Below are 229548 nucleotides of genomic sequence, written 5' to 3'. Positions count from 1 at the left end.
AGGCGTGAGCCAGGGGCCCTGTGCCACTGCGGGAAGGTGGAACGGTGGACGGTTCGGGCAGCTGCCTGCATCAAGCCGACTCCGCCGGGCTGGCGGCTGGTCCTACTCGGCGAGGGTCTGCCTTCTCGGCGGCGGCCTGTACCGCGGACAGCCCGCGCACCAGCGCGGCCCGGTCCAGGGGAGTCATCTTCTCCAGCAGCGCGCTCAGGATCTCCTCGCGTCGGGCACGTAGCCCTGCGAGGTAGTCCGCGCCCCGGCGGGAGATGCGCAGCTCCAGCTCGCGGCGGTCGGCGGGATTGTGGTCCCGGTCGATGAAGCCGGCCGCGCCCAGTCGGTCACACATGCGACTCACCGCTGACGGCGTGGTGTTCAGCTTCTCTGCCAGCGTCCGCAGATTGACCATGCACTCCTGCTCCAGTACGTAGAGCACTCGAACCTGGGTGAGGGACAGAGGCGCCGGCGAGGCGCTTTCTGCCTGCGACCACATCACCTCAAGGATCTCGATCGCTCCGCGGGCCGTACTGGCGGCATGCTCAGCGCTGCTGTGCCGCAAGGCCTCCTCAGGGCGCGGTGACATGGACGGAGCTCCCTTTCGTAATACGTTTCAAGACTAGGCGGTAACCGAACGATGGACAGATTCACCGCGGTCGAGCGCGCTCTGCGCTCCGCCACGCCGGATGCGCTTCCCGGCGTCCTCAACGAGGGGCTGGGCGCGTACTACGGGGCTGCGGATGTGACCCTGCTCATGGCTGATTACGCGACGACCATACTGCAACCGGTCGCTACGCTGCCGTACACGATGGAACCCCTCCGGGTGCACACCAGTGCTGCCGGGCGGGCATTCAACTGGCAACAGCCGCACACCGAGGACCTTCCCGAGGCCGACTCCGTCAAAGTGCACCTGCCTGTGAGTGTCCGCGGCGACCGCATCGGTGTCCTGTCCGTGACCTTGCCTGCAGAGCGGCTGGACGCCGACACCGAGCGGGAGCTCCTGGAGATCGGTGAGGTGCTGGGCCACGAGATCCTGGTGAGCGAGCGGGACACGGACCTCTACCTGCAGGCCCGTCGTGCCACCCGGCTGACGCTGGCTGCCGAGATGCAGTGGCAGCTGCTGCCGGGCCGCTCCTGCATGCGACCCGAGTACGAGATCGGCGCCCAGCTGGAGCCCGCCTACGCGATTTACGGCGACAACTTCGACTGGTCGACCTCCGCGGACCACCTCACCCTGAGCCTGTCCAACGGCATGGGCGAGGGGATCGAGGCAGCCCTGCTCACCAACCTCGCGGTCAACGCTCTGCGCAACGGCCGCCGGGCGGGGCTGTCCCTGACCGACCAGGCCTACCTCGCGGACCAGGCCATCTACGGCCAGTACCGAGGGCGCCAGCACCTGTCGGTCCTGCTGCTGCGCTTCGACCTGGCCACCGGCGCCACCGAGATCGTGGACGCAGGTTCCCCGAAGATGTGGCGGCTGCGGTCCGGCAAGGTCGAGCAGATCGAGCTGGACGCCCAATTGCCGCTCGGCATGTTCGAGGACACCCTCTACACCGCCCAGGAGTTCCGGACCGAGCCGGGTGACCGCCTCGTCTTTGTCAGCGACGGCGTCTACAACGTCGCCTCGCCGGTCGGCGAGCGCTACAGCGATCATGCGCTGGCCCGCGCCCTGACCAGCACACGCCTCCTGCCCGCGTCGCAGGTCCCCCGTGCCGTTCTGCACGAACTTGCCGGTCACCGCGGGGCCATCGAAGCCGACGACGACGCCATGGTCGTGTGTCTCGATTGGCACGGCAGACCGGACGACGCGCAGTAGCCGCAGCGGACCGCCGGGTCAGAGGCCTTCCGGTGTGTTGGAGCGGCCCGATATCGGAGCTTCCGTAACGGCGGAACGCTGCTCCCGGGCACCTGCTTCCGGGGTGGTGAGGTACTCGATGGTGCCGGTCAGTTCCAGGAGCCGCTCCAGGCACAGGGGCCGCTCCTGGATGTGCAGGCGCACGCCGGCAGCCCCTGTGCGGCGGCGGATCATCAGCAGAGCAGACAGCCCTGAGGAGTCGACCGCGGTCAGCCCCGCACACTGCAGGTGCACGTCCCGCAGGCCGCCGTAGTCGGACAGCACCGTCTCCACAGCCTCCAGCAGGAGGTCTGCCCAGTAGTGGTCGAGGTCACCGTGCAGTTCGAAACGCGCGGCACCCGGACCCTCCAGGTGTGTCAGACGCAGGGGCATGGGTGGGTGGAGGGTCATGAGGCGGTCCCCGGGGCGGTGAGAGGTGTACTGGTCAAGCGGGCGGCACCGGCTCGGAGCGTTTCGGCGGCGCGGGGAAAGTCCTTCAGCTCCTGGCCCAGGAGGTCCAGGGCGGGCAGCAGGGAGTGGGCGGGGACGCGGCGGGCGCCCAGGACGTCCGCGGTCCACAACAGGAAGCGGGAGAACAGCTCGGCGTCGTCGGTGTAGAGGGCGGTGGCGAGGAACTCCACGATGTGGGAGAGGTCTTCGGCCGTCCGCTCGCGCTGGCTCTCGGTGTAGCCGCGCATCGCCGGGTAGGCCTCTTCCAAGCCGACGAGCACCGTACGCACCAACGCAAGGCGGGTGCGCGCGACGAGGGTGTACTCCTGGTCGCTCAGGTGGGGAAGGTCGTCGATGGGCTGGTGGCCGGGCTGTGGGCGGGGCAGTGGGTGGCGGGCCAGGTCGTCGGCCGCGGTACGGGCATCAGGTGCCCAGGCGTCCGCACCCAGGAGGCGCGCGTACTGCCCGACTGGCCCGAAGGCGGCTCCGCCGACCATGACGGGGATGCCTGCGGCCTGGCAGGCGGTTATCGTCGCGTGCGCGGCGGGCAGCCGGGTGGGGATCGAACTGGACAGGGCCACTGCCTCCGGGCCGGTGCGGTGCAGGTGCGCAATCAGGTGGGGCGTGGGGACCTGGGCGCCGAGGTAGTCGACGTGCCAGCCGCGCAGCCGCAGCACCTCGGCCAACAGGCGGGCTGGCAGGGCGTGCCATTCACCGTCCACGCAAGCGACCGTGATCCGACCTCGGGCCGACGACGTACAGGCGCCGGCGTGGCGGGCCAGGGCGGCGACGGCCCGCTCGTTGATCGCGGTCGCGGCGTGCTCCTGCGCGACGGTGATCCGGTTGGCCGCCCACTCCTCACCCACCCGCCCCTGTACAGCGGCGATCACGTCGAGCAGGGCGCTCTCGGCTCCCATGCCGTTGTCCAGGGCACCAAGCACTATCGCCAGGGCGGACGGCTCATCGAGAGCGAGGACCGCATCCCACAGCTCGGTGACCAGCTGCTGCGGTGTGCACACGGTGACGGAGTTCATGCGGTGAATCTGCCCCGGGTACGGCCGTTCACGGCGCTGAGGTGGTTGGTTCGCGGGGCGGAGATCACAACAACGGCCATGTCGTCGTGCTTGCCGCTGCCCAGCCATTGGGAGGCGAGCATCTGGACCCGCTCCACCACTGCTTCGGCGGGCATGCCCGCGCACTCGGACAGAGCCAGTTTCAGGCGTTCCTCGCCGAACATGGCGTCGCCCAGGGGGCCGCCCCGGGCCTCGCTGATGCCGTCTGTGTACAGGAAGCAGGCATCGCCGGGCTCCAGGGTGACCTTCGCCGTCTGGGTGACCAGGTTCGGGAGAACGCCAACGAGGGTGCCGCGGGTGGAGACTTCCTCGACCCGGCCATCGGAACGCAGGATCAGCGGAGCGGGATGGCCGGCGCTGGTCAGTCGCAGCTGGACGGAACTGCCGGTCCGGGCCGCGGAGGCCAATACCATCGTGGCGAACCGGGCGTTCTCGATGTTCAGCAGTGAGGTGTTGAGCAGGCTCAGCATCCGCTGGTGGTCGCCCGCCATCGGCAGCAGGGCGTGCAGCGTGTTGCGGATCTTGCCCGTCATCACGGCGGCCTGCAGGCCCTTGCCGCACACATCGCCGAGGACCACGAGGGAGGCGTCACCTTCCACGGTTGCGGGGTGGACGTCGTAGAAGTCCCCGCCGACCCGCTCGTGATCCTTCGAGGGCCGGTAGCCGCCCGCGAAATCCACACCGGAGATCTGGTGCAGGGTGGGGGGCAGAAGCTCGCGCATCAGGATCTCGGTTATCGACGCCTGCTCGGCGTACAGACGAGCTGCCGACATCGCAGCGCCCGCGCGAGCCGCGAACAGCCGCGCGAACACCTCCTCACCCTCGGTGAATGCCGCATGGTCGCTACGGCGCAGCAGCACCAGTACACCGGCGGGCACACCATGGCCGGGCAACGGGGTGATGACGATCGAGCCGACCGTGCCGAAGCCTTCCGGAAGCAACCAGGCAGGTGCAGCCGCAGGATCGATCCACCGGGACGGAACCGGCGGGAACCCCTGGAGCGCCTCGCTCAGGCCGGGCACCAGGGACGGATCGGTCGCCAGCGACGTCCTAGCCGGCGTGCCGCCTCGCAGGCAGGAAACCACCGGCAGCATGCGACCGTGAGCCGGGGCGATCACCAGCGCCGCGTCCGCGAGGTGCTCAGCGGCCATCTGAGCCGTGACGTCCATGCACCGTTCCAGGTTCAGGGACGACAACAGCAGGTTGGAAGCCTGCGTCAGGAACGCGGTGCGCTCCTTCTCCACCTGCAGGGCCCTACGGGCCAGGCGGAGGTCGGTGTCGTCGACCAGCCACCACGCCACCGCCCCCTCTCCCTGCGCGATCGGGTGCGCCTCGAACGTGCGCTCCCCGACGGGCCCCTGGACTGTCTGCCCGGATTCCAGCCCCCGGGGCGATGACGTTGTCACGGCCTGGTGGGCCGAAGAGAGCCAGTCCGGCACGGCCTCAACCATCGAAACGCCGGGACGTGCCTGGGGGAAGACCAAGCCGGCCGTGTCGTTGAGCACCGTCACGACCGCCCGGTCGTCCGCGACCAGCACCGGGTAGGGGGCGCCGGGCCACGGAAACCTCATCGTGGACGCGGCAGGGACTGCGTCGGTGTCATTCACCACACATAGAAGGCCCGCTGTGCGGACCCCTCACCTCATCGTGTTGAAAACAGTTGCACTCAGGAAACTATCTTCCACCGTGCCTCCTGGAGGCAACCGGGGCCTCCCTGGGATGAGCGTTCGCCACCTGTCCTGCACCAGGCGCACACATCCACCACACAACCGACGCTTCAGGGTGACAGTGACCGGGGCGTGTTTCGGCGGGGATGGAGGCCGTTTTCCAAACTCCGGTGGTCGGCCGGGTCCTCGGGCTGCTCGGACGTGTTGCTGTTGGGCGGCTGGGCCGTTAGCAGGGGGAGAAGGAACACCGGGTCACCGGTTCGACGCTGTGTCGTGGTCGGCGTCCGTGGTGATAGTCGCGGGTTTTGTGGTGACGTTCGCCTGGGCCGACAGCACTGTGTTGGTGCCCGAATTCGGCGGGATGTTCACGCCTGTGTGCGTAGCGCTGCTCGGCACGGTCCTGGCCTGTCTGCCGTTCGTGGTCGCGGTGCAGTTGCCGCGGCGGCCGCGCAACACCCGGGCGGCCTGTTGGGCGGGGGCCTCGGTCGTTCTTGCACCCGCGTTCCTGATCGTGCTGGCCGCGGCGGGCACGGGCCCCTGGCTTGTCTCCTGCGCCGTCGTGATGATCGTCTCCTGCACGGCCACGCTCATAGCCGTCCGGAACGAGGAACAGCGTTCACCCGCCGCCGCCCGGGCTGCAGCCGCCGCAGCCGTGGTCGCTCTCGTGACGGCGGCCACTTCCTGTTCCGGACCGTACACGGACTATCCAGGAGTCTGGGCCAGCCCCCAGGGCTCCGCGTCCCTTTCCCTGACCGAGCCGCACGGGCTGGAACAGGGCGGGCGGTACACCCTGCGGATCGGAACCTGCACCGAGCGGGGCGAATGGGCTTTCGACCACCCACAGACCTCGGAGCCGGTCCCTATCTGGCTCAACCGCGAGGACACGGCCACGTGCCTTCCCGACGACTCGGCGATTCTTGCGTACATCGCCGGCGGAACCCGGGCGGCCCCGGTCATCCAACTCCCCGGGCTGCGCCTGACCAAGCAGTCGGGCGCTCAGAGCGTTCGTTCGGCGCCTGTCGCCCCAACCGACGGCTGGCACCCCTCCTCGGCCTCCATGCCACCGGCCACAGGTACGACCTTCGCGGGCCGCCTCGTGGATGCGACGTTCACCTTCTGACTACCCCGCCCGGCACCCAGGTCGACTCCCGGCCCTGTGCCCCGGTCCCGTCGCTGGCGACGCAGCACGAGCCACTATGCCCGGCACGGGGCGAACTCCGCATGGCATGCGCGACGGCGATGCGAGCCACGCTGCTGAGGCGATCGACGCCCTCGTCCATGGACGCGAGCCCAGGCTGCTCTGGTTCCCGCGTCATCCAGCGGTACGCACCGACGATGACTCGGCGCACCGCTTGGCCTGAAGCACAGATGTCGGCCGTCACCATGTCGTACGGGATCTGGTGCAAGTTGATGGCTTGGCTCAGTTCTGCCGGCCGGCCGGCCGAGCGTGTGTATCGCACGCCGGGTGGGTCTTGGGGGAGGATTCCCTTCGTGCCGTCCTTCGGGAGGGAGACCGCCAAGTAGATCCTGAATGGCTTTGCGGTAGCGGGCCCGTGGTGGTCGAACCTGATCCCCGGCCTCTCGTCGGGGTAGGTGTCGAAGGCCCGTGCCGCCGGTCCGGTGTAGGAACGACCTGCCCCGTCGGTGGATTGCCCGCAGTCCGGTCCGGGCCGTGTGACCCCGTCCAGGTCTGCGGAACCGTCCGCCCGGACCGTCAATCGGCCTTGCCAGACCCCCGCCACATCAGCGATCGCGAGAGGGTCCTCACCGTCCTCGCCCAGCTCCATCCGGAAAGCGGCCATCAATGCCAGGAACAGCGCTGTCACACCCATGACCCAGCAGAGGATCCGCCGCCAGCCGGTACGCACCAGGTGCTCCTTCTCGTAATCCGCTCAGGACGCGGCCGCCGGGGAGCTCCCGGCACCGCGCACGCCCGCGCCGCGCTGGATACTTGCCGCCGGAGAAGCACTCTCTGAGCCTGCACCTTCTGATGGCCGAGGACGAGCGGTCCTGACGTCGTCGGCCCGGCTGTGGGTGGGCCCCCTCCGCGACCGGGGCGCACGGACGGGAATAGGGAACCGTTCACGCATGGATGCGTGTCTCCGAGCACACAGCAAGACGTGTCCGGGCGGGGGCCCGGCTCGATCCTCAGGGGGGATCTTGACTTCATCGCACCGCGGACGATTACGAGCCCTGGCTGCCGGCGTACTCGCCTTGGCCGTCGGCGCCCTGGTCACCGCTCCGAGCAGCGCAGCCGAGCAGCACCGCATACCCGGCTCCGCCAGCGCACTGCCCGCGGCCGGCCCGGAACCGGAGTCGGCCTCCGGGCCCGCACCGCGCAGCGACCGCCAGTATCCGAGCGTCGTCCTGCCCGGCCGCACCACGGAGCCGGCGCGGCTGGCCGCCGCCAAGCCGCGGCACGACGTCGACGGCGACGGGCTCAGCGACATGATCGTGATGGAGTACGACCAGAGCACGGGCGTCTACCTGTCGTCGATCTCGGCCTGGAGCGACTACACGATCTACAAGACCGACCCCGAGGCCTCGTTCAAGGACCTGCTGCCGGTGGGCGATGTGGGCGGCACGGCCAAGCCCGAGCTGCTCACCCTCTCCTTCGACGGCGTCCTCACGCTCTACGAGGCCGGCCTGAAGTCCACTTCGGCGCCCCTGTGGTCCGGCGGCGGCTGGCAGAAGTACAACCGCCTCGTGGCCACTGGCGACATCACCGGAGACCACCACCCCGACCTGCTGGCCCGCGACCACGCTGGCGACCTGTGGCTCCACCCTGGCACCGGAGCGGTCAGCAAGCCCTTCAACTCGCGGGTCAAGGTCGGCTCCGGCTGGGGGATCTACGACCAGATCGTCGGCGCCAGCGACGTCGACGGCGACGGCCTCGGCGACGTCCTCACCCGCACGCTGACCGGCGAGCTGTGGTTCCACAAGGGAGCCGGCAGCGCCACCGCCCCGCTCAAGGTCCGCGTCAAGGTCGGCACCGGCTGGAACACGTACAACGTCATCAGCGGGCCGGACGACGTCGACGGCGACGGCCTGAGCGACCTGGTCGCGCGCAACCGTGACGGCTTGCAGTACTTCTACAAGTCGATCGGTGGAGGCAAGTTCGCCGCACCCACGTACTACGGCAGCGGGTGGGAACGCAACAAGTTCATGGTCGGCGCCGGCACCACGCAGCTCTACGGCAAGGCGCAGAACCTCATGACGCAGACCAACAACACCCTGGCCAAGTACTACGCCCTGGCCAACGGCGACTACCTGTCTCCGCCGACCAACGCCGGCACCGAGACGCCCGGGTCCCGCAACACGTACGCCACCGGGCTCAACAGCCACAACCACGCCAGCTACGTGCAGAACATCGGCAGCGACCTGTACATCCGCGGTCAGAAGGTCAGCACGACGTGGAACTACACGCTCATGGTCGGCCCCGGTGACCTCACCGGCGACGGCAAGGGCGACCTGCTCAGCCGCGACTCCGCCGGCGTTCTGTGGCTGCACCCCGGCGACGGGGCCTTGTACACCAAGCTCGGCACACGCATCAAGGTGAGCAGCGGCTGGAACGCATACAACGCGCTCGTCGGCGCCGGCGACTACTCCGGCGACGGGCGGCCCGACCTGCTCGCCCGGGACACCTCCGGCCGGCTGTTCCTCTACAAGGGCACGGGGACGTCCACCGCGCCGTTCGCCGCCCCGGAGCAGGTCGCCACCGGCTGGAACGTGTACGACATGCTGGTCGTGCCGGGTGACATCGACGGCGACAGCAAGGGCGACGTGCTCGCCCGCCTCCCGAACGGCGTCATGTACCTGTACACCTCAACGGGCAACGCCGGCACCGCGACCTTCGCCGCCCGCGTGAAGTTCGGCACCGGCTGGAACATCTACAAGAACATGATCTGAGTCCCGCGGCCGCTCGGCGGTCGGTCCGCGATGAGCGACGGCGCGGGCTCGTCAACCGGCACCAGCCGGCGGGCAAAACCCGCGTCCGTTGCGCTGCCGTGGCCCGCACGGGCCGGCATCGAGGCGCCCCCGACGGCCAGCGCCCCGAGGAGACGGAGCGGCGCCGAGAGCAGGACCTGCTCCGCGACGAGGACGTCTGAGCGCAAGCGGTACCCCACGCACGCAGAGCCCCGGCCGGGCCCGTAATCACCTGGTCGGGGCTCTGTCACGCCGTCGCCGCCGACCAGGCCCCGAGCGCGGAGGCCGCTGTCGACGGCACCGCTCAGGGTTGGGCCTTCAGCGGGCCCAGCTTGGGGATCAGTGTCTGGAGGAGCCGGGTCATCCGGGTGAAGGAGTTGTCGATCTCGGCCTCGGTCAGAAGCGCGCTGGGCTCGGCCTCGACCTGGCACTCGAGATTGCCGGCTCGGACTTTCAATCCGATGGTGGGACTGTCCGCGTTGCGGTACCGGAATGCCTGGCCCCCCGGGCCGGTGGCCGTCTCCCGGGCCTCGTAGAGGACCTTCATGTTGAGGTCGAACTCCTTGACGGCCGTGTCGGCGTCTCTCCCGGCGCTGCAGTGAAAGCTGACCTTCACCAGGTCCGTGCCACCGCGGGAGATCGACTGCTCGCACATGGAGCCGGAGACCCGCTCCGGTTCGAGGCCGGTGTTGTATCCGTCGCGTGCACCTTGGAGCTGGAACACATCCGAGAACTCCTTGAAGTCGAGTTGTTCGCAGATGTGGTTGGGCGGTGGGTAGTCGCCCGGCTTGACGGCCGTCACGGTGGCGTCGGGTGACGGGAGGCTCCCGTTCGGCATGGTCGATGAGTGGGGAGTTCCCGGAGGCTATCGCCAGCCCGATCAGCAGGCCGACGGCGACGAGCGAGGCCCCGATCAGTGCCCAGACCCTGCTACCGCTCGTACCTGACATGACGCCCCCTACCCTCCCAGACAAGCCGGGCCCGCAGACGATCCAGACGGGGTACAGCGACGTGGTGTCGGTGCGGCTGGTGATCCCGAGGCGGCGGGGCTCACCCCGGGCCGTCATGTGGCGCTGGCGGAAGTCGAGTTCTTCAGGAGGAACTGAGACTGCCCTCACGACCGGTCGAGTCTGCCCTCGGGTACCTGGCGTCCGCGGGGTCGCCCGGCGTATCCAGGACAAGGACGTACGCGAGACGTACGCAGGACACAGGCATCACGTACGGCTCCGGATCTCCGACGAAGGAAACGCCAGTGCAGAACCACGCGAAGGTCAGGTCGAACGCCACCGAGGACTCCCGGTCGACGGTCCGCAGGCCGGTCACCGCACCACCCGCACAGGCCTCCGGGCTCCTCGGGCTGCAGGCGACGGTGGGGAACGCGGTGGTCGTCCAGCGTCTGAAGCAGCAGCCGCACCGGCACGGGGCGGGGTGCGGCCACGAGGCGGAGGAAGCGCCGGTCCAGCGCTCGGCCGTCCACGACGTGGTGCGGGCCGGCGGCAGGCCGCTGGACGGCAGCACGCGTGCGGACATGGAGAGCCGGCTGGGCGCCGACTTCTCCGACGTCCGCATCCACGACGACAGCGCGGCGAAGGCGTCGGCGGCCGAGGTGGGCGCTCGGGCGTACACCAGTGGGAACCACGTGGTGATCGGGGAGGGCGGCGCCGACAAGCTCACGCTCGCCCACGAACTCACCCACGTGATCCAGCAGCGCCAGGGCCCCGTGGCGGGTACGGACAACGGAGCGGGCCTGCGGGTCTCCGACCCCTCCGACCGCTTCGAGCGGGAGGCGGAGAGCAACGCGCGCCGCGCCATGAGCGGGGCGGCGCCGAGGACCGAGCAGCACGCACAGGGGGCGGGCCGGGCCGACCAGGGGGCGGCCCAGGAGTCGGTCCAGCGCTGGGCGGCACAGGCCGGCCCGAACCAGCAGCACATGACGGTCTCAGCGAACGGCGTCTTCGCCGTCCCGAGCGGTGACGCCACGTCGATCTGGATCCGCGTCAGCGCGCCCGCGGGGTCCTACTCCCCGGCCCTGCGCCCGACGAGCACGGCGCAGCAGGCCCTCCTCGGGGGCACGGAGCTGTACCAGGAGCACGAGCTGGCGCGGAACATCCTGGACGACTGCCTCCACACGGCGGAGGAGATCATGCACAACGCCGTCGGAGAGCTGGCCGACGGCGCGAACAGCAACGTCCGTACGAGCGCCGGGCTCAAGGCCTTCGGCATGTCGGATGAGCAGAACCGCGACCGCGCAGGCGACTTCCAGGGGGCGACGGACCGCGACGCCAGCCCGGTGGTGGGACAGTCCTACCTGATGCTCGCCATGAACCCCGGGGAGCAGATCATGTCGCAGTACCACGCCGCAGCGGTGGTGGGCATGGACGGCCAGGACACGGTGACGATGGAGGCCTTCGCCGGAAGCGGCCAGACGTCCGCGAACCCGATGACGTACACGATCGGCACGGTGGCCTCCTTCCACGACTACTGGACGGGCGCGTACTACACCCCGAACTACCCGGGGGTCACCATGAAGACAGTGGTCCTCGTCAAGCGCGGTAAGGGCCGCCGGGTGACGGCGGGCTCAGAACAGCCGGCCAACCCGAACGTCGGCTAGTGCTGTGACCGGGAAGGTTGGCAGGGTTGGGTGGTCAGGCCGCGGTGGGTAGGGGTCTGGCGCCCCAGCGGAGGCCTCTTTCGCTGCGGATGCGGGCGCGTTCGCGTCGTTGGGCGGTGAGGACGTCGGGGTTTCGGGTGTTCTGGTTGCGCCAGCGGAGGTAGGCGTGCAGGGCCCGGGTCTGGACGGTGTGGTTGGTTCGAGTTGCCCAGGGTGAACTGCCGCAAGGGTCCGAAGTGGGCCTCGATGGGGTTGGCCCAGGAGGCGTGGGTCGGGGTGAACCACAGCTCGACCTTGTTCCGGGCTGCCCACCTGCGATTCTCCAGTTGAGGTGGGCGGAGGGGTTGTCGAGGATCACTGAGATGGGGGCGCCGTCCGGGCGGGCTGCCCGGATCGTTCTCAGGGCGGCCCAGGTGTGGTCGATGCCCTTGCGGCGCCGGTGCGGTCCGGCCGTTCGTTGATCGCGTACTCGATCCGGGCGAGCTTGGCGTCAAAGGCCGCCCCGGACCGGTTTTGCCATGCCTGCCTTCCCACACTGGTTGGAGAACCATCTCCAACCAGCACAACGAGCAACCCGGCGAACCTTCCCGGTCACAGCACTAGGGCCGCGGTTGTCCTAATTGGGCCCTAAGGTCGTCGCATCGCGAGGGGTCGCACGAGAGGACGAGGCCGATGAGGCACACTGCACCCGAGGGTTACACCAGCGTTGCACCGTGGGTGGTCACCGATGACACCGGTGCGCTGCTCGACTTCATCACCGCTGCGTTCGACGGTGAGGAACTCGCGCGGGTGCCGGTCGAGGACGGCAGCATCGGCCATGGTGAGATCCGTGTCGGCGACACGGTGGTGCTGGCCTTCGACCGACGGTCCGACTGGCCGGTGATGCCCTCGCTGCTGCGGGTCTACGTCCCGGACGCGGACGCCGCCATGGCCGCTGCTGTTGCACACGGGGCGCAGGTGGTCACGGAGGCCGCTGACAGTGCGTGGGGGGATCGCGGTGGCCGGGTGCGGGATCCGTTCGGCAACATCTGGTGGGTGGTGAGCCGGGTCGAGGAGGTCGCACCGGACCGGGCCTGGGAGCGGATGTCCGAGCCGAAGTACGCCGAGGCGATGCGCATGGCCCAGGAGACGCTGGACACCGCACTGAGCGGCCGTGGTTCAGGGAGGGCGAGCGCCCCCCGGCGCCCGACCCGCTGAGTCTTTCCGGGCTCGTGGTGCCGACAGCGAGCTGGACATGGCTGCGAGACGGCGAAGCTCCTGATGGTCGTGGTGCCGCTGCTCGCCCACTTGCTCGACGCGGACCCGCGTAGCCGCCCACCGATCTCGCTTCCAGGAGCTGTCCGGGGTGAACGCGATGGTCTGCCGGACGCGGAGTGGAAAGGGTTGTGGCCGTTGCTGCCGGTAGGCAACGGCCGGTGCGGGCGGTGGAGGGACGGCCGTCCGGTGATCGGCGCGATTGTTCACAGTCCGGACCGGGGTGAGCCGGCGTGACCTGCCAGGGGGCGGTCCGCGGGCCGGTGGTGAGTGCCGCCGGTCGGGCCGGCGAACGGTGCCTGGGACGGCTGCTGCAGCGGGTTCGGGCCGCCGCCGGCGAGGCCGGCGGTATCGACTCGGACGTCTCGTTGGAATCCGCCCACCGGCACGGGGGAGATGCCCGCATCGATCCGCCGCGCTGGTGTTCTGCGCGTGCCGAGGTCCTGCCGTCGTGATGGGGCTGGTCACGCAGTGGACCTTGCGGCCTGCCGGGCATGTGGTTCCGGCCGCAGTGGTATCGAGGCGCGGGCTCAGCGGCGCACGCGTGAGAGCTGGTCGTTCATTTCGCCCAGGAACCGGATGATCGTGTGCAGTTCGTCCGGGCTGAATTGTGCGCGCGCCGCGTCGGTGGACCGGGCCAGCGGCCGGAAGTACTCGCGTGCGGCCTCGCGGCCGGCCTGGGCGTAGTGGATGTGCACCACGCGCCGGTCGTCGGCAGCCCGGACCCTTCGGATGTGGCCGGCCTTCTCCAGCCGGTCCAGGCAGGCCGTCGTCGCACCCGAGGTGAGGTTCATGTGGGTGCTCAGCCGCCCGGGGGTCATGGGGCCGGCCTCCTGGTCGCGATCGGCGTCCAGTACGGCGATCAGGGCCTGCACGTCCGTCAGGTGCAGTCCCTGGGCGTGTGCGAACTCCTGGGCGATCCGATTGAACTCGGCGTTCATCGCACGCAGCAGTACGGCGAAGGACTGCAGCCCAATCGGGTCGTCGGACGGAAGTTCGGGGGGTGTGTCGGCGCTGCGCATCTCCTCAGCATAAGATCTCTCGATGGTTGAGATACTTTATCGTTGAGTGAATGGAAGGCATGTCCATGAGGAGTTCATCGCGGTGGTTCCGGTGGCTGGTCCCGGTGGTCCTACTGCTGTCCTGGCTGGGGGTCGGCGCCACCCTCGGCCCCTACGCCGGAAAGCTCGGCGAGGTCGCCACCAACGACCAAGCTGCCTTCCTGCCCCGGAGCGCGGAATCCACCAGAGTGCTGGAGGAACGCAAGGCCTTCGAACGATCCGAGTCGGTGCCCGCGATCATCGTCTGGCAGGCGCCCGACAGCGACAGCGTCACCGATGCCCAGCAGCAGGACGCCTCCCATGCCGTCGCCTCCCTGGCCGGGGAGGCCGGGGTGGCCGGACAACCGTCACCCGCCCTGCGCTCGAGCGACGGCCAGGCCCTGCAGGCGGTCGTGCCGCTCGCCCCGGACCTGGGCGACGAACTGCCCGCCGCCCTGGCCGAGGTACGCGCGGCAGCAGACTCCGTACCCGGCCTGAGCGCCCAGATCGCCGGACCGGCGGCCACGCAGGCCGACCTCGCGGGCGCCTTCTCCGGCATCGACGGCCTTCTGCTCGGCGTCGCGCTCGGGGCCGTGCTCCTGATCCTGCTGCTCGTCTACCGCAGCCTGCTGCTCCCACTCGTGATCATCATCAGCGCGGTGTTCGCCCTCGGCCTGGCCTGCGCCGTCGTCTACGCGCTGGCCGACCGCGGCCTCGTGCGGGTCGACGGCCAGGTACAGGGGATCCTGTCCATCCTGGTCATCGGCGCGGCGACCGACTACGCGCTGCTGCTGGCCGCACGGTTCCGGGAGGAACTCGCCGCGCGGGGCGACCGTACGGCCGCCGCGCTGGCCGCCGTACAGCGCTCGGCAGGCGCGATCACCGCCAGCGCCGCCACCGTGGCCCTGGGCCTGCTCGCCCTGCTGGCCAGCGACCTGACCAACAACCGGGCCCTGGGCCCGGTCGGTGCCATCGGCATCGTTTGCTCCGTCCTGGCCACCCTCACCTTCCTGCCTGCCGTCCTGGTCCTGCTCGGCCGGACCGCATTCTGGCCCGCCACGCCCAAGCCCGGCGACGCCACCGAGGAGGGACACAGGGTGTGGCACCGCATCGCGGCCGTCATCGACCGGTCGCCCCGCCGGGTCTGGGCATCGACGACCCTGATCATGCTCGTCCTGGCCGCGTTCTCCCCGGCCCTGTCCTCGGGCGGCGTCCCCCTGGACGAGATCTTCGTCAAGGACGCCCCCTCTGTCGCCGCACAGAAGGCGCTCAGCCGGCACTTCCCCGGCGGATCCGGCCAGCCGGCCGTGATCATCGCCGACGCAGCCGGCGCCGCCGACGTGCAGGCTCTCGCAAGCGCCACCGACGGTGTCGCGTCGGTGGCACCCGTGACGGTCTCCGGACGGCCCGGCGAAGGCGAACCCCTCACTGTCGACGGCCGCATCCGCATCGACGCCACCCTCGAGACGGCCGCCGACAGTGACACCGCCAAGCAGACCATCGCCGAACTGCGCACCCGCCTGCACGCCGTGCCGGAGGCGGACGCCATCGTCGGCGGCCACACAGCCCAGCAGTACGACACCGAACAGACCGCGGCCCGGGACCGCACCGTCATCGTCCCGGTCGTCCTCGGCATCATCCTGCTCATCCTCGTCCTGCTCCTGCGCTCCCTCCTGGTCCCGGTCCTGCTCGTCGCGACCGTCGCCCTGAACTTCCTGGCCACCTTGGGCGTATCCGCCCTCGTCTTCGAGCACATGCTCGGGTTCAGCGGCATGGACGCTTCCGTCCCGCTCTACGGCTTCGTCTTCCTCGTGGCGCTCGGTGTCGACTACAACATCTTCCTCATGTCCCGTGTCCGGGAGGAGTCCCTCGTCCACGGCGTACGCGAGGGCGTTCTGCGCGGCCTGACCACGACAGGCGGCGTCATCACCTCGGCCGGCGTGGTGCTCGCCGCGACCTTCGCCGCGCTCATGGTCATCCCGCTGGCGTTCCTCGTCCAGATCGCCTTCATCGTCGCCTTCGGCGTCCTCCTCGACACCCTCGTCGTGCGGTCCCTGCTGGTTCCGGCCCTCGTGATCGACATCGGCCCGCGCACCTGGTGGCCCGGCATCCTTGCCCGTGGATCACGCACCGCACCGGTCGGCGCACGGACAACTCACGACGCGAAGCCCGAGCCCCGCCCGAAAGCCCTCGACAGAAACGACTGAAAGCCGAACGGGCCCATCCACGATCCCGGGGCCGATGCCGCCCAGTGCGGCGCGGCGGACGACGCGCGCTTGGCCCCGGTGGGTGCGGGCGGGATCCCCCGGCTTCAGCGGCACTGGCGCCATCGGCCCCGCGGCCGCTGCGCCGGGCCCCGTACCAGGGGATCCCTGTCAGCGCCCGAAGTAGGGATCGCAGGCGACGCCGTCACCATCCCGGTCGAGGGCGTCACGGTACCCGTTGCCCCCTCTCTCGAGCGGTACAGCGCCGGCTGCGCCGGCTGGTGCTCGGGGGTGTTCACGACCGGTGCCTACCACGCCGCGCCCCCGGCCCGCCGCCCCGTGCGCGCCCCGTGAAGGGTCTGGCGGAGATTTGGGGAAACGATGGCGGCCCTCGCCAGGATGGACACGTCCGCATCACCCACTGATGTGAAGGAGATTCCCATGAAGAAGATCCAGGTCCGCAAGGCCGGTCCGGTCCGCCTGACCTCCTCGGCGTGCGACGTCTACACCAACCCCAGCTGATCCAGGATCAGTTGAGCCCCGGCACCTGATCGGCCGGGGCCCGGCGCCGTCGTGCCCCGGACCGCTCGAGGCGACGCGGGCCGTCCGCCGGCACGACGGCGCCTCCCGGGCGGCAGGCCCCGCCCGCAGCCGGTCCGGACCGCAAGCCGAGGGAGGCCCCATGCCGGAGCACGGCATCCGCAGCGAGGCAGACACACCCCTGCCGTTCCACCCGCTGGTCTTCCTGGAGGACGGCGAAGAGGTCACCATCGGGCGGCCCGACACGGACTCCTACGGGATCTTCCCGGTCGACGGCGCCCACCTCGTGCGCCGCCTCGAGGCCGGCGCCACCCCCCGCAGGCCGCCGACTGGTACGCCGCCGAGTACGGCGAACAGGTCGACGTCGACGACATCATCGGCGCCCTGCGCGAACTCGGCTTCGTCCGCGAGGAGGGCGAGGAGCCCGCGCAGACGGGCCCGGTGCGCTGGCAGCGGCTCGGCCGCGCCCTGTTCTCCCCGCCCGCCTGGATCTGCTACGGGCTGATCACCGCCTGGGCGCTCTGGCGCATGATCTGCTCCCCGGATCTCGTACCGACCGCGGAAGACATGCTGTTCAGCGAGTACTACGCCGTCATCAGCCTGGTCATGCTGGTCGCCGCAGTACCCCTGATCGCCATCCACGAGGCCTTCCACGCCCTGGCCGCCCGGCGTCTGGGCATCGGCTCCAAGACCAGGCTGTCGCACCGCTTCTACTTCCTCGTGGTCGAAACGGCCCTGGACGGGCTCGTCGCCGTGGAACGCCGCAAGCGCTACCTGCCGATCGTCGCCGGGATGGTCGTCGACGTCGTCCTCGTCTCCCTCCTCATCGCCGTCGCCGACGCCGCCCGCGGCCCCGGCGGTGCCGAAACGACCGCCAGCAGCGTCTGCCTCGCGGTGGCCTTCGCCGCCGTGCTGCGGGTGCTGTGGCAGTTCTTCCTCTACCTGCGCACCGACGTGTACGTGCTGATCACCACCATGCTCGGCTGCGTGGACCTGCACACCACGTCCGTACGCCGGCTGCGCAACCGCTTCCTGCGACTGCGCGGGCGCACCGAGGGGCTGGCGGACGAATCCCTGTGGCACCCCGTCGACCGCCGGGCCGCCCGCTGGTACTCCTGGCTGATCGTGGTCGGCTACACCTTCAGCCTCGGCACCTTCCTGCTGGCCCTCGCCCCCGTCTTCGTGGAGATGGTCTCCGGAGCCGTCAGCCGCTTCGGACGCGAGGGCTCCAGCTGGGTCGAGCTGCTGGACTCCTCGGCCTTCCTCATCATGGCCTTCTGGCAGACCGCCCTCACGATCTGGATCGCCGCCCGGGAGCGCCTGCGCGCCCGCACCTCCCGCACCCACCACGTCATCGGCTGACGAACGCCCCCGTCGGCTCGGCCCCCACCTCGACGAGCCACGCCCGCCCGGGCGCGTGCTCCGCATCGGTGGCCACCCGCTTCGCCAGGACTCCGGCCGCGATCCTCGACCGGTCCGCCTGCCACACCGCCTTCCGGGCGGCCGGCGCGCGTCGTTGCAGACCACCCGTGTGCAGCGCTTGGCTACCCCGCCGCGAAAGGACCGACCAAGGGCGACGGAGAGGCCGCTGATCAGGGTCGGCCTCCTTCCGGGCGATCGCCGCCCTCTGGCTGGAGCACACACCCTTCCTGCATCCCAGCGGTCGGGTCACGGTGCTGCTCGCTCCGGCAACAGCAACGTCCTTCGCCAGACCAGGACACGGAGAGAAGCACCCGGGGATCGGGGCGTGCAGCACGACTGCCACAGCTCGCCGCGCAGATCTTCCCTGAGCGGCCGACGGGCCCCGGGTGCGTCGACCCCGCGACCGCGGCGGATCGTCCGTACATCGCGTGGCTGTTCACCGAGCACGACGTGTCGCTCCCGCGCCCGTGGTCCGGCCGCGCTCTCCCAGATGGTCGCGATGGTCCAGGGAGGTCCTGCCGGAGCGGGAGGGGGGCTCCTGATCGGCTCGCGCCAGTGGCCGCTGCTCGCCGCACGCATGCAGCAGCTCGGCGAACAGGACGGCACCGACACTGTCGCCCAGCACCTGAACCGCCTCACCGGCGGAACCTCCTGGCAGGAAGCCACCGGCAGCGCCCGGTCGGCCGCCTCGCCGACGCCACCCTCACCTTCTTGAACACCCCGCCCGGCGCACCGGCCCCCTCCGGCCCCGGGTCTCTCCGGCCGCCGCCCGCAGCCCTGGAGTACTTCTACGAAGCAGCCGGAGCTTCCCCGCTGCGCCGCCTCGCCGACCTCGCGGGAGGCGTCCACCTGCTGCCGGTCAGCTCGGCCCTCCTGTTGCGGCTGGACGCGGCCTGCGAAACAGTCGATGACCTGGCGCGGGCAACCGAGGATGCCCTAACCGATCATGGTTGCGGGTCGAACGGTGTGCCGTCGGGTGATCTTCCGGCCGTACGCGCATGAAGGAAGAGGCCTTTCGGGGTGGCCCGGGATGCGAATCTGACCGAGCGATGCCGAAAAGGCCCTGTTGTCCTTGCGTCCGCCCGTGCCCACCGAGTTCCACTCGTCTGCTGTGTCGTGAGATAGCCTCGCGCGTGCGGGCAACGCGGCCGGGCCTGGCGGGGTACGGACCGAGACGGCATCGTCCAGTCCGGGGCCAGCGCCAGGTGCGGGCGACTGCGCCGAGAGGGACCGGGTATGGTCGCCGTCACGGCGCGATGCGGCTCGGAGGCGGGGCGGGGCGGGACGCGGCGACGGCGGGTAGGGCACCAGCGCGGCCGATGGGTCGTCTGCGCTGGTGACGGGGTTCCTGCCCTGGTAGAAAACGTGCTCTTAGGGCAGGCCCCGACAGGGATCAGCGCGGTCGCTTCCGCCGCGGTCTCGAGGGGCAGCGGGATCTCGCGGGTGCGGACCCGGTCGAGGAGCGTGAACCGCGAGCCGCTACCCCGCCTGCTTGACGCAGGTCCGGTCCCTTGCCGGTAGCTTGCCGGTGGCCAGATACCTGTTGACCTGGTCGTCCACGCACGCGTTGCCGTAGCGCCCGTAGAGGGCGTGCCGGTTGGCGCCCTCGAGGGTGACCAGCCTGGAGCTCGGCAGCTGCTTGCGCAGCTCGACGCTTCCCTTGTAGGTCGTACGCGGGTCACCGGTGGCGGCGACGATCAGTGCAGGGACATCGCGCCGCACCCGAGTAGGCTCTTCGCGCGGCGAGTCCCAGAAGGCGCACGGGTTGATGTTGTTGGTCAGAGCGCCGAACAGCGGGTGCGCGGTGCGGTTGCGCTCGATGTCCCGCCAGTAGAGCTCGGGATCGCGCTCGGCGGCCACGTCACCGCAGATGACGGCGGACTGCGCTCCGGTGGGCTCGCCCTCACCGCGCAGCACGTACCGGAGCTCCGGGACGAGCATCGGTGGCACCGTCGTCGGCCGGCCCTCCGCGGCGTTGGCAAGTACGGAAAGCAACTCGCCGAACGACGCCCGCGCCGGGGGGGTGTCGTCCGCGATGCCCGAGAAGAGGAGGAGCGGCACCTGGCTGTCGTCGATTTGGAAGGCATCGCCGCCGGCGCCGATGGTCAGCGGACCGCGCGCGGCCGCCGCGACGATGCGGTCGACCGCGGCGAGCACCTCGGCGCGGCTGCGGCCGAGGCCATAGGCGTCGTGGTGCTCCGCGGCCCAGGCGGCCCAGTCGGACAGCGCCTTCTCGTTCTCGCGCTCGGTGCCCTTCAGCAGCCGGGGGCGGTAGTCGCTCGGGTTGATCGCCCCGTCCAGCACCATCCGGTCGTGGCGGCCGGGGAACATCTGCGTGTAGACCGTGCCCAGATAGGTGCCGTACGAGTAGCCCAGGAAGGAGATCTTCCGCTCGCCGAGCGTGCCGCGGATGACGTCCATGTCGCGGGCAGTGTTGCGGGTGGTGATGTGTGGGAGCACCGCGGCGTCGGCGGCCCGGCACTTGTCGGCCAGGCTCTTCTGCAGGGCGACCTGGCGGTCGAAGCCCGCCCGGTCGATGCCGGCGGACAGCCAGGTCATGCCGACCGGCAAGCCGCAGTCCAGCGCGGTGCTGCGCCCGATGAAGCGCGGGTCGAAGCCGACGACGTCGTAGCGCGCGCCGACGTCCTTCATCGACGCACGGGCCTGCGGCGGGGATTGGAGCGCGGGACCACCCGGACCGCCGTTGTTGAGGAGGATCGTGCCGATGCGGTGGCGGGCGTCGGTGGCCTTGAGCCGGGAGACCGCCACGGTGAGCGTGCGCCCCCGGGGGTCGGCATAGTCCAGGGGCACGGTCACGTCCGCGCACTGCACGCCTGCCTGGTCCAGATCGCGGCCCGCGGTGTCGTCGGGGCCCTTGATGCAGCTGCCCCAGGCGAGGTGCTGGCGGTAGTAGCGGTCCAGTCCGGTCCCGCCCCTGTCCTGGGCGGGGACCTCGGCGGCCGTGGCCAGGACGGGGGAGGACATGAGGCAGGCGGCGAGCGTGAGACCTACGGCCAAGGCGCGGCGTGCGGCGGGGCTGACACTGGTCACGGGGTCTCCTTGAACGGTATCCGTTTCGTGCGATCGCATGACCCGAGGCTAGGAACCCACCCTGGTAGGGCACATCGCCCAAGGGCACGAGGACCCCGGTCCCGTCCACCCCCTGGTCCGGGACCTGCGTCCCGGTCCGGCCTCCTCCTCCGGGAGGAGATCGTGGGCGGGGCCGCGCTGAGGGCCGTACCGGCCACGCGCCTGCCGTAAGGGGAGATCACCGCGCCGGCACGCTGAACTGGTGGCCGTCGTCCGCGAGGAAGTCGCCACCCACAGCGGACCGCGCTGGCCCGCCGTGCCTACACCGTCCCGAGGCCGACGGTGGGTAACTACAGACCGCCCTGAGCAACATCGAACTACACAAAGCACCCTGACCGCTCTGCGCTCGGTGACGGGGGACACAGGGCGTCCCGCCGTCGGTCGGCATGCGTACGGCGGGGGACAAGGTTGAAGAATGGGAGCAAGAATGGACGACGGGCAAGACTTCCTTCAGGTTCAGCCATGATCGTGCTCTCGTCCGACAACGAGCTGGCGTAGCCTTCGACGGGCCATCCCTCGAGCTCACGAGCATCTGACATCTCTCCCCGCGTTTGTGGAACCACCGATTGACACCGGTGCGAAGTGGAGCACTACCGATCCGGCTCGTACGAACGGCCCCTCAAGAATCGGTGGACGACAAACCGCTCACATGGGGGGTTCCGGCTCTGATGGCACGAAGAGCCTCGAACATGGCTTATGGCGAACGAAGTTCAACGAACTGGCTGATTCGTCCGTAGCCGCTCAATCGGTGTACCCACCAGACTTCTCGGTGGCAGCCCGAGCCTCGACGGTGCAGGCCGCCACGGCAATCTCGCCTCAGTCGAAGGAGGGGTAATGAACCGTCGGACAAAGTTCACCCTGGCCGTAACGACCGGACTCGTCGGTGCAGCGCTTGCACTCGCGCCCGCGGCCCAGGCCGACGACGTCTCGATCAGCGGCTACGACAACTGCGCGTCCGGCTGGATCTGCTTCTACTCGGAGAGGGACGGGGGCGGACAGAAATGCCAGTGGTCCCAGAACTCCACCGACACCCGTTCCCAGTGTTCATGGATGCGAGCCGGCACGAACACCCGGTCCGTCTACAACCGAACCAATAGCAGGTTCCACTACTACCACAGCGTCAACTACACGAATCGGATCGGCAGCACCACCGCCGGCAACAGGGGAAATCTTGCGGGGACCTACACCATCGGCTCCCTCTGCGCCGGCTCCTGCCCGGGCTGACATCGACCTCCGTGCGTGCGCCGGGACGAGATCCCGACCGGCGCCGCGCTGATGACCGAGGTCGGGAAGTTCGGGACCCGGCGGCCGAGCCTGTACGAGCTGCGCCCCGGTGAACGGCGCCGCGGGCACTGGTCCGGCCACACACCCTGACCGGTCGGCGGGTGACACCCACGTCCTGTCGCCCGTTGATCGCACATGTCTGCACTGCCGTCACCTGAAGAGGTCGACGCCGCCCGCATGCCCAAAGGTGGATGGACGCGTGCCCCAGGTGTAGCGGACCAGCCGGCGCACAGCCTCGGGATCGGCCGCGCCCGGCTCCTCTGCCCCGAGGAGCGTGGCCAGGTGGCTGTCGAGGGCTTCCTCGTAGCAGGCGAAGGTGCGGTATCGGCTGCCGGGCGCGGCGAGGTACCGGCCGGCGGCGTGCAGGGCGAGGGGCAGACCGCCGAGCCGGACGGAGAGTCGTTAGGCTTCCTGTGCGGCCCCGGCCCCGGGGGCGGCGTCGACCGGTGACGGGCGCGGTGAGGCCGTGGCGGCGCTTCGCCGGCGTGGCCGCGTGTTCCACGGCGGCCGCGAGGGACCTGAGGTCGTTGCCGCCGAGCGGGCCGGTATCGCCCCAGCACTCCGCAAGAGAGGTCCGGGTCACGGCGTAGTGGCCCCATGTGCGCAGCAAGGCGCCGGACAGCAGAGCGGTCCGCACCGTGTCTAGCAAGCCGAGCAGCCCCGCCCGCAGCAGCTCCTCGCCCGTGCCGCCCACGAGTTCGGCGAGGGACACGGCTAGGAAGGGGCTGAGCAGCTGCTCGCGCCCCGTGGTCAGGAGGTGGTCCGCGTAGCGGTCAAGTCATCCCGCCGGGCGGCCTCCGGGGACGGTTAGGTGACGTCGACGACGACGTGCCCGTCCTCGCTGAGCCAGCGCCGGCGTGTGCGCAAGCGGTGGAGCTGGGTTGTGAGACCCGGAGCAGGGGTTCCAGGCGCAGCAGGGGGTTCTCCTGCCGATCAAGGACCTGGAGGCCCGGCTGACCGCCGACCTGCTCCAGCAGTACGGCGGGTACGCCGGCCGGGAGCAGACGCCGGCGGGAGTCCCCGTCGAGCCAGGCGCCGATGCCGGCTCCGCAAGGGGCGGCAGGCGTTTGAGGCGGCGGAGATCCTGGCCGCTCGACTGACACCGATGCACGACCTCGCCCCGGCCGCCCGGTGGGGGCGAGGTTCGGCCTCGGGATTCGTGGGTCACACGTTGAGGTGTCGCGTTTTCCAGCTCGAACGCCATTGACGCTTGAGGAACACCGTTATGCCGATGTCGAGTCCCACGGCGACGGCGGCCACCGCAGCCCCCTGGAGCGGGCGCCACGGTTACCAAGCCAGCGACCCCACCGCGCAGCGGCTGCTCGCCGCAGCACGGCCAGCACGCGGCACGTTAAGACATCGTTTCTTATGGCGCGTGCGTTCGTTGAACTGTGCATGACGGATTTGGTTGAGCGGCTGGTGCCGGACGAGTTGTGGCTGCTGTTCCGGCGGGTGGTACCGCCGACCGAGGTCATACGTCCGCAGGGTGGCGGCCGACGCCGGGCGGGTGACCGCGAAGCTCTGGCCGCGATCATCTTCGTGGCGACTTCGGGCTGCACCTGGCGGCAGCTTCCGCCGGTGTTCGGCCCGAGCTGGCAGACGGTCTACCGACGCTTCGCCCAGTGGAGCCGGGCCCGGGTCTGGGCCCGGCTCCACCGCGTCATCCTCGACGAACTCAGCGTCCGCGGGGAACTCGACTGGTCGCGCTGCGCGATCGACTCCGTCAGCATGCGGGCTGCAAAAGGGGGCCTCTGACAGGACCGGATCCGACTGACCGAGGCAAGTTGGGATCAAAGATCCATCTGCTCACCGACCGGAACGGACTGCCGATGTCGCATCGCCGGTAAAGGGATCGAGTCCTCACAGCGGCTCGGCCGCCACCGATGGGTTGTTGAGAGGACCGTGTCCTGGCTCGCCGGCTGCCGTCGGCTCCACCGCCGCTACGGGCGCAAGGCAGAACACTTGCTCGCCTTCGTAGGCATAGCCGCAGCCCTCATCTGTCACCGCAGACTCGTCCGTGTGGACGGGCAGGAACAGTCAGCGTGAGGCCCCGACACTGGCGACCCAGACACCGAACGGCATGATCTCCGGCTCGGTTCCGGTCTTCACCGAGACGCTCTGCACGTCGTCCAGATCCGACCAGGCGATGGAGCCTGGCTCGCTGTCGGCCAGAAAGCTCTCGACGACCGGACCGAGGTCGTCGGAGGCCACATAGGTACCGCTGAACGGCAACGCATCCGGGGCCACAGAACCGGTCGAGCACCGAAGCTGCCCGGCCTGTTCGTCGTGCCACACGTAGAACGTCGCAACGCCGGGAAAGCCCAGATCGCGAATGCGTTCCCGGATGGCAGCAGCAGTCTGCTCGAAGGCAGCCACCACCGCGGCGACGGACAGCGAACTCCTGTCCTCGTCCGCCGTACTCAGCGACCAGGTGTTGGTCTCCCACTCCACCCGCCGGTCAGTCGGCTCCAGGACCAGGGGCTCGGCCGCCACCTCAGCAATCCACGTCAACAGCACCACAGCAGTATCCTGCACAGCTCGGCCCGAGAACGACCAAAAGAAACGACGTCTAAAAACTCCTAACGCAAGGACCTGGACACCTCACGCCCTCTCGGCTCGCGGACCTGTCGCATAGGCCAACGGCGGCGCGATCGCCCGTACGTCTGCCTGCTCCGCCACCCACAGTCCGATGAACAGCGCGGCGGTCGCCTCCAGCAGCCCGGCGCGGTCCAGTCCGCCCCCGGCCACTGGCTCACAGCCCGTGTCGCGCACCAGCTTGCGTGTCAGTGCGAGTGCCGCCTCGTCGTCCCCGCAGATCGGAACGGTCAGGGGCTGGCCGTCGAAGACCGGCGGGTTCATCCGCCACACGTCCTCGTGGCAGAGGTTGAACGCCTTGACGACGTGCACGCCCGGTGCCGCCGCAGCCAGTCGGCGGGCCGCCGAGGGGCCGCCTTCCGTCAGCAGCCGGAAGCCGGGCCCGACAGGATTGGCGCAGTCGAGCAGGACCTTCCCCTTCAGCGCCGACTCATGCTCCCGAACGACGTCCGCTCCCGCGCCGTACGGCAGCGCGGCCAGCACCACCTCGCCGAAACTGACCGCCGCCTGCAGGCTCCCGTGCCCCGCAGCGCCCCCGATGCGCATCGCGAGCCGGTGGGCCTTCTGCTCGTCCCGGCCTCCGACGAACACCTCGTGCCCGGCCCGCACCCAGTGCGTGGCCAGTGCGTCCGCCATGTTCCCCGTTCCCAGCACACCGATCTTCATCGATACGCCCCTTTCCGTATCTGTTCCAACCGCTTTCGGGACGACGTTAGGAAACCTGTCAGGCACCATTTGGTACGTGACGACCGACGCCTTCCTCGCTGATTGCCGCGCCCGCCTCGCCTTCGACCTCCTCTCCAACACCTGGAACGCCGTGCTGATCTGGGTCCTGCGGGAGGGGCCCAAGCGCCCCGGCGAACTACGCGAGCTGATCGGCGGCATCAGTCCCAAGGTCCTGACCGAGACGTTGCGGCGGCTGGAGTTCAACGGGCTGGTGACACGGAACGCCTATGGCGAAATGCCACCTCGTGTCGAGTACGAACTCACTGCTGTGGGGAAGACGTTGCTCGGCCCCATCGACGCACTTGGCGCGTGGGCCTTCGAGCACGGCGATGAGGTCATGGCCGCCCGGGAACGAATGAGCGGGTGAGCTCCCAGCCCCTGACCTGCCTGCACGCGTTGACGTACTTTCATCGGAATGAATGCAAACGCCGCCAGCAGATCAGCGCGCACCCCAGAGTGAGGAACGCTTCTCGGATGTCGTCGCGGACCGTCCAGCGGATCCGCAGGCGGCGGAACGGGTGCAGGTGGGCGAACGCACGCTCGAAGAGCAAGCGTTGAGCGCCCTGCCCGACCCGTGCTCGGCCCCCGCCGATCTTCGTCACCCAGTGCGTCATGGTGTCGGTGCGCTGCTCGATGCGCTCCACGCCTTCCATGAAGTGGGGGAACGATTCGAACTGCGTTCACTGGTTGTAGGCGGTGCGTACGGGGACGTCGACCTCGACGGACTCTTCGACCTGTGACATCAGAGCGACCTTTCGCCTTCGCCGGCCGGCGGCGGGCCGGCCGCACGCGGGAAGCCATCCCTTGGACGCGCTCGTGCCCGCGCCCGGCCTCTTCATCACCCCCGAACAGGAGCACTCATCCCGAAGTCGGCGCGCGTACGGCGCCGTGGCACGCCGGGAGCCAAGCGAGTGGCGCGGTACAAGGCGCGGATACGTGTTGCAGCCGCGATCGCTCCGCGGGGGGTCTGCCCCGCAATCCCTGGAAGTGCCGGTGCGGCTGCGCCCGGCCCGCGTGCTGCTCGGGCTGGCGGCGTTCGTCAGGGTGCCGGGGGAGGGCTGCCGGGGCGCAGGTGCGGTTGCAGGGTCGAGCGGTCGGAGACCTCGATGACGACATGGTCGGCCCGGACGGTGATGTGGAAGCCGGTGAGCCCGTCGCCGTGGCGGATGGCGTTGGAGACGAGTTCGCTGATCACGGTCAGCACGTCGGCGACGAGGGCTTCAGGCGCGTGGTGTTCGGCGAGGACATGGCGGGCGGTCTCCCGGGCCTGCGCGCAGTGCATCGTGGTCGGGAGAGCCTGGCCTGCCTGCTCGTGGCCTCATGTCGAGCGCCTGCCCCAGGCGCCGCCAGAGATTCCGGCTGCCCGCCGGGACGGCTCTAGTGGGCACGGTCGGGGGTGGGGCGGATGTCGAACAAGTCCAGGGCGCCGGTCATCTCCATCATCCGGCGCAGCTGGCGGGGGAGCGGGCCGCGGAGGGTGAGGGGGCGGGTGTCGCGGAGGCGGATGAGGGCGTTGAGGAAGCTGGAGTCGGCGAACTCCACCTGCCGCACATCGACGACGAGGAGGCTGGCCGGCACCGGCTGGACCTCGCAGGCCCCGATCAGCAGTCCGGTGGTGTCGAGGTCGAATTCGCCGGAGCAGACGACCACGCCCACACCGTCGGCCTCGGCCGTGACTGTCACCTGGGCCGCCTTCACGCGTCCTCCCGGAGATACGAGCGGATGAGCACGCAGTGACGGTAGTGGATGTCTCTCGCGCCCGGTACTCGGCCCGAGGGAGCGGGTCAGGACTCGGGGCGGAGGGTGAACAGGCCTCGGGTGCCGGTGAGGTCCAACAGGTGCAGCGCCTGCTCGCACAGGCCGATCAGTTCCAGCGCACCGTCCGCGACGTTGACGCGGTGGCGCAGGGCGAGGAGGGCGTTGAGGCCGCTGGAGTCGATGAACGTGACGGTCGACAGATCCAGGACGAGGGTCTGGCCGGGCAGGTCGAGGGCGTCGGCGGCCGCGGTGAGGTGCGGCGCGGTGTCCATGTCGAGCTCACCGCTCACCGTCAGGATCGTCCGGTCGGGACTCACGGCGCTGCCAAGGTCAAGGGTGGGGTTCATACGGTGTCCGCCCCGTTTCGGGATCGGAGCCTCTTTACGGTCGGCTCCCCTGTTGTCGGGGCGGAGAAGGCCGTCAAGCGCGCGGCATACGGCGCCGCGCATAGCCGAGCGAGCCCACCCGCACCCTCCATCGACCACCCGTGGTGATCAGCCGGTGGCGCGAAGGTCTCTCACCAGACGAGGCTGGAAGTCCTTCGAGCGTGGCACGCACCCGTCCCAAAAGCCAGCGAAGCAGCCGGAAACGCCGCCTCTTATGCCCGTTGACCTGCGGCTCGGTGTTCCGTCACAGCCGTGCCCGTCGTTTCCGGTGTCACGGCTCGGGGACCGTCGACGCCGGCTTGTCGGCGCACCGGCGCGCGGACGGCGCTCAGGGCGTCGTCGGTGTCGGTGTGGACGGGCAGCGCGGGCTGGTTCGCTCGGATCAGGTACCGGACCGCTGCCGGTGGTGTGGCCACGGCCATGGGGAGGCCGGTTTTGGCCCGGTGCCGGTAGGTCCGCAGGATGACCGACACCACGGCCGCCGTGCCCGCCACCGGGCCGAGGGTGAACACGAGGCCGGCGGGCCGGTGCTCGCCGACCAGCTGGTCGACGGCCTGGGCCAGGGCGGCCCGCTGCTCGGTGCCGATCGGCTCGTTCAGGGTGATCAGGAGCAGGTTGTCCTCGGTCTGGAGGCGGCTGCACAGGCGCATGGTTCTCCGTGCTTCAGGGGAGTGGAAGCCGACGGGGGTCGCCCGGGGAACTGCGCGAGGGTGCGCGCGGTCACGGGTGCGTGGCGTCGAGAGGTCCGCCCTGGACAACGTCTGGCTCGGCGATTGACTACGCGTTGGGCCGCCGTCCTGAGGTCCGGTACCCGGGGGTGGCGGCCTGAGCGCCGGGGCCGGGGGCTGTGTCGCACACCCGCCTCCCCGGCCGGGGAGGCGGGTGTGCGGGTGCCCTACGGGTCCGGACGCCAGCCCGTCGTGCGGACGGACCTGCCCCATGACGCCAGGGGAAGGGACGCCATGGGGGCGGGGCCCGCACCGGAGGCTACGGGCGGGAGGCGTAGGCGGGCAGGGCGGCAGTCATAGGCACTGGTCGGAGACCTCGATGACGAGCTGGCCGGCCCGGCGGTGGATGTCAAAGCCGGTCACGCCGCCCGCGTGCCGGATCGCGTCGGCGACGAGTTCGCTCACGACCGTCAGCAGGTCCGTCACCACAGCCTCCGGTGCGCCGCAATCGGCCAGCACGCGCCGGGCGTGCTCTCGGGCCTGCTCGCAGCTCATTGTCGCCGCCGGGGTGTGCCCGCTGGTCCTGGAGGCCCCGGTGCGGCTGTGGCCGGCCCGCGTGCTGCTCGGGTTGGCGACGGTCGTCAGGCAGCCGGGGGAGGGCTGCCTTGGGCGGCGAGGTGGCGGTGATGGTTTTGCCGCCGCGGTGGAACGGATGAAGGTGCCGGGTGCGAGGGGTCGGCAGCACCGCTGTGTCGCTGCGCCACGACGGCATGAGGTCCGAGTCCTGGCTCCAGCTCGGCGACGCCGGCGATCGCAGCTGCGGCTGATGCCGATCCCGAATTTTCCTCAGAGCTACTCTTCGCCCCAGTTGGTTCACGGAGTGAACCAACTGGGGAACGTGGGGAGCGAGCGCGGGCGTGACGTGGTTGCTCTTCGGGTGTCAGAGCTGTGGGGGATGATCGGGCCATGCTGCAAGCGAGAGACGAGCACGGTCGTCAGGTGAGGAATCCGTGGCCCACGGCCTTGAGCCGGATGGTGGCGAACCTCGGGCGGGGCAACGCCTTCGTGATCGTCGAGCGAGTCGACGATGCGGCGGCCGGCGATTGGTATGTGCAGGTGTGGCTGAGGGATGACAACACTTATCAGCTGGAGTTCCGGGACGGGACGGCGGCAGAGCACTACCAGACCCGGACGGTCTCCCAGGAAAAAGTGATCGCCGCCCTGAACAGCTGGGCCAAGGGGCGCCCGGACTGGAAGGACGCCTTTATGTGGAACAACATCGGCGCCTGGTTCGCGAACGCCGACTGACCCTGCCGCCGCCTGAGGCCGACAAGGTCAGTGACGTACGGTCGCTCAGCCGCGACGCATGGGGATGACGTCGGGACTCGCTGCGGGGATGGTGGGCCGCGCGGCCTCGGGAGTGGCGAGAAGCGCCACGATGGTGACGGGTTTGTCGCAGTGCGGGCAGTTGCGGATAGCTGTAGGCGTCAGGGGTGTGGGTGCCGGTGACTGCCGCGTGACCACACCGGTTTCCGCTGCGTTGACGGCTTCATCGCGTTCACGGCGTCGTCGCCTGGCTGCTTCGGCTTTGCAGCGGGGGGTGCAGTAGGTGTGGCGGGTTGCCTGGGGGTTGACCTGAAACTGGGTCCAGCAGATGGGGCAGGCCCGGAGTTCAACCAGCACGTCCGGTCACCCCTTTGCGGAGGTTGTCGGAGTGGGACTGGTGCGAGCGGAGACGGTAGGACGGTCCGTCGATGCCGACGACGGCGGCTCGGTGAAGGAGCCGGTCTAGCATCGCCGCGGCGACAGTCGCGTCGCCGAAGGCGCCTGCCCAATCTGCAATACCGACATTGGTCGTGAGGATCGTGCTCGACTTCAGATACCTCTGGTTGATCACCTGGAAGAGGGCCGAAGCGCCGTCGCCCGGCAGCGGGAGATAGCCCAGTTCATCGATCACGAGCAGGCGGGGTCCGGCGAAGAACCGCATGATGCTCGACCAGCGGTCTTCGAGTGCGGCCTTGTGGCACTTGGCGGCGAGTTCGGCGGCGGTGGTGAAGTAGACGCGGTGGCCGGCATCGACCGCGGAGCGGGCGAGTACGACGGCCAGCATCGTTTTGCCGACGCCGGGCGGGCCGACCAGCAGGACGTTGGAGGCGTTGTCGAGGAACCTCAGGGTTGCCAGGTCGCGGATGAGTTTCTCGTCGACGCCGGGCTGGGCGGCGAAGTCGAAGTCGTTGAGGGTCCATGGCTCTGGCAGGCAGGCGAACCGCAGTCGGGAGGAGAGTTTGCGGGCCTCGGTCGCCTCGACTTCGATCTCGAGGAGTTTCTCCAGGGCGGTGGTGAGGGTCATCCGCTCGGCTCGGGCCTGGTCCAGGACGCGGGGAAGGGCTTCGGCGGCGTCGTTGAGTTTCAGATAGGAGAGGTGGCCTCGCAGCTGCTGGTAGCGGCGGGCCTCGCTCATCGGCATGGTGTCACTCACTCTCACGCTCCTGGTCTTCGTGGGTGGGGGCCTGCCGGAGCCGGTCGGCGACGGCGGCGTAGTGAGACAGGTCGATGACGACCCGGTTCGCGACGTCTGTTTCAGGTCGGCCGCGAAGCTTTTCGGCTTCCGCCTGGGCCGCAGCCGACGGGGGCCGGCGGACCTTGGTGCGGCAGGGAGCCTTGTCGGAGAACGAGGCGAGAACGGCTCGTTCGAGGGCAATGACGTGTCCGGCGTCCCGGATGGTCTGCCCGGCTCCGTCCGGTGCCCGGCGGTGGTGGGCGATGACCGCGCGGCCGGCGGTGACCACGTGCAGGTCGTCCTCGCCGAGGCGGATCCGGACCGTGACGTGGGCGCCGGTCAGCCCGGGCGGGACGGAGTAGTAGTTGCCGGCGAAGGAGACGAGTCCTTGCGGGCTGACGACGCGGGTCTGCTCCAGCTCGGCGGGGAATGGGCGGGTCGGCAGGTCCAGCAGCGGCTCGGCTTCGGCGAGCGCGGCGACCGTGGTCGAGGCTCCGTCGAGCTTGCGTTTGCGGCTGTCCATCTGGACGGCCAGCTTGTCCACGCCGTTCTGGCCTGCCTCGATGCTGATGCCGTCCGGGACGGTTCGCCACCAGCGTTGGGCCGCTGAGTGGTTGGCCTTCTCAACGACGCCCTTGCGGTTGCCCCGCCGGGGCGGGCAGATGTCGATGCCGGCTCCGTAGTACTTCGCGACGGCGGCGAACGCCGGAAGAATCCGTCCGGTCGGCGGGTGACAGACGGTGGCCATCCGGTCGAAGCGCCATCGCCGGGCCGTTCCGCCCAGGCGCCGCAGCACGGCATCGATGGACTGAACCAAGTGCGGGAAGGTCTCCGCCTCCGCGAGCACGGCCCGCCATCGTCCTGAGTGGGCCAGGGCGCCGACGAGGAGATGCGCGTTGGTGCCGACGCCCCACTCCGCGGGCGGATCCGGGAGCTCGACCCAGTCGAACTGGATCTCCTCGCCCGGAGGATGCGCGATGATCGCCACGTCGCGGCCGCTCGAAGCCCGGCATGGTTCGCAGTGGGGTCGCGCCTTGTATCGCCGCAGAGCCCGGGTGAAGGTTGAGTAGCCGCCCGAATAGCCGAGTTCCACCACTTCGTCGAAGAGCGTCGAGGCCCACAAATGGGGGTCATCGCTCAGCCGTTGCCAGCAGTACTCCAAGAAGGGCATGAACGCGTCCGGCGATTGACGTCGATAGCCGGAGACTCGCTCGCCGTTCAAGTAGGCGCGGATCGTCTTGCGGTCGTGCCCCAGGTGCCGGGCGATCGCCGAGATCGACCAGCCCTGGCGACGCAGTGCGTGAGCATCCACGTCTTCCTCCCAGGTGAGCATCCAGGGCCCTTCAAACAGGCCGAACTCCGTGCTCACGCAGGCTCTCCACGACACGCCGACACCAGTTCGACACGCCGACAAGGATCACGCAAAGGGTGGGGAGATCACTTGAGCAGGTTTGGCCACCTGAAGAGCGGCACCTGGGGAGATTCAACGAGCGCCATCACGCCTGAGCGCCGCATCGGCCGAATGCCGCCGCTCTGGGGTGCCGTACGCGGGTCCGGGGGAGGGCGCGCGGGCATGTGGCTCGTCTGCTGCGTCGTCGTAGGGCTCGCCTCCTGCGCGGCCACGCTCGCAGCTGTCCGGGCCGAAGGGCGGGGTTCGCCCCGCGCCGCCCAAGCAGCGGGGGCCGCGGCCCTCGTCGTTCTCCTGGCGGCAGCCGGCTCCGTCTCCGGACCGTACACGGACTATCCAGGAGTCTGGGCCGCCCCGCAGGGCGACGCGTCCCTTTCCCTGACCGAGCCGCAGGGGTCGGAACAGGGCGGGCAGTACACCCTGCGGATCGGAACCTGCACCGAGCAGGGCGGGTGGGCCTTCGACTACCCGCGGACCTCGGAGTCGGTCCTGATCTGGCTCAGCCGTGATGAAGCGACCGCATGCCTCCCCGGCGGCTCGTCGATTCTTGCGTACATCGCCGGCGGAACCCAGATGGCCCCGATCGTCCAACTCCCCGGGCTGCGCCTGATCAAGCAGTCGGGTGCCCAGAGGGCATGACGGCTCCTCCTGCACGGGCCGGTTTCCGGTCCGGGTCGGGTGGCCTGCGCCTGACGCTGGCCTGGCCCGCCGACCTGCGCGGCACTGCCGCCCCGGGGGCCGGCGGGCGGGGTGGCCCGCCACGGGATCGCGCACGCGGGTCCGGGTCGGGTGGCCTGCGCCTGTGCGCGGCACGACTGCGGCGGTGTGGTCCCGGTCTCCAGGTGCCCCGAGCACGGCGACGCGGTGAGGCCGGTGTTGGAGTGGCATCAGGGCGGTGGGATCCGCTGCGCCGACCTGTCCCGCGCACGTGGCCTCACGTTCGCGGGTCGGGCCGACTGACCGCCATGACCGGTGACGAGAAGGCCGACGGTCTGCGCGAGGGCATCGAGGACTACCTGGGCGAAGTCGACGCCGAGGACCTGGCCAGCGTCTCCATCTGGACAGTGGTCGTAGCCGGCCCGGCTCCCGCCTCGGATACCGTGTTCCTCTACGGGGTGCCATAACGGATGTGACGCCCCCCACCGGAGGTAGTCAGCGTATGAGTTCAAAGCGCAGCAAGAATCCAGCCCTGCCCGTACTTGACGACGCATTCCGACTCGAGTCGGTCAAGGACGCCGAAGAGTCCACCCGTGACTTGGCCGCACGGCTGGCCACCACCGAGCTGCGCCGCGTTTCCCACCCGGGCCGGATCACCTGGGAGCCCACCGATCAGGCCGAGCCCGTACGGGTCCCGCCGACTGTGGTCGACGGTGACGGGGACCTGTGGCTGCGGGACCGGGGCACTGGCACCTGGACCATGCCCGAGTTCAACCCGAAGGAGTTCCCGGCCCGCTGTGGCGAGGTATTGACGTGGAACCAGCTTGCCCGCGAGTTCGGCCCGCTGACCGCACTGGCCGACGACCGACGCATCGGCGGCGGCCGGCGCTGACCGCGCAGCCTTCTGGGATGACCGAGCCCCTGAAGCGCCCGTTACGGGTATCTGGGAGCTCCAGCTCACCGCCGAGCTCGACGATGGCGGCGAGCAAGGAGCGGTTCGACGCCGAGTTCGCCAAGGTGATCAAGGGCAGCGACATCGAGCCGAGCACCCCCCGGCAACGTTGCGCGACGGCCGCGAAGCGGCTGACCACGACCAGGCCCGCAAGCTCATCACCGCCCTGGTCGGCCACCCTTAGTCCTGACCCTCCGCCATCCGCGAAACCCTCCGAAAGCTAACCCGGAGACCCAGTCGGCCCGGCTGCGCCCCCGCCAGGGCCCCGGTCCAGCGAGGTCCAGATGAGGAACTTGGCGGCCGGGCAAGCCAGCGCGTCTGGGCAAGCCCGAGGAGACCCTGGGCAAGCCCGTCCGGGGGGGGGGGGCTTGCCCAGGGCCGCGACCCGGTCGGTTCAGCGTCGGTGGCGCCAGTGCTGGTGGACCCTGAGTACTTCGTAGCTCCATCCGGTGTGCGGACGGGTGGCGACCGGGTTCGTCCAGCCGAGCTGTTCGGCTACGGCCGGGAACTGGGGGTGTATCTGGCGGTCTCCGACCGTGACGAGCGCGGACAGGAGAGGCTCTCCCCTCCGACCGTCTTCGTCGACCAGCCACAGGAGCACGCACTGGTCGTCGGCGTGCAGGCGGGGCAGGCCCGGCAGGCGCTTGTGGATCCGGGGCCAGGTCGTAGTCCGTGGACGGGTCCCGCGCGAGTGTCACCGACAACACCACGCGGGGCTCTCACCTGGGGGCCGGGAGGTGTCTACGGACGTGCCGCGGCAACGTCGTCGGCCTCCCACAACGCCCGGGTCGGCCTCACCTCCGAGCTCCAGCGCCGCATTCGGCCTCGACGGCGGGTGCCGCCTTTGATGACCGTGCTCGGCCAGGCCGACGCGGGCGCCCGTTGCCCCGGTCGACGTCGGCGGCTTGGCGTTACTGGGCGAGGAGGGCGCTGACGGTCTTGCCGCCGGCCGCGCGGCGGGTGACCGCGGTGGCGCGGGCGAGGCGGTTGACCAGCGGCCAGCCGAATCCTCCGGTGCCGCCGTTCAGGTCGGGGGTGCGCATACGCGGGGCCCGCAGACTGCGGTCGTGGACGGTCACCTCGATGCTGTCCGGGTGCGCGGTCAGGTCCAGGGTGCAGGTGCCGCCTCCGTGGCGCAGGGCGTTGGTGACGAGCTCCGAGACGACCAGTACCACGGTGTTGGCCGCCTCGGTCGCGATCGGGTGTACGAGGCGGTCGAGGAAAGCCCGAGCGCTCTCGCGTGCGCCGGCGACGGATGTGGCTGAGCGGACGGTTGCGACGTTGACGCTCATCGTGTCCATCAGGTCACCCTGGTCTCTGGATCGTCAACGCCCGGTCCTGTCTGCCCGGCTTGTGCCTGTCCGGCGACCGGCTAACCCGGCAGCGACAGGGCCTGCGAGCCGCCGACATGCTCGGTACCACCCAGGGCTTCCTCCGTGCCCTCGGCGAACACCGCCTCATCACCCCGCTCCGCTCCGCCGGCGGACACCGCCGCTACTTCCGCTACCAGCTGCGCATCGCCGCCCGCGCCCGCGAGCTCGTCGACCAGGGCACCCCCATCGAGGCCGCCTGCCGCATCGTCATCCTCGAAGACCAGCTCGAAGACGCACAGCGCCTCAACGCCGAATACCGCCGCGCTGCCGAATCAGCGAATCCACCGGCCGCGGCTTGAGCGGGGGCCGCGCATGCCGGTCCTCGATGGCCCGCGCGCACCCTGTCACGGCATGACGCGTACTCGTTTCCAGTGGTGACAGCGTGTGAGGGCGTGTAGCGTCTGCGTCAGCTGTCGTGGTTCGGAAGTTCCCCTTTGCCCACGCCTCGGCGTGGGCGTTTTGCTGTTGTGAGCGTTCACGTTTTTCCCCATCTCGGGTGGTTTGAGCTTCATGTAATTCCTCATCCCGACTTCTCCTAATTGGCCATGGGTACGACGGAGTTCGGGATCGAGGGACCTGGTCATCGCGGAGGCGTGTGGGCGGCCCTGGGCCTGTGGTTCGGAAGGCCGATGGTCAGCCCGAATGGCAAGGAGAACGTTCGTCGTGGTCGACATCACCGAGATCTACGTCCACTGGTACGCGGGCCGCTCGAAGAGCGAGCTGGCCGCGTCGCTGGGGGTGGACCGCAAGACGATCAGGAAGTACCTGGAGCCGGCGGAGGCATCCGGGATCACGCCCGGCGGGCCGCCGATGCGGGAGGCCGACTGGGCCAAGCTGATCAAGAGCTGGTTCCCCGAACTCGGCGACCGGCGACTGCGGCAGATCACCTGGCCCGACATCGACCAGCACCGCGACTACATCAAGAACCTGCTGGGGACGGTGACGGTCTCCACGATCCACCAGCGCCTGCGGGACGAGCACAAGCTGGACGTGTCGATCTCCTCGTTCCGCCGCTGGGTGCATGCCACGCTGCCCGACGAGAGGACAAGGTCGCAGGTCACGGTCTTGCGCGATGACGTCGAGCCTGGCTCGGAGGCTCAGATCGACTACGGCCACCTCGGCCAGTGGACCAATCCGAAGACCGGCAAGCGGCACCGGATCTGGGCCTTCGTGATGGTGCTGCCGTGCTTGCGGCACATGTTCGTCCGCCCAGTCCTCTACCTGCACCAGCACGCCTGGACCGAAGCCCACGTCGCCGCCTTCCGCTACTTCGGGGGCGTCCCGCGCCGGCTGGTGCCGGACAACCTACGGACCGGGGTCGACAAGCCCGATCTCTACGACCCGAAGATCAACAAGGCGTATGCCGAGCTCGCCACCCACTACGGGGCACTGGTGGATCCGGCCCGTGCTGCCCGGCCCAAGGACAAGCCGCGGGTCGAGCGGCCGATGCCCTATATCCGGGACTCGTTCTGGCGCGGGCGGGAGTTCACCTCGATCGAGCACATGCAGGCCGAGGCTGTGACCTGGAGCCAGAAGGTGGCGGGCCGGCGGCAGTGCAGGCCACTGCAGGGAGCCGCCCCGATGGCGGTGTTCGAGGCCGTCGAAGCCGAGACCTTGCTGCCTCTGCCGCCCACTCCGTTCGTGCTGGCTCGCTGGTCAACGGCAGTGGTCGGGCCGGACATCCACGTCAAGGTCGGCCGCACTCTCTACTCGGTTCCCTGGAAGCTGATCGGCCGCCGGGTCGACGTCCGCTCGACCGCCACGATGGTGCAGGTCTTCCTCGACGGCGACCTGGTCAAGACCCACGTGGCACTTGAGCAGGGCAAACGCACCGACAGGACCGACTACCCGCCGGAGAAGATCGCCTTCCAGATGCGCACGCCGATCTGGTGCCGGACCCAGGCATCCGAGGTCGGTGACGCCTGCCGGACCGTCGTCGACCAGCTGCTGGAGGTCAACGCGCTCTACCGGCTCCGCGCCGCCCAGGGAATCCTCGGCCTGAAGAAGAAGTACGGCGACGCGAGGCTGGAGGCCGCCTGCGCGAGGGCCATCACGGTCGGAGATCCGTCCTACCGAACCATCAAGGGCATCCTGATCGCCGGCACTGAGACCGATCCGGAGCCCGAATCGAGTGGGGACGCGGGAGCCGCGGCCTTCCTCCACGGGCCCAAGCGGCTGTTCGCCTCCGTCGCCCCGGCCGAGACGGCGGATGAGCTCCACGACGACCAGGTCCACGGCGAAGCTGAGGGAAGCATCTGATGAGCGTGATGGATTCCGCCCTGCGTGAGTCGCTGAAGTCGCTGCGACTCTCAGGGATGCTGGAAACCCTCGATGCCCGCCTGGCCCAGGCCCACGGCGGCGAGCTCGGACACCTGGACTTCCTGCAGGTCCTCTGCCAGGACGAGATCACCCGCCGTGAGACCGTCGCCTTCCAACGACGCCTGGCACGGGCAAAGTTCGAGCAGCAGGTCACCCTGGAGGAGTTCGACTTCACCGCCTCCTCGAAGCTCCCGGCCGCCCAGATCCGCGACCTCGGAGCCCTGCGCTGGCTCCACTCCGGCGAGTCGGTCATCCTCTTCGGCCCGGTCGGGGTCGGAAAGACACACGTCGCCCAGGCCCTCGGTCACCTCGCGGTCCGCCAGGGCGCCCACGTCCGCTTCGCCAAGACCAGCCGGATCCTCGCGGACCTCGCCGGCGGCCACGCAGACCGCACCTGGGACAAGCGGATCCGTGAACTGGTACGGCCCGACGTGCTCATCCTCGACGACTTCGCCATGCGTCAGCTCGGAGCGTCCCAGGCCGATGACCTCTACGAACTTGTCAGCGAGCGGCAGGGCCGGTCCCTGATCATCACCAGCAACCGGGCACCCAGCGATTGGTATCCCCTCTTCCCTAACCCCGTCGTCGCCGAGTCGCTCCTGGACCGGCTGATCAACACCAGCCACCAGGTCATCATGAACGGCCCCAGCTACCGCCCGAACAAGCGGCCCAAGAACCCGACCGACAAGCCTGCCAAGCCCACGATCACCTAGGACCACGTCCCGGAGGGCCAGGCTGGTGAGGATGCCGGTCCGGGATGAGATCGTTTCCCGCATGGCTGAAACAGACGAAGCAGAAGCCGACGTTGAGCACGCCGTCATCGCTCACTATCAACTGGCCGATGACGGCCTCGGCGAGCCAAGCCAACGAGAGGTCGTCCGCCAGGCCCAGTCCCTCCTGACCGAGGCGATCGAGCAAGCCGACGTCGGCGAGTTCGACGGAAACGAGTACGGAGGAGGCGAGGTCGTCCTCTACGCCTACGGACCGGACGCCGACGCACTCTTCGCCGTCATGGCACCCATCCTGAACGACCTGCCGTTCCGCCCGGCACACGTCGTCTTGCGCTACGGCTCCGTCGATGACCCATCGGCTCCTGAGCATCGCGTCGACCTCTGACGAGACGAATCACGAGCCCCGGCCAGACGGGCGCCTGGGGAATTACGTGAACTTACCCCTGGGGAATTACGCGAACGTCCACAGCTGTGCTGTGCCGCAGGAACCAGGGCGATCACCTCCGCCTTCCGCACGTCGTGGGAGGCATCATCGGCTGGAAGGCATGAGACATGGCTACGGGAACTGTGAAGTGGTTCAACGCGGAGAAGGGCTTCGGCTTCATCGCCCAGGACGGCGGCGGCCCGGACGTCTTCGCCCACTACTCCGCGATCAACTCCTCGGGCTTCCGCGAGCTCCAGGAGGGCCAGGTCGTGACGTTCGACGTCACCCAGGGCCAGAAGGGCCCCCAGGCCGAGAACATCAACCCGGCCTGATCTTCAGCACCGTCCTGCGGACGGCGGGACGGTGGGACAGCGCACGGCGCATGCGGGCCGCCCCGTGCAGCCCGACCCGAACAGCGGGTCACCGGACGTGTCCGGCGACATCGACCGGATCTCAGGCGCACGCGGTCGGGGCCCCGCAGCTGCCGCGCGGCCCTGACCCGGCTCTGCTGCCGGACGGAGTTCGGCCCGACGATCGCGCCGGCCCCTCAGCGGGCTGCGGCTCCCTTGCGTGGTGGGGAGCCGCAGCCCGGCGAGCTGGGCTCAGCCGCGGTCGCGGCCGTAGTACTGGCCGAGCTGGTCACGGTAGGCGGCGTTACCGCGGTGCTTGTCCTTGTCGTACTCGGGGGAGTCCTTGATCTGGTCCTTGGTGAGGTTGACGTTGATCGTCTTCTCCTCGATGTCGACGCGGACGACGGTGCCAGCGGGGATGAGGACTTCCTTGCCGAAGATCCACGGGCCGGTGTCGACGACGATGTAGGAGGCGCCGACCTCGTCGGTGTCCTCGTCGACCTTGCCGATGCTCCCGTCGCTGGCTTCGACCTTGAAGCCGACCAGGCTGGTGCCGGGCGTGTAGTGCGACGCGGGGTTGTAGCTCCACATGTCGTCGGTCACAGGTGTTCTCCTTCTGGGCCAGAGTCCGTGATCGTGCGGAGGGTCAGGTGTGCAGGAGGCAGTTGCGGCCGTCGTGGCCGTCCGCCCCTTCTTCGTCGAGCCAGTGGCCGCCGTCGGCGAGGTAGCGGAACCCGTGCTGCTGGTCCACCGGGAAGGCGACCGTGACCGCGCGGCTTCCGTCCGGGCGCTCGATCATGGGATGGGCGCCGGGCCGCCAGTCGTTGAAGTCACCGACCACGCTGACCTCACCGGCCGGATGGCCGGCGGGCAACACGAACGTGATCTCGGTCCGCTTCTTGCTCCGAGTGCGCTCCAACATCGACGGTCAGCTCCTCACAGGCGGGGGAATGGCTTCGCCATCAATGCCCGCTGCGTCGGCCTGGGTAGCGGGTCGCTACGCCACCCGGTACAGCTGTCCCCCGCTCGGCCGCATAGGGCTGGCCGCCCCGGGCCGAGTACGCGGAGCGCGCTGAGCAGACCCGCGCCGAGCTCGCCTCCATGCTGGGCACCGTCCCGAGCGAGGAGGTCGAGGCCAAGGCCCGCGGCCTCCTGTTACGACTCGGCGCCCGCCAGACCGCATCGGCCGCGTAGTGAGGCCGATCGCAGGCGTCCTGGACCACACAACTGCCACCGCCCTCCACGATCCCAAGGACCCGTACGGCTGTGTACGCGAGTAGCAAGCAACGTCGTTTTGACGCGATACTGGGAGTCGTACGCTCGCGCGAATAGGCGGTGTTTACGAGAACGGGAGGCGGTCACCCGGGCTCTGCGGCCGTAGTCATCGCGTGAAGCAGCTCCGGTTCTCGGGCTGCAGCGGGGCGCACCGCCCGTTGGCGTGATGATCGGCTTCGTCACCTGATGGTCTGGTCCCCGTCAGGCACGTCCTCGACCGTGACACGGCCGCGGGGCAGCCCGAGTCCCCGCGACACCGCCTGGGCAATCCCGTTGAAGTCCGGGCCTTCCGAAATCGGCACCTGCTCCCCCTCGCCGTAGCTCTCCAGCGCTTTCACGAAGTAGCTCGGATGCCAGGCGCCGACGGCCCCCCTGACCTCGATCGCAGCCACAGGGCGCTCGCCGACGAGTTGCTTGAGCGCGCCCAGAATCTCATCGGATCGCAGTTCACCCGGTACCTGAAACAGGCTGGCGTGAGCACCGACGAGGCCGCCGCCCCTCAACCGCACAGTCACGGTGAGGCAGCTGGTGACGCTCGGATAGGTAATCACGCCCCCAGGTGCGACCTCTTTGACCTGCCCTTCCGTGACCGTCGCGCTGGCGGGTGCCGCCAGGCTGCTCACCACGCGCGGCCCTGCGTGGGTGGGCTCATACGGGGCCATACCGGCGGCCGCACTGGGTGAGGTGAGGGTCGCGGCGCCGACAAGGGCAACTGCGAGGGTCGCGATGACGCGCTTGGGTTCGATCACAACCTTCGCAACGATCACGAGGTGCGGCAGGTGCCCGGATCGCGGCCGACCGTCGCTCCACTTCGGCGTCGCGACAGCCCTGAGACAAACCGCAGGACGCGTCCGACCGCCATCAGTGACTCCCGAACCCCTCGACATTGATCATGGTGGCGGCACCCGAAGTCACTTCCGAAGTCGTCAAAGAACGACTCGCGTTCTCGTGTCTACAGCCACCCGTACAACGAGGCTGTCGCCGCGTTCTACGTCCAAGCCTCCGGCGGCCCGGGCACCCTCTACACGCCCGTGCTCACTGCGCCGGGTCCTTGTCGCTCTCGCTGCGGTTGGAGGCGGCGGAGACCGCGATGAGGGTGTCGGGGCTGTTCTGGTCGTTGGCGTATGCCTCGCGCCGGGTGGCGTCCCAGGCGTAGCCGCCGACTGGCGGGGAGCGTCATTCCAAGCACGCGATATTCGGAGGGCTTCGGCGTCAGCGAGCCGTAGGGTTGGCGCGCCAAGACAGCCTGGTAGCAATGGAGAAGCGTGCGGTCTGAGGAACATGTGGGGTGGGAGCGGGCCTTCCCGGTCCGGTATCTCCTGGTGCGGGACGACATCAGCGGTGAGGAGGAGGGCGTGCTGTGGGGGCGGTGCGCGGAGGTCGAAGGCCTGTTCATGGACGTGCCTCCGCTGCCGCGAGAGGTCCTGACGCTGCGCGGCTGCCCGCGCGAGAGCCTGCTGGTCCAGGCCGTGGCGGACAGCGCCGAACCGGTGCGGCTGCTGGGGGACGGAATGCTCTCGATCGAGCCTGTGGATCCCTCGAACGACGGGCCGGCCCGCTTCTGGGACCTGGAGGACACGACTGTCCTGGCCCGCTGGCCCACCCCGGGCGATCCCGGGCGCTGGGACATCGTCGTGGGCACCGGCGTCAGCGAGGACGACTACTGGGGCCGCAAGCGGCTGCCTTCGAGCCCGCGGTTCGACCTGTGGTTCCCCTCGATCCAGGGAGACAGCCCATCGGGCAGTTGCCGTTCCATCGACGGCCTGCTCACCCCGCGCCCGCAGCGACCCACCCAGCCCGTGCACCTGATCGGCTGCGAACCCGCCGCACCGCTTCTGACCCTGCTGAGTCGTCCCCTTCCACAGAAGGGCGACCCGATCACGCTCTGGCCCCTCGACCGCCACGGCCGAACGATCACCAGGTACCGCCTCGACCTGGACACCGTCGAGGCACGCCCATCCGTCCTCGGCGGAGCCCTGATCGACGTCACCATCACCGACCCCGGCGACGACCGCCCCACCCTGGCCGCCCGCCAAGTCTGGGAGATCTGGTCCGACGGCGTTCCGACCCTGCCCAACCAATGGGCACAGTTCGACGCCAAAGGCCAGTCCGAGTGGCTGGACCTCACCCGCGTCGGCCCGTACGGGCCGGAGGGCCTGTCCGACGGGACGTACCACCTGGACGGACAGCACGTCACCGACAGGACCAGCATGCTCCTGGCACTCGGCGAAGCCCTGCTCGGTCCCGGCGCCAACTACGGCAGATGTCTGGACTCGGTACAGGACTACCTGGGCGGCGGACTCTCCGTCGTCCCCCCGTTCACCCTCGTCTGGCACCACGCCGCCATCGCCCGCCACGCCCTCGCCGGACACGTCCTGCACCACCTCGGCGGCCGGTCCTACTTCGAGGAGACCGTGAACCTCCTGCGCGAGAAGGGCGTCACCGTCGTACTCCAGTGAGGGACGCGACGGACAATCCCGGACCCCTTCAAAACGGCTCCTGACCTGGAGAAGGAATGGCGTGGGGCAACGGCCAGGCCGTCAGGGCCCGGTCGTATCGTCTCGCGGTGCCTGGCTGGTGTTACGGGCTTCGAGGTAGGCGGTCCAGTCGGTGGCGGCTCGCTGTCGCCATTGGGCTGCGGTGACGGGGTGGAGGCCGAGCATCGGTCCGAGGACCGCTGGGGGGAGGTCCTGGGCGAGGGCGACCAGGGCGGTGGCGCGGGCCGGCCGGTTGGGGATGTGGTGGGTGGCCAGGCGGCGGCCTAGCACGGTGGCGAGAGGTGCTGTGCCCTTGCGGATCAGCCGTGGTCCTCCCATTGCGCCTGGCAGAATCGGGCCTCACTCACCGCGGTGTCCCCGGCCCTACTGGCCCGGACGTACATGTTGAGGCCGTCCACGCCGAGATCGCCGCCACAGCCGATCACCAGGCCCAGACCTCGTTCTTCGATGTGCTGGATCAGGGCTGTGTCAACGGCCGAGACCGTCATGCCGATCAGTCGGATGCCCGCGAACTCGACCTGAGGCCCAGTTCGTCCGTGAATGGTGACAGCGCCGAGGGTTGGGGGCCAGTTGTAGCCACTGGAGTAGTGAGCGGTCACGCCTACGCGGTCGAAGCGGTCCTCACCCGAGATCCACTGTCCCAGGCCTTCCCACGACGTTCCGAAGGGATAGCGGCCATGGCGGGTGGTCGGCTCCTCGCTCAGCGCAGCAGCCACCTCCTGCGGCTTCATACCGAACCTGAGCGGACCGACGCTCTCCAGTGGTGTCCAGTCCCAGTGCTGTTGCTCCTGCTGAGCTCTTACTGGCCATGCCCCAACGTTCGGAGGCTCGTCACGGACGTCGCGCCAACGGATGACCGGCTCGGACCCGAACGGGTTCTTCGCCAGCTCGGGACCAACCAGCAGCGCGTTGGTGATCATCGTGTCCAGGCGCTGTGTATACCCCTCGGGCGTCAGCCCCTGCTCCTGTGCGGCGCCCATGGAGACCCCCCATGCCTCGACTTCCGGATCACCGCTCCAGTTCACTCGCACGGAAGTCCCCTCCCGGAGTGCGAGGTCCTGAATGTCTGCGCGCACCTCGGACGGCGCCCGGGCAATGAGGTCGATGTCCCGCAGACGCACCAGCGGCCCATCCATCGCATCGATTGCTACGGCGACCAGGCCATTGTCCTCACCGTAGACCGCACTCACACCCCAGTCTGCGTAGTAGCCCCAGCCGATGCCGCTGCCCAACCCCTGTGAGACGTGGGCAACCGCTCCATCCAGGGCCGATGCCACCTCGTCTGGGTTCATCCCGAACCGCAGCGGCCCAACTTTCACCAGTGGCTCAAGCAGCCACTCCGCCCGCTCCCCGGGCTTCCTGTTCCACCAGTGCATGGCAACCCCCACGATCGCTCCGAATATCCCTGACACCACTCGCTAGGGATCTTGCGGATCAACCTAGACGTGACCTCCGACAACGCGGTGTCCAGGAACGTCCGTCGGCACAGCCGCTGAGCCGTGATCGGTTGGCGTCGAAAGCAACAGTTCGGCATAGGCGAGAGAATCGGAGGTCTCTAGCCACGAGCGACTGTTGCTGGGAATTCAGTGACCGTGGGTGGCTGTACGTTTACTGATTGATGATCGGTGAACTTGAGGTGGAAGCGGGGCCGTTGGCGCGGTGGCAGGTGCATTGGTGTGACCCGCGGCGGGAGGTGCCGTGGTACGCGGCCGATCCGGTGCTGGCGGGCTTGCCGACGCTGGCGGAGTGGGCGCACATGCACGGCACGCAGCCGGGACAGCCGGTTCTGCTGCGGTCCGATGGCTGGTCGGTGCCTGAGGTCAACGGGTTCTTCGCCTCGGCGCGGATGCGCAACGCGAGCGTGGGCACCCGGCGGAAGTACGCCTTCGCGATGGCTGTCTGGCTGGGGTTCCTCGATGCGACCAGCCGGGCCTGGCACGACGCCGATGAGGAGGACGTCGCAGGGTTCAAGTTCTGGCGGATGACCGACGAGGCCAACGTCCGGCGGGTGGCTGGTGGGACGGTGCTGGACGACCTGGTCGCGATCAGCGCGTTCTACCGCTGGGCCGGGTTCCGATTCGGAGTGAGCGATCCGGTGGCCCGGCGGCAGGTTCCCGGCCCTAACCCGGGCACGACCACGGAGTCGTTCGAGGCCGGGCCGCATCTCGTGCGTGGCAAGGACGTGAAGTGGCTGGACCCGGCCGGCTACGCCCGCTGGGTCGCCGTCGGGCTGCGCGGGCTGGACCTGAGCGGTCGGGAGGTCGACGGATGGCGCGGGCGCAACAGCCAGCGCGACTGCGCGTTCGTCGACGGGCTCTACGGCACAGGGCTGCGGCTGAGCGAGTGGGCCAGTGTCCTGCGCCTGGAGCTGCCCGCCGACGATGAGGCCCGCACCTACTACACCTGCCGACTGGCGGCGGCCTGCGCCAAGGGCGGACGCGGCCGCCGGTTCTGGAAGCCGCGCAGCGTGCTGACCGACGTACTGGCCTATGAGGAGGGCGAATGCGCCGCCGCGGTCCGCCGCGCCCAGCGTGCCGGCCGCTACGAGCGGCAGCCGCGGCTGCTGCTCGTCGAGCGCATGTCGCGGCACCGACGGCTGGAGATGCGCGACGCCAAAGGCAACCAGATGGTCGCATCCTTGGACTCGCTGGACCCCAGCGCCCGCAAGCGGCTGTTTCGCCGGACCGCCGCCGGACTGGAACCACTGGCGGTCTGGCTGAACGAGGACGGCCTGCCGCGCGAGGCACACGGCTGGCAGCACACCTTCGACACCGCCAACGAGCGGGTCGTCCGCGCCGGACTGACCTCGTTCGAGGCGAACGCGCACATGATGCGGCACTCTTTCGCGTTGCGCTGGTACTCGGTCGGCCGGCTGCTCTACGAGCGGCAGGTCGCGCACCTGAACGCCGAGGAGGTAAGCGACTTCCGCGCCCAGTTCGGCGACACCTGGTATCTGGTCAAGACGCTGCTGGGGCACGCCAACGTGACCACCACGATGGACATCTACCTGGAGCCCTTCCGTGACCTGGATGTCACGCTGCTGATCGAGCACGCCCACGGCGTGGCATTGTCGGCTCTGATGGCGTCGATGTTCGCGGCGCACCCGCAGGTCCTGTCTGATCCCCTCGCCGGAAAGCTGTCATGACCCGTGCTGCTGGGCGCCCGGCCGCGCTGCCGAAGCCCGGATACCAAGCGCCGCAACGGTTGTTCCTGGACGACGAGAAGTGCCTGGTCCGGTTTTTCCCGGAGCGCGGCGGCCCGGCGGTCGACTACGACTTCGCCGCCTTCCCGGTCGCCCGCGAGCTGGTGGTGTGGATGGCGACCGCGTTCGCAGGGTCGACCGCCCCGGCCGGGCGGCGCCGGACAACCTCTTCGGCCACGAGCGCCTTTGGGCTCCTACGCCGATTCGCCCAACACCTGGCCTCGCTGAACCGCCCGCCCGTCAGTCCGGCGCAGCTTCGAGCCGCGCACCTGGAGAGCTTCATGCTGGCCAGGCTCGGCACACCGAACCTGAACCGGGAGCTGCCGACGCTGCGCTTGGTGCTTCGGTTCGCACCCGACGGTGCCGGGCAGGACTTCCTGGCGCGGCTGGCCCGCAAGGGCCTGGAGCGCAATTCGACGCCCGCCGCCAGCTACACAACGGCTGAGTTCGACCGCATCACCACCGCCGCGCGCACCCAGCTTCGGCGGGCCGCCGACCGGATCCTCGCCGGGCGGGAACTGCTGGCCCGCTGGCGGGCCGGACGGATCGACCGCGAAGCCGAACCGCGCGCCTGGAAGCACGGCGAACTGCTGGACCACGTGGACCGGCAAGGCGACGTCCCGCGCAAGGACACCCGCTGGGGTCGGCAGCCCGACCACCGCATCTCGCCCGAGACCGTCGCCCGGCGCCACAGCCTGGACCCGGCCACCCTGAAGAAGCTGCTGGCCGGGGAGCTGGACACCGTACTGGGAGGCTGCACCGATCACCTGGCCAGCCCGCACAGCCCTGCGGGCGAGCCTTGCCGAGCCTCGTTCCTGCTCTGCCTGTCCTGCCCCTGCGCCCGCGCGACTCCGGCACACCTGCCGGTGCTCGTCGCAGTTCATTGCCCTGGCACGGCGCGACCATCGACTACGCCGAGGCCGGTCCGCTGGCCCGGCACCTGAGCACGGCCTGCTTCATCGTGATCAGCTACCTGTCGGGGATGAGGTCAGGCGAAGCACTCAGCGACCTCGACGACTGCCGCCCGAACTGCGTCAACATCGCGCGAACCGATCGCGACATCGAACAGGTCCACGCTCAGATCGCCCAGCTACGGCCGATCGTCGACGACCCGCTGGCTCCCGCCTTCCGACACACCCGCGAACAGCACGAGCTCGACCGCCTGGAGCGCATCATCACCGCCCACGCCAACACCGGAGAACCCCACGATGACTGACCGCAATGCCGAACGTGACGCCATCACCGCGGCGATCCAGCGGTTGCTCGACGGCCGCCCGACCCGGTCCACCGGGGCGCTCACCACGCTGCAACTCGCCGCCGAGGCCGGCGTCAAGCGCTGGGTCCTGACACACAAGCATGTTGACCTGAAAGAAGAATTCGCCCGCCGAAAGACCGAGTCGAACGGCATCCCGCCCGCCTTCCAGCACCTCCACGCACGCGCCGTCGACGCCGAAGCCACCGCCCAAGCATTGCGGGAGGACAACGACCAGCTCCGCGAGCACGTCGCCGTCTATGCCCAGGTCATCCACGAACTCCGCACAGAGCTAGACCGGCACACCGACAACACCACCCGCCGCAGCCCTGTCCGGAGCCTGCCCACCAGCACCACCTGACGCGCGCGACGAGCGGATGGAGCCAGCCCGCCAGCCGGACGGATGGACCTATGGGCGGCGGGCCAGCAGGTGGGCGTCGAGAAAGCCCCGTTCGGAGGCCGGGTCGTGGAGCAGCCGAGCGAAAGGAACGAGTCCGGCATCGGTGAGCAGTTTGGCGAGGTGGTCCGCTGGCCAGCTGTAGGCAGGTGCAACTTTGTGGTCGAACTTGACCGGCTCCGGTCCGTCGGTCCCGAAGAAGGAGACCAGGAGTACGCCACCTGGCGCCAGGACGCGGACCTGCTCGGCGAGCAGCTCGGGCAGTTCCTCTGGTGGGGTGTGGATCATTGAGTAGTGGGCCAGTACGCCGCCGAGCACACCGTCCTCGATCGGCAAGGACTCCATCCGCGCCTCCTGGAAGCGCAGCGCCGGATGGGCCCGCCGGGCGTGGTCGACCATGCCGTGGGAAAGGTCGAGTCCGAAGGCGTCGAGGCCCAGTTCGTGCAGCATGGCCGTCAGATGTCCGGGCCCGCACCCAACGTCCGCTGCCCGCAGGTTGCCGGTCGCGCGCACCAGTTCGGCGAAAGTGCCGATCATGGCCCGGGCGAACGGCTGCGTCTCCAGCCGGTCTGCGAACAGCGATGCGTACAGCTCAACGACTCCGTCGTAGGCCGCTCTGGTCTCGTCCTGATGATTCGCCACAGGGAGGACCCTATAGCCGGTCCAATAATCGGTCTTGTGGCAGGTTGAGGGGAGGTGACGGACACGGCGTGGGATCGGATAGAGCCCCTGCTGCCGCAGGCGGACGGACGTGGCCGTCCGTGGCGTGATCACCGACAGCAGGTGGTCAATGGTGTGTTGCGGCGGCTGCGGACCGGGGCTCCTTGGCGCGACCTGCCTCAGCGGTACGGGCCGTGGCAGACCGCACCATGATCGATTGCCGTCGGAAGCAACAGGTCGAAATGAGCGAGAGAAGCGGCGGACGCCACCAAGCGGCCGAAGCTGACCATCGAGTACCTGCCGCTGACCGCCCCCGGAGCCGCCGGTGAGGTCGTTGCCGTTCCGGGCGACACGGGCCTGGTTGCCACCTGGAACGCGCCCCTGACAGCGGCACCACCGGTGACCTCACCTACGTGGTGAAGGCCGAGAAGAGCGACGGAACGGTCGTCGGCAGCTGGGAGGGCCAGACGCCGCGCGCCGTCTTCGGCGGGCTCGACAACGCCACTTCCTACCGGGTCGCCGTCACGGTCAAGAACGCCGTGGGCAGCGGTCCCGTGTCCCGGTCCGCCCTGGCGCGCGGAGCCATGCTGGCCGGCGGAGCCGCGCGCTACAAGGACTACGTCCAGGCGTACCTGAACGCACGCAACAGGGTCGTCGTCGGTACGAGCCTCACCGCCGCCGACGCGGCCGCCGAGTCCCCGTACGGCGCCGTCTTCGGCGACCTTCTCGGCACGCAGGAGGACAGCCTCGTCGGGGCCCGTGAGGCCCTTGCCACCAGGAACCAGTCCTACGTCGGAGCCTCCTCGGCCCTGACGGAGACGGTGGCGGGTACCGATGGTGCGACCGGGCAGCCGGTGCTGCGCGCCACCGTCGCGGAGACGATGACGATCCGCATCGACGGCACCGACCAGGTGTCGGAGAACCAGAACGCGAAGCGGTTCCTGTTCTCGGTCTCCGGTGACACCGTCAAGCTCCTGAGCGAGTCCGACGACGGCCAGGCAGGGCAGACCCTGTCGGCCACGGCCGCCGCCGCCACCCAGGTGATGGCGACCCCGGCGGACGCCGTCGGTCCGCCGGCCGACGAGACCGGAGCGCTGGCGCTCGGCGCGGACGGATTTCCCTCCGGCGAGGCGCCCGCAGCAGGCGTCCGCACGGCCTCTTACGCCGCGTCGTACATCAACGGTCTGGGCACCGGAAGCTGGGCGTACAACAACACCGGCGTCAAGTGGGAGTACAAGTACGACTGCACGAACTTCGTCTCGAAGGCCCTCTACTACGGTGGAGGCATGAAAATGCGGTCGGGCTGGTACAAGCGCGACGACGTCTGGTTCAAGAACCCCTGGTGGAACAGCTGGCCGGTGAAGGCCAGCTACACGTGGTCCGGGGCCGAGAACCTTCGCCGCCACCTGGCCTGGCACCGGCCGGGCTCCTACATCAACAACGTCCACAACATCCGTAAGGGAGACATACTCTTCTTCCACTACCGGGGCGACAGCGTCTACGAGCACGCCGCCGTCGTCACCGCCAACTACGGGGGCCGCATCCACATGGCCCAACACGGCGGACCGGACCGCACGACATTGGACGACGCCATCGCCCGCAATAAGCGCACCAGCCAGCCGATCGCCACGATCGTCGCGATCCGCCCGACAGGCGCGCGATGAGGGCCGCTCCGGCCGTACGGGCTGTGCTGGTGGCCGTTCTGGCGGCGGGGGCGCTCAGCGCCTGCGCCGCCGATGAGGACGGGCTCCGGTACGCGACGGACTACTCCAACCACGAACCGCTGGGCGTGGTCGGGTATCCCACTTCCGACTCCCTCCGGATCACGCAGGAGCTGATCTGGCGGCTGGCGGACGGCCGGACCGGCGAACTGGAGTCGCTTGCGGCCGACACCGACTCCGACGGCGCGAAGAGCGAGGCCGGGAAGACCGCGCAGAACTGGATCCAGGCCTTCGGAAAGGGGGCCGGTGGCAAGGTGACCGCGGAGTTCTACGACGAGGGTTCCGTGCGGCAGTTCGTCGTCGTGTACTTCCACGACACCACGCAGGCCAAGGGTTTCTCGGTCCGCCTCACCGGCAGCACCGGCGAGGACGGCTGGCGCGTGGACATGCGTGAGCCCGACCCGAAGGAGGCCGCGTCGGCTCCCGACTGGGTGCCTTCCACCCCCGGGGGCCTCGGCTCGAAGACACCGCGTTGAGATAGCCGCACTTCTCCCGCGAGGGGCGTCGCCCCGTGGAACGATCCACGGGGCGACGCCCCTTCTTGCTGGAGAGAACAGGCTGGTCAGGGGGTGGGAGGCGATGGACATGAACCAGATGGCAGTTTGCTCACCTTTTGGTAACGCTTCATCAGATCCGGGTGCAGCATGGCCCGTTCTGCCCACTTTGGGATCTCCAGGCCCGGTTAAGTTCTGATCTGCACCGGCTATTTTCAGCCATGTGCCTCGTGGCTCTCTTTCTGGGGAAGCAGTGAATTTTCGTAGGAGACCGGTCGCCCGCTGGTGGGGTGGCCGGGCAGTGACGGGTGGCCCGGCGCGACTAGGTGCCACCGCCGCCGGAATGGCCCTGGTGGTGGCGGCCTCGACGCTCCAAGGCGCCGGGACCGCCTTCGCCGGTCCCCCGCAGGCCCCTCTGGGACAGCCCGGTACGGCCGCGGCAGCGTCAGCCGCGGATATACCCTCGGCCCGCGTGGCCGCACGTCTGTCGGGCCGACGGGTCGAAGCCTTGTCGGAGCGCTCGGAGACGTCGACGACGTGGGTCAACAAGGACGGCTCGCTCACCTCGGAGGTCGCGGCCGGCCCGATCCGGTTCAAGGACGCGGCGGGCCAGTGGCGCGATGTCGACGTCGACCTCACCACGGCACCCGACGGCTCCGTGACGTCGAAGGCGCACCCGCAGGGGCTGCGCCTCTCGGGCAAGAAGGGGACGAAGGCCCGGTCGCTCAGCGCCGCCCAGTCCGCCCCGGGCACCGACCTGGTGACGCTCGGGCAGGGCGACGAGGCGATCACCCTGCAGTGGCGTGGCGGACTGCCGGCCCCGGTGCTGGACGGCACCCGCGCCACCTACCCGGACGCGGTGCCCGGCGCCGACGTGGTCGTCGAGGCGACCCGCACCGGCTTCGAGCAGTTCGTCGAGGTCAAGGCGAAGCCGACGGCGGGCTTCTCCTACACGCTGCCGCTGAAGACCAAGGGCCTCAAGGCGGAGCAGCAGGCCGACGGCAGTGTGCTGTTCACCGACGAAAAGTCGCAGAAGACCGCGACAATGCCCGCCCCCCTCATGTGGGACTCGACCGTCGACGCGGCCTCGGGCGAGCACGTCCGACGTGCCAAGGTCGCCCTCAAGGTCGTCAAAACCAAGGACGGTGCCGATCTCGTCGTCACCCCCGACGCGGGGTTCCTCGCCGATCCGGCCACCAAGTACCCCGTGACGGTCGACCCGTCGACGTCCTCCCTGGGGAACCTCTTCGACACCTACGTCCAGCAGGGCGAGACCGTCGACTGGTCCAACGACACCGAGCTGGACCTCGGCAACCCGGGCACCAAGAACGCCGACGGCACCTTCCGTACGGCCCGTTCCTTCATCACCTGGAACACTGCACCGGTCGCGGACGCACTGATCTCCGACGCCAAGCTGTCGCTGTGGAACTTCCACTCCGGGAACACCGACTGCTCCGCCCAGCCCTGGGAGGTGTGGACTTCCAACGGGCCCACCACGGCCTCCCGCTGGACCAACCAGCCGGCCATGGTCACCAAGATGGCCACCTCCACCGAGACCAAGGGCAACCCGGGCTGTGCCTCCCAGCCCGACGGCTGGGTCACCGCGGACGTCAAGAACCTGGTCCAGCACTGGGCCAACAACAAGTGGACGTTCTCCAGCATGGGCCTGCGCGCCACGGACGAGAACAACACCAAGCAGTGGAAACGCGTCAACTCCGCCAACGCCTCCGCCAACGTCCCGAAGCTGACGGTCACCTACAACTACCGTCCGCGTACCGGCACCAACCAGGAGGCGGGACCGCCGTTCTTCTCCTACGGCGGCGCCTACACCGTCAACACAGTGACGCCGGTCCTGCGTGACACCTTCGTCGACGCCAACGGGGACAAGGTCAACGGCACCTTCCAGATCTTCGACGCGGCCACCGACACTCAGGTCGGCAACGTGATCGTCTCCCCGTTCGTCCCCTCCGGCCAGGTCGCCTCGGTGACCGTCCCGGCCGGTGTGCTGACCAACGGCAAGACGTACAAGTTCCGCACCTCCCCCTACGACGGCACCCACTACAACCTGGGCTGGTCGGCCTGGAAGACCTTCACGGTCGACACCACCGTCCCGCAGCCCCCGGCCCGCGTGGTCTCCACGGACTACCCGACGAGCGGCTGGGTCAAGGGAGCCGGACAGGCCGGCACCTTCACCGTCACACCGCCGTCAGGCTCCGACCACCAGTGGATGGAGTGGTCCCTGGACGGCGTGACGTGGACGAAGGCCGCGACCAACGGCGGCCCCGCCGACATAGCCCTCCCCGTCACCCCGCCCAACAACGGCACGCACGTCATCGAAGTGCGCTCCGTGGACAAGGCCGACAACAAGTCCCCTGCCGTCGAGTACACCTTCCACGCCGGTCCGGGCGGGTTCCTGCAGCCCGCGGACGACGAGAGCACCGCGCGCCGCATCACCCTCGCGGCCGAGGGCGATGCCGCCCGCTACGACAAGGTGTCCTTCTCCTGGCGCCGTTCCGAGGCCGATGCCTGGACGCAGATCCCCCTCGCCCACGTCACGTCGGGCGGAGCACCGCTGGCCGCATGGCCCGTGCCGCTGACCGGCGGCAAGAACGCCCCCCTCGTATGGGAGGCCACGAGCACGGTCGACCCCGACGGCAGCATCCAGATCAAGGCGGACTACACCGGTCCCGCCTCCGCATCCGGCAGCACCGCGCCCCTCTCCGTCATGGTCGACCGTGACGGCGAAGGAGCCGCAGCGACCCCCGTCGGCCCCGGTTCGCTGAACCTCCTCACCGGGGACCACCGCCTGTCCCAGACGGACACCGCCTACTTCGGCATCACCATCGGCCGCACCTCCTCCTCGCGCAACCCGCAGGCGGGCGGACAGGCCGGCCAGGCGCCCGTCTTCGGCAACGAGTGGATCTCCGGCATCCGGGCGGAGACGGCCGCCTCCGCGTTCAGCCACCTCCGGCGGATCTCGGACACCGCCGTCGCGGTGGTCGGCTCCGACGGCGGCGAAACGCACTTCACCGCCAACGCGGCACGCAACGGGTGGATTGCCCAGGCCGGTGCCCAGCAGCTCACCCTCCAGGGCTCGGTCACCACCGACTTCACGCTGTCGGAGCCCGACGGCACGATCACGAAGTTCACCAAGCCCACCCCCACTTCGCCGACCTGGCAGGTCTCCAGCACCCAGATCGAGGGCATCTCGGACTCGACCACCACGGTCGTCTCCGAGACGGTCACCGTTGGCGCGGACCAGCTCGCCCGGCCGGCGAAGGTCATCGCACCGACCTCGGCGATCACTGCGAGCACCTGCAACGCCACCCCCTCCACCAAGGGCTGCCGCGTCGTCGAGTTCGTCTACTCCACGAGCACCACGGCTACCACTCTCGTCCTCGGTGACTTCACCGGCCGGGTCAAGGAGCTCCGCCTCTGGTCGACCGTCCCGGGTGCGGCGAGCGCCACCGCCAAGACGGTCGCGACCTACCGGTACGACAACGGCGGCCGTCTGCGCCAGGAATGGAACCCCAGCCTGCCGGAGACTGCCAAGACGCAGTACGCGTACGACGCGGCCGGCCGCGTCACCTCGCTCACGCCGGGCTCCGACCTGCCCTGGACCCTCACCTACGGCAAGGCCGGAACGGGGAGCGCGGCCAGCGACGGCATGCTGCTCAAGGCGTCCCGCTCCGCTCTGAAGCAGGGCACCGCAGACGTGCAGGAGGGCACGGCGACCACCTCGGTCGTCTACGAGGTGCCCCTCACGGGCGGCTCCGCACCCCACAAGATGGGTGCGAACGACGTCAGGGCGTGGGGCCAGTCCGAGGGGCCGACCGACGCGACCGCGGTCTTCCAGGCCGACACCGTCCCGGCCTCACACGTGGGAACAGGTCTCGTTGCCGGCGACTACGGCCGCGCCACCGTCCACTACCTGGACGCATCGGCCCGCAAGGTGAACACCGCCCGGCCGGGCGGCCACATCGACTCCACCGAGTTCGACCGGTTCGGCAACACCGTGCGCGAGCTGTCCGCGGGCAACCGTGCCATCGCGCTCGGCATCGGATCCCAGACCGCCGCAGTCCAGGCCGACCTCGGCATCGGATCGCTGCCCACGGCGGAGCGGGCCGAACTGCTCTCCACCCGCACAGTCCGCAACAGCACCGGCACCCGTGAACTGGCCGGCTTCGGACCGCTGCACAGGGCAACCCTCGCGCACGACCTGAAGAGCGGCGCCACCACGCTGGTCGCGGCGGGCACCTCCGTCATCGCCCGCGCATGGACCGTGTCCGAATACGACGCGGGACGCCCCACCGACGGGTCTGCAGTAGTCTCGGACCGGATCACCCGACGCACGGTCGGCGCTCAGGTGCGCGAACACCCGTTGGTGCACGCCGACACGCGGGTCTCCCAGACCCTCTACGACTGGACCCGCGGCCTGGCCGTCCAGGAGATCCAGGACCCCTCCGGTCTCGCGATCACCACGACCACCGAATACGACGCACAGGGTCGGGTGACCAAGAAGGTCGCTCCCGGTGGCACCGGCAACGACGCGGCCACCACAGTGACCACCTACTGGTCCGCCACCGGTACCGGCACCTGCCAGGGCCGTCCCGAGTGGGCCGACCTGGTGTGCTCCACCGGCCCCGGCGGCGCCATCACCGGCGGCGGTTCCAACCCCACCGCTCGGACCACCCGTACGAGCGAGTACAACTGGTGGGGCAACACGGCCAAGATCACGGAAAGCGCGAACGGCGCCACGCGCACCATCACCACCGCGAACGACGCCGCCGGCCGGCCCACCACGGTGACGGTCACCGGCAACGGCGGTCAGGCGGTCCCCGAGGTGACCACCGAGTACGACGCCGTGTCCGGCCGTGCGACCAGGACCACGTCGCCCACCGGGGGCACCGTCACCAAGGCGTACGACAAGCTGGGCCGCCAGATCTCGTACACGGACGCCGACGGCGGCACCACGAGCGTCTCCTACGACGTCCTCGGCCGTCCCGTCCAGGTCACCGACAGCGTTCCCAGCACGCGGACCTTCACCTACGACCACGCCGCCGAGCCGCGTGGCCTGGCCACCAAGGTCGTCGACTCCGTGGCAGGCGCCTTCACGGCGACCTACACCCCCGACGGCAGCGTGGACAGTGAGACGCTGCCCGGCGGATACCGGGTGAAGACCGTGGAGGACCCCTCGGGCGGCCGCACACAGCGGACATACACCCGCGACAGCGACGGGGAGATCGTCTATTCGGACACCCTGACCAACACCGTGCACGGCCAGGCCGCCACCCGTTCCGGCTGGTCCGAGCAGGAGTACGGCTACGACGCGGTCGGCCGGCTCACCACCGTGGCGGACACCGCAGAGACCGTCTGCACCACCCGCTCGTACACCTTCGACTCGCGCAGCAACCGCACGGCGCTGGCCACGGCCTCCGCCCCGGCGGGCGCGGCCTGCCCGACCTCGAGCGGGACCGTGCAGAACCAGTCCTACGACACCGCGGACCGTCTCGTCTCCGGCGGCCGCACCTACGACGCCTTCGGCCGCGTCACCGCGCAGCCGGGCGGCACGGGCATCGAGTACTACGCCAACGACCTAGTCCACCGCGAGACCGTGCCCGGCAAGCGCCAGACCTGGCAGCTGGACGCCGCGCACCGCTTCAGGTCCTGGACGGTCGAGTCGGGAAGCGGGTCGACCTGGGTGCAGAACGCCGCCCGCGTCAACCACTACGCCAGCGACTCTGACAGCCCGAGCTGGATCCTTGAGGACACGGCCACCGGCCAAGTAACCCGGAACGTGGACTCGCTCGGCGGAGGCCTCTCGGCGACCACCGGCAAGACCGGTCAGGTCGTGCTGCAGCTGTCCTCGCTCCACGGGGACGTGGCGCTCCAGCTCCCGCTGGACGCCTCGGTCGCGCCCGGGGTCCTCGACACGGACGAGTACGGGCAGCGCCGGGCCGCGAGCCCGCCCGCCCGCTACGGCTGGGTGGGTACCGACCAGCGTTCGGCGGAGACGCAGTCCGGCCTGGTCCTGATGGGGGCGCGGCTCTATGATCCGGTCACCGGAAGGTTCACCTCGGTCGACCCGGTCGAAGGCGGCAACGCCAATGCCTACGACTACTGCTCCGGCGATCCGGTCGGCTGCAAGGACGTCAGTGGGAATTTCAGCATCAACGACATCGCGCACGAGGCGAAGACGTGTGCCCGGTACTGGTGGGCCTGCTGGGGTGTGGCGGACGTGAGCTGGTGGGCGTCCCAGACGGCCAAGCGCGCCTACAAGGACTCCAACAAGCAGAACGCCTACCGGCACTGCATCTGGCAGGCGATGCTCGTGTGGGACCTCGGCCACACGATCGCCAAGGCCTTCGGTGACGCCCACGAGGTCAAACACCGGTACACCAAGAACAAGAAGGACCGCGCCGACTCCATGGCGGACTACCACAACAACAGGGTGGGACGCAGCATCGGGTCGCAGATTACGGCGTGGACGCGCTGGGGTGCCCAGAATGCCGCCTGCAGCCGCTGCCAGCGGGCATGGAACACGGGGAGGATGGCCAACCGCGGCGACTACATGTGACCGACCGCGGGGCGCGGGGCGGTCGACGACCGCCCCGCGCCCCGCGCGCCCCCACCTCATCCCCACGGAGAAACGCATGCCGGTGAACCAGATGCCGCGCCCGTCCCGTCGACTGCCCGTCGGCTGGGCCATCACCCTTGCCTTCGATTCCCTGGCCACGATCCTGACGTCCCTCGTGCTGTGTGCCATAGGCCTGCTGTTGCCCGGCATCACTGAGGACTACGGCCCTGCCACCGAGCCCACCTCACCCATGGCGCTGGCCTTCTTCCTGGCTGCCCTCCTGCTGGTCTCGTCGCTGGCCGGGACGACTGTCCTCCTCTCACGGGTCAGGACCGAGCGCCCCCGCACCCTGGCCCTGTGGCTCTCGGCCGTCAGGCTCGCACTGCTGGCCTCGGTCGCCTTCTACGTCGTGTACCGCATCGCCACCGTCGAGGCCGCCTGACCCGACCCCGGTACTACAGCGCCGGTGCCAGGGTCGCGGGCGGTGCCGGTCCGCTCGTACGCGCGCACCGCAGAACCGCGACCGGTGCGGTGACCCGCAACGTCGTCTCTGCCGGTGGCCTGACCACGACGAGCAAGGCGGGGGATGTCGTCCAGGGCTCCGTCGCCGTCCAGCTCCCGCTGACCGCGGGCCAGCCGCCCGTGGAGCTGGACACCGACGAGTACGGCAAGCCCGCGGGGGGTAGGCCGCGGCCCGCTATGGCTGGCTCGGCGGCCATCAGCGCTCCGGCGAGACGCCCAGCGGTCTGACCCTAATGGGCGCGCCCGCCTCTACAACCCGTCCACCGGCCGCTTCCTCTCCTCGGACCTGGTCTACGGCGGCAGCGCCAACCCGTACGAGTAACGCGGGCCCGGTCAACCAGCGGGACCTGGACGGCCGGATGTCCACGTCCTGGCGCAAGAAGATCATCGAGGCCAACGCCTGCATGTCGCTCGGATGGCGCGGTTGCGCCCTCGCCTCGGCGATTTCGGGAATGCTGCTCGCGACCTTCCGGAGCGGCGCGAAGAACAACCCGATCCGGCACTTCATGTGGCAGGCGAGCCTGACCTTCGACTTTGGCGCACGAGCGGCCAAGAGGCTGGGAGACGCGCATGAATGGGGCCAGACCGGACGCGACACCCAGATCGACCAGCACAGCAACTCCCTCGCCCGCAGTTTTGCCGTGCGGAACTGGGGAGCCATGCTGAGCTGGCACACCTGGGGCGTGTTCTGGACGACCCTCTACTTCTTCGCACGCGTCTACTTCTACAACGGCGTGCTGTGGCGAAAATAGGAAGGGAACCCTTGATCACCACACTATCCCCGCGCCGCGGACCGTTCGTGGTCCTGGCCGTCATCGTCGGCTGCGTGACCGGACCTCGCTCTGCTGGCCGGGTCGGCGTATCTGCTCTTCTACGGGTCGGAGGGCTCGTGCCAGGAGAGCAAGGCGGTCGAGCGCATGGCCCGGGTCTCGGCCGCGGCGCCCGCCGTCCCAGCCGGCGCCACGCCCGTCACGGATCGAACCTACGTGGAGTGCATGGACGACAGCGGCGATCCCTGGGTGATGGCGAACAGCGCCTACACCCACGACATGGACGCCAAGTCGCTGGTCGCCCACTACTGGGACCCCGCGAGCAAGGAAGGATGGAAAGCGGTCGGCACCCGGGAGCAGGCCCCGGCCCGGTTCTGGAGCGGCTCCGGCATGTGCTTCCACAAGGAGGTGGACGGTGCCCCGGCGCTGCTCCGGGTGGGGTCCGACGGGCCGACGGAGTTCGCCGTGACCATGGAGTCCGCTCTGGACGGATCCACGATCACCTGCTGAACCGGTGACAGCGCACAGAGGCGCCCGGCGGGCCGGCGGGCCGGCGGCCCGCCGGGCGCCTCTCGTTCCGGCGGCGCGTCCGTCGGGAAGCCACGGGCGGGTCGTACCCCTGCACCCGGCCCACGTCCACGGTCTCACCCAGCTCCTGCGCCAGGCCGTCGGCACCATCGGGCCCGAAGCACGCCCGGCGGCGGCCGGTGCTTCCACTGCGACGGCACCGGACTTGCCCCGCCCGCTGTGGGAGCCGGCCGCCGGACAACCCTGAGTGCCGGGGCAAGCCACCCGCGAGAGGCGGCTTTGCCCAAGCCCTTGGTCCACGAGCTCTCCCGCCCCGAGCGTAGGACGTCGGCGTAGGCCCGGGCTCGCACGCCCGGCTCGCCGGGATCCCAGGGAGGCCAGGTACTACGCCGCTCTGGCGGCGTTTTCCCACGGCCGGGGAGCGGCAGTGCTCGCACAGCTCGAAGGCCTGATCGCGGAACTGGAACACCTGACCGGCGAGGACCGGCTGCTGCAGCTGCGGGCCCGGGTCATCCGCGCAGGGCTGCTGATCGACGAGGGACGGCCTGCCGAAGCCGAGGCAGAGGCCGTCCTGCGGGTACTGACGCGGACCATGTACGCGACCGATGTCTGGAGCTGGAACCGGACGCGCTGGTGCGCATGGGCCAGGCCCTGTGCGCGCTGGGCCGACATGACGAAGCGGAGACGATCGCCCGCGGACACCTGCCCCGGGCCGACGGGTACCTGCTGAACGATATGCATCAGCTGTTGCTTCACAGCCTGTCGGGCCAGGGGCGTCACGAGGAGGCCCTGGCCGAACCCCACCGCCACTCTCCCGAGCTGTACCCCGCCTACGCCGGCGCGCACGAGCTGGCAACTGCCGTGGCCCTGCACGGCCTGGGCCGCCACAAGGAGGCGGAGGAGGAGGCCCGGCGGGCGCTGACCGCCTGCGAACGCCATCTCCACCCCGACCACCCCCGGATGGGTGAGATACGGGCGCTGCTCGCGCTCATAGCCCCCGCCTGCCCCGATGGCGTTCTGCAGATCCTGACGCCCACCGGCCGGGGTGCCGCCCGCGGAGCCCCCCGGCGCGCCCACGGCACGGGTTTGGCCCTTCGACGTCGGTGCCGGTTCGGTGCCAGGGACCGGGCCGCAGCCTGTCGGACGCTTCGCGTGCGGTGCAGGCATGTGCGCTGAGGATGTTCACGCCCGAGGCGTTCAAGGCCGTGCGCGTGGCCGCGGCCACCCGCTGGACCAGTGCCGTCACCACGGAAAGGACCTCGGGCGGGGTCTCGAAGATGTCCGCGTAGTGGAGCGTCGGGACCACCAGGGTGTGGCCCGGCGCCAGCGGGTTCAGGGGAGTGAAGGCGCAGGCCACCGGACCACGAGCCACCCACCCCGTGATGCCTTCACGGATGAGCCCGCAGAAGGTGCAATCCATGGGACGGACCCTGCCAGACGCGGGATTGCACTCGCCGACCGGGCGCGGGGGCTGTTCGTGCTGCTCGGGGATATTCGGTTCTTCGGATTCGGGGTCTCGGCGACGATGGGGGATGGAGTCTCTTCCGGACGTCAGTGTCCTTCGTCTCGAGTTCGTTGTGCCGCGTCCTGATCGCATCATCAGTCAGTGGGGGGAGATGCGCCTGCTGATCGACGGGCGGGACGTGTTGGAGGAGCTGCACCCCGGAGGGGTGTCGAGCTGCTGGCGCGGGAGGTGGTTCGGCCCGGCCGAGGAGTGGCCGTTGGCCGCCTCCGACGAGCCGCGCAGGGTCGAGCTGACGAACAATGACTGCGTCACCGACTGCTGCGGGGGCACCTTCGTCACGATCCGGCGGCGGGCCGACCGGGTGGAGTGGACGGGCTGGGAGAACACGGAAGACGTCCGGCTCCCCGTTCCCGCCGATGTCCACTTCGACGCGGACGCGTACGACGCCGAACTGGCGCGGGCCGTGGCGGATCTCAGCTGGGAGGAGCCCGTGGACAGCGTCGCCCGGCTGATGACCCTGGAGCTCGCCGCGTCCGGCTGCTTCCAGCGCTGGGGGCGGGGCGTGAACACCGTCTATCCGCTGCGGAGCCAGGGGGCCGCACACATCGCGGTGCACTTCAGCCCTCTCGAGGCGCCGTTCGCGATCGGGAGCACCTTCGTCCACGAGGTTGCGGTGTCTCGCGACGTGTCCGCCGAGGAGCAGGTCCGGCGGTTCGTCGACATGGTCGCCACCCACGACCCCCGCAAGACGGCCAGGCCGCTGGGTTGAGTCTCCCGTGGGGGGAGACAGCAGGCTGGTGCCCATGGACAGCGCGACTCTGTATTCGATCGGGGAGTTGGCCCGGCGGACCGGTCTGACCGTGAAGACCGTCCGGTTCTACTCGGACAAGGGCATCGTCCCGCCCACGGAGCGGAGCCCGGCGGGATACCGGCTCTACGGGCCGGACGCGCTCGCCCGCCTCGACCTGGCCCGCACCCTGCGCGATCTCGGGATCGGCCTGGAGACCGTACGCAAGGTGCTCGACCGGGAAACGTCCATACCGGAGGTCGCGGCGGCGCACGCCGACGCCCTGGACGTACAGATCCGCCCCCTCCGCCTGCGCCGGGCCGTGCTCCGCGCGGTCGCCGGACGCGGCCCCACCCCCCTGGAGATGGACCTCATGCACCGACTCGCCACGCTCTCCCGCACCGAACAGCGGCGACTGATCAGTGACTTCATCGACGAGGTTTTCGAAGAGCCTCACACCCAGACCGAGTTCGCGGAGCTGATGCGCTCCGTCGTGCCCGAGCTCCCCGACGACCCCACGCCCGACCAGGTCGAGGCCTGGGTGGAACTCGCCGGGCTCTGCCAGGACGAGGACTTCCGGGCCGCGATCCGTCGCACCGCCGAGGAGCAGGCGGTGGAGCCCGACCGGCGGGACGTCGTCGCCGTGCAGGGCGTGCTCGACCGGGCGATGCGGGAGCGGATCGACGAGGCCGTGTCCGTCGGACTCCTGCCGGACTCGGCCGGGGGAGCATTGCTCGCCGGCTCACTCGGCAGCCTCTACGCCCACGCGTACGAGCGCGCCGACGAAGGCGAGGGAGGTCTGCGCCGTTGGCTCCTCGCCCGCCTGCGGACGACCGCCGATCCCCACGTCGAGCGGTACTGGCGGCTCCTGGGCGCGGTCAAGGGGTGGCCCGCGGCTCCGGCGCTCGCCCCCCGTGCACTCCTGGTTCACCACCGTCCTCGCCCCCGGCGGCGGCGACGGCCGCGACGATCGCGAAGGTGCAATGCGTGGTGATCTCTGGAATTGCCCTAGCTGGCGTCGCGATCTCGCTCACGCTCCAAGAGCAGCAGACAAAGGCCGCCAGAGATGAACGAGACAGGTCGACCCATAGGCAAATGATCTACCTGACTATGGGAGATCGCGCTCTGGCAGAATGCCTGGAACCCCCCAATGGTCCGATGCCCTTCGAGCGGTACCGGCAGATCATATTCGCCAATCTGATCATGGGTAGGTGGTACGCGGCATATCAACTGGGAGATGTGGACGACTCCACTCTCAGGTATACCCTGGAGCGGCATTTTCGCGGTGAGATTGGGAGACTGCATTGGGAATATGGCGGCCATGACTGGCTTCGCGGCGCCATAGGGGGGAATCAGCGAAGGGCTGCAGCGTTCGCTAAAATAGTTAAAGAGAGCTACAGAGCTGCCGTCAATGCCGGGCCTGCAATTCCAGCAGCTGACTACTTCATCAGCGGAGGAGCTGACTTGGACCCCCAAAATCCCTGACAGTCGGCAAAGAACGCAGTGGACAGGGCCCTTTGGGCGGTGGGTTCTTTTAACACGCCGACGGGAAGGGGGCAGCATGATGGTCAGGTGCGACCGTCACGACCACGACCACGACCACGGCGACGGGGCGGGAGCGGCAGCTGGCCGCGGCGGCGGGTGGGGCTCTGCGCGAGGTGGCCGCCCTCGCGGCCGCGGCGCGGCCGGACACACCAAGAAACAGAGTGCTACATGTCGCTTGGCGGCGGTTCGGGGATACAGGGCTCCTCAACGGCCACTGGCTGCGACGTTCCTGCGCCGCAGCCAGTGCCACCACCGGCTCTGTGGCCGTTGGGTGGACATGGCTAGCGCTGTCTCCAGCGCGTTGCGGGTGCTCAAGGTATGTGTGTGCTCGTCGCCCAGGATGCGGACGCGGTCATCGAGGGTTCGGCGCAGCAGGTCTATCGCCTCGGCTTGCTCACCTGCACGTGTCAAAGCGAGAGCGAGGTTGTGGCGACTGGCTAGGGTATCCGGGTGCTCGGGGCTCAGGATGCGTGTGCGGTCCTCCAGGGTGCTCCGGTGGATGCGCACTGCTTGTGCGTGCTCGCCCATTCCGTCCAGCGCGAGACCGAGGCTGTCCCGGCTGGCCAGCGTGTGCGGATGCTCGTCGCCCAGAATGCGGGCGTGGTCGTTGAGCGCCTGCCGCAGCAGCTGTATCGCTTCCGTCTGCTCATCCGCCCTGGTCAGGGCGCTAGCAAGGTTGTGGCGGCTGAGCAGGGTGAGGTGGTGCTCGGGGCCCAGGACACGGATGCGGTCCTCCAGGGTGCTCCGGTGGATGCGCACTGCTTGTGCGTGCTCGCCCATCCCGTCCAGCGCGAGACCGAGGCTGTCCCGGCTGGCCAGGGTATGCGGATGCTCGGGGCCCAGGACACGGGTACGGTCGTTGAGCGTCTGCCGCAGCAGACCCACCGCCTCGGCATGCTCACCCGTCCCGTCCAAAGCGCATGCGAGGTCATTGCGGCTGGTCGAGGTATCGGGGTGCTCGGGGCCCAGGATGCGGGCGCGGTCCTCCAGGGTCTGCCGGAGCAGACGTATCGCCTCGGCCGGCTCTCCCATTCCGAACAAGGCATTGCCCAGGTTGTTGCGGCTGGTCAAGGTATCGGGGTGCTCGGGGCCCAGCATGCGGGTCTCGACCTCGAGGACCCGTTCATGCAGCAGGCGCGCCGCACCGAAAGCGCCAGCCTTCTGCAGCACCTGCGCCAGGGTGTTGAGAGTGGTGCGGTGGTGCGTGGCGGTGCGCGGGTCCGCGTAGTCGAGCAGCAGCGGAACGTGGGGGGCGAGGAGCACGGCTGCAGGCCAACCGGCGCGCCCGCGCCGGTTGGCCTCGTGCACAGCCATGGTCAGCCGCTCGGCGAGAGCCCGGTGCCACACGGCGAGATCGGTGGTCTCGGCCGTGAGGGCGACAGCGTTGATCTCTCGGATCAGGGGATGCAACACCACCTGCGCCCCCTCGCTGCTGCCCGACGCCGGGCCGGTGCTGCCGGGAGAGTGGGGCAGGCCGAGGAGACCGTATCGGTGCAGGCCGGCGAACGCGGCCTCCAGGGCCGCCGCGGTGACGTCGTGTCCGGTGACGACGGATAGCAGGTCCGGGGTGATCAGGGATAGTGGGACGGGGGCTTGAGCCAGCAGGGCCAGCAGTCGCAACAAGGGGCGGGCCAAAGCGTTGCCCTCCCCGGCGAGCTGGTCCAAGGACACCTCCCAGGTGTGCCGCACCACGGCGCGGGCGACCTGCGGATTGGAGGCATTCGGGTGTGCCGCTCCCACCAAGAACCGCAGTTCCTGTTCCAGGGCCTGGCGGTAGGCGGCAAAGGTGCGGTAGCGGCTTGTGGGTCCGGCCAGATAGGTGCCGGCCGCGTGCAACGCCAGTGGCAGCCCGCCCAGTCGCGCCGCCAGCTCCCGGGCCTGCTCGGCGGTGCCGGCCACGGGAGCAGCGTCCAGCAGGACCTGCCCCGCAGGTCGCACCGGCAGCGGCTCCAGTGGCAGCAGCTGTGCGCACGGACCCCAGGTCTGCTCGCTGCCATCCCGGCTGGTCACCACCAGCAGGCCCCGGCCGTGAGGACGGATCCAGCCGCGATAGTCGGCCACCGGCTCCCCTGCCGGGCCGATCTCGTGCGGCTCGTCGGCGTTGTCCACAACCAGCAGCCACCGCCGCACCCGGCCCAACTGTCGCCAGACCACATCCGGCAGGCTCGCCTGCCCCGCTCGCGCGGCCTCCAGTTCTGCCTCTGGCAGGCCGCAGGCCAGCGCCGTCTCCACCATCTGCTGCGCCAGCCCGGCGCCGTCGCGCCAGCGCACCCAAAACACTCGCCAGCCCGCCGCCTCGGCCTGGGCGGCCAATTGCGCGGCCACCGTTGTCTTGCCCATCCCGCCGACCGCGCACAGCACCGCGAACCGGCCTCGTGGCCGCCGAAGCATGCCTGCCAACACGGCGAGTTCTTCCTCACGCCCCCGCACGCGCTGAACATGCGGGGGGCGTAGCGAAGCCTGCTGGCCGCGGACCAGTCGGCTCACCGGTGCCAGCCGCGCCGGGGGCCTTGGTGCGGCATCCAGATGCCGGCTCCACAGCAACAGCCCGATGCTGACCACCACCAGCACGGCGAACACGGGCCAGATCACCCACGCCTGCGCCGCCCAGCCAGGCACCGCGTCACTGGCGTAGTTGGTCACCGGCCCCAGCACAGCCGCCACCAATGCGGCCCCTCCCGTTACCACCGACCCGGCCCACGCACCCCGTCTACGCCCCACGGTCTGCCACCCCCGTCCACCGTCACCAGGATGTTCCCGCCTGGATCACGTCCGTGGAAGGGGGCGGGTAGTCACGACGCGGGCGGCGGTGTTGCTCCGGTTCAGCGGCCGGATGCCGAGCCTGCTGCTTGAACGCCGTCATCCGCTGCGTGGGGCGGCCCGGGCTACCAGGGCAGGCAGCAGGTTGAGCCGCTTGTCAGTCCCTCCCCAAGTACCAGTCGCTCCTCCCCAAGGTCTGCGAGAGGTCGGTCCAGCTCGACCGCGCAACGACCGTCCGGGCGGTGAAGAAGTGCCAGGCCGTCCTGATCGCCAAGGGCCTCAGGAACGTGCCCGTGATGTTCGCCTGGGACACTGACGGCAACCTCACGCTCGCCCTCCGGCTGGACACGACCGAAGGCACGGCCCGCAGCATGCCCGTCCCGGTGCCCATCACCCATGGCACGGGCCAAGGGCTGTGCGGGTTCCAGGGCTCTGCGCGTGATCGATGGCGTTGAAGTACCCGGAGGCACTGGAGGTGCAGCTCTTTTTGGGGTGTTCGAACGTGTGTGGGGTATCGGATGTACTGAGGCAGGTCACCAGCATGGCCTGGAAGTCCTGCGGTCCTGCTGGCCATCCGCGCCAGTCGAGCTGGATGCCGCCTGACGCGGTGCGTGGGATGGCCCGCTGCCGGAAGTAGAGGTTTCGCGCAGGCGCGGCGGAGCAGGGGGAGCGTGGCTGTGGGGAAACACGGCGGGCGGGAAGAGCTCGTCGTCATCCGAGCCCGGCAACTCTGAGACCCCAAACGCCGGCACGCGGGCGCTCCAGCACGCGACGGTGGATCTGAGCCGGATCCGTTCGGGGACATGGGCGCCGACGGTGTGGGCGGCCGCGTGGCAGGGGCATTCATGAGGCGGTCCCCGCACGGTTTGACTCCGATCGGTGTCGCTGTACGAGGAGAAGGACCGACACGTGTCGCAACCAGGAGCCGATCGGCGGCGCGGCTACCGACGGCCCTGCGCACTCCTGTCCGCCCCCGAAGGGCCCGGCTCTCAGTGTGCGTCAGGTGGCCGGGTCTCCTGGGCGTCGGCTGTGGCGGCGGTGCGGGTGCTGTCGAGGTCGAGGCCTGCTTGCTGGCACAGGGTCGCGAGATCGAAGTAGAGGGTCTCACCAGCCATCAGGCCGTCCCGGAACGGCACGACATTGGTGAATGGCACGGCGAAGGTGCCACCGCCGGGCCGCATGCCGAGCCACTGGCCGAGGCTGGTGCCGCGCAGGGTGCCCCACACGACGAGCACGTCGTCTCCGAAGGCGATCCCGGTGTCCTCGGGTGCGAGGTCGGGAAACGCGGTGAACAGGCTCTCGTACGCAACTCGGGTCCTGTCCTTTCCCTGACTGCGCATGCCGAGCGGCACGGTCTCCAGGAAGCAGTCCTCGGTGAAGGTCTCCAGCACACCGGGGATATCCCTGGCGGCCTCGGCGGTCCGGTGGGCGTTGAAGAGCCGCATCATCTCGTCACGGTCCAAAGCGAACTCCTGCGCAGGGGGAACAGCGGCGACGCTCACGCTACTCATTGGGGACGATGCTTCGGTTGGGCCACGCCCGGCCGGAGTGCGGGTGCGCGCTCGTTCCACTCGGACGTCGCCGAGAAGGTGAAGGGAGCCGGGCTGCACCCATGGGCAGAGGCGGCAGACAGCGGAGCGATGCAAGCCTGAGCGGCCCGGTCGTCGGCCAGGCCCCGGGCGGCGTTCTCCTGGATGTCGAGCGCGTCGAGCAGGGGCTGGAGGTTCACGCGCTCACCGTCTGCCGTTCGCGCCATGTGGGGGTGTTCTTGCCGGTAAGACGGCGGGCCATGACGTGGGTCATGGCCCAGTAGACCCGGGAGGCGGACGAGGCCGGGCGGTGTTCGTAGTCGCGGACCAGACGCCGGTGCAGTATCAGGATCCCGTAGGTCTGCTCGACCCTCCACCGCTTCGGCTGCGGCACGAACCCCTTCTCCTGCGGATTGCGTTGCACGGTCTCGACGTCGATGCCCAGGCCGGCTCCGTGCGCGGTGACCTGGTTCTTGAAGCCCTGGTCGACCAGGGCCTTGTTGACGCTTCCGCCGGTGTGCTCGGCGACCTGGTCCAGCAAAGTGACGCCCGCGGTGTTGTCGTGCGCGCTCGCGGCGAGAACGACCACCGCGATGACCAGGCCGAGCACGTCCACGGCCAGTCCGCGCTTGCGGCCCGGGACCCTCTTCGCCGGATCCCGGCCGGTCGTGGAGGCGGGGACCCCCGCGGCAGCGTGGATACTCTGGGTGTCCAGGACCACCAGGGTCGGGTCCTCTAAGCGACGGGCCTTCTCACGTACCTGGCAGCGCAGGAGCTCGTGGATGACCTGGTCCGTTCCGTCGTCCCGCCAGGCCGCAAAGTAGTAGTACGTCGCGCTCTTCGGCGGCAGGTCGTGCGGGAGGTAGGTCCACTGGCAGCCGGTCCGGCCCTGATAGAGGATCGCGTTCACGATCTCCCGCATCGCGTAGGCCCCTTGATGACCGCTGACCGAGCGGTGCCGGTCCTTCCACGCCGTGATCACCGGCTCGATCAGAGCCCATTGCGCCTGGGATAAGTCGCTGGGGTAGGACATGTGTTCACTCACATCATCACACCAGCAGGCGAGTGCCTGCGGATCGGCGGGTTCCACCCTGCACCCACACCATCAGGCGACGACAGAGTCGCCCAAAAGTCACGAACCGCCCGCTGAGCAGCTCTGGAGACAGTGTCCTACTCCGGTGCCCTGACCTGTCAGCCGGTGGTGAACTCCGCGCTACCCTTTCCGTACAGACGCGTCAGCCCTGTCGGGTTCCCATCGAATTCTCCAGTGAGGAGCTGCAGCAGGAATTCCGTCATGGTGCAGTCGTAGACCGTCCACTCGCCTCCGTGCGTATAGACAGCCACAGGCCAGGTGCCGGGTTCGTGGTTGCTCGTGATCCAGCCCAGTACGTCCGCTTCGGCTGTCTCCCCCCAGACCATGATGTCTGCCGGGCTATAGAGCTCGGCGTGCAGCGGCTCGTTCCACTCGTTGACCTCCGGCAGGTCGAGAACATCCGCCGGAAGCCTTGAGGTGTGACGGGAAGGAGCATGAGGATCCACGCTCGGAGCGAAGACGGCCAGCATTCCGTCGATTTCACCGCTGCCGTAGACGGACAGGAAGTTCCTGTAATCGGACGGGAATCGGGTGCCGTACGCCACCGCGATGTCGTCCCAGTCGATGAAGGTCCCCATACTCGACGGCTGCATGAGGTGTCGAAGTCGCTCAAGGGCGGTCATGGTTTCTCTCATCTTTCGTAGTCCAGCCATTCGTGGCCTCGCTTGGGAACCGGTTCTCCACCTTCGGCGACTCGTCCGAGGTCATGCCACTGGCGTGTCGAAGGCCCGTAGGTCTTGGGAACATCATCACACCAGCAGGCGAGCGCCTGCGGACCGGCGGGTTCCGCCGCGCACCCACACCATCAGGCGATGGCAGAGCCACTCAAAGACTCACGAACCGCCCTCTGAGAGGGCGGTTCGTGAGCTGATGTCCGTTGCCGGGTGAGGCTGGGAGGGGCTGCTGTGATGTCGACCGGTAGTTGGCCGTTCCGGTTCCGAGTCGGCCAGCGGGCGGACGCGTGACGGGGCGGGCGGAGACCTCTGGCAGCATGGGCTTGTGACTATTGCGAACGACTCGGACGACCCACTCCAGCTGCTGATGGGCTTGGAGGTCAGCGCCGTGTCTTTCGTGCGCGACTACGTCGAGCTGCACTTCGATGGACCGATTCTGCGGGCCTTGAGCGACCCTTCGGGGGTGTACGGGGGTCGCGAGTGGCACTTTCCCGCAACGGGGTCGCTCGAGTTCATGCGCTGCTACATCGGCAAGACCGTCGACGGCTATGAACTGGATCCAGATCGGATTCTCGCCCTGAACTTCGGAGAGCACCGCTTCGTCATCCCGCTGGACTCCGATTCAGGCGGTGGTCCCGAGGCGGCCCACATGGTCGGCGTCGACGAGAGCGGTCGGGCTTCTGTCCTCGGCGGGATGTGGATCTGGTAGCAAGGGCGGCGCCGATCCGGGGTGGCCGATCGGTCGTGGTCACAGCTGCCGGTCGTGGTGCCCGGACGCCTGCTGCTTCCGGGTGAAGCTGCCGGTATCGACCTCGGTAAGGATATCGAGCTTGACCAGACGTTTCAGCTTGGCACGGGTGCCCTCTATGTTCTTTGGCAGCAGTTCGTGGTCGAGGGCTTCGCAGACATCGCGGGTCCGGAGGGGGCTGGTGGCATCGTTGAAGGCAGCGAGGATGCGGGGGTAGTCCGGGTGCTCGGGCAGGTCCGGCGGGGTGGCCGGGAGCCGGTCGGCGAGGGCGGTGACGGTCTTCCGGGTAGTCGACAGGTGTTCGAGGCGGGTCTCGGCTTCCCGCAGTCTGCCGTGCAGCTCTTCGATCTGGGTGCGGAGGTCGTCGGCCAGGGCCCGGGCGGCGTCCTCTTGGAGGCCGAGCGCGTCCAAGAGGGGCTCGATGTTCACGCTGCCACCGCCTGCGCCTCGCGCCAGGTCGGGGTGTTCGCACCGGTAAGGCGGCGGGCCATGACCTGAGTTATGGCCCAGTAGACGCGGGAGGCGGACGAGGCCGGGTGGTGCTCGTAGTCGCGGACCAGGCGCCGGTGCAGTATCAGGATCCCGTAGGTCTGCTCGACCCTCCACCGCTTCGGCTGCGGGACGAAGCCGGTGTCCTGCGGGTTGCGTTCGACGATCTGCACGTCGACGCCGAGTGCGGTGCCGTGGTCGACCACTGCCTTCTTGAAACCCTGGTCGACCAGCGCCTTCTCGACGGTGCCGCCGGCGTTCTCGGCGACCTGGTCCAGCAGGGTGATGCCCGCAGCGTTGTCGTGCGCGCTCGCGGCCAGGACGGGTCGGGTCCTCTAATCGGCGGGCCCGCTCACGGACCTGGCAGCGTAGGAGTTCGTGGATGACCTGGTCGGTGCCGTCATCCCGCCAGGCGGCGAAGTAGTAATACGTCGCACTCTTCTGCGGCAGGTCGTGCGGCAGGTAGGCCCACTGGCAGCCGGTCCGGCCCTGGTACAGGATCGCGTTCACGATCTCCCTCATCGCGTAGGCGCCCTGGTGGCCGCTGACCGAGCGGTGCCGGTCCTTCCACGCGGTGATCACCGGCTCGATCAACGCCCACTGCTCGTCCGATAAGTCGCTGGGGTAGGGCTTACGTTCGCTCACATCATCACACCAGCAGACAGGTGGCTGGCGATCAAGAAGATCCTTTCCGGGGCGGTCAACATCGCGGTCGGCGTGGCCGAGCTGCGCAACCAGGGCTTCGGCAGTGGGCACGGACAGGCGAGCGCGCCCTCCGGCCTCGGCGCCCGTCATGCCCGCCTGACGGTCAACGCAGCCGTCACGTGGTGCGAACTGCTCCTCGACACCATGGCCGACCCGAGCGCGCCCTGGCGCACCAGTGGACCAGTGGCTGGTCCGGCTGTGCCGGGTACCCGAACCCCGGCCCCGTAAGCCAGGTGCAGACGGGTCCGGGCTGCGGCATCCGTCCGAACCTCCACGGCTCGGTTCCCGTCGTTCTACGGTGGCGGTAGCACCCCGCCGCAGGAGGAGCTGATGAGCGCCCAGCCCGACCACACCCCCGCCGCCCCGTACGCACCCGCGCCCGGGGCGCCGGCCGAACTCCTCGTCCAGCTCCGGGCCGACCGTCGCGCCGAGCGGTGGGTGCCGGCCTTCGAGCGCGAGTGGACGGCCGCGCTGGAGGAGTCGCGCCGGACGTTCTCCTTGAACACCCCGTACGAGGTCGTGCACGTCTGGCAGGCCCGACTCGTCTCCGCCCCGCGGTCGACGCGTTCACCGCTTCCGGCCATGACGAGAGCGGGTTTCGTGGACATGGCCGAGCTCCGCGGCCGGCGGCGCCGGTGAGCCTGCCACCGTACGCGGTCCGCCTCTCGACCTCGGCCGCGAAGGTCCTCGCCGAACTCCCCGAGCACGCCGAAGAGACGGTCTGGGACCTCCTCGACGCCGCCGCGGCCGACCCGTCGGGCTTCCGCCAGTGGGACCCCGACGACCCCGAAGGCGAAGACGTCCGGATCGCGTCCGCCGGCCGCCCGTCCGTCACCTACTTCGCCAACCGAGCGCTCCGGCACCTGTCCGTCCTGGACATCGTCTGGCTCGGCTAGTACCGCGTCAGGCAACGTTCGCCCCCTTGACGAGGGTGGACTGCTACCGCACGCAGGAGCCGTCCGGCGTCATGTCCGGGGAACCCATCCCGAAGGAGTACAGGAGGGTCAGCACACAGGCCGCCACGAACAGGGCCACCCATTTGACCTCGGGTTCGGTCTGATCCGGTAGCACCGCCACCAAGATGGTCTGGAAAAGCCCGAGCAGTAGGGTCATGCCGATCCAGGCGAACGGCATGATCATCACAAAACCCGTACGGGTCGGTGCGTCCATGCCGTGCGCACAGTCCGCCCACCTTTGCGATGCCAGTGCGGTTCCCAGCACAGTGCCCGCCACGGCGAGCAGCGGCCCCGTCACGAACCACCCCAAGCCGGGCTCCTTGCCCTCCCTCGATGCCGTCATTTGTGCCTGACCCCTCCCTTTCGATCTCACGTACCGGAGCACACACGCCCCCGAACCCCTGCCCGGTTCCCGCGCCGAGAGCGCCATCCCGCTGCCCTTGGCCGCATTTCAGGCCGCCTCGACGAACATGTCGAACTGCATCGCTGAGCACACCGGAGCTAGTGCCGCATCAGTCGCGGACCCGGTCCACGCTGGTGAACGTCACCTCAGCGATCTTCGCCACCGGCATCCCCTGCGCTGACAGCAGCACCATCTGGGCCCGCCGCCAAGTCACCACCGACCCGGTGCCCCTGCGGATGATCTGCAGTAACCGCCTGCCCTCGGCGTCGTCAATTTCCCGGACCTGCGCGCGTTCAGCCACATGATCATTCTGGGCGTCTGGCGCCGCCCGTCGTAGCAACCGGACGACATGTCAGGACGGGGCGAACGTTGCTTGATACGGCACTAGATGTATTGGCTCGCAGGGTTGTTTACGCGGCTGATGGGTGGCTTGCCGTCGAGTGCGGTGTGGCAGCGGTGGTGGTTGTAGGTGTGGAGGAAGTCTGCCAGGGCTGCTGTCCGCTCGTCGTTTGAGGTGTAGGGCTTCAGGTAGGCCCATTCGTCGAGGAGGGTGCGGTTGAAGCGTTCGACCTTGCCGTTGGTCTGGGGCCGGTAGGCGCGGGTGAGTTTGCCGGGCGCGCCGAGATCGGAGAGGGCGTTCTTCCAGGCTTTGGCCTTGCGGTAGGCCCAGGCGTTGTCGGTCAGCACGCGGTCGACCCGGTCGATGCCATGGCCGTGGAAGAAGGCGGCGGCCCGGCGGAGGAAGCCCGCGCAGGTGTCGGCCTTCTCGTCGGCGTGGATCTCGCTGTGGGCGAGCCTTGTGTAGTCGTCGACGGCGGAGTGGACGTAGTCGAAGCCGACACCGGTCTTCTTCTTCCGCCGGCCTCCTGGCCCAGGACCTTGTGGCCTCCGCCGTCGGGGATACGGCCGAGCTTCTTCACGTCGACGTGGACGAGTGCGCCGGGCTTCTCACGTTCGTAGCGGCGGATCACCTTGCCGGTGGTGAGACGGTGCAGGCCGTGGCGGGTCAGGATCCGGTGCACGGTCGAGGCCGGCAGTCCCAGCACGGGGCCGATCCGTGCCGGGCCGAGCTTTCGTGTCTGCCGCAGTTCACATACCCGCGCCTCAACGTGGGCGGGGGTGCGGTGCGGAGTCCTCCCCCGCCCAGACCGGGCAAGTGAGTCGCCCCTGCCGAAGCTGACGCTCCACCAGCAGCGCGTCCGAGTCGACAACCAGCACCGACACCTCCACCTGCCCTGCAACGATCAGCCGGAACCTCTCCAAACGGACCAGCGGTCATGCTCGACTTGCGCGATCACCTGTGCGCCCTGTTTGGCTTTGTGATCCCGCGGACGAGGTCGAGACCTCATCCGCTTCGTCTGGATGGTGCGAGCTCGGACAATGGGAGAGCTGGAAGTAGCGACTCTCCGAGATCGAAGCAGGTTGCTGAGCCAATGAATGAAACGCCGTCCACCACGCAGATGGTCACCTTTGCGGCCTGGCGGGACGATGCCCTTCGCTCGGGCCGCCCGGCTGATCGCCGCTACGTCACCCTGGCTGAGCTTGTGGTCCGACTATGGAGTTACGGACTCGGGCTGACGTGGAAGGCTCAGATGTTCGACGAGCAGCCACACCCGGCGTTCGCTCGGATGATGAAGGCTTCGGCAGGCACCGGAGTCCCCACCCTTGAATTGCTGGCCATGGACGCGCCCTATCTGCAGGCGGTCGATGGAGACTTCGAGGGCTATGCGGGCAACGAACTCGTAGTGACCTTGGGGAGTTCGACAGTTCCAGTTGGGATGTCCGCACAGCCGACGCATGGGTGCTGAGTGAGATCCAACGGTGTTACCCAGACACCAGGCCAATGACCTCAGACGAATGGGACTCCACGAACTGATCCTCTGAGGATGGAGCCACGTGGCCAGCGGCCCCGTTTGCCGGCTATGCGTGGGCTCTTCGTGCTCACGGTGTCGTCGTACACGAAGCAACCATCAGAACCCAGACACCGACACGGCCTGTGCACAACAAGAGTGTCGCAGTCACCCCGCTTCATCGCCACGCAGAGTGTCGTTTCACAACACCGTACGCATCTGGGCCACCGACACCGGCCCCACCACCGACGCCCTCCCCGCAACCGTCCTCACCGCCCCGAACCACCTCAGTCCCCACCTGGACAACTTCGACTGGAGCAGCCCCGAAGCCCACTGGGACGCGCATCCCCCCTCAGCTTGATCATCTTCACGGTCTTTCCGTGCTCGTAGCGTCCGGCCGGCCAGCGGTCGCCTCGACGCCCAGCCCCGAGCCGGCACACGGTGTTCTGCGAGCGCTGGGCCGACTCGGCTTCATCGACCACTCCACGGTGTTCGCCCCGTGATCATCCCCACCGCCAACGCGAGAGATGCGTGCCTTCGTGGGCCGCGGCGTCGAGGCGCGCAGACAGCTGGCGGCCGGCCCGTCCACCTGCCCGCGTAGACGGTCGGCCCGGGTCATGACGGCTCGACGTTGTCCCGCTCGGCAATGGCCCTGGTGAGATTGCCTCGGAGCATTTCGGTGAACGGGTGGTCCTCGCCCAGGATCCGCACGGTGTCGCTCAGGGTCTGCTCGTACAGGGGGATGGCCCGTTCCAGGTCTCGCGCCGATTCGTAGGTGTGGGCGAGGTTGTTGCGGCTGGTCAGGGTGTCGGGGTGGTCATCGCCCAGGACCCGGACCCGATAGCTGAGAGTCAGTCCGTGCAGGGAAGCGGCCCGTTCCAGGTCCCCCGCTATTTCGTAGGTGTAGGCGAGGTTGTTGCTGGTGGTCAGGGTGTCGGGGTGGTCCTCACCCATGACACGGAGCCGATCGACTAGGGTCTGCTCGTACAGGGCAATGGCCCGCTCCGGATCCCCTGCCGATTCGTAGGTGGAGGCGAGGTTGTGGCGGTAGGTCAGCGTGGAGGGGTGGTCCTCGCCCAGAAGCCGCTCGGTGTCGGTGAGTGACTGTTCGTACAGGGGGATGGCTCGCTCCAGGTCTCCGGCCGATTCGTACGCGCTGGCGAGGTTGTTGCGGGAGATCAGGGTGTCGGGGTGGTCCTCACCCATGACCCGCGCGGTGTCGGTGAGTGACTGTTCATACATGGGGATGGCCCGTCCCAGGTCCCCCGACCATTCGTATGCGCTGGCCAGGTTGTTGAGGTAGGTCAGGGTGTAGCGGTGGTCCTCGCCCAGGAGCCGCACGGTGTCGGTGAGGGCGCGTTGGAAGTAGGTGGTCGCAGGGCCGGACTGGCCTTGGTTGCCGAGGAAGAGTGCCGTCTCGTTGAGGATGCGGGCGGCATTGATGGTGCCTTCGGTGTTGATGGTGTGGGTGGCGAACGCGTCGATGTGCGGGAGCAGAGTGCGCCAGGTGTCCCAGGTGTCAGGGGTGTTCCAGGCCTCGGGGAGGTTGGTGTACAGGCCCTGGGTGGCTTGTTCGCGGGCTTGGTCGATGAGTTGCGGGGTGCGGTGGGGATCCTCGGGGTCGGGGGTGCGTGCGAGGGCCTGGACGAGCCGGTGGATGGCGAGGGTGTTGGCTGCGGGGTCAGGAGTGATCATGCTGTAGGCGGTCAGGAGGCCGAGGGCGGCGCTGTCTGCGGGCGGGTCGACCGTGCCGGCGTGGTGCAGGACGGCGGGGATGTGGTCAGGGGCGTACCACGCGAGGGTGCGCAGCAGGTCGGCGGCGTGGGGCTGAATGCGAGTGATGCAGTCGAGGGTGATGTTCCAGACGCGCGCAATGGTGGCCCCGGCGGCAGTGGTGGCCGCGCCGGCGCGGTACATCTGCGCGGGGTGCTGGGAGAGGAGGTGCAGGTAGGCGCGGGGGGTGGTGAGCGGGTTCTGCGCCAGGTAGGCGGCGACCTGTTCGATGGCCAGGGGGAGGTGGCCGAGGGTTTCGCACAGGTCGGCCGCGCCGTCCAGGTCCCGGGCGGGATGCGGGCCGGTGGTGATGCGGGTGAGCAGAGCCAGGGACTCGGCCGGTAGGAGGATGTCGAGGCGGACGAGGGTGGCGGCGTCGGTCCACGCGGTGGCGAGTCGACTGGTGATCAAAAACCTGCCGCCTGGGGCGCGGGCGATCAGGGGGGCGATATCGGCGGGATCGTTGACGTTGTCCAGGACGATCAGCCAGCCGGTGTGGCTGGCCAGCCACTGCAGGCCCCACTCGGCGAGTGCCTCGACCGGCAGGGCGCGCGCGAGTACGGGCTGCAGGGCTGTGGCGAGGTCCGCCAGGCCCTTCTGCACGGCGGCGGGACTGTCGGCGGTGATCCACCGGACGGGCGCGCGGCCGTGGAGGCGGGTGGCTGCCCAGTGCGCGGCCAGGGTGCTCTTTCCGATCCCGCCGAGCCCGGCAACCGCCTGGACCAAGGCCGTGCCGGGGGAGGCGAGCGCGGTGTCGAGGAGGTCGAGTTCGCGGTCGCGCCCGACGAACAGGCCCGGCTGGTAAGGCAGGTCGTTCAGGCCCGTCGGGGCATCCACCTCGGCGGGCGGCCGCAGCGCCTCGGGTGGCAGCTGTACGGTGGGTTTGTAGACGCCGGTGACGGCGATGGCGCCCGCCCCGATGGCCTGGGCGTTCCCCGTCCGGTAGGCCACGGCGTCGGCGTCCCCGACGTTGGCGAACGCGTTCTGCCAGGTGGTCGCCTGTGATGCTCGGTCAACGTCCGCGACATCAGCCGGCATCGTCGCGGCCGCGTCCTCGCCGGATCCCTTCTTGCGCCACCGCCAGCGGGCCACGCCATCCCCCTCGGTTCATTCTGCGAACGGCTGCGATGCAGGGTGGAGGGACTATCCGGTGACGATGCCGGTGACGGCGGTGGAGCCCGGGCCGGTGGCCTCCGCGTTCCCGGTGTGCGCGGCCCGGGCGGGACCACGGTGGCCGCCGCTGCTGTGCTTGACGCCCGTGACGGCGCTGCCCCCGTCACGGGCCACCGCCGTGCCCGTCGCGACGGCGGTGTCCCCCGCCGAGGCGGCCACGAACGCCAGCAGGTCCCGCAGCTGCCCGGCCACCTGTTCCCGCCCTGCGTCGTCCAGGCCCTCCAGCAGAGCCTCGAACCGCCCCGCCCACACGCCTTCCTCCCGGAGCCGCTGCGGGGCCGTGCCGTCCGTATCGCCCGGCGCCAGAACGCGTGCGGTGTGGTCCAGGCGCTCCAGCTCGGCGGGGATCCGCGCCGCATCACCGCGGCCGAAGATTTCCCCCACCCGCTGTCGCATCCCGTTCCACGCATCCGTCCCCGCGGCCTGCACCACAGCGCCACCACCCGCCGCTGCCAACGCCGCCAGCGCCTCCATCAACATGTCGTCTCCTTCGCATCCATGTCCGACTGTCGATCACTCTTCGCAACCAGGCGGCCACGCGTCCGTGACCCTTTCCCGTCAACACGGTTGAGAACCGCGGCAAGTTCCCGCTGAGCGGCCCTGGTTCGGCTGCTGGTACCGGCACCCGCCCGTACCCGAGTGATGGAAACCGCCGTCCCGGCCCCCTGAGCGGCTCTTCGACGAGGAGACGGCCCCCAGAGCCCGGTCGGGCAGGCGTGCGCGGCTTTCACCCCCCGGGTGAATGGGAGAGGGCAGTGGGGAAGCGGAGGGTGTGTCGTCTGCGGGCGAGGATGTAGATGTTGTTCACCCAGCCGATCCTGCCGTCGGGCAGCTCGACCAGCGCCCACCAGCGGCTGCGGTACCCGCTGTCGACAGCGGATCCGGATGAACTCGCAGTGCACGGTGGCGTCACCGGGGCGGTTGACCGGTGCGCCGGGGAACGAAGTGTTGTGCGAGCCACCGCCGACGTACACCGCGGAGATCCAGCCCAGCGTCCGGCTCGGAGTGATGATCTGCACCCAGCCCGTATGCGTCCACCGGCCGCCCTCATGCGCCCGGCCTCGCGTCCGTCCATCTCGACCGTGCCGAGGGTGGTGGCCACCGCCTCGAGCGGTACGTCGCGGGCGGTGACTTCGTACGCAGCGTCCTGGCCGGTCTGGGCGATGACGTACCGCGGCGTGGTCCGGACCCCGATGTCCGGGGGCCATTTACGCCTGTCTCCTCCCGTGGCCGAGGTCTTCTCGAACAATCAGCACCTCAAATCCGTCCGAGCCCTGTATCCGACCCAGGGACTCCAGGAGATCGGTGAGGGTCGCCTGCACGACCTCGGCCTCATCCCCCGCCTGCCGCTGCATGTCGGCGAGCGTGGCCCGGACACTGCGGGTCGTGCGGTGGTCCTCGCCCAGCACCCGCCCCAGGCACTCGTGGAGGTCGGTGAGGGCCTGCAGGGCCCCGGTCGCATCCCCCGCCCGCCACCGCATGGCGGCGAGATTGGTCCGTGCGGTGAGGGTTGTGCCGTGGTCCGGTTCCAGCACTCGCTCCAGGAGCTCCAGGAGGTCAGTGAGGGCCTGCGCGGCCCCGGCGGCATCACCCGCCTCCCCCCGCCTGGCCGCGAGGTGGGACCGGGTGTCGAGGGTGTCGGGGTGCCCCTCGCCCAGCACCCGGATCCGGTCGGCCAGGAGCTCGGTGAGGGCCTGTGCGGCTCCGGCCGCATCACCGGCCTCCCCCCGCCAGCCGGCGAGGTTGTTGCGCATCGTGAGGGTTGTGGGATGGTCCGGGCCCAGCACCCGCACCATGGACTCGACGACTTCGGTGAGGGCCTGCACAGCGCCGGCCTCATCGCCCGCCCGCCCCTGCCAGGAGGCGAGGTTGCCGCGGGCTGTGAGGGTCGTGTAGTGGTTCGGGCCCAGCACCCGCACCATCGACTCCAGGAGGTCGGTGAGGGCTTGAGCGGCTCCGGCCGCATCACCGGCCTCCCCTCGCATGGCTGCAAGGTTGTTCCGTGCGGTGAGGGTGTCGGGGTGGTCCGTACCCCGAACCCGCACCATGGATTCCACGAGGTCGGTGAGGGCTTGTACGGCATCGGCCGTGTCCCACGCATTTCCACGCATGGCTGCGAGGTTGTTCCGCGCGGTGAGCGTGTTGGGGTGGTCCTCGCCCAGGCTGCTGCCACACGTGGTGACAAGGCTCCTGAAGTGGTCGATGGCGGCGGTCACCTGTCCGGATTCGCCGAGGCTGATTCCGAGGCGGTACAGCACCGGGTGCGCGTCAGGCGAGTACAGGGCGTCTTCGGCGTGGCGGGTGAGGGCGTCGGCGTTGGTCCGGAACATCCGGGCAAGGTCGGTGTCGCGCTCGATCTTGGGCCAGGTGTCCATGAGGGCGTCGGCGGCGGTGCGTGCAGTGTGGTAATGCTGGTTGGGCGTGAGGGTGTCGCGGGTGGCGTGTTGGATGAGCTGGTGTACCCGGACGACCTGGTGGGGAGTGCCGGGTTGGTGGTCGATGAGGCTGAGCCGGTCCAGCGCGCGCAGAGCCCCCTGCGCCTCCTTGGGGCTGACCGGTGTCAACGGCCGCCACCGTCTGCCCGGCCACCACTTCGGCAGCCACGGGTGGGTGGGCCCCGCCGGGGTGCGGTGGGCGGCGAGGTGGGTGCGGGCCGACGGGCTGGAGACGATGACCTGGGGTATGCCGTTGGCGTCCAGAAGGGCGGCGAGGTGGAGCATGGGGCGGGCCAGGCCGACAGGGCGCAGGGTGTCGGCGCGGTCGATGGAGAGGGACCAGGCGGCGGCGAGGGCGGTTGCCTGCTCGTCGGGCAGGGATTCCGGGGTGAGGTCGGTGAGGGTGGTGGCCCGGTCGGCCAGCAGGTAACGGTAGACGGCCGCGCTCTCACCCGAGTCGACGATGTACGCGGCGGCCTGGGCCAGCGCCAGGGGAAGGTGTCCGAGGTCGTGGGCGAGGGCGGCGAGCTGGTCGGCGGGTTCGGTGCGCCCTTGGGAGTTCAGTGATGCGGTGAGGTAGGCGAGGGATTCGTCGGCGGTGAACAGACTGACGTCGATGCGGCGGCGGCCCTCACCGAAGAGAGCGGCGTCGCGGCGGCGGGTGGTGAGAAGGGTTCGGCCGTGCGGGCCGGCCGGTGGCCACAGGCTGTAGCAGCGGGCGGGATCATCCCGCCCGACGATGAGATCACCCGGGTCGGCCACATCGTCGAGGACGACCAGCCACCGGCACGGCCGCTGCCCCGGCTTGTGGGCCAGCCAGGCCAGGAACTGCTTCGCAGCCTGCTCGGGGTTGGCGGGGTCGGCCCGGCACAACTCGACGCCGGCCTGCGCGTACCCGCTCACCACCGCTGACTGTGTGCTTGCGGTGATCCAGACGAGGACGTCCAGGCTGCTGTCGTTCCAGGCGGTGCGGGCGTAGTCGGCGGCGAGCTGGGTCTTGCCGACTCCTCCCATCCCGGTCAGCACCTGGGAGAGTACGGCGGTGCCCCCGCCGTCCACCGCGTCCCGCAGCCGGTCCGCCTCGGCCCGCTGCTGAAACGAGCGTGCCGAGGACGGTACGACGCCGACCTGATGCGGCCAGGCCGCCGGATCCCGCGCCGAGCCCTTTCGCAGGGTCAGCTTCTCGACGTTCATCTGGTGGACGTAGCCGGTGTTGACGAGTGCACCGTCCGAGCCCGTGGCATTCCCGGTACCGGACAGATGCACCGAGCCGGGAGCACTGCCGCCTCTCGGCGCGGGCCCTTGGTAGCCGGTGGTCGCGGTGGCCGCGGACGTAGCCGCGGCGTTCCCGGTCTTGTTCGCCGAGACCCCTGCGCCGGTGGTCTTCGCGCGTTTCCGCCGGCCCTTGTTCTTCCTGCCCACGCGGTCTGTCTCCCCCTACCTGGCCGCTGTCAGGTGGTCAGCTGTAGTCGATGCCGGTGCTGGCGCTGCTGCCGGGACCGTCAGCCGTGGCGTCTCCGGTCTCCTCCGCCCTCGCCGAACCGCGGCCCCGGCCGCCGGTGCGCTTGACTCCGGTGAATGCCCTGCCACCGCCGGTGGCACGAGCGCGGCCGGTCCGGGTCGAGCTGTCGTCCGTGAGGTTCGCCGGGTGCTGGAGCAGAGCCCAGACCAGGGCGGCGATGCCGGCTGCGGCCTGAACCGTGGCCCCGGCCAACTGGCCCGTATTGGGACCGTCCAGAAGCCAGAACAGCGGCGTCGACAGGATGCCCACCGCCGCCAGTGCGACAATCGTGATCTTCCATCCCCGCGACACAGCAGTTCCCCTCGCCCTGGCCCAGTGACCACACCCCCGGCGGCCCGCTGCCTCGTAGTGTCCCGCGCAGCCCTCCATCCGCACCGGGAAACGCGGCAATTCGCCGTCCCACTAGCCCGCCCGCCCGCGGCCAGCCCAGGCAGCCCTGCTGACCGGTTCAGAGGAGATGGGTACCCGAAACGGCCCCGAGGCAGCGGTCACCAGGTGCGGCGTGCCGGCTTGAGCCGAGGCTTCGGGCATGGGCCCGGGTTCCCGATGATCTCAGTCGTTCGACGCGGGCGGAGAGGGGCAGCGGTGGATCGAAGGCGACACCGTGGTCGGTCAGCGACCGTGCCATCCGGTCGAAGTCGATCATCCCGTTGTCGATCCGAATTCCGGTACCGGGGTGATGTCCCGAGGGTCGGTCAGCAAGGGAAGAGGGGTGCCCCGCGACGCGACCGTCAGCGAGGCACTACCGTGCAGTGCTTCCAGCATCGTCATGGGGTTCGCAGTGACCCTCACCTTGTCGGACGCCCCCGACGAGGGCCCGAGCGCGTCGAAGTCGATCCGCAGGCTCGCGCCGGCCAGGTCTAGTTCCGGGATCTGTACGTACGACAGATCGGGGACCACGACGCTCGCCCGGGGCACGGATGCCCGCTCCATGTCGATCCGAACGCCCGGCCGCTCGTAGCGCAGTGCCTCGAGCCGGACTCCGGTCGCCGCAGCGACCCCGTCCTCGACGCGCAGACGTTCGGCGCTCAGCGTCCCGACGCTGATGTTGCCGGGGGTGGTGGGGGCTGGGGGTGGGGTGGGGGTGGGTTTCGGGGTGCGGCCTGGTGGTGGAGCGTTGAGGATGGGCCAGTACATCCCCCTCATGCCGCTAGTCAGGAGCTGCCCCGTGTTGGAGCGCACGTTGCGTAAGGATCGCACCGAGGTCACCTTTGTCCTGCCTGCGGACAGCCCGCCGGGGCCGGTGAGTGTGGTGGGGGATTTCAACGGCTGGCAGCCGGGGGTGCACACTCTGGAGCCGCGTATGGACGGCAAGCGGGCGGTCACTCTGACGCTGCCCAGTGAGCACACGCATTCGTTCCGTTATCTGGCGGCGGGTGACTACTGGTTCAATGATGAGAGTGCCGGTGACCGGGATGGTCCCAACAGTCGTCTGCACACCTGACCCCCGTCTCCGGCCGGCCGGCCCCGTCCTGCGCGCCCGTCGGCCGCCGGTGCCCCCCCGGGTGCGGGCCCCCGGCGGCTTGCCCCCGGTGCCTGCCGCCGGTGCCGGTCCCCGGTGTGCGGGCTCCTGGTGTGGGCCGCCGGTGCGGGCTCCCGGTGTGGGCCGCCTGGTGCGGGCCGCCGGTGTGGGCCGCCGGTGTGGGCTGCCTGGTGTGAGTTCCTGTGGTGTGGGCCCCGGTGTGACGTGGCCGGGGCCCGTGCGCGGGGGCGTGCGGGGTCCGGGGGAAAAACCGGCTGGTGAGGGCTCGGGGGCGGGGTGGGGGTGTGGTGTGGTCACAGGCCCAGGGCGATGGCGATGCGGGTCATCTCGGCGGTGCTGTTGACGTTCAGCTTGGCCCGGATGCGGCGCAGGTAGGCGTCGACGGTGTGCTTGGACAGTCCCATGTGGCGGGCTGTTTGGAGGTAGGTGCGTCCGGCGGCGATGTGCCGCAGTGCCTCCTGCTCGCGGGGGGCCAGTTCAGGCGCGGGGGCGGCGGTGGCTGCGGTGTGCGGCGTGGTGAGTGTGGGAGTCATCGGATTTCCTCCGCCGTATCGGCTCGGTCATCGCTGCTCGCGTCCTCGGAAGCAGTAGGAACATTCCGGCCGAATGTCCCTTTTGTTCTCTTGTTTAGAGCGTGGCCGTGGGACTTCATGAGGCTGTCCGGCGACTGTCACAGCCGTGTGACAGGCCCCCCGCCGCCCCCCTTCCCCCGCCGCCCCCCTTCCCCCGCCGCCCCCCTTCCCCCGCCGCCCCCCTTCCCGTGCCGGTCCCCTTCCCGTGCCGGTCCCCTTCCCGTGCCGGTCCCCTTCCCCCCCCCGCCACCCTCTTTTCCCATGCTGTCCCCTTGTCCCGCGGCGTCCGCGGCGCTTGCGGTGGTTGCGGTGTGGGTGGCCGGTCCAGGTCGTCGAGGATCCGTTGGAAGGGCTGGCGCAGAGCCGTGGCGACCGGCCCGGCATCGGGGTGTACGTGGGCGGGAACATTCCCGCGCCGCGGCCGCGGCGCAGCTGGGGCGGGGTGCGGGTCGCGGGCGGGGCGGGCGGGGCGGGCGGTCCTTTACGGCGCGCGTGGTGGCGGCGGCCGGTTGTGGCGGGTGCGGGCGGGTGGGGGTGGGGTCGGTGGTGAGGTTGCCGCGTGGTGCGAACGCGGCAACCTCCCGGGCCGGTGTTGCCGGTTGCGGGGTTGGCCTGTCCGGTGGTGCGACACTGCCCGTCAGGGCGTGCGCGGTGGCGGGGTGGGTGGTGGTGCGGGGGATTGGGCGCAGGGTGCGTTCGGTCGGGTGTGTGCGGTATCGGCGGGGGTGGTTTCGTTGTGGGCGCCTGTGTGGGCGGGGTGGTCCGTGGCGGGTGTCCGGGATGGCGGTGGTCGTGGCCGGTGCCTGCGGCAGCCGGGTGCGGCGGGTGCCCGGCCCGCCGCCGGGATGCGCTGCGGGTCGGGTGGTCGCAGTGGCGGCGTCGGCGTGGTCGTCACGGCCGCCGGGGCCGTGGTCTCCCGCGGCCGGTTTGCGGGGTAGGCGTCGGGTGGGGTGAGGGCCGGTGGCGGGACGCGGGCGCCTGGATGTTCAGCTGCCCGCCGGTCTTCAGGGCCGTTTCGGCCGGCGGGCGCGGCGCCGCCGGGTCGGGGGTCGGGGGTGTGGCGGGTTGAGGGTCCGTGGTGGTGGCTGGCCGTGCCCGCGAGGACTCCCAGGGGCTTGTTCCGGTGAGGTTCGTGCAGGTCAGCGGGTCTCCGCGGCGTCTCCAGCGGGTGGCGCGATCGCCGCGGAGGCCGGGGCTGGTCGGTGCCCGGTCGTGCAGCGGTCTGCCGGGCGGCCGGGTCCGTCTTGGCGATCCGTGCCGCGGCCGGCCTTTCCACGCGCAGTACCTTCCCGTGCCCGGGCTTTCGGGGTTCACGGGCCGGCGTGGTCTCTCATCCTGTGGCCCACACAGTCCGCCGCCCGCCCGGGACTCGCCGCCGCACGGAGTACTACCGCGGACGCGGCTGTGCGGCTGCGGCTGTGCAGGGTTCGTCCGTCCGGTCTTGTGCCCGGGTCCTGTCCGACGTTGCGGGGTTGCTGCTTCGCGTGTGTGCTGTACACGCCGGCCCGGTTTGACGCGAGCGGCCGGGGCGGGCCGGCCCGGAATCTGGCCGGTGTGCGGGGGCCCGTGGGGGCGGGTCCCTATGAGGGGCGGGGTTCCCATGGAGCCGAGGGCGGCATGTCACACCCGCGACCCGGCGACCTCGCGACCCGGCGACCCGGCGACTTCGCGCCCCCGCAACCGTGCGTGCCCGCGTGCTTGCGGCTGGGGTTCCGTGTCAGGAGCTGGGTGTGGGGGTGGGGCTGGGGGTGTCGTACACGAGCTTGTAGGTCACGTCCTTGGGGACGGGGGCCGGCGCGGTGTCGGTGTACAGGAGCCGGATCGTGGCGAACCGCTGGGTGCCGGGGCGGTCGGGCCAGGGCTGCGGGTCGCTGAGGGTCACGGTCACCGGGTAGGGGCGGAAGCGGCCTGCTGCGCAGTAGGGGCGGCAGTCGTTGACCATGTCGGTGCCGGTGGCTGTTGCGGTCTTGGGTCCCCAGGTGTTCCAGCGCAGGTCGACGAGCCGGTTGTTGCCGTCGCCGCAGGCCAGCAGGTACTCGTCGGGGCGTACCTGGCCCTTGGAGAAGCAGTCGACCACCACCGGGTCGGGTGCGGGCGCGGGTGCGGGGTGGGATGCGGAGGCCGGTACGGCGGCGGCCACGAGGGCTGCTGCGGCGCTCAGCAGGATCCCGGTCCGGGTCCGGGTCCGGGTCCGGGTGCGGGTGTGGGCCTGCGGTCCGCGGGGGTTGCGGCCGTCTCCTGAAGCGTCCACGAGACCTCCTCGCCCATCCGTCGCGCCCGGCGGCGCTGCGGCCATGCCCAGCTTCTCCGATTCGGGCGCACCCCGCACCCGCTGGCAGCGTCCCGCACCCCGCAGTCGTGCCTGACCTGCGAATATGCGACGCCTGCCGGCCCGGGCCGGCGGTTCGGGCCGCCGGTGTCCGGGCTGTTGCGGTGGTTGGGCTGCTCCGGTTCGGGTTGCCGGGTGTCGGGCTGCTCCGGTTCGGGTTGCCGGGTGTCGGGTTGCCGGGGGTGGGGTTGTTCGGGGTCAGGTGATGCCGATGGTGTAGGCGGCGTGGTAGCCGTTGCCGTCGGGGGTGAGGGCCAGGGTCATGGTTTCTCCTGCGGCCCGGTAGCGGCTGTCGCGCCGGTTGGGGTGTGCGGGTGCGGTGCGGCGGGCGTAGGGCTGGCGTGTGTAGACCTGGGTCAGGAGGTCCTCGGGGAAGAAGAACTGCGAGGTCGTCTCGGTGCGGGTGTCGGGGCGGACCTTGAAGTGGATGTGCGGGGCCAGTCCGGCGTACCAGCCGGGCACGATCGTGTGGAACACGCAGCGTCCGGTGCGGTCGGTGATCTGGGTGCCGCGCAGGAAGGTGTCCTTGCCGGTGGAGTAGTCGCCGTCGGCGTCGGCGTGCCACACCTCGACGCCGGCGGCCGCGAGCGGCCGGCAGCCGTCGGGGACCCGTACCACCGTCAGGTCCAGTCGCAGCGGTACCCCGCCGCGGCCCTGGGTGATGTCGGAGCGGACCAGGTCCAGATCCAGGTAGTACGGTCCCGCGCCCGCCCCGACGGCGAGGACGCAGGCCGGGGCCGCGGCCCTCGACGCTCCCGACGGGGTCGGTGAGGGGGGCCGGGGCGGGGAGGCGGACGGCACTCCCGCCGCACCCCGCGTCCCGGCCGGGGCGGCGCACGCCGCGCTCAGGACGGCGGCGGCCCCGGCCGAGCCGGCGGCCAGCAGCAGGGCACGACGGCTGGTCGGCGAGGAGACCGCACCGCCGCCGCCGGAGCGGGCCTCGGTGCCGCTGCCGCTGCCGCTGCCCGTGCTGGTGCTGGTGTCGTTGTTCTCGGCCATGCGAACCCCTCACACGCCCCGGATGCCGCCTGCGCGCGGGGCGGACGGCTGGACCCGCGCCCCACCGTGCCGGACGCCGCCCTCCCTGCCCGGCACCGACACACCCCCGTCCACCCACCGGCTCCCCACCCCACCCCGCCCCCTGCCCTTGTCATGCCGACCCGGAGGCGGGGCGGGGCGTCGCGGCCGGCCGGCCGGCCGGTTGGTTGAGGTGGTCGGCGAGGAGTTCGGCGAAGGCCTGCGGGGTCAGGACCGTGACGCCGAGTTCCGCCGCTTCGGCGGCCTTCGAGTTCGGTTTGGCGTTCGCCGCCGGTGTGCAGAGCGGTTGGCTGGTCTGGGAGTTGACGCTGCTTCCCGCCTTCCCGCCTTCCCGTCGGCGGGCCCGTTCGATCGGTGCGTTCGTCTGCGTACGCCCCGGTTCCTCCGGCGGGCCGTTCATCCTGCCGCTCACCACGAGCGTCCGGCCCGCCGACGGCCCCTCTCATCGACGCCGGCCGCCCGCTGCTGCGGCTCGCTCAGGTTCCCCCGGCCGTGGCCGGGGTGTCGATGACCGGGGCGGGCAGTGCGAGCCGCTCGGCGATGACCGGCGCCTTCTCCCCGCCGGTCCCCTCGACCTCGCGCATCGCTGCCGCGTCCGCCGCCCGCACCGCCGTCATCGTCCGCACATGCGCGGCGGTACGAGGGGACATGCTGCGCCAGGTCCCGAGCATGCCCGGCGCGCACAGCACCCGGCTGAGCGGCCGGGCCCCGGCTGCCGCGCCGAAGACGTTGTCGAGGCTGAGGCGGCGGCGGGTGGGTGCGGTGTCACCGGCCGGCGCGGCCCTGTTCGCGGCCTGTCCGGTGGGGGAGTCGGGGGCGGCCCGGCCGGGTGCTCCGCCTCCCGGGCCGGCGCCGAACGGCGCAGCAGGTCGTGGGAGGCGTCGTGGTCCGGCGGGCTGTTGCCGCCGCCGTAGTGCCCGCCGGAGGCGTGCGCTGCAGCCGCCCCGGGGCCGCGGGTGTACCCGGCACGGCCGGGCAAGGCTGGAGCGCGCCTTGTCGGCGTGCGGGACCGTCCTGGCGGCGAGGCCTCTCCCGGGGCACTGGCAACGCCCCGCCGGGCACGCCCGGCGGCCCCCTCCGGTGTCCGTGGACGAAAGCCGGAAGGGGCCGCCGGTGGGCCTCGCGGGTGCGGGTGTTACCTCGCGGGTGTTTACCAGGAGCGGTTGAACTTCACGTGGCCGCCGTTGCGCTCGTACCAGCCGACGAAGCCCCAGTTGATCCAGCCGCCGTCGCCCTGGTTGGTGAACTGCCCGGACTCGAACACCCACAGGCCGTAGTGGATGTTGCCCCACTGGACGTTGGCGTAGACGCGGGTGCCCTGGAACTGGTCGTTGTAGTTCTGGCTGAGGTTGAACAGCATGACGTTGTGCCGGCTGCCGGCGGCCTTGAACGCCTTGTCGATGGCTTCCTGCACGAAGGTGCCGCGGTCGTCGGTCTTGATGCCGCGCAGGGCGTCGGCGATGGCCTTGCCGCTGCCGAGCTGGTCCATGGAGACGTTGACGCTCACGCTCTTGTCGGCGGCGGCCGCGGCGTCGGGTTCGGACGCGGCGGGGGAGGAGACGGCCGGGGAGGCGGGAGCGGAGACGGCGGCGGGGGCCGGGGCGGGCTGCCCGGCGGCCTGGGCCGGGAGCGCGGCCGCCCCGGTCAGGGTGAGCGCGGTCAGGGCGATCGTGGCGAGCGTGGTGTTGCGGCGCATGGCGATGAAGTCCTGTTCTACGGGGACGTGGATGGGGACAGGGGTGGGAACGGGGACGGGGCGGGGTGGGGACGGGCTCGGGGGAGTGGCGCAGGGGGCAGGGGGGGCAGAGACCGCGGCAGCGAGCAGCGAGCAGCGAGCAGCGAGCGGCGAGCGGGGGCCGCGGCCGGGGCCGAGAGCGGGCCGGAGCGGGAGCGGGGCCGGGTCGGGAGCGGGGCCGGGGGTGGCGGATTACCAGGAGCGGCGGAAGTTCACGTGGCCGCCGTCGCGGTCGAACCAGCCGCGGAAGGCCCAGTTGATCCAGCCGCCGTCGCCGTGGTTGGTGAACTGGCCCGACTCGAAGACCAGTACCCGGTAGGTGCCGTGGATGCCGCTGACCTTGGCGTCGTAGACCACGCCGTGCAGGTTGGGGGTGTAGTGGTTGGCATTGTTGATGACCATCACGTTGTAGCGCTGGCCGGACTCGTAGAAGGCCCCCTCCATCAGGGACTTCACGTAGCCGGAGCGGTTCTGCTTGCGCTCGATGGCCTCGGTGACGATGTTGAAGATCTTCTGGGTGATGTCGAGGACCGCGGAGGCGACGTCGACCCTCCCCGCGAGGGCGCCCGCCTCGCCCGGGGCGACGCCCGAGGCGGCGGCCGGGGCGGCCGGGGCGGGCGCCGGGGCGGCGTAGGAGGCGGCGGAGGGCAGCAGGACCCCCGCGGCGGCGACCGAGCTGACGATCATGACGGCGACACGCTTGCGGCTGATACGCATATCTTTTCTCCTCAAAGGGATGTAGCGGACATTCGGTGGTCGTGAGGGGCCGGCGGGCCGCCAGAGGCCGCGCGCAGGCCCGGAGTGGCCGGAGTGGGCCCGAAGTGGGCTCGGAGTGGGCTGTGGGCGGTCCGGGAGCGGGCCGTGAGGCGAATGCCGGACTGTGAATGCTGTGCCACCGGAACAGGATTTCCGGGGCGTGCGGCCGGCGCTGCCGGCCCATGGCCGGAAAGGAAAGGATCGGGCCTATTTCAGGCCGAACCCATTCGGCCGACTCCTCTCCCGCCCCGGATTGCTGATTTACTGAAAGCGCTCTCGGCCATCGGGGGCGGGGAAGGGTTTTTCCGTCACCAGGAAGTGGTGAGATGGGCGGCCGCGTCGTTGTGCGGCGCGCTCCCGCCGCCGGTGCGGCGGGGGGCCCGCGAGGGGGAGGGGTCGGTGATCCGCCGGTGCAGCAGGACGGCCAGGCATCCGGCGCAGAGCAGCGAGAGGGCCTGCCACCAGGGAAGACCGGCTTCCCTGCGGCCTGGAGGGGGGTTCGGCATCGGGTTCTTCCAGTGACTTTCGCGCGAGGGTGGAACCTGGTGGCGCCCGATCGGCTCTAGAGGGCCGGAGGGCAGTGGCTTGCGGGGTTGGTCCACTCGGTGTCCCCCGGACGGCCGTCGCACGGGGCGGCGGTCCGTGCGGAAGCCGGACCGGATCCGAAGTCCGGCGCCCCGCCGGAAACGATGCTGCCCGCAATACCCACGGCCAGCGCCGCCGTGCAAAGGAACCGAGTGAACTTCATGCTGTTCTCCTGAGAAAGTGAATTCCGATCTGATTCCTGCCGGGTCTTTCTTTCCGGTGACTCAAGAATCTCCGGCCCGGAACTCGGGGTCCAGCGGGCACGGGCCTCAGCAAGGTGCGTGGCACGAAAGGGAGGGGTGCAAAAAATGGACAGAACCATAAATACCGGGGCATCTGCAGAGGTGCCGGGAGCGTTACCGCCCCCGCCGACCCCCGACCCGGCTGCGGCCCCCTACTCGGATCCGTACCCCGACCCCGACCCGGCCCCGGCTGCGGTCCCGGCCCCGGACCCGAACGCGGCTGCGGTCGCGGACCCGCACCCCGACCCGGCTGCGGTCCCATACCCCGACCCGGCTACGGCTGCGGCTCCGCACCCGGACCCAGCTCCGGCCCCGACTGCGGTCCCCGACCCGGCCCCCGCCCCGGCTGCGCCCCCGTACTCGAATGCGGCTTCAGCCCCGGACCCCGCTGCGGACCCGGCGTACCCCGACCCGGCCCAGGCCAAGGCTGCGGCTGCGTACCCGGACCCCGCTCCGGCCCCGGCGTACCCCGACCCGGCCCCCGACCCGGCCCCGGCCCCGGCGGACACCGCGGAGCTCGGCCCGACGGCGATCAGGCTCTACACCCGCCTGCTGGAGGGCGGCCCCCAGCCGACCACCGCCCTGGCCGCCGCACTCGGCCTCGCCGAGGAACACACCGAGCGCGCCGCCGCCGAACTGGTCCGCCACCGCCTCCTGGCCCGCGACCCCGACGGCACACGCGCCCGGTGGCGGGCCGTCAGCCCCTACACCGCCGCCGCCGAACTGGTGGGGCCGGAGGAGAACCGGCTGCGCCGCCGCCTGGAGACCCTGGAACGCACCCGCGCCCGGCTCAGCTCGCTGATCCCCCTGTACGAGGAGACCTACCGCCGCGGCGCCGACTCCGGCGCCGTCGAGGTGGTCGAGTCCCGCGACCGCGTCATGCTCCTCATCGCCGACACCGCGGCCCGCTGCACCGAGGAGGTCCTCACCGTCCAGCCCGGCGGCGGCCGCCCGCCCGGCTACCTGGAGCGCGCGCTTCCGCGGGACCTGGAGATGCTCGGCCGCGGAGTGCGCCTGCACACCCTCTACCAGCACACCGCCCGCTACAGCCCGGGCACCCAGGAGTACGTACAGGCCGTCAGCGCCGCCGGCGCCGAGGTCCGCACCCTGGGCGAACTCTTCGGCAAGATGCTGGTCTTCGACCGCGCCACGGCTTTCCTCCCGGTATGGGACAACCCCGACGCGGCCGTCGTACTGCGCGAACCCTCCGCCGTCGCCTTCCTGTGCTCGGTCTTCGCCAACGCCTGGAGCCTGGCCGAGCCCTTCTCCGCCTCCTACACCGCGACCACCTCGGCCCAGCTCCAGGACACGATCGCCGGCCGGCTCGCCGGCGGCGCCAAGGACGAGCTCATCGCCCGCCGGCTCGGCATGTCCCTGCGGACCTGCCGGCGCCACATCGCCGAGCTGATGGACGAACTGGGCGCCGAGAGCCGCTTCCAGGCCGGATACCTCCTCGCCCTGCGCTCGGCGTCCGCCGCCCCGCCCGCCGAGGACCCCCACCGCGCCACGACCGCCCCCTGAAACCCCGCCCCTGAAACCCCGCCCGAAACCCCGCTCTGAAACCCCTCGCGCCACATCTCGAACACCCACCCACCCCCCACCCTTCAGGAGTTGATGCCACACCAGCAGCCGGACCCCCACCGGCGGAGGAAACCCCTGACCGGACCAGGTGGGGCAACACCATGACAGCGTTGCCATCTCGTTAAGGATTCACTTCTTGACGGCAGCGGTGCGGGCACGTTGACTGCGTCCACCTCGGCCGTACACATACGGCCCCGTCAGGGAGGCTCACCTCGTGAACGCGTACCTGGGGCGTGCCCCCGTTGCTCTTGCCGTCGCGGCGCTCGCCGTCACGCTCACCGCCTGCGGCACCACCGAAGCCGGCAGCGCCGGCAGCGGCGGCGACGGCGCGGTCAGGATCGGCCTGCTGCTCCCCGAGAACGAGACCGCGCGGTACGAGAAGTTCGACAAGCCGCTGATGGAGAAGAAGGTCGCCCTGCTGACCCTCGGCAAGGGCAAGGTGCTCTACGCCAACGCGGGGGGCGACGCGGTCAGACAGAGCGCCCAGGCCGACGCGATGATCAAGGACAAGGTGGACGTCCTGGTCATCGACGCGGTGGACTCCAAGGCCATCGCCGGCGCGGTGACGAAGGCCAAGGAGGCGGGCATAGCGGTGGTCGCCTACGACCGCCTGGCCGAGGGCCCGATCGACGCCTACACCTCCTTCGACAACGAGGACGTCGGCCGCGTCCAGGGCAAGGCCCTGCTGGAGGCCCTGGGCGACAAGGCCCGCAACGGCAAGATCGTCATGATGAACGGCGCGGTCACCGACCCCAACGCCGCCAGCTTCAAGACCGGTGCCCGCTCCGTCCTGGACGGCAAGGTGAACGTCGGCAAGGAGTACGACACCGTCGAGTGGAAGCCGGAGAACGCCAACACCAACATGGCGGCCGCGCTCTCCGCGCTCGGCAAGGACAAGGTCGTCGGCGTCTACTCCGCCAACGACGGCATGGCCGGCGGCATCATCTCCGCCCTCAAGGCCGCCGGCGTCTCCCCGCTGCCCCCGGTCACCGGCCAGGACGCCGAACTCGCCGGCGTGCGGCGCATCGTGGCGGGCGAGCAGTACATGACCGTGTACAAGCCCTACGCCCGCGAGGCCGAGGCCGCCGCCGAACTCGCCGTCCTCCTCGCCCAGGGCGAGAAGATCGACGGGATCATCAACCAGGTGGTCAGCAGCCCGACCACCAAGCGCATCCCGGCCGTCCTCATCCCCGGCATGTCGGTGACCCGCGACAACATCCGCAGCACCGTGGTCCTCGACGGCGTCTACACCATCGACGAGATCTGCACCGACGCCCTCAAGGCCGCATGCCAGGAGACCGGCCTGAAGTAGCACCCGCGGCGGCGCGGACCCGCAAAGGGCCCCCGCCGCCCCCCCGCAGCGCCCGTACGTCCGCACGCTCGCGTGGCGGGATGAACACACGGGCTTGCCACCGCCGTTCGGGGAGGCGCTGCGGGCCGGGCCGGGCCGGGGCGCCGGGCGCCCCCGCCGGCCGGCAGCCCCCGCTCGCGCGTGTGGCGCACCGCGCCGGTCCAGCGGATCGCCCCACCCCCGGTCCCGGCTGCGGAGCCGATGCCGCGTACGCCCGCGAGGTGGCCCCGCCGACCCGGGGGAGCGGCTCCTGCTGACGGAGCATCCGAAGCACCGGCGCCCGGCCCCCGACCGGACCGCCGGCCACCCGGCCGCACGGAACGCCGACGTGCGTCCCCGCCGACAGGCCCGGACGCGACGGACACCGCAGCCTTCCTCGCCCCGGCCCCTGGGCGCCCCCGCCTCCGACACGGCCGGGCGGCCGGGCACCGGGCCACGTCCTGCTCCACGGAGCCCCCCCCCCGCAAATCAGGTACGCAGGCTTCGAGTGCTCCGTCGGGCGGCTGCCCCGGCAGCCACCCCGACGGAGCCGGCCCACCTGCGCATCGGCTTCCCCGCCTGCCGGTGCGTCACCGCACCGCCCGAAGCCCGGCTGCGGCGGACGGAGCGCGCCCGCCGCGCCCCATGGCGCGCGGGACCGGCACCGGCCTCCCCGGCGGGCTACCGCGCGGCGGACGCACCGTTCCGGCGGGCCCGCCACAACGCCCGCCCGCCACCCGGCCCCGGGCCGTGCGCCGGCCACCCGGCCCCGGGCCGTGCGCCGGCCACCCGGCCCCGGGCCGTGCGCCCGGGACCGGGCGCGGGGCAACGCGGCCGCCCGCCGGCGCCCGGTCCGCCGCCCTGGGACTGTCACTGCGGTCGCCCGTCGGCGCCTGGCCCGCCCGCCCCGGGACGTCAGTGCGACGCCCGTCGGCGCCCGCCCACCCCGGGACCGTCACCGCGGCCGCCCGCCGGCGCCCGGTCCGCCGCCCCGGGACTGTCACTGCGGCCGCCCGCCCGCCCGAACCACCGCGCCCCGGGACCGTCACCGCGGCCGCCCGCCCCGGGACCGTCACCGCGGCCGCCCGCCCCGGGACCGTCACTGCGACGCCCGCTCCGGGACCGGACGCGGGGCACCGCGGCCGCCCGCCGGCGCCCGATCTGCCGCCCCGGGACCGTTACCGCGGCCGCCCGCCGGCGCTGGCCGCCCGCCCCGGGGCGGTCACCGCGGCGCCCGCCCGGCCCGAACCACCGCGCCCCGGCCCGGGCGGTGTGAGCGACCTCACCGCCGCCACGCCCGACCGCATCCCCACCCGCCGGCCCGCCCTCCGCCCCCTCCCGGCCGAGCACCCGTAGAAGAAACCCGCAGGAACCCGCAAATCCCGGTAAAAGCCCAGCAGAAGCCCGCGAAAACCCTCCCACCCGGAACCCCGCACACCGCCCCCGCAGTCCCGCGGCCCCCGCGCACGCCCCGCCCGCCCGGAACGCCCCGGGAGTGACGCACACCACGCCGCCCCCACCCCGCCTCCCACCCAACCAGTGCCAAATATGGACAAGCTGCCCATATGTTGCATTCAACTGGTTTGTTTCCATATGCCGCTTGATGGTGTGTCAGCAGAAAACACGCGGGGCATAATCGGCCCCGGTCGTCTCCGGAAGTGCTGGAGCCATCGGGGCACCGACTCCGCCCTTCGGCGCACACCCGCACCGGACCGACCCCCAAGGCGCCCGCAGATGTCCCTGGCCAGCCGCACCCGCACCGCGGCCCTGCTCGCCGCACTCACCGCCGGCGCCGCCGGGATCACCACCTGGGCCTACGGATACACCACCGCCCCCCGCCCCGCAGCCCCCCAGGCCCCCCTGCGCCCCAGCGTGACCCAGGGCACGGTCCTCCAGGTCGTCGCGCACCCCGACGACGACCTCTTCTTCATGAACCCCGACCTGAGTCGCTCCATATCCACCGGCGTCAAGGTCACCACCGTCTACCTGACCGCCGGCGAGTCCGACGGCAGGAACGAAGCCCACAGCCCCCACCTGCAGGACCCCACCCGCCCCGCCGACCACGCCGCCTACGCCGAAGCCCGCCAGAACGGCATACGCGCCGCCTACGCCGAGATGGCCACCGGCCGGCGCACCAGCGCCTGGCAGCGCACCTCCATACCCACCACCGGCGGCGGCAGCGCCGAGGTCGACGTCCTCCTCGCCCGCCCCGAGGTCAACCTGGTGTGGATGCAGATGCGCGAAGCCCGCAGCATCTCCGGCGACAACCCCGACAGCCTGCGCGGCCTGTGGGACGGCAAGGTCCCCGCCCTCGGCTCCCAGCTCGCCTCCGGCACACCCGTCGCCTCCCCCTTCTCCTACACCAAGGAGCAGGCCGTCCAGGCCATCGCGAACGTCTTCGCGCTCTACAAACCCACCACCATCCGCACCCAGGACCCCACCCCCGGCCGCACCCGGCCCGCCGGCGCCTTCCTCGACCACCAGGACCACATGTACGGGGCCCGCTTCGTGCAGGCGGCCACCGAACGCTACGCCGCCTCCGCCGACCGCCCGCACTTCTCGGTCCAGAACTACGTGAGCTACCCCAACAGCTCCCTGCCCCCACCCTCGACGCGAAGGCCGCCGAGGAGAAACTCGGCTACCTCAAGACCTACGCCTGGAGCGACCACCAGGACTGGTGCGGCAGCCCCGCCGGCTGCGGCGACCGCAAGACCGCGACCCGGCCCACCGGCGCCGGATGGAACCAGACCATCCGCTACAGCCGCGGCGAGAGCACCACCTGGATGACCCAAGGCACCCCCGGCCGGCTCTACGCCTTCGCCGCCCTCGACGGCCAGATGGCCTACTGGACCCGCCCCACCCCCGCCGCCGACTGGCAGGGCCCCCGCTTCCTGCCCGCCACCGCCCCCGGCACCACCATCGACGCCGGCGCGTCCACCGCCCGCCTCCCCGACGGCCGCATCGCCGTCCTCGCCACCCGCACCACCCTGGGCACCACCCCCCAGGACTACCGGCGCGAGGCCGTCTACGCCCTCCAAAGCGCCCCCGGCGCCGACTTCGGCCCCTGGCAGAGCCTCGGCACCCCCGACACCGGCGACACCTCCGCCACCACCGCCCTCGGCGCACCGACCGCCACCGCCGACGCCACCGGCCGCATCACCGTCTACGTACGCGACTCCCGGCGCACCCTGCACGCCCGCACCCAGCCCGCCCCCGACACCGCCTTCGGCCCATGGCAGACCCTGGGCGGCACCGGCCTGCAGGGCGACCCGGTCACCGCCACCGACAGCGCCGGACGCCGCCACGTGTACGCGGCCACCGACACCACCGTCCTGGCCTGGACCCAGCCCGCCCCCGGCGCCCCGCTCGCCGGCCCCTTCCCCACCAACCTGCCCGCGACCACCGGCGTGCTCTCCGCGACACCGCAGGACGACGGCGTCCGCCTCTCCTTCCGCCGCCCCTCCGCCGGCACCGTCACCACCACCCTGGCCACCGCCACCGCTGCCGCACCCGGCTTCACCCCGCCCGCCGACGCCGGCGGCGAAGGCGGCTACGGCGCCATCGCCACCGCCGGCCACCTCCTCGCCGGCCGCGCCGCCACCGGCACGGCCGCCGTCACCCTCCCCGGCCGGGCGCCCGCCTGGTCGGAGTCCCAGATGCTCTACACCGGCGCCCCGGCCGCCGTGACCGCACCCGACGGCACCGGCCTGGCCGCCGCCCTCGGCCTGGACGCCGGCCTGCACCTCACCACCACACCCACACCCACCCCCAGCCCCACTCCCGGCGGGCCCGGCGGGTCCGGCGGGCCCGTGCCGTGGCACCGGGCCGTCGCACCCACCGCCCTCGCCCAGGCCGCCCGCCAGGGCTCCGGGTGGCACGGGTGAACACCCCGGGCGACGATGACCACCCCGGCCGCCCCGGCCGCCCCTCCCCGTCCTGACCACCGGCGATCGGGGCCCTTCGTGACCGCTTACCGCACCGCCCGCACCCGCACCCGCACGCGGACGCGTCCGCGGACGAGAACCGTCCGCAGCCTGGCCCTGGCCGTCTGCCTCGCCGCCGCCGCGGCCCTCACCGCCGGCTGCCGTGACGACACCGCCCCGGCCTGGGAGTACCCGCGCCTCGCAGCCACCCTGAACGCCCTCTCCACCGCCCTCGCCCAGGGCTGCGCCACCCCCGACCCCGACCACTGCGCCGCCGGCCTCGACCGCCTCGACACCCTGGCCCGGCGCGCCTTCACCGAAGTCCTCGACCACCGCCTCCTTGACCAGGCCTGCCTCGCAGCGGAGAGCGAGGTACGCCGGGCCAGAACCCTGCGCCTGGCCGCCACCGCCCAGGCCCGAAAACAGGAACAGGCCCAGAAACAGGAACAGGCGCAGGGGCAGGCGCAGGGGCAGGCGCGGCAGGACCCCCGCCACCCGGCCCTGGAACAGGCGCGGCGGGCGGTGGCCGCCGAACAGGCGGCCTACCGCCGCCTGCTGGCCGCCCTGGAGAAGGTCCGCACCGCCCCGCCACCCGGCGCGGCGACCCGGCCCCTCTGACCCGGCCCCTCTGACCCGGCCCGTCTGGCCCGGCCCGTCTGGCCCGGCCCGTCTGGCCCGGCCCGTCTGGCCCGGCCCGTCTGGCCCGGCCCGTCTGGCCCGGCCCGTCTGGCCCGGCCCGTCTGGCCCGGCCCGTCTGGCCCGGCCCGTCTGACCCGGCCCGTCCGATTCCCCGCCTACGGCTGCAGGGGCGGGGCGGACAGCCCGCCGGCCTCGAGCGCCACCAGCGACAGCACCACGATCGAACCCGTCCACGCCAGCGGCGCCACCGACGCCGGCCGGCCGGCCCGGTCCACCTTCTCCGGCAGCTCACCCAGAGCGTTCCGCTTCGACAGCACCCACTGCAGCACCGGCCCCGCCTTCGCCGGCCGGCCCCCCGCCGCCCAGGCCAGCGCGAAGAACGCCGTACTGGGCGTCCACGCCACAGCCCCCCACGGAGCCCCCGGATCGTTGCCCGGAGTCAGCCCCCCGTTGGGCAGCAGCAGCGCCCGGTAGGTGGACTCCAGCGCCGCGGGCACACCGGCGGCCGCCGCGTTGAACGGCGGCGCCATGAACGCCACCGCACTGTCGCGCCCGTGCCGCCCGTCGACGGTCCGCTGGTAGCCGAGCGGGAAGAACCGCTTGGAGATCCCCGCCGACAGCCGCCGCGCCGCCCGCGCCCAACGCACCGCATCCTGCGGCCGGCCCGCCTCCCGTGCCAGGTCCGCCGACGCGTTCAGCCCGGCCAGCAACGGCGCGGCCGTACCGATGTTCGCCGTCGCCGTCATCAGCTCCCAGTAGTCCGGAGAAGCCGGGGGCAACCCGTCCGCCCCCAGGGAGAGCACCGCACGGTCGGCCGCCTTGCGGATCATCGGATACAGGGCCGCCAGCCGCTCCCGCCGCCCCTCCACGGGCGCCACCCGGTACCACTGCCACGCCGCCCACGGCACCCAGCCGTTGGCATCGAGCTGCCACCGCCTGCCGTCCGGCGGCCCCGAACCGTCCAGCTTCGTACGCGCCTCCCAGCTGCCGTCCCCGCGCTGGGTCGCCGCACTGTGCCGCAGGATCCGAAAAGCCTCCTCGTCATGCCCGGTGTGCGCGAACGCGGCACACGCGAAACTCGAATCCCGCGGCCAGGAGTACATCCACCCCGGACTCCACCCCGCCGCCATCGCCCCGTTGGGCCGCAGCAGCGCCCGCATCGCCAGCAGCGCCCGCCCGGCCGCCGCCCGCTCGGCCGCCGACCGGCCCGGGACCCGGCCGGCCGCCAGCCAGGCCCGGCTCTGCCCGATCTGCCGCAGCGCCCGCCCGTCCCCGGCCGCGACCACCACCGACACCGACCGCCCCGAAGGCAGGTACCGCCACCGCCCCGACGCCAGCCGCAGCACATTGCTGCCCTCCACGTACCGGGCACCGGCGGCCAGCGACGCCGAAACCCCCTCGGCGGCACTCGCATTGGACAGCACACCGACGGTGGGAGCGGTCAGCCCCGACAACGGCGCATGACCGCCCGCCCCGCACACGGGAACGGCCGTACTCGTCAACGCCGCCGCAACCACCGCCCAGCAGCCGAGGACACCGGGCATCGCCACTCCCTCCGCCGCATCCGCGCACCCGCGCACCGGGCGCACGAGCGGACCCTGACCCCCACTCATCCTCGAAGACCACCGCCCGCCCCGCCACGGAAGCCCCGCCGCCCGGGTGAGCCGCCCCCCACGCACCCGCCCCGGCAGCCCGCACCGCCCGCCCCCGGCCGCCCGGCCCGCATCCCGCCCCGCCCCGGGATGCCGCACGCGGCGAACCGTGCACATCATGGGTGTTCGCGGGCCGTGCGATCACCACAGCCGGCGGGGCGCACCGGCCGCCCTTGCCCGACGGGCCCCCGCTGCGAAGGGGAGGCCCATGAGCACCATGGCGGCCGAGGGCGAGGAAGAACGCGTGAGCCCCTCCTCCCACACCGGCCCGGAAACCGGCCCCCGCCGACTCCCGCGCACCCTCCTGCCCGCCGCCGCGGCGACCCTCCTCGCCGCCGCCGGAGCCCTCGTCGCCGTCGGATGCTTCCTCGGCCTCTACATCCGCCCCACCTCCGACGACTGGTGCGCCGCCTGGAAAACCCGCGACCTGGGCGTCCTCGGCATCACCGCCGACTTCTACACCACCCAGAACGGCCGCATCGCCAACGCCTTCCTCAGCGGCCTCCTCTACCGCGGCGGACCGGCCGGCACCAAGATCCTCCCCACCCTCATCGCCGTCCTGCTCACCGCCGCCCTGGTCCTGCTGGGCCGCCGCCTCCTGCGCGCCCTCGGCCACACCCCGCCCCTGCTGCTCCTGACCGCCTGCGCCCTGGTCCTCCAGGCACTCCTCTACTTCGCGGGCACCCGCAGCTACCAGGTCCTGCTGTGGGCCCCCGCCACCATCTCCCACACCCTGCCCAGCGTCATCGGCCTGTGGGCACTCCTACTGGCCCTGGCCACCGTCTCCCACCCCCGCCGGGCCGTCCGCACCGCCGGCCTCGCCGGCGCCCTCCTCATCGGCTTCGCCCTCGGCACCCTCAGCGAACCCTTCGCCCTCGTCACCGGCCTCGCCGCCGCCCTGACCGCCGTACTGTGCCTGCCCCGCCTGCGCCTGGCCACCACCTGGCGCCCCTTCACCTGGTGCCTGCTGTGGTGCACCGGCCTCGTGTGCGGCCTCGCCGTCCTCTACACCTCCCCGGGCGCCCGCTGGCGCCGCGCCCAGCAGCCCGAGAAGGAACCGCTGCTCTCCACGGCCGAACTGCGCGCCACCTACGAGGACTGGCTGCACATGTGGGACACCGTCACCGGCCAGTGGGCCTACCTCGCCGCCCCCGCCGCCGGCCTCCTCCTGGGCCTGGCCGCCACCCTCCGCACCCCCCGACCCTCACCCTCACCCCCGCTCCCGGCCTCGGCCCCGCGGTGGACGCGGGCCGCCCTGCTGCTGCTCCCGCTGCCCGTGGTCGTCCTGGGCTCCTTCGCGGTCGCGGCGGGCCTGCGCAGCGGATACGGCCCCACCGGATGGACGTACGCCCGCACCTGGACGAGCTACCTGCTGCCCATGGAACTGGCCCTGTGCGGCTACGGAGCCCTGCTGGGCGCATGGGCCGGCCCCCGCCTCGCCGCCCGCCGCCCCGCCGGCCCGGGCACCCTGGCCGCCTGCGCCACGGCCGCGTTCTGCCTGACGCTCGCCTCGACGGCCTCCCTCGTCCCCGGCCTCCAGCAGCTCACCACCACCACGGTGGCCCGCTCCATCGCCTGGGACGCCCAGAACGCCCGCATCCGCGCCGAGGCGGCGCAAGGCGCCACCAGCGTCGGCTACCGCCCCCTGCCCATCGGCAGCCTCGCCGAACCGTTCTTCACCGCCGACTACAACCGCGACTGGGTCGCCGCCTGCATGTCCCGCTGGTACGGCGTCGACCGCATCCACCGCCGCTGACCCCCCACCCCCGATCCGAAGCCGCCCGGCCGAGCCGACCGCCCGCGACGTCCCCGCGCCCCGAGCCGCCGAGGCCAGCACACCCCGCACGCAATCGCGGCCCGCCGAGTCCCCCGACCGGCCCGGCGGCCGCCCCCCCCGGCCGCTCGCAGGCCGGCCGTCGGACGGCCGAAAGCCCCCTCGCCCGCCACCACGGCGAAACCTCCACACCCTCCGGCACACGGCGGGCCCGACCGGCACCGCCCGCCCCTCCCCGGCCGGGCCTTCACCCGTGCCCGACCGGGGAGGGGCGGGCCGCCCCCCCGCCACGTACCCGGGGAGCACCCGCCGCTCTCCCGGAAGCGCAACCGCCGCTGCCGCGCGCCCGCGCTCCGTCCGGACCCACCGGGCGCGACGCCCGCGGCTTCATCCGGCGCCCCGGGAACCCCACGACGAGCACCCGCCCGCCGCGGCCGGACACCACGGCCCGGGGCCCGGGGACGGTGCGCCCGGGGGCCGGCCCGGCCGTCTCAGCCGGCGGTGGTCCGCCCCGGCCGTACGGGCGGCGGTACGGCGTCGGTCGCCAGCCGTGCGTGCAGTTCGACGTCGTGGCGGACCCCGTCGTACTCGAGCTTGCCGCGCTGGACCCCCTCGACCGCGAAGCCCGCAGCCCGCGCCACCCGGCACGACGCCGGGTTGTTGACCCGGTGGCCCAGCTCCAGCCGGAACAGGCCGGCGTCCTCGAAGGCCCAGGCGGCCACCGCACGGCAGCCGCCCGACGCGACGCCCCGCCCGCGGGCCGCCGCACCCGTCCAGTACGACACCCAGCCCGTCCGGTGACGCCGGTCGACGGCGCCGACCGCCACATTCCCCAGTACCGCGTCCGCACCGTCGACGACCGCGAAGGCGAAAGCCGACCCCGCGTCCCACTGCTCCGCCCGGGCCGCCAGCCACCGCCGCGCCGCCGGCAAGGCCACGATCGGCTCACCGGCCTGCCACGCCATCACCGGATCGGCGAACGCCGCCAGCACCGCCCCGGCGTCCGTCGGAGACCAGCGCCGCAGCCGAAGACCCGGGGACACTTCCAGATGATCACGCACCCGCCGCAGTCTTCCCCAGCCCCGGGACCGACCGCCAGCCCCTACCCACCCGCCCGCCGGGCCCGGCCGCGGCGGGCGGAGGCCGGATCAGGCCTCGCGGTCCATCACCCGGCGGGCCGCCTCGGCCTCCGCCGCGGGCGGAGAGAGCTCGTCGAGGATGTCGAGCTCGTCGTCCGAACCCAGCTCCTCCTCCCACGCGGCCGCCAGCCGCTCCTGCTCCTCGCGCGGCCTGCCCGCCACGGCCTCCCGCCGCTGCGGCTCCAGAGCCGCCAGGAAACGCCCGACCGCGTCCGCCGTCATGCCGTACTCCTACTCGCCGTGGGGAGAGGGACCCGGCCCAGCATCGCGAACCGGGCCCGCACCACCGGCCCGACACGGCACGCCGCCACCCGAATGCACCCGCCCGCACGGCACCCCCCGGCGGGCACAACACGCACACGCACACGCACACGCACGGGTGCGGCGTGCCACGGCCCGCCCGGCCGTGACACGCCGCACCCCCGCGGCCGGCGGTCACCGTCCCCGTCGGGGCGACCGCCGGGCCGGATCAGCCGCGGTGCTGGTGTCCGCGGCGGCCCCAGGACTCGGTGTCGACGACGTTGCCGCGGTTGTCGCGGAGGGTGGCGGTGTCGCGGTCGTTCCAGACCTGCCGGTTGCGGTCCTGGTAGAGGTCGTGGCGGGTGTCGCGGCCCTGTCCGGTGTGGACCTTGACGGCGGAGCGGCCGTCCAGGCGGAAGTCGGGGAAGCGGTAGCGGTTGCCCTGCTGGTCGGTGAGGGTGTAGCCGCGGAGGTTGACGCTGTTCCGGCCGGTGTTCTTGATCTCGACCCATTCGCGGTTGAGGGCGCGGTGGGAGCGGTCGCCGCGGTGGGGGCTGTCGTACTGGACGTCGCCGATGACGAGGGCGGAGTGCCGGCCGCGCTGGTCGCGGCGGTGGTCGTCGGCCGCGGCGGGCAGCGCGGCGGCGCCGACGAGGGTGCCGGCGGCCAGGAGGGCGGCGAGAGCGCGGCGGGTGGCGAGGGAAGCAGACATGGAGGATGGACCCCTTCGACGTCAACGGGCGGCCCCGACCGGCGACATGCACCCGCACCCGCACACCTACGGGTGCGGATGCGTACCGGTCTGGCCTGAAACGGTTCCCGGCGTCTGGCCGAGGAGCCACACTCTGGCCCCCGCCGACACCCGGACACCGCCCACCCACCCCCTGTTTCCCAATCCGGATATGTCCGTAACTCTCCCTTGTAGTGGGCAGCCGTCACACCGGATTGACGCCCAGGCCACGGCAGTTCGCCACCAGCCGGTGGCACGCCTGCACAGCCGCCCTCCCCGCCCGCGGACCCCGGCCCGGCCACGGCCCGCACCACTGCGCCGAACGGGTTCAAGGCCCTGTAACAGCCGCTCCCGCCACCCCTTCGCACGCACCTGCGGAAACGATTCCGGTGTACGAGAAACCGGCCCCCGCAGCCCCGCCTACGGCGCCGTCGCCGCCCCCCAGTACTTCCTGACCAGCTCATACGAAGCGATCCGGTCACCCAGGTCGTAGACGGGCGTGGCCAGCATCAACTCGTCCGCCCCGGCCTCACCGGCCAGCTGCGCGAGCCGCCCCACCACCGCCTCGGGCGCCCCGACCGCCTGCTGCGCACGGAAACCGTCCAGCGCCTGCCGCTCCTGCTCCGTGAAGGGATGGGCGGCCGCCTGCGCGGGCGTGGGGAACGGCGTCTGGCTCAGCCCCTGCAGGAGCCCGGCCTTGACGACGTTCATCGGACCCGCCCGCCACACGGCCTCCTCCTCCGTCGGCGCGCACACCGTCTCCACGCACAGCAGCACCCGGGGCCGCTCGCACCAGCGGGACGGGGCGAACGCCGCCCGGTAACCCTCCACGGCCGCAAGGGTGTTGTCCGGACGGATGTGGTGCGCTATCGCGACCGGCAGCCCGAGCGCCGCGGCGAGAGCGGCCCCCGCGGTACTGGAAGCCAGCAGCCAAGGCTCCGGCAGCGGACCGAGCGCTACCTCCTCCACCAGGAACGACAGGATCGCGGCCACGTCCTGCCGGTACTCCGCGTCCGACGCCGGCCCGGCCCCGCGGCGCAGCGCCCGGGCGATGGCCTCCTCGAAAGTGCCCGGACCGCGGCCGATGCCCAGGTCGATACGGTCCTCGTGCAGGGCGGCCAGCGTCCCGAACTGCTCCGCCAGCGTGATCGGCGCATGGTTGGGGGCCAGCACCCCGCCCGAACCGAGACGGATCACCGAGGTCGAGGCGGCCGCGTGCGCCGTCAGCACGACCGGCGGGAACGCGCCGATCGCGGGGGAGTGGTGATGCTCCGCGTACCAGAGGCGGCGGTAGCCCAGCCTCTCCATTTCCCGGGCGAACGCGGCGGTGTCCCGCAGGGTGTCCACGGCGCGGGTGCCCGTCTGCACCATCGCGACTTCCAGCGCTGAAAGAGGTATGTCGAGCATCCCGTCAGCATAGGGATCACGCGCCCCGACGACGGCCCCCATGATCGTTTTCACGCCACCGCGGACGGACCGGCCCGACAGCTCCATTTCCGGGTAACCCGCATCCGCGAAAACGTCAAGCCCCGAATTCCCGGAACGTGACCGGTGTCGCGGTGGAAGGGCTTACTGGATATGCGGCCCCACCGAAAAGGAAACGAGGTCGCAGACGCAGTGGGAACAATCCCCACATCGCGGAGGAAGCGAATCTTTCGGAACCCGCTCAGGGTCCGATTCCGATCAGGAGAAAATCATGAACCGTAAGTTCGAGACGTCTGAGTCCACCCGCCCCAAGCGCCGGTTCCGCCTCGCGACCGCCGTCGCGGCCGCCGCGATCGCCGGCGGGATCCTCGTCCCCTCGTCCTCCGCGATGGCCGCCCCCACCACGTCGGTGGAGAGCGTCGTCAGTCACAACAAGCACGACCACAAGAAGCACGACGGCAACCACCACGGCAAGAAGAAGAAGCGCAACAAGGGCGGCAACACCCAGGGCGGTACGCAGGGTGGCGGCAATGGCAACACCCAGGGTGGAACCCAGGGTGGCGGTAACGGGAACACCCAGGGCGGTACGCAGGGTGGCGGTAACGGCAACACCCAGGGTGGAACCCAGGGTGGCGGCAACGGGAACACCCAGGGCGGTACGCAGGGTGGCGGCAACGGGAACACCCAGGGCGGTACGCAGGGTGGCGGCAACGGGAACACCCAGGGCGGTACGCAGGGTGGCGGCAACGGGAACACCCAGGGCGGTACGCAGGGTGGCGGTAACGGCAACACCCAGGGCGGGACGCAGGGTGGCGGCAACGGGAACACCCAGGGCGGTACGCAGGGTGGCGGCAACGGGAACACCCAGGGTGGAACCCAGGGTGGCGGCAATGGCAACACCCAGGGCGGTACGCAGGGTGGCGGTAACGGCAACACCCAGGGCGGTACGCAGGGTGGCGGCAATGGCAACACCCAGGGCGGTACGCAGGGTGGCGGCAACGGCAACACCCAGGGTGGAACCCAGGGTGGCGGTAACGGGAACACCCAGGGCGGTACGCAGGGTGGCGGCAACGGCAACACCCAGGGTGGAACCCAGGGCTGACCAAGCCGGCCGAATGGCGCATCACCTCGCAGAGGCTCCCTCTGCGAGGCGATGCCGTCCCCTCCAGCCGTTGCCGCCCCGACCCACGTCGGGGCGGCAACGGCTGGACCCGTGCGTCCAGACCCCACCCGGCCCCGCACCCGCCCCGACGGGCGAGGAAACACCGGCGAACGCGCCCGGTCCACCCCGACAACGCAGCGATACGGCCCCCACTGGGCCCCACCGCGGGCAACGGAAACCCGCCGCCACCAGGCAATATGCGACCGCCCACCCGAATCTGAATTTGTCAAGTCCCGAATCTCCGTCGCTTTCGCCCCGCGCCCGGAAACGGCAATCTGGAGACAGATAAACCGCTCGGCCATCAGACGGAACTGAGACACCGGACAAGCCGAATCCCCGGCTCGCAGAGAATCTCAGAAATCCGGGTCGATCATTCAAAGGAGATTTAAATGTCGAGGAAGAAGCGCGTCGCCAACATTGCCGGTCTTTCCTGTGTCACCGCGATACTCGCCGGAACGGCGGGAGTGGCATTCGCTTCCCAGGCTTCCGCACTTCCGACCGCAGCCCCTGCGGCGGTATGCAGCCTGAAGGACGGGGAGGTCCGAGGCAACGGCTTCGTCCTCAAGCAGACCTACGACGTCAAGCGCAACGGGAAGACCATCGCCCGCGTCGCCGCCGGACCGAAGGGCGACATCCGGGTCGGAATCACCGGAAGCGGTCCGGTCTCCGTGGGAACCGTCCGGTGCGCGGCAACGGGCCCCGCCTCGGTCTCCACGAAGACCGACGTGGCAGCGGCAACGGCACGAGGCACGGCCGCGGCCCAGCAGGCGGCGCGCGGCGGAGCTTCCCAGGCACAGGCAGCCGCCATCGGTCGAAAGGCAGCGGCTTCGGAAGCGAAGAAGCTCGGACTGGCGCCCTCTGTGGTGAACCAGGTGACGAACAACGTGACGAACATCGTCAACAACACGATCATCGGCGGCTCGAACAACACCATCGGCGGCACCCAGGTCGGCAACGGCAACACCCAGGGCGGGACGCAGGGCGCCGGCAACGGCAACACCCAGGGCGGGACCCAGGGTGGCGGTAACGGCAACACCCAGGGTGGCACGCAGGGCGGTGGCGCCGGGAACACGCAGGGTGGAACCCAGGGTGGCGGCGCCGGGAACACGCAGGGCGGTACGCAGGGCGGTGGCACCGGCAACACGCAGGGCGGTACGCAGGGCGGTGGCACCGGGAACACGCAGGGCGGTACGCAGGGCGGTGGCACCGGGAACACGCAGGGTGGCACGCAGGGTGGCGGCACCGGCAACACGCAGGGTGGCACGCAGGGCGGTGGCACCGGCAACACGCAGGGTGGCACGCAGGGTGGCGGGGCCGGCAACACGCAGGGTGGCACGCAGGGTGGCGGCACCGGCAACACGCAGGGCGGTACCCAGGGTGGCGGCACCGGGAACACCCAGGGCGGTACCCAGGGTGGCGGCACCGGGAACACCCAGGGCGGTACCCAGGGTGGCGGCGCCGGCAGCACCCAGGGTGGAACCCAGGGTGGCGGGGCCGGCAGCACCCAGGGCGGAACCCAGGGCTGACCGGCAACCAACAGCCGGCAACCGGCGGTCGAGTGCGGCACCTCGCAGAGGCAACCTCTGCGAGGTGCCGCCGCATGTCCGGCGCGGGCCCATGCCGCCGCCCGTCACGGCACCTTGCAGACTGGTCCGGTGGACACCCGTCGCCCGTGCCCCTGTTGTGGTCATCTCGTCTTCGACACCGAAGACGGTTGGCCCGGCTCCTACGCCATCTGCCCGGTCTGCTCCTGGCAGGACGACCCGGAGCAGTTCCGCCGGCCGTTCATGCCGCGCGGCGCGAACCACGTGTCGCTCGTCGAGGCCCAGCTCAACTTCCGTGCCTACGAAGCCTGCGACCAGCGGGGCAGGCGGTTCGCCAGGCCCGCAGCGGACGACGAACCCCTGGACGCGGCCTGGCGCCCGATCGACCCCGCCACCGACTTCTTCGAGGACTCCGGGGACACGGAGCTGCGTCCTTGGCCCGAAGACGGGGCGGTCCTGTGCTGGTGGCTCCCCTCGTTCTGGGGCGTCCCCGAGGACCCCGCACACGATCCCGCCCGCCGGCTGGTCATCGACGTCGGCCCGGTCCGCAGCGAGCGTGACCTCCACGAGGTCCTCAAGCGGGAACTCGGCTTCCCGCCGTTCTACGGCATGAACCCGGACGCGTTCTGGGACGCGATCACCGGCCTCGTCGCCATGCCCGCGCACCTGCGGTTCACCGGCTGGGCCGAGCTGGAGCTGCGGGAACCGCGGGCCGCGGCCGTGCTCCGCGACCAGCTGGAGAAGTACGCGGAGACGGCCGCGGACTTCACCGTCGTCTACGACCCCCGGCACGGCACCCTGTGACCGCCCCGCCCCGCCCCGCCCCGCCCGGGCCGGGGCGGGGCGGGGCGGGCCGGGCGGCGTGTGTCGGCCGGGCGGGGTCGGGTAGGTGACCGGTGCGGGGTGCGGTTCTGGCCCTCATGGCTGCGACGGGGACCGCATCCCGCCCGGCCCCCACACCCACCCCACCCCGCTGCGGCCCCGCTGCTCAGCGCAGCACGGGGATCACATCGCGCGTCTCGTCGACCTCCAGGCCCGCGGCGCGCCGCCCGACCGGTTCCGGGGGCGCCTCGTCCGCGCAGACGGTGCCCCGCGCGGGCAGCGTCAGCGTGGCGAGGTAGCCGGTGGCCAGGGCGCTGACGCACGCGCTGCGGTTGTAGGCGGTGTGCCCCTCGGCGGCGAAGGTCAGCAGCCGGCCGTTCTCCAGCGTCCCGGCGAGGGCCACGGCGTCCTGGTAGGGGGTGTCGGGGTCCCCGGTCGTCCCCAGGACCAGGATCGGCGCGGAACCCGCCGCCCGGTAGGAGCCCTCGTAACGGCTCGGCCGGTCCGCCTGCCACTGGACGCACGCCGGCGCGTGGTTGTGGTCGTAGGTGGGCGGCCCGAGACCGATCGGGGGCCCCAGCAGCGGAGCCGACGCGGCGTGCGCGCCGACCAGCGCGCCCAGGAGCAGCCGGCCGGCCGGGTAGACGCGGTCGGCGCACTCGACGGCCGTGTTCACCGTCAGGAAGTCGAAGGACGCCGGCGACGGCGGGGACAGCAGGAACGAGGCCTGGCGGGCCTGCGCCGCCCGCAGCGCCTCGCCCAGGTAGGGCCAGATCTCCTTGCCCGCGTTGATGTTGAACATCAGGCGGTAGGCGAGGGTGTAGCCGGTGGCCGGACGTCCGCTCGCGGTGATGACCGGGTTCGCGTCCAGCGCCCGCTTGAGGTCGTCGAAGGCCTGCCGCGGCCGGCCCCCGCCGAACCCGCAGACGGCCGCGTTGCCCGCGCACCAGTCCAGGAACCGGCCGACCGCCGCGTCCAGGGCGGCGAACTGCGCGGCGTCGTAGGCGTAGGGCACCTCCGCGTACAGGCGCGGGTCGTAGGCCCCGTCCAGGACCATCGCCCGCACCCGCCGCGGGAACTGCGCCGCGTAGAGGGTGCCGACGTAACTGCCGAAGGAACGGCCGTAGAAGGACAGCGTCTCCTCGCCCAGCGCCCGGCGCAGCAGGTCGATGTCCCGGGCGTTGAAGCCGGTGCCGACGAACGGCACCAGGCCGCCCGAGCGCTGCCGGCAGGCGGCTTCGAAGTCGGCGCCCTGCCGGACGGCCCGGTGCACGGCACCCGGGCCGGGCACGGCGCGCGCGGCGTCCACGGCGGCCGCGTACTCCTTGTCGTCCCAGCACTCCACCTGGCCGCTGCGCGCCACCCCCCGCATGTCGTAGCCGACGACGTCGAAGGAGTCGCGCAGGGCGGCGGGCAGGGCGGCGTGGCTGTTACGGGCGAAGTCCACACCGGAGTTGCCCGGCCCGCCCGGGTGCAGCAGCAGCACACCGGTGCGGCGGGCCGGGTCGGCCGCGGGCCGCCGGGTGACGGCGAGGGCGATCGTGGGCCCGCCCGGCCGGCGGTGGTCCAGCGGTACCCGGGCGGTCGCGCACTCGAAGCCGTCCTGCGGGCCGGTGCAGGGGCCCCAGGACAGGACGGGCACGGGCGGATCGGCCTCGGCCGAGGACACCGAGTCGGCGGGCGCCGCGACGGTCGCGGTCGCGGGCGCGGGCGCGGCCCCCGTCAGCGCGGTGACCGCGGTCAGGACGAGGGCCATCGCCCCCACCACGCGCCCGCGCGGGGCGACGGCGGAACGGGTCTGCATGCTTGCGCACCTCCGTGATGGTGACGGGCGTCGCGAACGGCCGCCAACGTAGCCGCCCGCCCCGCTCCCGTCGTCCCACCAGGAGTTGACTCCGCCTTACACCCAGGAGGTGAGGCCCGGGCCCGCGCTCAACCCCCGACCGGCCCTCCGCGGTCTTGCCCGGCGGGTGGACCCCACCGGTTCCCGGGGAAAGCCGCAGCAGTTCCAGCGAGCACCCAGACCGCGAAGGAGCACGGCATGACGTTACGCACGACCGCTACGGCCGCACGGGTCGCCCTGGTGGGCCTGGCGGCGGCCGCGATGGCGGCCACCACCCTCACCGTCCCCGCCCAGGCCGCCCCCGACCCCGGCCCGGACCCCGCCGCGGACCGGGCCGCCGCGCGGGCGGGGCACGCGGCGACCCGGCGCGCCATGGACGCCGAAGTCCGGGCCGGCATCCCCGGCATCACGGCCCAGGCCCGCGACACCCGCGGCGTCTGGAAGGCGGCCTCCGGCGTCGGCGACCTGGCCACCGGCACCCCCCGCGGCACCGACGACCGGTTCCGGATCGGCAGCATCACCAAGACCTTCGTGGCCGTCGTCCTGCTCCAGATGGAAACGGAAGGCAAACTCCGCCTCGACGACACCGTCGAGCACCATCTGCCGGGCCTGGTGAGGGGCAACGGCAACGACGGCGGCACGATCACCGTGCGCCGGCTCCTCAACCACACCTCCGGCCTCTTCGACTACCTGGCCGACGAGGAGTACCTGCAGACGTACATGCTCGGCGACGGCTACCTGCGGCACCGCTACGACACCCTGCCGCCCGCCCAGCACGTGCAGGTGGCCCTCTCCCACCCGCCGCTGTTCTCTCCCGGCGACCGCTTCTCGTACTCCAACACCAACTACGTCCTGGCCGCGCTGATCATCGAGAAGGCGGGCGGACGTTCCTACGAGGCCGAGGTCCGCGACCGCATCATCAGGCCCCTGGGCCTCAAGGCCACCACCAACCCCGGCAACAGCATCCACATCCCCCGCCCCAGCAGCCGCGCCTACTCCAAACTGTTCGCGCAGGCCCCCGACCGGATCGACGACGTCACCGAGATGAACGGCTCGCAGGGCCGGGCCGACGGCGACATCATCTCCACCGCCGGCGACCTCAACCGCTTCTACCGCGCCCTGATGCGCGGCGAGCTCCTCGCCCCCCGCCAGCTGGCCGCCATGAAGACCACGGTGGAGATCCGCGAACGCCCCGACATGGCCTACGGGCTCGGCATCACCCGGATGCGCACGAGCTGCGGCACCACGCTGTGGGGCCACGGCGGAGGCATGGTCGGCTCGACCTCCCTGGCCGTCACCACCGAGAACGGCGGCCACCAGCTCGCCTACAACCGCAACGGGGACTGGAGCCTGCCGACCGCCCCGGAGGCCATCATGGAAGCCGAATACTGCCCCACCCCCACCCCCACCCCCGCCCCCGCCCCCGCTTCCTGAGCCGTACGCGGTTCCCCGCCGCCGGCGTCCACCCGCGGCGGGGAACCGCGGTCCAGCACCCTGCGGGATACTGACGCGATGCCGCCCACGCCGCCCGCCGAGCCCCCCGAGCCCGCAGAGCAGCCTCCCGGGCCCGCAGAGCAGCCTGCCGGGCCCGCCGAGCCGATAACGGCCGATCCGCCCCGCCCCGCCCGCGCGCACAGGCCCCTGCTCACCCAGTCCTGGCTCGACCTGGCCTTCCTGCACTGGCCCGCCGACCCCGCCGACGTCGCCCCGCTGCTCCCGGCCGGCACCACGCCGGACACCCTGGACGGCCTCACCTACGTCGGCCTCGTCGCGTTCCGCATGCACCGCGTCGGCTGGTTCCGCCTCCCCGGCATCCCCTACCTGGGCTCCTTCCCCGAGACCAACGTCCGCCTCTACTCGGTCGACGCCCACGGCCGCCGCGGCGTGGTCTTCCGCTCCCTCGACGCCTCCCGCCTCCTCCCGGTCCTCGCCGCCCGCACCGCGTTCCGCCTCCCGTACGTGTGGTCACGCATGTCGGTCCGCCGCGACGGCCCCACCCTCACCTACACCAGCAGCCGGCGCTGGCCCGGCCCGCGCGGCGCGCACAGCACGATCACCGTGCGGACCGGCGAACGCATCGAGGAGCCGACCGCCCTCGAACACTTCCTGACCGCCCGCTGGGGCATGCACAGCGACTTCGGCGGCCGGCTGCTGTACCTGCCCAACAGCCACCCGCGCTGGCCGCTGCACCGCGCCGAACTCCTCGGCTGCGACGAGAACCTGGTGGCCGCCGCCGGCCTGCGGCCGCCCGCCGGCCCGCCCGTGAGCGTGCTGTACTCCCCGGGAGTCCCCGTACGGTTCACCCGCCCGCCCCGCCGGCCGAACTGACCGCACCCCGGGTGCACCGCGAGCGCACCCCGGGCACATCCGCCCCGTTCCCGCCCCCGCTGCCGCCCTCGTTCCTGTCCGGCGGGCGGCCGGACGGGTACGCGCCATTGACAGAGCCCGCGGCCACGTGCGAAAAAGACCGAAGACCCCAGGTCCGAGGCCGCGCGATGTCCGTTTCTCCGCTGCCCGGCGCCGCAACCGCAGACGCCGCCCGCGACGACAGCCCGCGGGGTCCACCCCGCCGCGATCGGCACCGCGTCGGTGCGACCGACCCACCTGGAACACGACGATCGGACCCCGACTTGACCCTCATGCCCGGATCCCGCGTGCCCGGCCGGACCTGGACGGTCCGGCTCACCGGCCACGCCGATCACAGCGCCTCCGTCACCTGCAGCACCGAAGCCTGCCGCATGCCGCCCCGTTCGAAGGACACCGCGGCCCTGAAGCGGTTCGCCGCCGAACACGTCCGGGCCCACGCCCGGCTGGCCACCGTACGCCCCGACACCGCGTGCGCCTGCCGGGCCGCGCAGTGCGCGCTCCACGAGGCCCGCACCCAGTGCACCGGCTCCACCCTCCTGGTCCTGGTCCACAACCCGGCCGTGGGACAGGTCTGGACGCTCGCCGAGATCTGCCAGTCCTGCGCACCGCTCATCGCGCACACCGCCATCCTCGGCCGGTCCCAGCCCCAGGGCCGTCAGGCCCCGCCCGCGGCCTCGGTCCCCGCGCCCGCCACCGCACCGGCGGCGGTCCCCCTGCCCGTCGCGGGCGGGTTCTCCTCACCGCAGGCCGCCCCGGAGGCCCCCGCCGCCCGCCGCCGCCCGCACCGCCCCGCGCGCCCGCGCCGGACCCCCTGACCGCGCCGGGCCGCGCCGGTCGTCACACCCACGTGTAGTTGTCGTCGGTGACGGCGGCCAGGGCGGCGTCGGCGGTGGCCGCGCGGGGGTCGGGCAGCGCGGCGAGAGCGGCACCGATCGGCGGGAAGAGCGGGAGCCCGGCGGCCCCGCGGTAGTCGATCCACTCGATCACGCCGACCTCGTGGCTCCCGTCGGGCTGTTCGTCCAGTTCCTCCTCGGCGAGGGTGGCGCGCAGCTCGGGGGTGATGTGCAGGCGGTGGATCAGGTGCAGCTTGCGCGGGGGCGGTGTGGGCCCGGGACGGGTGACGCGCTGGTCGACGACCCACAGCAGGTCGCCGCCCTCGGCGAGGCCGATGTCCAGGCCGAGTTCCTCGGCGAGCTCCCGGCGCAGGGCGCAGGTGAGGTCCTCGCCGTCCTCCACGTTCCCGCCCGGCGGGCTGTAGTGGGTGGAGCCGGCGCGGTCGCGGCGGATGAGCGCGACCTCGTCCCCGCAGAACACCAGGGCCGCGGTGCGGATCTTGATGCGGGAGAACGGGACCGTCGGTGCCGGGGGAGCGGAAGTCATGACGGCCATCATCCCACCCCCGGACTGACACTCCGTCAGCGTTGTCGGTGGTCGCCCCTACGTTTGCGCCCATGAGCCGATCCATCCAGGCACTCGCCTACGCACGCCCGTCCGCCCTCACCACCGAAGGCGGCGCCGGCCTCCTCGGACTGGAGACCTCCGGCGGGCTGACCCCGGTGGGCCGCGAGGCCCACCCGCAGTTCTTCGCCGGGTTCCTGAGCTCGCCTCAGGCCGCCGCCCGGGGCCTGCTCGCCGTCGCCGACGTCGCCGCAGCCCGCTACTACCAGCGCACCCTGCGGGCCTCCCTCGACCCGGTCGTCACGGCCGGCGGCGACCGGCTGCGCTTCGAGTCCTTCTCCGGCTGCTGCGGGGTCTACGCCCGGCTCGACGTACTCCCCGAAGGCCTCGACGGCGCCGACACCGGCCACGGCACCACCAACGTCGACGTCAACAACCCGCTGCGCGAAGCCCTGTCCCGGCTCAGCGGCGACGAACCCCTCCACCTGCGGGTCGGCCCCGACGAACTGGCCGTCACCACCCTGGACGGACCCGTGGTGGAGAAGAAGGTCCCGCTGCCCGACCGCTGGCTGCGCGGCTTCGCCGAATCCCAGGTGATCACCGCCGCCTTCGACCTGCGCGCCGAGTTGTCCGCGGCCGAGGCCGTACGCTTCCTGCGCTCCCTCCCGCGCACCACCGGCACCGGACCGGGCAGCCGGGCACCCCTGTGGGTGGTCCCCGCCGGCCGCACCCTGCGCCCCACCACCCGCCCCGTCCCCGGCGCCGTCTGCCTGCCCGGCCCCGAGCGACTCACCGCCCTGCAGCGGGTGCTGCGGCACGCCACCGCACTGCGCGTGTACGGGCCCGCCGGCCACGACGGCGCCGCCACCGCCGCCGCCTGGGAGGTCGCCATGCCCGGCATGCGCCTGACCCTCACCCTCTCCCCGGAGCCCAGCCGCGGGTTCTCCGGCGAGGGCGCCGTCCTGGAGGCACTGGCCGGCGACGAGGCCGCCGCCGACGCCGACCTGGTGTCCGTGCTGCTCTCCTGGGAACCGCGCATCGACATCGCCGACCTCGCCGCCCAGAGCGGACTGAGCCCGCAGCGCGTACGCGCCGCCCTGACCCGGCTCGGCACCGCCGGCCGCGTCGGCTACGACGCCGCGGACGCCGCCTACTTCCACCGCGAACTGCCCTACGACGCCCACCGAGCCGAAGCCCGCAACCCCCGCCTCACCGCCGCCCGCACCCTCCTCGCCGACGGCGCGGTCCACCTCCACACCCCCGCCACCACCGGGTCGGGCACCGCGACCGTCCGCTCCGGCGAGCGCCGCTACCAGGTCCGCGAAGCCCCCGGCGGCGTCCTGAGCTGCACCTGCCAGTGGTGGGCCGACTACCGCGGCCGCCGCGGCCCCTGCAAACACGCCCTCGCCGTCCGCATGGCCCACCGCGAACGGACCACCACCGCCACCCCCTCCCTCACCACCAACGCCGACACCACCACCGCTGCTGCCGGAGACACCCGATGAACACCCTCCTCGACGCCGTCCGCACCGGCCGCTGCGACCTGGTCACCACCCTGATCACCCCCCTCACCGCCGGCGAACGCCGCGCCCTCCTGCCCGAACTGACCACCCTGCGGCGCGAGATACGCACCTGGGACTGGAGCCGCCGCTGGGACGCCGAGCCCACCCTGCGCGCCCTGCACCTCGCCGGAGCCGCCTGCCACACCGGCCCGGCCGCCGCCGCCTCCTGGATCGCCGCCCGCGACCTGCGCGACGGCCGCACCCGCGACACCGCCCGGCTGGCCGCGCTCCTCGCCGCCCGCGACCCCGCCTGGCGCGCCGACGTCGCCCACCGCCTCGCCGCCCGCACCGCCACCGTCGAGGACGACTACCCCCTCATCCGCGCCCTCCTGGAAGGCACCGAAGCCCCCGCCCCCACCACCGACGGCTTCGTCCACGCCTGGGCCCGGGCGACCACCACCGGCACCGACACCACCACCACCACGACCAGCAGCAGTACCGGACGCCGCCCCCGCCCCCGCCCCCGTCCCCTGCGGGTCGCCCTGCGCGAAGACCCCTACACCGCCGAACTCGTACCCCGCCTGTTCGAAACCGCCGAACCCGCCCCCTCCCTCACCTGGTACGACGACCCCCAAACCCCCGGCCGCTGGCCCGCCGAACTCGCCCACCTGGCCACCGAAGGCACCGTGGAGCGCCGCGCCCTCCTCACCGGCACCGTCAACCGCCTGCTGCGCGGCGGCCGCACCGGCCACCTCGCCTTCTACACCGACCTCCTCGACGTCCTCGACCTCACCGCCGACGAACGCGCCGAGCACACCGCGGACTGGATCGCCCTGGCCGCCGACGCACCCTCACCCACCGCCGGCCGCGCCCAGCAGACCCTCACCGCGCTCTTCGAAGCCGGCCGACTCCCCGCCGAACGCCTCGCCGAGATGTCGCAGTCCGTCCTCTTCCGCCCCGAGAAGAAACTCGTCCGCGCCCAGCTCGTCCTGCTCGGCAAGGCCCTGCGCCGCGACCGGGAGGACCGCTTCACCCTGCTGCCCGCCACCGCCGCCGCCTTCGGCCACCCCGACACCGCCCTGCAGGAGAAAGCACTCAAACTCGTCGCCACCCACCTGCGCCCCGACGACGACGCCCTGCGCGCCGACCTCGCCTTCGACGCCGAACAGCTCGGCCCCGCCCTGCGGCGCACGGCCGCCGCCCTGCTCGGAACCATCGCCGACCCCGCCGGCGGCACAGGCACCGACGGCTACGAGGAGACCCTCCCCGCCGCACCCGCCCGCCGCCCCCTCACCACCGCCGGCCAGCCCATCGCCCGGACCGTCGAACTCGTCGCCGCCCTCGCCAAGACCAACGCACCGACCGCCGAGGAGACCGAGACCGCCCTCGACCTCCTGGTCCGCCACGCACACCAGGACCGGACCGCCCTGGCCGCCGCACTGCGCCCGGCCCTGGCCGACCGCCACTGGGCACGCGAAGACGCCGGCCACGCCGACCCCGCCCACCTCTCGGCCCCCGAACTCCTCGCCGCCGCCGTCCTCGGCCGCCTCGACCCCGCCGACCTCTCACCCCGGCGCCCCATCAACGGCAGGGGCTTCGGACAGCACTGCATCCACGACGCCCTCCAGCGCGTCACCACCGCCCGGGCCCGCGAAGCCGCCCTGCGCCTGCTCACCGACCCCCTCCCGTTCCTGCTGGCCACCCCCACCTGGGACTGCGGCACCCTCGAACCGCACGACCTCATCACCCGCCTGACCGCCTACGCCCGCCAGGGCGCCGAACCCGCCCCCGCCGACTTCGCCCAGGCCCTGCTGCGCGTACGGCGCGACCCCCAGGCCGCTGCCGCGGCCGACGCCCTCGCCACCCCCGAGGGGCGGCGCCTGGCCGCCTGGCTCACCGCCGACGGCGAACCGGCACCCCACACCCGCCACGTCAGCGATCGGGACCGCGGCCCGCGCACCTGGTGGGGCGCCGAACGGCTGACCGTGCGCCGCATCGTGCTGGAGGTCCCCGAACACCCCGTCATCCAGAAGGAGTTCCCGCCCGTCTTCCACCCGCTCGGCCGCCCCCGCACCGGCAGCCCGCACTGCTGGCACTGGCGCGGCCAGGAGCTCGCACACCTCGCGGTCCTGCCGCAGGACCGCGAGACGCAGGCCGTGTGGCTGCTGCCCGACCTGACCGAATGCGCCATCGACGAGGACCGCGGTGCGGGCGAAGTCCTCTCCCGGCTCGCCGAACTGGGCGGCCCCGCCGGCCCCGCACTGCACCTCGCCGTGGCCACCGGACTCGGAGCCCGCCACGCCGAGGACCGCCTCGCCGCGGTCGACGCACTCCTCGTCCTGGCCGCACGCCGGGAACTGGACACCGCCCTCCTCGGGCGCGACCTGGCCGAACTCCTGAGCCTGGGCACCGTCAAACCCAACCGGCTGGCCGACGCCGCCCGCACGGCCGCGGCCACCGGAGCGTACGCGACGACCTGGGCGTTCCTGGCCGGAGCCCTGCCCGCCGTCCTCACCGACGGCCCGGCCCGCGGCGCGGGCGAACTCCTCGCCGTGGCCGCCGACTGCGCGGAGCACTGCCGCCCCGGCGGCCCGCCGCCCGAGGGCCTGGCCCCGGCCGCCGCCCGCAAGGGCACCTCCCAACTGGCCACCCAGGCCCGCCGCCTGCACACCGCCCTGACCACCACCGCCGGATAGACCGCCCGCCCTGCTCACCGATGCCGCCGACCCCACCAGGAAGTCCCCGGCCCCGGTGAGCGCGGCGCGCACTCCGGCCCACCCCGCCCTGGAGACGCCCCGGGGCGGCCGGCCACGGGCTCCCGGGTGCCCCGCCGGCGTCCCGGCCCTGCTCCGCGGCCTCCTGGACGAGACGGCCGGCCCCGAAGCCCTGCGGGTACCGGGCATCGTCCTGATGGACGGCGTCCTGCACATGAGCGCCGTGATGCCCGCCGCCCTGCCCTACCTGATCGGCCTGGCAGCCGTCCCCGGCACCACGGTGCGGCCCGGCCTGCTCGACCTCCTGATCGCCGCCGCGGACCTGTCGGCGCCCGCCGACGCGTGCCGAGCGGCCGAGCCGCGCCCCCGGCCCCGGCCCGGGCGCGGGTCAGGGGGGACGCGATGCGATCCTGCACCGGTGGACCCCAACGACAAGCACTGGCGGACCTGGACACTCAGGCTCCTGGCCCTCCTCGCCGCCGACCTCCCCGACCAGCAGGCCTGGCTGGGCGAGCGCCGGCTCACCGTGCAAACCGCCGTCGAAGAGGTCGAGTTCGCCGGCAGCATCGCCGAAGGCCTCACCGACCGCGCGGTCTTCACCCCCGGGCACCTGCACACCCTCCAGGCCATCGCCCGCCGCACCGGCGCCCTCGACGCCACCGCCCGCACCGCACGGTGGGCCGACTCCCTGGCCGCCGACCCCGCCTGGAACGACGTCCGCACCCTCGCCCGCGACTTCCTCCACACCCTCCCCGACGACCGGCCCCGGCCCCTGCCGCATCCCGTCCGCCCGAACCCCGGTGACTGCTGAACCCGCCCGGTTGACCCTGACCCTGGGGGAGAGGGGAGCGTAGCGGCCATGGAGGAAGAAGCACTGCTCAGCATCGGCGCGTTCGCCCGCCGGGCACGGCTGTCGCACAAGGCCCTGCGCCTCTACGACCGCCACGGCCTGCTGCCGCCCGACCACGTCGACGCCGTCACCGGCTACCGGTACTACCGGGAGGGCCGGCTCGCCGCCGCCCGGCTGATCGTGCGGCTGCGCGGGCTGGACATGCCGCTGGCCGACGTCGGCGCGGTCCTGGCCGCCCCCGCCCCGGAGGCGGCCCGGCTGGTGGCCGAGTACTGGGACGGCGTCGAGCGCCGCCACGCGGCGCAGCGCGAGCTGGCGGCGCACCTCCGTATCCACCTGCTCGGAGACGAAGGGAGTACGGACATGTACGAGATCCAGGAGCGCGAGGTGCCGCAGCAGCTGGTCCTCACGGAACAGCGGCACATCACCCCGGAGGAGCTGCCCGACTGGATACCGGCCGCCCTGGGCCGGCTGGCCCCGGTGGCAGAGGCGCACGGGGGCTTCTTCGGTGACCCGTTCGTCGTCTACCACGGGGAGGTCAACGAGGACAGCGACGGCCCCGTGGAGCTCTGCGTCCCGGTGGACCCGGCCCGCGCCGGCCGGCTCCCGGCGGCCTCCCGCACCGAACCGGCCCACACACAGGCCTACACCCGCCTCACCAAGGCGCAGACGGCCTACCCGCAGATCCTCTCCGCCTACGACGCGGTCTACGCGTGGGCGCAGCGCGAGGCCCGCACCACGACGGCGGCGCCCCGCGAGGTCTACTTCGTGGACTGGTCCGAGATCGGCCCGGCCGACCCGGCCTGCGACATCGCCGTCCCCCTGGCCGACTGACCGCCACGCCGTACGCGGAGCGGGGGCGCGGGGGCGTGCCGTACCGCCGCGCCGGACCTGCGCCGGACCGGCCCTCCGCGCTCGCCGTGTCCACCGGCTCCTGCGGGGAGGAACCGGGCCGGGAGCGCCTCCCGGCCCGGTTCCGGTCGCAGTACCACGCCCCCGCGCCCACCAGCACGGCCGCCCCGACCCCGTACAGGGGCAGCCACAGGGTCGTCGTGGACGCCAGGCAGTCGGCGACGGCCTTCTCCCGCCGGCTCTCCGCGCGTACGCCAGCGCGGCGGCGTCGCTGCCGGCCGGCTCCGCCACGGCCGCCCTGGTGCGGATGACCTCGTACCTGCCGATGCCCTCGCAGCCGCTGCGGGTGCCCGGCATCGGGATTCGAGGGCTGGGGTCGTGCACGGGCCCCTCCTGCAGGGTCGGAGGCATCGCCACCGGCATCCGCCGCGCGCCGCCGCGGGCCCCGGCGCCATGCCGGGGGCGGGCCGATGGGGGACCGGAGGGGGCCCGGATGGGGGAGCCGCGCCGCCTGTCACGCGCCTGTGACAGTCGGCGGACAGCTTCATGAAGTCCGGGAGTCAGTCTTTTAACCAGAGAACAAACCGGACATTTCGCCCCAAGTTCTCTGGATCCGATCTTCCCCCCGCCTCTTCTTTGGAGTCATTCCCATGTTCCGTACCACCTCCCGTAAGCAGCGTTTCGCGATGTACGCCGTCTCGGCCGCGATCGTCGGAGGGGGCGTGCTGGTTCCCACCAGTGCTTTCGCCGCCCCGGCAGCGGCCGGTACGACCTCGGTCGCTGCCCAGGCGAAGAGCGGTCACGAGAGCGAGGGCAAGAACAAGAAGGACAAGTGGGAGAACAAGAACAAGAAGCACAGCAAGGGCAAGAAGAACGAGAAGAAGCACGGCAAGGGCAAGAAGAACAAGGTCCGCGACGTGGAGAACATGCCGGGCTGCAAGTTCTACCAGGGCAAGGTCTACTGCGAGCACAAGGCCGACAAGCCCGCCCCGGCCCCCGAGACCAAGCCGGCCCCGAAGCCGGACCCGGTGGTCGTGGACAAGGAGAACCCCGACAAGGTCCAGACCCCCGAGACGAAGCCCGAGACCAAGCCGGAGACCGCGCCGGAGACGAAGCCGGAGACCGCGCCGGAGACGAAGCCGGAGACGAAGCCGGAGACCGCGCCGGAGACCGCGCCCGAGACCAAGCCCGAGTCGGCCCCGGAGCAGGAGTCCGCGCCCGCCCAGGAGTCCGCTCCGCAGCAGGAGACGGCCTCGGCCTCCACCGAGGAAGGCTGAACCGCACCGGGACCCCGCGCCATGGCTCTGCGCACCCGGCACTGAGCGCACGGTACGCAAGACCGCAGCCGATCAGCCCCTGCCGGATCCCACCGGGATCCGACGGGGGCTTCGCGGCGGCTACGGGAGGCGGAGCCGGCCGGATTCGAACCGGCGTCCTCACGGTTTTGGAGACCGCGCGCGACGACCTCTGCGCTACGGCCCCGCCCGCCCGGCATCCTAAGCGCACACGCACACGGTTCAGCCTGCGGGCGGGTGCGTGGCCAGCCAGTGCCGTGCGATCTCCTCCCGCGTGGCGACCCACGCCCCGCCCCGCTGCGCGACGTGCTTCAAGAACCCGTCGAGCGCGCGGATCCGCCCGGGCCGCCCGATGATCCGGCAGTGCAGGCCGACGCTCATCATGCGCGGCCGGTCCGCGCCCTCTGCGCGGAGCGTCTCGAAGGTGTCGACGAGGTAGGCGAGCATGTCCTCGGCGGTCGTGAAACCGTGGACGATCAGGAACTTGAAGTCGTTCGCGTCGAGGCTGTACGGCACCACCAGGTGCGGGCGGCCGCCCGCCTCGACGTAGAACGGCAGGTCGTCGGAGTAGTCGTCGCTGTCGTAGAGGAAACCGCCCTCCCCGGCGACCAGCCGCCTGGTGTTCGCGCTGGTCCGGCCGGTGTACCAGCCCACCGGCCGGCGCCCGGCGAGCCGCCCGATCACCGCGGCCGTGCGCGCGATGTCGGCCCGCTCGACGTCCTCGGGCACGTGCCGGTAGTCGATCCACCGCCACCCGTGGCCCGCCACCTCCCAGCCGGCTGCGCCCATCGCGCGCGCCGCGTCGGGGTTGCGCTCCAGGGCCTGCCCCACGGCGTGGACGGTCAGCGGCGCACCGTGCGCCGCCAGCGTGCGGTGGATGCGCCAGAAACCGGCGCGCGAGCCGTAGGCGAACATCGACTCCACGTTCAGGTCGCGCCCGCCCGTCACGGGCGGCGCACCCACGATCTCGTGGAGGTACCCCTCCGAGGCGCGGTCGCCCTCCAGGACGTTCTGCTCCCCGCCCTCCTCGTAGTTCAGCACGAGGCTGACGGCGACGCGGGCACCCCCGGGCCACGCCGCACGCGGCGGCTCGGCGCCGTACCCGGCGAGATCACGCTGCTGCTCGGACACGGCCCGCACCCTACCGCCGCCACCCCGCCCCCGCCGCGCACACGCGCCCGGCCCGGGGAGGTCTAGTACAGCTTGTTCACCGCGGTACGCAGCGTCTTCTTCCAGGAGGCCACGGGCGGCTCGCCCCAATAGCTCGACCACAGCACCAGCGTGACGGTGTCCCCGTCGCGGCCCACGCCCCACAGGTAGTTGAAGTGGGGGCGCTCATGGGCGTCCGCATCGAAGGTGTACATGCCCTGGAGGGTCGCTCCCTCCTCCACGTCCACCACCCCGTGGTCGTAGCCGGTCGCGGTCACCCCCGGCGGCTGCGGCCGGTTCGCGCAGCCGGCGTAGTTGTGCCGGGTCGCCTCCGCGAACGCGACCGCCTCGGCCTCGGTGGCGAAGACCACCACCTTCTGCTGGGCGAAGGCGGTCTCGGCGGTGGTGAAATCCCGGTGCCACACGTTCACCTCGGGCCGCCCTTCCGGCCACCCCTCCAGGCACGCGTCGTACGAGTCGCCCCACCCCCGCGCGATCGGCGCGGCCCGCCACGACTCGGTCGTGGGCAGGTCGGAGATGTACAGGCTCCCCGGCCGCGGCCGCCACTGGTCGGCGCCCGCGGCCGGGCCCGACGCCACTGCGACGGCCAGTACCGCGGCCCCCGCCACGACACAGCCCCCGCGCACCCTCGTACGTACCGCCATGGTCCGCTTCCCCCCGCACGTCTCGGTCACGTGCCTCCAGCCTGAGGCGCCGCCGCCCCGGAACCCGGACCATCCGCCCGCAAACGACCAGAAACCCCACCCTCATTGACCGAAAACGGCAAAAACCCCCAAGAGGACCCCCGCCCTCCGGACGCACCACCTCAGGCGGGGCTCGGACCTCCGCGGAACCCCCGTCCCGCATCCCGTCCCGCGCCCCGTCCCGCGCCCCGGTGCACCGCCGCCGCGCCGCCGAGGCCCCGCCCCGCGTCGACTACGCCCTCACCGAGGCCGGCGCCGCCCCGCCCGCCCCGATCCGCGCCCCGCGTTCCCGGGCGGCCCGCCCACGGAGACGGCGTACCGGCGTACCGGCGGCGCAGGCCCGCTCCCGCCGGCCCTGGCCCCGGGCCGGTGCCGCGGCGGGCAAGGAAGACAGCCCCAGACCGCTCATTTCCTTCGAATCCACCGCAATACGGACATCTGCCCCGGTCCCTCAAAGGGGTACGTCCGGTGACATTCGGTGAGATCCGGGCGTCCCGGTCGTGACCCGCCCCATAGGACTCACGTCACACACGAAGCGCGATAGTAGCCCCGAAGGCACCGCTGCGGCCCCTCCCATCCCGCTCCCACCTGCACGAACACCGTCCCGCCCCCGGCGGGGCCGACGGTCCCCGACTGCGAAGCCCCCTAGTAATGGCGGTCGTTGCCAGGGGGTCGGGGCGTCTGTAGAACTGGATGAGTCGCCGGGCGGCACGGGTCCTCCCCGCCGCCGACGAACCCCTCTCCACCGCGTGAGTGGCTCACGCATGCCGCAGGCATGCCGCGACCGCCCTTGTCCCCTGTGGAAGGTATCTCCGTGTCCAACTCCGTCATCCGCCGCATCGCCGCCTCCAAGAAGGCCCTCGCGGGCACCGTCGTCGCCCTCGGTGTCGCCGGCTCCATGCTCGCCACGGTTCCCGCCCAGGCGGCCCCGACGAGCGCCAAGGCGATCGCCCAGCAGATGATCAAGGACCCGGCGCAGTTCGCGGCCTTCAACAACATCGTTTCCCGCGAGAGCGGCTGGAACCACACCGCCACGAACGCCTCCTCCGGCGCGTACGGCCTGGTCCAGGCCCTGCCGGCCTCGAAGATGTCCTCCGCGGGCGCCGACTGGAAGACCAACCCGGCCACCCAGATCAAGTGGGGCCTGGACTACATGAACGAGCGCTACGGCAGCCCCGTCGGCGCCTGGAACTTCTGGCAGACCCACCACTGGTACTAAGCCACCAGCGGGCAGCCGACGCACACGAATAGACGCCCGGCCGGGACCTCCCGGCCGGGCGTCTTCCGCATACCCGGCCGGGACGGCTGGACCGCGACCGTGACGGGCGAACCGCCGCGCGCCACCCCGCGTTTCGGCTTCCGGGACGTCCGCGTGCGCATCGCGCCGGACGCGAACGGTGGTGCCCGAGCCGAGGGCCGAGAGCCAGACCAGGCGCGTCACGCCGGCTGCGGCCATGGCCTCCAGCACGGGCCCGGCGGTGCGGGTGGCGAGAGCGGACCTGTAGTCCTTGCCCGGTCCCAGGGCGCAGATCAGGGCCTGGCTGCCCCGGGCCGCCTCCTCGACGTCCGCAGCGCAGGCGGCGTCGCCGATGGCGACGGTGACGCGCGCGTCACCGCGCTCCGGCAGCCGGGCCGGGTCACGGACCAGTGCGGTGACCCGGTGCCCGGCCGCGAGGGCCTGCCGGAGCACCTGCCGGCCGATGGGGCCCGTGGCACCGAGAACGGTGAGCTGCATGATCAGGCCTCCTTGGCGTGGGGCGCGGTGGCGGGCCCGCGTTCCGAGAATCCCGCACGGCCCGCCGCCCCCCCCCCGGGGGCCCACGCCTCCTACTCCGCGGGCGTGATCCGCCATGTGCCGCTGCGTACGTCGAGGGTCGCCGTGAAGTCGGCCCGCTGCGGGAACGCAACGTCCAGCCGCCACGGCCGCGGCAGGGCGGCCAGCCCGATGATCACCCGGTCCTCGGTGACTTCACCCAGCGCCCCGATCCAATGGGGTGCGGCGGCGATCAGCTGCTCGGCCGGCCCGGGCCCGGGCTCGGGAACGCGCACCGAGGGCCCCTCGGCGAGGCCGGGGAGGCCGGTGAGGGCGGAGCCGGCCAGCAGGGCCAGCAGCCGCGCCAGGACCGCGGCCGGCAGGGCGGGATCGCGGGTCTCCAGCAGCACGTAGCAGTCGTCGTGGCCCGAGAACCAGACCCGGGAGTCTTCTAGACGGCTCAGGAGCGGCTCGTCGCCGCGGGCCGTGCCGAGTACGAGGGCGACCTCGTCGAGCCGGTCCGCGGTCACGTCGGCGGGCACGTCGATCAGGGACAGTTCGTACGGCGACCAGGTGCCGTCGAGGAAACGGGGCAGGAGAGCGCGGTCCATCACCAGGAGCTCCTCCGCGAGTCCGTGCGTGCCGGACGCCCAGGACCCCAGGGGGTGGACCGTGCACGGCACGCCGAGGTCGGCCGCGATCAGCGAGGGCGGCAACGGCCGCCAGTCCTCGTCCAGGTAGGAGTTGGTCTCCAGCGACACCACCGCGACCGCGCCGTTCGCCGTGGCCGCGGCGACGAGCAGGTCGGCCAACTCGCCCGCCTGCGCCGCGCAGGCGGCCACCCGCCACACCCCCGCCCCGCCCTCGCGGACGCTGAAGCCCAACGGGAACGGCCGGCCCTCCATGCCGACACTGTTCACGCCGAACGCACCGTGCTGTGCGACCTCGACCACTGCTCACCCCCGGGGATCCGCCGGCCACCGTTGCGGTGCCCGCCGCCGCCCATCATCGCGACATCGTCGTGGAGGCGGGTGTGGCGGGGGAGGTCGGTGTCGAGGAAGTTGATGACGTCGGCGGGTCCGGGGGCGGGGCGGTCCGCGAACCGGTGGCGCAGGCGGTTCACCAGCGGGTAGAAGTCGCCGTCGGTGTCGCGGGGCTCCACCAGCCCGCCAGTGACCAGCAGCAGGATGTCGCCCCGGGCGAACCGGTGGCGCCACACCGCAGCCGTGCCGGTCTCGGCCAGGCCGCCCAGGCCCAGCGGCAGCGCCGGCAGGCCGCTCAGGACCCGTACCTCGCCGCGGGAGATGAGGACCGGCTCGACGTGCCCGTGGTCGGTCACCGGCACCCGGTGCGCCAGGCTGTCGTACTCGATGAGCACGGCGGTCGCGAACAGCTCCTCGCCCTGGGCCTCCTGCGCCTTTGCGGCCAGCTCGCCCAGGTGCTGGAGATGAGCAAGGGCACCATCGGCCACCACGTGCGCGTGCTGCGCGAGGCGGGCCTGGTCCGCCTGGCCGAGACCCGCCGGGTACGCGGCGGCACCGAGCAGTACTCCGCCCTGGTCGGCAGAGGCTTCACACTGCACCAGGACGCGGCGGTCGGCCCGGAGTTCCTGATCAACGCAGCCCTCGCAGAGACGCTGCCGAGCCCGCCCGGCCAGGGCCTCGCACACCGTCCTGCGCCACCTCTGGCTCACCGGTGCCGAGGCGCGGGCCCTGGAGGCCCGGCTGCGCACGATGGTCGACGAGCCGCACCCGACGGACCCCGCGCGCGGCGAGCCGTACGGGCTGCTGGTCGGCCTCTTGCGCGCCGGGAAGTGGCCGCCGCGTCGTGTGCCAGGCGCCCGTCCGGCACCGGCGCGTCGCGCCCCGCCCACAGGGCCGGCCACCGGCCGGCGGCGGACGGTCTCATGGGCGGGACCGGCTCATTGGCTGCTGCGGATCTCGTCGATCCGCTCCGCCAGGGCCTGCGTCTCCGCCACCAGCCGCGCATGCGCCTTCTTCTGCTCCCCGTCACCCCGGGCCTTGAACGCCGGGCTGAAGTGCGGCTGGAGCTGGGTCCACCAGCCGTAGTCCAGCATCGCCCACGCCTGCGGGCACAAGGGGGCGCGGGTCTTCGGGAGATAGCCGCTGTCGACCAGGGACCGCTGGTACTTCTTCGGGTCGCTGCCGTACAGGTAGCACAGGAAGTTGTAGGCCCGCTGCTGGGTGACCGGGTGGTCGCTCGACATGCCCTCCAGGGTCGGCCGGCCCTCCTTGCGGGCGATCTCGTCGAAGAGGACCGCGGCGGCCAGCGACGGCCCCGGCCCGACCTCGTTGACGGTGTAGAAGGACGCGAAGCCGTCGGCGGCGTCCTCTTCGAGGCCGAGGTTGGCCAGCAGCAACTGGCGCTGCAGCGCATGGCCCATCTCGTGGCCGAAGATGAACTCCGTCGACAGCACGGTCAGGTCGTCGGTGTTGTACTGCGACGCCGTCAACGGCACGGGCCGCTCGACGGTCTTCACGACATCGGCGAAGGCCTTCTCGATCTCGGCCAGGAACGGCGGCGGGACGAAGATCGTCCTGCCGTCGGGCTGGGTGACGGCGTCGGTGACGCCGCGCGGCACGTCGGCGGTGACCTTCACGACCAGGTCGTGCGGGAGGGCGAGCGTCCTGTTCACCCAGTCGGCCGACCGCTCCAGCACCCCGGACTTCCGGATCAGCGCCACGACCTGCCGGTCCTGCGGTGCGACCGTACCGGTCTCGTAGACGACGCTGACCCGGCCCGAGCGCGCCGCCTGCGGGTGCGGCCCCGCCCCGGGCACCTGCCCGCCGTCGCGCGCCCCGCCGCCGCACCCCGTCACGACGACCCCGGCAAGGGCCAGCACGCCCGTCAGCACCACGACGCGCGTCCTCTTCGAGCAACCGGCGGTGTTCGGCATCCTTGATCCGCTCCCGTGATCCGCCCCGTCGCGTGTCCCCGCACCGATCCTCCGGCCGCCGGGAGGCGGGTGCCCGTCGAGGCGCCCGTTCGGGGGAGGGCCCGCCCGTGCGCGTCCGCCCGAGCACGTCCGCCGTGCACCTCGGCGACGCCGGGGAAGAGCACGCCGTTCGGCCCATCAAGGGCCCCGGCCACGACGCCGAAGAACACCAGGCCGAGTCATCACGTCACCCCACCCCCGCCCGCCGACCACGACGGTCCCGCACCGAACGGCCGCCCAGGCCCGGAGGAGATCCCGTATGCGCGCCTTCCCGCCCCTGGCCGCTGCCGCCGCTGCTGCGCTCCTGCTCGCCACGGTCACCGCCGCGACCCCCGCGACCGCAGACCGCAACCCCGGCCCCGGCGCCGCCCCGGACGGCGCACCCCTGGTCAGGGTGTCCCACGGCGACCCGTACGCGGACTGCACCATCGGCGCCAGGTCCCCCGACAGCGTCGTCTACCCGGGCACCGAGGTCGAGCCGTACCTGTCCGTCGACCCGAACCACCCCGAGCGCGTGGTCACCGTGTACCAGCAGGACCGCTGGAACGACGGCGGCGCCCGCGGCCTGGTCGCCTCCTGGACCACGGACGGCCGCACCTTCCACCGCAGCACGCTGCCGTTCAGCCTCTGCGCCCCGGGCGGCGCCGACTACGAACGGGCCACCGACCCCTGGGTGAGCACCGGCCCCGACGGAACCGTCTACGCCAGTGGGGAAGGCGTCGACTTCACCCGGAGCACCCGCAGCGCCCTCCTGGCCGCCACCTCCCGCGACGGCGGCCGCACCTGGCACCACCTCACCACCACGCACGTCGACGAGCAGCCGTTCTTCAACGACAAGCCCTCCCTCACCGCCGACCCGATCCGCAAGGGCACCGCCTACCAGGTCTGGAACCGCCTGGACAACGACCCGCCCGGCCCGAGCTCCCTCGACGGCCCCGGCTACATCTCCCTCACCCGCGACGGCGGCCGCACCTGGAGCAAGGCCCGGCCGTTCGTCGACACCGCCGCCGTGCCCAATACCCAGACCATCGGCCACGTGATCGTCGTCGACCCCCGCACCGGCACCCTGTACGACTTCTTCGACCGGATCACCTACTCCGACGACCTGAGCACCGTCACCGAAGCCCACTACGCGATGGTCACCTCGACCGACGCCGGCCGGACCTGGAGCGCCCCGACCACCGTCGCCCGGGACACCTCCGTACCGGAGGTCCACCCCAACGACCCCGCCAAGGCACTGCGCGCCGCATCCACCCTGCCCAGCCCGGCCGTCGACCCGAAGACCGGAACCCTGTACATGGCCTACGAAGGCTCGGACTTCTCCGGCGGCGACTTCGACTCCGTCCAGCTCGTGCGCTCCACCGACGGCGGACGCACCTGGGGGAGCCCCGAGCTGATCAGCCCCCCGGGCGTGCCGGCCTTCTCCCCGTCGATCGCGGTCGACGAACGGGGCACCGTCGCACTCACCTACTACGACCTGCGCTTCCTGGAGCCCGGCGACACCACCACCCTGCCCACCGCCTACCAGCTGGCCACGCTGCCGCACGGCGACCCGGAGCGGCAGAGCGAACGACAGGTCTCGCGGGTCTTCGACTGGCTGCAGGCGCCGTTCGCCGGGGGCTACTTCCTCGGCGACTACCAGGGCCTGGCAGCGGACGGCAAGGGAGTGCGGGCGGTCCTGACCGAGACCCACTCCGACGCGCCCCGCAACCGTACGGACGTGTACACCGCCACCCTCCGCACCCACTGACCGCCCGCCCGCCCATCCGCCCGGGCGGGCGGCGGTCGAGGCGTTCCGATTGAGGATCCGGTCGGCGGGGGCCGCGGCAGCCGGCCGCTGCGCACCGGCCGCCGCGGGGCTCGCTACTCCGCGCGGTGGCCGGTGACGGCTTCCCGGCCCATGGCGCGGGTCACGGCGACGCGGACGCCCCTGCCGGCGGCGAAGTCGCTCTCGATGTCCCGGCCGAGCGTGCCCTCCGGCAGCGCGATGCCGTCCCTGGCCTCGCCCGTGGACTCGCCCACGAGCGAGAGGTACCCGTCGTCGATGCCGGTCAGCACGTACTCGGTGAGGACGACCACCGGTACCTGCACGTCGTGGGCGCAGGGGTGCATGTCCTCGTGCCTCTCGCCGGTGAAGATGTCGATCCCCGTGAGGTTCACCTCGGTCTGGCCGCGCTGACCCGACTTCGAGATCGAGACGTCGGTGAGCCTGCAGGGAAAGCCGTCCATGAGCACATGGCCGTTCCTGCGCAGGGTCCCCGCCCGCATCGGGAACGTGTCGCTCCCACTGGCTTCCGCAGGCGGTTCGAAGTCGAGGTCCACGTCGCTCATGCTGCCTCCTGTTGCGAAGGTTTCCGCTGGTCGAGCCGCAGTAGACCACCTCCCGCCACGCGAAGCACCGACCGTTCCCCCGACGGGGTGAGCGGGGGCGCACCCACCCGCCGCGTACGGCCCAACACCCCACCCGCCTCCCCGTTCAGGGCCCGCCGGGCCCCGCACCGGCGCGGCCACCGACACCTCGCCCAGCCGGAACTCCTCGGCGCAGGTGGTCGGAGCGGGACTGGAGGATGGCCAGGGCCTCGTGGATCGAGCAGCCGAGGTGCTCGCGGAACAGCGTGATGGCCTGGACGTTCATGCCGCTGAGGATCTCCTCATCCGCGAAGGAGAGCGGGCCGGCCGTCCAGGGCGCGGACGCGGGATCTCCACCGGGCCAGTCGACGTCGGTCAGGGTGACGAGCAGGCGGCCGTCCGAGAGCGCCACCGCCACGTCCATGCCGCGGGCCGCCGCTTCCGCGAAGGCGACGGGAGCGGTGTGGTCCAGGAGGAAGACGAAGTGCTGGGCCATAGGCCGACGCCACTCGTCGAGCTCGCCGTCGGCGTCCAGGCGGAGGTTGGAGTTCCAGGCAGCCTGGGCCAGGACCGACACGAACAGCCCGAGGAAGTCCGACATCAGCAGGTCGTCCGCGTGGTCGATCAGGATCGCGAGGTCCTGATCGCCGTGCCCGGAGCCGTGCCAGTCGTGGAGGCAGTCCACGAGCGCGTCCCAGTTGTGGCCGAAGTAGCCGAGGAACGACAACTCCCGGGCGAACGTGCGGAAGACGGACGCCGCATCCCGCATCTCCCGGCCGTCCAGCCGCAGGACCAGCCCGTTGCGCTGCACGAGCGCGGCCGTTTCCGACGCCAGCCACGGGTCGGTCGGGGAAGTGAACACGACCCAGGGGGAGCGTCGATCGGTCAGGGTGGGCGTCGGCGGCATGGACGGGATCCTTGCACGGCACTTGCCGGAGGACCGAGCGATTAACGGCCCCGCAGGCCCGGGCGGCGGCCCCCCGGTCCGCCTCTTAGAGGGCGACGGGGTGGCCCCACTCCGTCGTCCCGCTCGCGGGGGAGGCGAGCCCGGCCTCGGGCGCGGCGGCGGTGACGGCGGCAGAGGGTGCGGTGGGCGTCGCTTCGGGTGCGGGCACGGCGACGGGGGCGGCGATCGCGGCGGCGACGGCGAGGACGGCGGTGGCGCGCAGGGTCCACTTCAGCATGGTGAGGCTCCGATTCCGGCGTGTGTACGGCAGTGCCTTGATCGTCGCCACCCGCCGGGTGCCCGGGCATCGTCCCCAGGTCGTGGCCGCCTCCCCCGCGCGGGGGAGGCGGCCACGACCTGCCCGGTCAGAGGCCGGTCGCGGCGTTCGCCCTGACCGCGGCCAGGGCGACCTTGACCTCCTGGACCACGCGGGCCGCGTCGTCGGGGTTGTGCACGACATCCGTGTGGTTCATGTCGACGACGAGGACCTCGCTGGCCGAGTAGTGCAGGTTCACCCAGTCGTCGTAGCCCGACCACAGGGTGCGGTAGTACTCGATGAGGCTCTCGTCCTGCTCGAAGTCGCGGCCCCGCAGGCCGATCCGGTGCAGCACCGTCTCGAAGTCCGCCTTGAGGTAGACCATGAGGTCGGGGGCCTTGCGGTACGGCAGGCCGTCGATCTCGCGCATCATCTCGCCCAGCAGGCCCTCGTACACCTGCATCTCGAGGGAGCTGATCCGGCCCAGGTCGTGGTTGACCTTGGCGAAGTACCAGTCCTCGTAGATGGACCGGTCCAGGACGTTGTCGCCCTGCTTGTACGCCTCCTTGATCGAGGCGAACCGGGTCTGCAGGAAGTAGAGCTGGAGCAGGAAGGGGTAGCGCCTCGCCTGGATCTCCTCGGGGCTCGCCGTGTAGAAGAGCGGAAGGATCGGATTGTCGTCGACGCTCTCGTAGAAGACGTCGCTGCCCAGTTCCTTGGCGAGCAGTTCGGCCACACTCGTCTTGCCGATCCCGATCATGCCTCCGACGCAGATCACTGCCATACCTCACTTCTCCCCGGCGGTCTTCATGTGCGTGGGCGTGCGGGCTGGGCATCTCACACCACTGAGACGCACGCCGACGGCACGCGATTCCCCGGGAGCTTCATGATCAGCGTCAGATGGTCCCCGTCCGGACCGGAACCGGAACCCCTGACACGGGCCGCTCTCATCGACCGGCCGGCCTGGCCCTTCCGCGGTCGCCGCACACAGCGACGAGCCCCGGCCCCGCGGCCAGCTTGAATCTTAGATGACGATTCACCCGTGCCGACCAGCCCTTCGGCGCGCGACGCACCCCCCTCGCCCCACCCCGGCCACGCCCACGCCCGGTGCCGCCGCGCCGGCCGTGTCCGCGCACCGGCAGCAGGCCGTACCCGCCCGACGCCGGGGCGGGGCCCGGGCAGGGGATCAGGCGGGCCGGTGCGTGCCCGCCCATACGGCGGGCCTGCGCTCTGCCCAGGGAGCGGCCTTCTCCAGTTGCGCGGCGAGCCATCAGGTCCAGGAGGGCCGCGCTGTCGCGCACGGTCCGGCTGAGCCCGCCGTGCACGGCGAGGCCGCTGAAGACCTCGTCGGCGTCCGGGCCCAGGGAGACGCGGACGCGGGTGGGCTTGAGGCCGAACAGCCCGGTACTGGCGGCCGGCACCCGGATCGATCCGGCCGCGTCGGTGGCGTGCGCGAGGGGGGTGATGCCGGCGGCGACGGCCGCGGCCGACCCGCCGCTGGAGCCGCCGGGGGTCCGGGTGAGGTGCCAGGGGTTGCGGGTGGCGCCGTACAGGACCGGCTCCGTAGTGGTGCTGTAGCCGAATTCGGGCGTGGCCGTGCGGCCCAGCGTCACCAGGCCGGCCCGGCGGAAGCGCCGCATCAGGAAGGAGTCCTGCCGTGCCACGTTGCCGGCGGCCAGCCGGCTGCCCAGCTCGACGCGCTTGCCCCGCATGGAGACCGCCAGGTCCTTGATGAGGAACGGCACGCCCGCGAGCGGCGTGCTGCCCGGGGCCGGGGCGTCCTCGGCGGGCCAGCTCTCCACCACCGCGTTGATCCGCGGGTTCACGGCGGCCGTCGCCGCCTGGGCGGCGGCGGTGAGCGGCCGAGTGCGCCCGCGCGGCCCTCGGCGGCCCGCCGCCGTGCACGGAGAGGCACGTCCCGGGCGCCAGGGGGCGATCGGCGTCCAGCGGCCGTGGATAGCTTCGGCTGACCGCCCCGGCCCGGCCCGCACTGCCGTGCGCGCGGACGCCCCCGTCGCGAAGGAGACACCCATGGCAGGCCCCGCTTCCCCCACACCCCCGGCGCGCGACCGGGCCCGCATCGAGGACGCCAACGCCACCGGCCGCGTGCCGGCCGTGTTCGTCCACGGCCTCTGGCTGCTGCCCACCAGCTGGGACCGCTGGGCGGCGCTCTTCGAGGAGGCCGGATTCGCGCCGGTCACCGCGGGCTGGCCCGACGATCCGGAGACCGTCGCAGAGGCCGGCGCCCACCCCGAGGCGTTCGCGCGCAAGAGCGTCGGGCAGGTCGCCGACCACTTCTGCGACCTCATCGGCGGACTGGACCGCAAACCCGTGGTCATCGGCCACTCCTTCGGCGGCCTGATCACACAGATCATCGCCGGGCGCGGCCTGTCCAGAGCCTCGGTCGCCATCGACCCCGCGCCCTTCCGCGGCGTGCTCCCGCTCCCGCTGTCCTCCCTCCGCGCCGCCGGCGCGGTCCTCGGCAACCCGGCCAACTACCACCGCGCGGTACCGCTGACGTACGAGCAGTTCCGCTACGCGTTCGCCAACGCGGTCGACGAGCAGGAGGCCCGGCAGCTGTACGAGACGTTCGCGGTACCCGCCCCGGGCCGGCCGCTCTTCCAGGCGGCGGCCGCGAACGTGAACCCGTGGACGGAGGTGAAGGTCGACACCACCGCCGCGGACCGGGGCCCGCTCCTGGTCATCTCGGGGGAGAAGGACCACACGGTCCCCTGGGCCATCGCCGACGCCTCGTACCGCAAGCAGGCCCGCAACACCCACGCGGTCACCGAGATCACCGAGATCGCGGGCCGAGGGCACTCCCTCACCATCGACCACGGCTGGCGCGAGGTCGCGCAGACCGCGCTCGACTTCGTCCGCCGCTTCGCCGACCCCGCCCGGTAGGCGCCCCGCAGCGGCGGCCACCCCTGCGGCGGCCACCCCTGCGGTGGCCACTCCTGCGGCGGCTACTCCTGCGGCAGCGACGCAGCCAACTGCCGGCGGGAGGAGACACCGAGCTTCCGGAAGACCTTGCCGAGGTGGTACTCCACCGTGCTCGCACTGATGAACAAGTCCGTCGCGATCTCCTGATTGGTGGCACCACGAGCTGCCATCCGCGCGACCCGGAACTCCTGCGGGGTGAGGTGCCGCTCGGTCCCCGCGCCCCGCTTGCGCGCCTGCTCGCCCGTGGCCCGCAGTTCCAGACGGGCCCGCTCGGCGAAGGCGGCCGCCCCCATCGACGTGAACTGCCCGTGGGCGCGCCGCAGCAGGCTTCGGGCGTCGTGCCTGCGGCGCTGCCGACGCAGCCACTCCCCGTACAGGAGGTCCGTGTGCGCCTTCTCGGTGAGGAGCGGCGTCGGCGCCAGATGCGCGGCGGCCTCCTGGAAGAGGCCCTCCGCCTCGCTGTCCGGGGCGACGAGGGCGCGGCTGCGGGCCAGCAGGCCCGACGCCCACGGGGTGCCGCTGGCCGTGGCCCGCTCGGCGAGGAGCTCCAAGGCCCGGCGGGCCACGCCCTGATCGCCGTTGCGGACGGCGGCCTCGACCAGGCCGGGAAGGCTCAGCCCGCCGCAGTGCGGCGGAGGGTCGTCGAGAACCGCCTGGGCCGCGGCCTGGGCCTGCGGGTAGCGGCGCCCGCCCAGCCCGAGCACGACCAGCGCCGCACGGGCCAATTGCACCTGAATCCCGCCGGGAAGCTCGGGATACAGCTCCCGCTGCGCCGCCACCGCCGACAGGGTCGCCGGCTCGTCCCCGCGCCAGGCGTGCAGCATCACATCGGTGGGGTGGGAAAAGCGCGGATCGGCTCCGGTCGCGTCCGCGATGTCCTTGAACTCCGCGAAGTGCGCTTCCGCACCGGCCAGGTTGCCGCGGAACACCTCCGAGGTCGCGTTGGCGTGCGCACTGATCTGGAGCATGCGCAGCGCCCCGTGGCCGCGCGCGGCATCGGCGTACCGCCGTCCGCATTCCCCCAGGGCGTCGATGTCCCACAACTCGACGGCGGCGATCATCCCCAGCAGGCTCCAGCGGACCGCTCCGCCCTCTTCCGCTCCGGGCAGCCTCATCGCCGCGAGCGCCGCCCGCAGGGACGGCGCGGCCTCGCGGTGGCCGACGGCGACCAGCCGGGCGTGACCGTCCAGCAGAAGATCCGGAACGCAAACATCCGCACCGGGCGCCGGGGCCGTACGGCAGGCGACGGCGGTGAGCGCGGCGCCGGCCACCTGCAGGGCACCGGCATCGGGGCCGCTGCGGGGAGCGACCATCGCAGCGTCGAAGGCCTCCAGCAGCGTGTCGCGGCCCGCTCCCGGGTCGTGCTCCGAGAGCACCAGGGCGGCGTCGAGGAGCAGGCGCACCGCCCCGTCCCCGCCCAGCATCAGGCGGGCCAGCCCGCCCAGCCGGTCGGCATGGGCGCCCAGGACGGGGATCGCAGGCCCCGGCGCCGGCAGCCGGGAGAGGAGCTCCTCGGCCCGGTGCGGGGCGCCGGCCATGAGCGCCGCCGCACACGCCTCGAGCAGCCGTGCGGTCCGCTGGACCGGGTCGTCGGTGAGATCCGCGGCCCGCTGCAGGAAAGCGGCCTGAGCCAGGTAGCCGCCGGTGTTCCTGGCCCGCTCGGCACAGCCGTGCAGTGCGGACGCGACCTGCTCGTCGGGGCCGTCCGCGGCGGCGGCCGCATGCCAGGCGTGCCGTTCGGGTTCGGCGTGCGCGTCGGTCACGGCGGCGAGAGCGGCATGCACGGAACGGCGTTCGGCCCGCGACGCGCCCCCGTACACGGCCGAGCGGATCAGCGGGTGACGGAACGCGGAGGCGCCGGGAGCGGGGCGGGCGGTCAGCAGCTCCTCCCGTTCGGCCTGTTCGAACGCCTCGGCTATGTCGTCGTTGCCGGCCCCCATCCGGTGCCGGACCGCCCGCCGTACGAGGTGCCGGTCGCCGGTCGCGTCGGCGGCCGCCGTCAGCAGCACCGTCCGGGTCAGCACCGGCATGTCGTGGACCCGCCGCAGGAACCGTGCCTCCAGGCGCCGCCCGAGGGCCGGCGGTTCGGCGAACCCCGCCTCCACGACATGGGGCCCCTGGGCCAGTTCGCGCAGGGCGAGCGGATTGCCGGCCGCCTCGGCGATGATCCGCTCGGCCACGACCTGGTCGATCCCGCCGTCGGCGTGGTCCATGAGCAGCGCCAGCGCATCGCTCTCCGGCAGCCGGCCGAGCCGGAGTTCGGGCAGACCGGTCAGTGTCGGCGGCGCCGCCGCGTCGTCGCGCAGGGCGAAAAGAGCGACGATGCCGTCGGCGTGGAGCCGGCGCCCCACGAAGGCCAGGACGTCGAGGGACTCCCGGTCCAGCCACTGGGCGTCGTCGCACACGACCAGCAGCGGCCGCTCGCGGGCGGACTCCGCGAGGAGGGTGAGAGCGGCGAGCCCCACCAGGAACCGGTCGGGCGCGGCACCGCCCACCATCCCGAACGCCGTTTCGAGCGCGGCACGCTGCGGCCCGGGCAGCCCGGCCCGGGCACCCAGGAACGGCAGCAGGACGCGGTGCACGGCCGCGAAACCCAGCTCCTGCTCGGCCTCGACGCCCGCGACCCGCGTGACCTGCAGGCCCGAAGCCGACGCGACCGCGTGGTCCAGCAGGGCCGTCTTGCCGATGCCGGCATCGCCGCGCAGGACGAGCACGCCGCTCATGCCCGCGCGGGCGCCCTCCAACAGCCGGTGCACCAGAGCGCTTTCCGCCCCCCGGCCTCTCATGATCATGAACTGAACATACCGGCTCCGGGTTCCCCGGGCGGACCGCGCCGGACTGGGGACCGGGCGGAACCGACTGGGAGGTTTCCGGGATTCGAACCCCCGCCCTCCCTCGGCACGCTCGGGGCATGCAAGCGCAAAAAACCGAACGGGTCCGCACACGGTCCCGCCCCGCGGACCAGCCGACGGCGGACAGGGCGACGGACAGGGCGACGGACCGCGCGGCGGACAGGGCGACGGACAGGGCGACGGACAGGGCGGCGGAGCCGGGGCTGTTCGCCGACGAGATCGCGATCGACGACTGCGGATACCTTCGGATACGCACCCTCGAAGCCACACCGCACCGGACCCACCGCGACGGCCGGAACAGCGAAATCGGCGGGCCGTTCGTCGTCGTGGCCGTTCAGGCCTCGGGTAGCGGGCTGCTGTCCCGCAACGGCAGCCGGATACGCCTGTCGCAGGGCGACATGGCCCTGCTCCCCTCGGGCGGCGAACTCGCCGTGGAGTTGCCCGAGCCCTCCCGGATGCACCTGCTCCGGCTGCCGTGTGCCGTGCTCGCCGTCCCGCAGGCAGACCTGTCGGCCGTGCTGGGCAGTGTCATCCGGGCCACTCCGGGCCTGGGGTCCGTCGTCTCCCGCTTCCTGGCCGCCTTCGCCGAAGCGGCACCGGGCCTGGATGCCGAAGCCGGCGGCCGCATGGCCGGCCACATCGCAGGGATGCTGGCCACCCTCATCGCGGAGCGGGCCGCCGCCGGCACCCGGCCCGCAGCCGGGACCGCCACGACGGAAGCAGCGGTCCTGATGGCGCGTATCCGTGCCCACATCAGCCTGCACCTGGCGGACCCGGACCTGTCCCCACGGTCGATCGCCACCGCACACCACGTGTCCGTCCGCTACCTGCACCGGCTCTTCTCGCAGGACGCCACGACGGTCGGCAACTGGATCCGGGAGCGCCGCCTGGAAGAGGCCGCCCGGGAGCTGGCCCGACCGGGACGCAGCAGGACCGTCTCCTGCATCGCACACCGGTGGGGCTTCGTCAGCGCCAACCACTTCAGCCGTGTGTTCCGCCAGCGGTACGGCATGTCACCGCGGGACTGGACCAACTCCTTCGCGCCGCCCCGGAATCCTCCGCCGGGCGGGGTGCCGGCCGGTGTCAGCCGTTGCGCTTGTGCCCGTTGAGCTGGATGTACCCCAGGTCCGCGATGAGCGCGTCTGCCGGCCCTGCGCCCCGCCTGGTGCGGCGCAGGGCGGCGGGCGCCACGGCCGCCGCGCATTGACAGGCGGCACCCGAAGTCGCGACCATCAGGTCACCGTTCCAACAGGTGATACTTGATGGGCGTCCTCGGAGGACAACGAAAGGACAACCCGTCATGAGCAAGACCGAGCAGAAGGCATGGCTGGCCGGCGGCTGCTTCTGGGGCATGCAGGACCTCATCCGCAGACTCCCCGGCGTGCTGAGCACACGGGTCGGATACAGCGGCGGCGGCACACCCCACCCCACCTACCGCGACCACGGCACCCACGCGGAGGCGATCGAGATCGTCTTCGACCCCGCCGCCACCGACTACCGCACCATCCTCGAGTACTTCTTCCAGATCCACGACCCGACGACGAAGAACCGCCAGGGCAACGACATCGGCACCAGCTACCGCTCCGCCATCTTCTACCTGGACGAAGAGCAGCGGCACATCGCCCAGGAGACCATCGCCGACGTCGAGGTGTCCGGCCTGTGGCCCGGAACGGTCGTGACCGAGGTGGTCCCCGCCGACGAGTTCTGGGAAGCCGAACCGGAGCACCAGGACTACCTCGCCCGCTACCCCGACGGCTACACCTGCCACTTCCCCCGCCCCCACTGGAAGCTCCCCAAGCGGGCCTAGGATTCGCGGCCGGCCGGCGGCGGAGCCGTCAGCCCCCGCGCCGGTCGTCGACCCGAAGCTCCAGATGCGGCCAGGCCGCGGCGAGGCGCGCAAGGTCGACGGCCGCCGGCGCGGTCACCGCCCCCAGCGACTCGTCCGGCCTGAAGCGGACCAGCGTGCCGGTCGTGCCGTCGGCCTCGACGGGCTCGAGGCCGGTGACGGGGACGCCGCGTTCGTAGCGCTGGGTCCAGGCCCCGCTCCGGCGGCGGTTGGTGTGGACGAGCCACTCGCTGAGCGCCGCGACCACGGACATGCCGCGCCGGGGACGGCCGTCGGGCAGTACCTCGGCCTGCGGGACGTCGAAGAACCGCAGGTCCTTCGTGGCCATGACCGGCTTCTTCACCGTCCGGCCGTGCTCGTCCACCCGGGTGTCGGTGCCCCGTCCGTCATCGCGGACGGACAGGGAGCCGTCGGGATGGAGGGCGACGGCGCAGCTTCCGCCGCCCCTGCCCGACGCCTCGTCGGCGGCATAGGCGAGTACCTCCAGGGCCAGGTGCCAGGGGCCGTCCGGAGCGAACTCCGCGGGACTGCACCGGATGTGTGCCAGATGATCCGCATCGACGGTGGCGGCCCAGTCGTGCGTCGTGTTGGCCCAGGAAGCCCTCAAACCGTCCATCGGACAAGTATCCCGCCCGGTGCCGAAGCCCGTGCGGGCCGCCCTCCGGCCGGTGACCGCCCACCGAGTCCATGCTCCTTGCACGCCCTAACGTCACCTGTCAGACTGGTGATATGGGGCATGCGTTTCCTGCCGGAACACCGGCACTCGACTTCGCGGGGACGCTGCGCGTGCGCTACGGCCCCAAGACCCGGGAGATGCTCGACTCGCCGGAGAGCCTCGGGCTGTGGTTCAGCGAATGCGGCATCACCGAGAGCGGAATCGACTGCCAGGAGGCCGACCTCGCCGAGGCGCTGGTCCTGCGGGAGGCGATCTACCGGCTGGTCCGGGCGAGGATCGACGGCGAGAGCTACGACGAGGAGGCACTGGCCCTCGTCAACGAGGCCGCCCGCGGCCCGGCGCCCGTCCTCCGGCTCACGGCCACCGGCCGCCGGATCGAGGCCACGATCCAGCAGGCGCTGGCATACGTCGCCCGCGACACGGTCACCGTCCTCAGCGGGCCGGACGTGCCCCTGCTCAAGGAGTGCGCGAACCCCGAGTGCACCCAGTTCTACGTCGACCGCTCCCGCGGAGCGCGCCGCGAGTGGTGCGGGATGGACCCCTGCGGCAACAAGATCAAGGCCGCCGCCTACCGGGCACGCAAGCGCGCCGTCGCGTCGTAGCAGCGGTCCGTTCCGGGTGCGGGAAAGCGACGTGCGACGACCTCGGCCCGGCCGTCGAGGGGTTCTTGACCGAGAGCCGGGCCCGGGCCCCGCTCCACAGGGCGGAGCTCCGACGAGCGGCGCACCACCCTCCGTACGGCGGGGCGGGTCCTTCCCGGGCGGGTGACGCGGACGCCGCCCCCGCAGGTCGAGGTGGCAGCCGGGTCGCCTCGGTGGGCCGCCCGCGGCTGCCGGTCCCCCTCCGGTCCGGCCGGCAGTCCGCCCATGGTCAGAGCCACCGCACGGCAGGGCCCGTCCGGCCCCCTCGCCCGCCTGAGCGGGACCGCACGCGTCCCGGTAGCGTTGATGGTGCGCGTTCCGCCCACACCGCCACGCCGCCGCCCGGCGGGGCAGCCGCCGATCGGCATCGGCAGAGGAACGGGATCACATGCCACAGCACCGCTTCCCGCCCGGGGTGCAGGCCGCCGGGGCCGTTCTCGCCCTCCTGACGGCCCTCGGCCCCACGCAGGCCGCCGCCGCACCACCCACCCCCGCCCCCCCCACCCCCGCCCCCACCGGGCCCGCCCCGGCCGCAGGGGCCCGCTTCGTACCGGGCCCCTGCCCCAGCACCCCCGAACCGATCGAAGCCCTGGCCACCGCCCGCTGCGGATACCTGGAGGTCCCCGAGAACCGCACCCGGCCCGGCGGCCGGACCATCCGGCTGGCCGCGGCGGTCATCCCCGCCACCTCGCCGAAGCCCGCCCAGGACCCCGTGGTGTTCATGTCGGGCGGCCCCGGCGGCGAGACCTTCGACGACATCCCCTACCTGGTCTCCTCCGGCCTGAACCGCGACCGCGACCTGATCGTCATGGCCCAGCGCGGCAACCTCTACGACACCCCCGACCTCGCCTGCCCGGAACTGGACCGCTTCTACGCCACCTCCGTCGGGCTGCCCTCCTACGCACCACAGACCGAGCGCCTCATGCTCGACGCGGCCAAGCAGTGCCGGGACCGCCTCACGGCCGAAGGCACCGACCTCAGCGCCTACAACAGCACCGAGAACGCCGCCGACTTCGCCGACCTGCGCACCGCACTCGGCATCAAGCAGTGGAACGTCTACGGCCACTCCTACGGCAGCAACCTCGCCCTGACCTACCTGCGCCTGCACCCCCAGGGCATCCGCGCGGTGGCGCTCGACTCCATCGCCCCTGCGCAGTCCGTCTCCCTGCCCTTCGCCTGGGCAAGCGCCCAGGAAGGCCTCGCGAACCTCTACAAGGCCTGCGCGGCCGAGCCCCGCTGCAACAGCCGCTACCCCGACCTCGAACGCACCCTGGACGAGCAGGTGCGCAAACTGCAGGCCCACCCGCTGACACTGAACGTCCGCCCGCCCCAGGGCGGAGCCCCGGTGAAGGTCGTCCTCGACGGCGGCGCGCTGGTCAACCTCCTGGTCGCCAAGGCCATCCCCTTCAAAGACGTCCCGGCTGCGATCGACGAACTCGCCCGCGGACACCCGGAACGCTTCGCCCGGGCCCGGGCCGCCGGCTCGGTCCAGGTCACCGGCCAGACCGCCCACGGCCTGACGAACTCGGTGGTGTGCAGCGAGTGGGTGCCGGACCACACGGCGTCCGACGTACTGGACGCCGGCCGCCGGGCCTTCCCCCACTGGCCGGACCCCGTCCTGGCCCAGGCACCCCAACTCGCCTTCCAGGAACAGGTGTGCCGCATCTGGAACGTCCCCGACCGCACCGCCCGGCAGCGGGTGGCCCCCGCCGCCTCGGTGCCGACGCTCTTCCTCAACGGAACGTTCGACATGAAGACCGGGCCGAGCTGGGCCCAGCAGACCGCCCGCACACTGCCCCGATCGAGCACCGTGCAGATCCCCGGCATCGGGCACTGGACCGTCCCGCAGTCACCCTGCGCCCAGAAGGTGCTGGCGTCCTTCCTCACCCGCCCGACCGCACCCGACACCGGCTGCGTGGCAGACCTCAAGTGGGAACCGTTCACCATCACCCCGAAGTGAGCGCCGAACGCCCGCGCGGAAAGAAAGGCCGACAACTACCGCACCGGCGGACCGCACCTGCTCACCGGGATCACGCAAGGCGCGGTGAGCGTCGGCGACGTCCTGCGCCCACGCGGCATCGACGAAGGGCGGTACGGGGCCGGAATCCTCCTCCTCCCCGACAAGACCCTGGTCCACCGGGGCGACTGGGAGGGATTCCACAGCACCTTCATCGTGAGCCCGGACCGCAACACCGCCGTCACCGTCGTGTGCAACGTGGACTCGCCCGACCATTTCCACGCGGCGAACCAACTGCTGGACATCTGGACCACATGACCGGGCCCGGCGGGTGGCGCAGCCCCGGCGGGTGGCGCAGGCCCGACAACAGGATGATGATCGGGAGAGGAAGCGCTCACCCCTGCCGCCGAGCCCGGGAGGGGAGGAGAGGCCCCGGGCGGCTCTGACAGGCATGGAGCGGATCGCCAGATCCCCGGACGAGGGACGGGCAGCGACACACATGGCATGGGGACGGTGGGACAGCGGGGCAGGCCCCCTGGGCGAGGCCGTGCTCACCGCCCTGTTCACCCGGGCACGGACCCCGATGTACCTCCTGGACACCGAGCTGCGGGTCACGTACGCCAATACGGCCGCGCAGGACACGCATCGCCCGCCCGGCCAGGCCCCGCCCGGCCAGGCCCCGCCCGGCCAGGGCCTGGCCGGACGCTACCTGTGGGACCTGCTCCCGGACGCCGAAACCGACCGCCTGCGCGATGTGCTCGGGCAGGTCCTGAAGACCGGCACCCCCCAGCTCGGGGTGCTCCTGCAAGGCCGCACCGCCGGCCCCGCCCGCCGGCCGCACATCCTCTCCCTCGACCTGCACCGCCTGCAGGACGCCGAGGGCCGGGTCCTGGGCGTCGCCGCCGCAGCCACCGACGGCACCGAAGAACACCGGGCCCGCAGCCGGCAGGCACTGCTGCACCAGGCGGCCGGCACCATCGGCACCACCCTGGACGTCCTGCGCACCGCGCAGGAACTGGCCGACCTGACCGTGCCCGCGCTCGCCGACGGCGTCGCCGTGGACGTCCTGGACTCGGTGCTGCGCGGTCAGGCCCCACCCTCCGGCCCCCTCCTGGACAACCTGCCGCTACGGCGAGCCGCCTACAGCGCCCGGCCCGGCGGGCAGGACATCGCGATCCACCAGGTGGGGGAAGTCAGCGCCTTCGCCAGCAACACCCCCTACACCGCCTGCCTGGCCGATCTCCAACCCCGCCTGGTGACCGACATCCAGCACGACCCGGCGTGGCTGGCACGCGAACCCGAACGCCGACGCCGGTTCCTCGCAGGCGGCGTGCACTCGCTGCTCCTCGTCCCGCTGGCCGCCCGCGGGGTCGTCCTCGGACTGGCCGTCTTCCTGCGCTGGCACACCCCCGAGCCGTTCGACAGGCAGGACCTCGCCCTGGCCGCCGACCTGGCCGCCCGGACCGCGCTGTGCCTGGACAACGCCCGCCTGTACAACCGCGAACGGTCCATCGCCCGCCTCCTGCAGCTCGACCTGCGCCCACCCCAGGTAGCCGCCCACATCGCCGTGGACACCGCCCACACCTACCGCCCGACCGGCCCCGGCGCCGACTGGTTCGACGTCATCCCGCTCTCCAGCGCCCGCGTCGCGCTCGCGGTGGGCGACATCCCCGCACCGGGCCTGCAGTCCGCCGCGCGCGTGGGAGAGCTGAGGGTCGCCCTCAGCGCCCTGTCGGCCATGGACCTGCCCCCCGACGAAGTCCTCGAACGACTCCACGCGCTGACCGCCCGCTTCCGCGCCGAGCTCCCACCACAGGAGCCCCACCGGCCCGTCAGCTGCCTGTACGCCGTCTACGACCCCGTCACCGGCCGCTGCACCGCGGCCAGCTCCGGACACCCCCCGCCGGCCATCCTGTGGCCCGACGGCACCGTGTCGTTCGCCGAGATCCCCGCCGGCCCCATCCTCGGCCGCGGCAACGGCCAGTACGAGGCCGCCGAACTCCAACTGCCCGAGGGAACCACCCTGGCCCTCTACAACACCGGGATCCTGGACACCGCGGGACAGGACGCGACGGCCGCACAGCAGAGCCGGCTGGGCCAGGCCCTCGCCTCCGGCACCGGCACCCTGCAGGACCGCTGCGACGCCGTCCACTACGCCATGGCCCCGCACGAAACCGACCACGACGTGGTCCTGCTCCTCGCCCGCACCCGCCTCCTCGGCCCCGACCGGGCTGCGGCATGGACCTGGCCCAACGACGCCTCCACCATCGCCGACGCACGCAGCGCCGTCCGTCACACCCTCGCCGCCTGGGCCTGCACCACCTGGGGGACAGCACCGCCCTGATCGCCAGCGAACTCGCCACCAACGCCGTCCGGTACACCTCCACCCCCTTCCAACTCCGCCTGATCCGCACCGAGTACTCCCTGACCTGCGAAGTCATCGACGACAACAGCACCTCTCCCCAACTACGCCACGCCGACGACACCGACGAAGGCGGCCGAGGCCTGTTCATCACCTCCCAGCTCACCGAGAACTGGGGCGTGCGCCCCGCCCGCCGCGGCAAAGCCATCTGGGCCGAACAGGCAGTGCACCCCGCCTGACGGCGGACTCACACCGAGGGAGGCGCCCCGGCCCCGGCTCCGGCTCCGGCACTGGCACCGGCTCCCGCCCCGGCCCCGGCTTCGGCGGCGGCGGAGGACGGCCCGCCGGCGCGGACCCGCCGGCGCCGGAAGGCCGGGACGGCCAGCAGCCCGAAGCCGAGGACCGCCGCCAGGAGATGGCCGACCGTGGTGAAGTCCGGCAGCGGCCCGTTCCACTCCAGCCCGCCCAGAGGCCACGCGAGCACGAACACCGCCCAGGGCAGGCGGCCCCGGCGCGGCAGGGCGAGCGTGCCGACCGCCAGCACCGTCTGCGCGCCGTAACTGACCCCGTAGTCCAAGGACCCCCGCACCGCCGCCGGATACCAGCCGTACCGCAGCCCGACACCGATGACGGCGGCGGTCAGCAGCGTGGCCGCGACATGCCCGCCGAGGAACACCGCCACCGCGCGCCGCTTCCCCCACCGCGACTCCGCCCACGCCAGGAAGCAGCACACCCCGAGACCCAAGGTGATCAGGGTGCCCACGAAGTCCGTCGACGCGACGTCCGTGAGCGTCCCGTCGAAGAACAACGCGCTGCCGACCAGCGCCGGCAGCGGATGATCCCGCAGGTTGTCCAGGTTGGTGCTGAGGTACCCCAGCACGGCGGCCGCCCGATCGGCGGACACCCGGCCGATCCACGCGTGGCCGGCCAGGAGCAGGCAGACAAAGGCCAGGGTCAGCGGCGCACGGCGCGGATACCACCGCACGGCGCGGAGCGCTCTGCCGAGGGGCCCCGGCAGTGGCGATGAGTTCATCCGCGGCATTCTCCGGTCCGGTCGAGTCGAAGGCGGGGGACACGCCGGCCGGCACCTCGCCGCGGCCGGTCCCCGGCCACCCCCTCAAGGTGATGCGGTTTGCCGCGCCCGGGTTCCGGTGAACCCGCAGACATGCGACGGCGTACGACGCCCACCCGGCGCGCCGGAAGCGGACCACACGCCCCGCGCCGGGCCCGGACACCCCTCCGGGAGCACCGCTGACGGCTGCTCAAAAGCCCAGGCGGGAAGGGGTTTCCCCGAAGTTTCCCGTTTCCCGTTGCAGTGGGCGACCCGCGCCTCCTCGACACACACGGCCGCCGGGGAACAGTCTCGAAGTGCCCGACGACAGGACACCACGACGAGTACGACGCCCCGCGGCACACCGCGCGGCGGAAACGGGGGACCGGACATGGCGATGCGCACGACAGCGGTGGCGGCGGCGACGGCGCTCACCCTCCTGACCGCATGGGAAGGAGCCCACAGCGCCACCGCGGCCGCCACCACCGCGGCACCGAAGACAGCGGCGGTGGCGGCGGCGGGGGAGTGCCGAGTACTCGCCCCCGGCGCCTCCGCGGTGGCCGAGAAGGCCGTGGCAGCCGCCTGCGAACAGATCGGCGTCTGGTACACCTGGGGCGGCGGCCACGGACCACAACCGGGCCCCACCTACGGCCAGGTCGACCCCAGCGACCCCGACAGCGCACACGACCCCGAGCGCCTCGGCTTCGACTGCTCGGGACTGGTCCGCTACGCCTACCACCGCGCGGCCGGCGGCGACCCGCTGACCGGCAACGCCTACCACCAGTTCCACTCACCGCAGGTGCAACAGCGGTTCACCGCCGGGCAGGGGACCGCACCACTGCTCCCGGGGGACCTCCTGGCCTGGGGCTCGGGGGGCTCCGTCCACCACATCGCGATCTACCTGGGCGCGGGCAAGATGGTCGAGGCCCGGGAATCGGGCACCCGGATCACCGTCAGCGACGTACGGCTGGGCGGCGACTACGCCGGAGCGGTCCGCATCGCACCGCCGGCGCAGGCACCCGGCACGTTCAGCACCTGGGGCACGGACGTGTGGACCCACAAGGAGCCGTCCACCACCAGCCCGCGCGTCCACAAGTTCCCCGGCCCCACCACGGTGCGCATCGACTGCCAGAAGCACGCCGAACCCGTGACCGCCGAGGGCTACACCAACGACGCCTGGTCCTACCTGCCCGAGTACGGGGCGTGGATCACCAACATCTACATCAAGGGCCCCGCCTGGCTGGACGGCGTACGCACCTGCCCCTGAACACGCACACCACACACCACACAGCACCCGTCCATCACCCGGCTCCCGAGAGAGCCGGTTCTTCGAGGAGGAACCATGTCCGCACGCAACAAGATCGCCCTGGGTCTCGCCGCCGCCGCACTGGCGGCCGGCACGGCCACCGTGACCGGGCCCGCCGCGGCCGCGCCCGCCGCCGGCAGGAGCGCGGCCGCCGAATGCGGGGTGCGCGCCGACGGCAAGCTGTGGTGCGGCAACCGGGTCGGCGCCAAGGGCTACGAGCACCGCCGCTACAACTCCGCGGTGCGCGGGCCGTTGAACACCAGCCCCAGTTGGTTCCAGTGCTGGGGCCGCGGCGACCAGCACGCCGGCGGCAACAACGTCTGGTACTGGACCCAGTTGGACAACGGCCAGTGGGGCAACGTCGCCGCCGTCGACGTCCACACCTCCGTCGACCCCGCGCCGGGCCTGCGCGAGTGCTGAGCAACTCCTGTGAACGACGGCGCGGCCCCCACCGGCGACAGCCGATGGGGGCCGCGCCGTCCGTCAGCCGTGCTGGTGCTGCTCCGGCAGCCGGCTCTCCGGATGCGCCCACAGCAGCACGTTCGCGGGCCGCTCGTCGCGGAAGAAGTCGAGCACGTCCTGGTCCGAATGGCGCAGGCTGAAATGGGTGAGGACGAAGAGGGTCTCCGGGTGGGCCTCGACGACCGGCTTCAGCCGGCTCCACACGGTGTGCCCGACCCGGTCGGCGCGCGCCAGCTCGGCGTCGTCGAGGAACGTGCACTCGGTGATGACCACCGGATACTCCAACAGCCACGGATTGTCCTCGAAGACGCTCACGTGGGTGTCCCCGAGGAACGCGAACAGCGGCCTGAGCACCTCCCGTTCGACCTCCACGCCCTCCTTGCGGCGCTCGGCGAGGATCCGGCCGAACTCCGCACCCCGGCCCTGCTCCGCGAGGCCGCGCCGCAGTTCCTCGTACTCGGGCAGCAGCGCCTTGCGCGGCTCGGAGAACGCGTACCCCACGCACGGCACCTTGTGGACGCACTCCACCACCCGCACACGGTGGCCGCGCCGCCCGAAGGCGAACTCGTCACCGCCGCGCACCCCGTGCAGCCGGCAGCCCGCGGCGAGCGCAGGGTCGTAGGCGGCGCCGTGGTTCAGCTCGGCGGACGCCCGCAGGAACGACTCCACGTACGGCACTGCCGCGGCCGGCAGGTGGATGTCGACCCCGTCGGCCCTGGCGGCCAGGTAGTCGAGGTCCTTGGAGTGGTCGTGGTGGGTATGGGTGAGGAAGACGGTCTCCGGCTGCCGCCCCTCCGCCAGCCCGGCGTCGAGCGCGCACCGCAGCTCCGGGATGTGGAAGAACGTCTTGTCGTTGGCCCGCGAATAGCCGGTGAGGGTGAACTCGGTACCGGGTATCCGCCAGGTCTTCCACTGCCGGAACGGGTGCCCCCGCTCCAGCCGCTCGGGATGGGCGGCCGGTGTCGTCCGCGCAGGGGCCAGTGTCATCGGTGCCTCCGTCGGACCGCCATGATCGGGTGAAGGGGCCGATCGTAACGGCCGGCACACCACCGCGGCCCGCGGTTTTCCCGCCGCACGACCAGCGCCGACGACCGTGCGCCGCCGATCGTGCGCCGCGCGTACCGGCGTCAGACCCCGCCGCTCCGGACCGGGCTCCCCGGTCCCGACCCGCCCACCCTGACGCCCCCGACCCCGGCGCCGCCCCCGGCCATGTCGCCGGCGGCGGACGGCCGTACGGTGCGCATCCGCACGTACGCGTACACGCAGCCCGCCAGGGCCAGATCGGACAGCAGCATGAACCCGATCGAGTAGGAGCCCTTGGCGCTGTGGACGGCGCCCATGACCAGGGGCGCCCACGAAGCCGCCCAGGCCGCCGACCGCACCGACGATGCCGGTGACGCTGCCGACCTGCGGCTGCGGCGTCACCTGCGACACCAGGGCGAACACACTGCCGCTGGCCGTGCCGAGCCCGGCCGCGATGCACAGCAGGCACACGGTGCCGACCGGATCCAGAGGCGGATCGAACGCCTGGACGACGGCGAGGAGGGCCACGAAGGCGAGGGCACCCGCCGTCACCACGGCGGGAGGACACGGTCGGCCAGCCAGCCGCCGAACGGACGGGCGACCACGGTCAACAGGGCGAACCCGGCCGCCTTGGTACCCGCATCCGTCGGCGTCAACCCGTACCCGGTCCTCAGATACGTCGGCAGGTAGACCCCGAAGGCGACGATCCCGCCGAACCCGACCGCATACAGCGCCGACAACTCCCAGGTCACCCCCAGCCGCCCGGCCGAGGCGAGCCGGTACCCGAGCGAACCGGCCGGCAGGGGCCGGTCCGGCCGGTCCCGGATCAGCAGCGCCGCCACCACGGCGTACACGGCCACCGCGACCGCCACCACCACGAACGGCAGGTGCTCGCCGCGCTGCGCGATGCGCGGGGTGAAGTAGCCGGAGAGCGCCACCCCGCCCATCCCCATGCCGAACACCCCGAGCGCGAACCCGCGCCGCGCCGGCGGAAACCAGGAGTTGACCAGCGGCACACCGATGGCGAACGTCGTGCCCGCCAGCCCCAGCAGGAAACCGACCGCCAGCGTCGCCACGTAGGAGTCCCGGGCGGGAATCAGCAGCACCACCGGCACCACGGCGAGCGCGGACACCAGGGGGAACATCCGCCGGGCCCCGTAGCGGTCGGTGGGCGCACCCACCGGGACCCGGCCGAGGGCGCCGACCAGCACTGGCACCGCGACCAGCAGCGACTGCTGGAGCGAGGTCAGGCCGAGCCGGTCGTGGTAGTCGCTGCCCAGCGGCGCGATCAGGTCCCAGGCCCAGAAGGTGAGGGTGAACCCGACCGTGGCCACGATCAGGTTCCGCCAGGCGGCAGCTGCTGGGGCATCAGCTCTCCACAGCGCCACGCTAGGGACAGGAGCCCGACGGCGGCGCGCCGGACTGGTCCGTTCGGACCCACCGGAGCCCCGCCGCCGACGACGGGGGAGGCTCAGACCGCGTAACGGTCCGGCGCGAACAGCGAAGGGTTCGCCGCGATCCACTCCGAGGTCCGCCGCAACCCCTCCTCCAGACCGACCCGAGGCCGCCAGCCCGCCCAGTCCCGGGCCCGCGCGTTGTCCGACAGCAGCCGCTGCACCTCACTGCCCGACGGCCTCAGCCGCGCCGGGTCCACCACCACCTCCGCATCCCGCCCGGAAGCCTTCACCAGGGCCTGCGCCAGCGCCCCGACGGAGATCTCCTCACCGGTACCGAGGTTGACCACCTCACCCAGCGCCCGCTCGCACCCGGCCACCGCCAGGAAGCCCTCCGCCGTGTCCGTCACGTACGTGAAGTCCCGGGTCGGCGTCAGCGATCCGAGGCGGACCTCCCGCGACCCGGCGTGCAGCTGGGCCAGGATCGTCGGGATCACCGCGCGCGCCGACTGCCGCGGCCCGTAGGTGTTGAACGGACGCACCACCGCCACCGGCAGCTCGAACGCGTGGTGGAAGGACAGCGCCATCATGTCCGCGCCGATCTTCGAAGCCGAGTACGGGGACTGCGGCTGCAGCGGGTGGCTCTCGGAAATGGGGGCGGTCAGCGCCGTCCCGTAGACCTCGCTCGTCGAGGTGTGCACCAGCCGCCGCACCCCGTGCCGCCGGCAGGCCTCCGCCACGTTCTGCGTGCCCGTCACGTTCGTCTGCACGTACGCACCCGGCGAGGCGTAGCTGTACGGAATCCCGATCAGCGCCGCCAGATGGAAGACGGTGTCGCAGCCGGCCACCGCGTCACTGACCCGGCCCGCGTCACGGACGTCACCCGCCCACATCTCCACCGCACCGTCCGGGTCGGCGAGGTAGCGCGCCAAGTGCCCCTTCTCCGCGTACGGCTTGTAGTGGACGAAGGCGCGCACCCGCGCACCCCGCGCCACCAGCAGGTCCACCAGCGTCGAGCCGATGAAGCCCTCCGCGCCGGTGACCAGGACAGTACGGCCGGTCCAGCTGTTCATCAGGATCCTTTCGTGGACACCCCGGCTTCGGCCGGGGGAGAACAAAACCCCTGCGGAGCAGGGCAGGGAAAGCCGGTTCGCCCTCTGGGCGGAACGGCGTTGTCAGTGGCGGCAGCGAGGTTCACTGCGTGCATCTGCGGTACTCATTCCGGATCGAGCCGACACCGGGACAGCGCATCGCGCTGGCCCGTACGTTTGGCTGCGCCCGGCTGGTCTACAACGATGCGCTCGCCGCCCGGAAAGCCGCCTACAAGGCGGACAAGTCGGGAACCCTCGGCCCTTTAGGGCGGGGAGGATGTCAAGCGTGCTCCAGATCAGAGACGACGGAAGTGGGGGCGAGGCCGGCGACGCGCAGGACCTCGGCGGCCAGCAGCTCGGCGGCCCGCGCGTGCGGGCCGGAGTCGGCGGCGCCGGCCATCGCCGACAGCCGCGCCGGATCGGCCAGCAGCGGCCCGACGAGGCCGGCGAGGCGCTCGGCGGTGGTCTCGGCGTCTGGCAGCAGCAGCCCGGCGCCCGCGTCGGACAGCACCCGCGCGTTGTGAGTCTGGTGGTCGCCCGGCGCGTACGGGTACGGCACCAGCACCGCCGGGACCCCGGTCGCCGCCAGCTCGGCGACGGTCGCCGAGCCCGCACGGCACACCACCAGGTCGGCCGCCGCGTAGACCAGGTCCATCCGGTCCAGGTACGGCACGGCCCGCGCGATCCGCTGCCCGCCCGACGCCGCCAGCTCGGCCACCGTGTCCGCCAGTACGGCCGGACCGGTCTTCACCAGCAGCTGTACGTCGTCCCGGCCCTGCCACAGGCCCGCCAGCGCGGCCGCCGCCCGGGTCAGGCGCACCGCGCCCAGGCTGCCGCCGTTGAAGACGACCAGCCGCCGACCCGCCGCCACCCCCAGCGCCCGCCGGGCCTCCACGCGCAGCGCCGCCCGCTGCGCCCCGGGCAGCTCGGCGAGACCGGACAGGGCCGCGGAGATCGGCATCCCGGTGGTCAGCGCCCGCTCCCCGCCCGCCAGATGGGCCCGGCTGCGGTCGAAGGCCACCGCGACGTGCGAGGTGAGCCGGGCCGCGAACTGGTTGGCGCGGCCCGGCACCGCGTTGGACTCGTGGATCACCGCCGGCAGCCCGGCCAGCCGGGCACCGAGCACGGCGGGCGCGCTCGGATACCCGCCCATGCCCACGACGACATGGGCGCCCTGCGCCCGGATCACCGAGCGCGCCTGGTGCGCCGAGCGCAGCAGCGCCGCGGGCAGCAGGTACCGCTTCGCGCCCAGGGCGGGATCGAAGGGGATCATGTCGACGGTGTGCAGGCGGTAGCCGGCACCGGGGATCAGCTCGCCCTCCAGGCCCCGCTCGGTCCCGATGAACGAGACCACGGCGCCGGGCACGGCGGCCCGCAGCGCCTCCGCGAGAGCGAGCCCTGGATAGATGTGCCCGCCGGTGCCGCCCGCACCGATCACGACGGAGAGCGCCCCGGCCGCAGGCGGGTGTGATGTGGTGGTGGTCATGTGCGCACACTCCCGGTGCGCCCTAAGAACGTTCTAAGAGGTTCTCTCAGAAGCCTTTGGCAGGCTTTGCCCCCATGAGCTCCACGAACAGCACAGACACCACGGGCGGCCGGCGGCGCATCCTCGTCGTCGACGACGAGCCCGAGGTACGGGCGGCCGTCGAGGACGGACTCACCGTCGAGGGGTACGAGGTCCGCGGCGCCGCGGACGGCCTCGCCGCCCTCTCCCAGGTGGCGGCCTGGGAACCCGACGCGGTCGTCCTCGACGTCATGATGCCCGTCCTCGACGGCCTCGGCGTCTGCCGGCAGCTGCGGGCGATGGGCGACCGCACCCCCGTCCTCGTCCTGACCGCCCTGGACTCCGTCAGCGAACGCGTCGACGGACTGGAGGCGGGCGCCGACGACTACCTCGTCAAACCCTTCGCCCTCGACGAGCTGATCGCCCGGGTCCGCGCCCTGCTGCGGCGGGCCGCACCCGCACCCGCCGGCGCCGCCCCGCTCGGCTTCGCCGACCTCGTCCTCGACCCCGCGACCCGCACCGGCCGCCGGGGCGGCCGCCCGCTGGAGTTCAGCCGCACCGAAGCGGCCCTGCTCGAACTCCTCCTGCGCCACCCCGGCCAGGTACTCCCGCGCGAGCTCATCCTCGAGCTCGTGTGGGGACGCGACTTCGGCCCGGACTCCAACTCCCTCGCCGTCTACGTCGGCTACCTGCGCCGCAAACTGGAGGCCGCGGGCGAACCCCGCCTCGTGCACACCGTCCACGGTGTCGGCTACCGGCTGGACGCGGCGTGAGCGCCGGCCGCCGGCGCCTCGGCCGGGTCTGGCGCCGGCGCGGCCCCCTGCGCACCCGCCTCGCCCTGTCCGTCACCGCCGCCGTCGCCCTCGTCGCGGTCGGGGTGTGCGCGGCGGCGTACCTGGTGGTCCGCTCCGCCCTCTACGAGCAGCTCGACCTCAGCCTCACCCAGTCCGCGCGCCTCGCCGCCCAGCGCAACCCGGGATCCGCACCCGGCGTCCTGGCGGGGGAGTGCCGCTTCCTGGCCGCCCCCGCATGCGCGGAGGTCGTCCCCGCCGACCCCGCCGCCGACCCCCGCCCGCCGGGACAGCTCCCCGTCGCCCCCGCCGCCCGCAAGGTCGCACAAGGCACGAAGTCCCCCTACTACACGAACATCACGGTCGCCGGACACCCCGCCCGGATGCTCACCACCGACTACGCCGAGGGCCGCGCACTCCAGGTCGCCCTGCGCGCCGACACCGCCCTGGACGGCATCGAGGAAGCCGCCCGCTGGCTGGTCCTGACCGCCGCCGCCGGCGTCCTGCTGGCCGCCCTCCTCGGCCACTGGGTCTCACGCACCGGCCTGGCCCCGGTCGCCCGGCTCACCGCGACCGCCGAGCGGATCGCGGCCACCCGCGACGCCCGCCACCGCATCGAACTGCCCCCACCCGGACGCGAGGACGAGATCACCCGCCTGGCCACCAGCTTCAACACCATGCTGGACGAACTCGAACAGTCCATCGCCGCACAGCGCCAACTCGTCGCCGACGCCTCCCACGAACTGCGCACCCCGCTCACGGCACTGCGGACCAACGCCGAACTCCTCGCCCGCGCCGACCGCCTCACCCCCGAACAGCGCGACCGCGCCTCCACCGCGCTGGGCCGGCAACTGCGCGAGGTGACGGGTCTGGTCAATGACCTGATCGAGCTGGCCCGCGACGAAGAACCCCAGCCGCTGGTGGAACAGGTCCGCCTGGGCGCCCTGGTGGAACACTGCGCGCAGGCCGCCCGCACGCACTGGCCGGCGGTGGCCTTCCACGTACGGGTGCCGGCCGAGCCCGTCGTGGTGCCCGGCGTCCCCGCACGGCTCAGCCGCCTGCTGGGCAACCTCCTCGACAACGCCGCCAAGTTCAGCCCCTCCGGCCTGCCCGTCGAGGTCGAGCTGGCGGTGGGCGCCCCGGGCCGGGGCCCGCAGCTGACGGTCCGCGACCACGGCCCCGGCATCTCCCCGCAGGACCTCCCGCACGTCTTCGACCGCTTCTACCGCGCCGGCACGGCCCGCGCCCTGCCGGGCTCGGGCCTGGGCCTGGCCATGGCCCGGCAGATCGCCCGGGCCCACTCCGCCGACCTGACGGCAGAAGCCGCCCCGGGCGGCGGCGCCCTCTTCCGCCTGACGTTCTGAACGCGCCGACCGGGCGGGCCTCAGGGCAGCCCGTCCTGGGTCGCACCGATGTGGGTCCAGTTCCCGAACTGCCCGGCGGGGAAGTCCACCAGGTTGATGAAGTCGCCGCTGTCGTCGAGCTCTCCCGATGCGGCGGCCCGCGTCTGCTGGTCGTAGAAGAACAGCCGGCGGTGGGTGGGCACGATGTGGGTCCAGTCTCCGAACTGCCCGGCGGGGAAGTCCTTCAGATGGACGAAGTCCCCGCCCGCGTCGAGCCTGCCGGTTCCGGCCGCCCGCGTGCCCTTGCTGTAGAAGAAGAGCTTCGAGGCGCCTCCGTCGAAGACGACGTGGGTCCAGTCCCCGAACTGCCCGGCCGGGAAGTCCACCAGGTTGATGAAGTCGCCGTCGTCGTCGAGGTCACCCGACCCGGCCGCCCGTGTGCTCTTGCTGTAGAAGAAGAAGCGGGCCAGAAGATCACCGCCGGCGAAGAGGACGTGGGTCCAGTCCCCGAACTGCCCGGCGGGGAAGTCCACCAGGTTGAAGAATTCACCACTGGCATCGAGCCGACCGGTTCCGGCCGCTCGCGTGCCCTTGCTGTAGAAGAAGAGCAGGACGCCGTCCGGCGATATGTGGGTCCAGTCCCCGAACTGCCCGGCCGGGAAGTCCTTCAGGTTGACGAAGTCACCGCCCGCGTCGAGTTTTCCCGTCGCCGCTGCCCGTGTGTCCTTGCTGTAGAAGAAGAGCTGGCCGCCACCGGGCACGATGTGCGTCCAGTTCCCGAACTGCCCGGCGGGGAAGTCCTTCAGGCTGACGAAATCACCACTGCCGTCGAGTCTGCCCGATCCGGCAGCCCTGGTGTCCTGGCTGTAGAAGAAGAGCATGGCATTTCCTCCTGTTCTCACACTGCCGATTTCCTTCGGAGTTCAAGAATTCAGGGGCCACTCGTTGAGTCGTCAACGGCCACAATCCTTTTCTTTTCTGAGTTTATGTCAGGAAAGATGCCGATGCGACCCAGGTAAATGTTGAACATTGACGGGTCGCGCGGATCTTGACCCTCACGCGACGTCAGGCCGCACAGTCGGTGCGGTGGAGGAACACTGGACCGTGGGACGCGTGGCAGAGCTGGCCGACGTCAGCATCCACACGCTGCACCACTACGACCACATCGGGCTCGTCCGGCCCTCGGCACGCACCCCGGCCGGGTACCGGGCCTGCGACCCGTCCGCCGACGCCGCCGCGCACCTGCGCCGGCTGCGCGGCGTACTGCTGGAGCGGCGTGACCGCGCCGGCGCCACGGTGGCGGCCATCGACAGGGAACTCGAGGCACGGGCGAAGGGGCTGAAGGTGGCAGCGGAGGAGCAACTGGGGATGCTCGGTGCACGGCTGTACGACGCGATCGGCGGCGCCTACACGGTGACACGGTGCACCGATCCGCGGATCTCCGCGCAGATCCGGGATGCGCTCGGGGACGCGCGCACGGTGCTGAACGTGGCCGGCACCGGCTCCTACGAGCCCGCCGACCGCGAGGTGACCGCGGTGGAGCCCTCGGCGGTCATGCGCCGGCCGCGGCGCGCCGGCTCGGCGCCGTGCGTGGCCGCCGCCGCGGAGGACCGGTGCCCGCCCCGTGGGGCTGCGCCGACGGCCTGTTCGAGGCGTACTGGCGCCGGCCGGGGGCGTACCTGGAGGACCGTGTGCGCCGTGCGATGTCGGTGTGGACCAGGGTCGGGCCTCGGGCCGAGCAGCGGGCGGTGCGCAGCCTCGCCGACGACCTCGCCTCCGGGCGGTGGGCCGAGCGCAACGGCCACCTCGCCGACCTCGACGCGGCCGACCTCGGCCTGCGGCTGCTCGTGGCCTGCCCCCCCCGTAGCCCCGCCGCCGGGCCCTATCGGGGCGGCTCGCACCGCGCGGGAAGGGCCACGGTCCCGGGCCGGTGCTCGAAGGTGTCCATGACCAGCCACTCGTCCGGCTCGGGGTCGTAGAGGTTCTGGACACCGAACTGCAGCACCTGCCAGAAGGTGCCCCGGTCGTTCTCGTCGACGTAGATGTCGCCGAGCGCGAGCGGCAGACGCGGGTGGTTCCCGGGAGGCAGCTGCGGGAAGACCACGCCCACCCTCCAGTGGTTCACGTGCCGCTGCGGGGTGCGCCGCAGGGTCTCCCGTCCGACGAACCGGGCGTTCTCGAAGCCCCGGTTAAGGTCCTCCAGGCTGAAGCCCGGGATCGCTGAGCAGGGGTGTTCGTTCAGACCGGGCCACTTGTACGTGAGGGTGCAGAGCGTGCCGTGGTGGATCAGGTTGGTGAACCAGATCGGGTACTGCAGGCCTCCCGCGGTCATCTGGCTGTCGCCGTTCCTGCCCTCCCAGGTGAACGGCACCGTGATGTCCAGGTCCCGGACGATCCACCTGCCCTTGCCGCGTAAGTCGCGGGGGAGGCGGGGCGGAGGCGGCGTGGGGAGGCGTCCTGCCGCGCGGTCGCGGTCGAGGTTCCGGCCCGGGGTTCGGCGCCGGCGGAAGGGGGAGCCGCCAGGACGAGCGTGACCGCTGCGGCAAGAGCGGCCGGCGCGGCCGCCCGACGTACGCCTTTCCAACCCGTGGTCTCCCTCGGCTGTCACGTCGGGCGCCGTCACGGCGGCGCAGGGGTCAAATGCGGTGATGCTGGGACACCGCCCCCGGAATCAAACATTCCGGAACCGGCGGTTACCCAGCTTGCAGCCGCGGTGTCGCCCACCGGTGAGAGCCCGGATCCTTCGAAGGCGGCGTCGGCCCGGCGCGGGGAAACGCCGCCCGCGCCCGGGTCACGCGGTCACTCGGGATGCGCCACCGCGTCCCTCTGCAACTTGAGGACCAACAGGACTACGACCGCAGGCTGACCGCCGGTGATGCGCGACGCCGGGCCGCCCGGCCGCGCGATGTCATTCGCCGGCGGTGTCCCCGGCCTCCCAGCGCAGCAGGTCGCCCGGCTGGCACTCGAGCGCCTCGCAGAGCGCGGCGAGCGTCGCGAAGCGCACCGCCTTGGCGCGGCCGTTCTTCAGCACCGCCAGGTTGGCCGGCGTGATCCCCACCCGGTCCGCGAGTTCCCCCACGGACATCTTCCGCCTGGCCAGCATCACGTCGATGTCGACGGTGATGGGCATCAGATCACCTCGTCCAACTCGGCCCGCATCTGCGCCGCTTCGCCGTCGCGCGCGACGGCCTGCGCGAGCAGCATCCGCAGTACCAGCACGATGAGCGCGACCCCCAGGATGGCCAGGCCGATCCCGCCCAGGATCACAGTAACGCCCGGGTCCTCCCGCTGGCCGGGGGCGTTGACCGCCGTGACCGCGAACCACAGCACGGCCGCCGCAGTGATCGCGCCGATCACGCCGTCCACGTACCGGAAGGCGGCGTGGGAGAACACGGTTCCGCGCCGCACCATCGCCGTCAGCCGCCATACGCAGGCCAGGGCCACCTGGGCCGCCACCATGCCCAGCATCACGATCACGCGCATCGGGGTCAGCGGCAGCGACCCCTCCGTCTCGCCCGTGACCAACGCCCACACCATCGCCGCCTGCACGAACACGGTGCCCACGAACACCACCGCGAGCACGGCGCGCAACGCACGCACGGTCAGCTTCCCCATGACCCATCCTTCCATCGACCCACGATGGAAATCTATCGAAATTCGATAGATCGAGCAAGGCTGGGAGGACAGGTGGGCGGCAGTTCCGCACGCCGCACACCCGGGCCGCCGTCCGAAGCTGCCATGTGGGGGAGGCCGCCCGTGTGGCAGCTGCCGGACCGAGCGGCCGAACAGAATAGTTCTCCGCGAGCGCAGGGACCGGATTCAAGGTGCAGACCCGGAAGGACGCGGCGTGGACAATTCCTTGCTGGCCCACATCGAAGCAGCCGTCGGCAGCGGCAAGGTCGTCGTCTCGGCAGAGGACGACGCGGTCGTGGCCCTCGTGCAGGAGACCATCAAGAGCGGCAGAACCGCATCCTTCTACCTGTCCCGCGAACAGGCCCGCACCCTCCGGGACCTGCACTGGACGCCCGAGCTCGTCAGGGACTCCCGGCTCGAACAGGTCTCCGACGAGGAGAAGGCGCGGATCGAGTCCGAGTTGGGCATCGCCGACATCGGCACCTTCCGGTTCGGCCGCTTCGTTTGCCGGCAGGGCCACGAGTTCAGCGCCTTCGACTTCCTCCGGCACGGAATCCGCGAGCACGGGCCGGCCGCGGTACAGGCGATCTTCGAACTGAAGAACGCCGCCTTCCTCCGCGTCAACCCGTACTTCGCCGTCAACTGCGCCACCTGCGACCAGCCGATGGAAGGCGGCATCACGTACGAGGGCGACACCTACGCGGGCTGCTCCTACCCGGACCCGCCGGTCTGCATGTAGCCGCCCCCGGCCCACCCGGCCCGGCCCGCGATGGGCCGGGCCGAGCAGGCCGACGGCAGGACGGTCGTTCAGAAGTCCCAGCTCTGGCTCCGCGCGCCGTTGCAGCCCCAGCTCACCAGCAGCTGGCCGTTCTCGGGCCGCCCGGCCAGGATGTCCAGGCACTTGCCGTTCACCCGGTTCCGGATCTCACTGCCGTTGCGGTACCACCTCTGGTGCAGACCGCCGTGGCAGTCCCACATGGCCACCGAGCCCTGGTCGCCCAGGTGCGGACCGTAGATCTCCAGGCACTTCCCGTTCAAGTTGGAGCGAATCCGCTCACCGTCCCAGTACCACTGCTGGTTGGTCCCGCCGTGGCAGTCCCACGTCACCGTGGAGGCGCCGTTCTCCTGGTGGAACATGAAGACGTCGGCGCACCTTCCGTTCAGGTTGGACTTCAGCAGCGGTGCCGCGGCAGCCGCGGCATGCACGGGCGAGCCCGTCACGGTGCCGCCGGCCAGCAGCCCGGTGACCGCCGCCAGCAGCATCATTCGTCGCACGGACCTCATGATTTTCCCCTTCCGATCGCCGTTGCGCGGTTGCGCCGACCCATGTCTAGCCCCCGCTTGATGTCCGGCGCCGGAACGGGGATTCCGGACATCAAAAGCTGGACAAACACCACCCGACACGGCCGCGGAAAGCTGCGGGAAAGCCGCAGGGAGGAAGGCAATGCCACGCCCCGAACGCCCGCTCGACCCGGACTCCGGTCCGCTCACCCAGTTCGCAGCCGACCTCCGCAAACTGCGCGAGGCAGCCGGCCGGCCGCCCTACCGGGCACTGGCGAAACGGGCGCACTACTCGTCCACCACCCTCTCGGACGCCGCGGGCGGTGACGCGCTCCCGAGCCTCGCCGTCACGCTCGCCTACGTCGAAGCGTGCCAGGGCGACCGCCGTGAATGGGAAGCCCGGTGGCACACGACCGCCGCCGAGATCGCCGCGACCGCACAACACCACCAGCCCACCGAAACCGACCACCGGACCGCGCCCTACGCCGGACTGTCCGCCTTCCAACCCGAGGACGCCGACCGCTTCTTCGGCCGCGAACACCTGACCGCCGAGCTCCTCGCAAAGGTCCGCGACCACCGCTTCCTGACCGTCTTCGGACCCTCCGGATCGGGAAAGTCCTCGCTGCTGCGCGCCGGACTCGTCGCCCGCACCCGCACGACCGGACAGCCGGTGATCCTCTTCACCCCCGGCCCGCACCCCGTCGAGGAATGCGCCATCCACCTCGCCGCCGCAACGGGGGAGGCCCCCGGCACGCTGCTCACCGAACTGCGCAACGACCCCGCCACCCTGCACCTGCGCATCCGGCAGACCGCCCTCGGCCACCCCCCGGCCACCGGCACCGACATCCTCATCGTCGTCGACCAGTTCGAGGAGGTCTTCACCCTCTGCCGGGACCAGGACGAGCGCGACGCGTTCATCGCCGTGCTGATCGCGGCCGCCGCCACCCCGACCAGCCGGACCCGGGTCGTGCTCGGCGTACGCGCCGACTTCTACGGCCACTGCGTCCAAAACCCCCACCTCGTCGAAGCGATGCGCGACGCACAGATCGCGGTCGGCCCGATGACCAGCCAGGAACTCCGCGAGGCCATCACCGGCCCGGCCGCACTCGCCGACTGCACGGTCACCGGCCCGCTCCTCGCGGCCGTGGTCGCGGACGCGACCGGCCAGCCGGGCGCACTGCCCCTGGTCTCCCACGCCATGGTCGAAACCTGGCGCCGCCGCTGCGGCAGCCGCCTCACCCTCGACGGATACCTCGCGGCCGGCGGAATCCAGCACGCCCTCGCCCACACCGCGGAAGCCGCCTACGCAGCCCTGACACCGGCACAGCAGGACCACGCCAGGTCACTGTTCCTGCGGCTCACCGCACTCGGCGACGGCACCGAAGACACCCGGCGCCGCATCACCACGAACGAACTCGCCCCGGGCCCCGACACCGCCCACGTACTCGAATCCCTCGCCCGCCAACGGCTCGTCACCCTCGACGACGGCTGCGTCGAGATCACCCACGAGGCCATCATCCGCTGCTGGCCCAGACTGCGCGGCTGGCTCACCGAGGACCGCGACCGCCTCCTCCTGCACCGCCAGCTCACCGACGCCACCGCCGACTGGGAGGCACAGGGCCACGACCCGCACACCCTCTACCGGGGCGCCCGCCTCGCCGCGGCCCTCGACCTGGCCGCCGCCTACGACAGCCGCCTGACCTCCAAGGAACGACGCTTCCTCGACGCCGCCCGCGAAGCACAGGCAGGCGAGACGGCCGCGGTCAGGCGACGCACGGTCCGCCTGCGCCAACTCGTCACCCTGCTCACCGTGCTGGTGGTCATCGCGGCGACCGCGGGCGCACTGGCCGTCGACTCCCGCGACTCGGCCATCCGCCAGCGCAACGTCGCCATCGCACGCAAAGCCGCAGCCGACGCGGCCGAGGTACGCCGGCACGACCCCGCCCTCGCCGCGCAGCTGAACCTGGCCGCCCACCGGCTGGCAGCCACCCGCGACGTCCGCGACCAGCTCATGAGCACCTTCGCGACCCCCTACACCAGCCGGCTCACCGGTCACACCTCCGACGTGGTCTCGATCTCCGTAGCCCCGGACAGCACGCTCCTGGCCACCGCGAGCTGGGACCGCACGGCCCGGCTGTGGGACATCAAAGACGCCCACCACCCCGTACAACTGGCCGCCGTGCGCCGGCCCGAACGCCTCGTGTCGGTCGCCTTCGACGGGACCGGCCGCATCCTGGCCACGGCCGGCGAACGCTCCGTCCGCCTGTGGGACGTGACGAACCGGCGCGCGCCCGCCGAGCTCGCCGCCCTGCCCGACCAGCCGTCCGCCGCCCCGAGCTGGGTGGCGTACGGGCCCGGCGGCAGCGGTGTCCTGGCCACCGGCCACACCGACGGCACGACACGCCTGTGGAACGCCGCCGACCCCCGCCGGCCGCGCCTGCTGGCCACCCTGCCCGGACACACCGCCGCGGTCACCTCGGTGGCGTTCAGCCCGGACCGTCACACGATGGCGACCACCGGCGACACCACCGCCAGGGTCTGGGACGTGGGCGATCCCGCGGTCCCCCGCCTCCTCGACGTCCTGCGCGGACACACCGACACCGTTACCTCGTCCGCCTTCAGCCCCGGCGGCACGACCCTGGCGACCGGCAGCTGGGACCGCACCGCACGCATCTGGCACCTCGCCGCCGGCCGACGTACGCCACCACAGCCACAGCCACAGCCACCGGCCGTCCTGCCCGGCCATCCCGCGATCGTCTGGTCGGTCGCCTTCAGCCCGGACGGCACCACCCTCGTCACGGTCGGCGGATCCACCCACTTCTGGGACGTCACCACCCCCGCCGCCCCCCGGCGGACCAGCACGATCCAGGGCGGCTTCTACCAGGCCGCGTTCAGCCCGGACGGCCGCGTACTCGCCAACTCCGACCGGCTCCTGGACCTGCGGGACCTCTCCCTCGCGACCCACGACGACGTGGTCACCTCCCTGGCGTTCGCCCCCGGCGGCCGCCTGCTCGCCAGCGCCAGCTGGGACGGCACCGCACGCCTGTGGCAGGTCACCGGCGGCCGCGCCCTGCGGCCGCTGTCGGCCCTGCACGGACACACCAGGTTCGTCCGCTGCGTGACGTTCAGCCCGGACGGCCGCACCCTCGTCACCGCGAGCGAGGACGGCACCGCCCGCGTCTGGAACGTCACCGATCCCCGCAAGCCCCAACTGACATCGGTCATCGCCCCCGACGCCGGCGAAGTCGGCGGCACCGCCTTCGCCCCGGACGGCCGCCTCCTGGCCATCTGGGCACAAGCCACGGCCGGCCTGTGGGACCTGACCGACCCCGCCGGTCCCCGCCGGCTGAGCCGGATCGCCGAGGACGGCCAGCACATCACGGCGGCCTCGTTCCGCCCGGACGGCCGCACCCTGGTCACCAGCGCCGGCGAGTCCGGATCACTCGCGTTCTGGGACATCACCCGACCACGCACCCCCCGAGAACTCCCGTCCCCACTCCATTCCCTCCCCCTCACCGGCGGCGTCTTCAGCCCCGACAACCGCCGACTGGCCGCCTTCCACCGGACGGACAAGACCATCTGGCTTGTCGACGTCCACGACCTCCACCACCCGGCGAAGACGACCCAACTGCCGGCCTCCGGCTCCTGGATCTACACGCTGGCCTTCGACGCCGAAGGCCACCGCCTGGCAGCCGGCACCGCGGACAGCAAGGCCCTCCTGTGGGACCTGACCGGTCCGGCCACCCCCACCGTCCTCACCGGCCATGCGAACCCCGTACCGGCCGTGGCCTTCAGCCCGGACGGCGCCACCCTCGCCACCGGCGGCAACGACTTCACGATCCGCCTGTGGGACACCCACCTGCACGCGGTCACCGCCCGCATCTGCGACAGCGCCCACCCCCGCATCACCAAAGCCCAGTGGACCCAGCACTTCCCGGCCCTCGACTTCACCCCACCCTGCCCCGCCCCATGACAGCCGAGCAGAAGAGGCGCCGGTGCGTGTGGTCCTACCCCCGCTGCCATGAGCTGCAGCTGTGCGGGCCCTCCGGCGCCGCCGGGCCGGCACTCGGGCAGGGGACCGGGTCCGGCGCGGGTGCAGAAGGCCGCTCCCGGCGCAGCCGCGGCTCGCCCGGAGCGGCCGCCGGACCCTCCAGGTACAGGGTGGCTGCCCCACCGACCAGGACCAGCACCGCCCAACCACCCCACAACCACCGCCGCATCGACGTCGACATCCCATCCCCCCTGCGTCGCCGCCCTTTGGACGCACAGCGCCCGTTCTCCAGAGGACCATCAGGGGGGGAGGTTGGGATGCAGGGTCGGCGCGGTGATCACCCCACAACTGCCACCACCAGTCCTGGCCGATCGACCCTACCCAGTGACAGTGCCGGAGTCCGGCGGGAGCTCGAGATCCGTCGTCCCGCGCGAAGCGGTCGGGATGCTGCCCGGTGCCCAGCCGAGCACTTCCTCGAAACAGCGGGCCGCGAGGGAAGTGGGCAGGCCTTCGCCATCCTCGTGGAACCTGATGGTCGCCCGGCTCAACTGGGTGCGATGCGCAAGCTCCATCACGGAGATGCCCTCGGCTTCCCGGAACTCGATGAGAGCTTTCGCCAGCCGCTCGGATTCTTCGCTCATGACCAAAGCATTCCGCATCACGAACGCCCGGTCGGTGCAGACCTCTTCGAATCCGCGCCCGCTACTCACCCCCGTATGAGTAGCTGCCCCGATGCGGCGGGCACGCCCCCCACCACTACCCTCTCGATCATGAACTCCGTCCAGCCCGCTACCGGCGCAACTGCGCCCCCCTTGAGTGCGCGCCCCCTTCGTGTGGCGCTGGTGCTCGCCGGCGTCACACTCCTGTTGACCATGTCCTGGGGCGGGTACCGGTTGTGGAACGGCGCGCCGTACCCGGAGGTCGACCCGAACGTGGTCGCCATGCGCCTCAGGGAGCAGGCCGAGCGCGTAGAGGAAGACCTGGACGGGCGCTCCCGCTTCGAGGCCCACCCCGTGGACACGGGCGCCTGCTACTACCGCGGACTGCGGGCCTTCGCCCACATCGACGAGGCCCGCCGCGACGTGCGCAGCTTCGACCTCGACTGGAAGGCGGCGGACGTTCCTCAGGCCACGGCTCGTGCCGGTCAGGAGCGCATCCGCAACCGGCTCTCGGAGCAGGGCTGGAAGCTCACCCGCGAGCGCATTTCCGATATGGGGTTCCGCTTCGAGGATCCGGGCACCGGCGACCAGGTCGACGTGGGCTGGTACGAGGCGACCGGGACGCTCGCCGTCAGCATCTACGCGCCCTGCGGGAAAGTCCCCGACGGCTTCGACGAATAGGCCCGATCAGCAGGTGGGACTTGCCGGTGCCGGAGTCCCCGATGAGACAGAGTGGCAACCTGCTCGATCTGCCCCGCTACCCAAGAACTCGGCGTCACCGACCCCTGAGCCCACTGCGCGCGCCCGGCGCCGGAACGGCGATCAGCCGGCCAGAGATCGGGCCCGGGACCTGGGCAGCCGATCGGGCAGAGCCCCGCCATGCAGACCGCCCCGAGAATCACACCAAGCGGAATGCCCGGCGCACCGCGCGAACGCGTCGGGCGAGAAGCCTGTGGTTGCATGGGAGCGGGTGGGGGCTGGGCTTCAGAGCCCGGATGTGCGTAGTGCTCCGACGAGGAAACCCGATCCGATCACGACGAAGAGGGCGCCGATCCCGACGAAGAGCCACCACAGGAGGCTGCTCTCGGCCGGGAGCGTCCAACGGGTGGGCTTCGCGGCGTCGTAGCGGACCTCGACCCGGGTACCGACAGCCAGGGTCCTGTCCCGGGAGCGGGCTATGTCCGTCCTGGTTTCCATCGCCCGGCCATCGGCGGTGGTCCAGGCGATGACCGGGTGGTACACGGTCGTGCCGGAGCTTCGGAAGGTGATGGTGCCGCCCTCACCCGGCCCCTCCAGCTTCGTCGCCGCGAGGCGGACCACCACGCCGTGGGCCCGAGCCCCCCGCCGGACCAGAGCGCGCACCTGCCACACCTTGCGGTACGCCGCCGCGCCGATGACGGCTCCGGCCGGGATGAAGATCAGCGCAAAGAGCCAAAGAACCTGGGACGTGCTCATGTGGGCTTCTCGATTCGCGGCAGACGTCGACGGATGGGCGACGTGCACCCTCCGCCGCTGCTTCCCGGCGGCCGCAACGCCGGAAGCCGTACGCCTTGCAGCAGTTGATCACACATTCCGCCGCGGCCACGACCCCAGGCCCCCGCCCCCGGCGTGGGTCAGCTCTTGCGGGTCAACGGCTGGTCCGCGAAGCTCACCCCGGTCGGGCCGTGGGCCACCAGGTTGCGGTTGTGGCCGTGGTTTGTTCCGGCCTCGCTGCCGCCGTCGCCCTCCGCCTGGTCCACACCGACGGCACCCTCCAGCCGCTGTGGCAGCGGCGGTGAAGTGTTCAGATATTCAGCTCGCGGGGGACTGCCCGTCGGCCGGCGAGAGTGCCCGCCATTTGTCCTCGTGTCGGTCCGGCATCACGACAATCGCCAGGAACGGCGATCCAGGATGGAACGTGACCATGATCTCGCCAGGCGAGTCACCGTCTCGGACGGCATCGATCTGGGAAGCCTGGCACTTCCATGCCTCGGCACTGCTCAGGGCTCCCTGCGGCTTGAAGGACAAGACACCGTCGAAGTACTCGGCAAACCCCTGGATCTGGGCAGGGCTGGCGAACATCTGGTGGGCTGTAGCGGGCGCGATGAAGTGTCGGCCGGCTTCTGCCTGCGCGATCATGGCGTCAAGCGGGCACTCCATTCGGCATCTTGCGCTGCCTCCCGCTGGCGTCTGCGTCTGTCGAAGATTCCCACCGCTGCGCCTCCCCAGTGCTCTGTGATCCCAGTTGTGCTGGATTGGCAGCCATATTGCCTCTAGCCGCGAGGGCGGGGAAGGTCGAGGTGTACCGGGGCTCGCTGCATGAGACGTGCGGCGCCAGCCTGCTTGGGGAACCAGGACTTCCGCGCCGCTCCCGGCAACCTGTCCCACGCCCGACATCGACCACTGCGGGAACTGCGGGACGACCGTCGCGATCGGGGGCTGGATGATCGCCTCGCTCGGCCGGTCCTGCCCGGACTGCACAGGGGGCCAAGAGGCCGCCGTCGCCAGCCACCCCTGGCTGGCCATGATCAGTACCGCTTCGGGAGGGAAGTGGGCCCCCAAGTGCGGGGGAGCCCTGATCGACTCGCAACACGTCCTCACCGCGGCCCACTGCCTCGTTGACGGGGGCACCAGCCCGGCAGAGGTTGGGGTCCGGCTGGGCGAACACGATCTCCGCACATCAGACGAGGCCGTCTCCTTGGACTACAACGTCGACCGGCTCCTGCCCCACCCCGGCTACAACCCCAGCACCCACGAAGGCGACCTCGCAGTCCTCACCCTCGCCCAACGGGTCCAATTTCGCTCGAACATCCAGCCGAGCGGCCTTCCCACTACGGCCGGCTCCGACGCCGAGTACGTCGGCAAGATGGCCACCGTCGCCGGCTGGGGAGCCCTGGCCGGCGTTCTCCCCGCCCCCTCCCGCATCTTGCAGGAGGCCGCCCTACAGATCGTCCACCTGGACTTCTGCCAGAGGGCCTACGGGCACCTCCCCGGCCATCACGGCGAGCAAGCTGTGCGCCGCCTCCAAAGCCGACATGAGTACCTGCTCCGGCGACGGCGGCGCCCCCCTCGTCCTGCGCATGAACGGCGTCCCGACCCTGGTGGGCATCAACTCCTTCCACCGGGAGGGCCTGCTCGGCCCCGGCCAGTGCCGCGCCGACGGCTACCCCGACGTCTTCACCAGGGTCGCCTCCTACAGGACCTGGATCCAGGCCAGTAGGACCGGCTGTCCCCACCGCCAGTCCGGCAGCGCCCGCACCGAGCCGGTGAACGAGCCGGCGGTCTTCAACAAACCAAGGCCATCCCACTGCCCCTCTTGGGCTCACCTTGGCTGGACCCCACCTTCGCCGTCGCGCTCAAGAACAAAGGCCTCCCAGTCCCCGAGATCGCCAAGAAGCTGGTCATCAAGACCGGGAAGAACGCGGGCAAGTCCCCATCGGTCGCCTCGCTCTACCGGGCCCTCGCCGAAGCCGAGGAAGCCACCGCGGACGACGGCCTGCCGATGCGGCCCACGCCCGTCCGCATCCGCCGACCTGGGGACCCGCTCACCGCCGAGGAGATCGACCTGCGCGACGCCTCCAGACCCAGCACCACCCGAACGCGGAGATCCGCAGCAGACCCCATGATCGTTCTCACCGATGACCGCTGTACCGATGTTCCCCGAGGCCGGACTCGGAACAGACCCCGTGGTCTGCCGCACGCCGGGAGGCGTATGCGAACGACCAGGCGTCCCCGGACACGCTGATCGCGGTGTCCGCCGCCTCCAAACGGTCCAAGGCCGACAAAGACCCGGCGGAGTGGCTTCCGTCGGACGGCTCCTACCACACGTATGCCGCGACCTGGGTCGCCACCAAGCTCCGCTGGGACCTGGCCGTCGACGAGGCTGAGCGCCAGGCACTTCTCGGACTCGCTGAGGACTGCCCCAACACGACTGTCGTCTACGAGCGCGCTGCCTCGTAGAGGCCCGCAGCTCAGCTGCAAGGGGTGGCGGCGACCGGGTGCTGGGAAGGAGCCTGCTGACCTGTCCAGCCTATCCACCACCAAGACGAGCAGGACCGGCTGTGCGACATCGTGGCCGGCTGGGGCGGGGGCACCGTCGCCTACACCCCGCCCCGTAGCGCCTTCTCGCATGGAGGGCCAGACGGCGCAGCCCGCTCGCCGTGGTGGTGGCGGCGTCCTAGCGTGGAGTAGCCCAGGACCGTGGCCCCGGCCGGGGCCTCCTGCCCGGGCCGTCCGGTACGGATCCCGCGTCGCGGCAGGGCTCTGTGGTAGCAGCAGCAGGTCGCACAGCAGCACACACAGCACCGGTGCTCGCGCCGCTGGTGGGACGGAGACAGATGGCGCAGTCGTCGTGGAGTGAGTACAGGCCGGGGCAGCGGTTTCCGGGGGCGATCGGGCGGACGACCGATGAGTCGAGTCCGGCGTGGCCCCAGCCGGTGCGGGCGGTGGCGGGTGCGCCGAACGTGTTGTTCATCGTGTTCGACGACACGGGGTTCGGGCAGTTCGGCTGCTACGGCAGTCCGATCGAGACGCCGAATCTGGACGCGCTGGCCGCAGGCGGGCTGCTGTACAGCAACATGCACACCACCGCGCTGTGCTCGCCGTCGCGCTCCTGCATCATCACGGGCCGCAACCACCATGCCAACGGCATGGCCGCGATCACGGAACTGGCCACCGGCTACCCGGGCTACAACGGGCAGATCCCGTTCGAGAACGGGTTCCTGTCGGAGATGCTGCTGCAGCACGGCTACAACACGTACATGGTCGGCAAGTGGCACCTGATGCCCTCGGAGCAGGAGTCGGCGGCCGGGCCGTACGACCGGTGGCCGCTGGGGCGGGGCTTCGAGCGGTTCTACGGGTTCCTCGGCGGCGACACGAGCCAGTGGTATCCGGACCTGGTGTACGACAACCACCAGGTCGAGCCGCCGGCCACGCCGCAGGAGGGCTACCACCTGACGGAGGACCTGGTCGAGCGGGCGATGTCGTTCATCGCCGACGCCAAGCAGGTCGCCCCGGACAAGCCGTTCTTCCTGAACCTGTGCCCCGGCGCGACCCATGCCCCGCACCATGTGCCCAAGGAGTGGGCCGACCGCTACCGGGGACGGTTCGACGACGGCTGGGACGCCTACCGCGAGCAGACCTTCGCCCGGCAGAAGCAGCTCGGCGTGGTGCCCGCCGACGCCCGCCTGTCCCCGCGCGATCCGGACGTGCCCACGTGGGAGTCGCTGTCCCCGGAGGCAAGGAGACTTGCCGCGCGGATGATGGAGGTCTACGCCGGGTTCCTCTCCCACACCGACCACCACATCGGGCGGCTGGTGGACTTCCTGAAGGAGACAGGCGAGTTCGACAACACGCTGATCATGGTGGTCTCCGACAACGGTGCGAGCGCCGAGGGCGGGGCGACCGGCACCACCAACGAAGTGCAGTTCTTCAACAACGCGCCCGAGACGCTGGAGGAGAGCCTGACGCAGATCGACGAGCTCGGCGGCCCCTCCACGTTCAACCACTACCCGTGGGGATGGACCTGGGCGGGCAACACGCCGTTCCGGCGGTGGAAGCGGGAGACCTACCGCGGCGGCGTCAGCGACCCGTTCCTCGTCCACTGGCCCGACGGCATCAAGGCCCGAGGTGAGATCCGCGACCAGTTCGCGCACATCATCGACATGGTGCCCACCGTCCTGGACGTGCTCGGCATCGAGGCGCCCACGACCATTCGGGGGGTCACCCAGTCACCCCTGCACGGGGTCAGCTTCGCGCACACCTTCGACGACGCTGGCGCGGCGAGCCGCCACCACACCCAGTACTACGAGATGCTCGGGCACCGGGCGATCGACCACGACGGATGGCGGGCGGTCTGTCCCTGGCCCGGTCCCTCGTTCGAGGAGGCCGAGCGGCCCTTCGGCACTCCGATCACCATGGCCGACCTCGACGACCTCGACGCCCACCACTGGGAGCTCTACCACGTCGACGAGGACATCGCCGAAACCCGGAACCTCGCCCAGGAGCACCGCAGCAAACTCATCGAGATGATCGCGCTGTGGTACGTGGAGGCCGGCAAGTACAACGTGATGCCGATCGACGGCAGCGTCCTGCAGCGCATCATGACCGAGCGCCCGCAGATCACCGAGAACCGCACCAGCTACACCTTCCGTTCCGGCACCCAGGCCGTGCCCGCCGCAGTCGCCCCCCGGGTCCTCAACCGCCCCCACAGCGTCACCGCCGACGTCGAGATCCCGCCCGGCGGCGCGCAGGGCGTCCTGCTCTGCCAGGGCACCAACGCCGGCGGCTGGTCCCTCTACGTCAAGGACGGCCACCTCCACTACGCCCACAACTACGTCCAACGGGCCCTGCACCACGTCGCCTCCAGCGAAACCGTGCCCGAGGGGCGGCACGCGCTGCGCTTCGAGTTCGAGCCCACCGGCGCCCCCGACATCGCCCACGGCAAGGGCGCACCCGGCCGCGCCCAGCTCTACATCGACGGCCGCCTCGTCGGCGAGACCGAGATGCCGGTCACCACGCCGATCACCTTCAATCCGGGCGGCATGGCTTGCGGCGCCAATCCCGGATCTGCCGTCACCCCCGACTACCAGGCGCCGTTCCGCTTCACCGGCACTCTTCACAGCGTCACCGTCGACCTGTCCGGCGACCTCATCGTCGACGCCGAGAGCGAGATGCGCATGCACATGGCCCGCCAGTGACCCGCGGGTGGCCTACGGAGTCGCGGACCAACCCCGCAGTGGGCAACACCTGCGCGAGGAGAGGCGATCCACCGGGTACAGCAGGCCCAACGTAGGCACTCCACTACCGGCCCACAGGGAATACCGCACGGTTCGAATGACGCTCCCCGCCAGCTGGGGCGTCGGCGTGGACGGCGGCGCGGCGTGAGGCGTACGCGAACGACCAGGGCCAGCCGGCCTCGCTGGTCGCGGTGACCACCCGCTATAAGACGGTGCGCCCGTTCCTGGCGCTGCTGGGCGAGTCGAAGGCGCTGGCGGCGTCGACCGGCGGCGCGCGGGTGCTGGCCGGGGTGAAGCGGCTGCCCGCGCTGGCGCGACGGGTGAAGGACAAGCCGCTGCTGCCGCGCGAGGTCGACGAGAAGCTGGTGCCGGCCGCGTGGCGCAAGGCGGTGTACGCCAACGCCGGTCTGCCGCAGGGGTCGGTGGACCGGGACGCGTACGTGGTGTGCGCGACTCAATCGCCTATGCCGAGGTGATGGACGTGCAGTTTCGCATCATGGCCGAGGGATACGCAGCACCGGATGATCCCGGGATCGTCATGCGCGCGCAATGGGTCGGGGAGGCCCTCCGGTCACGTCCGCTGTTCATGGTGCCGCGCGATGGTGCGAATACTGAATGGGACTCGTTGCCCTCCGAGGAGTACCACTTCAACAGCCGCCCTCCGAGGAGCACCACGCCAACGAACAGTCCATGGTCCGACATGGTGTGACTCATGACGAGGGGAAGAGGAGAGACGGTCGGGTAACGCTGCCCCGCCGTGCGGAGATGGTTGCCAGGCTCTCTGAGATCGCTCTGCGCTTCCCGGCGTACCGGGCGGTCTGCGAGCGCCACATCGCCGACCGCCCCGCGAGCTGACCACCCGGGTGTCCGCCTGGCGTCCCGCGGACTGAAACTGCCCCCTGTCGGCGCTCGTCCGCACCCTGGGCTGATCCCCGGGGTGACCGCGCTGTCGCCGCGGCGCCCGTCCCTGCGGGGATCGTCCGTTCGGTCCGGCCGGGGCGGAGGTCAGCCGTTCTCCCGGCTGGTCGTCACGCTCCACCGGAGCAGCGTCACTGCCCGCCTGCCCGTCCGGCAGGTTCTCGGCCGGATCCTCCAGCGGGGCCTGGACCGGGTGGACGACTTCATCCGGGAGGCACGCGACCGGGGCCTGCTGGAGCGCTCAGCCAGCTGCCCTGGCCCCCGGCGGCCCGGCCAGGGGAGAGCCCTCGCCGCAGGTCGGGCCGCCCGACGGGGCCGTCGGGAAGGCCGGGTTCAGAGTCCCTGGGCGGCTCGGAGGCGGTCGATCTGGCGCAGGACGGGCGTCTCGGAGACGCCCGGGTAGGGCTCTGTCCCTGTCGCGCCGAGGTCGGTGATGCACACGCCGACCCGGGTCACGATGCGGTCGATGACCTCGGCGGGGCCGGTGGAGCCCGCATCGGTCATGGTCATCCGGATGCGCAGAGTGTCCTCCGGGAAGCCCGCCGTGTCGAGGTCTTCGTAGCGGGTCGTGACCGTGCGGCCGTCCTCCTCCACCGTGGGACAGCCCGCGAGTGCCGTGCGCAGCCGGCCGAACACCGTTGAGGCGTCGGTCCCCGGATAGGACGACAGTACGTTGACCGTCGGGCTTCCCGGTTCCTCGGTGTCGAAGGTCTGGGAGACGGCGGCGTGGGCGCCTCGCTGGCGGAGCAGGCCCCACATGGTGGTACAGGGGTCCTTCAGTTCGGCCGGGGACAGCGGTCTCCCCTCGACCCAGTCCAGGCTGTGGGTGCTGCCCCCGTCCTCCAGGACCCCGGCGGTCTCGCCCGGCTGCAGCGCCAGTTCCGCCAGTCGCGCGGTGTCCGGTATCTCGCCTGCCGCACCCGGTGTCGGCAACGCAGCGGTGGGCGCCGGCTTCGAGGGGGCGGGCGCGGCGGAGGTGCGCGTGCCGTCTGCCGGGCGGCCGGCGCCGCCGGGTGCGGGGGTGCCTCCGCAGGCGGAGAGCAGCAGGCAGCCGGCGGTGACCAGTGCGGCGGAGAAGACGAGACGGTACTCGGACACGCGAAAACCCCCCAGAGTGCGAGCGGACCTGAACGGTCCGCCCGCACTCTAACCAGCGTCCTGTCCCCCTCCCCGGGGAGGGGACAGGACGCTGGTGGCACCCCTGCGGAACTCAGTCCTGGAACACGAAGAGGTGGCACCCCTGCGGAACTCAGTCCTGGAACACGAAGAGGCCTCCGCGGCGGGTGCGGGAGCCGCACGGCAGGAGCCGGCGCCCACGGGTTCCCGGCTCGGCCCCGGCTTCTCCTGCTGCCTCGTCGTCCATTCAGGTTCTTCCGGCGCGCGGGCCGGGAACGGGGGCGTGGCTGGCGCAGGCTTCGTTGATGGACGTTCTGGTGCGGGCCGCTGTGACGCGGCCCCCGGCCGAGATGGCCGCTCTGGTTGTGGAGGCCGTCCGGGTGCTGGGCAGCAGGTGAACCGGCGGGCAGCCCGCCGTAGCAACGTGGGCCCGCTGGGCTCAACCCAGGAGATCGGGCGCGCGCAGCATCTCGGGCGGGATGTCCCAGGCGTCGACCAGGTCGCGCGCGAGCGGCCGGACCTTGCGGCACAGGTCGCTCACCTCGCGGCTGATCGTCTTCGAGCGCTGCACGGTCAGTCGACCGTGCTCCATGAACCAGGCCCGGTCCGCCTCGATCGTCGAGAGGGCGAACAGATCGCACAGCAAGGCCAGTGCGACCTTCTCATCGCCCTCGGGCATCGCGCGTACCTTCTCCACGAACGCCTCCGTCACCAGCCGCTCGACGTGGGCGCGGGCGAGCGCGACGACGTGGTCCTGCACCTGTGAGAAGACCGCACCCGGGTCCCGCTTCTGGTCGGTCCCGCTCTTGATCCGGCGGGCCAGGCCGGCCAGCATGTGCTCTTCCTGGAAGCGGACCATGGCGAGCTGGTAGTCGGAGTCGAGCAGTCCGGCTTCCCGGTCCCATTCGTCGCCGCCGGGCAGCAGATCGCGTTCGCGTTCGAGCGGCTTGTGGACGGAGGTTCGCTCCAGGAGCGTTTCGACGGCGAGGCCGGTGACGAAGCGGACCATGCCCGCTTGGTCGAGGTCCTCGAACGCGCTCGCCTGATCGGTGAGCAGCCCCTTGGCGACGAGCTGCAGAAGGACGTGGTTGTCGCCTTCGAAGGTGGTGAACACGTCGCTGTCGGCCTTGAGCGCGGCGAACCGGTTGACCGCGAGGTATCCGGCGCCGCCGCAGGCTTCGCGGCACTCCTGGACGACCCGGGTGGCATGCCAGGTCGCGAGAGCCTTCAGCCCCGCGGCGCGGGACTCGAGGCGGCGCCGCTCCTCGGCGTCGTCCGTGATGCCGGAGAAGACGTCGTGCAGCTGTGAGCGGACCACGTCCTGGGCGCCGTGCAGATCCGGGCGGCAGCCCGTCGTGCGGGCGGGCCTGCCCCGTGACGCCGGGGGAGGTGCGTCACGGGGACGGAGCCCCCTCCGGAAGCCCACCCCCACGGCGAGGCCTCCGACATGTACGCGTCTGACCCGGCGTCTCCACCCCAAACGCCCCTTCTTCGCAGCAGTTCTGAGAAGGCGTCACTTCTTGCCGCTCCCAGCGCGCCTGCGGGGCCGCTCTACTGCTGGTCAGCACGCGGAATCGGACTCCGCTCCGGATGCCCTGCCGCCCGGGACGTCGCACGCTGGGTTGTATGGCGGACCAGACGGAGATCGTGATCCATCCCGTGTCGCCGCAGGGCGGGCGGAAGGTCACCGCGCACGTCCTCGGCGTGGACGCCGACCTCGGTCGGGCGTTCACGCCCGCGGATGTGTCGGAGTTCCTGCGCCGGGCCGGCCTGGAAGATGTGGACCTGTCCGAGGCGGGGCCGATCCGGTGGGAGGGCGGCGGCCCCGAAGTGTGGACCGGCGACATCTGACCCGCCCGGCTCGCGAGACTCCTGCGCGGGACGGGCATCCCTGTCGGCGGGCGCCGGCGGGCCGACCCCTTGTATCGGGTGTGCAGGCGGCTGTTGGAGCCTTCTCCGTCCTGGGCGCTGTCGTTCTTCGGGGGCGGCCCGGCGATGACCTCCCGCTTCCCGTTCTCGGCCGGGGTGCCGGCGGGAAGCTCGTGACGCATTCGCACGGGCCGCCGCTCACCCGTCCGCCACGGTACGTAGCTGAAATGGTGCGCGCTGTGACTCCGGGTGTCAGCGTGGCGGAGGAAGTACCACCCCACGCAACGCATTGAGGAGTCGCCGTCATGGGCGGTACGCAGGACAAGCGCCAGGAGCCGGGCAAGGTCCGCGAGGAACAGCAGCGCCCACAGCGCCCGCAGCGGCCCGGTCAGGACCCGGTGCACCCCGAGCCCGGCATGCCTTCCCGCGGCGGCCAGCGCCCGGAGGACATGGAGCGGCGCCGCGACGAGCGCGACGACCTGCGCGAGGACTTCTGACGCAAACGGCATCCCACGCACGCAGAGCCCGGCCAGGCGCCCGTAGTCACCCCGGCCGGGCTCTGTCCATGCCACCGCCCGGCCCCACCACAGGCCTGGGGCGCAGCGTCGGCGCCCGGCCATGGTGGCGTGGCCCCGGGGGCCACGCTCAGCCGGCCTGCGCCTCGGGGGAGCTGAGAAGGGGCCACCATGCCATCGGCCACCACCACGGAGTCGGACAGCTCGCCGGACGACAGGTCACCCCGGTCCCTGTCACGCGTTCACACCCGGCGGTCAAGGTGCCGGAACCCCGGGAGTGCCGCGTCGTTGGACGGTTGGGACGCATACCGCCCGGGAAACTTCATCCGTTCCCCCACGGGTCTGCCCGGCGCGGGTCCGGCGTGACCCGGCCGCGTTGGGCAGGGCATGGAGATGGTGGAGCAACTGCCGTTCGGGATGCAGACCCCGGTCGAGGTGACGTACGTCCGGTGCGCGCAGTGCGGAGCACTTGGTGAGCTCGTCCTCGAGGACGAGCGGATGGACCTGGCGCTCGCCCGGGCCAGGGACCACGTCCTCAAGATGCACCCGGGTGTGAACGTCCCCAAGGCGCTCCGGCTCGTGCCCGACGCCGCCTACCCGCCTGCGGACTGCCCGGACGTCGCCGGGTGGGTTGCGCAGTACAACGCCCGGGACGGGGTGGAGGCCTGGGGCCCGCGATAGCAGGCGAGCGATCCCTTCTTATCCCCGTCGGGCGGCCACGCGGCGCTCTGCGGTCGGGCAGACTGCCACGCCACGGCCCACGAGAAGAAGCGGCAGCCGGTCCAGCGGCCGGAACCTCGCCGGGCACCCTTGTCCCGGCGCTGCGCCCGGGCAGCGGGGCCACGAGGAAGGACACGTAGCTGGTGGGGGACATCGATGACGCCCTGGACCGAGCCGACCTGGAAGGGCTCACGCGCGAGCCGCCCAAGACGTTGAAGGGGCGGATCAACTTCTTGGTCAGGCAGCTAAAGTCGACCAGGGCCGTCGCTCAGGAGCTGGGGGTCATTTCAGCGGTCCATGGAGCGCTACCGCAAGGGCGACCGGAAGACTCCGCCCAAGAGTGTTGTGGACCGTATCGACACGGCCGTACGGGCCCGCTGGCAGCCCGTGGTACGCGGCCGCCGCCGCAAACAGGCCGCCGCCAGTACCGGGATCACGGTGGAGACGCGGGCCCGGTTCGGCTACACCGCGCCCGTCGGCACGACCGACGACGGCGAGAAATTCGGCCGGCAGCGTTCGCCGTCGAACCAGCTGTTTGGATCAGCATTCGTCCCGGTTACGCGTTCCCGTCCATCTCGTGAATGCGGCCTGCATGGGCGACCGGTCGAGTAGGCGCCCGGGACGAGGCAATCCGGCAGGCCACGTGCGTCACCTTCGGCGAGCCGACCACCCGTACGGTCTCCAGGCGTAGCACGGGGGAGGCGCCCTCGAACAGACGGGTGCCCGCGCCGATCCGCCCGTGCCGGAGCCGGGCGTGGGCGAGCCGGCACAACCGGTAACAGGTGCGGCGGGCGTCAGGCCACGACCCGCATCATCAGTCTGCTCTGCATGACCGATACCCAGCTGAAACGCAACTGCGGGTCCCTCGAAGGCGCCTCCTGACGCCCTGGAAGCGCGCCTCTCCCAGGCTGTGCTGGTACCGGATCACCGGCTTACGAGATATCGGAAGGCAAATGCCGTGCTGAGCACTCCGTACCGTTCTGAGGCCACCGAGGAAGCGGAGCCGCCCGCCCCGCCTCCGCCTCTGTCCGCCAACCGCTGCCGCATACTCGTGCCCACCGGCCGTGGCCGCGGCTTGCTGATCGCCACCGGCGCGGTGTGTGCGGCCCTGACGATGGCCCTGCACACCAGAATCCCGAACGGGGCCGTCAACCTCGGCAGCCTGTTCCAGACCTTCCTGCCCTGGGCCGGGCTGAGTGTCCCCGTCCTCCTCGTGGCGGCGGCAGTACGCCGCTCCCGGCTCGCGGCCGTCGCCGTCCTGGCCCCCCTAGCCGTCTGGGGCCTCCTTTTCGGCGGGACCCTCGCTGACAAGCGATCCGGCAGCGGGAACTTCACCGTGGTAAGCCACAACGTGGACGAGGACAATCCCGATCCGGCGCGGACCGCGCGAGCGCTTGCCGCATCGGGCGCGGACGTGCTGGCCCTGGAAGAGATGTCCTCGAAGGCCACGCCCTTCTACGAACGCGAGCTTGCCGCCGGCTATCCGTACCGCTCCGACACTCTCGGCGTCAGACTGTGGAGCAAGCACCCCCTGAACGGCGTGGAAGCGGTGCCGATCATGCCGTGGACACGTGCCGTACGGGCCACCGTAGCGACCCCGCACGGCCCTGTCGCGGTCTTCGCCGCCCACCTCGCTTCGGTACGCCTGACCCCGGACGCCGGATTTACCACCGACCGCCGCAATGACGCGGCCCGGAAGCTGGCCGCGGCCGTGCGGGCAGAGCCGCTGGACAGGGTCGTCGTGATGGGTGACTTCAACGGCACGGCGGATGACTCGGCTTTGCGACCGGTGACCTCCCAGCTGACCTCCGCTCAGCGCGCGGCGGGCGCAGGCTTCGGATTCACCTGGCCCGCTCCGTTCCCCATGGTCCGCATCGACCAGATCCTGGTGAAGGGGATGAGCACGACCTCCTCGTGGACCCTTCCCGCTACCGGCAGCGACCACCTCCCCGTCGCGGCCTCCCTCCGGCTGTGACCGCACCGCAGGCCCCACTGACTAGGATGGACTCCACAAATGTCCGTATCTGAGCAGGTAGGTGGCGTGTCGGCACCCCGGGTCCCAGACCCCGTCAGCGTCCTCGTCGTCGAGGACGACGCCACCATCCGCCGCGCCGTACAGCTGTCCCTAGAGCGGTACGGCTATCAGGTAGCGGTGGCCATGAACGGACTCGACGGCTTGGAGGCGTTCCGGGCCGGCAGGCACGACCTGCTGATCCTGGACGTGATGCTGCCCGAACTCGACGGCATCGGGCTGTGCCGCCGGATCCGCGAGCAGAGCCTGGTCCCGGTCCTGATGATGTCCGCGCGCGGAGACGCCCTCGACGTGGTCTCCGGACTGGAGGCGGGCGCCGACGACTATGTCGTCAAACCCGTCGACACCCCAGTCCTCGTCGCCCGCATCCGGACGCTGCTGCGCCGCGCCACCTTCCGGCCCGCCCAACCGGAGACGACTCCGGCGCGCGGGGCCGGGCCGGCGAACCCCGCAGTCGCCTCCGCGGACACCGGGACGACCCCTGCGGAGCTGGTCTTCGGGGACCTGTCCGTGAACACCCTCGGCCTGGACGTACACCGGGACGGCCAGCCCGTTCCGCTGACCCCCACCGAGCTGCGGCTGCTGCTGGAGTTCGCGGCGGCACCCGGCGCCGTACTCGACCGCCGCCGTCTCCTGCGGGACGTGTGGGACTACGGCTGGGAGGGCGACACCCGCGTCGTGGACCTGTGCGTGCTACGGCTGCGCAAGAAGATCGGAGCCGGGCGGATCGAGACCGTCCGGGGCTTCGGCTACAAACTCGTCCGCGACTGAGGGACCCTCCACACCCATGGCACTCCTCAACCCGCGCGCCCTGCGCTGGAAGATAGCCGCCCTGACCGCAGCCGCCTGCTGCGCCGTGGCCGCCGTGATCGGCCTCCTCGTCCACCAGGCGATGGCCGAACGAAGTGAACACACCGGGAACGAACGCCTCTCCGCGCGCCTGGCAGCCGCGGAGCGCGAGTACACCCGCACGGGCAGCGCGCCGCTCGAAGTCGAAGTCCTCACTCCCGAGCGGCTCGACGCACCGCTCGCCCGGGCGCTGGCCGCCAAGGACCCGGCCGCTCTGTACGCGACCTGGAACGACCGCAAACCCCCCAACTGGTACTGGATGTGGGCGGCCATGCCCGTCGAGGGCGGCCGGGTACTCGTCGCCCGCACGGACATGAGCTCCGAGGTACGCGGCCTCCAACTCCTGGACCGCAGCATCGTCAAAGCCGTGCTCGCCGCCCTCCTGGTCGTCGTACCGCTCGCCGCCCTGGCCACCGAACCGATGAACCGCAGGCTGCGCCGGGGATCCCGCACGGCCCGGGCCATCGCCGGCGGCGACCTCGACGCCCGGATCGGACCGGGCGGCCGGGCCCGTGACGAGATCACCGAGATGGCGGCGGCCGTCGACGAGATGGCTGCGGCCCTGCAGCACAAGCTGGAAGGCGAGCGTCGCTTCACCGCGGACGTCGCGCACGAACTGCGCACCCCGCTGATGGGGTTGTCCACCGCAGCCGGTCTCCTCCCGGAGGGCGACGAGGCGGCCGAGCTCGTCCGGGACCGTGCCCGGGCCCTGAACGGGCTGGTCGAGGACCTCCTGGAAATCTCCCGGCTCGACGCCGGAGCCGAACAAGCCCGGACCGACGCGGTGCCGCTGGGCGAACTGGTCACCGACATCGTCCGCCGCACGGGGACGCCGACCGCCGTGGCGATCCGTGCCACCCCGATCCTGGAGACCGACCCGCGCCGGGTGGAACGGATCGTGGTCAACCTCGTCACCAACGCACACCGGCACGGCACCGGCCCCGTCCAAGTCGCTGTGGAGGCCACCGCCACGGGCGCGCGGATCCTCGTACGGGACCAAGGGCTCGGCTATCCCGCTGCGCTGCTCACGGAAGGCCCGCAACGCTTTCGGACGGGAACCCCCGAGCGAGGGCGGGGGCACGGACTCGGGCTGACCATCGCGCTTGGGCAGGCGAACGTCCTCGGCGCCAGGCTGGCCTTCGCGAACGCTCCGGAAGGGGGCGCGGTCGCCACCCTCGACCTAGACGGCGGGTGCGGTCCGTCCGGTGGCTGAAACGGTGTGATGACCCGTCCCTGCCGGCGCTCGGCGACCCGCCAGACCGCGCCGCCGCCCGACGAGCGTTAGCGGCGCACGCCACCGACCCTGAGGACTCGGCGCCGCTGCCGGACATGCTCGGTCGGCCTGCTCTCGCCCACCGGCAGGAGCCCGCCGCGGCCGCGGCAGTGGGGCCTGGCAGGTACAGGTCCGGTGCTGCCCCCCGGGTCGGCGGGTCGCAGCCGGGTTCCGGACACGCATCGTGAGGGCGCCCAGTGTTACACGCTGCCGGAGGGGATCATGGTGGGTGGGATGGGGGTGACAGTCCTCCTGGCCGGGGCGCGAGTCACGTCGAGCACGCCCTCCCCATGTCGGACTCACCGCCGACTTCTCTGCCGCGGTCGCCCTTGGGGGTGGGCACCCGAGCGTGTCCGGCACCGCCCCCGTACGAACGACCACGCCCGAGTATGCGTGCTGGATGCCCGGGTGGGGTTTCGTTCAGACGTCGCTTCTTATGGCCGTCTGACACCTGAAGTCATTGCCCGCCGTTCAGCGTCCGTGGGAGCGCCTGGCGTTGCCGTCCGAGCAGATCTCATCAGGAGGCGTACGCGGTGTTGACGTTGGACGAGGCGGTTGTTCAGCTTGACGACAGGTCCTCGGCGAAACGCCGTGCGGCTGCGAAACGACTGCGCAGACTCGCTGCCACGACGGCCGGCCCGTCGCTGCTGGGCGCCCTCCAGCGCGAGGTTCGCGACCTGCGGACGTGGGAAGTTCCGCGGGGCGGGCAGCCGCTGGCCGGAGAGGCGCCCGCCACTCCGGTATGTTCAGCCAGCTTCTGGACGGTCTCGGCTGCCCCGACTATCGCCCCTCAGCAACCCTTCACCGTGCAGCCGTATGTTTCCTCCCCTCCCGGGACGACCTCAGGTTCGCCACGCCGCTGATCTTCGAAGAAGTCCTCGACCGCTTCCAGCGCGAGGCAGCCCGCGACGAGCGGGTCCACCCGCTTGTCCGCCAGGTGTGCCGGATCCACGTCGCCGACGAGGCCCGGCACATCAGTTTCGCGCGCTCCGCCCTACGGGACTCCGTCAGACACATGCCGTCCGCACGCCTAGCCGTGCAGCGGCAACGGATGGGTATCCGCGCAGTGGCAGTCACCAAGCTACTGGTCAACTCGCGCGTCTATCGCGACATGGGCCTGGATCCACGTGTTGCCCGCAGCGAAACACGTGCCAATGCACACTTCCGGGAAACGCTGCGGTGGAGCGGAGCCAAGGTCGTTCCATTCCTGCTCCCGTCGAGACGTGCGGAACATCGTCCGTGCCAGTGCCACGGACGGTCACCAGCACCCCGAACAAGACGGTGGTGTCGAGCACAACATCATCGACGCCGGATCTTTCAACTCCATCCCACCCCTCGGCATTCAGAAGGTCGTCGCCAGGCCCCGGGGAGAAGAAGGACACCGGCCAGATCACCCTCGCCCCCAGGATGACTCTCCGGATGGTCCGGCGCTCGGCTCCCCGACCCCGTCCCATGATGATTTTGAAGCGGCCGGGGCGGAGGTGTATCCGGAGATCGGGCCGGACTGCACCCTGATCGGGAGTCGAGAGCGAGGAAGCGTCGCAGCGTCGCCCGCGGCGTGGCGGAACGGACGATGCTGCCGGTCAGGCTCGCGGACACGGGAAATCAGCCTCGCTTGCGTGGACGGATATGGGCCTCGGGCCGAGCGCGGGCCCCCAGAACCTGCTGCCTCGCCGGTGTCGCCCGGCCCTGGCGGAGTCAATTGCCTGGGAGTCAAGAGGCTGGCTCGGGTGGGCCGTTCGGCGCACCGAAGGTCTTACCAGACAGTAACTTTGAGTGGGTTAGGTGTGACTCGGCCGAACGGGCGCCTCGTGACCGAAATGAGATGCCATTCCGCTCACGGGAAAGAATCACTTTGTTCATTTGGTGACGATTTTAGACCTTGTAGGGACGGCTACTTTCAAGGCAGTGATCATTTGCGATGTGCAGGTGGTCGAATCGTCATCCCCTGGGGGGATCTTGCGTTACCGAAGAAGAGCGGACGGGCCTGCGGGGCGCGTCCGGTCGCCGTTCAGGGCACCGGCCGGGCTGGGTGCCACGGCCGCCGCGCTGGCTGTCGTGATGACCGTGTCGACGATCTACGGAGCCGAGGCCGCCATAGCCGCCCCCGCCCCCGGCGCCGACAAGGCGAAGCAGGCCCCGCAGACCGCGCAGTCCGCGGCGGACATACCGTCCGCCCGGGTGGCCGCGCGTCTGTACAAGCACCGCGTGGAGGCGCTCTCGGAGCGCTCCGAGACGTCCACGACGTATGTCAACCAGGACGGGTCGCTGACCACCGAGATCGCGGCCGGCCCGATCCGGTTCAAGGACCCCGCCACGGGCCAGTGGCGCGACGTCGATGTGAACCTCGCGGCCGGGCCCGACGGTTCGGTCGCCTCCAAGGCCCACCCGCAGGGCCTGCGCCTGTCCGGGAAGACCGCCTCGAAGGTGCCCTTCCTGAAGTCGGCCCCGCCGGCCGGGGACACGACGGCGGCCGCGGACCTGGTGACACTGGGCACCGGCGACGAGGCGATCACGCTCCAGTGGCGCGGCGGCCTGCCGGCCCCGAAGCTGGACGGCACGAAGGCCACGTACGAAGGCGCCGTGCCGGGTGCGGACCTGATCGTCGAGGCGACCCGTACCGGCTTCGAGCAGTTCGTCGAACTGAAGGCGAAGCCCGAGGCGGGCTTCGGCTACACGCTGCCCCTGAAGACCATGGGCCTGAAGGTCGAGCAGCAGCCCGACGGCAGCGTGCTCTTCACCGACAAGAAGTCGCAGAAGACCGCGACCATGCCGGCCCCGGTCATGTGGGACGCGACCGTCGACGCCGCCTCCGGCGAGCACACCCGGCGGGCGAAGGTCGGCATGAAGGTCGTCAAGACCAAGGACGGCGTCGACCTGGTCATCACCCCCGACGCGGCCTTCCTCGCGGACCCCGCGACGAAGTACCCTGTCACCGTCGACCCCTCGACGTCCTCGCTGGGCAACCTCTTCGATACCTACGTCCAGCAGGGCGAGACCGTCGACTGGTCCAACGACACCGAGCTGGACCTCGGCAACCCCGGTACCAAGAACGGTGACGGAACCTGGCGCACGGCGCGTTCCTTCATCACCTGGAACACCGCTCCGGTCGCCGACGCGCTGATCTCGGACGCGAAACTGTCGCTGTGGAACTTCCACTCCGGCAACACGGATTGCACTGCTCAGCCCTGGGAAGTGTGGACCGCCAACAACGCCTCCACCGCCTCCCGCTGGACCAATCAGCCGGCGATGGTCACCAAGATGGCCACCTCCACCGAGACCAAGGGCAACCCGGGCTGCGCCACCCAGCCCGACGGCTGGATCAACGCCGACGTCACCAGCCTGGTCCAGCACTGGTCCAACAACAAGTGGGCGGTCTCGGGCATGGGCCTGCGGGCCACGGACGAGAACAACATCAAGCAGTGGAAGCGGGTGAACTCCTCCAACGCCGCCTCCAATGTCCCTAAGCTGACCGTCACCTACAACTACCGGCCGCGGACGGGCACCAAGCAGGAGGCCGGCCCGCCGTTCTTCTCCTACGGCGGCGCCTACACCGTCAACACCCTGACCCCGACCCTGCGCGACACCTTCGTCGACGCCAATGGCGACCAGGTCAACGGCACCTTCCAGATCTTCGACTCGGCCACCAACACCCAGGTCGGCAACGTCATCGTGTCGCCCTTCGTCGCTTCCGGCGAGGCTGCCTCGGTCACCGTTCCGGCAGGTGTGCTGACCAACGGCAAGACATACAAGTTCCGCTCCAACCCGTACGACGGAACCCACTACAACCTTGGCTGGTCGGCCTGGAAGACGTTCACCGTCGACACCACCGCCCCCTCCGCCCCCACCGGGCTGACCTCGACGGACTACCCGTCCAACGCCTGGGTCAAGAGCGCCGGGCAGGCAGGGAACTTCACCGTCTCCCCGCCCGCCGGCACGGATCACCAGTGGCTCGAATGGTCCCTGGACGCCGCCGAGTGGACGCGCGTGCCCACCGACGGTGCCGCCGGCACCCGGACGTTGTCCGTCACCCCGCCGTCGAACGGAACCCACACCCTCCATGTGCGCACCGTCGACAAGGCCGACAACGAGTCGGAGGCCGTCGAGTACGAGTTCCACGCCGGGCCGGGCGGCTTCGTCCAGCCTGAGGACGGCGAGCGTACGGCCCGACGGCTTCCCCTGACCGCCGAAGCGGACGGCGCCGCCTTCAACGCGGCGTCCTTCTCCTGGCGCCGCTCCGAGGCCGACCCCTGGGTCCAGATTCCGCCGGGGCACGTCACCAACGGCGGCACGCCGCTGACGGCCTGGCCCGTGTCCATGACCTCGGGGCGCACTCCCGCACTGGTCTGGAATACCACCGACACGGTCGACCCGGACGGCAGCGTCCAGATCAAGGCCGACTTCACCGGCCCGGCGAGCGCCACCGGCGCCACCCAGCCCCTCGCCGTAGTCGTCGACCGCAACGCGAGCGGCGCCGCCACCAGTCCGGTCGGTCCGGGCACGCTCAACCTGCTGACCGGCGACTACGAGGTGTCGGCCACCGACGTGTCCGCCTTCGGCATGTCCGTCTCCCGCACCACGTCCTCGCGCGACCCTCACAAGGGCATCAAGCAGGAGGGCCAGGCCGCGATCTTCGGCCAGGAGTGGGCCTCCGGCACGGCGGCCGAGCTCGTCCAGTCCGACTACTCGCACGTCGCGCGGGTCTCGGACACGGCCGTGGACGTCGTGACCACCTCGGGTGACGCGCTGCACTTCACCGCCAACGCGGCACGCACCGGCTGGGTCTCCGAGCCCGGCGCCGGCAGCATAACCCTGACCGGTAGCCTCAGCGGCTCGTTCACGCTGACCGACGACGGCGGCACGGTCACCGAGTTCACCCGTGGCGACCCGGCGATGACCACCTGGCAGGTCTCCAGCACCCTGGTCAGCGGAGTCGAGAACTCGACCACCACCGTGGTCTCGGAAACGGTCACCGTCGACACCAAGAAGCTGGCCCGCCCCAAGCGGGTCATCGCTCCGACCTCAGCCGTGACCACGTCGGTCTGCGCCACCACCCCGCAGACCAAGGGATGCCGCTCGCTGGAGTTCGTCTACGCGACTGCCACCACCGCCACCGGATACAGCACCTCCGCCGACTTCGGCGACTTCGCTGGCCAGGTGAAGGAGATCCGGCTGTGGTCCACGGAGCCCGGGGCCGCGAATGCCACCTCGAAGGCGGTCTCCACCTACCGCTACGACGCCGGCGGCAACCTCCGCCAGCAGTGGGACCCCAACCTGGCGCAGAGTACCCAGGCGCAGTACGCGTACAACGCCGCGGACCGCATCGACTGGCTGCAGACCAAGTCCGAACTGCCCTGGTCATTCACGTACGGCCAGGCGGGATCCTCGCCCACGGCCGGTGACGGCATGCTACTCAAGGCCTCCCGGGCCGGTCTGAAGCCGGGCACGGCGGGCGAGGAGCAGGGCACCTCGGCCACCAGCGTGGTCTACGGCGTCCCGCTCACCGGCGGCGCGGCCCCGTACCCGATGGGCACGGCCGACGTGAAGGCCTGGGGGCAGACCAGCGCGCCCACCGACGCGACCGCCTTGTTCCCCGCCGACGCAGTCCCCTCGTCCCACTCCGGTTCGGCACTCGCCGCCTCGGCCTACACGCGGGCGTCGGTCACCTACCTGGGCGCCTCCGGTCGGCCTGTCAACAGCGCGTCACCCGGCGGTCACATCACCACCACCGAGTACGACCGGTATGGAAACACCGTCCGCGAGCTCTCGGCCGCCAACCGGGCCCTGGCGCTGGGCACGAGCCCCGCGGACCAGGCCGCACAGGCGAACCTGGGCATCGGCCAGCTCACCAGCGCGGAGCGCGCCCACCAGCTGAGCACCGCGACCACGTTCGACGCGGCCGGAGTGCGGGAACTCGGCAAGCTCGGCCCGCTGCGGCGTGTAGACCTGACCGCCGACCTGAAGAACGGTGAGACCCTGCTGGTTCCGACCGGCACCTCGGTCACCGCCCGTGACCGGTCCATCCTCGAATACGACGCCGGACGGCCCACCAACGGCACCGCCAGGGTCAAGGACCAGGTCACCAAGGCCACCGTCGGCGCCCAGGTCCGCGAGCACCCGACAGTACTCGGTGAGCCCCGCGCGACCGAGACCGTGTATGACTGGCTCAGGGGCCTGCCGATCCGGACCGTCAGGGACCCTGGTGGCCTGGCCATCACGGAGACGACCGAGTACGACGCCAAGAACCGGGTCTCCAAGCAGCTCCTCCACGGATCGAACGGCAGCGACGCCTCGACCCGCGTCACCACGTACTGGTCGGCGACCGGCACCGGCACCTGCCAGGGCCGCCCCGAGTGGGCCGACCTGGTCTGCACGGTCGGTCCGGCCGGCGACATCACCGGAGGCGGGTCGAACCCGACCAAGCTTGCGACCATCACCACCGAGTACAACTGGTGGGGCAGCCCGGCCAAGCGGATCGAGACAGTGAACGGGTCCACGCGGACCACCACCACCGAGTTCGACGCGGCCGGCCGGACGACCAAGGTCACCACGACCGGCGGCACCGGCACGGCAGCTCCGGAGTCCACCACCGAGTACGACGCGGTGACCGGCCGGGCCGTCAAAAACACCTCGCCCACCGGTGGGACCATCGTCAAGCAGTTCGACAAGCTTGGCCGGACGATCTCCTACACCGATGCCGACGGCGGTGTCACCACCACCGAGTACGACCTGCTCGACCGTCCGACCAAGATCACGGACAATGTGCCGTCGACCGTCACCTTCACCTACGACCACGCCGCCGAACCCCGGGGCCTTCCGACGAAGACCACCGACTCGGTCGCCGGCGAGTTCCGGCCGTCGTTCGACGCCGCAGGCGCCGTCCGCAGCGAAAAGCTGCCCGGCGGGTACACGCTCAACATCAGCACGGACCCGGGCGGTGACGCCACGAAGCGCAGCTACGTGCGCGACAGCGACTCGGCCGTCGTCTACAGCGACACCGTGAACGAATCCGTCCACGGCCAGATCACCACACACTCCGGTATCTCCGACCAGCGGTTCCGCTACGACACGGCTGGCCGCCTGGCCTCCGTCGAGGACACTGCGGACACCGTCTGCACCCGGCGCACCTACGCCTTTGACGGCCGTTCGAACCGCACAGGCCTGACCACGGCCGCCGGCACCCCGGGCGCCGACTGCCCGGCCACCGGCGGAACCACCACCACCCACACCTACGACAGCGCCGACCGGCTCGTCGACAGCGGCTACGCCTACGACGAGTTCGGGCGCACCACCACCGTCCCGGGGCACGGGACCGTCGCTTACTACAACAGCGACCGCACCCGCCAGCAGACCCTGTCCAACCAGCGGCAGACCTGGGGCCTCGACGCGGCCCAGCGCTACCGAGGGTGGACGAAGGAGTCGTACAACGGCTCGGTGTGGACCCAGACCGCGTCCCGGGTCAACCACTACAGTGACGACACGGACAACCCGCGCTGGATCGTCGAGGACACCGCCACCGGTGCGGTGACCCGCAACGTCGCCTCCGCCGGCGGCCTGACCACCACCAGCAAGACGGGGGACGTCGTCCTGCACCTGACGACGATCCAGGGATCCGTCGCCATGCAGCTCCCGCTGACCGCCGGCCAGCCGCCCCTGGTGCTGGACACCGACGAGTACGGCAAGCCCCGCGCGGGACAGGCCTCGGCCCGCTACGGCTGGCTCGGCGGTCACCAGCGCTCCAGCGAGACGCCCAGCGGTCTGACCCTGATGGGCGCCCGCCTCTACAACCCGTCCACCGGCCGCTTCCTTTCCGCGGACCCGGTCTACGGCGGCAGCGCGAACGCGTACGAGTACGCCAACGCCGACCCCGTCAACCAGCAGGACCTGGACGGCCGGATCTCCAAGTCCTGGCGCAAGAAGATCATCGAGGCCAACGCCTGCAGGTCGCTCGGATGGCGCGGCTGCGCCTTGGCCTCGGCCATCTCGGGCATGCTGCTCGCAACCTTCCGCAAGGGCCGGGTCAACAACGCGATCCGGCACTTCATGTGGCAGACCAGCCTGACCTTCTTCTTCGGCGCGCGAGCGGCCAAGCGGCTGGGAGACGCTCACGAGTGGGGCGAAAGCGGTGACGACACCAAGATCGACCAGCACAACAACAGCGTCGCCCGGAGCTTCGCCGTGCGGAACTGGTGGAGCATGCTGCGGTGGTACTACGCAGGCACCTTCTGGTGGAACCTCTACTACTATGCGCTCGTATACATCGACAGGCGCATCCTGAAGACGAGTTGGTCGTAAACCCAATGAACACGACACAGTCCCCGCGTCGCGGGATGTATCTGGGCCTGGCCGCCACCCTCATCCTCGCCTTGCTGGCAGGGTCGCTGTACGTGCTCTTCTACGGGTCGGAAGGCTCGTGCGAGGAGACGAGGGCGGTCGAACGCATGGCCCAGGTCTCGGCCGCGGCGCCCGCCGCCCCGACCGGTGCCACGCCCGTGGCGGAACGGACCAATGTGGAGTGCATGGACGACAGCGGCGACCCCTGGGTCGCCGCGGACAGCGGCTACACCCACGGCCTGGACGCCCAGTCACTGGCCGCCCACTACTGGGACACCGCAGGCAAGGAAGGATGGAAGGCGGTCGGCACCCGGGCCCAGGCCCCAGACCGGCTCCGGAGCGGCTTTGGTATGTGCTTCCAGAAGGAGGTGGCCGGTCAGCCGGCGCTGCTCCGGGTGGGGGCCGACGGGCCGAAGGAGTACGTGGTGACCGTGGAGTCCGCTCTGGACGGATCCACGATCGCCTGCTGAACCGCTGACAGCGCACCGAGGCGCCTGGCGGGCCGACGCCCGCCAGGCGCCTCTTTCGTGACCCTGCCCCGAATCCACCGCGATGCCCACGGGCGTCGTCGGCGACGGCAACGCGGAAGAGGGGGCAGACGGGGTTGCCAGCTGTCCGATGTCCGCTGCGGTGTTTGCAGTCTGCGTTAGCGTGTCGCGGCAACCGAGTCAATGGTGCCGTGCCAGGTTTTGCGGTAGCCCTCGCGGAGAGGGCCGCCGACGAGGTCGAGCACCTTTGACGCTGCGCTGATCAGCGCTGTGGGCTCGCCTGAGCCGCACAAGTGGTGGTGTCCTTCGAGAAGGGCGGCTCCGCGCTCTGGGTCGGCTTCCAACAGGCGGCGGGGGAACCACTTTCCGCCGCCGATCCACGCGTGATGGTGGTCGCAGAGCAGATCGGCGGCGGCGCTGACCGCGTACCCGGCCACGGCCAGACGCTCGACGGGGTCCCTCGCGTCAGCGAGGTCGTCCAGCGCATCCGTCAGACCGTAGCGTTTCTTAGAGGTCGTTTTCGCCTGATGTTTCATCCAGGAATCGGGTGTTCTGGGGACTTCTTCGGGTCGCGCCAGGAGATGGTGTTCTCGCTGGTGAGGCGGCGGGCCATGAGGTCGGTCATGGCGATGTGGATCACGGCTTCGGAGCGGGTGGGCAGGGTTTCGTAGTCGCGGGCAAGGCGTCGGTGGAGCATGAGCCAGCCGTAGGTCCGCTCGACCGCCCACCGTTTGGGTATGGGGGTGAAGCCCCTGTTCCCGGGCTTGCGGGTGGTGATTTCCATGTCGATGCCGAGGGTGGCGGCATGCTCAACGAGGCGCTGGCGGTAACCGCCGTCGACCCACACCTTGCGGATGCCGGGGTGTTCGACGGCGATCTGGTCGAGCAGTGAGGTGCCGGCGACGAAGTCCTGCACGCTGGCCGCGGTGACCAGCACGGCGAGGAGGAGTCCGAGTGTGTCGGTGACGATGCTCCGCTTCCTGCCGACGATCTTCTTGCCGGCGTCGATTCCCTGGCCGGCAGCGGGGACGCTGGTGGAGGTCTTGATGCTCTGGGCGTCGATCACACAGGCCGTTGGCTCTGCGTCCCGGCCCTCCTTCTCTCGCAGCAACTGCCGGAGCAGGCCGTTGAGCCGGGCAAATACACCCTCGTCGGCCCACTTGGCGAAGTAGCCGTAGACGGTGTTCCAGTGCGGGAAGTCGTGCGGGAGGTAGCGCCACTGGACCCCGGTGCGGTCGACATACAAGATCGCGTCCATGATGTCGCGCAGGTCGTGTTCGGGCGGCCGGCCGAAGTCCAGGGCCCGGCCGCGGCGCTCGAAAGGCCACGCGGCCAGCACAGGCTCGATCAACTCCCAGCGGGCATCGGACAGATCACTCGGATACGCACGTCGCTTCGCCATACCTTCGACGTACCGCCGCAGACCGAGTGCGCCCAGGCGCACAGCAGCGACCACGGAAGCACGCAGGCCGCCAAGAGCGGACTTCCTGGGATGAGACAGGAACAAGACCCACTCCGTCCCACCCGTCACCCCACACGACCCACAGCCATCAAGTACACCTCTGGCCACTACCGCACCGCGATCACACGCCCTGAAATCGCCCGAAAGCCAGGCACTAAAGATGAAAACGACCTCTTAGAGGCTGTTTGTCTTTCCGATCTTGAAAGATGTCCGCGTGGGGCTGGCCGCAGTGGAATGTCGGCTATTCCGAGGGTGAGGACGTCCGCGCCGCGTCCGTGGCGAGCCGCCTCTCCCGACGGCTCTCCGTGCTGGGCATCGTCTGGCTCGGTTAGATGTGCACGCGCCCGAGGGGCAGACTTACCGCCTGAACCACACGGTGTATGAGACCGAGTGCCGAAACCGCCAGACCTAAGGACCGTACGACCACATGACCACGGACGTCATAGCCCTCTCCCCGCGGATGCCGGACGCCTGGAGCGTGCTGGCTGGGCTTCTATCCGGCGGACCCGACAAGCTCGTGGACACCACCTGTGAGGGCGCCGTCGTGCAGCTCTGCGATGCCCAGGGCCGGCCGCTCGTGGCAGTCGAGGCGCCGATGCTCATACAAGTCCCGGGCGAGGCAGCCCGGTTGTTTGGGGCCGTGGAACCGCCGGTGCCGTTCTGGTGGACCGAGGCCCGCGCTACCACCGGCGTCGCGGAGGCGGAACGGCTGGCAGGTACATTCGCGGCCCGGGTTGCTGCGCTGACCGGCGGCATGGCCTGGCCGCCGGAAGCCGCGCTCTCTGTGGCAGTGGTCCCATCCGAAGGCGTGGGCATAGCTCCTGCGCCAGCCGCCGCGCAACCCGCCGTGGACGTCCTGACTGACAAGGTTGCCGTGGTGATCACGGACCGGTCGGTCGTCGCGATGACGGCCTGGCTCTCGGATGCCTTCCGGGCTGCCGCAGCCTCGGAGCGCGGACTCCAGATCGTCAGCCCGGCGAGCAGCACTCTCACCCCGGCCGTGCGTGACGCCCTGCCCGGCGTGCCATCGCGCTGGGTTGTCAGGGACGCGCGGGACGGGTACTACGACGGCCGTACGGGCGCGGTGCTGCGCTGGCAGGAGGGCATGTTCGCGCCGGTCGTGCAGCCGGACCCGGACGGGGGCGGGGGCGAAATGCACACCCCGGTGGCGGCCTCGTTCCAGGAGTTCGATGACACGGGCGAGCACCAACTCGCCATTTCGTTCCGGACGATCCACCCCGCCGACGATCGGCTGGTTCTCGGGGGCGCCCTGGAGGCGGTCTGGCGCGAGCTCACCGGCGGAGCGCCGGCCGGCTGGTCCACCGCCGAACCGGCCAATCTGCCCTGGTCCCCCGAAAGACTGACCGAGGTCGCCCACGCCCGGTCGCCCGAGCCGAGCTGGTTCGCAGTCGTGGGAGCCCCGTCGCGGCCGGGACTCGCCGGGGTTCGGGTGACCCGTACGAAGGCGGGTGTGGAGGAGGACGTCACGCTGGCCTTCGGCTACGGGGCCCACGAGGAAGTGCCGTTGGACGTGCTGCCGCGGCTGGCGGAGGCGCTCGCCACCCGCCACCACCTGTGCTCCATGCTCGTACAGCTCCGCAAAGCACGCCGTGATCTGGCGGTACCGGCCCGTTTCGAGGGCCCCGGTGTGCCGTTGGCGTTCGTCCTGGGATCCGAGGAGGTTCGGGCGATGCCGGACGACCGCGCACGGCGAACGCCGCTGTCAGTGCAGCCGGTCATGCTGGGGCCGAAGGCGCGCCCGGCACTCTACTACCCCTTCCCGGGGGACCCTTCGGACCTTTCGGCGTGGAGCGATTTCGAGCGGTTGGTGCGCCACCTGAAGGGTGAGTGACGGCCCTGCGGGTTTGTCAGGCTTATGTCACAGCTCGTCGGCTGCTGGTTGCATTAGTTATGTAGATTGATAGAAACGATCATACTTGCGATCGTTCGAGTGTCGGGGAGGGTGATGTCGTCGTGGGGCGCAGTGTCCGGTGAGCCTGATGCCGGCCCCGCGGCGGACGAGCGCCGCGCCGGGGAACTGGGTTGGAAGTGCGCCTCGTAAGGGGTGAGCATGTCGGAGCTTCGGGGGAGCCATGACGTCGTGGGACATCAAGCCGCAAGGTGTGCAGAGTCAGCTCAAGCTCACCGGTGAGCGGGCAGGTGATGTGGAGCACGCACTGAACAAGCTGATGTCGGACATGGCGGAGGCCGCGTACGCGGCGGGTACGGCGATTCCGGGTTCGGCGGCCAAGGTGCCGTCAGCCGCCATGCAGGGGCCGGTGGCGACCGGGCAGGTGCCCTTGTCGCATCGGGGCAGCACTGGACCGGTGGGCGCCGCGCTCAGTCAGTACCTGGAGAAGCGGCAGACGGACCTCAAGTCCGTCGCGGAGCGCATCCAGGCCGCGATCCTGGGCGCGGGCAAGGCGACGAACGAGTACATCCAAGGTGACCTGGAGGCCGCCAAGCAGGCCCAGGACGCTGCGAAGAGCGTGCGCCTGGATCAGCTGAAGGACGCTGCGGGAGGCGCGAAGTGAGCAACGCGCCGGTCGACGCCGCCAATGTGCCCGTATTTACGGGTCAGCTGTCGGTGTTGGACGAGAAGGTGAAGGCGTTGTCGGCGGACGGGGGCGCATTGGCGAACGCCGGCTCGTCGGTCCATACGACGTTCGGCGGGATGTCGGCGTACTACCAGGCTCCCGAGGCCGAGCAGCTGTTCGCGGTGACAAAGCCGGTCGTGGACATCACGCTGTCGTTCAGCAGCGACATGTGCACCATTGCGGGGGCCCTGGGCGCCTACGCGCAGGAGATCCGGCCTCTGGTGAAGAAGCTGGAGGAACTGAAGGCGGAGGCGGCGTCGTTCCAGTCGAAGGTCTCCCGCGACGAGGACTGGATAGAGGACGAGGATCTCATCGACGAGAACCTCGCCCGCCGGAACGAGATCGCAGAGGTGTGGGCGCAGTTCCAGACGGCGGAGCGGCATGCGCACGACAAGATCGTGGCATTGGTGTGCGGCGCGCCGCTGAAGGTGAACGACGGCTCCAACGGTGAGGGCATGTACGGCTACGACGCCGAGGCTCTCAAACAGTCGAAGTCCTTGCCGTGGGGTGACGCGGTGGAGGAGTCCGTTCCGGCGTGGCAGGTGTGGGAGCACCTCTACGACTTCGGCAAGGGCGTCTTCGTGGACGGCGTGTGGGGCACGATCAAGGGCCTGGGGACGCTGGTCGGGTTCGACGGCTGGGATGCGGCGGGCCAGGCGTGGACGGGGCTGGGGAAGCTCGCGACGGGGGTGGTCATCACCGCGACGCCGGCGGCGGCCGTGTTCTGGCTCGCAGACGACAAGGACCTGCCGCCGTGGATCCGTGATTCACGGACGGCGATGAAGGAAACCGGCAAGGCGCTCCTGGCGTGGGACCAGTGGGGTTCCAACCCTTCCCGCGCGGCGGGAGCGGTCACGTTCAACGTGGTGACGACGGTGTTCACCGGCGGCACCGGTGGCGCAGCAGCGGGTGCGGGTAAGGCGGGCCTTGCGGCGAAGACGCTGTCGCTGGCGGGCAAGGCAGGTCGAGCGATCGATCCGATGACGTACGTGTTCAAGGGCGCCGGAGCCGGTGTCTCGAAGATCGGTGACGTGATGGCCGGTCTGAAAGACATGGGGAAGGTCGAAGTCCCCAAGATCGACGAAGGGGCGTTCAGCCTGCCCGACGGCGCCGTGGAACTGCCTGACGGAACGATTCAGCTTCCCAAGGGCACCCCGACACCCGAGGGGGCCATGAAGGTCTCCGACGACATCATCAAGCTCCCCGAGGGCACTGCCTCCCTGCCCCCGGGCACGGTCAAGTGGCCCTTCGATGGCCCCGCGAAGTACGCCGACGAGGCGGGCAACCTCTACAAGGAAGACGGCAGCCTCTACCAGAAGGCCGGCGAAGCCACGCCCGAGCTGTCCCCGAAGATCGACACCGGCGCGAAGACCCCCAGGACGGAGGTCCCGGTCCGCCGGGAGACCCCGGTCCTGGCGGGAGTCGGCGGCCGCAGCGACGACGTCGTCCGCGTCGGCAGCGACATCTCCGACCCGGTCCGCACGGTGGACAACGGCGCCCACGGCCTCGACAACACCCCCACGGGCCGCGCGGGCGACCACACCCCGGGCGGCCACAACCCGGACGGCATGCCGCGCAACAGCGCGGACAACCACTCCCCGGGTACGGGAGGCCACCCGGAGCCCCCGTCCACGGCGGGCCACGCGGACGGCCCGGGCGGCGGCCACGGCGACGGCAACCACGAGCCCCCGCCCACAGGCGGTGGCCATGGTGACACCCTTTCGGGCGGCGGCCACGGCGACGGTCCGGGCACCGGTGGGCTCGCTGGTCCTGATGGACCGAACGGTCCTGCCGCTTGGGAGCGGCCCGAGAACGGAACCGGCCCGCTCCAGCGGGGCAGCGAACTGGAACAGCAGGTTCGGGACCAGATACGCGCCGTCAAGGTCAAGCATCCGGACATCGAACCGGTCCTGAAGACCTTGTCGGAGTCCCCCTTCGGCAAGGAGATGGCCGACACCATCGCCTCGGGCCGCTTCACGGACGCCGATGGCTTCAAGACCGTGGTGTCCAACCTCGTCCGGCCTTCCGAGATCCCGGGCAGCCTCGAGGCGATGCGTCTGGGTAACCGACTGCATGACAGTGGTGTCACCGATGTCTCCTTCGAGGTCAAGCAGGGCGGGAACGAGATCAGGCCCGGTGTCTTCACAGGCGAAAAGACCGATCTCGATGTGATGGCCAGGGACGCGGACGGCCGGGTTCACGGCTGGCAGTTCAAGGACATGACAGGACCGGAGTCGTCGCCCATCGCGGGGAAGTCGGTCCAGCGCATCTTCAAGAGCATCCATCAGCTCCTGGACTCGAACGCGGACGTGCAGACCTTCGTGATCGACTCCAAGATTCCGAGGGGCGAGATGGAGACGCAACTCGCCCGTCTTCAGGAGAAGTACGACACCAAGGGTGTGCAGTTCGTCATTCGCACGCCGGACGGAGTCATATTCGTCCCCCGGGACGGTAAGTTCATGCCGGAGGTGGCACCGTGATCGCCAGTACGCCGGTCGCCCGATGGACGTGGGGCGACTTCATCGAGGATGTGGACCCGCTGGTCCGGTGCCTCGGAGACCTGATGGCGGCTCGGTCCGTGCTGGCCTCGTACGGGCTCGCGCTCGGCGAGCCGACCTTCCGTCTCTCCATCTCCGAGGCCGGCACACCGGCTGGCACGCTGTTCCAGAGCGAACTCACCGCTGCCGGATCCGCTGAGGAACTGGCTGGCGCGATCAGGTCTGCCATGCGCCCCGGTCGCATCGGATCGGTGGATGCCCGGTGCACCGTGGCCGGCTCGCTGTCCACCGGTGCGCAGGAGATCCGGACGGAAGGCATCTTCGACCTGACCGTCTTCGTGGACCCCAGCTTCGCCACAGTGGATCTGGTCACATACTCCGATGCCTGGATGCAGTACGACCTCCGAGGCCGTGCCCAGTCCGCCGTCTACGAGGCGAACGCGCCTCGCTTGGCGTCCGTGCTCGCGGAGCTCACCGAAGTGCTGGGATCCGACCTGGACCCCGAGGACCCCACCTACTTCGGCACGCCGACGGAGACGGGCGTCGTTCCCCACGTCGACCAGGACGGAACTCCGTCCGACTCCTGGTCCCGGTACGAGATCCCCCGGCGGTACGACGTCTTCACCCACGCCCCCGGCTTCGGGCACATTGGATACCGACGCTCGGTGCCGGGCGAGGTCCGGTACGTGCCGGTGACCGACGACCGCGGGGTGCTCGGATATCTCTGGGCCTCTGAGACCGAGCCCGCGGCGAGCTTCGAGCCCCTCGATCTCGACGACGACGAGAGGTACCGGACGGCGCTCACGTGGCTGGACCGCCTGCGCTCTGCCTCCGATCGGGGGCTGTCACCGTGCCAGGCCCTCACGGAGCTGACGGGACGAGCGCTGGGCGACACCGAGGGGCCCGTGGGCCTGGCGGAGCTGCGTGCACGGGCGGAAGACGTCTGACCGTTTCCGCCCCCCACACCGCTGTGGACCATCAAAGCGGTGCGTCTGTCCCCGCGGCCAAGGACGTCGCGGCCGGGGAGGACCGTTCCCGTGTCGTGGTCTTCCTCGCCCGCCGCGGCGGACACGGGTTGTTCGTGGGTACGGACAGGCCGGCAGGGGTGTCGGTGTCCCGAGTCCGAGGCGGGTGCGTTCCTCGCGGGCGAGGGCTGCTCGGTGTCCGCGGCGAACACGACCGCGGCCGAAGCCGAGACCGCGTTGCGTGCGCTGCGGGGGTGGGCGGCCCGGACGGCCGTCCCCGACGACAAGGCCTCGCTGCACGAGATTTCGACGGGCTGGAGGAGATGCAGGTGGCCCTCCGCCACGCCTGCCGGCTGCCGGACCCCGCCGACGAGGCCTTTAAGGAGGCCCGCATCGCTCTGGGGGTGCCCCTGCAGCCGGTCTCCTACGCGCAGTGATCCAGAGGAGCAGGACCCGCTCGCGCGGCCGGCGCTCCCCGGCGCCGGTCGGAGGCCGTGGGTTCGAATCCCACCACGTTGCCCTTGGCCGGAGCGCGGTGACTTCACCGTGCTCCGGCACAGCGGGGTGAGCGGTTCGAGTGCTAGGAGGATCTGTCGCACTTCCTGGCGCCACTGGTTGGCGTCAGCGCTGTCCACCCAGCCGGTTGTCAGTTCTGATCCGTCCTGGAGAACCCGGTCCAGTGCGAGTTTCGCCGACGCGCGAAGGGAGGCTGGCAGTTTGGGCAGCGGTTCTGGGGCCGTCATCGGGGTCGATCACGATGGGGCTGTCTGGGAGGGTGCTGGCGACGAGGGCGTCGGCGGCGAGGTCGCTGTCGAACGGGCCGGTTCCCCACGTTCCCACGCATGGCTTCTGATACGGCTGTCTTGGACGAAGGCGTGGTTCCAGGAGCCACTGACATCGGTCACGGGGCGAGGAGGACCCGCTTGCGGAGCAGTGTGAAGCCGGCGCGTCCGAACATCTGGCGCTTGAGCATCTTGATCCAGTTGACGTGCCCTTCGACAACGCCGGAGCTCCGGGGCAGGGTCAGGTCGGCGATGACGGCGTCGCGGTCTCGGTCGATGCCGGCCGCGAGAGTGTGGGGGCTGGGAAGATCGTCCCGGTGGACGGCTTCGAGCCACTGCGGGAGTCGTTCCCCCTGCCGCTCGGTGAGCACCCGCCGATGAGCGCGCAGCCCGACCACGCCCTCATCACGCAGTACGCCTCCGCGCCCGGGGTGCCGGCCGAAATCTTCGCCCGGCTGCGCGCCGACCGGCGCGCGGATACCTGGGTGCCGGCCTTCCCGACCAGTGACTCCTCCTGCGAACGCTTCCCGCTGTCGGTGCCTCGCGATTGTTGCCAAGATCCCGCAGACATGTCTTAGAAGCCGTTGTCGTACCGATCTTGGTGAGCATGGGTTCGAATGCGGCGGCTCGGTCGGGCGATCTTCGGTCTGTCCGTGCATGAAGAAAGAGCCTCTGGTGCAGCTCGGGGTTGTCGAGACCTTGAGCACACCAGGAGGCCCTACCGACGGCATCCCGGCACCTCCACCGCAGAGACGACACAACACCTCGTCTCTGCCGCCGAAACACCGACCCTATACCTGACCAGCGCAAACGCACCCGTCACTCTCGGAAGGACAGCGGCTTCTAACCGGCCCGCACGGGAATCGTGTCAGAAGTCTGGTCTAGGTTTGGCCTGTGAACCACAGCAGCTCCAAGGCCGGGGCGCCCCGCGAGCCTGACTTGCCGCCGTACCAGGTAGTCCTAGCGGAGACTGATTGGGGTTCGCTCCAGACGGCTTTCGGGAACGGTGAGTGCCTTCCCAAAATCCTGGCACGGTTGCTGGAGCCTGATCCCAAGGTGCAGGTCACCGCTTTGTCGGAACTGAGTGAGCTGGTCGGCCACCAGAACAGCATCTACGAAGCCACAGCCCCCGTCGCCATGTATGTCGCCGGCATCCTCACCCACCCGGCGGCCATGACCCTCCGGCCTTATCGCAACGTCCCCATCCGCGCGACATGGTTGAACTGGTTGGTTTCCACGGCCTACGACGCCTCCGACGAGATTGTCGACCGCACCGAGCAGTACTTCCCTGGCTTCCTCACCCACGACACCACGCTGGCGGCCTTCCGGGAGCTGCGCCCGATGCTGTATCGAGCCATCGAGCCCTTCCTGCAGGACAGTCACGAGGACGTGCGCGAAGCCGCCGGCCTCGCCGCGCTCATCCTCGCCGAACACCCCGCGCTCGCCCAGCACCGCGATCACCTCGCCGTGCACGCGCGCCGCATCCTAGACACCAGCAGCGACGAGCCTAACCGGCGCGTTGCCTGGAAGGCCCTCGAAGCATGGGGCCACGACGTCACCGACATTGAACCTTTCCAGGAGGAGCCCTGGGGCTGCGGGCCACATAGCGATGGCCGCGGCGATCTCGAACCGCCCTTCTGACTGACAGGCGCACGGCCCGCAGGTGCGAACGGGGCCCGGATCGGGTGAGTTCGCGGTTGGCAGAGCATGAAGGAAGGGCCTCCTGAACAGCTCGTGGTTGTCGAAGCCCGAGCGCCAGGAGGCCCTGTTGTCGCAGTTGTACGTGGTCGTTCCGGTGGAGTCCAGCCTGTTCACCCCGGGGTGTGACTGTCTTGCTCACAGGTTCGGGAACGCGGCCGACAAACCAGGCCGCCGGCCTCGCTACACGTCGGACATGACGGACGCGGAGTGGGCCGTGGTGCGGACGATGCTGCCGGTCCCGGCATGGATGGACGGCCGGGGAGGCAGGCCGGAGAGCTACTGCCACCGGCAGATGGTCGACGCGGTGCGGTATCTGGTCGACAACGGGATCAAGTGGCGGGCGATGCCGGCGGACCTCCCGCCCTGGGACCGGGTCTACGCGTTCTTTCGACGCTGGCGCGACAACGCTCTGATCAGGGAGTTCCACGACCGGCTGAGGGAACGCGTCCGCGAGGCGGAGGGCCGGGACGCGGAGCCGACCGCGGGGATCGTGGACTCGCAGTCGGTGAAAGGGGACGCCGTGGTCGGCGCGGCCTCCCGCGGCTTCGACGGCGGCAAGTTGGTCAACGGACGCAAGCGGCACCTGGTCGTGGACTGCCTCAGCCTCGTCCTGGCGGTGCTGGTCACCCCAGCGTCGGTGACGGACCGCAACGCCGCCTGCGGGATGCTGCCCGCGCTGCGGGAATGCTTCCGCCGGCTCCGGCTGATCTGGGCGGACGGCGCCTACACCGGCGACGTCCTCACCGAAGCCGCCCACCGGCTCGGCCTGCGCCTGGACATCGTCCGACGCAGTGACGACAGCCGCGGGTTCACCGTCCTGCCCCGCAGATGGGTCGTCGAGCGGACCTTCGCCTGGCTGATGCGCAGCCGGCGGCTCGCCCGCGACTACGAACGGCGCTCCGACACCAGCGAGGCGTTCGTCCTGTGGTCGATGACCATGGTCATGAGCCGCCGCCTCGCCCGCCACGCCACCCGCCGCCAGCAGCAACGGCGGAATCTCGCTGCGGCAGCGTGAACATACCCGGCCGGCTCTCCGCCAGCCAGCCCCGCTCGACCAGCCGCTTGAGCCTGCCCCGCGCACCCTCCACCCGGGCCGGAACCGAAACGTCCTAGCCCAGGCCCACCGCCACTTGCCGCGCCGACAATCCGTCACCGCCCGCCTTTTCGAGCACGGCCATGATCCGTCGGTAGTCCGGGCCGAGAATGTCAACCTCGACCCCGTCCTTCCTGCGGGCCACCACCCGCCGAGCCCTGGCCGTCGACGGGGCCGCCGCGTCGTCCACCACCGGCTCACGAACAGGCTCAGGCTCGGACGGCCCTGAAGCCTCGGCGGGCTCGGCCTCCCAGTTGGGTCAGCGTCTCGAGATACTCCTCCAGGCCGATCACCCGGCGGATCAGCACCTCTTCCGCGTCGGCGAGAGCCGCCCGCACCCGCTCCAATTCGGCACGCAGTTCTTCCACTCGCGCCAGCGCGGCCCTCTCACGGCTCTCCATCACAGCCCGCATCGACGGCATCCGCCACCTCACGTCATCCACGACGAATCAGACGGCCCCAGCCTGCCTTGACATCGCGCACATCACACCTGACCTGCGGAAACACACACATCAGCTCCGGAAAAAGCAACGGCTTCTGAGAAACACCGGATGCCGGTTCGCTGATCAGGATGGGGGTGCTGTCGATACCCGGCAAGGAGGCCATCTGCACGGGGTTGCTCATGCCGGTGAAGGCGAGGCCGATCGGGTTCGGGCCGTCGGTGGCCGCCTTGAGCAGACAACGGCGTGCAGCGGACCGCATCGACCGCATGCCGCTGCCCGAGCACGCCCAGGCCGTCGCCCGCACCCTGCGCACCCCGTAGGAGGGGGATCCGGTCATGTCCGCATCCACGGCCACCCGGCGCGCGTACGGTGAGGTGACGACCCCGCCGCCGGGAGGACCAGCCATGAGCGCGCAGCCCGCCCCCGCACCTCCTTATGCAGGCATTGCGGCCTACCGTCACCCAAACCTTGCCGGGGTCCTCCTCTGCGCCGAGCACGGCCGGGACTGGGACGGAACGATTCCTATGACCTCCTCCGAGGTGCCCTTCGGCGGATTCTGCAGCTGGGCAACGGACGACGACATGACCGTATGCGGTCGTGCCCTCCACAAGGAGAAGTCCCGCCGATGAGCGCGCAGCCCGACCACGCCCCCATCACGCAGTACGCCCCCGCGCCCGGGGCGCCGGCCGAAATCTTCGCCCGGCTGCGCGTCGACCGGCGCGCGGATACCTGGGTGCAGGCCTTTCCGACCAGTGACTTCTCCTGCGAACGCTTCCCGCTGTCGGCGCCTTGCGATCGTTGCCGAGATCCCACAGACATGTTTTAGCCTGCCCCCCATGTCTACCCCTGTGCATGCACTGGCCCACTGCCCCGTGATCCCGGCCGCCGTGGCAGAGTTCCTCTCCCTGCCGCAGGAACTGACGGCTGCGGATGACTTCGACGCGCTCGACGCCGTTCTGCGCGCTCGGGGCTGGAGTTGGGAACATGAATGCCTGACGGACTCCTACCGCACGGGCTATGGGCATCCGTTGTGCACCGAGGGCGACACCCCTTTCGGGGACCCGACGGCGCGGCGATTCCTGGTGTTCGGACAGCTGTATCCCGTCGACCCGCACGACGACGACCTCGACAACATGCCCTGGCTGGGCGAACTAGTGGACGACTGGGGCAGGGCCCCGGGCTGGACGGTTCGCCGCCCGTCCACGGTGGAGGCGTGCACCGAGATACTCAACCAGACCGCGGACGCCGTCACCGCCCATCTCGGCGCCGCTCCGGAGCGGACGGTCACCAGCGACGCGGCCGTGGTGACGGGCCCGCCGATGCTTCACCGGATCTGGCGCACCGACACGCAGGCCGTGATCGTGGGGCCACACGCGGACAACGGTCCCTACGGCTACCTCACCCATCTGCAACTCGCTGCTTCTCCCCTCAGTCTGGCCCGCGAATTGCCCCCCGAGGGCGACACGGCGGGACTGGACCGCTGGATCGAGGCGCACATCGACTGGTGATATGAACTGCGCCTGGCGCCTGACGGTCTGATGGTGATCGATGGCTGCTGCCCAGGGCGCTGTATCGGTTCTGTCGTACGGGGACGGACTACCCGGCCTGTGCCGGTATGAGTGTGTGGGACAGGCCCGGGGCCCCGGCGACGGGAGGTAGTACGTCCGGGGCGGCCCGGCCGCCGCGCGCGCGGACTGGACCTGGGGGAGGGCGGGGTGCGCTGCGGGGCCCATGCGGTTGAGGCAGGCGACGGCATGGCGTGCGGTGGAGTCGTTGTCCTTCCAGGCGGCCAGCAGCGCCGGTACGACGGCGGGGGCTTCCTCGTCCCCGCTGATGTCCCAGAGCGCGGACGCCAGGCGCCCGGTCTGGTTCGCGGGCTCGACGCTCCGGGACCGCCGGCCACGTCGGCCGCCCGGCTGTGCCTATGCCCGCGACCGCGTGAAGCCTCGCCCGCGCGGCGCTCCTCACCGCGGCAAAAGGCTGGGCTGTGACTGTCACGGCACGAGATCCCGAGGCGTGATGGGCGGGCGTGGCGAGGCGTGCTGGAAGACCTCTTTTGCGCGCTTTCCACGAGTGGAGAACCGCCATGACACATCTGTTCCGTACTCAACGTCCCGTGGTGCTCGCCACGTCAGTGCATGCCGTATCCGGCCTTTCGGGCCCTGCCCGACTGATACCGGTCATGGCCGGCTACCGGGAGTTGGAGCGGTGCCTGCCAGGCCAGGAGGCGGCGCACGGGCGGCGGTGCAATACCAGCAGTTTCTTCGTTGCGGGGCCGAGGCCCGGACGAGGCGGTTTCAGCGGCGCAGCGCTTCCCTGAACGTCCCCCGGGCTGCCTTGGTGCGCACCGCCCGGTAGGCGAGCCCCTTCCAAGGCCAGTAGTTCCAGGGCAGGGCGTCTACGTGGCCGTCCACGGCGCGGAACTGTTTCACTGCCGCCCGGTAGCGGCCTTGTTTGACGAGGAAGTGGGCGAGTAGGTGGCGTACTTCAGGGAGCCGTGGGTGGTTGCCGGCGGCAGCGGCGTCAGCCAGAGCGGCGTCGACCAGGGCCCGCACCTTCGGGCTTCGGTATGCGTCGGCGGGCATCTCGTCATCGTGGTTCTCATACCACGCGACCAGGGGCAGAGCAGTCATCAGGCTGCCTTGAGGGGCCTGTGATGCGGCAGCATCGGCGAACTCGCGCGCCAGCTTTTTCGAGCCGTGCCACTTGGCGCACCAGTATTGCAAGGCGACGTAGTGAGCTTCGTAATGATGCGGTGCGCGCGCAACGATCTCGTCCCACAGGGCGCGCATCTCGCGGTTCGGGTACCCGAGGCCGAGTGCCGTTCCGATTTCAGCGATGAGAGGGGTGGGGTCCTGTGGGTTGAGCGACGCGGCATGGGCGATGTCGTCACGACAGCTCATCAAGACCTCGTGGAAGCCCTCGAAGCGCTTGCGGGAGGTGTAACGCGCCAACCGTGCACCGCGCAGCCTCCAGGCATACATGATGCGGGTCCGTGCGTGGATCAGCGCGGCGTCGGGGTCGCCGGGGTTGGCCGTCTGCCATGACCGGAGCCACGTGTCCCCCTTTCGGGCGGCAAGTTCCGCCAGCCGCTGGGTGTACAGAGCACGCCGCTCCCAGTCGTTTCCGGCGGCAGCCAGTAGCTGTGCTGCCGGTTCCCATCGGCCGCGGGAGGCCGCGGCAAGGGCACGTTTCAGCTCAGGGTCGGGGCCGGCCAGACGGCGGTTCTGCCGCTTGAAAGGCAGGAGAAAGAAGTACAGCCAGCCGATTCCCAACAGGGAGAGAACTGCAGCAGTTGACACGGGTGAGTACCAATTCCGGTGGAGAAGCGTGGGTGGTATCGGAGTGAGGAGATGGCTGTGCCCTGCCGCAAGTTGTCGCTCGGCAGGGCACAGCCGTGGTCATCAGTGGCTCCGCATGCGTGCGGTTGATCAGCCGATGGTGAGGAAGGTGTTCCAGCTGTCTTCGTCGACGCCGGAGGCGGGGCCGATGGCTCCGGCTCGGCCTTGGTAGAGCCACTGCTTGCCGCCGGCGTCGACGGCCCAGATGTCGGGTATGCCGTCGCCGGTGGCGTCTGCGGTGCCCAGGATCTTGGGGATGGCGGTCCGTCCCCAGCCGGTGGTGGCGTAGGTGTAGTCCTGGCCTCCTTCGGAGTCGACGGAGGCGGCGATGGACTGCAGGTCGACACCTCCGTTGGCGCCGGGCTTGCCCTTGCGCAGGAGGAGGCCGCGGTTGGCGTTGGCGTCGTCCCGGAAGAGGAGGTCTGGAACCTTGTCGCCGGTGACGTCACGAACGCCGATGAGATCGCGCGGTGCCCAGACCTTGTCGGCCAGCTTCTTGTACGAGGTGAAGCTGCCGCCGGTGTAGCCGGAGAAGATCCAGAATCCGCCTGCGGTGTCGACGGCGAACAGGTCTGCGAATCCGTCACCGTCGACGTCTTCGCTGACGACGATCTGCCGGAACGTGGCCGGGCTGGGTGCGCTTGCCGGCAGGAGAATTTCCATGCGGCGGTCGACGTCGAACTGGCCGGCGCTGTTGCCGAGGCCGGGGTAGATGTACAGCTTCCCGTCAGGCATGCGGGCGATGAGGTCGGTCAGCCCGTCGCCGGGGAACCAGTCCGTGGAGTGGCCGATGAGCGCGGGCTTGCCGTCCTGCGTCTTCCAGTAGCCGGCCACAGGGACGCTGTTCTGGACGGCGCTGAGCATGTAGTGGTCGGTGTCGCCGATCTGGTCGCCGGCGTAGGTGAGGAGGTTGCCGTCCCCGTCGACGGCGAGGAGGTCGGGATGCCCGTCACCGGTGACGTCGCCCGGCTTGTCCTGGCCCGGCCTGGGCTTGACGAGGAACTTGTACTGGGTGGGGTTGGAGATGTTGCCGAACTTGCTGACGGTGCGGACGTAGAGGACGTTCGGGCCGGCGGTGTCGACCTGGAGGGAAGCCTCGGCGTCACCCGCCGCATTGGGGGTGGCCTTCTGGTCGAAGAGCGGCCGATTCAGGCTCCACTGGTACTCGCGGATGTCCTCGGGCTTGGCGCCGTTGGCCTTGAAGTTGATCTTTTGCCCCGGGGTGCTTGCCGCGTTGACGCTCCACTCGGTGTAGTTGTCACCGTGTGGAGGGAACGCGGCGGAGCTGACGGCGGGGTTCGGCGGGATGGTGTGGCTGACGGTGAGGGTGCACCAGCCGCCGCCTCCGGAGTCGAGCGGCCCACTGCCGGGCGACCACCAGTTGTCAACATCCTTGGCCCGGGCGAGCCAGTAGTACTTCTGCCCGTCGGCGAAGGAGTTCATGGGTACGGTCGCGGTGACGACGCCTTCGCTGTTGACCGGCAGCGGCTGGTTGTAGACCTGTGCTCCGGTGCTGGCGTTCCACACCTCGATCTGGACCCGGTCGAGGTTCTGCTGCTGGGGCAGGTCGTCGCGGTCGACGCCCTTGACCTGGAAGGTCACGTCCGTTTTGCCGATACCGGTGCCGGCGCCGCTGGTCAGGCACGGGCCGCCGGGGAAGGTCTGCATGTTCGCCGCGAGCGGTACATCCGGCGGCGTGTGGTAGGTGACCTCGATGTACGGGGCGGTCTCGCCGTTGGCGATGAACTTCTTCCAGTAGTACGAGTCCGACTCGTTCGGGGCGGCGAAGCCGAGGGACAGCGCGCCCCAGCCGCTGTTGGCGGCGTGGGCGACGAGGCCCTTGATGTCGGGCGCGATCCAGTTGTCGGGGCAGGAGCTGTTGTAGCCGTAGCCCGCCATCTCGGTGGCGACCTTCCACGTCCACCAGCCGCTGGTGTTGTTCCAGGTGCTGGAGGAGGTGACGTACGGGGTGGAGTAGATGTCCATCTGCTTCTGGCTGCAGGACCACGAGTAGGTCTGCAGGGCGCGGACGACGGCCGAGTCGATGCCGACGCCGTGCAGCTGGCTGCCGAAGTCGAAGTTGAAGATGGAGCGGGAGGTGCCGCCGGTGGTGGACTCGTAGCCGACGCGGGCTTCGTTGGTGCCGCTCGCGTTGTAGTTCTGCCCGTTGTAGAAGCTCGAGTTGCCCGCCGTTTTGTAGAGCAGGCTCCAGGCGTGCTTGCGCCCCTTGAACGAGGGGTCGATGAATACCGGGTACGCCGTCTCCGCGGCATTCAGCATGGATGCGTCGGGGGTGACGGAGAGGGTGTTGTCGGCGAGGGTCGCTGTCGCGGGCTTCAGCCGTGCGCCTTCCGCACCGGCGAGGCCGGGCAGTGCGAGCGTCGGGTGCTGCTGCGCGGTTTTGGTCGGCTTCCAGGCCGGCTCGTTGTCGGTGGTGGTGACCTTGCCGCTGGAGTCCCACATCATCGGGGTCGGCGAACCGGCGATCTCCTCGCCCTCGCCGTCGCGGGCGCTGACCGCACTGGACTGGGCGTCCAGGTGGAAGGTGAGGTCGGGGGAGGCGAGGCGGTACTTCAGCTGTCCCAGGAGCGGATCGGCCGCCGCCTGCTTGTCCTTGACGACGAGCAGGTGCGAGTAGCCGCCGTCCTGTGCGGTCATCAGCAGGTCGATGCCTGGGCGGACGTTCTCGTAGAGGGCGCGAGGCCCGTCGATGACGGGCTGGGGGAGCGCGCCGGGCCAGCTGACGACCAGGTCGTGACCGCCGGTGTTCAGCCTGACCAGGTCGGTCCAGACTTCGGCGGGGGTGTCCTGTCGCAGGGAAACCCGGGTCACGGCGCGTGAGGCTCGTTCGCCGGTGCCTGCCTGGGAGCCGGCGCTGAAGACGACTCGGCCGTTGACTGCCTTGGCCGCGTACCCGTCTTTCACACGCTGCAGGGTGGTGTCGATCGGCTTCCACTGGCCGTCGACCTTGGCGCGGACGGCAGAGCTGAAGATCTGCTTGCGGAACGTGCCGTCAGGCCGGGCGAAGGTCGTGGTGTTCGCACTGCGCTCTGCGGTGGCTTCCACCTCCTTGCCGGTCTCCTGGGCCATACGCTTGGCTTCGTTCGCGGCGACGGGTATGTCCTTTTCCGGCCGGGAATCCGCCTTCCCGCTGCCGGTGACGTGGACGCCGACGGGTATTGCGACCGCTGCAGCCAGGAGAGCGGCGAGGCTGCCCAGGGCCCGACGGCGTCTGAACCAGGGACGGGCCGGCGCGTCAGCGCCTTCTTTCTCAGCCGCTGTTGGCGGTCTTTCGTCCACGGATTCACTGACAGACACAGCTGTACCTCTCCCCCCTCGGGCAGGCTTGCGCGGCCCTCGGCACTCACATGATTCCGGCCACCGGCATGACAGTCCGAAGGGATCCTGACCCCACTCGCCCGTCTCTCAGATGACTCGCGTCCCGAGCATGAACCATCCCCCGGGCTCCGTCACTACTCCACAGGGGGTCTGACCTGCCCTGCAGGAGCATTTTGTGCCGATTGCCCTGAGGTATACGGGAGGCAAAGTGATAAACGGCACAGCGGATATTGGAACCATAGATTTTCCAGCCAGCTCGGCTGAGAATCAGCTGGCTATTTGTCAGTTTCCTGCCGGCCGTGTGCCATCGCCGCGGCGGCAGAGCGTGGGGGGTCAACATGTCGCCGTTGTCGGCGAACAACTTCCGCCTGCCCGGAAACAGAAAGGCACGCGCAGCACGCGCGCGCCTGGCCGGGCGCGCCGGCATCACGCTCTCCGTGGTGCTGGTGGCGACACTTTTGCCATCTCAAGCCTGGGCGGCACCACCGGGTGACCGCAGCGGCGTCACCTTGCCGAAGCTCCAAACAGACCGGCCGATCAAACTCAACCAGGCCGCAGCGGCCCAGATGAACGACTGGGAGCCGACGCCGGTCGCTCGTCCTCCGAAGTACGCGGCCAAGGCGGTAGAGCCGCCCACTCCGGATTCGGTTCCGGTCCCGCTCAGCGGCAGCGCACTCGTCCAGGTCCCCAACCTGCCCGTGAAGATCGGCAAGGCCGCCGGGGCATCGGCGGATCCGTCAGGAACCTGGACGGTGACGCTCGACGCGCGTGAGGCCAGTGAGGCCGACGACATCGACGGCGCCCTCATCGTGGTCACCCCGCCGGCCGACAGCACCACCGTCACACCGGTCGACGTGCAACTGGACTACACCAAGTTCAAGGACCTCTACGGCACTGGGTGGGCTTCCCGCCTGAAGTTCCGGCAGCTGCCCGCATGCTTCCTGCAAAAGCCGGTCCAAGAAGGATGCTCGCCGGCGGACTCCAGGGAAGTCCCGACCATCAACGACCCGTCCACACGCACGGTCAAGGCGACCGTGGATCCGGGAAGCTCCTTCGGCGAGGGCCTGCGCACGATGGCGGTCACCGGTGGCGGTGGCCCCGTCGTGCTGGCGGCCTCCGACAGCGGTTCCGGCATGGCCGGCTCGTACAAGGCGACCTCGCTCTCCCCCTCCGGCTCGTGGACCGCGGGGAACAGCGGCGGCGGCTTCTCCTGGACGTACCCGTTGACCGTGCCGGCACCCCCGGCCGGACCCTCACCCAAGATCGCCTTCTCGTACTCCTCCCAGGCGGTCGACGGCAAGACGTCCGTGGCCAACAGCCAGGCCTCCTGGATCGGTGACGGCTGGGACTACGAACCGGGCTACGTCGAGCGCCGCTACCGCTCCTGCTCCGACGACGTCGAGGCCAACCCCACCGGCGCGAACAACAGCAACGCCACCGACAAGAAGAAGGGCGACCTGTGCTGGGCCGGGCCCGGTGACAACGTAGTGATGTCACTCGGCGGGTCCACCACCGAGCTCGTTCACGACACCGCCACCGGCAAGTGGATCCCGGCCAACGACGACGGCTCCCGAGTCGAACTCAAGACCGACACCAGTGAGACCAACGGGGCCAGGGGCGGCGAACACTGGGTCGTCACCACCCGCGACGGAACCCGCTACTTCTTCGGACGCCACGACGTCGACGGACCCGGTGGCAACCGACCGGTCACCAACTCGGTCCTCACCGTGCCCGTCTTCGGAAACCACCCCGGCGAGCCCTGCAACGCAGCGGCCTTCGCCGATTCCTCTTGCAGCAAGCAGACCGCCTGGCGCTGGAACCTCGACTACGTCGAAGACGTCCACGGCAACGCCATGATCATCGACTGGGCGCGGGAGGACGGCCGCTACGCCAAGAACGAGAAGTTCAAGACACCGGTCACCTACCATCGTGCGGGCTACCCCACTCAGATCACCTACGGTCTCCACAACACCAACCTCTCCGGTGCGCCAGCCGCGAAGATCGAGTTCACGGTCGACGAACGGTGCCTCGAAGAGACCAAGTGCGCCCTAGGCAACTTCGAGTCGAAGAACTACGGAGACAAGCAGTACTGGTGGGACACCCCCTCCACACTCCACTGCAAGGCCGGTAGCGCCTGCTACGTCGGCTCACCGACCTTCTGGACCCGCAAGCGACTGGCCGCCGTCACCACCAAAGCGCAGCGCACTACGGGCTCCACAGGCCTTTCCCTCGTCGACACGTGGAGCCTGTCCCACTACTTCCCGAAGCAGCGAACGGACACCTCTCCGCCGCTGTGGCTGGACTCCATCCGGCGAACGGGTTTCAGCACCAAGCTGGACAGCGGTGGCGCGCAACTGAGCGAGTCACTGCCTTTGGTCTCCTTCCGCCCCAACGGAAAAGACATGCCCAACCGGGTCAAGGACGGAGCGCAGGACCCCCGGCCGGACTTCGACCGCCTGCGCATCGAGAACATCGCCACGGAGACCGGCGGCGACATCCACGTCACCTACTCCGATCCCTGCTCGGTTTCGGAGCCGCGCCCGCAGCCCGAGGCCAACACCAGCCGTTGCTACCCCGTCCGCTGGTCACCGGACAGCAGCCTGGAGAACCCGCCGCTGGCCTGGTTCAACAAGTACGTCGTCACCGAGGTCACCGAGAGGGACCGAGTCGCCCTCCAGCCCGACGTCACCACCAAGTACGACTACAAAGACGGCGGCGCCTGGGCCAAGGACACCGACGAGTTCTCCAAGCCCACGATGCGGACCTACAGCCAGTGGCGCGGCTACGCCACCGTCATCACCACGCGGGGCATCACCACCACGGGCGCGTACGACGCGACCCAGCAGTCGGAGAGTCGGGCCCGGTACTTCCGCGGCATGTCCGGCGACGCCGGCCGCGACAAGATCACGATCAAGGACTCCAACGGCGCCGACATCGCCGAGGACCTTCCCCAGTACCAGGGCATCGCAGCCGAAACCACCACGTACACGAAGGCGGGCGAGGGCGGCAGTCCCCTTTCGCGCACTGTCACCTATCCGTGGTCGCACCAGAGCGGCGAACGGGCCAGGCCCAACAACACCACCCTGTACGCCTACCGCTCCGGTACCGCGCGCACGGACGACATCCAGTGGCTCAGCAACGGCTCCACCCGCACCGTCCGCAAGACCCACACCTTCGACGCGTCCTACGGACTCGTCCAGACCGTCCAGTCCGAAGTCGCGACACCCAACGGCACGGGCGGCGAGCAGCTCAGCGACCAGACGTGCGCCAGCACCGACTACGTCCACAACACCACCGCGCACCTGATCGGCCTGGCCGCCGGCGTCCGCACCACGGCGGGTGACTGCTCCCAGAAGGCCACCGGGGCGCTCATCTCAAACACCCGGAACTCCTACGACGCCCTCAACGCGTTCGGAGCCGCCCCCAGCAAGGGACTCGTCTACCAGGCCGAAACCAACGACGCGGCCGGCCCCGGCTGGATCACCACCGCGCGCACCGAGTACGACACGCTCGGGCGTCCCACCAAGGCCATCGACGCGCTGAACAATCCCGTCACGACGGTGTACAGCCCGCCCACCGGTCCTGCGTTCACCGTGACCAGCACCAACGCACTGGGACACACGAGCACCACCAAGAACGACCCCGGCCGCGGCGTGCCGCTGGAGGAGGCCGACGCCAACGGGCGGAAGGTCACGACCGCCTACGACGCCCTCGGCCGGACCACGGACGTCTGGACACCGTCGCAGAACCCGGGCAGCGACAAGCCGGCCCACACCTTCGCCTACGAGATCAAGGAGCACGCACCGCCGACCGTCACCAGCGCCACCCTGCAGGACGACGGCACCTACAAGCAGTCGATCGAGATCTACGACGGCCTGCTGCGCCCCCGGCAGGTGCAGACCGACGCCCTCGGCGGAGGACGTCTGATCAACGACACCCTCTACAACGGCAACGGCACGGTCCGTCGGACGAACAACAGCTACCTCGCGGACAACAAGCCCGAGAAGAAGATCTTCATCCCGGAGTCCGACACCGCCGTCCCCAACTCCACGCAAGTCGCCTATGACGGCGTCGGACGGGCGGTGCGCACCACCACCTTCCACGGAGGCGACGCGAAGGACTCCAGCACCGTCGAGTACGGCGGCGAATGGACCAGATCCCGCACCGGCATGTCGGCCGACGGCACGACACCCCTCAAGGGCAGCCGCGCGGTCAAGACGAACACGGACGCCCTCGGCCGTACCACGCAGGTCGAGCACTACACCACCACCAACGTCGGTGGCGCGTCGAACAAGACCAGCTACACCTACGACCTGCGCAACAAGCTGACCAAGGTCACCGACACCACTGGCATCAACACCTGGTCCTACACCTACGACGCACGCGGCCGCATGACCGCGTCCGACGACCCCGACACTGGCCAGACGACCTTCACCTACAACAACCTCGACCAGCAGACCTCCGTGACGAACTCCGCCGGCCAGGCGCAGTTCACGACCTACGACGTCCTCGGCCGCAAGACCGAACTGCGCGACAACTCCGCCAGCGGACCCAAGGTCGCCACCTGGACCTACGACAGCCTCGCCAACGCAAAGGGCAAGCCGGTCGCCTCCATCCGCTGGGTGGGCGCTACCCCGGTCACGAGCGAGGTCACCGGCTACGACAGCGAGTACCGTCCCACCGGCTCGAAGATCACCATCCCGGAAATCACCGGTACCTCCGACTCCCCCGGAACCAAGGGACTCGCCGGCACCTACAACTACACCACCACCTACACCCCCACGGGCAAGGTCCAGTCGACGACCCTCCCGGCAACGCCCGGCGGGCTCGCCGCCGAGAAGCTGATCACCCGGTACAACGCCGACGGCATGCCCCAGACCATGTCGGGTCTGGCCTGGTACACCGCCGAAACTATCTACAGCCCCTTCGGCGAGGTCCTGCGCACGGCATCGGGCAGCGCACCCAACCGGGTGTGGACGACCAACTCGTTCAACCCGAACACCGGCCGGCTCAGCGGTACCGAGAACCACCGCGAGACCGCGCCGAACCTCCTGTCTGCCACGACCTACACCTACGACGCCGTCGGCAACCCCACCTCCATCACCGACACCAGGCCCGGCGCGGACGCGCAGCTGCCGCCGACTCCCGACCGCCAGTGCTTCACCTATGACGCTCTGGGGCAGCTGGTCAAGGCCTGGACCGGCAAAACGGACCAGTGCACGGAGCCCACCGATCTGGACCCGACGCACGCAACCGCAGGCCCCGATGGTGACGGCTACTGGCAGGAATACCAGTTCGACGCGATCGGCAACCGAACCCAGCTCCTCGACAAGGACCCCTCCAACGGCTCCACCCGCGAGAAGACGACCTACACCTACGGCATAGACACCGGTGGCGGCAACAAGAAGCAGCCCCACGCGCTCGCGCAGGCCGCGAAGACCACCACCAAGCCAGGCCTGACGGTCAACTCGCTCACGACCTACGCCTACGACACCCTCGGAAACACCACAACCCGCCGCATCGACGGCGACACCCAGAACCTGACCTGGGACCCCCGCAGCAAGCTCACCTCAGCCAGCAGCCCGGGCATCGGAGCCGTCGCCGTCACCGGCCTCGCCGGCAAGTGCCTCGACGTCGACAGCACCGCCACCCCCAACGCGGCAGGTGCCCTCCCCGTCCAGCTGCTGACCTGCAACGAGTCCAAGGCCCAGCAGTGGCGCCTGACCGGCGGCACCGTCCAGGCCCTCGGGAAGTGCCTCACCGCCGAGGGCGGCGAAGCCGTCCTGAAGCCCTGCGACCCCAGCAACGACGCCCAGAAGTTCACCCACCGGGCCGACAAGACCCTCCACAGCACGAAGGCCCAGGCCTGCGTCACCGTCCCCAACGACAATCCCGCCGAGGGCAACGACCTCGACATCTACACCTGCGTCGCCGGTGCCGCAGCCCAGCAGTGGACCTTCAGCAACACCGGAACCCAGTACCTCTACGACGCATCCGGCAACCGCCTCGTCGAGGAAACGGGCAGCTCCCGCACCCTCTACCTCGGCGAAGCCGAGATCACCGTCAACAAGGCCGGCCAGGCCATGGACGCCGTCCGCTACTACAACAGCCCCGGCGCCCCGACCACCGTCCGCCGCACCAACGGCAAGACCACCGGCCACAGCCTCTCCGCCCAGCTCACCGACCACCACAACACCGCAACCACCAGCGTCGAACAGGCCACCGGCCAGACGGTCACCCGCCGCAAGTCCGACCCCTACGGAAACCCCCGCGGCACCCAGCCCGGCAACTGGCCCGGCAGCCGCACCTTCCTCGGAACCGGAAACGACGACAACACCACCGCCCTGACCCACATCGGCGCCCGCGAGTACGAACCGGCCACGGGCCGATTCATGTCCGTCGACCCGGTCATCGACATCACCGACCCGCTCCAAATGAACGGGTACACCTACTCCAACGGCAACCCGATCTCCAACGCCGACCCGAGCGGCCTCAAGTACTTCGCAGGCCACGACGACCCGGGCTTCCAGTCCTCCCCGCAGAACGTCGTCCAAGCCGCAGACCGGTACGTCCGCGGATACGGCAACACCAAGGGCAACGGAGGAGGCCCCAAGAACAAGGGCAAAGACTGCGGCATCTTTTCCAAGTGCAACCTGAAGAAGACCGTCAAGAACGTCAACAAGTTCTGGAACGAGAACAAGGTGATGATCGTCTCGATCACCACCGAAATCGTCGTCGGCACCGCCTGCGTGGCCACAGCAGCAGCCGTCGGCGTCGGCACCGGCGGAGCCGGATTCGCTCTAGCCGCCGGCTGCGGAGCCCTCGCAGGAGCCGCAGGCGCTGCCGTGGCGAACGCGATGGACGACAAAGCCGACCACAGCACCATGGGCGTCCTCTCCGACATGGCCGAAGGCGCACTCTGGGGCGCAGCAGGAGGTGCAGCAGGCGCAGTCGCGGCACCCGTCCTCAAGGCCGCTGGCGGTGCCCTCAAGAATGCAGCAAGTAAGCTGCGCCCCGGTGGGGGTTCTTGTCCTATCCCCAATAGCTTCGCCACCGGGACGCACGTCCTCATGGCCGACGGCACCAGTAAGCCGATTGAAGATCTCGAGATCGGCGAACAGGTGCTGGCCACCGACCCGGATACGGGTGAAACCGTCGCGAAGGATGTGACCGCCACCATTCTCGGCGCCGGGTCCAAGGACCTCGTCGAGATCACGGTCGAGACAGACCGTATCCCTGACACCGCACCAAGCGTTATAACGGCCACAGACAAGCACCCGTTCTGGGTTGTCGACCTCGCTGAGTGGGTGGACGCAGCTGAGCTTCAGTCGGGACAGTGGCTCCGCACAAGCAGTGGCACGCATGTCCAGGTCGCATCGCTCAAAAAGTCGACGACCAAGCAAGCGATCGTCCATAACCTCACCGTCGCAGACCTGCACACGTACTATGTGCTTGCGGGCGTGACTTCGGTCCTCGTTCACAACTGCGGAGGAAGCAATGTAGGTGGGACGCACGGAAGCCTGAGGCCTGCAAATCAGCCAGGCTTCTCGGGACCCCAAGAAATAAATCACATGCCGCAACACGCCTCTACTCCTCTGTCCTACAGTCGAGGCCCAGCTATCCGGATGGATAGGGTCGACCACCGACAGGTATGGTCGACCGGATCGGGGGCCCGGCCGGAGCCCAAGGCGTGGAGAATGATGCAGACGGATCTCGTGAATTCCGGCCGTATCGATCAGGCAATGCAGAACGACATTAACGATGTCATAACACGCTTCCCTGGAAAGTACAACAACGCCATTGGAGATATGATCGGCGCACTCGCAGGTAACGCCGACTATCAGGCCGCGCGTGGCATCCCACAAACCGTCCATGTGCAATTGACCCTGTGGTAGACCGTAGAATCTGTGGTTTGGAGGACTAAGTGGTAATTGAGCTCGACCCCCCTAGAGGGGTGGCTGGCCTGCAGATCGGCATGTCCATTGAAGCGGCAGAGCAATCCCTCCGAGAGATTCCGGGGTTCGTTCCGCCGGTCCCGGGCGAGTCGAGGAACCGGGGGTTTGCGCACTATGAATCCGAGCTTTCGATTTCTGTCGATTTTGACTCGCTCGGAGTGGTGCGCGCCATTGAACTGTTTCGCCCCGAAAAGGATGTGCAGGTAGTCTTCCGCGGCGTGAACCTCTTCGCGGAGAGTGCAAATACTGTCATCTCGCAACTTGCCGAGATGTTCCATGTCGAGATCGAAGATGGCGGCTTGAATATCACGGCCCCGAGTGTATTTATCGGACTGTGGAGAAGCGTGCTTCCGGAAGATTCAGGGGGCGAAGAGGGGTGGCACTTCGAATCGGTCATTATTGCCGCACCTGGATACGGGTCGTAGTCGTGCTTTCTGTCGTCTGTGTCGCGCGGTAAGGCGGGGCGCGTCAAGGTACACGCTGAACCTCCGGAAATCACGCGAAACCCTGCTCGACTTCCTCGATGGCGATAGCGAAGTCGGGTATGTTGCGGGCGAGGCTCCACGTGCTGTGACGGCAGTAATCGACGGCAACGGCGGCGAACACACTCATTGTGTTCGCCGCCGTTGCCGTGGGTGCGTCAGTTGCAATGAAGGAGCTGCCGAGTGCGGCCATGGCCTCACTCCAGAGGTGGGGGCGACCTGGAAGGCAGTCCCGAAGGTCCGCACCAAAGGGGTGCCCTCACTTTTCCCGTCCCCACCGGCGATTTGGCTCGCGTATGCCTTCTCTCCTCAGTCCGTTTGGGTCGGCCAGGGGATGGGCTGTTCAGAGTTTCTTTGCTTGATCAAGGCGGCCCGCTGTTGCGGCCCGCGCGCGCTCCGGTCCCTCGGGGCCGCCGCGCGCTCCTGTCTCCGCCCCGCTTGCCGGCGGCCCCGCCGGTCCGGGCGCGCAACACCACCAGCAGGCACTGTTCTGGGGCTCTGCCCCCGGCCCCGGCCCTCTCTCCGAGGGGGAGGAGGCCGAATGGGGTGCGGCTCCGTCGTGGTGATGGGTGGTCGGGTCGCGGGAGGGGTCCCTCGCCGGCCGGTCACCGAAGGCGTACCAGACCTGGAAGCCTTCCTCGCCCTGAACCCTGCCCGCAGGGCGTCCTGGCTGGCTGGCCTGCGCCAGTTCTTCGCCCACGCCCACCACACCGGAGCCGTCCTCCACAACCCCGCCAGCCCCCTCGACGCCCCACAGGCCCGCGGTTTCCGCGGCACCGTGCTCACCCTCGACCAGCAACGCACCCTCTACCACCGCTGGAACAGCCCCGGCGAGACACACCCGCACGAAGCGTTCATCGGCCTGGCCGCCCTCCTCCACGCGGCAACAACGACGGAACTGAGCCTCCTCACCCTCGACCGCCTCACCCCCGCCCGCTACGCAGTCCGCTTTCCCGGACGCACCCTCGACCTCACACTCGATGAGGCGACGTGGAAGGCGCTGACAGCCTGCCTCCGCCACCGCGCCTCGCTGCGCACAGACAACCCGCACATCCTCGTGACACGCCTGACCAGAACCACCCGAGAACCAGCCGGCGCGGCCCACATCCGCGACAGCCTCGCCCCGGTCGGCCTGCTGCCGCGCATCCTGCGCTCCACCCGACTGCTCACCCTCGCCGCCGAACTCGACATCAAACAGCTCACCGCGGCCCTGGGCATGTCGTACAACGGGGCAGCCCACTACGTGTAACCCGTGCCAGTGCCGGAGGCCGCTACCGCGCCCAGGCGATGCCGAGGTCGGCGAGGGCTGCGCGCTGTGTCCGGTCGAGCTTGCGCGCCTGCTTTTGGCGTTGGTGGGGCCCTCTTACTCCCCCCGCCCGGTGGCCGGAACCGTTGGAGCTGGACCGCGGACGCACCATGACCGGGCCTCAGCTAGCCGACGGCGACCCATGCGCTCTGGCTCGCAAGCAGCTGCTGTAAACCGATGCCGTTCGTGCCGGTTGGCCTGACAACATCAGGTGAGGCTTCAACCAGACGAGGACCGATGGCCAACTTTCAATTCGGCTCGAACAGTTACAACATCAACATTCGGGCGCAGCAGCACGTCAACCTCTACCAGGGATGGGACGTACACCGGCTTGCCCTGACCTTCGAGGTTCACCCCCATGGCGGCTACGCCGAGGACGCTCCGTACCTCGTCTCGGGCTCGCTGTGGACGCACGACATGCCCAGCCCCGCGAGCTGGATCGGAGACCTTCATGCCGCGTCGGGACCGATCGGACTGAAGCCGTTCGGGACCGTGCTCACACTTCACACGACTGTCACGGACCAGCAACTGCGCGGCCTGGAGAAGATGAGGGCGGGCACCGACCTGGTGCTGCGCGCTGACCTCACCCTGACCGCACTGGCGGAGGCCAAGACCTGGCCTGTCGCCTCCGGCCAGGAGGTCATACGCATCCCGCACGCAGCGTGGAGCAACGCGATCGCTCAGCTCGACGCCGGCGCCTTCGTTGACGTCCTCGTTTCGATCACTGAGGTCGAGGCTCGTGCGACTGCAGCCCGTCGTGTTCGTGAGGCGAAGACTGCGATCCGAGACGGTCGCTACGAGCACGCCGTTGCCCTCGCACGCGCGGCCCTCGATCCTGTACGCGAGGCTTGCAACACCCAGAACGTGTCCAGCCAGGCCCTGAAGAAGAACGCCAAGGACCGCGACCAGGCGGAGCGCTGGGCGGTGCTCACCCAGAGTGCCTTCGCGCTCTTCAGCGGCGCCCCGCACGACGATGCAGGCACGACAGAGCACTTCACGTGGACGCGGGCCGACGCTGTCGCGGCTGTCGCCACCGCCGCCAGCCTGCTCGCCCGGCTAGAAGACCTTCCGTAGGTTGCTTCGCGCACCCCCGAAGGGGGTTACCGCCTTCGGCCGTGGGGTCCGCGGCCGGCCCCTGAGCTCCCGGTACGGCCGGGCTGGCCGCACACCCTTCCAAACCTCCCAGGCGGTGCTGTCCGCTTCGCCGCCTCCGGCGGCCTGACCGCATAGGTGGGGCGCTGTGAACACGCGGGGGACGGGCGTACACCGGCTCACGGGGCGTTGCCCGGGCTGGGGAAGGCGATCGGGTACGAGACCGTCGGTACCACGGCCGGCGTGTCCCACCCGGGCCACTTCACCGGATGCACCGTCGACTGCGGCTCCGGAACCTGTCTCACCGGGGCAGCACCGCTCATCGGCTTGCTGCTGAGGCCCCCAGCACGAACATGACGAGCAGGCCGACCTGTGTGCTGGAACCGGCACGATTCCGCCAGTGCGCCCGCACAACCGCCCCGTTCCGTAAGGCGCACTTGTCCTGGTGGAGTGGGCTATTGATGGGCGAAGCTGTTCAGCACCTTTGCTGCGCGGTCGTGACGGCTCGGACGGTTTGCTCGCCTCTTCATCGAAGTGATCGACCTGCTGCTTCAGTACCCCTTACGCTGCGTGCTTGGAGAGCGCGGGCTGGGGGGCATATGGCAGATCCGATTGCGATCGGCACTCGGAACGATTCTGGCTCGGCTGTGCTCCGGGGGTATGAGTACCAGACTCATGTGACGGCACTCTCCGTTCTGGAGATGCTGGCTGACCAGCACGTCCAGCACGTGACGTGTGAGCACATCGGGGACGTGATCGTTGCCCGCAGCGCCGCAGGGCAGGCCAGCGGCGGTCTGTTCTGGGAGTTCCAGGCGATCAGGGCTAGAAGCTCCACCAGGCCGTGGAGGCTCGGAGAGGTAGCCAAGGGACCGCTGAAGCAGCTGTGGCACTCCTATGAGGCGGTGAGGGGACAGAAGCTCTCCTACGGGCTTACGGCTGTCCTGGAAGGCTCCCTCCATCCTGCTGACCCTCTCGTTGCGGCTCTTGCCCATGGGGAAGGCGCGCAGCACGAACAGTGCCTGCAACGGGTGGCAACCCATCTGAGCGCTGGCATCCAGGAGGTTTCTGGCTTCTTGGACCTGGTACGCGTCCAGGAGCTGCCTGGAGACATCGAGTCGCGGAACCTCGACTTCCTCCACGAACTGGCTCCGTCTTTGACCGGTGCGGAGATCACCAACCTCTACACCGAGCTGGTTCGTCGTGTCAGGGCGGCAATGCAAGGTCGCCTGGAGTCTTGGTGGGATGACGCGGCAGGAGTGCAAGGTCTGTCGACAGGAGAGTTGGGCAAACGGATCGGGCCGAGGGCTGTCGCCGACATCCGGCAGCGTCTGTATCGTCCGGACCACGTGCGGGCTGACGACTCGGATCGCTTCAGCGGCGATGCACCGGCGCCGGTCCACGGGCCCCGTGGCTCGGCTCCGTACGATGCTCGCGGTATGCGAGGGGACTACGCCTGCGAGAAACACCCCTTCCATCGCCAAGAGGACGGCATGGCTGACGTCTTCCACGCGACCCACAAGCCAACGGGCACACCCGTGGTCCTCAAGAAGCTGCGCGACAAGCACCCGCCCCTTCACAAGGTTGCCCGGATGACCCGTGAGATTGAGGTTGGCCGTCTCCTGAGCGAGCACCCGAACGCGATGCCGGTCTGGGACGCGGACGCGGACTGCAAGTGGTTCGTCATGCCGAAGGCGCAGACCGTCGCAACGCAGTGTCTCGACGAACTGAAGGATCCGGCTGCGCTGCGGGATCTCGTGGAGAGCGTGTGCTCGGCTCTGGCGGCTGCCCACGGCATGCAGGCATCAGCCTCCGAACACGGGTGGGTGCACCGGGACATCAAGCCGTCTAACGTGCTCCGGCTTGACGGGAGATGGGTTCTGGCTGACTGGGGCATTGCCCGCCGTCCGCCTGGCCAGACCACCCATCCGCAGCGCACGAGGGTCGGGGTAAGCATGGGCTCGGCGGGCTTTGCCGCCCCCGAGCTGAGCAACGACGCGCACAGCGCTGGCCCGCCGACCGACATCTACAGTCTGGGGCAGTTGATCGGCTGGGCGGTCACAGGCAGGGATCCACTGCAGAACGTTGCTCTCATCCCGGAGTCGGGGCCCTGGCGTGCGGTTGTTCGGGAGGCGACGCGCACGGACCCCAGGAGACGGCCGGCAACGGTGCGAGCGTTCCTTGATCTCATAGCCCAGGAGATCGACACACCTCCCATTCCGCCCGTAGTACAGGCCGCGGCACTCCGTGACTCCCTGAACGCTGGAGAACCGAACGCCCCCGAGGAACTGGTGGTCCTGGCCGCCGCCCACCCTGACGACGCTGCCCTGTACTGCGACGTACTCCTTGCCATCGACCCCGAGGTGCTCATACCGGCACTGATGGCCGACATCCCTCGGGCACTCGAGATCGTCCAGGCAATGCCCGAGCTTCTGGACACACACCGCTCACCGGAGCGCGGGGAAGTCGACGCCCTGATCCTGTGGCTGTTCACCGTCGCACGCTACGCCGCTGATGCAGGCCGGCTGCACCTGCTGGAGGAAAGCTGCAATGGTGCGTTTAGCTGGGACGCTGCGTGGGACCAGTGGAGACCGCAGGACAAGATCAGGCCCTGGCTTCGTACGCTGACCGGGGATGCTGCCGGCTCGGTCGCTGGAGCTCTGCGCGATCATCCCGACTGTGCCCGTCACTTCTCCTCACTCGCGAACGAGTTGGGAGTTGATCACAGGATCCGATCAGCAGTTTCGTCACCGTCTCGGGGTTCGGCCACAACTGCTGGGGTGAGGTAGGAACGGCTACGCCTGGTATCCATCTTCGGTGCGTGTGGTGTGGTTGGGGCCGGGGTGGGCGACGCCGGGGACCATGGGGTGAGTGTAGTCGAGTTCGATGGTGCTGAAGGCGTCGTCCGGCAAGGGCGCGGTGTCGTTGTCGGCGATGATGAGCTGGAGGCGCTGGCCGTAGGCGTCTGTCAAGGCTTTGAAGCGGCTGTAGATCCGTCGGCCTCGTTCCTGGTCGTCGCGGTTGCTGCCTAGCGCTTTGCGGGGGGAGTCGATGAGCAGGATCGACGGGACGAGGATGTCGGGGTGGGTGAGTCCGCATTCCAGGAGTGCGAGGTGGTAGGCGATGTTGACGCCGGCTTGGAGAGCGCCGCCTGACGCCTGGAGGCTTTCGAAGGGCGTGTTGTCGACCACCGGCAGGTAGGTTTTCGGGTCGATGACGGCCGACTGCTCCCAGGGCAGGTTCAGCTCCCTCAGGGTCGTGGTGAAACGACTGCTGAGGTCGGTGACAAGGGATCGTCTGGCGTCGCTTTCTGCTTTGCGCACCTTGAGCTCGGCGTTGGCGGCTTTGCGTAGTGCGGTGATGTCCTTGGCGGCTTGCGCGATGGCACGTACGCGCGCCCACGAATCGCGCAGGTGCAGGACGGCGTCGATCCCGCCGTTGAGGGCGGCGACGCGAGCACTGGCGTCCGAGATGGCGTCGAACCGCGGGGCGACGACATCGCGTGTCTGGGCATCGAGCTGCCGGCGCAGGTTGGTGGCGAGGAACTCGGCGTCAGAGGATCGGTCACGGGCCCTGCGCAGGACCTCGGCGTCCGCTTGCATCAGCTCGCGTGCGTCCTGGAGCTGCTGCTCCAGCGCGCTGCGTGCTTCCCGGACGGCTGCCGGGTCCACATCCTCCTCGGCGGGATCAGCTTGGAGGCAGACGGCGCAGTGATCTTCCGGGACAGTTCGCGCGTCGAGGCGTTGTGCGCAGCGCGGGCAGACCACGAAGTGGAAGGGGGAGAGCTGGTCGATCGCGGTTGCGGAGCGTTCTAGTCGCCTCAGGTCGAGTTCGACTTGGGCGACGACGGACTCACGGGCTTCGACCAGTTCCCGGGCGGCGAGCATCTCCTGTGTGGCAGCCGTCGCTGCCTGCACGGCCGCCCGTAGGTCCCCGCGCAGGACGGCGTCTGCGGCACTGGTCTCGGAGATTTCCGTTCGCAGTGTGCGCAGGGTGGTCTCGGCGTTCTGCAGCATGTCGCGCAGGCCGGACAGCTCGGTGCGCAGTTCGTCGTCGGTCCGGGGGTCCGTGGCCGTGAGGAAGGCGCCGACGTTCTCTTCCTCGGCTTCCGCCTTCCGCAGGTCCGTGGTGAGCTGGTTCACCTGCCTCTCCAGCTCCATCACAGTCGATGTGGTGAGGCCGAACATGAGCTCGAAGAGCACCTTGCGCTGCTTCTTGAAGTGGTTGTCGAGGTGGCCGACCACTTGGCGGTCTAGTTCGCGGGCTTCCAGGTAGACGTAGCGGAAGAGGTGGGTGAAAGTCAGGTTGAGGGTCGTGGCCTTGCCGTTGCGAGTGGTGGGGATCTTCTCGCGAGGGAAGCACAGAGCGTCCAGAAGAACGTCCGACAGGCTTCGCTGTCCTTCTTCCGCCCGGGTGCCGAGAGTGTGCTGGAGCGCCATCGTCTCGGGATCGAGGATGTCGACACGGTCGGAGCGGTCACCACTGATCGTCCGCTTGAGGATCATGTGCTGCTCTCCAACCACGACGGAGGCCAGCACTGAGTGGACGTGATCGCGTACCGCGGGCGTCAGGACTGCGGTGCCCCCGATCGCATGTTTGAGCAGCATGAGAAGGCTGGACTTGCCCGCACCGCTGGGGCCGCTGATGACGGTGGCCGGCTGATCGAAGCGGTACGTCGTCTCCGCAGTGGCTGTGGTGACGGTCAGGGCGAGGAATCGGAGGTGGGTGGCCATCAGATTTCCGTCCGCAAGGGCCTGTCCACCGCGTCGGGCAGGCGATCATAGATGAGGGTCTTCAACGCCGATCCCGACTTGTCGAAGTGCTTCTTCAGCAGGACGACCCGCTGAGCCACCACGGCCCACTCGTCGGTCTGCGCCAGCATGGACGCGGCCATCGCTCCGTCCGCGGTGACGCGGAACTCCGCGCGACCTGACCCGCCGTAGGTGATGAGTCCGCGGCCGGCCAGGGAGCCGAGGACGCTGTAGTACCGCTGGTCCCAGGGCCCGTACTTGTACCGGGTCATCCGGCTCTCCACAGCCAGCCGCTCCGAGGACGTGGGCTCCGCTCCCGCAGGCCAGCTGCCTCCCTGCTCGATGAGCAGACGCTCCAGCATCGTCGGATAGCGCAGGAGGAAGTCCAGCTTGGCCAGCTTCGTCAGGCCGTCCAGCGACCGCTTCGCCGTGGTGAACCGCTCGATCAGCAGAAGAACTCTGGCCTCGTGGTAGCGCGCTTCCCGCTGCTCATCACCCCGGGCCTGACGCCGGATCTCTGCAGCCGCAGCCAGGCGCTCGACGCCGTTCGTCACGATGCTTCCCCGGTAGAGACATCGAAAGGAGCAGAGAAGTAGAAGTGACACTCGTCGCAGAGCTGATAGGCCAGACCCCGAAGGTGAAGCTTGTTGATCTTGAACGGTATGGGAGTGTCGACGACTTCAGGCGTGAGGCGCTGCCTGATGAGCTGATTCATCCGCTGTCCGAAGGCAGCCCCGTCAATGACCTCGCTCTGCGCGTGCGCCCGACAGTCGAAGACGGTATCCACGACCTCCAAGCGCAGGTTCTCCAGGTCCATGGCGTCCCCCGCCAACCCGGAACGGCGCTGTGACCAAGTCACATACCATGCTGAGCGGAGTTCCTCGGCGTAGGCAGCCTCGTCAGACGGAACCTGGCCGCGGGCAAGCTTTTTGCGGAGCGCCGCGCCCCCAGGGGCAATCATGGGCGCCTGGCCGCGGCTGTACGTCGGCACTGCTGCTTGCCGATAGACGAATTCGTCCAAGATCGTTTGGCGGTAGAGCGTACGGCTCGCGACACGTCGCAGAATCTGGGTGTTGTAACGCACTCGACTTGAGTCGGCGACGTAGGCGGCCAGCTGCCCCCGCTCGCCCTCGCTTCGGTTGGCCTGTTCCACCCGTTCGATGATCCGTTTGTAGCTGGCGTTCACGTCGACGTGATCGAGCTGAAGGTCTTCGATGGCCGGCTCAAGCAACTGGCGGATGTTGATGTCCGTGATGTGCCGATGGGATGGCACATCCTTGTAATGGATCTCCAGCGCTGCCATGAAGTTGGTCACGTGGTCGATGAAATCCTGGGGGGCCGCGATATCGCTGGCCTTGCGCAGCTCCGGCAACACCTCAGGGATGCTGTCGTACGGCTGCTTCCAGCGGACCTTCAGCAGGTGTTGCGAGAGGCTCTTGGCCATGGCGTCCCTGCCGGTCGTGAGCTCCGGGTCTGGACCGCACATACGGGCAAGAGTTGAAGCGTTGTCTTTCGCGGGACTGAGAGGTGCGTTCGTTGTGAGGCGAAGCCGCACGTTGGCGGCGCGCCCGCAGGCAGACCACCGGTCAAATAGGTGGGCTACTCCGCCGTCCTTGCAGAGGTCCGCCAGGGTCCACTGGGTGCGGCTGCTGTGCTTGACCGAGACCAGCTCCACCTCGCCGTTCGTGAAGGCGATGACGAAGTCCTCATGCCACTCGCATACGACGTAGTCGATGACGTCCTGGGTGAGCATGGCCAGACAAGCCTGGGCTGCTACCTCGGCCTGATACCGATACAGGCCAAGGGTGTCGGATCCGCTGTCCTCGCCGGGGCGAAGCTGAAAAATCGGGTGAACGAAGTGCTCGGGATCGCCCACCGAGTCCGCCAACACATCGACCACGCCCACCCCCGCTACCGACCCTTGAGTCAGCCATGCTCCGGCCGGACGATCCGAAGATCCACAGATCTACCACAGGTCCCATGCCGTGCGTAACCGAACAATCACAAAAATCGCTCTCCGTCGTTGAGGGGCTCTGTGGGGTGATTCAGTCGTGCCGAGAAGGAGGGTGAGGGAACCATGCACTGCCCCTTCTGCAGGCACCCCGACAGCCGCGTGGTCGACAGCCGCACTACGGACGACGGCACGTCGATCCGTCGGCGCCGTCAGTGCCCCGACTGCTCCCGTCGTTTCACGACGGTGGAGACGGCCTCGCTGATGGTGATCAAGCGCAGCGGGGTGACCGAGCCCTTCAGCCGTACCAAGGTCATCTCCGGCGTGCGCAAGGCGTGCCAGGGGCGGCCGGTCACCGAGGACGCCCTCGCCAAGCTCGGCCAGCGGGTCGAGGAGGCGGTGCGCGCCACCGGAAGCGCCGAGCTGACCACCCACGACGTGGGTCTGGCCATACTCGGCCCGTTGCAGGAGCTCGACCTGGTCGCGTACCTGCGGTTCGCGTCCGTTTACAAAGCGTTCGACACCCTTGAAGACTTCGAGACCGCCTTCGTGGAACTGCGTGAGCGCAGAAAGTTCTCCCTGGCTCGACAACGGTAGTTGCTTTCGAAGACCAGCGAAGGTGAGCCCTGGCTCGATCTGAGCCCGCTCCAGCCCGACCCGACATAGGGAGAGTTACTTGATCACGTCCCCCCTCAGACGCGCAGCCCGTCAGAAAATACTCAAGGAAGGATCCCGGCCCCGGCCGCCGACGAAGGGCGGCGTCCACCCGCACTGCACCCCCCCGGCATCCGGTAAACGGAAGGCTCGTTGTCGGACCCGCTCCGTACCCTTGGCTGAGGTACCTGAGACAGGAGGACATCGTGGCCCGCATTAACCAGCGCGCGATTGACAAGCACATCAAGGACATCGCCAAGAGCTACGAGCGCGCAGCCAAGCGGAATCCCATCCGGGTGCCGATCCAGACCGAGGCGTCCGCCCCAGGAGGAACCATGCCCGGCCGTGACTCCGCCGAAGGCGACCCGGTCCTGGCTAGGCTCCTGATGTGGCTCGACGAGCAAGCGCAGCGGAGCCCCTCGCGCTACATCGACGTGACCCGGTTCGTCGAAGAACAGCAGCTGCCGGACGAGGACCCGGCCGTGCTCGCGTTCGAACTGGAGCAGCGCGATCTGGTCCGGGTCGCGCGCACCATGGGCGGCACTCCTGACGTCCATCTCACTGATGCGGGCCGCGCCGCGATCTACCGGCTGAAGAAGCTGCGCCTGGACCGCGCCGCCCGTCTCCGCTACACCATGGACGCCTTCCATCGGTGGCTGTTCGACACCGCCGGCGACCAGAAGCCCATCAACCCGGTGCTGTTTCTCGCCACGCCCGCCGCGTACTTCGCCGGGTCCGAGATCACCGGCACCGAGTTGCACGAAGCGCTCGCCCACCTGGCCCAGCACCAGCTGATTGAGCACATCGACACCGAGCCCCCCACCGTCGCCATCACACCCCAGGGCGTCAGCTGCGCCCTGACTGGAGGAAGCGTGCAGGATCACGTCAACCAGCCCCGCCCCGGCACCACATACAACACCTATCTGCCGAACGCCAAGGGCGTCATCATCGGCGAACAGCAGAACTTCACACAGAACAACACCGACGGCGTCGACCCGACGCTGTTCGTCCAGCTCGCCGGATACGTCGGCCAGGTCAGCCCCATCCTGGGCCTTCCCGATGAGGACCGCGTGGAACTGGAGCGCGTCGCCCAGGAGCTCCACACCGAGGCGACCTCCGGCAACCCCGAGCCGGGCCGCCTGCGCCAGTTCGCCACTCAGCTCAAGGACAAGCTCCTGGAGGGCGCCACCACCATAGCGGCGACGCAGGGCATTCAGATGGCTGAGCAGGCACTCGCCGCGCTGATGTAGTAGTCGCTCCCGTACCACGACGGGCACCTGGGGATTGGCCATGACGTCCCCGGGGCCCGGATTTCGGGAGCCGTATGGTCAACCACCTGCCACCCGATTGCTATGGGACGGGCCGTCGGTCCCTCGCCGACAGGTGGCCTGGCCCCCCTCCTGCCACCCGCATGACCCCGGCTCCGTAGCACGCTGCTGCCGGTCCCCGTCATGCCTACGCCCGGTCGACCTCGGCCCCGGTGGGACGCACTACCAACCCCTATTGCGCCCAGTGGATGCCGAGTTTGGCGAGGGCTGCGAGTTGTGTCTGGTCTAGCTTGCCGCGTCTGCTCCTGGTGTTGGTGAGCCAGATGCCGAGTTTCACGGCGTGTTCCTCACCGTGGATGACTACAGCCTCCTCATGCCCCCTTGGCACCGTCACAGACCCCGTACGGGCCACGTACTGGGTGAGGGCCTGCAGGCCCTTCTGGAAGGCGTCCCCGCCCGCGCGCGGCCCGGACGCCGTAGCCGTCTCCACCGGGGCCTTGCGGGCCGGTGGGGCCTTCTTCACGCCGAGTTCGCCGAGCCGGCGCCGCTGCTCCTCGTTCAGCCGGTCCCAGCCCCGCCGTTGGGTGGCCAGCCACCGTCCGACGTCCTCACCGTGCCGCGTCACCCCCGGCACGATTGCGGTCAGGCGGGCGCCTTCGGTGAGGAGCTGGGTGAGGTAGGTGTAGTGCCGCTGCCAGTCGACCGTCCACCCCAGCACCCCCGGGTTCCAGTCCGGGTCGATCGCGGCGAGCGCGGCGGCCCGCCGCTGCGCCCGGCCGGGGTCCTTGCCGAGCCCGCCGGGGCGGCGGATGTTCGTGAGGTACTGCCCGATCGCGATGTCGAGGATGGTGGCGCCCCGTGGAGCCGCGAGGGTGCCGTGCAGCTCGTAGTAGGCTCGCGCGGCGCCGAGGTTCTGCTCGAAGCCGGCGTCGGCGGTGTCCCAGACGATCCCGAGCTCCTCCAGCTCGGCCGCCCGCTCGCCGGTCATGGTCCCGGCCCGGTAGGCGCGCCGTTGATCGGACAGCCATCGCCCCAGCGGGAACATCCCCTCGGCCTCGACGTGCTCGTAGGGGACGTCGAGATCACCCTCGCGCTGCCGGTACCGCAGAGCTGCCTCGGCGCCCCGGCGCCAGTCCTGCCGTTCGGTGTTGATCACCTGGTAGCTGATCCACTTCGCGATCAGCGCCGGGTCCCGCGGCGTCGCGAACCGGAGGAGCAGCCGTGACTCCTCCTCGCCCTCCTCCGGCGCCTGCCCGACCGGCCGAGACGGGTCCACGATCCTTTTCTGGTTCTCCTGTGGAACAGCAAGCATTTCCACGGCCTTTTCATCGTGCGCCCGTAGTCCCGCCAAAACTCGAACCAGCGGCCGATACGAATTGGACGAAAGCATGTCCTCAGGCTTTTCATCCTTCCGCAGAAATACGGGGACGATGAGGGTGGCCATCTTTCCTTCACCGGGCTTCTGCCGCAGGGCCCGCCCGATGGCCTGGACGATGTCGACGGCAGACCCCTTGGGATCGATCAGGGCCACGCTGTCGGTGGCCCGGATGTCGACTCCCTCGCCCAGAACCCGGCAATTCGAGAGCACGGCGCGGCCGGCCCGGCGGCCGAAGTCCGCGAGGACCGACTGCCGGTGGGTGCCGTCGTGTTCTCCGCACAGCCACCCCGACCACACCCGCTCGGGATGCCGGCCCGGGTCGACCTGGTGCAGCCGCGCCGCAACGCGGTGCAGGCCGGCCGCGAAGGCCTCGGCCTCGATCGTGCGGTGGTGGAAGGTGATGGTGGTCTGCAGCCCGTGCTCGGCCATGGTCTCCAGGAGAGCGGTCTGCATCGCGGCGAGGCGCTGGCCGCGCAGCTGCTCCTCGTACCGCTCCTCACTGTTCAGCCGTTGCGGAGTGACGACGGGGTCGGTGAGTTCCGCGACGACAATTTGATACTTCGCCAAAAGCCCCCGGGAAATAGCCGAAGCGAGCGACAACTCATAAACAACCGGCCCGAACACCCGCTCGTCGTCCATCGAGCAGGCGAGCTCCTTCGGCAGCCGGTCCCAGCGCGGCCGGGAGACGTAGACCCGCCCCTCGGCCTCAGCCTCCTCACGCTCCCCGCGCTCCTCCGCCGCACGCCGGCGGACCTCCTCCATCTCCCGCTCCTGCGCCTGGGACCGCGGGGGCCGTTCCATCCAGATCCTCGGGGTGGCGGTCATGTAGAGCCGGCGCATCGCGGGGATGACTTCCTGGCGGTGGACATCGGCCCACGCCTTCCCCGCCGACCCCGACGTGCGGTGCGCCTCGTCGACGACCACCAGGTCGAACACGTCCATGGGCAGCCCATATGCGCCTTCGTGGGCCTCGGCGAGGACCGGCAGGGAGGCGTACGTGGCGTAGACGGTGACGGGGCCGCGCCCGTGCCACAGCCCCAGCTGCGGGGCCGAGGTCGTGGTCCGGACGTCGAGCTGCCACAGCTGCGGGTCGTCCTCCAGGGAGCAGACCGCGACAGCCGGCCCGGTGTGCCCGGCGAGCCGCCACTCCCGGACCGTCTGCGTCAGCAGATCGAGCGTCGGCAGGAGCACCAGGACCCGCCCGTGCCGCGCCAGTTGGAGCGCTGCTGCCGCGGCGATAAAAGTCTTCCCGGTCCCGCATGCGGAAATGACCGTAGCCCTCAGGCCCGCCTCCGGAATCCGCTTTCCCGGCGGGATATCCAGCCCCCGGACAATGGCCTCCACCGCCTCCTCCTGGTGAGGACGAAGCACGATGTCACCGGACTTCTGCATTCGGTACTCCGCTGAACTCGAAGCGGCGGGCAGACCCGCCGGGGGAGGGGGTGGCGATGTTCTCGGGATCCTACACACCTACACGCATCACATCCGTAGTGATGCACACAGAAGACTCTATCGTTCTTACACCCACGGCGGCGTCCTGAACAAGACATCACCGGATTCCGTACCAGAAACGAGCGGCCTCTACCCCAGCTGTGGGTCACGCGTGGACGATGGATGCGCCGACACACCGATGGGGGAGTGCCATGGAGCGCAGTGCACAGGAGATGACACGTCTGCTTCACCTGGTAGAGGAGGCGACCAGGATCCGCAGGGTGTGGGAAGAGGTGGCCACAACCCGGTGCTGCCGCCCGGCTGAAGAGGTGAAGGCTGCGTACGAGGCCGCTGCGGAACGGTGGGACGTGTCTCTCGACGAACGGACCGTCACTCTCTCCAGCATGTGGATCGGGGGATCCTCCTACTGGGAGTAGCCCACCACCACCCCACCGCGTACTGCCAGCCGGCCCGCGGCAGCGGGCCCAGGACCTGGAGGCGTAGCCGGAAGGTCCCAGGGGTGGGAGCGTCAGCGGACACCCCAACGGGCCGAAGGCCCGTCGATGCCCGCGTCAGCGGGCATCTGGTGACGCGTCAGCGTCACCGTCCCGGCGCTTGCGCCGGGACTTCCCCTGACGGGCCGCCTGCGGCCCGTCGATTCCCGCGCTCGCGCGGGAATCTGGCGAAGCGTCAGCGGAGCCTGCCCGGAGCGCAGCGGAGGGCGTCTCTCCTGAGCGCGTCAGCGCTCAGGTAC

General features: G+C 70.7%; 195 protein-coding genes, 1 tRNA gene and 23 pseudogenes. 117 read left to right on the top strand and 102 right to left on the bottom strand.

The genetic code is table 11. From position 1 onward, the window contains the following. Window positions 1-70 precede the first annotated feature (70 nt). Window positions 71-487 carry a MarR family transcriptional regulator gene (locus OHA91_RS01070; RefSeq protein WP_266496962.1) on the bottom strand — a complete coding sequence of 139 codons (417 nt, stop codon included), beginning with the start codon at window positions 485-487 and terminating at the stop codon, window positions 71-73. A 141-nt stretch (window positions 488-628) separates the two neighbouring features. On the opposite strand from OHA91_RS01070, the gene OHA91_RS01065 reads away from it, so the two are divergent. Next, window positions 629-1807: a PP2C family protein-serine/threonine phosphatase gene (locus OHA91_RS01065; RefSeq protein WP_266496619.1), complete on the top strand. Its 1179-nt coding sequence runs from the start codon at window positions 629-631 to the stop codon at window positions 1805-1807. A gap of 18 nt (window positions 1808-1825) precedes the next feature. On the opposite strand, the gene OHA91_RS01060 is transcribed toward OHA91_RS01065, so the two are convergent. From OHA91_RS01060 to OHA91_RS01050, 3 genes are read right to left on the bottom strand one after another with little or no spacing between them, the layout of a single operon-like run. Further along, the gene (locus tag OHA91_RS01060) at window positions 1826-2236 is read right to left on the bottom strand and encodes an STAS domain-containing protein (protein WP_328738318.1); all 411 of its coding nucleotides are present in this window, start codon (window positions 2234-2236) and stop codon (window positions 1826-1828) included. Next, complete coding sequence (locus OHA91_RS01055; protein ID WP_266496623.1) at window positions 2233-3309, bottom strand: cobalamin B12-binding domain-containing protein; 1077 nt, start codon at window positions 3307-3309, stop codon at window positions 2233-2235. The genes OHA91_RS01060 and OHA91_RS01055 overlap by 4 nt, the downstream gene beginning before the upstream one ends. Further along, complete coding sequence (locus tag OHA91_RS01050; protein ID WP_408059223.1) at window positions 3306-4919, bottom strand: PP2C family protein-serine/threonine phosphatase; 1614 nt, start codon at window positions 4917-4919, stop codon at window positions 3306-3308. The genes OHA91_RS01055 and OHA91_RS01050 overlap by 4 nt, the downstream gene beginning before the upstream one ends. 457 nt (window positions 4920-5376) lie before the next feature. Here OHA91_RS01050 and OHA91_RS01045 point away from each other — a divergent pair, with 457 nt between their 5' ends. After that, complete coding sequence (locus OHA91_RS01045; protein ID WP_266496625.1) at window positions 5377-6135, top strand: hypothetical protein; 759 nt, start codon at window positions 5377-5379, stop codon at window positions 6133-6135. Here OHA91_RS01045 and OHA91_RS01040 read toward each other — a convergent pair. Continuing rightward, window positions 6125-6883: a hypothetical protein gene (locus OHA91_RS01040; RefSeq protein ID WP_328738317.1), complete on the bottom strand. Its 759-nt coding sequence runs from the start codon at window positions 6881-6883 to the stop codon at window positions 6125-6127. The genes OHA91_RS01045 and OHA91_RS01040 overlap by 11 nt on opposite strands. 346 nt (window positions 6884-7229) lie before the next feature. Here OHA91_RS01040 and OHA91_RS01035 point away from each other — a divergent pair, with 346 nt between their 5' ends. Continuing rightward, entirely contained in the window at window positions 7230-8924 is a 1695-nt protein-coding gene (locus OHA91_RS01035) for an FG-GAP repeat domain-containing protein (protein WP_328738316.1), read from the top strand. 322 nt (window positions 8925-9246) lie between these two features. Here the strand turns inward: OHA91_RS01035 and OHA91_RS01030 are convergent, their stop codons facing one another. Further along, window positions 9247-9780, bottom strand: a complete 534-nt coding sequence (locus OHA91_RS01030; RefSeq protein ID WP_328738315.1) for a hypothetical protein — start codon at window positions 9778-9780, stop codon at window positions 9247-9249. A 414-nt stretch (window positions 9781-10194) separates the two neighbouring features. Between OHA91_RS01030 and OHA91_RS01025 the strand changes: the two genes are divergently transcribed. Further along, entirely contained in the window at window positions 10195-11553 is a 1359-nt protein-coding gene (locus tag OHA91_RS01025) for an eCIS core domain-containing protein (protein ID WP_328738314.1), read from the top strand. Window positions 11554-11587: 34 nt separating this feature from the next. On the opposite strand, the pseudogene OHA91_RS01020 reads toward OHA91_RS01025, so the two are convergent. Next, window positions 11588-12001 (bottom strand): annotated as a pseudogene (locus OHA91_RS01020) (transposase); the annotation flags it as partial. 224 nt (window positions 12002-12225) lie between these two features. Between OHA91_RS01020 and OHA91_RS01015 the strand changes: the two are divergent. Then, the gene (locus OHA91_RS01015; RefSeq protein ID WP_266496637.1) at window positions 12226-12750 is read left to right on the top strand and encodes a VOC family protein; all 525 of its coding nucleotides are present in this window, start codon (window positions 12226-12228) and stop codon (window positions 12748-12750) included. 587 nt (window positions 12751-13337) lie between these two features. Here the strand turns inward: OHA91_RS01015 and OHA91_RS01010 are convergent. Further along, the gene (locus OHA91_RS01010; protein WP_328738313.1) at window positions 13338-13829 is read right to left on the bottom strand and encodes a MarR family winged helix-turn-helix transcriptional regulator; all 492 of its coding nucleotides are present in this window, start codon (window positions 13827-13829) and stop codon (window positions 13338-13340) included. A 65-nt stretch (window positions 13830-13894) separates the two neighbouring features. On the opposite strand from OHA91_RS01010, the gene OHA91_RS01005 reads away from it, so the two are divergent. After that, window positions 13895-16054, top strand: a complete 2160-nt coding sequence (locus tag OHA91_RS01005; RefSeq protein WP_328738312.1) for an MMPL family transporter — start codon at window positions 13895-13897, stop codon at window positions 16052-16054. A gap of 168 nt (window positions 16055-16222) precedes the next feature. On the opposite strand, the gene OHA91_RS01000 is transcribed toward OHA91_RS01005, so the two are convergent. Continuing rightward, entirely contained in the window at window positions 16223-16366 is a 144-nt protein-coding gene (locus tag OHA91_RS01000) for an excalibur calcium-binding domain-containing protein (protein ID WP_328738311.1), read from the bottom strand. 666 nt (window positions 16367-17032) lie between these two features. On the opposite strand from OHA91_RS01000, the gene OHA91_RS00995 reads away from it, so the two are divergent. After that, entirely contained in the window at window positions 17033-17953 is a 921-nt protein-coding gene (locus OHA91_RS00995; protein ID WP_328738310.1) for a hypothetical protein, read from the top strand. 550 nt (window positions 17954-18503) lie between these two features. Beyond that, complete coding sequence (locus tag OHA91_RS00990; RefSeq protein WP_328738309.1) at window positions 18504-18728, top strand: hypothetical protein; 225 nt, start codon at window positions 18504-18506, stop codon at window positions 18726-18728. A gap of 764 nt (window positions 18729-19492) precedes the next feature. On the opposite strand, the gene OHA91_RS00985 is transcribed toward OHA91_RS00990, so the two are convergent. After that, entirely contained in the window at window positions 19493-21064 is a 1572-nt protein-coding gene (locus tag OHA91_RS00985) for an alpha/beta hydrolase (RefSeq protein ID WP_328738308.1), read from the bottom strand. 873 nt (window positions 21065-21937) lie between these two features. On the opposite strand from OHA91_RS00985, the gene OHA91_RS00980 reads away from it, so the two are divergent. The 3 genes and pseudogenes from OHA91_RS00980 to OHA91_RS00970 all read left to right on the top strand — a co-directional run bounded on the left by OHA91_RS00980 (window position 21938) and on the right by OHA91_RS00970 (window position 24433). Further along, window positions 21938-22327, top strand: a complete 390-nt coding sequence (locus tag OHA91_RS00980) for a peptidase inhibitor family I36 protein (RefSeq protein WP_266496653.1) — start codon at window positions 21938-21940, stop codon at window positions 22325-22327. Window positions 22328-22342: 15 nt separating this feature from the next. Further along, a complete protein-coding gene (locus OHA91_RS00975; protein WP_328738307.1) occupies window positions 22343-22477 on the top strand; it encodes a hypothetical protein in 135 nt (44 codons plus the stop codon). A 1305-nt stretch (window positions 22478-23782) separates the two neighbouring features. Continuing rightward, a pseudogene (locus OHA91_RS00970) lies at window positions 23783-24433 on the top strand (IS5 family transposase). Here the strand turns inward: OHA91_RS00970 and OHA91_RS00965 are convergent. Next, complete coding sequence (locus OHA91_RS00965) at window positions 24425-24907, bottom strand: hypothetical protein (protein ID WP_328738306.1); 483 nt, start codon at window positions 24905-24907, stop codon at window positions 24425-24427. The pseudogene OHA91_RS00970 and the gene OHA91_RS00965 sit on opposite strands and share 9 nt — an antisense overlap. An 81-nt stretch (window positions 24908-24988) precedes the next feature. Then, the gene (locus tag OHA91_RS00960; protein ID WP_266496657.1) at window positions 24989-25648 is read right to left on the bottom strand and encodes an NADPH-dependent F420 reductase; all 660 of its coding nucleotides are present in this window, start codon (window positions 25646-25648) and stop codon (window positions 24989-24991) included. A gap of 76 nt (window positions 25649-25724) precedes the next feature. Between OHA91_RS00960 and OHA91_RS00955 the strand changes: the two genes are divergently transcribed. Beyond that, window positions 25725-26075 (top strand): winged helix-turn-helix transcriptional regulator, encoded by a 351-nt coding sequence (locus tag OHA91_RS00955; protein ID WP_328738305.1) that lies wholly within the window; start codon window positions 25725-25727, stop codon window positions 26073-26075. Between the two features lie 40 nt (window positions 26076-26115). Here OHA91_RS00955 and OHA91_RS00950 read toward each other — a convergent pair. The 6 genes and pseudogenes from OHA91_RS00950 to OHA91_RS00925 form a co-directional block, all read right to left on the bottom strand. Continuing rightward, window positions 26116-26451 (bottom strand): annotated as a pseudogene (locus tag OHA91_RS00950) (SRPBCC family protein). Window positions 26452-26747: 296 nt separating this feature from the next. After that, window positions 26748-26990 (bottom strand): ATP-binding protein, encoded by a 243-nt coding sequence (locus OHA91_RS00945; RefSeq protein WP_328738304.1) that lies wholly within the window; start codon window positions 26988-26990, stop codon window positions 26748-26750. A gap of 95 nt (window positions 26991-27085) precedes the next feature. Further along, complete coding sequence (locus tag OHA91_RS00940; protein ID WP_328738303.1) at window positions 27086-27391, bottom strand: STAS domain-containing protein; 306 nt, start codon at window positions 27389-27391, stop codon at window positions 27086-27088. A 101-nt stretch (window positions 27392-27492) separates the two neighbouring features. Next, window positions 27493-27813, bottom strand: coding sequence for an STAS domain-containing protein (locus OHA91_RS00935; protein ID WP_266496667.1), 321 nt, complete (start codon window positions 27811-27813; stop codon window positions 27493-27495). A gap of 251 nt (window positions 27814-28064) precedes the next feature. Continuing rightward, complete coding sequence (locus OHA91_RS00930) at window positions 28065-28502, bottom strand: hypothetical protein (RefSeq protein ID WP_328738302.1); 438 nt, start codon at window positions 28500-28502, stop codon at window positions 28065-28067. Between the two features lie 372 nt (window positions 28503-28874). Next, a complete protein-coding gene (locus tag OHA91_RS00925; protein ID WP_266496671.1) occupies window positions 28875-29006 on the bottom strand; it encodes an ATP-binding protein in 132 nt (43 codons plus the stop codon). 480 nt (window positions 29007-29486) lie between these two features. Between OHA91_RS00925 and OHA91_RS00920 the strand changes: the two genes are divergently transcribed. Then, window positions 29487-29828, top strand: a complete 342-nt coding sequence (locus OHA91_RS00920; RefSeq protein WP_328738301.1) for a hypothetical protein — start codon at window positions 29487-29489, stop codon at window positions 29826-29828. Between the two features lie 364 nt (window positions 29829-30192). On the opposite strand, the gene istB (OHA91_RS00915) is transcribed toward OHA91_RS00920, so the two are convergent. Together istB (OHA91_RS00915) and OHA91_RS00910 are read right to left on the bottom strand one after the other, a co-directional pair. Continuing rightward, window positions 30193-30999, bottom strand: coding sequence for an IS21-like element helper ATPase IstB (gene istB / locus OHA91_RS00915; RefSeq protein WP_328738300.1), 807 nt, complete (start codon window positions 30997-30999; stop codon window positions 30193-30195). After that, window positions 30992-32389, bottom strand: a complete 1398-nt coding sequence (locus OHA91_RS00910) for a Mu transposase domain-containing protein (protein WP_328738299.1) — start codon at window positions 32387-32389, stop codon at window positions 30992-30994. The genes istB (OHA91_RS00915) and OHA91_RS00910 overlap by 8 nt, the downstream gene beginning before the upstream one ends. 204 nt (window positions 32390-32593) lie before the next feature. On the opposite strand from OHA91_RS00910, the gene OHA91_RS00905 reads away from it, so the two are divergent. The 3 genes from OHA91_RS00905 to OHA91_RS00895 all read left to right on the top strand — a co-directional run bounded on the left by OHA91_RS00905 (window position 32594) and on the right by OHA91_RS00895 (window position 33977). Continuing rightward, window positions 32594-33067, top strand: a complete 474-nt coding sequence (locus tag OHA91_RS00905) for a hypothetical protein (RefSeq protein ID WP_328738298.1) — start codon at window positions 32594-32596, stop codon at window positions 33065-33067. A gap of 326 nt (window positions 33068-33393) precedes the next feature. Beyond that, on the top strand, window positions 33394-33552 hold the full coding sequence (locus OHA91_RS00900) for a hypothetical protein (RefSeq protein WP_328738297.1): 159 nt from the start codon (window positions 33394-33396) through the stop codon (window positions 33550-33552). Window positions 33553-33587: 35 nt separating this feature from the next. Then, window positions 33588-33977 carry a hypothetical protein gene (locus OHA91_RS00895; RefSeq protein WP_266496677.1) on the top strand — a complete coding sequence of 130 codons (390 nt, stop codon included), beginning with the start codon at window positions 33588-33590 and terminating at the stop codon, window positions 33975-33977. Window positions 33978-34948: 971 nt separating this feature from the next. Here OHA91_RS00895 and OHA91_RS00890 read toward each other — a convergent pair. Further along, a complete protein-coding gene (locus tag OHA91_RS00890) occupies window positions 34949-35338 on the bottom strand; it encodes an ATP-binding protein (RefSeq protein WP_328738296.1) in 390 nt (129 codons plus the stop codon). A 95-nt stretch (window positions 35339-35433) separates the two neighbouring features. Between OHA91_RS00890 and OHA91_RS00885 the strand changes: the two are divergent. The 5 genes and pseudogenes from OHA91_RS00885 to OHA91_RS00865 all read left to right on the top strand — a co-directional run. Next, a pseudogene (locus OHA91_RS00885) lies at window positions 35434-35709 on the top strand (MerR family transcriptional regulator); the annotation flags it as partial. 364 nt (window positions 35710-36073) lie between these two features. Beyond that, window positions 36074-37669 (top strand): IS21 family transposase, encoded by a 1596-nt coding sequence (gene istA, locus OHA91_RS00880; RefSeq protein WP_328741039.1) that lies wholly within the window; start codon window positions 36074-36076, stop codon window positions 37667-37669. Further along, entirely contained in the window at window positions 37669-38442 is a 774-nt protein-coding gene (gene istB / locus OHA91_RS00875) for an IS21-like element helper ATPase IstB (RefSeq protein ID WP_030960577.1), read from the top strand. The genes istA and istB (OHA91_RS00875) overlap by 1 nt, the downstream gene beginning before the upstream one ends. Window positions 38443-38503: 61 nt before the next feature. Continuing rightward, on the top strand, window positions 38504-38845 hold the full coding sequence (locus OHA91_RS00870) for a hypothetical protein (protein ID WP_234330924.1): 342 nt from the start codon (window positions 38504-38506) through the stop codon (window positions 38843-38845). Between the two features lie 167 nt (window positions 38846-39012). After that, window positions 39013-39216 (top strand): cold-shock protein, encoded by a 204-nt coding sequence (locus OHA91_RS00865; protein WP_008735947.1) that lies wholly within the window; start codon window positions 39013-39015, stop codon window positions 39214-39216. A gap of 270 nt (window positions 39217-39486) precedes the next feature. On the opposite strand, the gene OHA91_RS00860 is transcribed toward OHA91_RS00865, so the two are convergent. The 4 genes and pseudogenes from OHA91_RS00860 to OHA91_RS00845 all read right to left on the bottom strand — a co-directional run. Continuing rightward, the gene (locus tag OHA91_RS00860) at window positions 39487-39837 is read right to left on the bottom strand and encodes a PRC-barrel domain-containing protein (RefSeq protein ID WP_266496682.1); all 351 of its coding nucleotides are present in this window, start codon (window positions 39835-39837) and stop codon (window positions 39487-39489) included. Between the two features lie 43 nt (window positions 39838-39880). Beyond that, window positions 39881-40156: an isoamylase early set domain-containing protein gene (locus OHA91_RS00855; protein ID WP_266496684.1), complete on the bottom strand. Its 276-nt coding sequence runs from the start codon at window positions 40154-40156 to the stop codon at window positions 39881-39883. A gap of 532 nt (window positions 40157-40688) precedes the next feature. Beyond that, window positions 40689-41258: a hypothetical protein gene (locus OHA91_RS00850; protein WP_266496686.1), complete on the bottom strand. Its 570-nt coding sequence runs from the start codon at window positions 41256-41258 to the stop codon at window positions 40689-40691. 289 nt (window positions 41259-41547) lie between these two features. Continuing rightward, window positions 41548-41670 (bottom strand): annotated as a pseudogene (locus OHA91_RS00845) (HNH endonuclease); the annotation flags it as partial. A gap of 104 nt (window positions 41671-41774) precedes the next feature. Here OHA91_RS00845 and OHA91_RS00840 point away from each other — a divergent pair. Next, the gene (locus tag OHA91_RS00840; RefSeq protein ID WP_328738295.1) at window positions 41775-42968 is read left to right on the top strand and encodes a barstar family protein; all 1194 of its coding nucleotides are present in this window, start codon (window positions 41775-41777) and stop codon (window positions 42966-42968) included. A gap of 81 nt (window positions 42969-43049) precedes the next feature. On the opposite strand, the gene OHA91_RS00835 is transcribed toward OHA91_RS00840, so the two are convergent. Both OHA91_RS00835 and OHA91_RS00830 read right to left on the bottom strand, forming a co-directional pair. Continuing rightward, window positions 43050-43325 (bottom strand): hypothetical protein, encoded by a 276-nt coding sequence (locus tag OHA91_RS00835; RefSeq protein ID WP_266496690.1) that lies wholly within the window; start codon window positions 43323-43325, stop codon window positions 43050-43052. Beyond that, the gene (locus OHA91_RS00830; RefSeq protein WP_328738294.1) at window positions 43307-44383 is read right to left on the bottom strand and encodes a hypothetical protein; all 1077 of its coding nucleotides are present in this window, start codon (window positions 44381-44383) and stop codon (window positions 43307-43309) included. Before OHA91_RS00830 ends, OHA91_RS00835 begins: the two co-directional genes overlap by 19 nt. A 242-nt stretch (window positions 44384-44625) precedes the next feature. Here OHA91_RS00830 and OHA91_RS00825 point away from each other — a divergent pair, with 242 nt between their 5' ends. The 4 genes from OHA91_RS00825 to OHA91_RS00810 are packed head-to-tail and all read left to right on the top strand — an operon-like array spanning window position 44626 to window position 47822. Further along, the gene (locus OHA91_RS00825; RefSeq protein WP_328738293.1) at window positions 44626-46152 is read left to right on the top strand and encodes an integrase; all 1527 of its coding nucleotides are present in this window, start codon (window positions 44626-44628) and stop codon (window positions 46150-46152) included. Further along, window positions 46149-47153 carry a hypothetical protein gene (locus tag OHA91_RS00820; protein ID WP_328738292.1) on the top strand — a complete coding sequence of 335 codons (1005 nt, stop codon included), beginning with the start codon at window positions 46149-46151 and terminating at the stop codon, window positions 47151-47153. Before OHA91_RS00825 ends, OHA91_RS00820 begins: the two co-directional genes overlap by 4 nt. 17 nt (window positions 47154-47170) lie before the next feature. Further along, window positions 47171-47425 carry a hypothetical protein gene (locus tag OHA91_RS00815; RefSeq protein ID WP_328738291.1) on the top strand — a complete coding sequence of 85 codons (255 nt, stop codon included), beginning with the start codon at window positions 47171-47173 and terminating at the stop codon, window positions 47423-47425. Further along, on the top strand, window positions 47418-47822 hold the full coding sequence (locus OHA91_RS00810) for a hypothetical protein (protein WP_266496701.1): 405 nt from the start codon (window positions 47418-47420) through the stop codon (window positions 47820-47822). Before OHA91_RS00815 ends, OHA91_RS00810 begins: the two co-directional genes overlap by 8 nt. Before the next feature lie 48 nt (window positions 47823-47870). On the opposite strand, the gene OHA91_RS00805 is transcribed toward OHA91_RS00810, so the two are convergent. Continuing rightward, the gene (locus tag OHA91_RS00805) at window positions 47871-48500 is read right to left on the bottom strand and encodes a class I SAM-dependent methyltransferase (RefSeq protein ID WP_328738290.1); all 630 of its coding nucleotides are present in this window, start codon (window positions 48498-48500) and stop codon (window positions 47871-47873) included. Between the two features lie 54 nt (window positions 48501-48554). On the opposite strand from OHA91_RS00805, the pseudogene OHA91_RS00800 reads away from it, so the two are divergent. From OHA91_RS00800 to OHA91_RS00760, 10 genes and pseudogenes are all read left to right on the top strand, one after another. Then, window positions 48555-48725 (top strand): annotated as a pseudogene (locus tag OHA91_RS00800) (transposase); the annotation flags it as partial. Window positions 48726-48931: 206 nt separating this feature from the next. Further along, window positions 48932-50182, top strand: a complete 1251-nt coding sequence (locus OHA91_RS00795; protein WP_328738289.1) for an amidase domain-containing protein — start codon at window positions 48932-48934, stop codon at window positions 50180-50182. Continuing rightward, window positions 50179-50715, top strand: a complete 537-nt coding sequence (locus OHA91_RS00790; RefSeq protein ID WP_328738288.1) for a hypothetical protein — start codon at window positions 50179-50181, stop codon at window positions 50713-50715. Before OHA91_RS00795 ends, OHA91_RS00790 begins: the two co-directional genes overlap by 4 nt. 361 nt (window positions 50716-51076) lie before the next feature. Then, window positions 51077-57310 (top strand): RHS repeat-associated core domain-containing protein, encoded by a 6234-nt coding sequence (locus OHA91_RS00785; RefSeq protein ID WP_408059145.1) that lies wholly within the window; start codon window positions 51077-51079, stop codon window positions 57308-57310. Window positions 57311-57386: 76 nt separating this feature from the next. Further along, window positions 57387-57752, top strand: a complete 366-nt coding sequence (locus OHA91_RS00780; RefSeq protein ID WP_266496711.1) for a hypothetical protein — start codon at window positions 57387-57389, stop codon at window positions 57750-57752. A gap of 74 nt (window positions 57753-57826) precedes the next feature. After that, a pseudogene (locus tag OHA91_RS39790) lies at window positions 57827-58206 on the top strand (RHS repeat-associated core domain-containing protein); the annotation flags it as partial. After that, window positions 58192-58584 (top strand): DUF6973 domain-containing protein, encoded by a 393-nt coding sequence (locus OHA91_RS00775; RefSeq protein ID WP_328738286.1) that lies wholly within the window; start codon window positions 58192-58194, stop codon window positions 58582-58584. The pseudogene OHA91_RS39790 and the gene OHA91_RS00775, both read left to right, overlap by 15 nt. Before the next feature lie 165 nt (window positions 58585-58749). Continuing rightward, window positions 58750-59112 (top strand): hypothetical protein, encoded by a 363-nt coding sequence (locus OHA91_RS00770; protein WP_328738285.1) that lies wholly within the window; start codon window positions 58750-58752, stop codon window positions 59110-59112. Window positions 59113-59557: 445 nt separating this feature from the next. Next, on the top strand, window positions 59558-59860 hold the full coding sequence (locus OHA91_RS00765; RefSeq protein ID WP_328738284.1) for a hypothetical protein: 303 nt from the start codon (window positions 59558-59560) through the stop codon (window positions 59858-59860). 5 nt (window positions 59861-59865) lie between these two features. Continuing rightward, window positions 59866-60306, top strand: a complete 441-nt coding sequence (locus OHA91_RS00760) for a tetratricopeptide repeat protein (protein WP_328738283.1) — start codon at window positions 59866-59868, stop codon at window positions 60304-60306. Between the two features lie 55 nt (window positions 60307-60361). Here the strand turns inward: OHA91_RS00760 and OHA91_RS00755 are convergent. Beyond that, window positions 60362-60550: pseudogene (locus tag OHA91_RS00755) on the bottom strand (HIT family protein); the annotation flags it as partial. A gap of 196 nt (window positions 60551-60746) precedes the next feature. On the opposite strand from OHA91_RS00755, the gene OHA91_RS00750 reads away from it, so the two are divergent. From OHA91_RS00750 to OHA91_RS00740, 3 genes are read left to right on the top strand one after another with little or no spacing between them, the layout of a single operon-like run. Further along, window positions 60747-61364: a hypothetical protein gene (locus OHA91_RS00750; protein ID WP_328738282.1), complete on the top strand. Its 618-nt coding sequence runs from the start codon at window positions 60747-60749 to the stop codon at window positions 61362-61364. A 34-nt stretch (window positions 61365-61398) separates the two neighbouring features. Further along, window positions 61399-62376 (top strand): MerR family transcriptional regulator, encoded by a 978-nt coding sequence (locus OHA91_RS00745; protein WP_266496722.1) that lies wholly within the window; start codon window positions 61399-61401, stop codon window positions 62374-62376. Beyond that, the gene (locus tag OHA91_RS00740; RefSeq protein WP_328738281.1) at window positions 62370-62867 is read left to right on the top strand and encodes a DUF6082 family protein; all 498 of its coding nucleotides are present in this window, start codon (window positions 62370-62372) and stop codon (window positions 62865-62867) included. Before OHA91_RS00745 ends, OHA91_RS00740 begins: the two co-directional genes overlap by 7 nt. 264 nt (window positions 62868-63131) lie before the next feature. Here OHA91_RS00740 and fxsT read toward each other — a convergent pair whose 3' ends face one another. Further along, window positions 63132-65570 carry an FxSxx-COOH system tetratricopeptide repeat protein gene (gene fxsT / locus OHA91_RS00735; RefSeq protein ID WP_328738280.1) on the bottom strand — a complete coding sequence of 813 codons (2439 nt, stop codon included), beginning with the start codon at window positions 65568-65570 and terminating at the stop codon, window positions 63132-63134. A 359-nt stretch (window positions 65571-65929) separates the two neighbouring features. Between fxsT and OHA91_RS00730 the strand changes: the two genes are divergently transcribed. Further along, on the top strand, window positions 65930-66142 hold the full coding sequence (locus tag OHA91_RS00730; protein WP_328738279.1) for a hypothetical protein: 213 nt from the start codon (window positions 65930-65932) through the stop codon (window positions 66140-66142). A gap of 534 nt (window positions 66143-66676) precedes the next feature. Here the strand turns inward: OHA91_RS00730 and OHA91_RS00725 are convergent. The 3 genes from OHA91_RS00725 to OHA91_RS00715 all read right to left on the bottom strand — a co-directional run bounded on the left by OHA91_RS00725 (window position 66677) and on the right by OHA91_RS00715 (window position 68932). Next, on the bottom strand, window positions 66677-67150 hold the full coding sequence (locus tag OHA91_RS00725; RefSeq protein ID WP_266496729.1) for an ester cyclase: 474 nt from the start codon (window positions 67148-67150) through the stop codon (window positions 66677-66679). Between the two features lie 262 nt (window positions 67151-67412). Further along, window positions 67413-68261 carry an IS5 family transposase gene (locus OHA91_RS00720; protein ID WP_328738278.1) on the bottom strand — a complete coding sequence of 283 codons (849 nt, stop codon included), beginning with the start codon at window positions 68259-68261 and terminating at the stop codon, window positions 67413-67415. A 146-nt stretch (window positions 68262-68407) separates the two neighbouring features. After that, window positions 68408-68932, bottom strand: coding sequence for an SMI1/KNR4 family protein (locus tag OHA91_RS00715; RefSeq protein WP_328738277.1), 525 nt, complete (start codon window positions 68930-68932; stop codon window positions 68408-68410). A gap of 376 nt (window positions 68933-69308) precedes the next feature. Between OHA91_RS00715 and OHA91_RS00710 the strand changes: the two genes are divergently transcribed. Next, window positions 69309-69692: a hypothetical protein gene (locus OHA91_RS00710; RefSeq protein WP_328738276.1), complete on the top strand. Its 384-nt coding sequence runs from the start codon at window positions 69309-69311 to the stop codon at window positions 69690-69692. A 39-nt stretch (window positions 69693-69731) separates the two neighbouring features. Here the strand turns inward: OHA91_RS00710 and OHA91_RS00705 are convergent, their stop codons facing one another. Both OHA91_RS00705 and OHA91_RS00700 read right to left on the bottom strand, forming a co-directional pair. Further along, window positions 69732-70160, bottom strand: coding sequence for a hypothetical protein (locus tag OHA91_RS00705; protein WP_328738275.1), 429 nt, complete (start codon window positions 70158-70160; stop codon window positions 69732-69734). After that, window positions 70157-70865, bottom strand: a pseudogene (locus tag OHA91_RS00700) (transposase). The gene OHA91_RS00705 and the pseudogene OHA91_RS00700 overlap by 4 nt, the downstream one beginning before the upstream one ends. Here OHA91_RS00700 and OHA91_RS00695 point away from each other — a divergent pair. The 3 genes from OHA91_RS00695 to OHA91_RS00685 all read left to right on the top strand — a co-directional run bounded on the left by OHA91_RS00695 (window position 70866) and on the right by OHA91_RS00685 (window position 71821). Beyond that, a complete protein-coding gene (locus OHA91_RS00695) occupies window positions 70866-71153 on the top strand; it encodes an abortive infection family protein (protein WP_328741038.1) in 288 nt (95 codons plus the stop codon). A gap of 102 nt (window positions 71154-71255) precedes the next feature. Then, entirely contained in the window at window positions 71256-71564 is a 309-nt protein-coding gene (locus tag OHA91_RS00690) for a DUF6247 family protein (protein ID WP_328738274.1), read from the top strand. After that, a complete protein-coding gene (locus OHA91_RS00685; RefSeq protein ID WP_266496745.1) occupies window positions 71561-71821 on the top strand; it encodes a hypothetical protein in 261 nt (86 codons plus the stop codon). The genes OHA91_RS00690 and OHA91_RS00685 overlap by 4 nt, the downstream gene beginning before the upstream one ends. Before the next feature lie 43 nt (window positions 71822-71864). Here OHA91_RS00685 and OHA91_RS00680 read toward each other — a convergent pair whose 3' ends face one another. The 3 genes and pseudogenes from OHA91_RS00680 to OHA91_RS00670 form a co-directional block, all read right to left on the bottom strand. Beyond that, window positions 71865-72191: a hypothetical protein gene (locus OHA91_RS00680; RefSeq protein ID WP_157854744.1), complete on the bottom strand. Its 327-nt coding sequence runs from the start codon at window positions 72189-72191 to the stop codon at window positions 71865-71867. A 205-nt stretch (window positions 72192-72396) separates the two neighbouring features. Further along, window positions 72397-72585: pseudogene (locus tag OHA91_RS00675) on the bottom strand (IS630 family transposase); the annotation flags it as partial. Window positions 72586-72668: 83 nt separating this feature from the next. Further along, a pseudogene (locus OHA91_RS00670) lies at window positions 72669-73417 on the bottom strand (IS481 family transposase); the annotation flags it as partial. Between the two features lie 300 nt (window positions 73418-73717). On the opposite strand from OHA91_RS00670, the gene OHA91_RS00665 reads away from it, so the two are divergent. Together OHA91_RS00665 and OHA91_RS00660 are read left to right on the top strand one after the other, a co-directional pair. After that, the gene (locus tag OHA91_RS00665; RefSeq protein WP_266496751.1) at window positions 73718-74092 is read left to right on the top strand and encodes a hypothetical protein; all 375 of its coding nucleotides are present in this window, start codon (window positions 73718-73720) and stop codon (window positions 74090-74092) included. Between the two features lie 235 nt (window positions 74093-74327). Next, entirely contained in the window at window positions 74328-74495 is a 168-nt protein-coding gene (locus OHA91_RS00660; RefSeq protein ID WP_266496753.1) for a hypothetical protein, read from the top strand. 254 nt (window positions 74496-74749) lie between these two features. Here OHA91_RS00660 and OHA91_RS00655 read toward each other — a convergent pair whose 3' ends face one another. From OHA91_RS00655 to OHA91_RS00635, 5 genes are all read right to left on the bottom strand, one after another. Continuing rightward, the gene (locus OHA91_RS00655) at window positions 74750-76999 is read right to left on the bottom strand and encodes a tetratricopeptide repeat protein (protein WP_328738273.1); all 2250 of its coding nucleotides are present in this window, start codon (window positions 76997-76999) and stop codon (window positions 74750-74752) included. Window positions 77000-77050: 51 nt separating this feature from the next. Further along, window positions 77051-77560: a hypothetical protein gene (locus OHA91_RS00650; protein WP_266496757.1), complete on the bottom strand. Its 510-nt coding sequence runs from the start codon at window positions 77558-77560 to the stop codon at window positions 77051-77053. A 728-nt stretch (window positions 77561-78288) separates the two neighbouring features. Beyond that, a complete protein-coding gene (locus OHA91_RS00645) occupies window positions 78289-80937 on the bottom strand; it encodes a tetratricopeptide repeat protein (protein WP_328738272.1) in 2649 nt (882 codons plus the stop codon). 37 nt (window positions 80938-80974) lie between these two features. Continuing rightward, a complete protein-coding gene (locus tag OHA91_RS00640) occupies window positions 80975-81328 on the bottom strand; it encodes a hypothetical protein (protein WP_266496761.1) in 354 nt (117 codons plus the stop codon). 351 nt (window positions 81329-81679) lie between these two features. Beyond that, window positions 81680-82174 carry a hypothetical protein gene (locus tag OHA91_RS00635; protein WP_328738271.1) on the bottom strand — a complete coding sequence of 165 codons (495 nt, stop codon included), beginning with the start codon at window positions 82172-82174 and terminating at the stop codon, window positions 81680-81682. A gap of 31 nt (window positions 82175-82205) precedes the next feature. Here OHA91_RS00635 and OHA91_RS00630 point away from each other — a divergent pair, with 31 nt between their 5' ends. Then, complete coding sequence (locus tag OHA91_RS00630) at window positions 82206-82481, top strand: isoamylase early set domain-containing protein (RefSeq protein ID WP_328738270.1); 276 nt, start codon at window positions 82206-82208, stop codon at window positions 82479-82481. Window positions 82482-82813: 332 nt separating this feature from the next. Here OHA91_RS00630 and OHA91_RS00625 read toward each other — a convergent pair whose 3' ends face one another. From OHA91_RS00625 to OHA91_RS00590, 8 genes are all read right to left on the bottom strand, one after another. After that, window positions 82814-83053: a response regulator transcription factor gene (locus OHA91_RS00625; RefSeq protein WP_031155569.1), complete on the bottom strand. Its 240-nt coding sequence runs from the start codon at window positions 83051-83053 to the stop codon at window positions 82814-82816. A gap of 1756 nt (window positions 83054-84809) precedes the next feature. Continuing rightward, window positions 84810-85343: a hypothetical protein gene (locus OHA91_RS00620; RefSeq protein WP_328738269.1), complete on the bottom strand. Its 534-nt coding sequence runs from the start codon at window positions 85341-85343 to the stop codon at window positions 84810-84812. Window positions 85344-85619: 276 nt separating this feature from the next. Next, the gene (locus tag OHA91_RS00615) at window positions 85620-86420 is read right to left on the bottom strand and encodes a dioxygenase family protein (protein ID WP_328738268.1); all 801 of its coding nucleotides are present in this window, start codon (window positions 86418-86420) and stop codon (window positions 85620-85622) included. Between the two features lie 151 nt (window positions 86421-86571). After that, the gene (locus tag OHA91_RS00610) at window positions 86572-86871 is read right to left on the bottom strand and encodes a hypothetical protein (protein ID WP_266505882.1); all 300 of its coding nucleotides are present in this window, start codon (window positions 86869-86871) and stop codon (window positions 86572-86574) included. A gap of 64 nt (window positions 86872-86935) precedes the next feature. Beyond that, complete coding sequence (locus tag OHA91_RS00605) at window positions 86936-87109, bottom strand: hypothetical protein (protein ID WP_158714920.1); 174 nt, start codon at window positions 87107-87109, stop codon at window positions 86936-86938. A gap of 500 nt (window positions 87110-87609) precedes the next feature. Then, a complete protein-coding gene (locus tag OHA91_RS00600) occupies window positions 87610-88155 on the bottom strand; it encodes a stress protein (protein ID WP_328738267.1) in 546 nt (181 codons plus the stop codon). A gap of 231 nt (window positions 88156-88386) precedes the next feature. Beyond that, the gene (locus OHA91_RS00595) at window positions 88387-88911 is read right to left on the bottom strand and encodes a stress protein (protein WP_276567047.1); all 525 of its coding nucleotides are present in this window, start codon (window positions 88909-88911) and stop codon (window positions 88387-88389) included. Window positions 88912-89258: 347 nt separating this feature from the next. Next, window positions 89259-89456: a hypothetical protein gene (locus OHA91_RS00590; RefSeq protein ID WP_266505876.1), complete on the bottom strand. Its 198-nt coding sequence runs from the start codon at window positions 89454-89456 to the stop codon at window positions 89259-89261. 387 nt (window positions 89457-89843) lie between these two features. On the opposite strand from OHA91_RS00590, the gene OHA91_RS00585 reads away from it, so the two are divergent. From OHA91_RS00585 to OHA91_RS00560, 6 genes are all read left to right on the top strand, one after another. Further along, a complete protein-coding gene (locus OHA91_RS00585; protein WP_328738266.1) occupies window positions 89844-91298 on the top strand; it encodes a hypothetical protein in 1455 nt (484 codons plus the stop codon). Window positions 91299-91584: 286 nt separating this feature from the next. Next, on the top strand, window positions 91585-92670 hold the full coding sequence (locus tag OHA91_RS00580; protein ID WP_328741037.1) for a sugar ABC transporter substrate-binding protein: 1086 nt from the start codon (window positions 91585-91587) through the stop codon (window positions 92668-92670). Between the two features lie 936 nt (window positions 92671-93606). Then, window positions 93607-94044 (top strand): hypothetical protein, encoded by a 438-nt coding sequence (locus tag OHA91_RS00575; protein WP_328738265.1) that lies wholly within the window; start codon window positions 93607-93609, stop codon window positions 94042-94044. A 378-nt stretch (window positions 94045-94422) separates the two neighbouring features. Then, window positions 94423-95475 (top strand): PIG-L family deacetylase, encoded by a 1053-nt coding sequence (locus tag OHA91_RS00570; protein WP_328738264.1) that lies wholly within the window; start codon window positions 94423-94425, stop codon window positions 95473-95475. Further along, the gene (locus OHA91_RS00565) at window positions 95472-96572 is read left to right on the top strand and encodes a hypothetical protein (RefSeq protein ID WP_328738263.1); all 1101 of its coding nucleotides are present in this window, start codon (window positions 95472-95474) and stop codon (window positions 96570-96572) included. Before OHA91_RS00570 ends, OHA91_RS00565 begins: the two co-directional genes overlap by 4 nt. A gap of 78 nt (window positions 96573-96650) precedes the next feature. Continuing rightward, on the top strand, window positions 96651-97229 hold the full coding sequence (locus tag OHA91_RS00560; RefSeq protein ID WP_328738262.1) for a hypothetical protein: 579 nt from the start codon (window positions 96651-96653) through the stop codon (window positions 97227-97229). 176 nt (window positions 97230-97405) lie between these two features. On the opposite strand, the gene OHA91_RS00555 is transcribed toward OHA91_RS00560, so the two are convergent. After that, on the bottom strand, window positions 97406-98794 hold the full coding sequence (locus tag OHA91_RS00555; RefSeq protein WP_051893515.1) for a glycoside hydrolase family 15 protein: 1389 nt from the start codon (window positions 98792-98794) through the stop codon (window positions 97406-97408). A 316-nt stretch (window positions 98795-99110) separates the two neighbouring features. Between OHA91_RS00555 and OHA91_RS00550 the strand changes: the two genes are divergently transcribed. Then, window positions 99111-100658: a DUF6056 family protein gene (locus OHA91_RS00550; RefSeq protein WP_328738261.1), complete on the top strand. Its 1548-nt coding sequence runs from the start codon at window positions 99111-99113 to the stop codon at window positions 100656-100658. A gap of 509 nt (window positions 100659-101167) precedes the next feature. Here the strand turns inward: OHA91_RS00550 and OHA91_RS00545 are convergent. The 4 genes from OHA91_RS00545 to OHA91_RS00530 all read right to left on the bottom strand — a co-directional run bounded on the left by OHA91_RS00545 (window position 101168) and on the right by OHA91_RS00530 (window position 104192). Then, window positions 101168-101719, bottom strand: coding sequence for a GNAT family N-acetyltransferase (locus tag OHA91_RS00545; protein WP_381628381.1), 552 nt, complete (start codon window positions 101717-101719; stop codon window positions 101168-101170). Between the two features lie 105 nt (window positions 101720-101824). After that, window positions 101825-102037 carry a hypothetical protein gene (locus OHA91_RS00540; protein ID WP_328738260.1) on the bottom strand — a complete coding sequence of 71 codons (213 nt, stop codon included), beginning with the start codon at window positions 102035-102037 and terminating at the stop codon, window positions 101825-101827. Window positions 102038-102284: 247 nt separating this feature from the next. Beyond that, on the bottom strand, window positions 102285-102767 hold the full coding sequence (locus OHA91_RS00535; RefSeq protein ID WP_031155608.1) for a lamin tail domain-containing protein: 483 nt from the start codon (window positions 102765-102767) through the stop codon (window positions 102285-102287). A gap of 438 nt (window positions 102768-103205) precedes the next feature. After that, window positions 103206-104192 carry an MsnO8 family LLM class oxidoreductase gene (locus tag OHA91_RS00530; RefSeq protein ID WP_031154753.1) on the bottom strand — a complete coding sequence of 329 codons (987 nt, stop codon included), beginning with the start codon at window positions 104190-104192 and terminating at the stop codon, window positions 103206-103208. A 289-nt stretch (window positions 104193-104481) separates the two neighbouring features. On the opposite strand from OHA91_RS00530, the gene OHA91_RS00525 reads away from it, so the two are divergent. The 3 genes from OHA91_RS00525 (at window position 104482) to OHA91_RS00515 (ending at window position 107720) form a co-directional block, all read left to right on the top strand. Continuing rightward, window positions 104482-105312, top strand: coding sequence for a hypothetical protein (locus OHA91_RS00525; protein ID WP_328738259.1), 831 nt, complete (start codon window positions 104482-104484; stop codon window positions 105310-105312). 449 nt (window positions 105313-105761) lie between these two features. Continuing rightward, the gene (locus OHA91_RS00520; RefSeq protein ID WP_328738258.1) at window positions 105762-106898 is read left to right on the top strand and encodes a hypothetical protein; all 1137 of its coding nucleotides are present in this window, start codon (window positions 105762-105764) and stop codon (window positions 106896-106898) included. 129 nt (window positions 106899-107027) lie between these two features. Beyond that, entirely contained in the window at window positions 107028-107720 is a 693-nt protein-coding gene (locus OHA91_RS00515) for a CPCC family cysteine-rich protein (protein WP_107064775.1), read from the top strand. Between the two features lie 184 nt (window positions 107721-107904). Here the strand turns inward: OHA91_RS00515 and OHA91_RS00510 are convergent, their stop codons facing one another. Then, entirely contained in the window at window positions 107905-109542 is a 1638-nt protein-coding gene (locus OHA91_RS00510; RefSeq protein ID WP_328738257.1) for an alpha/beta hydrolase, read from the bottom strand. Window positions 109543-109779: 237 nt separating this feature from the next. Here OHA91_RS00510 and OHA91_RS00505 point away from each other — a divergent pair, with 237 nt between their 5' ends. The 3 genes from OHA91_RS00505 (at window position 109780) to OHA91_RS00495 (ending at window position 112763) form a co-directional block, all read left to right on the top strand. Further along, the gene (locus tag OHA91_RS00505) at window positions 109780-111015 is read left to right on the top strand and encodes a serine hydrolase domain-containing protein (RefSeq protein WP_328738256.1); all 1236 of its coding nucleotides are present in this window, start codon (window positions 109780-109782) and stop codon (window positions 111013-111015) included. 78 nt (window positions 111016-111093) lie between these two features. Beyond that, the gene (locus OHA91_RS00500; protein WP_328738255.1) at window positions 111094-111909 is read left to right on the top strand and encodes a YqjF family protein; all 816 of its coding nucleotides are present in this window, start codon (window positions 111094-111096) and stop codon (window positions 111907-111909) included. Window positions 111910-112220: 311 nt separating this feature from the next. Continuing rightward, window positions 112221-112763: a hypothetical protein gene (locus OHA91_RS00495; RefSeq protein ID WP_031154739.1), complete on the top strand. Its 543-nt coding sequence runs from the start codon at window positions 112221-112223 to the stop codon at window positions 112761-112763. A gap of 22 nt (window positions 112764-112785) precedes the next feature. Here OHA91_RS00495 and OHA91_RS00490 read toward each other — a convergent pair whose 3' ends face one another. Beyond that, window positions 112786-113328, bottom strand: a complete 543-nt coding sequence (locus OHA91_RS00490) for an NUDIX domain-containing protein (RefSeq protein ID WP_266505844.1) — start codon at window positions 113326-113328, stop codon at window positions 112786-112788. 71 nt (window positions 113329-113399) lie between these two features. Between OHA91_RS00490 and OHA91_RS00485 the strand changes: the two genes are divergently transcribed. From OHA91_RS00485 to OHA91_RS00465, 5 genes are all read left to right on the top strand, one after another. Further along, window positions 113400-114851: an SWIM zinc finger family protein gene (locus tag OHA91_RS00485; RefSeq protein WP_266505841.1), complete on the top strand. Its 1452-nt coding sequence runs from the start codon at window positions 113400-113402 to the stop codon at window positions 114849-114851. Further along, window positions 114848-117544: a DUF6493 family protein gene (locus OHA91_RS00480; protein ID WP_328738254.1), complete on the top strand. Its 2697-nt coding sequence runs from the start codon at window positions 114848-114850 to the stop codon at window positions 117542-117544. Before OHA91_RS00485 ends, OHA91_RS00480 begins: the two co-directional genes overlap by 4 nt. A 55-nt stretch (window positions 117545-117599) precedes the next feature. Beyond that, window positions 117600-118373 (top strand): hypothetical protein, encoded by a 774-nt coding sequence (locus OHA91_RS00475; RefSeq protein ID WP_328738253.1) that lies wholly within the window; start codon window positions 117600-117602, stop codon window positions 118371-118373. A gap of 48 nt (window positions 118374-118421) precedes the next feature. Further along, complete coding sequence (locus OHA91_RS00470) at window positions 118422-119246, top strand: MerR family transcriptional regulator (RefSeq protein ID WP_031154729.1); 825 nt, start codon at window positions 118422-118424, stop codon at window positions 119244-119246. Between the two features lie 668 nt (window positions 119247-119914). Next, window positions 119915-120541 carry a hypothetical protein gene (locus OHA91_RS00465; RefSeq protein ID WP_266505831.1) on the top strand — a complete coding sequence of 209 codons (627 nt, stop codon included), beginning with the start codon at window positions 119915-119917 and terminating at the stop codon, window positions 120539-120541. Window positions 120542-120671: 130 nt separating this feature from the next. Here the strand turns inward: OHA91_RS00465 and OHA91_RS00460 are convergent. From OHA91_RS00460 to OHA91_RS00450, 3 genes are all read right to left on the bottom strand, one after another. Continuing rightward, a tRNA-Trp gene (locus OHA91_RS00460) sits at window positions 120672-120746 on the bottom strand. Between the two features lie 35 nt (window positions 120747-120781). Next, window positions 120782-121690 carry an allantoinase PuuE gene (gene puuE / locus OHA91_RS00455; RefSeq protein WP_031154725.1) on the bottom strand — a complete coding sequence of 303 codons (909 nt, stop codon included), beginning with the start codon at window positions 121688-121690 and terminating at the stop codon, window positions 120782-120784. A gap of 62 nt (window positions 121691-121752) precedes the next feature. Beyond that, window positions 121753-122373: a hypothetical protein gene (locus OHA91_RS00450; protein ID WP_328738252.1), complete on the bottom strand. Its 621-nt coding sequence runs from the start codon at window positions 122371-122373 to the stop codon at window positions 121753-121755. An 853-nt stretch (window positions 122374-123226) separates the two neighbouring features. Between OHA91_RS00450 and OHA91_RS00445 the strand changes: the two genes are divergently transcribed. Then, window positions 123227-123631, top strand: coding sequence for an aggregation-promoting factor C-terminal-like domain-containing protein (locus OHA91_RS00445; protein WP_240804227.1), 405 nt, complete (start codon window positions 123227-123229; stop codon window positions 123629-123631). 183 nt (window positions 123632-123814) lie between these two features. On the opposite strand, the pseudogene OHA91_RS39785 reads toward OHA91_RS00445, so the two are convergent. The 4 genes and pseudogenes from OHA91_RS39785 to OHA91_RS00430 form a co-directional block, all read right to left on the bottom strand. Continuing rightward, a pseudogene (locus OHA91_RS39785) lies at window positions 123815-124147 on the bottom strand (NAD(P)-dependent oxidoreductase); the annotation flags it as partial. Window positions 124148-124239: 92 nt separating this feature from the next. Further along, the gene (locus OHA91_RS00440) at window positions 124240-125085 is read right to left on the bottom strand and encodes a hypothetical protein (protein WP_266505817.1); all 846 of its coding nucleotides are present in this window, start codon (window positions 125083-125085) and stop codon (window positions 124240-124242) included. Then, complete coding sequence (locus tag OHA91_RS00435; protein WP_408059222.1) at window positions 125082-125603, bottom strand: SpoIIE family protein phosphatase; 522 nt, start codon at window positions 125601-125603, stop codon at window positions 125082-125084. Before OHA91_RS00435 ends, OHA91_RS00440 begins: the two co-directional genes overlap by 4 nt. Before the next feature lie 483 nt (window positions 125604-126086). Beyond that, window positions 126087-127082, bottom strand: coding sequence for a DUF4344 domain-containing metallopeptidase (locus OHA91_RS00430; protein WP_328738250.1), 996 nt, complete (start codon window positions 127080-127082; stop codon window positions 126087-126089). A 298-nt stretch (window positions 127083-127380) separates the two neighbouring features. On the opposite strand from OHA91_RS00430, the gene OHA91_RS00425 reads away from it, so the two are divergent. After that, on the top strand, window positions 127381-128871 hold the full coding sequence (locus OHA91_RS00425; protein WP_051893415.1) for a sialidase family protein: 1491 nt from the start codon (window positions 127381-127383) through the stop codon (window positions 128869-128871). Window positions 128872-128984: 113 nt separating this feature from the next. Here OHA91_RS00425 and eif5A read toward each other — a convergent pair whose 3' ends face one another. The 5 genes and pseudogenes from eif5A to OHA91_RS00400 form a co-directional block, all read right to left on the bottom strand. Beyond that, window positions 128985-129452: a translation initiation factor IF-5A gene (gene eif5A / locus OHA91_RS00420; protein ID WP_031154711.1), complete on the bottom strand. Its 468-nt coding sequence runs from the start codon at window positions 129450-129452 to the stop codon at window positions 128985-128987. A gap of 145 nt (window positions 129453-129597) precedes the next feature. Then, window positions 129598-130377: a barstar family protein gene (locus OHA91_RS00415; protein WP_051893414.1), complete on the bottom strand. Its 780-nt coding sequence runs from the start codon at window positions 130375-130377 to the stop codon at window positions 129598-129600. An 85-nt stretch (window positions 130378-130462) separates the two neighbouring features. Then, the gene (locus OHA91_RS00410; RefSeq protein ID WP_158714847.1) at window positions 130463-130654 is read right to left on the bottom strand and encodes a hypothetical protein; all 192 of its coding nucleotides are present in this window, start codon (window positions 130652-130654) and stop codon (window positions 130463-130465) included. A gap of 127 nt (window positions 130655-130781) precedes the next feature. Then, complete coding sequence (locus OHA91_RS00405) at window positions 130782-131456, bottom strand: deoxynucleoside kinase (RefSeq protein ID WP_031154705.1); 675 nt, start codon at window positions 131454-131456, stop codon at window positions 130782-130784. Window positions 131457-131939: 483 nt separating this feature from the next. Then, window positions 131940-132531, bottom strand: a pseudogene (locus OHA91_RS00400) (amidase family protein); the annotation flags it as partial. A gap of 172 nt (window positions 132532-132703) precedes the next feature. Here OHA91_RS00400 and OHA91_RS00395 point away from each other — a divergent pair. Further along, entirely contained in the window at window positions 132704-133576 is an 873-nt protein-coding gene (locus OHA91_RS00395) for an alpha/beta hydrolase (RefSeq protein WP_051893413.1), read from the top strand. 62 nt (window positions 133577-133638) lie between these two features. On the opposite strand, the gene OHA91_RS00390 is transcribed toward OHA91_RS00395, so the two are convergent. Continuing rightward, window positions 133639-136407, bottom strand: a complete 2769-nt coding sequence (locus OHA91_RS00390; protein ID WP_328738249.1) for a helix-turn-helix transcriptional regulator — start codon at window positions 136405-136407, stop codon at window positions 133639-133641. A 119-nt stretch (window positions 136408-136526) separates the two neighbouring features. Between OHA91_RS00390 and OHA91_RS00385 the strand changes: the two genes are divergently transcribed. After that, entirely contained in the window at window positions 136527-137576 is a 1050-nt protein-coding gene (locus OHA91_RS00385) for a helix-turn-helix domain-containing protein (RefSeq protein ID WP_328738248.1), read from the top strand. 191 nt (window positions 137577-137767) lie between these two features. Next, window positions 137768-138274 (top strand): peptide-methionine (S)-S-oxide reductase MsrA, encoded by a 507-nt coding sequence (msrA, locus tag OHA91_RS00380; RefSeq protein ID WP_031154698.1) that lies wholly within the window; start codon window positions 137768-137770, stop codon window positions 138272-138274. A 28-nt stretch (window positions 138275-138302) separates the two neighbouring features. On the opposite strand, the gene OHA91_RS00375 is transcribed toward msrA, so the two are convergent. Continuing rightward, the gene (locus OHA91_RS00375; protein WP_328738247.1) at window positions 138303-138929 is read right to left on the bottom strand and encodes an ATP-binding protein; all 627 of its coding nucleotides are present in this window, start codon (window positions 138927-138929) and stop codon (window positions 138303-138305) included. 113 nt (window positions 138930-139042) lie between these two features. Between OHA91_RS00375 and OHA91_RS00370 the strand changes: the two genes are divergently transcribed. From OHA91_RS00370 to OHA91_RS00350, 5 genes are all read left to right on the top strand, one after another. Then, window positions 139043-139591: a CGNR zinc finger domain-containing protein gene (locus OHA91_RS00370; protein WP_328738246.1), complete on the top strand. Its 549-nt coding sequence runs from the start codon at window positions 139043-139045 to the stop codon at window positions 139589-139591. Window positions 139592-140018: 427 nt separating this feature from the next. Beyond that, window positions 140019-141590, top strand: a complete 1572-nt coding sequence (locus OHA91_RS00365) for an alpha/beta fold hydrolase (protein ID WP_328738245.1) — start codon at window positions 140019-140021, stop codon at window positions 141588-141590. Window positions 141591-141674: 84 nt separating this feature from the next. Then, on the top strand, window positions 141675-141905 hold the full coding sequence (locus OHA91_RS00360) for a serine hydrolase (RefSeq protein ID WP_031154691.1): 231 nt from the start codon (window positions 141675-141677) through the stop codon (window positions 141903-141905). 181 nt (window positions 141906-142086) lie between these two features. Further along, window positions 142087-143931 carry a SpoIIE family protein phosphatase gene (locus OHA91_RS00355; RefSeq protein WP_328738244.1) on the top strand — a complete coding sequence of 615 codons (1845 nt, stop codon included), beginning with the start codon at window positions 142087-142089 and terminating at the stop codon, window positions 143929-143931. Continuing rightward, the gene (locus tag OHA91_RS00350) at window positions 143826-144188 is read left to right on the top strand and encodes an ATP-binding protein (protein ID WP_328738243.1); all 363 of its coding nucleotides are present in this window, start codon (window positions 143826-143828) and stop codon (window positions 144186-144188) included. The genes OHA91_RS00355 and OHA91_RS00350 overlap by 106 nt, the downstream gene beginning before the upstream one ends. Before the next feature lie 8 nt (window positions 144189-144196). Here the strand turns inward: OHA91_RS00350 and OHA91_RS00345 are convergent, their stop codons facing one another. After that, entirely contained in the window at window positions 144197-144982 is a 786-nt protein-coding gene (locus OHA91_RS00345) for a rhomboid-like protein (protein ID WP_328738242.1), read from the bottom strand. Between the two features lie 409 nt (window positions 144983-145391). Between OHA91_RS00345 and OHA91_RS00340 the strand changes: the two genes are divergently transcribed. Both OHA91_RS00340 and OHA91_RS00335 read left to right on the top strand, forming a co-directional pair. Then, complete coding sequence (locus OHA91_RS00340; protein ID WP_031154684.1) at window positions 145392-146267, top strand: C40 family peptidase; 876 nt, start codon at window positions 145392-145394, stop codon at window positions 146265-146267. 75 nt (window positions 146268-146342) lie between these two features. Next, window positions 146343-146726, top strand: a complete 384-nt coding sequence (locus tag OHA91_RS00335) for a hypothetical protein (protein ID WP_031154682.1) — start codon at window positions 146343-146345, stop codon at window positions 146724-146726. Window positions 146727-146789: 63 nt separating this feature from the next. On the opposite strand, the gene OHA91_RS00330 is transcribed toward OHA91_RS00335, so the two are convergent. From OHA91_RS00330 to OHA91_RS00320, 3 genes and pseudogenes are all read right to left on the bottom strand, one after another. Further along, entirely contained in the window at window positions 146790-147755 is a 966-nt protein-coding gene (locus OHA91_RS00330; protein WP_328738241.1) for an MBL fold metallo-hydrolase, read from the bottom strand. A gap of 140 nt (window positions 147756-147895) precedes the next feature. Then, window positions 147896-149179: pseudogene (locus OHA91_RS00325) on the bottom strand (MFS transporter). 83 nt (window positions 149180-149262) lie between these two features. After that, window positions 149263-150258 carry an SDR family NAD(P)-dependent oxidoreductase gene (locus OHA91_RS00320; RefSeq protein WP_031154677.1) on the bottom strand — a complete coding sequence of 332 codons (996 nt, stop codon included), beginning with the start codon at window positions 150256-150258 and terminating at the stop codon, window positions 149263-149265. A gap of 128 nt (window positions 150259-150386) precedes the next feature. Here OHA91_RS00320 and OHA91_RS00315 point away from each other — a divergent pair. Then, a pseudogene (locus tag OHA91_RS00315) lies at window positions 150387-150509 on the top strand (helix-turn-helix domain-containing protein); the annotation flags it as partial. Window positions 150510-150556: 47 nt separating this feature from the next. On the opposite strand, the gene OHA91_RS00310 reads toward OHA91_RS00315, so the two are convergent. Beyond that, the gene (locus tag OHA91_RS00310) at window positions 150557-151762 is read right to left on the bottom strand and encodes a UDP-N-acetylglucosamine--N-acetylmuramyl-(pentapeptide) pyrophosphoryl-undecaprenol N-acetylglucosamine transferase (RefSeq protein WP_328738240.1); all 1206 of its coding nucleotides are present in this window, start codon (window positions 151760-151762) and stop codon (window positions 150557-150559) included. Window positions 151763-151836: 74 nt separating this feature from the next. Here OHA91_RS00310 and OHA91_RS00305 point away from each other — a divergent pair, with 74 nt between their 5' ends. Beyond that, window positions 151837-152553 (top strand): response regulator transcription factor, encoded by a 717-nt coding sequence (locus OHA91_RS00305; RefSeq protein ID WP_051893407.1) that lies wholly within the window; start codon window positions 151837-151839, stop codon window positions 152551-152553. Further along, entirely contained in the window at window positions 152550-153935 is a 1386-nt protein-coding gene (locus OHA91_RS00300; protein WP_328738239.1) for a sensor histidine kinase, read from the top strand. The genes OHA91_RS00305 and OHA91_RS00300 overlap by 4 nt, the downstream gene beginning before the upstream one ends. Before the next feature lie 20 nt (window positions 153936-153955). Here the strand turns inward: OHA91_RS00300 and OHA91_RS00295 are convergent, their stop codons facing one another. Next, on the bottom strand, window positions 153956-154795 hold the full coding sequence (locus OHA91_RS00295) for a hypothetical protein (RefSeq protein WP_328738238.1): 840 nt from the start codon (window positions 154793-154795) through the stop codon (window positions 153956-153958). 223 nt (window positions 154796-155018) lie between these two features. On the opposite strand from OHA91_RS00295, the pseudogene OHA91_RS00290 reads away from it, so the two are divergent. Beyond that, a pseudogene (locus tag OHA91_RS00290) lies at window positions 155019-155767 on the top strand (MerR family DNA-binding transcriptional regulator); the annotation flags it as partial. A gap of 29 nt (window positions 155768-155796) precedes the next feature. Here OHA91_RS00290 and OHA91_RS00285 read toward each other — a convergent pair. From OHA91_RS00285 to OHA91_RS00275, 3 genes are all read right to left on the bottom strand, one after another. Further along, window positions 155797-156285: a hypothetical protein gene (locus tag OHA91_RS00285; RefSeq protein ID WP_031154664.1), complete on the bottom strand. Its 489-nt coding sequence runs from the start codon at window positions 156283-156285 to the stop codon at window positions 155797-155799. Window positions 156286-156822: 537 nt separating this feature from the next. Then, window positions 156823-157044: a helix-turn-helix domain-containing protein gene (locus tag OHA91_RS00280; RefSeq protein WP_031154662.1), complete on the bottom strand. Its 222-nt coding sequence runs from the start codon at window positions 157042-157044 to the stop codon at window positions 156823-156825. Then, on the bottom strand, window positions 157044-157529 hold the full coding sequence (locus tag OHA91_RS00275) for a DUF2975 domain-containing protein (protein ID WP_031154660.1): 486 nt from the start codon (window positions 157527-157529) through the stop codon (window positions 157044-157046). The genes OHA91_RS00280 and OHA91_RS00275 overlap by 1 nt, the downstream gene beginning before the upstream one ends. Window positions 157530-157761: 232 nt before the next feature. Between OHA91_RS00275 and OHA91_RS00270 the strand changes: the two genes are divergently transcribed. After that, window positions 157762-158286 (top strand): hypothetical protein, encoded by a 525-nt coding sequence (locus OHA91_RS00270; RefSeq protein ID WP_031154658.1) that lies wholly within the window; start codon window positions 157762-157764, stop codon window positions 158284-158286. A 68-nt stretch (window positions 158287-158354) separates the two neighbouring features. On the opposite strand, the gene OHA91_RS00265 is transcribed toward OHA91_RS00270, so the two are convergent. Continuing rightward, window positions 158355-158813, bottom strand: a complete 459-nt coding sequence (locus OHA91_RS00265; RefSeq protein WP_031154655.1) for an RICIN domain-containing protein — start codon at window positions 158811-158813, stop codon at window positions 158355-158357. Window positions 158814-158991: 178 nt separating this feature from the next. Here OHA91_RS00265 and OHA91_RS00260 point away from each other — a divergent pair, with 178 nt between their 5' ends. Continuing rightward, window positions 158992-162801, top strand: coding sequence for an nSTAND1 domain-containing NTPase (locus OHA91_RS00260; protein WP_328738237.1), 3810 nt, complete (start codon window positions 158992-158994; stop codon window positions 162799-162801). A 395-nt stretch (window positions 162802-163196) separates the two neighbouring features. On the opposite strand, the gene OHA91_RS00255 is transcribed toward OHA91_RS00260, so the two are convergent. Continuing rightward, on the bottom strand, window positions 163197-163460 hold the full coding sequence (locus tag OHA91_RS00255; RefSeq protein WP_266505753.1) for a helix-turn-helix domain-containing protein: 264 nt from the start codon (window positions 163458-163460) through the stop codon (window positions 163197-163199). A gap of 129 nt (window positions 163461-163589) precedes the next feature. Between OHA91_RS00255 and OHA91_RS00250 the strand changes: the two genes are divergently transcribed. Further along, the gene (locus OHA91_RS00250) at window positions 163590-164159 is read left to right on the top strand and encodes a hypothetical protein (protein ID WP_266505750.1); all 570 of its coding nucleotides are present in this window, start codon (window positions 163590-163592) and stop codon (window positions 164157-164159) included. Between the two features lie 303 nt (window positions 164160-164462). Here the strand turns inward: OHA91_RS00250 and OHA91_RS00245 are convergent, their stop codons facing one another. The 3 genes from OHA91_RS00245 to OHA91_RS00235 form a co-directional block, all read right to left on the bottom strand. Continuing rightward, window positions 164463-164933: a DUF3592 domain-containing protein gene (locus tag OHA91_RS00245; RefSeq protein ID WP_031154646.1), complete on the bottom strand. Its 471-nt coding sequence runs from the start codon at window positions 164931-164933 to the stop codon at window positions 164463-164465. A 158-nt stretch (window positions 164934-165091) separates the two neighbouring features. Beyond that, window positions 165092-165217, bottom strand: coding sequence for a hypothetical protein (locus OHA91_RS00240; RefSeq protein ID WP_266505747.1), 126 nt, complete (start codon window positions 165215-165217; stop codon window positions 165092-165094). Between the two features lie 52 nt (window positions 165218-165269). Next, entirely contained in the window at window positions 165270-165596 is a 327-nt protein-coding gene (locus OHA91_RS00235; RefSeq protein ID WP_031154644.1) for a hypothetical protein, read from the bottom strand. Between the two features lie 304 nt (window positions 165597-165900). On the opposite strand from OHA91_RS00235, the pseudogene OHA91_RS39780 reads away from it, so the two are divergent. The 7 genes and pseudogenes from OHA91_RS39780 to OHA91_RS00210 form a co-directional block, all read left to right on the top strand. Then, a pseudogene (locus OHA91_RS39780) lies at window positions 165901-166428 on the top strand (S1 family serine peptidase); the annotation flags it as partial. Window positions 166429-166492: 64 nt separating this feature from the next. Beyond that, a pseudogene (locus tag OHA91_RS39775) lies at window positions 166493-166606 on the top strand (hypothetical protein); the annotation flags it as partial. Window positions 166607-166773: 167 nt separating this feature from the next. Next, window positions 166774-167202 carry a hypothetical protein gene (locus tag OHA91_RS00230; RefSeq protein ID WP_328738236.1) on the top strand — a complete coding sequence of 143 codons (429 nt, stop codon included), beginning with the start codon at window positions 166774-166776 and terminating at the stop codon, window positions 167200-167202. A 5-nt stretch (window positions 167203-167207) separates the two neighbouring features. After that, window positions 167208-167417, top strand: a complete 210-nt coding sequence (locus OHA91_RS00225) for a hypothetical protein (RefSeq protein ID WP_266505741.1) — start codon at window positions 167208-167210, stop codon at window positions 167415-167417. Window positions 167418-167920: 503 nt separating this feature from the next. Further along, a complete protein-coding gene (locus OHA91_RS00220; protein WP_328738235.1) occupies window positions 167921-170155 on the top strand; it encodes an arylsulfatase in 2235 nt (744 codons plus the stop codon). Between the two features lie 152 nt (window positions 170156-170307). Further along, window positions 170308-170397: pseudogene (locus tag OHA91_RS00215) on the top strand (HNH endonuclease); the annotation flags it as partial. Then, window positions 170389-170652 (top strand): annotated as a pseudogene (locus OHA91_RS00210) (hypothetical protein); the annotation flags it as partial. The pseudogenes OHA91_RS00215 and OHA91_RS00210, both read left to right, overlap by 9 nt. 793 nt (window positions 170653-171445) lie before the next feature. Here OHA91_RS00210 and OHA91_RS00205 read toward each other — a convergent pair. Continuing rightward, on the bottom strand, window positions 171446-172210 hold the full coding sequence (locus OHA91_RS00205) for a hypothetical protein (RefSeq protein ID WP_031154632.1): 765 nt from the start codon (window positions 172208-172210) through the stop codon (window positions 171446-171448). Between the two features lie 457 nt (window positions 172211-172667). Continuing rightward, window positions 172668-173564, bottom strand: a pseudogene (locus OHA91_RS00200) (acyl-CoA dehydrogenase); the annotation flags it as partial. Window positions 173565-173854: 290 nt separating this feature from the next. On the opposite strand from OHA91_RS00200, the gene OHA91_RS00195 reads away from it, so the two are divergent. The 10 genes and pseudogenes from OHA91_RS00195 (at window position 173855) to OHA91_RS00150 (ending at window position 188290) form a co-directional block, all read left to right on the top strand. Then, a complete protein-coding gene (locus tag OHA91_RS00195; RefSeq protein WP_266505737.1) occupies window positions 173855-174079 on the top strand; it encodes a hypothetical protein in 225 nt (74 codons plus the stop codon). Window positions 174080-174402: 323 nt separating this feature from the next. Beyond that, complete coding sequence (locus tag OHA91_RS00190; protein WP_328738234.1) at window positions 174403-174594, top strand: hypothetical protein; 192 nt, start codon at window positions 174403-174405, stop codon at window positions 174592-174594. Window positions 174595-175005: 411 nt separating this feature from the next. Beyond that, complete coding sequence (locus OHA91_RS00185; RefSeq protein ID WP_328738233.1) at window positions 175006-175293, top strand: hypothetical protein; 288 nt, start codon at window positions 175006-175008, stop codon at window positions 175291-175293. A 182-nt stretch (window positions 175294-175475) separates the two neighbouring features. Continuing rightward, window positions 175476-175827, top strand: a pseudogene (gene tpg, locus OHA91_RS00180) (telomere-protecting terminal protein Tpg); the annotation flags it as partial. Between the two features lie 550 nt (window positions 175828-176377). Continuing rightward, window positions 176378-177307, top strand: coding sequence for an endonuclease/exonuclease/phosphatase family protein (locus tag OHA91_RS00175; RefSeq protein ID WP_245240203.1), 930 nt, complete (start codon window positions 176378-176380; stop codon window positions 177305-177307). 39 nt (window positions 177308-177346) lie between these two features. Continuing rightward, on the top strand, window positions 177347-178135 hold the full coding sequence (gene cseB, locus OHA91_RS00170) for a two-component system response regulator CseB (RefSeq protein ID WP_031154622.1): 789 nt from the start codon (window positions 177347-177349) through the stop codon (window positions 178133-178135). 16 nt (window positions 178136-178151) lie between these two features. After that, the gene (locus OHA91_RS00165) at window positions 178152-179426 is read left to right on the top strand and encodes a sensor histidine kinase (RefSeq protein ID WP_328738232.1); all 1275 of its coding nucleotides are present in this window, start codon (window positions 178152-178154) and stop codon (window positions 179424-179426) included. A gap of 802 nt (window positions 179427-180228) precedes the next feature. Further along, on the top strand, window positions 180229-180897 hold the full coding sequence (locus OHA91_RS39770) for a diiron oxygenase (protein ID WP_078959468.1): 669 nt from the start codon (window positions 180229-180231) through the stop codon (window positions 180895-180897). 650 nt (window positions 180898-181547) lie between these two features. Beyond that, window positions 181548-187781: a DNRLRE domain-containing protein gene (locus OHA91_RS00155; RefSeq protein WP_328738230.1), complete on the top strand. Its 6234-nt coding sequence runs from the start codon at window positions 181548-181550 to the stop codon at window positions 187779-187781. 5 nt (window positions 187782-187786) lie between these two features. After that, complete coding sequence (locus tag OHA91_RS00150) at window positions 187787-188290, top strand: hypothetical protein (protein ID WP_328738229.1); 504 nt, start codon at window positions 187787-187789, stop codon at window positions 188288-188290. A gap of 176 nt (window positions 188291-188466) precedes the next feature. Here the strand turns inward: OHA91_RS00150 and OHA91_RS00145 are convergent, their stop codons facing one another. Together OHA91_RS00145 and OHA91_RS00140 are read right to left on the bottom strand one after the other, a co-directional pair. Further along, window positions 188467-188844, bottom strand: a complete 378-nt coding sequence (locus OHA91_RS00145; protein ID WP_328738228.1) for a hypothetical protein — start codon at window positions 188842-188844, stop codon at window positions 188467-188469. Continuing rightward, window positions 188841-189710 carry an IS5 family transposase gene (locus OHA91_RS00140; protein WP_328738227.1) on the bottom strand — a complete coding sequence of 290 codons (870 nt, stop codon included), beginning with the start codon at window positions 189708-189710 and terminating at the stop codon, window positions 188841-188843. Before OHA91_RS00140 ends, OHA91_RS00145 begins: the two co-directional genes overlap by 4 nt. Before the next feature lie 487 nt (window positions 189711-190197). Here OHA91_RS00140 and OHA91_RS00135 point away from each other — a divergent pair, with 487 nt between their 5' ends. The 4 genes from OHA91_RS00135 (at window position 190198) to OHA91_RS00120 (ending at window position 195812) form a co-directional block, all read left to right on the top strand. Continuing rightward, the gene (locus tag OHA91_RS00135; protein ID WP_328738226.1) at window positions 190198-191622 is read left to right on the top strand and encodes a DUF6177 family protein; all 1425 of its coding nucleotides are present in this window, start codon (window positions 190198-190200) and stop codon (window positions 191620-191622) included. A gap of 241 nt (window positions 191623-191863) precedes the next feature. Continuing rightward, window positions 191864-192304, top strand: a complete 441-nt coding sequence (locus OHA91_RS00130; protein WP_031155492.1) for a DUF6507 family protein — start codon at window positions 191864-191866, stop codon at window positions 192302-192304. Beyond that, window positions 192301-194847 (top strand): hypothetical protein, encoded by a 2547-nt coding sequence (locus tag OHA91_RS00125; protein WP_328738225.1) that lies wholly within the window; start codon window positions 192301-192303, stop codon window positions 194845-194847. Before OHA91_RS00130 ends, OHA91_RS00125 begins: the two co-directional genes overlap by 4 nt. After that, complete coding sequence (locus tag OHA91_RS00120) at window positions 194844-195812, top strand: hypothetical protein (RefSeq protein ID WP_328738224.1); 969 nt, start codon at window positions 194844-194846, stop codon at window positions 195810-195812. Before OHA91_RS00125 ends, OHA91_RS00120 begins: the two co-directional genes overlap by 4 nt. Window positions 195813-196444: 632 nt before the next feature. On the opposite strand, the pseudogene OHA91_RS39765 reads toward OHA91_RS00120, so the two are convergent. Beyond that, a pseudogene (locus tag OHA91_RS39765) lies at window positions 196445-196573 on the bottom strand (hypothetical protein); the annotation flags it as partial. A 158-nt stretch (window positions 196574-196731) separates the two neighbouring features. Beyond that, window positions 196732-196983 (bottom strand): ISL3 family transposase, encoded by a 252-nt coding sequence (locus OHA91_RS00115; RefSeq protein ID WP_031155486.1) that lies wholly within the window; start codon window positions 196981-196983, stop codon window positions 196732-196734. A 6-nt stretch (window positions 196984-196989) separates the two neighbouring features. Here OHA91_RS00115 and OHA91_RS00110 point away from each other — a divergent pair, with 6 nt between their 5' ends. From OHA91_RS00110 to OHA91_RS00100, 3 genes are all read left to right on the top strand, one after another. Further along, complete coding sequence (locus OHA91_RS00110; protein WP_031155483.1) at window positions 196990-197190, top strand: hypothetical protein; 201 nt, start codon at window positions 196990-196992, stop codon at window positions 197188-197190. Window positions 197191-197506: 316 nt separating this feature from the next. Beyond that, the gene (locus tag OHA91_RS00105; RefSeq protein WP_328738223.1) at window positions 197507-198253 is read left to right on the top strand and encodes a hypothetical protein; all 747 of its coding nucleotides are present in this window, start codon (window positions 197507-197509) and stop codon (window positions 198251-198253) included. Between the two features lie 253 nt (window positions 198254-198506). Beyond that, window positions 198507-199328: an IS5 family transposase gene (locus OHA91_RS00100; RefSeq protein ID WP_328738222.1), complete on the top strand. Its 822-nt coding sequence runs from the start codon at window positions 198507-198509 to the stop codon at window positions 199326-199328. Window positions 199329-199422: 94 nt separating this feature from the next. Here the strand turns inward: OHA91_RS00100 and OHA91_RS00095 are convergent, their stop codons facing one another. The 3 genes from OHA91_RS00095 to OHA91_RS00085 are packed head-to-tail and all read right to left on the bottom strand — an operon-like array spanning window position 199423 to window position 200186. Beyond that, window positions 199423-199599 (bottom strand): hypothetical protein, encoded by a 177-nt coding sequence (locus OHA91_RS00095; protein ID WP_328738221.1) that lies wholly within the window; start codon window positions 199597-199599, stop codon window positions 199423-199425. Between the two features lie 16 nt (window positions 199600-199615). Beyond that, complete coding sequence (locus OHA91_RS00090) at window positions 199616-199828, bottom strand: hypothetical protein (protein WP_328738220.1); 213 nt, start codon at window positions 199826-199828, stop codon at window positions 199616-199618. Between the two features lie 13 nt (window positions 199829-199841). After that, a complete protein-coding gene (locus tag OHA91_RS00085; RefSeq protein WP_328738219.1) occupies window positions 199842-200186 on the bottom strand; it encodes a hypothetical protein in 345 nt (114 codons plus the stop codon). A 288-nt stretch (window positions 200187-200474) separates the two neighbouring features. Here OHA91_RS00085 and OHA91_RS00080 point away from each other — a divergent pair, with 288 nt between their 5' ends. Together OHA91_RS00080 and OHA91_RS00075 are read left to right on the top strand one after the other, a co-directional pair. Further along, the gene (locus tag OHA91_RS00080; protein WP_328741221.1) at window positions 200475-200675 is read left to right on the top strand and encodes a hypothetical protein; all 201 of its coding nucleotides are present in this window, start codon (window positions 200475-200477) and stop codon (window positions 200673-200675) included. 10 nt (window positions 200676-200685) lie between these two features. Continuing rightward, complete coding sequence (locus OHA91_RS00075; RefSeq protein WP_328738218.1) at window positions 200686-201357, top strand: hypothetical protein; 672 nt, start codon at window positions 200686-200688, stop codon at window positions 201355-201357. Window positions 201358-202146: 789 nt separating this feature from the next. Here OHA91_RS00075 and OHA91_RS00070 read toward each other — a convergent pair. Next, window positions 202147-203151 carry a hypothetical protein gene (locus tag OHA91_RS00070; protein ID WP_328738217.1) on the bottom strand — a complete coding sequence of 335 codons (1005 nt, stop codon included), beginning with the start codon at window positions 203149-203151 and terminating at the stop codon, window positions 202147-202149. Window positions 203152-203280: 129 nt separating this feature from the next. Further along, window positions 203281-206280 carry a DNRLRE domain-containing protein gene (locus tag OHA91_RS00065; protein WP_328738216.1) on the bottom strand — a complete coding sequence of 1000 codons (3000 nt, stop codon included), beginning with the start codon at window positions 206278-206280 and terminating at the stop codon, window positions 203281-203283. A gap of 758 nt (window positions 206281-207038) precedes the next feature. On the opposite strand from OHA91_RS00065, the gene OHA91_RS00060 reads away from it, so the two are divergent. After that, window positions 207039-214424 (top strand): polymorphic toxin-type HINT domain-containing protein, encoded by a 7386-nt coding sequence (locus OHA91_RS00060; RefSeq protein ID WP_328738215.1) that lies wholly within the window; start codon window positions 207039-207041, stop codon window positions 214422-214424. A 59-nt stretch (window positions 214425-214483) separates the two neighbouring features. Further along, window positions 214484-214909: a hypothetical protein gene (locus OHA91_RS00055; protein ID WP_328738214.1), complete on the top strand. Its 426-nt coding sequence runs from the start codon at window positions 214484-214486 to the stop codon at window positions 214907-214909. 70 nt (window positions 214910-214979) lie between these two features. Here the strand turns inward: OHA91_RS00055 and OHA91_RS00050 are convergent, their stop codons facing one another. After that, a complete protein-coding gene (locus OHA91_RS00050; RefSeq protein WP_328738213.1) occupies window positions 214980-215159 on the bottom strand; it encodes a hypothetical protein in 180 nt (59 codons plus the stop codon). A gap of 348 nt (window positions 215160-215507) precedes the next feature. Between OHA91_RS00050 and OHA91_RS00045 the strand changes: the two genes are divergently transcribed. The 3 genes from OHA91_RS00045 (at window position 215508) to OHA91_RS00035 (ending at window position 220150) form a co-directional block, all read left to right on the top strand. Then, on the top strand, window positions 215508-216215 hold the full coding sequence (locus OHA91_RS00045) for a hypothetical protein (protein WP_328738212.1): 708 nt from the start codon (window positions 215508-215510) through the stop codon (window positions 216213-216215). Window positions 216216-216509: 294 nt separating this feature from the next. Continuing rightward, on the top strand, window positions 216510-217346 hold the full coding sequence (locus tag OHA91_RS00040) for a hypothetical protein (protein WP_328738211.1): 837 nt from the start codon (window positions 216510-216512) through the stop codon (window positions 217344-217346). 287 nt (window positions 217347-217633) lie between these two features. After that, window positions 217634-220150, top strand: coding sequence for a dsDNA nuclease domain-containing protein (locus tag OHA91_RS00035; RefSeq protein ID WP_328738210.1), 2517 nt, complete (start codon window positions 217634-217636; stop codon window positions 220148-220150). A 6-nt stretch (window positions 220151-220156) separates the two neighbouring features. Here OHA91_RS00035 and OHA91_RS00030 read toward each other — a convergent pair whose 3' ends face one another. From OHA91_RS00030 to OHA91_RS00020, 3 genes are read right to left on the bottom strand one after another with little or no spacing between them, the layout of a single operon-like run. Further along, on the bottom strand, window positions 220157-222094 hold the full coding sequence (locus tag OHA91_RS00030; protein ID WP_328738209.1) for a hypothetical protein: 1938 nt from the start codon (window positions 222092-222094) through the stop codon (window positions 220157-220159). Then, window positions 222094-222666, bottom strand: coding sequence for a hypothetical protein (locus OHA91_RS00025; RefSeq protein ID WP_328738208.1), 573 nt, complete (start codon window positions 222664-222666; stop codon window positions 222094-222096). Before OHA91_RS00025 ends, OHA91_RS00030 begins: the two co-directional genes overlap by 1 nt. Beyond that, window positions 222663-224018, bottom strand: coding sequence for a dsDNA nuclease domain-containing protein (locus OHA91_RS00020; RefSeq protein ID WP_328738207.1), 1356 nt, complete (start codon window positions 224016-224018; stop codon window positions 222663-222665). Before OHA91_RS00020 ends, OHA91_RS00025 begins: the two co-directional genes overlap by 4 nt. A 171-nt stretch (window positions 224019-224189) precedes the next feature. Between OHA91_RS00020 and nrdR the strand changes: the two genes are divergently transcribed. Then, window positions 224190-224660 carry a transcriptional regulator NrdR gene (gene nrdR, locus OHA91_RS00015; protein ID WP_328738206.1) on the top strand — a complete coding sequence of 157 codons (471 nt, stop codon included), beginning with the start codon at window positions 224190-224192 and terminating at the stop codon, window positions 224658-224660. A 263-nt stretch (window positions 224661-224923) separates the two neighbouring features. Continuing rightward, entirely contained in the window at window positions 224924-225967 is a 1044-nt protein-coding gene (locus tag OHA91_RS00010) for a hypothetical protein (RefSeq protein WP_328738205.1), read from the top strand. Window positions 225968-226217: 250 nt separating this feature from the next. On the opposite strand, the gene OHA91_RS00005 is transcribed toward OHA91_RS00010, so the two are convergent. Next, on the bottom strand, window positions 226218-228755 hold the full coding sequence (locus tag OHA91_RS00005) for a DEAD/DEAH box helicase (protein ID WP_328738204.1): 2538 nt from the start codon (window positions 228753-228755) through the stop codon (window positions 226218-226220). Window positions 228756-229548 lie beyond the last annotated feature (793 nt).

The organism is Streptomyces erythrochromogenes, from assembly GCF_036170895.1.
GTDB lineage: Bacteria > Actinomycetota > Actinomycetes > Streptomycetales > Streptomycetaceae > Streptomyces > Streptomyces erythrochromogenes.
The sequence above is the reverse complement of the archived record's forward strand: the minus strand, read 5'-3'. Positions and strand labels throughout refer to the sequence as shown.

Excerpts from the sequence above, each read along its gene's own strand:
- OHA91_RS00895 (WP_266496677.1), top strand. The coding sequence starts at position 33,588 with ATGAGTTCAAAGCGCAGCAAGAATCCAGCCCTGCCCGTACTTGACGAC.
- OHA91_RS00870 (WP_234330924.1), top strand. The coding sequence starts at position 38,504 with ATGGCTGAAACAGACGAAGCAGAAGCCGACGTTGAGCACGCCGTCATC.
- OHA91_RS00600 (WP_328738267.1), bottom strand. The coding sequence starts at position 88,155 with ATGCGCCGCAACACCACGCTCGCCACGATCGCCCTGACCGCGCTCACC.
- OHA91_RS00540 (WP_328738260.1), bottom strand. The coding sequence starts at position 102,037 with ATGACGGCGGACGCGGTCGGGCGTTTCCTGGCGGCTCTGGAGCCGCAG.
- OHA91_RS00430 (WP_328738250.1), bottom strand. The coding sequence starts at position 127,082 with ATGCCGAACACCGCCGGTTGCTCGAAGAGGACGCGCGTCGTGGTGCTG.
- OHA91_RS00075 (WP_328738218.1), top strand. The coding sequence starts at position 200,686 with ATGTCTACCCCTGTGCATGCACTGGCCCACTGCCCCGTGATCCCGGCC.
- OHA91_RS00375 (WP_328738247.1), bottom strand. The coding sequence starts at position 138,929 with ATGGACGGTTTGAGGGCTTCCTGGGCCAACACGACGCACGACTGGGCC.
- OHA91_RS00450 (WP_328738252.1), bottom strand. The coding sequence starts at position 122,373 with ATGGCGGTACGTACGAGGGTGCGCGGGGGCTGTGTCGTGGCGGGGGCC.
- OHA91_RS00835 (WP_266496690.1), bottom strand. The coding sequence starts at position 43,325 with ATGGGAGGACCACGGCTGATCCGCAAGGGCACAGCACCTCTCGCCACC.
- OHA91_RS01065 (WP_266496619.1), top strand. The coding sequence starts at position 629 with ATGGACAGATTCACCGCGGTCGAGCGCGCTCTGCGCTCCGCCACGCCG.
- OHA91_RS00385 (WP_328738248.1), top strand. The coding sequence starts at position 136,527 with ATGCAAGCGCAAAAAACCGAACGGGTCCGCACACGGTCCCGCCCCGCG.
- OHA91_RS00035 (WP_328738210.1), top strand. The coding sequence starts at position 217,634 with ATGCACCGTCGACTGCGGCTCCGGAACCTGTCTCACCGGGGCAGCACC.
- OHA91_RS00305 (WP_051893407.1), top strand. The coding sequence starts at position 151,837 with ATGAGCTCCACGAACAGCACAGACACCACGGGCGGCCGGCGGCGCATC.
- OHA91_RS00625 (WP_031155569.1), bottom strand. The coding sequence starts at position 83,053 with ATGACTCCCACACTCACCACGCCGCACACCGCAGCCACCGCCGCCCCC.
- OHA91_RS00425 (WP_051893415.1), top strand. The coding sequence starts at position 127,381 with ATGCGCGCCTTCCCGCCCCTGGCCGCTGCCGCCGCTGCTGCGCTCCTG.
- OHA91_RS00520 (WP_328738258.1), top strand. The coding sequence starts at position 105,762 with ATGTCGAGGAAGAAGCGCGTCGCCAACATTGCCGGTCTTTCCTGTGTC.
- OHA91_RS00155 (WP_328738230.1), top strand. The coding sequence starts at position 181,548 with ATGACCGTGTCGACGATCTACGGAGCCGAGGCCGCCATAGCCGCCCCC.
- OHA91_RS01060 (WP_328738318.1), bottom strand. The coding sequence starts at position 2,236 with ATGACCCTCCACCCACCCATGCCCCTGCGTCTGACACACCTGGAGGGT.
- OHA91_RS00930 (WP_328738302.1), bottom strand. The coding sequence starts at position 28,502 with ATGCGCCTGTGCAGCCGCCTCCAGACCGAGGACAACCTGCTCCTGATC.
- OHA91_RS00030 (WP_328738209.1), bottom strand. The coding sequence starts at position 222,094 with ATGGCCACCCACCTCCGATTCCTCGCCCTGACCGTCACCACAGCCACT.
- OHA91_RS00590 (WP_266505876.1), bottom strand. The coding sequence starts at position 89,456 with ATGCCGAACCCCCCTCCAGGCCGCAGGGAAGCCGGTCTTCCCTGGTGG.
- OHA91_RS00150 (WP_328738229.1), top strand. The coding sequence starts at position 187,787 with ATGAACACGACACAGTCCCCGCGTCGCGGGATGTATCTGGGCCTGGCC.
- OHA91_RS00235 (WP_031154644.1), bottom strand. The coding sequence starts at position 165,596 with ATGATCGCGCAGGCAGAAGCCGGCCGACACTTCATCGCGCCCGCTACA.
- OHA91_RS00825 (WP_328738293.1), top strand. The coding sequence starts at position 44,626 with ATGATCGGTGAACTTGAGGTGGAAGCGGGGCCGTTGGCGCGGTGGCAG.
- OHA91_RS01055 (WP_266496623.1), bottom strand. The coding sequence starts at position 3,309 with ATGAACTCCGTCACCGTGTGCACACCGCAGCAGCTGGTCACCGAGCTG.
- OHA91_RS00110 (WP_031155483.1), top strand. The coding sequence starts at position 196,990 with ATGAGCGCGCAGCCCGACCACGCCCTCATCACGCAGTACGCCTCCGCG.
- OHA91_RS00310 (WP_328738240.1), bottom strand. The coding sequence starts at position 151,762 with ATGACCACCACCACATCACACCCGCCTGCGGCCGGGGCGCTCTCCGTC.
- OHA91_RS00605 (WP_158714920.1), bottom strand. The coding sequence starts at position 87,109 with ATGTCCCCTCGTACCGCCGCGCATGTGCGGACGATGACGGCGGTGCGG.
- OHA91_RS00370 (WP_328738246.1), top strand. The coding sequence starts at position 139,043 with ATGGGGCATGCGTTTCCTGCCGGAACACCGGCACTCGACTTCGCGGGG.
- OHA91_RS00365 (WP_328738245.1), top strand. The coding sequence starts at position 140,019 with ATGCCACAGCACCGCTTCCCGCCCGGGGTGCAGGCCGCCGGGGCCGTT.
- OHA91_RS00615 (WP_328738268.1), bottom strand. The coding sequence starts at position 86,420 with ATGGCCGAGAACAACGACACCAGCACCAGCACGGGCAGCGGCAGCGGC.
- OHA91_RS00470 (WP_031154729.1), top strand. The coding sequence starts at position 118,422 with ATGGAGGAAGAAGCACTGCTCAGCATCGGCGCGTTCGCCCGCCGGGCA.
- OHA91_RS00350 (WP_328738243.1), top strand. The coding sequence starts at position 143,826 with ATGGACCTGGCCCAACGACGCCTCCACCATCGCCGACGCACGCAGCGC.
- OHA91_RS01050 (WP_408059223.1), bottom strand. The coding sequence starts at position 4,919 with ATGAGGTTTCCGTGGCCCGGCGCCCCCTACCCGGTGCTGGTCGCGGAC.
- OHA91_RS00500 (WP_328738255.1), top strand. The coding sequence starts at position 111,094 with ATGCCGCCCACGCCGCCCGCCGAGCCCCCCGAGCCCGCAGAGCAGCCT.
- OHA91_RS00935 (WP_266496667.1), bottom strand. The coding sequence starts at position 27,813 with ATGAACCCCACCCTTGACCTTGGCAGCGCCGTGAGTCCCGACCGGACG.
- OHA91_RS00135 (WP_328738226.1), top strand. The coding sequence starts at position 190,198 with ATGACCACGGACGTCATAGCCCTCTCCCCGCGGATGCCGGACGCCTGG.
- msrA (WP_031154698.1), top strand. The coding sequence starts at position 137,768 with ATGAGCAAGACCGAGCAGAAGGCATGGCTGGCCGGCGGCTGCTTCTGG.
- OHA91_RS00780 (WP_266496711.1), top strand. The coding sequence starts at position 57,387 with ATGCCGGTGAACCAGATGCCGCGCCCGTCCCGTCGACTGCCCGTCGGC.
- OHA91_RS00530 (WP_031154753.1), bottom strand. The coding sequence starts at position 104,192 with ATGCTCGACATACCTCTTTCAGCGCTGGAAGTCGCGATGGTGCAGACG.
- OHA91_RS00715 (WP_328738277.1), bottom strand. The coding sequence starts at position 68,932 with ATGACCGCCCTTGAGCGACTTCGACACCTCATGCAGCCGTCGAGTATG.
- OHA91_RS00960 (WP_266496657.1), bottom strand. The coding sequence starts at position 25,648 with ATGAAGATCGGTGTGCTGGGAACGGGGAACATGGCGGACGCACTGGCC.
- OHA91_RS00405 (WP_031154705.1), bottom strand. The coding sequence starts at position 131,456 with ATGGCAGTGATCTGCGTCGGAGGCATGATCGGGATCGGCAAGACGAGT.
- OHA91_RS01015 (WP_266496637.1), top strand. The coding sequence starts at position 12,226 with ATGAGGCACACTGCACCCGAGGGTTACACCAGCGTTGCACCGTGGGTG.
- OHA91_RS00005 (WP_328738204.1), bottom strand. The coding sequence starts at position 228,755 with ATGCAGAAGTCCGGTGACATCGTGCTTCGTCCTCACCAGGAGGAGGCG.
- OHA91_RS01070 (WP_266496962.1), bottom strand. The coding sequence starts at position 487 with ATGTGGTCGCAGGCAGAAAGCGCCTCGCCGGCGCCTCTGTCCCTCACC.
- OHA91_RS00275 (WP_031154660.1), bottom strand. The coding sequence starts at position 157,529 with ATGGGGAAGCTGACCGTGCGTGCGTTGCGCGCCGTGCTCGCGGTGGTG.
- OHA91_RS00750 (WP_328738282.1), top strand. The coding sequence starts at position 60,747 with ATGCGCCTGCTGATCGACGGGCGGGACGTGTTGGAGGAGCTGCACCCC.
- OHA91_RS00080 (WP_328741221.1), top strand. The coding sequence starts at position 200,475 with ATGAGCGCGCAGCCCGACCACGCCCCCATCACGCAGTACGCCCCCGCG.
- OHA91_RS00410 (WP_158714847.1), bottom strand. The coding sequence starts at position 130,654 with ATGCTGAAGTGGACCCTGCGCGCCACCGCCGTCCTCGCCGTCGCCGCC.
- OHA91_RS00900 (WP_328738297.1), top strand. The coding sequence starts at position 33,394 with ATGACCGGTGACGAGAAGGCCGACGGTCTGCGCGAGGGCATCGAGGAC.
- OHA91_RS00505 (WP_328738256.1), top strand. The coding sequence starts at position 109,780 with ATGACGTTACGCACGACCGCTACGGCCGCACGGGTCGCCCTGGTGGGC.
- OHA91_RS00980 (WP_266496653.1), top strand. The coding sequence starts at position 21,938 with ATGAACCGTCGGACAAAGTTCACCCTGGCCGTAACGACCGGACTCGTC.
- OHA91_RS00250 (WP_266505750.1), top strand. The coding sequence starts at position 163,590 with ATGAACTCCGTCCAGCCCGCTACCGGCGCAACTGCGCCCCCCTTGAGT.
- OHA91_RS00345 (WP_328738242.1), bottom strand. The coding sequence starts at position 144,982 with ATGAACTCATCGCCACTGCCGGGGCCCCTCGGCAGAGCGCTCCGCGCC.
- OHA91_RS00100 (WP_328738222.1), top strand. The coding sequence starts at position 198,507 with ATGACGGACGCGGAGTGGGCCGTGGTGCGGACGATGCTGCCGGTCCCG.
- OHA91_RS00820 (WP_328738292.1), top strand. The coding sequence starts at position 46,149 with ATGACCCGTGCTGCTGGGCGCCCGGCCGCGCTGCCGAAGCCCGGATAC.
- OHA91_RS00065 (WP_328738216.1), bottom strand. The coding sequence starts at position 206,280 with ATGGCCCAGGAGACCGGCAAGGAGGTGGAAGCCACCGCAGAGCGCAGT.
- OHA91_RS00340 (WP_031154684.1), top strand. The coding sequence starts at position 145,392 with ATGGCGATGCGCACGACAGCGGTGGCGGCGGCGACGGCGCTCACCCTC.
- OHA91_RS00535 (WP_031155608.1), bottom strand. The coding sequence starts at position 102,767 with ATGTCTGCTTCCCTCGCCACCCGCCGCGCTCTCGCCGCCCTCCTGGCC.
- OHA91_RS00775 (WP_328738286.1), top strand. The coding sequence starts at position 58,192 with ATGTCCACGTCCTGGCGCAAGAAGATCATCGAGGCCAACGCCTGCATG.
- OHA91_RS00050 (WP_328738213.1), bottom strand. The coding sequence starts at position 215,159 with ATGGCCGCACTCGGCAGCTCCTTCATTGCAACTGACGCACCCACGGCA.
- istB (WP_030960577.1), top strand. The coding sequence starts at position 37,669 with ATGAGCGTGATGGATTCCGCCCTGCGTGAGTCGCTGAAGTCGCTGCGA.
- OHA91_RS00485 (WP_266505841.1), top strand. The coding sequence starts at position 113,400 with ATGAGCCGATCCATCCAGGCACTCGCCTACGCACGCCCGTCCGCCCTC.
- OHA91_RS00320 (WP_031154677.1), bottom strand. The coding sequence starts at position 150,258 with ATGAACAGCTGGACCGGCCGTACTGTCCTGGTCACCGGCGCGGAGGGC.
- OHA91_RS00090 (WP_328738220.1), bottom strand. The coding sequence starts at position 199,828 with ATGCCGTCGATGCGGGCTGTGATGGAGAGCCGTGAGAGGGCCGCGCTG.
- OHA91_RS00190 (WP_328738234.1), top strand. The coding sequence starts at position 174,403 with ATGGGCGGTACGCAGGACAAGCGCCAGGAGCCGGGCAAGGTCCGCGAG.
- nrdR (WP_328738206.1), top strand. The coding sequence starts at position 224,190 with ATGCACTGCCCCTTCTGCAGGCACCCCGACAGCCGCGTGGTCGACAGC.
- OHA91_RS00130 (WP_031155492.1), top strand. The coding sequence starts at position 191,864 with ATGACGTCGTGGGACATCAAGCCGCAAGGTGTGCAGAGTCAGCTCAAG.
- OHA91_RS00045 (WP_328738212.1), top strand. The coding sequence starts at position 215,508 with ATGGGGTGCGGCTCCGTCGTGGTGATGGGTGGTCGGGTCGCGGGAGGG.
- OHA91_RS00990 (WP_328738309.1), top strand. The coding sequence starts at position 18,504 with ATGGTCGCGATGGTCCAGGGAGGTCCTGCCGGAGCGGGAGGGGGGCTC.
- OHA91_RS00265 (WP_031154655.1), bottom strand. The coding sequence starts at position 158,813 with ATGATGCTGCTGGCGGCGGTCACCGGGCTGCTGGCCGGCGGCACCGTG.
- OHA91_RS00465 (WP_266505831.1), top strand. The coding sequence starts at position 119,915 with ATGTTCCGTACCACCTCCCGTAAGCAGCGTTTCGCGATGTACGCCGTC.
- OHA91_RS00280 (WP_031154662.1), bottom strand. The coding sequence starts at position 157,044 with ATGCCCATCACCGTCGACATCGACGTGATGCTGGCCAGGCGGAAGATG.
- OHA91_RS00785 (WP_408059145.1), top strand. The coding sequence starts at position 51,077 with ATGGCCCTGGTGGTGGCGGCCTCGACGCTCCAAGGCGCCGGGACCGCC.
- OHA91_RS00585 (WP_328738266.1), top strand. The coding sequence starts at position 89,844 with ATGGACAGAACCATAAATACCGGGGCATCTGCAGAGGTGCCGGGAGCG.
- OHA91_RS00195 (WP_266505737.1), top strand. The coding sequence starts at position 173,855 with ATGGCGGACCAGACGGAGATCGTGATCCATCCCGTGTCGCCGCAGGGC.
- OHA91_RS00570 (WP_328738264.1), top strand. The coding sequence starts at position 94,423 with ATGTCCCTGGCCAGCCGCACCCGCACCGCGGCCCTGCTCGCCGCACTC.
- OHA91_RS00595 (WP_276567047.1), bottom strand. The coding sequence starts at position 88,911 with ATGCGTATCAGCCGCAAGCGTGTCGCCGTCATGATCGTCAGCTCGGTC.
- OHA91_RS00790 (WP_328738288.1), top strand. The coding sequence starts at position 50,179 with ATGAGGGCCGCTCCGGCCGTACGGGCTGTGCTGGTGGCCGTTCTGGCG.
- OHA91_RS00745 (WP_266496722.1), top strand. The coding sequence starts at position 61,399 with ATGGACAGCGCGACTCTGTATTCGATCGGGGAGTTGGCCCGGCGGACC.
- OHA91_RS00165 (WP_328738232.1), top strand. The coding sequence starts at position 178,152 with ATGGCACTCCTCAACCCGCGCGCCCTGCGCTGGAAGATAGCCGCCCTG.
- OHA91_RS00920 (WP_328738301.1), top strand. The coding sequence starts at position 29,487 with ATGCTGCAAGCGAGAGACGAGCACGGTCGTCAGGTGAGGAATCCGTGG.
- OHA91_RS00390 (WP_328738249.1), bottom strand. The coding sequence starts at position 136,407 with ATGATCATGAGAGGCCGGGGGGCGGAAAGCGCTCTGGTGCACCGGCTG.
- OHA91_RS00040 (WP_328738211.1), top strand. The coding sequence starts at position 216,510 with ATGGCCAACTTTCAATTCGGCTCGAACAGTTACAACATCAACATTCGG.
- OHA91_RS00855 (WP_266496684.1), bottom strand. The coding sequence starts at position 40,156 with ATGTTGGAGCGCACTCGGAGCAAGAAGCGGACCGAGATCACGTTCGTG.
- OHA91_RS01005 (WP_328738312.1), top strand. The coding sequence starts at position 13,895 with ATGAGGAGTTCATCGCGGTGGTTCCGGTGGCTGGTCCCGGTGGTCCTA.
- cseB (WP_031154622.1), top strand. The coding sequence starts at position 177,347 with ATGTCCGTATCTGAGCAGGTAGGTGGCGTGTCGGCACCCCGGGTCCCA.
- OHA91_RS01030 (WP_328738315.1), bottom strand. The coding sequence starts at position 9,780 with ATGCCGAACGGGAGCCTCCCGTCACCCGACGCCACCGTGACGGCCGTC.
- OHA91_RS00665 (WP_266496751.1), top strand. The coding sequence starts at position 73,718 with ATGAATGAAACGCCGTCCACCACGCAGATGGTCACCTTTGCGGCCTGG.
- OHA91_RS00295 (WP_328738238.1), bottom strand. The coding sequence starts at position 154,795 with ATGCTCTTCTTCTACAGCCAGGACACCAGGGCTGCCGGATCGGGCAGA.
- OHA91_RS00565 (WP_328738263.1), top strand. The coding sequence starts at position 95,472 with ATGACCCAAGGCACCCCCGGCCGGCTCTACGCCTTCGCCGCCCTCGAC.
- OHA91_RS00495 (WP_031154739.1), top strand. The coding sequence starts at position 112,221 with ATGCCCGGATCCCGCGTGCCCGGCCGGACCTGGACGGTCCGGCTCACC.
- OHA91_RS00245 (WP_031154646.1), bottom strand. The coding sequence starts at position 164,933 with ATGAGCACGTCCCAGGTTCTTTGGCTCTTTGCGCTGATCTTCATCCCG.
- eif5A (WP_031154711.1), bottom strand. The coding sequence starts at position 129,452 with ATGAGCGACGTGGACCTCGACTTCGAACCGCCTGCGGAAGCCAGTGGG.
- OHA91_RS00330 (WP_328738241.1), bottom strand. The coding sequence starts at position 147,755 with ATGACACTGGCCCCTGCGCGGACGACACCGGCCGCCCATCCCGAGCGG.
- OHA91_RS00810 (WP_266496701.1), top strand. The coding sequence starts at position 47,418 with ATGACTGACCGCAATGCCGAACGTGACGCCATCACCGCGGCGATCCAG.
- OHA91_RS01010 (WP_328738313.1), bottom strand. The coding sequence starts at position 13,829 with ATGCGCAGCGCCGACACACCCCCCGAACTTCCGTCCGACGACCCGATT.
- OHA91_RS00185 (WP_328738233.1), top strand. The coding sequence starts at position 175,006 with ATGGTGGAGCAACTGCCGTTCGGGATGCAGACCCCGGTCGAGGTGACG.
- OHA91_RS00355 (WP_328738244.1), top strand. The coding sequence starts at position 142,087 with ATGGCATGGGGACGGTGGGACAGCGGGGCAGGCCCCCTGGGCGAGGCC.
- OHA91_RS00140 (WP_328738227.1), bottom strand. The coding sequence starts at position 189,710 with ATGGCGAAGCGACGTGCGTATCCGAGTGATCTGTCCGATGCCCGCTGG.
- OHA91_RS00905 (WP_328738298.1), top strand. The coding sequence starts at position 32,594 with ATGTGGCTCGTCTGCTGCGTCGTCGTAGGGCTCGCCTCCTGCGCGGCC.
- OHA91_RS39770 (WP_078959468.1), top strand. The coding sequence starts at position 180,229 with ATGTTCAGCCAGCTTCTGGACGGTCTCGGCTGCCCCGACTATCGCCCC.
- OHA91_RS00085 (WP_328738219.1), bottom strand. The coding sequence starts at position 200,186 with ATGACCGGATCCCCCTCCTACGGGGTGCGCAGGGTGCGGGCGACGGCC.
- OHA91_RS00760 (WP_328738283.1), top strand. The coding sequence starts at position 59,866 with ATGCATCAGCTGTTGCTTCACAGCCTGTCGGGCCAGGGGCGTCACGAG.
- OHA91_RS00650 (WP_266496757.1), bottom strand. The coding sequence starts at position 77,560 with ATGTTGATGGAGGCGCTGGCGGCGTTGGCAGCGGCGGGTGGTGGCGCT.
- OHA91_RS00255 (WP_266505753.1), bottom strand. The coding sequence starts at position 163,460 with ATGAGCGAAGAATCCGAGCGGCTGGCGAAAGCTCTCATCGAGTTCCGG.
- OHA91_RS00480 (WP_328738254.1), top strand. The coding sequence starts at position 114,848 with ATGAACACCCTCCTCGACGCCGTCCGCACCGGCCGCTGCGACCTGGTC.
- OHA91_RS00510 (WP_328738257.1), bottom strand. The coding sequence starts at position 109,542 with ATGCAGACCCGTTCCGCCGTCGCCCCGCGCGGGCGCGTGGTGGGGGCG.
- OHA91_RS00145 (WP_328738228.1), bottom strand. The coding sequence starts at position 188,844 with ATGAAACATCAGGCGAAAACGACCTCTAAGAAACGCTACGGTCTGACG.
- OHA91_RS00260 (WP_328738237.1), top strand. The coding sequence starts at position 158,992 with ATGCCACGCCCCGAACGCCCGCTCGACCCGGACTCCGGTCCGCTCACC.
- OHA91_RS01045 (WP_266496625.1), top strand. The coding sequence starts at position 5,377 with ATGTTCACGCCTGTGTGCGTAGCGCTGCTCGGCACGGTCCTGGCCTGT.
- OHA91_RS00555 (WP_051893515.1), bottom strand. The coding sequence starts at position 98,794 with ATGCCCGGTGTCCTCGGCTGCTGGGCGGTGGTTGCGGCGGCGTTGACG.
- OHA91_RS00865 (WP_008735947.1), top strand. The coding sequence starts at position 39,013 with ATGGCTACGGGAACTGTGAAGTGGTTCAACGCGGAGAAGGGCTTCGGC.
- OHA91_RS00490 (WP_266505844.1), bottom strand. The coding sequence starts at position 113,328 with ATGACTTCCGCTCCCCCGGCACCGACGGTCCCGTTCTCCCGCATCAAG.
- OHA91_RS00890 (WP_328738296.1), bottom strand. The coding sequence starts at position 35,338 with ATGGACACGATGAGCGTCAACGTCGCAACCGTCCGCTCAGCCACATCC.
- OHA91_RS00690 (WP_328738274.1), top strand. The coding sequence starts at position 71,256 with ATGAGCGCCCAGCCCGACCACACCCCCGCCGCCCCGTACGCACCCGCG.
- OHA91_RS00635 (WP_328738271.1), bottom strand. The coding sequence starts at position 82,174 with ATGTACTGGCCCATCCTCAACGCTCCACCACCAGGCCGCACCCCGAAA.
- OHA91_RS00770 (WP_328738285.1), top strand. The coding sequence starts at position 58,750 with ATGGCCCGGGTCTCGGCCGCGGCGCCCGCCGTCCCAGCCGGCGCCACG.
- OHA91_RS00415 (WP_051893414.1), bottom strand. The coding sequence starts at position 130,377 with ATGCCGCCGACGCCCACCCTGACCGATCGACGCTCCCCCTGGGTCGTG.
- OHA91_RS00335 (WP_031154682.1), top strand. The coding sequence starts at position 146,343 with ATGTCCGCACGCAACAAGATCGCCCTGGGTCTCGCCGCCGCCGCACTG.
- OHA91_RS00395 (WP_051893413.1), top strand. The coding sequence starts at position 132,704 with ATGGCAGGCCCCGCTTCCCCCACACCCCCGGCGCGCGACCGGGCCCGC.
- OHA91_RS00550 (WP_328738261.1), top strand. The coding sequence starts at position 99,111 with ATGAGCACCATGGCGGCCGAGGGCGAGGAAGAACGCGTGAGCCCCTCC.
- OHA91_RS00830 (WP_328738294.1), bottom strand. The coding sequence starts at position 44,383 with ATGCACTGGTGGAACAGGAAGCCCGGGGAGCGGGCGGAGTGGCTGCTT.
- OHA91_RS00945 (WP_328738304.1), bottom strand. The coding sequence starts at position 26,990 with ATGCACTGCGCGCAGGCCCGGGAGACCGCCCGCCATGTCCTCGCCGAA.
- OHA91_RS00525 (WP_328738259.1), top strand. The coding sequence starts at position 104,482 with ATGAACCGTAAGTTCGAGACGTCTGAGTCCACCCGCCCCAAGCGCCGG.